Source organism: Campylobacter sp. US25a (genome assembly GCF_004379075.1).
GTDB classification, from domain to species: domain Bacteria; phylum Campylobacterota; class Campylobacteria; order Campylobacterales; family Campylobacteraceae; genus Campylobacter_D; species Campylobacter_D jejuni.
In genome coordinates this window covers 57,672-232,198 of record NZ_RYYM01000002.1, presented here as the reverse complement: position 1 = coordinate 232,198, position 174,527 = coordinate 57,672, and the positions used below count along the sequence as shown (strand labels likewise).

Below are 174,527 nucleotides of genomic sequence, written 5' to 3'. Positions count from 1 at the left end.
TATAAATTACCCTTTTCAGACATAGCAATGCTTTGAGATTTGCTTGAAGAAGCTAAAGCAAAAGTTTGCATAGAATTGCCCATAACATTATCTATAAAGGTAGATCTTCTTGAAGTAGTAGAGATTAAAGATCTAAAGGTTGCACCTGATATGGAAGCATTAAGATTAAAATCTGTAGTAAGCTTTCCTGTTATTGGATCAAAGCTTAAAGATATTTCTCCACCTCCATTGGTTCCTATATTACCAATATTGCCTTGATTAACACCTGAGATGATATTGTTTATATTACCTAATTCATCAAGATTAACATTGCTTTGATCTACAGTGATGTTTTCTACTTTTACATTATCTTTACCACTTCCACCTACAACTACAGTGTCTAATTTACCTGTTTCTTTATCTGTAGAAACAACCCAATCTTTGATTCCAACACTACCGCTACCATTGTTAGTTACTGTATTACCATTTTCATCTTTACCTACTGAGCCTTGGTTGGAAATAACTAAATCAGCATTGCCATTATTTGTAATACCTCCACCTATAGTAGCACCTTCTCCATTGGAAATTTCAAGTTTATTATCACTATTGTTAGTGATGGAACCACTTATACCTGTATCAGAATTAGAAGTGTTAGTGATGGAATCAAGTTTACCACCATTTTCTACTACTATATTTCCTGAGATAGAACCACTTCCTGTATTGGTAATACCACCTTCAACTGAACCCCCACTTTCTACTTTGATTTCGCCTGCTATAGAACCATTGCCTTGATTGACTATGCCAGAGCCTCCACTTGAAGAGCTAACACTACCTCCTGAGATGATAATGCCACCTTTTTTATCATCATCATCGCTACTACCACCTATGATACCTTCATTGACTATACCAGCAGCTCCACCACTTACTTCACCTGCTATGGTGATTTGGGTGTTTAATTCTTGTCCATCTCCTATATAAATTCCAGCTCCATTTTTTCCAATAACTGAAGCACCTTTTTTAACATCTATTCCTTGACCCTTTATGGTTGTTTGTTCATTAGAGGCATCTATTTGAGTAATATCTACATTAATACCATTATTTCCAGCGATAATTTTACTACCGTTTTCTAAAATTATATTTCCTAAATCTATCTCAGTAGCCGCATGTTGCATAAAATAAAAACTTATGCCATTTCCATTGGTAGCTTCTATAGCGCCTTTGTTAACAAGGGTTTCTATTTTATTACCTGTTTCTACTATGATACCATCATTCAAACCCTTGATAGTTCCTTTGTTTTCGAGTGTTTTAATTAAACTTACCCCTTGATAAAAGCTTTGAAGATCTATAGCTCCGTATTCACCTGTTGATTCTATAAGTCCATCATTTGTAAAATTGTCTATAGTTGAATTGGCTAAAATAATTCCACTAATTTCGCCTTTTATAGTTCCTGTATTGGAAAAATTTTTTATATAAGAACCAGAAGAATATCCGTAATTCATATAAATGCCATTACCTCCACCCTGTATAGTTCCTGTATTGGAAAAATTATCTATCCTAGTATCACCACTTATCCAAATTCCATTACTCCATTCTCCACTACCAGGAGAGTTAATAAAACCATTATTGGTAAAAGTATCTATTTTTGTGTTAATAAGCACACCTGCTTCTGTGCCTTGTATGGTTCCACCGCTAGCATTGGTAAAATTTGTCATACTGCCTTGACCTATATTAACTCCCTTGCCTGCACTAATAAAACCACTATTTGTAAAATAATTTATATTGGAATTGTTTGCAACATCAATGGCAATTGAATTGCTTGTGATAGTTCCGCTGTTATTAAAGCTTTGTATATTAGTATTTCCTTGGAAGAAAATTCCTTTATCATTATTAGAAGCTGTTATAGTTCCACTATTATCAAATTTATCTACATTGATAGTTCCTTTACCAGCCCAAATTCCCATATAAATTTGACCATTAATCTGACCTTTGTTTTCAAAGGTATTAACAGTGATAGTTCCTGTAAAACTACCATTGCTATTTTCTACAGCTACCTTACCGTTAATAGTTCCATTATTGGTAAGATTGGTAAGAGTAAGAGTATCGCTGTTGCTAGCATGGACATAAATAACTTTGTCATTACCAGTTAAAGTTCCGGTTTTTTCAATTGTTATGGTATGCAGACCTGAACTAGAAATGTTGATTTGATTGCTTATTGAGCCACTTACAGTTGTATTAACTCTAGCTTCAGGAGTATAAACACTTGCTGATCTAGCTTTAGTATTTTTATTTGCTTCATCATAAGTTTTTATTTCAGAATTTAATTTAGCACTAGCACAACTCGCTAAGAAAGAAATAGTAGCTAAAGATAAAACTATCTTTTTAGAATTTAAACAGGATTCTTTAATCCCCCCCCCGTAGACACCTTACTTGAAATAATATTTTTACTCAAATATTTTTCTCCTTCCTTATTTAAAATGGTTTATTTTGAAATTAATTTCATATTTTTTATTTTTTAATAATAATATAAAATATAAAAATAAAATAGCGGAATAATAAAATATTTAAACTTAAAGTATAATTAAATACTAATTATTATAAAACTATATAGTTTGAATTTAAATTTTATTTTATATAAAAAATTGATTTAATGAGAGTAAATTTGTATGAAATGTTGTAAATATTTTTGTGGTATTTTTAAATTTTATTTAAAATTATCATCTTTAGTTTTTATATTCTAGATAAAATTTAAAATTTTTGATTTTATATTTTTTAGATATTTTATCTATAAATTAGCTATACTTAACCAAGTATCACAATGTATTATTTCATCACAAGTCGCATAAGATGCAAGTCCTCACCTTGTGTGATTTTATATTCTATACTTTCACATTTAGGACACTTAAAAACATTTTCTTCTAAAATGCTTGTTTGATCGCATTTTAAGCATAAAATTTCAAGCGGGGCAAGTTCTATAAAAAGTTTAGCATTTTTACAAATATTTGAGTTTTCTTTAAAAGTTTCAAAACAACGCTTAAAAAGATCTACTTCTATACCGCTTAAACGCCCGATTTTTACATAAATTTCTTGCACATTGTAAGCCTTATTGTTTAAGGCATTTTCTTCGCAAAGTTCGATTAAAGATTCTACTATACTTAATTCGTGCATTAGCAAATTCTTGGTAAAAGTTCGCCTTTAGGGCTTTCTAAAAAGCGTTTTGCCCCATAAGCGTTTTGTAAAATCACGCGTGCTTTTTTCTCTTCTAAAACTTCTCCTATAATACTCGCATTTACATTGTATTTTTTTAGAATTTCTAAGGCTTTTAATTCATCTTCTTTTTCCACGCAAAGTATGAAAGTGCCTTCATTTGCAAGCTCATAAGCTTCATAACCAAAAAGCTCACAAAGTCCTAAAACCTCATCTTGAACGATGATTTTTTCTTCAAAGATTAAAAGATCATTTCCGCTTTGCTTTGCCCACTCATTTAAAACCGCACTAAGCCCCCCGCGAGTAGCATCTCTCATAGCTACAACCTTTATATCATTTTCTAAAAGCTCTAAAACCTCTTTATCTAAAGCCTTGCAATCGCTTTTAATATCGGCTTCTAGCTCATTTCTTTTGATTAAAACACTAGCTCCATGCCTTCCTATATCACCTGAAAGAAGTATGCTAAGCCCTGCTTTGATATTTTTACTTTCTTTTTTAGAAATAATTTCACCTAAGGCCGTAGTGTTGATATAAATTTCATCTGCTTTACCCTTAGGAACGACTTTAGTATCACCACAAACTAACATGACTCCACATTTTTCACATTCTTCTTTAATGCTTTTTAAAATGTGTTCTAGTTTTTCTAGCTCAAAACCTTCTTCTAAGATAAGTCCTAAGCTTAGATACTTTGGCTTAGCACCTACCATCAAAACATCGTTAATAGAACCACAAACACAAAGTTTGCCTATATTAACCTCTTCATCTAAAAAAATCGGACTTAAAACAAAAGAATCCGTGCTTAAAGCCAAATTTCCTAAAATCGCCGCATCATTATTTGCGTTTAAAATTTCATTATCAAAGATCTTAAAAAGCTTAGTTAAAAGCTCATTCATCTCTTCTCCACCACCTCCGTGAGCTAAGGAAATATTTTTCATACATTCACCTTTGAGTATTTATAATACGCCGCACAAGCACCCTCACCAGAAACCATGCAACTTCCTATAGGACTTCTTGGCGTGCAAGCCTTACCAAAAACTTTACAATCATAAGGCTTAGCCAAACCTCTTAAAATTTGTCCGCAAATACAGGCTTTGCTTTCATTTTTACTTTGCACCGCACAATCAAATTTTTTACTTGCATCATAGGCGCTAAATTCTTCTTTTAGCTCCAAACCTCCATCTTTAATAAGTCCTAAGCCACGAAATTCAAAATCACACACTCTAAAGTATTTTTTTACCAAATTTTGCGCTTTAATATTGCCTTCTTTGCTTACGGCTCTTTTGTATTGATTATACACTTTAAAAGTGCCTTCATTGCTTTGTTTTATGATATTTAATACACTTTCTAAAATATCAACTGGCTCAAAACCACTCACTGCTATAGGGGTTTTAAACTTTGCTGCTAAAGGCTCATAAATACCATAACCTGTAATCACACTCACATGAGAAGGACCTAAAAAAGCATTGATTTTTACATTTTCATCATTCATAATCGCTTCTATAGGTGCTGGAACTGTGATATGATTGATATGAAAAAAGACATTATTTATTTTCTCTTCTATAACCTTTTGAAGAAGTAAAGCACTCATAGGCGTAGTGGTTTCAAAGCCTATAGTAAAAAAGATGATATTTTTATTTAAATTTTGCTTAGCGATTTCTAAAACTTCAAGTGGAGAATAAAGTGCTCTAACATCAGCCCCTTTAGCTCTTAAATCCAGTAAAGAAATTTCACTTCCAGGCACTCTTAAAAGATCTCCTAAAGTACAAAAAATCGTATCTTTCATAGAGGCTAGTTTAATGGCTGTATCAATGCGAACTCTTGGCATAACACAAACGGGACATCCTGGCCCATGGATGAAGTTAATTTCCTTTGGCAAAATAGAAGGCAGGGCATATTTCATAATACTATGCGTATGCCCACCGCAAATCTCCATGATGTTAATAGGATTTTTAAGTTCTTGTTCTATGAGTTTTTTTAAAGCTAAAATACTTTCTTTATTTCTAAATTCATCGATGAAATTCATTTAAACCCAAATCTCCCTCATCGCTTTTTATCTCTCCGCTATTCATTTTTTCTACTATTTCTTGATAGGTTTTAATGCTTTCTAGTGCAGCTTCTTTGTCGATTTTTTCCATAGCAACGCCTACATGGATTAAGACATAATCGCCTTGTTTTAAAGGCTCATCAATCAAATCCAAATTAACTTTTCTTTTCACACCTAAAGTTTGCACTAAAGCATTGTTTAACTCATCGATTTCTAAAATTTCAGAAGGTATGGATAAACACATTAAAAAAGCTCCTTTTTAAGTTTAAGCACCTTATACCAAAGCTCCATATTGGTGCCATTTTTTGCATCAAGAGTGATAATATCTGCTCTAGGATTTAATTCTTTAATCAACCTAGTCGCCTCTTTAACATCAAAATCAAAATGATGAGCTAAATCTGCCTTTGTGATTAAAACTATATCAGCCTTTTTGAACATCACAGGATATTTTTGCGGTTTATCACTTCCTTCAGTTACCGAAAGCAAAACCACATTTAAATGCTCTCCTAAATCATAGCTTGCAGGACAAACTAAATTTCCAACATTTTCTATAAAAAGCAAATCCACATCATCAATTGCCAAATGATGCAAAGCCTCATGCACCATAAAAGCATCCAAATGGCAGCTTTGCCCTGTAGTGATTTGATATGCCAAAGCTCCGGCATTTTTTACTCTTAGAGCGTCATTATTGGTTTCTAAATCCCCTTCAATCACAGCGATTTTAAGCTCATTTTTCAAAGCCTTGATCGTACTTTCTAAAAGCGTGGTTTTTCCACTACCTGGAGAACTCATTAAATTGATACAAAGCGTGTTAGCTTCATTAAAATGCGCTCTATTGTGCTTAGCTTCTTCGTCGTTTTTGCTTAAAATTTTAGAAATCACTTCTATGGTTTTACTCTCTTTTAAGCTTGGATTTTCATGGTGGTGATCGTGACGATGATCGTGCGTATGGCTTGAATTTATAGAACAGCCGCAATCTTTACACATTTTCTTTCCTTTATAATTTTTGCTTCATTTTAACCTTAAAAGCATTAAAAAATTATGAGTTTTTAGAATATTTGCTTTATTTTTCTAAATTTAAAAAATACACCATTTGCCCTAAAGCTATGGAGCTATCATTGCAAGGGTATTTTAAAGGTACAAAAAAATCAAAATTTTTAGCTTTTAAAATTTCAAGCAAGGTTTTGTTTTGAAAAACTCCTCCACTTAAAAGCACTTTTAAATCATAATCTTTGCTAAAATCTATGATAAAATTTGCCAAGGCATTAAACATACCTGTAATTGCTTTAGTTTTTTCATCTTGCAAAGCCCCTAAAATTAAATTTTTAAAATTAACCTGCCCTTTTTCTACAAAAAGCTTATAAGAAAAATCAAGATTTTTATCATAAAAAGCTTCACACATCAAGCCAACTTGAGCCTCATAAGAGCTTTTTTCTAAGTTAAAAACAATACTTCCAAAAGCATCGATAATGCGTCCTAAGGAACTTGTTTGTAAGTTAGAATGTGAATAAATTTTTTTAAGATTTTCAAGTTTGATTTTTGGAATTTTTGCTAAAAAATCCTTAGCCTTATCTTCTAAATCATAATGAAAAATAAGACTTAGAGCCAAATTTTGTATATTTTTAATATCGCTATTTATAAGAGTGAAATTTTCAAAATGTGCAATTCTTTCATATTCTTTTAAATTTCCTATAAAAACTTCTCCGCCCCAAATTTTGCCATCTTCGCCATAACCTGTTCCATCACAAATAAAAGCTAAAGCCTTTTCATCTTTTGCAAAATTTTCTTCGTATTCAAAATAAACCGCACAAAAATGCGCATAATGATGAGAAATTTTAATCCTTTCTTCAAATTCTTTTGCATAGCTAAAATGCGGGTGTTTATCGCACAAAATCGCATCAAATTTCAAATCATAATTTTTTTTAAAAAATTCTAAAAGTTTAAAAAATCTCTCATGCACATCAAGACTTTTCAAATCCCCTATATAAGGAGAAATTAAAAGTTTATTTTCATAAAAAATCACAAATTCATTTTTAAGCTCCGCGCCCAAAGCTAAAAAAGTGCCTTTTTTATTAAAATTTCTTTCCAAATAAAAAGGATTTAAACCCCTTGAAGTACGCAAAAACATAGTTTTACCATTTACCACTTGAGCTATGCTATCATCACTTGCGTTGATAATTTCTCTATCATAATCCAAATAAAAATCAAAAACTTTATCAAGTTTTTGACACAAATTAAACTCATCTTTAATGATACTTTCTCCGCTTAAATTCGCACTTGTTGCCACAAGACTTCCTTTAAAATACTCAAAAAGCAAAAGATGTAAAGGCGTATAAGCTAGCATAATACCGATTTTATCAACATCAGGTGCGATTAAAGAAAAGGCTTTTTTTGCCTTTAAAATCACAATAGGAGCTAAAACCCCGCCAAGCAAAGCTTCTTCTTTTTCATCTATAAAGGCAAGTTCTTTAGCACTTTGTAAATCTTTACACATCAAAGCAAAGGGTTTTTTGGGGCGATTTTTTCTAAGTCTTAGAGTTTTTAAAGCTTCTTCATTAAAAGCATCACACATGAGATGAAAACCGCCCATGCCTTTAATGGCTAAAATTTTACCTTCCTTTAAAAACTTCGAACTTTGCATAAAAGCTTCTTGATCTTTGGCTAAAATTTCACCCTTTGGATTTTTAAGAAAAACATTGATTTTACACTTAGGACAACTAATAGGCTGGGCATGAAAACGCCTATTTTTAGGATCTTCGTATTCACTTTTACAAAACTCACACATCAATAATTCTTGCATAGAGGTATTAAATCTATCATAAGGAAGACTTTTTATAATACTAAAGCGTGGCCCACAATGCGTGCAAGTGATAAAAGGATATAAAAAGCGTGGATTTTTTTCATCAAAAAATTCTTTTTTACACTCCTTACAAAGCGCAAAATCACTTAACATAGGCGTGCTTTTTGTATTCTCTAAAGAAGGAGTAATGCTAAAATTCTCATAGTTTGAAATAGAAATTTGCGTCATTATAAGCTTATCTATTCTTGCTAAAGGTGGAAGATGATTTTTTAAATTTTCTATGAAATTTTCACATTCTTTTTGAGCACAAGCAAGGATGATTTCTACCCCAAAACCATCATTTCTTACCTCTCCAAAAAGCTTTGATTTCAAAGCTAGTTCATAAACTAAAGGGCGAAAACCCACCCCTTGCACCAAGCCTGAAATTTTGATCTTATACCCTAAGTGGCACATCGCTTAACTGACAATTTTTAAGATGTTTTAAAGTATTTTTAAGCAAAGATTTATGTTCAAACAAAGAGCCACTTATAAGCGCTAAGTCGCTTTGCTTTTTCTCTCTTAATTCATCACAAGTATCACGTAAGAAATAAGCCAAACTCTCAACCGCTCCATAAGCGATATTAGCACTATCCACACCTGCTAACATAAAACTCATAGTAGATCTTAAAGTTCTTGTATAATCAAAACTTTTATCTTCTTTCAAGCGATAATCAATCTTTACTCCACGAGGCATTTTTGATTCATCAGCAATTTTTAAAAGCTCACTAGCACTCTCTTGTAAATTTTTACCTAAATTTAGCACTCTGCCTACCAAGCCAAGCAAGGAATAAAAATTGTTTTGAAGCTCAAAATTTTCATCTAAAAGAGGAAATTCCTTGCTAAAATTTTCTAAAAGCCTTGCACCAATTTCATCTTTTTTAATCTCTTCATAAAGCTCTTTGCTGTGTTTTGGTAAAGAAAGTTTAAGCAAATTAAGCTCTTTGTTAATAAGCAAAATATCTTCATAATCTTTGCTAAGCTCTAAAATAAAAGCTTTTTCTTTATAACGGCTTACAAGATAAGAAATTCTTGCCATATTTTTATCTTCTTTAGAAAAAATAAGCTCTCTTGCCTTAGCATTGATAAATTCAAAGCCTTCCAAAACCACCACTTGCTCATCTAAAGCACTGATATAAAAATCTTTTTGGTATTCTTCTATTTTTTTTACGCTTAAAAATTTATATTCATTTTCAAAAAGTTTTAAACCTAAAGCAAAGCAAAACAAATCTCTAGCAAGTCTGATTTTAAAATCATTAAAATCAAGATTGTGATTTTTTCTAAACATGGCATTAAGTCTTAGCTTCATCAAAGGTTTTTCTAAACTTGCAAGAAGTTTTAAATTTTCATTTGAACAAACAAAAACTGAATTTATAGCCTTAATATCACAAGGAAGCAAAAAATCTCCTATAAATTCGTTCTTAAACAAAGAAAATTCATAAATGCCATTTTTATCTTTTAAAAAAATCTTTTTTTCTTGACTTAACAAATCAAAAGCAAGATTTAAAAAAGTATTGAAATTTTCTTCATTGATTTTTTCAAATTCTGATAAATTGCTTGAAAATTCACACTCACAAAACACGCCCCATTCGTTTTTTTTTAAAAGTTTTTTTTCTTGATAGGCATTAGAATTTAAATGAGTAATATAAGAAAATTTTGAAAATTCTTTATCTTCTGGCATACAAGGGCTAAAATCCTGCCCCACTTTTACATCAAATTTTTTCAAAAAAACACTATGACTCATAAAATTTAAAGAATCACAAAAAGTCTTTAAATTTTCTTCATCTGCATTAATAGAAAAATGATAAATATTTTCTTCTTTACTAAGGGTGTAGTTATAATTTTTCGCATAAAAACGCAATAAATATTCAAAAATATCATTATCCGCATTATAAATAAAATCAAAATCCAAAGTCATATTATGCCTTTTTTGAAAAATAAACTATAAATATAACATTTTTAACTTAAAAATTCTTTCTCTCTTTGTCTAAAATCGCTCATAAAATGCTCCATAAAAGCGTAAAATTCTTTGCTGTGATTAGGGAATTTTAAGTGGCTGATTTCATGCAAAATCACATATTCAATAGCCTTTAAACTCTTTTGAATGAGTTTTAAATTTAAATTAATATAAGCTTTATTATGATTACATGAACCCCAACGCGTTTTCATATTTTTAATGCTTAAATGCGTATAAAATAAACCTGTTTTTTGGCTCCATTTTTTAAGATAAAAAGCAAAAATCTTTTTGGCATTTTGTCTTAAAAATAAATCTAATTTTGCTTCATTTTGACAAAGAATTTTATCTTTATCAAAATAAGTTTTTTTGGCATTTTCATCAAATATAATTTTATATTTTTTAGCTAAAAAGATTAACTCATCATCTTTTAAAACTTTTTTTTCAAATCTTTTTTTTGCCTCATTTATCCAAGAACTTGATTTATCTAAAAACTCATAAACGCTTTTAAAGGTGCAAAAATAAGGAATGCTAAGAACAAATTCACCCCTTTCATTGAGCCTTAATCTTAAAGTTTTTATGCGTTTTTTAGAATAAAAATAGCACTCATCTTTATAAATAAATGATTTTAAACTAGAGCTTTGCCTTGCCATTTTTTGCTTTTCCATCTGTATGAATTTACCATTCCACGTAAAAATTCATCCGCACAAAATCCTATCCAAACCCCTAAAATTCCAAGATTAAAATGAAAACAAAACACATAACCCACAGGCAAAGATACTCCCATCATAAAAACAAGTCCGCTAAAAAATGGAAACTTAGCATCGCCACTTGCACGCAAGGAATTAACCATGACTATATTGAAAGTTCGCGAAATTTCAAGAAAGATTGAAAGGGCAAATAAAGGTATCATTAAATTTTTTAACTCTTCTTTAAGTCCTAAAATTTGCATTGTAAAATCTTGACAAAGATAATTCAAAAGTGCCACTAAAGCACTTGCCACCACACTAAAATATAAAGCACGCCAAGCATGTTTATAAGCGATATTTTCATATCTAGCACCGACTAATTTACCTACTATGATTTCATTAGCTATGCTTGTAGCTTGTCCTATAAGCATGATAAGCATTGAAATTTGAAAATAAATCGTTTGCACACTCAAACTTGCTTCGCCTAAGCTTGCTACAAAAGCAAAAGCTATAGTGTATTGGACTATCCACAAAAGATTTTCCCCTGCTGAAAATCCGCCTATATTTAAAACCTTTTTTAATACCTCTTTTTCAAGTTTTATCATTTCTTTGATTTTAAGATGAATTTTAAGTTTATAAAAAAGTATCACAAGCAAAGCCACTATAGCAACAATACGGGCAAAAATATTGCTAAGCCCTACTCCAAAAAGTTCTGATTTTGTATAATGCAAAACATAATAATTTCCACAAATCACCACTATATCCATCAAAAAGCCTATAAGCATAACCCAATAAGCCATATTATAAACCCTTACAATAGCCGCTAAAACAATACCTATGGCATCAAAAAACAAACAAATTGCAAGCATATGCAAGTAAATTTCGCTGTCTTTAAGCAATTCTTGTGGGATTTTTAAAAGATAAAGCAAATACTCCCCATGCCATAAAATAAGCGCACCACATACAAAGCCTAAAAGTGCATTTAAAAACAAACTTTGATGGATTACTTTTCTTGCTAAAACATGATCTTTTGCACCAATAGCCTGAGCTATCACCACACTACAACCCACACTTAAAAATGAAAAAATAGTGATAAAAAGATCTAAAATTTGATTTCCAGCCCCCATAGCACCGACAAGAAAATTAGAATAATGCGACACCATAGCGGTATTGATAATCACAGTTAAATACTTAGAAAGCAAGTCCCAAAATATAGGAAAACTAAGTCTTGTTAAAGAGAGTTGTTTTTTTGCCATAATTAATACCTTACAAAGATAAAAGGCAAATTTTAACAAATTTTTCTTAAAATAAAAACCGCTAAAAAGCGGCTTTATTATCCAAAAGTACCGCTTAGATAAGCCTTGGTTTTTTCTTGTTTTGGATTTTCAAAAAATTCTTTACTTTCACCAAATTCTATAAGCTCTCCAAGGTGAAAAAATGCTGTATAATCAGCCACGCGTTTGCCTTGTTGCATGTTGTGCGTTACCATAATCATAGAAAGATTATGACTTAATTCTTTTAAAAGCTCTTCTATAACACCTGAGCTAATAGGATCAAGTGCGGAAGTTGGCTCATCTAAAAGCAAGAGCTTAGGTTTTATTGCTAAAGCTCTTGCGATACAAAGGCGTTGTTGTTGTCCGCCTGAAAGAGCTAGGGCATTTTGCTTTAGTTTGTCTTTAACTTCTTCAAAAAGCCCTACTTTTTGCAAACAATCCACCACCAAAGCTTCTTCTTCATCTTTATTTTTAATCATACCGTGAAGTTTTGGTGCATAGGAGATGTTTTCATAAATGCTTTTTACAAAAACATTAGGTTGTTGAAAAACCATGCCTACATTTTTACGCAAGACTACTACATCTTGATTTTTAACATCCTTTCCTTCAATTTCTACTAAACCATCGATTTTTGCAATTTTATCATTCATTCTATTAAAACAACGCAAAAAAGTGGATTTACCGCATCCTGAAGCACCAATGAGTGCGGTAATTTTGTTTTGTTCTATTTGCATATTGATATCAAATAAAGCTTGTTTTTTTCCATAAAATAAATTTAAATTTGTTGTTTTTGCTATCACTTTAATTTTCCTTGAAAATATTTTCTTAATAATATCGCACTAAGATTTAACACGACCAAAAGTCCTAAAAGCACAATAATACCCGCTGCTGTTCTTTCTAAAAATGCACGCTCTGGCATAGCGGACCATGAGTAAATTTGAGCAGGCAAAACGCTAGTTGGATCAAAAATCGAACTAGCTACATCAGGGATAAATGCTATCATACCGATAATCATCAAAGGCGCAGTCTCGCCTATAGCCCCAGCTAAAGTCAAAATAGAACCTGTTAAAATCATAGGCATAGCCAAAGGCAACATAATACCTTTTACCATTTGAACCTTTGTCATGCCTAAGGCATAAGCGGCATTTTTCATGTTAATGTCCACACTTTTTAAAGCCGCTTTGGTTGAAACAATGATAATAGGTAAACTCATGATCGCCAAAGTAAGCCCACCCACTAAAGCACTTGATCGAGGCATTCCAAAAAGATTGATAAACACTCCAAGTCCTAAAAGTCCAAACAAGATGCTAGGAATACTTGCAAGGTTGTTAATACACACTTCTATAAAATGTGTAAATAAATTTTGCGGTGCAAATTCTTCTAAGTAAATTGCCGCTGCAACGCCTATAGGAACACTCACAACCATACAAACAAGCATAACAAGCAAAGTCCCTACAACTGAAGATAAAATTCCTGAATTTTCAGAAGATTTTGAGTCCCCATTTAAAAAGAAATTGCTATTAAATTTAAGCTCTATCTCGCCTTTTTGCACAAGATCATCGACTAAAGCTCTTTGCTTTTCACTAAGACGATTATATTTTTGTTTCATGTATTGATCTACTTCTGAATTTGCTAAAAGCCAAGATTTTTCAGTAATTTGCCCTGTTCTTATCTTTCTTTGCTCAGCACGAGATAAAAGATCATAAACAGGAGAATTTCTATTAGCCTCTACAAAAATATAAGTTTGTTTAAAAGCTCCAATTCCAAGATAACCCACACTTCCTAAAAAGATACAAAGAAAAATTAAATTAATATAAAGCCCCATTTTACAAAGTCTTTTAAAAGACTTTGAAGCTTTTTGTCTTTTTTTAAAAAGTTTTTTCATAAATTTTTCCTTTTGTGAAAGCGATTGATAAGATAAACACTAAACATATTGATGATTAAAGTGATGATAAAAAGCACTAAACCTAAAGAAAAAGCACTTAAAGCCAAAGAGCTATCAAAAGCTTGATCTCCACTTAAAGCTTCTACAATTTTTACCGTTACTGTTGTCATATCTTCTAAAAAATTCATCGTTAAATTTGGACGCAAAGAAGCTGCCATTACCACTATCATGGTTTCACCTAAGGCTCTTGAAAGTCCTAAAAGACAAGCTGCAACTATACCAGGAATAGCCTCAGGTAAAATCACAGCAAAAACCACTTCTTTTTTTGTCATGCCTAAAGCATAAGCACCATTAATCCTTTTCTCGCTTACTGCTTCAATGCAATCTTGAGATAAAGAAGCTACTATAGGCACTATCATGATCCCCATGATAAAACCTGCGCCTAAAGCACTTTGAAAACTTGCTTGTATGCCAAATAAAGAAAAAAACCACACTATAAAAGGCGCTACAACTATAGCCGCAAAAAATCCAAAAACAACAGTAGGAATCCCTGCAATGATTTCTAAAATAGGTTTTAAGTAATTTTTAGATTTTTTGCCAGCAAAAACACCTAAATATATAGCACACATAACCCCTAAAGGTAAAGCCGTTAGCATAGCAATCAATGAAATATAAAAAGTTCCCCAAAAAAGCGATAGTGCCCCAAAAACACCTTGTTTGCTCGTGCCATCTGCATTCATAAAAGCTGCATCAGCTGCCCACTGACTTGAGAATAAAAAGGTAACAACACTTTCTTTTTGAAAGAATTTTAAAGCTTCAATTAAAATTGTAAGCATGATAGCAAAGCTTACTATCACGCTTACAAAAGCACATAAAAAAAGTGCAAATTTGATTATTTTTTCTTTTAGCAAAGTTTTTCCTTAAAAAACTTTTCCAGCTTTTACAAGCTCATCATTTAAAATTTTTCTATCTTCTATATGTTTTTGAGAAGCTTTTAATTTATCATCGCTTAAAGGAACAAGTCCTATTTTTTCAAGTTCTCCGCCACTTTTTGCCAAATCATCACTCATGTAAATTTTTGCAAATTCAAAGGCTTCTTTTGGATTTTTCTTAGCATTGATATAAATAAACAAACTTCTTGCAAGTTCGTATTTTTCATCCGCAATATTTTCTTCACTTGGTGCAACACCATCAATAGTAGCGACATTGATTTTATCTGAGTTACTCACTAAAAAGCTATAACCAAAAATTCCAAAAGCATCTTTATCAATAGTAAGTTTTGAAACGATTAGATTATCATTTTCACCGCTTGGGATATAAGCACCATCTTGACGCAAAGTTTTATACTCGCCTTTATACTCAGGAATTTTTTTAGACACATCACTCATAACAAGCTCTTCTATAGTATCTCTTGTTCCCGAACTTGATGGTGGACCATAAACACTAATTTTACGATTTGGTAAATTTTTATTGATTTGATTCCAGTTTGTATAAGGATTTGGTATAAGTTTTCCATTTTGTGGAATTTCTTTTGCCAATGCTAAGAAAAGTTCTTTTTTTGTGATATTTAATGGAGCATTGGTTTTATTTTGAGCTAAAACTATACCATCATAACCTATCATAATCCCTACTATGTCAGTTACTCCTGCTTTTTTGCAAGTTTCAAATTCGCTTAATTTCATAGGTCTTGAAGCATTAGAAATATCAGTAGTTCCTTCACAAAATACCTTAAATCCACCCCCTGTTCCCAAGCTCTCTACTATAGGAGTTTTTGTATTTTTAATCGAAGCATATTCTTCAGCTACAAAAGAAGTAAAAGGATACACAGTCGATGAACCTGCGATTTTTAAATCTGCTGCATTTAAAGCACCACAAAGTACAAGACTTGCCACACTTAAAGATAGAATTTTTTTCATTTTTTCTCCTTAACTTTAAAAAAGTAATGGAAGTTTAAAAAAACTTGGAAACATTTTGGAAACATTTTTTATTTTATATTTTTCTCAAATATAATTTTTAACTATCAAAAATTTAGCTTGTTTTTAAAAAAATAATATATCATTATGAAACATTATTTAAATTTTAATAAGGAGATAGGAATGCTTTCTAAAGAAGTTGTAAAATTACTCAATGAACAAATAAACAAAGAAATGTATGCGGCAAACTTATATCTTAGCATGAGCTCTTGGTGCTATGAAAACAGTCTTGATGGAGCTGGAGCCTTCTTGTTTGCACATGCAAGCGAAGAAAGCGATCATGCTAAAAAGCTTATCACTTATCTTAATGAGACAGATTCTCATGTAGAACTTCAAGAAGTAAAACAGCCTGAACAAAATTTCAAATCCTTGCTTGATGTTTTTGAAAAAACCTATGAACATGAGCAATTTATCACAAAATCAATCAATACTTTAGTTGAACACATGCTAACACATAAAGACTATTCTACTTTTAATTTCTTACAATGGTATGTAAGCGAACAACACGAAGAAGAAGCACTTTTCCGTGGTATAGTTGACAAGATTAAATTAATCGGAGAACACGGAAATGGACTTTATTTAGCTGATCAATACATCAAAAATATTGCATTAAGCAGAAAAAAATAATCTTTGCCCTACTATGGGCAAATCTCGCTTTGGATTATAAGGTATGACTTATTTTTCTTTAGAATTTAGTATCTTAATGATAGCTTTTTTTGCTATTTATTGGACTTTTAAAAATGATTACAAAATACAAAATATTTTAATTTTAATTTTCTCTTATATTATTTATATTTTAATCAATCCTTATTTCGCCTTGGTTTTATTTATATACACCTTTTTTATACACTATTTTGCCTTGCTAATTTTTGTGCGTCGCAAGCGTTATGTTTTCGCTACTTGTATGGCTTTTATTATTTTAAATTTATGTTTTTTTAAATACTTTCCTAGCATCAAAGGAAGTATTGATGAGATATTAGATTTTTTCGGTTTAGAATTTTTAAATATTGATTTAGTATTTCCAATAGGAATTAGTTTTTATACCTTTACTTCTATCACTTATCTTGTAGAAGTTTACCAAAAACGCCGTTTAGAAAGCTTTTTAAATTTAGCAACCTTCTTATCATTTTTTCCAACACTACTTTCAGGGCCTATTATGCGAAGTTCTTTTTTCTTTGAACAAGCCTATCAAAAACGCGAATTTAAACATGCAAATTTAATCATCATCTTGCTTGTTTTTGGTATAGTTAAAAAAGTTTTAATAGCCAATTACCTTGGAATTTATGCTAAAAGTATTTTAGACTTTCCACAATCTTATAATTTCATACAACTTTTAAGCGCAATTTACGCCTATGCGATTCAAATATACTGCGATTTTAGCGGATATGTTGATTTAGTTTGTGCTTTTGCTTTAATGTTAGGTTTTACCCTTCCACCTAACTTTAACATGCCTTATCTTGCAAAAAATCTAAAAGATTTTTGGGCTAGATGGCATATCAGTCTTTCAACCTTTATAAGAGATTATATCTATATACCTTTAGGGGGCAATAGAAAAGGAATGCCACGCACTATAGTTAATATACTCATCGCTTTTATACTTTCAGGTATATGGCATGGCAATACACTTGCTTTTATTGTTTGGGGTTTATTGCATGGCATTGGCATAGTTTTTATACATTTGCTAGCTTTAAGCAAATTTAGTTTACAAAAAATTCCAGCTTTAGGAAGATTTTTAACCTTTCAATTTGTATGTTTTACTTGGATTTTCTTTTATTATAGCAAAAATCTAGAAGATGCAATAGAATATTTTAAAGCTTGTTATTATAATTTCTTCCAAATTCCATCCTATAATGATATTTACATGTTGGTTGCTTTTGGGGTTCTTTTTATGATCTATCCTTTATTTATTAATTTTAAAGAATATTGCATTAAGATTTTAAACCTTACTCCATTTTTACTAAAACCTTTTATCATAGCTTTTATTTTACTTTTGGTTTTTGCTTTTATGCCAGATGGAATTCCTGATTTTATTTATTCGAGTTTTTAGATGAGTGCAGTTAGATTTTTCTTCATTTTGATTATAGTGCTTGGCTTGGTTGTTGTAGTTATGAATCAGAGCATTAGCTCTTATATAGAACAAAAATATCATTTTGCATTCTATCCTCATAATGATCTTTTAAAAGAAGCCAATGGCTTCAAAATTAAATTAGAACAAATTCGTGCAATTTTAAGCAACGAACCCTTGCCTCAAACCAATGAAGAAGATACAAATCAAGAAAGTAAATCAACAGATGAAAACTTAAGTAAAATAGATAAAGTTTTAAACACTTTAGAAAATGATGAAAACACTTCTCATAAAGAAACAAATCTAACCTTAATCCAAGATGCAAATATTAGTTTTATCGATAATACTAAATTAGAGCTACAAAATGGAGATGAGTTTTTATTTATCGGAGATTCTTTAATGCAAGGTGTTGCAATAGCCTTGAATAGAGATTTAAGAAATTTAAATCTTAAGGTAACCGATCTTAGTAAACAAAATACAGGCCTTTCTTATAAATCCTATTTTAACTGGTCAAAAGCAACCAATGAAGCTTTTATTAAAAACTCAAATATTAAATATCTTGTTGTTCTTCTTGGTGCTAATGATCCTTGGGATATTAAAAAAGGAGGAAATTACCATCGTTTTGGCTCCCCTTCTTGGATAGATATTTATACAAATCGTGTAGATGAAATCATTAAAATCGCTAAAAAACATAAAGCCAAAGTTTTTTGGTTTGAAATCCCTCCTGTAAAAAAAGAAGATTTGAACAAAAAAATACAAGTGCTCAATAAAATTTACAGCAATGAAATTCTTAAAAATAAAGAAATTTTTATCAACACTAAACTATTTTTTAGTGTCAATGATGAATACTCAGCTTATATAAAAGATGAAAACAATAGAAGTATAAAAGTAAGAACAGATGATGGGATTCACTTTACCCCAAGTGGTGCAAGAGAAATGTCTAAACTTTTATTAGAACACATAAAACTTAAGGAAGAAAATGCTAGCAAATAAATTTAAAATTATCTTATTGTTTTTTATTATTTTTACTAGCTCTTATGCACAAAATTTAAATACAAATGACACAATAGATTCCATACTCAATCAAAACAAAAATCACCCTGCTTTAGCAAATTATGTATCAAAAAAAGATCTTAAAAATCTAGAAAAAAAATTAGAAAAAAATCAAAACATAGGAATTAGAATTTATGGAGATTCTCATATGGCGGCTGATTTCTTTCCGCGTGTCATAAGAGGATATTTAATCCGCTCTAACTCTATAGGTTTTGCCTATCCTTTACAGCCCAAATATCAACAAAATCTTAATCTTGTTTATTCTTATAAAAACTTTGAAATTTTAAACTCAAGAAATCCTACTAATGCTGGACATAATTTTCCACTAGGTGGGATAATAGCCAAAGCAAAAATCAAAGGTGCAAAAATCAACCTTGATACAACCTTAGATAAAAAAAAATTCAAGATAGGATTTTTATTTAAAACCAAGCAAAATACCAATGCTTTTAGCATCAAAGATGCAAAAAACCAAAACTATGAGTTAAAAACTACACAAATTAACAAATGGTCTTATAAAGAACTAGAACTTGATCTTCCTTTGCAAATTTCAGCCTTACAAAAGGATGCTGAGCTAGGAGGATATTTCATCACAAATAAAGATAATAATATTTTCTTAGATACCATTGCAATCAATGGTGCCAAAAGTGATTTATGGCTCTCTTGGAATCAAGCAGTTGTAAAAAAAGAACTAGAACTTTTACACAATGATTTAATTATTCTTGCTTATGGTTCTAATGATGCACTCTTTAAAGGGTTTGAAAAACAAAAATTCAAAAATAATTTAAAAAAATGGATTAGCATTTTAAAAACTTACAATAAAAACGCTGTTATCATGCTAATCTCTCCACCAACCGTAGTTCAAAAACAGGGTAAAAACTATAAGCTTGCTCCTGATTTTTTTACCATACGCAAAGCATTATATGAAGTTGCTAAAGAAGAAAAAACTCTTATCTTTGATATGCATCAGTTTATGCAAGATAGTGGGGGAAAAAACAAATGGATAGAACAAAAGCTTTCGCTCAATGATGTACATCTTACTATAAAAGGCTATGAGCTGATGGCTAAAAAGTTACTCGAGGATTTAAAAAATATCATCGATTATTAAATTTAATACTTAGGAAATTCTAAGTTTTCATCATTGAAACTTAAAGCTATGATTTGATAGTAAGAATTAATGGTTTTTAAAAGATTAAATCTAGCTCTTAAAAATTCTTGCTGGGTAGAATTTAAAGTATTATTTGCATCCAAATAATCTTTTAATTCACTTTTTCCTAAAATATATTTTTCATAATACGCCTTAGCGATAAGTTCTTGTTTAATGTTAATATTTTGCAAATTTTGCAAAAGCAAGGTGTCGCTTTGATAATCTTTATAATTCAATGCAAATTCGTTCATCGCACTTTGCAAAGCCTGTTCATAAGAAATTAAAAGTTGCTCATAAGTAAATTGTGAAATTTTGATATTTTGCTTTACTCTACCATAATCTAAGAAAGGTAAAGAAATCTTAACATTGCCACTTAAAATTTCAAATTTAAAACTATCATCGATTTTTTTATCACTTCCGCTTAATGCTCCACCTAAAGAAATGCTAGGCAAAATAGATTTTTGCATGGAAGAATAATCCTTAAAAGCTGATTTTAAGCTATTAAGTTTAGACCTCACATCTGCACGGTATGCTAAGGCTTTTAAAGGTATGTTAAAATCAGGACTTAAGGTTTTAAAATCATTTAAAGATAAAGTTTTAAAATACTCTATGTAAGCAAAACCTTCTTGCTTTGCTAATAAATCTTGTAAATTTTTTATGAGTAAATTACGATTTTGATCATTGCTTAATAAATTTTGTTTAGCTCTTAATAAGCTTTGTTCTATGTTTAAAAGATCTAATTCTTCTATTTTTCCAAGCTTGTATTTATAACTATAAAGCTCTTTCATTTGTTCTAAATTTGAAAGATAAGCTCGAAGCAATTTATCTACATCGTTAAAATAAGCCAGCTCAAAAACATCATTTAAAGCTGTATTAATCATGCTTATTTTTAAATTTTCAAGATCATAAGCACTTGCTTTTGCACTAAATTCACTCGCACTTGCACTATCTCTTAATTTTCCATAAATATCAAGCTCATAGCTTAAATTTAAAGAATTATTGAAATTTTTACTTTGTTTACCTGAATTTAAATCTTTATCCGCACCAAAACCCAAATTTCCACTTAAAGTCGGATATAAATCATAAGCAATCAAATCGGCTCTAGCCAAAGCTGAAAGCAAAGTTTTTCTAGCAATATTAATATCGCTATTATTCAATAAAACAAAATTTAGAAATTCATTTAATTTTGCATTATCATAGGATTTATACCAATCATAAGTGAGATTTAAATCTTTCATTTGTTCTTGAGTTAAATCAACTTCTTTAGGCAAGCTAAGTTTTGCACCACAAGCACTCAAGAAAAATGCTAAAAAAATGCTAAGTATTATTTTCATATCATTCCTTTGATAATGCACTAATAGGATTTAAATTTGCTGCATTTCTTGCAGGGAAAAAACCAAAAACCACACCGATAAACATAGAACTTAAAAGTCCTAAAAGCACAGAATAGGCATTTAAAATCATAGGAAAATCCGTACTTAAGGTATTAAAAGCAAAAATAATAAAAATCGATAAAATCACACCCAAAATCGCCCCTATAGTACAAATCATAACCGCTTCAATTAAAAACTGCATCATAATATCTTCTCTTCTAGCTCCTATAGCCATACGTATGCCTATTTCTCTTGTTCTTTCGCTTACAGAAACAAGCATGATATTCATCACTCCTATACCCCCAACAATCAAAGCAATCACAGCCACACAAGCGGTAAGTATGGTTGTAGTACGTTTATTTGCTGTAATAGCTTGTTTAAAAGTGTCAGAATTAAAAGTAAAAAAATCCTTTTGTCCGCGTTTAATTTCTAAAATTCTTATAATAGCATTTTCAGCCAAAGTTGAACTCACATCATCTTTAACCTTAACTATGATTTCACGCAAATTTCTATCTCCTGTAAGCTTATTCATCAGTGTTGTATAAGGTATATAAAGACGCACCACATTATCTTCTATAGGCTTGTCTGTATCTTTTTGTAAAACTCCTATTATCTTAAAAGGTTGAGAATTAAAAAGCACCACACGACCTAAAATATTTTCACTTTTTTCATTAGGAAAAAGATTTTTTTTAGCATTAAAATCCAACACAGCAACATTGGTACTATTTTTTACATCATCATTATTTAAAATTCTTCCCGCATCTATCCTTAAACCTTCTATAGCAAAATTATTTACCCCCACTCCTTCAGCTCTTGCACTTAAAGAAATATTAGTATAAGTTGCCACACCTGAAGTATTTGAATGAGCATCCACTGCTTCTAAGTATTCTAGGGATCTTAGCGTTTCTAAATCACTAAAATTAAGCCTTGTTTTACCCGAACGCAAATCCCCAAACCCCTTTCCAGGGCGAATTTCAATAGTATTTGTCCCAAGTCTTGCAATGGACTCAAGCACTTTAGCTTGAGAGCCTAATCCTAAAGCTACAACACAAACTACAGAAGCAATACCTATGATGATTCCAAGCATAGTTAAAACAGAACGAAGTTTGTGTGCAAGTATGGAAGAATAAGCTATCTTAAAACACTCAAAGGCTTGATTTTTAAGCAAAGTAAATGTTTTTTTCTCTTTAGGCATTGTTTTTAAAGTGAGCTTTTCTTGAGCTTTTTCCTTTTTAGTATCGCTTAAAATTTCCCCATCTTTAATCTCTATAACCCTTTTAGCTTGTGCTGCAATTTTTGGATCATGAGTTACTAAGACTATAGTATGACCTTGCTCGTTAAGTTTTTGTAAAATTTCAAGCACCATAATACCACTTTTACTATCCAAAGCTCCCGTTGGCTCATCAGCCAAAATAAGCTCTCCACCATTCATTAAAGCTCTTGCTATAGAAACGCGTTGTTGCTGCCCTCCGCTTAATTCATTCGGCTTAGAATCTAATTTATGGGCTAATTCTAAATCATTTAAAAGTTTTTTAGCGTTTTGACTTCTTTCTTGTAAATTTTTTCCCGCATAAACTGCAGGTAAAGAGACATTTTCTTTAGCACTCAGCAAGCTTAAAAGATTATATCTTTGAAATATAAAGCCTATTTTTTCACGCCTTAATCTTGCTTTTTCATCGTTATTAAGTTTAGTGACTTCATATTTATCAAAAATATAAGTTCCACTACTTGGCGTATCTAATGTTCCTATGATATTTAAAAGTGAAGTTTTACCACTTCCACTTTGTCCTATAATAGCAACAAATTCACCTTTTTCTATACTTAAACTTACATTTTTTAAAATGGCATTTTCGCCTATATTTTTGCAAATATTTTTAAGAAAAATCATTAAAATCTCAACTTCATTTTAGGGGCTAAGCCATCAGCACTTGAGCTTACTATCAATTCTTCATTTTCATTTACACCTTCTAAAATTTGAGTGTTGATAGAATCTTTAATACCAAGTTTGACATATTTTTTAACAGCTTTTTGATTTTCTAAAATTTCAACATAATAGCCTTTTGGATCACTTTTAATTGCATAAGTTGGCACTGCTAAAACAGCTTTTGCACTTGCTACAACAATTTCATTTTGTATACTCATACCAATACGCAAAAAATCATCTTTATTGGCTACATAAAATTTTGCGTAATAATAAATAGCATTTGATGAGCTTGAGCTTGAAGAACTCGAACTTGATGAGCTTGAGCTTGTACTAGAATCACTCACTTCAGTATCAGCTGGATCTATACTTGCAATCTTAGCATGATAAGTTTTTTGAGGATCATTAAGCAAAGAAAAATCAAGCTCTGTTCCTACTTTTATCTTACTCACATCAGCCTCTGCTATTTCCATTCTTACTTCCATTTCATCTAAATTAGCTATACGGACTATAGTAGGAGTGTTTTGATTAGCATTAACTGTTTGTCCTTCATCTACAGCTACATTAATCACAACACCATCCATAGGAGCAGTAATGGTTGTATAACCTAAATCTTTTTGTGCATTTTTAAGAGTGATTTCAAGCTGAACTACTTGAGCATTAAGCTCTGCAACATTAGCTTTTAAAGTATAATAATTATTTTTTTGAGTTTCTAAATTTTCAAGAGAACTTGCTTTAGCTGCATAAAGTTTTTGCTCTCTTTGATACTGCTTACTCGCAATCTCAAGAGCAACTTTTTTACTCTCTAAATTAGCCTTAGCGCTTTCAAGCTGAGCTTTTGTAATATCTAAATCGTTTTGTTGTTTATCTTTGTCAATTTGAGCGATCAAATCACCTTGCTTTACATGAGTTCCCACATCCACATAAAGTTTTATAATTTGTCCGCTAACTTGAGCACCTACATCGACTTGATCTTTGGCATATACCTTTCCTACTGCCTCTATGGTTTGAGATATATCTTTTTTTTGTATTTTTTGAGTTAAATAGCTGATTTTTTCATCATTATTAAAAAAAATAAAATAAGCCCCAACACTTCCAAGTATTGCAATTAAAATGATTAAAACAATCTTCTTTTTCATAATAACAAATCCTAAAGAAAAATCAAGATTAAATTTTACTCATTTTTTGTGAATTTTTTGTGAATTTTTAATTCTATTTTATAAATTTAAAAATTCTAAAGCCATCATCACATCACCTTGCATTAAGACTTTTAAATTTTCATCATCCCAACAAAAAGTAGAACTATGGTGCAAAGCTGGATGATTTAAATCCTTTGAAATTCCAACAAACACATAAGCCCCCATTCTTTCTCGTGTTAAAAAAGCAAAATCTTCAGCCCCCATGTCAGGTTTAGAAGAAACAATGATATTTTCTTCTCCTAAGACCTTTGCAAAAGCTTTTCTTGCTATTAAAGCAGCTTTTTCATCATTAATCAATGGAGGAAATTCTTTAGTATATTTAAGCTTATAATCTCCACCATTAGATTTTGCTGTAGCAGCAGCCACTTCTTCTAGAGAACTTTTTAAAATATCTTGTGTTTTATCATTTAAAAAACGCACGGTTCCTTTTAAATAAGCATTTGTAGGAATAACATTATAAGTAGTTCCTGCACAAATTTGACCTACGGTAATCACCCCTGCTTCATAAGGGGCTAAACGCCTAGAAACAACACTTTGTATATTATTTACAAATTGCGTTGCCATAATTATAGGATCTATACAAGTGTGCGGATGAGCTCCATGCCCTCCTCTGCCAATAAATTCCAAATCAAAAACATCCGTTCCAGCCATCATTTCGCCACTTACAATTTGAGCAGTATTTTCAAGCAAAGGCCCCCATAAATGACAACCAAAAACCGCATCAACATAAGGATTTTCCAATACACCTGATTCTATCATAGGTTTAGCTCCACCGCTTCCCTCTTCTGCGGGCTGAAACATAAACTTAATCGTGCCACAAAATTCATCTTTAAGTTCATTTAATATCAAAGCAGCTCCCAAAAGCCCTGCTGTATGTCCATCATGTCCACATGCGTGCATCTTACCATCAATTTTTGAAGCATAGCTTAGATTAGTTTTTTCTTGCACAGGCAAAGCATCCATATCCGCTCTTAAAAGAACACATTTTGGTTTTTTCTGCCTCTTCTTTTTTCCTTCTATAATAGCTAAAATTCCTGTTTTTGCAATATTTTTTTGATATTTAATGCCAAACTCATCTAAAATTTTACACACTAAATGAGCTGTATTTTCTTCTTCAAATTCAAGCTCAGGATGCATATGAATTTGATGTCTTAAATCAACTATTTTATCATAGTACTTTAGTGCTAAATTTTCAACCAGCTTATGCATTCTTTTCCTTAATCTAAATCTTTTATTTTCTCATCTGCTTTTTTACTGTCAAGTTTTTCCAAATTCGCCTCCATTTTTCGTATTTCTTCTTCTCCACTACGCACTAATTTTGCATCAATTTTGGAAAAATCTCCAGTTTTTTTATTTGGATATTCTACCTTAGAAAGTATAAAACGCAATAAATTTAATCTTGCTTTTTTCTTATCATCAGAAGAAATAATAGTCCAAGGACAAGTTGGAGTATTAGATGCTAAAAGCATAGAGTATTTAGCTAAAGTATATTTATCCCATAATTCTTGCGATTTTTGATCCACAGGAGATAATTTATATTGTTTAAGTGGATCACTTCGGCGTTTTTCAAAACGTTTTTTTTGCTCGTCTTTTGATACCGAAAAATAAAATTTAAAAAAAATAATATCACTATTTGAAATCATATTTTCAAACAAAGGCACTTCTCTTAAAAAATCTTTATGTTGTTGCGGTGTACAAAAACCCATAACCGGTTCTACTCCTGCGCGATTATACCAAGATCTGTCAAAAATCACAATCTCACCGGCTGAGGGCAAATGTGCTATATAACGCTGAAAATACCACTGTGTTTTTTCCACATCACTAGGTTTTTCAAGAGCCACAACGCGGCAACCACGCGGATTTAAATGCTCAATCAAACGTTTAATCGCTCCACCTTTTCCAGCCGCATCACGCCCTTCTATAAGTATAAGAACCTTTAAACCCTTGGCTTTAACATGATTTTGAAATTTCAAAAGCTCAATTTGCAAATTCTTTAAATCTTTTTCATATTCTATTGTACTTTTCTTTCTTTTAACAGAAACATAAATTTCATTCTTTTTAACAGCCCCTTGTGTTTTTGAAGAATTATTTTCTTGCATTTTCAAACCTTTATAAAGTATTTAAAGCAAATTTACCATAATAAATTATAATTGAAGCTAAAGATAAAGGAAAAATAAGTTTTTAGGAAATTTATGCGTATTTTTGGTATTATTTTATTAAGTTTTTGTTTATGTTTTGCTTCTATATTATCTTTAAATGAAGCTTTTAATGTAAAATCAAACTCTTATAATAATTCTATCTCAATTGATATTGAACTTGGAAAAGATATTTATCTTTATTCTAATAAACTTAAATTATATATAAACGAAAAAGATATAAGTTCTTTGATTAATCTACCTCAAAGTTCTACAAGAGGCAATGAAAATGTTTATTATCAAAAATTAAATTTAGCTTTGCCAAATTTATTACTAGAGCGCTTTGCAAAAAATACCACAAATTTAATCAAACTCGAATTTCAAGGTTGCTCTGAACAAGGCTTGTGTTATAATCCTCAAACTTGGTACTTTGATCTCATTTCTAAAAAAGATGCTTTTGAAATTTCAAAACCTTACAAAACTCAAAAAACAGATAAAAAAACTAAAATTGAATCTGAAGAAAGCTCTATAGCAAATTTTTTAGCAACAGATAACTTTTTTTGGATTTTGCTAAGTTTTTTTGGCTATGGACTTTTACTCTCCTTAACACCTTGTATTTTACCTATGATTCCGATTTTATCTTCTCTTATCGTAGCAAAAAGTAATGCTAAATTTTCAAAAAAACATAGTTTTTTTCTCTCTTTTATCTATGTTTTTTTCATGTCTTTAGCCTATGCTATTGCTGGAGTTATAGCAAGTTTTCTAGGAGCAAGTATTCAAGGAATTTTACAAAAACCTATTATTTTAATACTTTTTGCTCTAATTTTCATAGCTTTTGCTTTTGCTATGTTTGGAGCTTTTCGTTTTGAATTGCCATTGAGATTTCAAACCTTTATACATAAAAAAAGCGAAAAAGGAAAGGGAGTTGTAGGTATAGCTATTATGGGATTTTTATCTGCTTTAATAGTAGGTCCTTGCGTAGCAGCCCCTTTAGCAGGTGCTTTAATTTATATAGCCAATACAGGCAATGCTTTATTAGGTGGTAGTGCGCTTTTTATCATGAGTTTTGGCATGGGTATACCTTTGCTTTTCATAGGCTTAGGATTAGGTTTTATTAAACCTGGTTTTTGGATGGAAAAAGTAAAAATTTTCTTTGGTTTTGTTATGTTGACTATGGCTATTTGGATACTTTCTAGAATTATTGAAGAAAATTACATTTTAATTGCCTATGGAATTTTAGGTGTATTTTTTAGTGTTTTTATGGGAATTTTTGAAAAAAGTTTTACAATAATTTCTAAAATTAAAAAAAGTATTTTAATTCTTATTTTAGCTTATTCTCTAAGTATTTTCCTAGGGGGACTTTTTGGGGCTAAAAATTTCTTAAATCCTTTAAATTTCAATACTATATCTGCCTCAAAACCTGCTTTAAGCTATGATTATATCAACAATTTTGAACAATTAAAGCAAGAAATACAAACAAATACAAAGCCCATAATGCTTGATTTTACTGCATCTTGGTGTGAAAATTGCAAACTTTTAGATGAATTAACCTTTAGCGATGAAAGAATCATACAAAAAATGCAAAATTACAAACTTATCAAAGTTGATGTAAGTGAAAATAATAATGAACAAATTAAAACCATGAAAGAATTTAATGTTTTTGGCCCACCTGTTTTAATTTTCTTTGAAAATGGAAAAGAAAAATTAAAAATCACGGGTTTTATCAGTGCTGATGATTTATTAAAAAAACTAGAACCATGAAAATTCAAAGTCTGCAAATAGGGAAAATTAAAAACTATAAAAATTTCCAAAGCGCATTTATTAAAGATACTTACCTAGAAAAAACACAAATTGATTTTCTGGGTATTTTAGATGATCAAATAGCTAATAAAATTCATCATGGAGGCTACCATAAGGCTATTTTTGCCAACTCTTGTCAAAACTATCCTATATGGGAAAGATTTCTTAATAAAAAGCTAAATTTTGGCTCAATGGGTGAAAATTTGAGCATCGATGGGCTTTGTGAACAAAATGTTTGCATAGGTGATATACATCAAATTTCAAATGCAATACTGCAAGTAAGCGAACCTAGAAAACCTTGTGTAAAAATTTCTAAAATTCACAATAATCCAAATTTTACACATGAAATTTTTAAAACGGGCTTGAGTGGATGGTATTATAAAGTTTTACAAGTTGGACAAATACGAAAGCATGAAAATATTAAAATTTTAGAAAAAATTCTACTTCACTTAGTGTATTTGAACTCAATCAACTTTTTTACTCCCCGCATCAAATTCTTAAGCAAAATCTGAATTTATTAGATAAATTAGAAAAATTAAACTCTCTCATATCTCAAAATTGGCACGAAACGATACACAAACGCTTAAAAAATACTTACGATATAAGCTATATGGATAGCTTATAAGTTTTTAAAGTTATTTTTAGGTAAAATAATTCTTTTTCGAAAGGATAATCATGCAAAGACAAACATGGAGTAGCACACTAACTTATATTCTAACAGTTGCTGGAGCAACCATAGGATTTGGAGCAACTTGGCGTTTTCCCTATCTTGTAGGAGAAAATGGTGGCGGTGCTTATGTATTAGTTTTTTGTATAGCTATGATTATCATAGGCATTCCTGTTATTTTAGTTGAAAATGTCATAGGCAGAAAAGCGATGACAAATAGCGTAGATGCTTTCAAACAAAAATGGCAAAGTATTGGATATATGGGACTTTTAGGAAGCTTTGGCATAATGGCTTACTACATGGTACTTGGAGGATGGGTTTTAGTTTATATTTGGGAATTAACCCTAGGGAATTTTAGTCTTGCCAATGTAGTAAGCAAAGAATTTACTCATCAGTTTTTTAACGACAAAATAGCCTTCAATCCTTTAGGAGTTGGTATTTTTACCACTGTTTTTGTAATTATTAATTATATTATTTTAAAAAGAGGCATTATAGATGGTATAGAAAAATCCGTCAAATTTTTAATGCCCTTATTATTTATCTGTCTTATTGTTGTTGTGGGACGCAATTTAACCCTTGATGGAGCTATAGCTGGAGTTAAATTTTATCTTGAACCTGATTTTAGTAAAATTTTATCATCAAAACTTTTAATCGATGTTTTAGGGCAAGTCTTTTTTGCTTTATCCCTAGGTTTTGGGGTGATGATAACACTTTCATCTCATCTTAATAAAAATGAAAATATGGCAAAAACCGCTATTTATACAGGGGTTTTAAATACCATTATAGCTGTTTTGGCTGGTTTTATGATTTTTCCAGCACTTTTCTCAGCAGGACTTGCTCCAGATAGCGGGCCTTCTTTGGTTTTTGAAACTTTACCTATAGCATTTTCTCATATCCATTTTGGTACCATTGTGTGTATTTTATTTTTTGTCTTACTCTTGATTGCAGCTTTAACCACAAGCTTGCCAATTTATCAAGTTATTATTAGCGTATTAGAAGAAAAATTTAAATATTCTAAAAATCTTTCTATTAACCTAACTCTAGGGTTTATCTTCATACTTGGCAATCTTCCTTGTATTCTAACTTATGGGCCTTGGCGTGATATTGTTATCATCAAAGGAAAAAACATTTTTGATAGTTTTGATTTCATTAGTGGAAATATTTTGTTTGTTTTAACTGCATTTTTTTGCTGCATTTATGTAGGTTGGATTTTAGGCAAACAAGAAAGTCTAAAAGAACTTAGCAATAACAATACACTTAAAAGTTCATGGTTTGGAATTTGGTTTTATTATGTAAAATATATAGTACCTTTGATTATTTTAATCATTTTTATCTATGGAATTTTAAACTAATTTTTTAAATTTATATCTCTCTAACATAGTGGAATTTCCTAAAATTCCACCTTGATGTATATAAAGCAATGGTTTTTTCCACTCTTGTTTTAATGCTATACTTAATCCTAAAATATCATACAACAAGTCAAATTCTATATTGCACTTTAACTTTAAATCCATGTAAAGCTCATAAAATTCTTTATACGGTCTAGCAAAGTGATATTTTTTATCACTTGTTAAAAATTCTAAATTTGAAAAATCATAGCTTGGATCTAATGTTAAAATTTGTTTTTTAAGATATTTAATATCACCTACACAAGCGCAAGTAAATACTTTAAATTTAGAATACTTTGCCAAAAAAGCTGCCGAAGTGCCTGTACCCGAAGGTAAAAAAATATCAAAATCAAGCTTTAAACTTTGACTTTGCATTTGAATTTCTTGAGCAAGCTCCATATAGCCATATTGAGCTTCTAAATTAGCCATGCCTTGTTCTATAAAAATATCATCTTTTTTACACAAAGACAAGGCAAATTGCTTTAAGGATAAAGAATGGATATTTTCTACAAAATCAACACCATTTTCTAAAGCTAAAGCATAGTTTCCACAAGGATTATTCTTAAGAAAAGTAGAAATTTTTTCACAAGCAAAAACAAGCTTATATGATCTTTGTTTAGCAAAAATACTTAATGCCGCCAAAGCATTACTTTGGCTTCCTCCATAACTTATAAAAGATTGATTTTTAGGATATCTTTGATGGATATAAAAAGCAAGTTTCCTAGCTTTATTTCCATTAATTTCTCCTAATAAATCATCTCTTTTAATATAAAATTCAAATCCGTTAAAATTGATTTTTTGTATAGGACTAATTGTTTTAATGAAATTCAAAGAATTTTTCTACATCTTTTAAAGCATTATCATTTTTAATGCTAAATTTTATCTCTATGCGACGACTCTTATCCTTATCTTCAACTCCGTTGACAAACACAGGATCTGAAAAAGAACGTCCACTTGCCATTAAAAGCTTTTGAAGCTTATCACTCTTATAAAAAGTATAGATAAAATTCATCACCTCATAAGCTCTTTTTTGCGACAAATCTAAATTATAAATATAAGATCCATCACTATCAGTATGTCCTTCAATAATGATATTTTCAATGTTAGAAAAAATTTTTGGATCTTCAAGAATAGCATCAAAATATTCGCTTAAGATTTTTCTCAAACTTGCCTTTGCTTCATTTTTTAACACATAAGAATCTTTATCAAAAAGTACTTCAGCAGGCAAAGAAATAGATCCTGTCTTTTCATCTATAGTGATATTATTATCAAGTTTGCTTTGCAATTCCTTGCTTAAATTTTCACGAATCAAACCAAGATTTTGCACCTTTTCTTTAGCTTTTTGAAAATCTTCTTGTAAATTTTTAAGCTCTTCATCTTTTTTCTCTAGTTGACCTAGTAAAATCAAAATTTGCTTATCTTTATTATCTAAAGTTGAGTTCAAATCTTTACTTAACTGCTTGTAATTTGTAATATTAGCCTCTAATTCTGCTTTTTGAGAATTAGCAAGATTTAAAGCACTAGAAGCATTGTTTAAATCAGAACTTAGTTTAAACACTATAGCTTCTTTATTTCTAAGCTCTTCTTTGCTCTCCTCTAAGCGTGCCTCTTGTTTATTGAGATTGTCTTTAATTTCTTTTAAATCACTTTGAGTTAAAACATATTTTACAACAATAGCACCTATTAGCAAAATAAAAACAAACAGCAATCCTGCCATTAAATCAGCATAAGCTATCCAAAAATTGCTATCTTCTTTTGACTCATTTTTCATTTATTTTCTTTATCTTCATTTTTTAACTCATCATTGCTTTCTTGCTTAGATATTTCTGCTTGAATTTCATCTTGATTTTCTTCAGTCTTAGACTCTGAAAAATCTTCTATTTGTTTGGTTTCATTTTCTTTATTTTGATTTCCATCCCCAGAAAGCTTACTCATCATTTGACTTGTTTCTTCATCAAGTGCTTTCATTTCTTTTTTAAGCTCATCCATCATTTTGATTTTAGCATCGATACTTTTTTCTTCTTCATATACTTCCTTAAATTTATGCATACCTTCAAACAAGCTTGCTTTAAATCCCTCAAAAACCTTTTCTTGACTTTCCAACATTGCTTTTTCATAAAGTTCAAAATTTTTGCCAAAACGCTCTACTTTTTCATCGAATGCACTTAGCGTCTTATCAAGATGATGAATTTTATCACTACTGATATCGAGCAAGCGATTATATTGTTCTGACATTCTTGTATTGATTTCTTTCAAATTTTGATTGAGCAAACCTATGCCATTTAACATTTCACTATAAAGCTTTCCAAGATCGCGTTGATCTCTTTGTGCTTTACTAAGCTCACCCATGGTTTGTTTGATGTGTTCACTACTTAATCTAATAGCTTTTTCTTCTACATTTAGCATATCTTGAAAAATGCCAAATTTTCTATCAATAGCATGATCAAGCTCTGCAAAAAAATCATCATTGCTAACTTGTTTAAAAATTGCTCCAATTTTTTCAAAATGTTGCAAACTCTCAGTTAAATATCTTTGATCAAGCTCTTCTTTTGTCCAAAAAAATCCACTTGTAGCGTTTTTTTGACGATTTAGTAAACGATCTATTTTACTTTTACCATATTTTTCAAAAAACATCCACCATAATGCAAGAAAAATTCCATAAATTGAAACATAAAAAGCAGTTCCTACTCCACTTAACAAATCTGCAATTTCTTGTTCTAAAGCGGCTGTATCACTAGAACTAAAATTTGGCATTGAAAAAGCTATGCTGATAAAAGTTCCTAAAATTCCCATCATTGGAAAAATTGCCGAACCTATACTAGCAAAATTCTCATTTCTTGCACCTTTAATATATGTATAAGCAAAGTCATCAAAATTGGCATTTGATTTCGTGTCTTTCCCTATGGCAAGAAAATGCCTCATAATATGTCTTTTTAAAGCCTGTTTAAATTCATCTTTTTGTTGTTCAAAAATACTATACGCATACTCAGCACTATGTCTAGCAAAAATCAATGCTGTAAAAAAAATCACACCTGTCATAATAACCGTATGTAATTCAACCTTAAAGTCAATTACATTAAAATAACCTAATAAAATCAAAATATAAAGAAAAGCTGGAATAAAAATAATTTTAAAATAAACCAAAGAACCTCTTGCATCTTTGCCTTCAGGCAAAACAAGTTCTGAAATTTCATCTGATTTAATCTCCATGAAACCAATACCTCAATAAAAATTTTATTTTAAAGATTGCTACTTAATTTGATAAAAATTTTTAAAACAAAATAAAACTAAGCCTTTAAAATGCTTAGTTTTTGTTTATACAGTTTAAATCTTCAAAAGCGACTTCAAGACGCTTTATCATGCTTTCTTCACCACTCCTTAACCAAACACGCGGATCATAGTATTTTTTATTTGGCTTGTCATCACCTTCTGGATTTCCAATTTGTCCTTGCAAATAAGCCCTATTTTTAAGTTCATATTCACGTACCCCATCCCAAAAAGCCCACTGGGTATCTGTGTCAATATTCATCTTAATTACGCCATAACTTACTGCATTTTTAATATCTTTTAGCTCGCTACCGCTACCACCATGAAATACAAAATTTATAGGCTTATCATTTTTTAAAGCAAATTTATCTTTGACAAATTTTTGCGAATTTTTTAAAATTTCAGGTTGTAAGCTAACATTTCCTGGTTTGTAAACTCCATGTACATTTCCAAAGCTTGCTGCAATTGAAAATTTATCACTAATTTTTCCAAGTCTTTCATATGCAAGTGCTACATCTTCTGGTTGGGTATAAAGCTTAGAATTATCAATACCTGTATTATCCACTCCATCTTCTTCACCACCTGTACAACCTAGTTCTATTTCAAGTGCGACACCTAAAGCATCAAGTTTTTGAAGATAGACTTCACAAGTGTTAAGATTTTCTTCTAAACTTTCTTCGCTAAGATCAAGCATATGGGAACTAAATAAAGCTTGTCCATGGGTTTTTTTATATTGTGCATTTGCCTCAATAAGCCCATCAATCCAAGGTAAAAGTTTTCTTGCGGCATGATCAGTGTGTAAAATCACAGGTACACCATAAGCTTTAGCAAGTAAATGTACATGTTTAGCCCCACTAATTGCACCTAAAACTTCTCCATTAGGACAATTTTTCCCTGCATAAAATTTTGCCCCACCATTTGAAAACTGGATAATAACTGGAGAGTTAACTTTTTTTGCAGATTCTAAAACTGCATTAATAGAATCAGTTCCTACAACATTAACAGCAGGGATAGCAAAACCCTCTGCTTTAGCATAGTCATAAACTTTATTAAGCTCATCTCCGCTAATCACCCCTGCTTTTACAATGTCTAAAACACCCATTATTTATATTCCACTTTAGCACTATTTAAAAGATCTTGGCCTTTTTGATTGATAACTTTTTTAAATTCTTCAAATTTAAGTCCGTTTTCAATACCTTGTTTTACTTCATCAAATTTGATTTGACCTTTAGCCTGCGAATTTTCTTTTAAGATTACATGATAGCCAAAATTCGTTTTTATTGGAGTTGTAGTAATAGTACCATTTTTAAGTGCAAAAGCAGCATCTGTAAAAGGCTTTACCATAGTTGATTGATCAAACCAACCAAGCTCACCACCTTGGTTTTTTGAACCTGGATCAATTGATTTCTCTTTAGCAAGCTCACTAAATTTAGCATCTAGTTCTTTACCTTTTAAACCTTTAAGTTCGTTAATAATATCCTTAGCTTCTTTTTCTGTCGCTACTAAGATATGTTTTGCTTGCACTCTCGCAGGTTTTACGTATTTGTCTTTATTTTGATCATAAAAAGCTTTAACTTTAGCCGCATCAATTTTAATTGTATTTAAAATTTTCTCTTGATAAACATTAACAAGTATTGCATCTTTTGCACGATCAAGTTCTTTTGTGTATAAAGGATCTTTTTCTAAATTTTGTTTTTTAGCATCTTGCAAAATTAAGTCTTGCATAATATACTGCTGAATAAGAGCTTTTTTTTGATTATCTGGCAAAGTTTTAAAATCCTGTCCTCTAAGCATAGGGGCAAAAAATTCACTTACTTCTGTATCACTAATGCTCTTGCCATTAACAGTGGCTACTGTAGCTGCATTTACATTTAAAGCTACACCTGCAATCAAAGCTGCTGCAACTAAAGAAATTTTTTTCATTGGGTTTCCTTTTTAATAAAATGTATATAAAACCGATTATATCTAAACTTGGTTTAAAGCTAATTAACTAAAATTAAAAAATGAAAAGAAATTTAGAAATCAAAGAGCTTTTTTTAAAACATTTTGAAAAACCTGTAACAGAACTTAAATTTTCAAATTTATACGAACTATTAGTCTGCGTGATGCTTTCAGCCCAATGCACTGATAAAAGAGTTAATCTCATCACTCCTGATCTTTTTAAAGCCTATCCTGATATCAAATCCCTTGCAAATGCAAATTTATCAAGTCTTAAAACCTATATACAAACTTGTTCATTTTTTAATAATAAAGCACAAAATCTTATAAAAATGGCAAAAGCAGTTTGTGAAAATTTTGATGGAGAAATTCCTCTTGATGAACAAAATTTAAAATCCTTAGCAGGCGTAGGACAAAAAACTGCTCATGTAGTTTTAATAGAATGGTGCGGAGCAAATTTCATGGCTGTAGATACTCATGTTTTTAGAGTTTCTCACCGCTTAGGACTTAGTAAAGCAAAAACTCCAGAAGCCACAGAAGAAGATTTAACACGCATATTTAAAGATAATCTTAACTATCTCCATCAAGCCATGGTTCTTTTTGGACGCTACACCTGTAAAGCTAAAAAACCTTTATGTAAAGAATGTTTTTTAAATCATCTTTGCAAAAGTAAAGATAAGGAACTTAAATGAAAATTTTCATCTTTTTACTCGCTATATCTCTTAATATTTTTGCCTTAGAATCTTACAAGCCTAGTGCTGATTTTTCTTCTTATTTTAACAACACAAATTGCTCGCAAATCTTAGATAAGTTTTTTTATCTAAATTGCTATGATTATAAACTCAAAGGTACAAAAGCCGTTGCTTATAAAGTAGAAGCTTCAAATTTAAAAAATAAACAAATTAAAAAACGCCCTCGCTTTGAAGATGATACAAATATTCCTAAAAAATACCGCACTACTTGGAGTGATTATAAAAACAGCGGCTACACGCGAGGACACACTGCACCCAATGCTTCTTTTAGCTTTAGCAAGGCTGCTCAAAATTCAGTATTTTTAATGAGCAATATTACCCCACAAATTGCACAAATAAATAATAAAATTTGGAATGAAATCGAGCAAAGAGAAAGAAATTTGGCTTTCAAATTTCAAAGTATCGAGGTTTTAAATTTGGTACTTTACGATAAAGAATCACAATACATTAAAAACCGTATTGCTATACCAAGTTTTTATGTAAAAATTATTAAAACTCCGAAATTTAAAGAATGCTATCAAGTACCAAACCACGAAGTAAATGATGAAAATATTAAACAGTATCAAATAAATTGTGATAAATTTTAAGGTATAAATTATGGAGATAAATGCTCTTACGATAACTACTCTTTATATCATAGGTATTTCCGCAGAAGGAATGACAGGAGCTTTAGCTGCAGGACGCCATAAAATGGATCTTTTTGGAGTTATTTTTATTGCTCTCGTAACAGCAATTGGAGGCGGAAGCATACGAGATGTGCTTTTAGGACATTATCCTTTAACTTGGGTTAAACATCCTGAATATATTATTTTAATCTGTTTTTGCGCCCTTGTAGCTACAAAAATTCCACGCGTAGTAACCAAGCTTGAGGCTTTATTTCTAACTCTTGATGCTATAGGACTTGTTGTTTTTAGCATACTTGGAGCTCAAATAGCCATAGATCAAAATCATGGTTTTATCATCGCTGTTGCTGCTGCTGTAATCACTGGTGTCTTTGGTGGAATTTTAAGAGATATTTTATGTATGAGAATTCCCTTAGTGTTTCAAAAAGAAATTTATGCAGGAATTGCCATAATTGCAGGAGCAATCTACTATTCACTTATAGTTTGGTTCGAACTTAATGCCCTAGTTTGCACGCTTTTAACTCTTTTTGTAGGAGTTATTGCAAGGCTTTTGGCTATCAAATATCAATGGTCTTTGCCTATTTTTTCCTACAACGAGGAAAAATAATTTATCGTTGCTTTATACAAGTTTGCTAAGATATTAAAAATTTTAGGAGATTGATAAATGCAAAGACTAAGTATTTTACTTACAATTTTAATAGTTATTAATATAACAGCTTGCGATAGCAAAACAGAAAATTACTACAAAAATCATCCTAGTGAAGCAAAAGAAAAAGCAAAAGAATGCAAAGAAAGCGAAACTCTTAGCGAAGATTGTATTAATGCATTAAAAGTTGGTGTTAAACCAACAAATGAAGAGAGTAAATACAGTCCAAACACACCAAAAAAATCTGATAATCAGATATTAGAAGCTTTAAAACAAAATGATTTAACCACAAAAGATATTAACCAAAGTTCAGAAAATAATGAAAGTATTATAATACCACCTATAGCAGAAACACCTTCTGAAATTTATCCTTCTAAAACAAAGGATGACAATCAAAGTTCTATCTTTAGTGATGATATTAACATAACACAGGAAAAGTTACCATGAAAACAACTATTTTTTTAAGCCTTATTGGTATATTTTTTGCAGCATGCGAACAAACCAAAAGTGTAGAATATTATCAAAATCACCCTGAAGAAGCAAAAAAAAGAAGTTTAGAATGCAGACACAAAGCTATCATCAGTCAAGATTGTGTTAATGCATATAAGGTAGGTTTTCCAAAAGATGAATGGGAAGATGAAAATATCTCTAATCCTTAAAAGCTATGAAAGTTTCAAAATTTGCCCATTTAAAAATACTTTCTATTTTTTTAAAACCTGCCTTTTCTAGCATATTTAAATTTTCTTTTTGACTATAAGGAATTAAAACATTTTCTAAAGCCTCTCTTTTAGCTGCGATTTCAAATTTAGAATAACCTTGTTTTTCTTTATAGTCTGCATAAAGCTCTATGATATTTTTAGACAAAAAAGCATCTTCATAAAGGATTTTTTCACTCATAATCAAAATGCCTTTAGAGTTTAAATTTTTATAAATTTTATCAAGCAATTCTTGTCTTTTAGGAGGACGAATAAACTGCATAGTATAATTTGCCACAAAAACATCACAAACAAAAAAATCAAACTCACATAAATTAGCTTCAAAAAAACTTATATCAAGTCCATAAGCCTTAGCTTTTGACTTTGCAACTTCAAGCATGGAAACAGAATTATCCACACCAAAAAGTTTAAAATCCTTTCTTAAGTTTGCCAAAAAAATCAAAAAATTAGCACTTGAGCAGCCTAAATCACAAATATTTGCGTTTGTAGATAAAATTTTAGCCAATAAATTAGCACAAAGTTCTAAATTTTCTCTATAAAATGGCACAGAACGATTGATCATATCATCAAAAACACTAGCCACGCTTTTATCAAATTCAAATTGTTTTTTAGGGCTTTGTTTAAAAAGTTCATCTTTCATCATTTTTCCTTCAATATTTTTTTAGCTTGTTCTATGTCTTTAGCAATTTGATTTTTAAGCTTTTTTAGATCTTGAAATTTTTGATTCTCTCTTAGAAAAGATATAAACTCGAGTTCGAAAAACTCCCCTTGTGTGAAATTTTCACCCAATTCTTCTAAAATATGACTTTCTATGGCAAAATTTTCATCGCTTGACCTTATACCTAAAAAACTCACACTTTTATAAATTTTTCTTTGACTTTTTAACAAAGTAGCATAAACACCATTTTGAGGCAAAAAATAACCTTCACAATCTAAATTTATAGTCGCAAAAAGTTCTTTAGAGCCCAAACCTTGTCCTTTAATCATCTTCCCTTTGATACTATAATCTCTTCCTAAAAATTCTTTTGCTTTTTGCAAATTTGCTTTTGATAAAAAATCCTTAATTAAACTTGCATGAACACCTACTCCGCCTATGCTAAATTCATCAACTATTATAGTTTTTATCCCACTTAAAGACTCAATATCTTTAGCATTATAAGCCCTATTTTTCCCAAAAGAAAAATCATATCCCACCACTATAAATTTCAAATTGACAAATTCTTTTTTCAAAAAGCTTAAAAAATCTTTACCATCTAAAGATTTTATATTTTCAAAATCCACTTCTATAACTTTTTTTCCTGAAATTTCTTCTTTTTGACGATTTGAACAAAGAAATTGACCCTTAAATTTATTAATAACTAATAAAGCCCCATTCTCGTCTAAACATTTTACAAGTTTTAGATGCCCTAAATGCATACCATCAAAACAACCTATAGCTAAAGAAGTAATATTAATTTTTGATATAGTAGTAAAAATATTCAACATTACCTTCCTTTCCTTTAATGCTTGATTTTTGCGTATTTTTTAAAAGCCAACCTAACTTAGCACATGCTTTTTCAAAATCCATTCTTGCCTTTAAGATTGCCTTATTATCTTTTAAAACACCTTTTTTATCTCTTTTGATATTTTTTCCCACTTCAAACTGAGGTTTAAAAAGTAAAATAATTTCCTTTAAGGCTAAATTATCGACATAATAAAGTAAATTAATAAGAGAAATAAAACTCACATCACAAGTAACAAGTTCAAATTTTTCTTCACTTTTAAAGGCTCTAAGATCTGTATTTTCATGCAAGATAATTTTTTCATTTGCTCTTAAACTTGGATGGAGTTGATTACTACCCACATCAAGAGCAGTGATTTTTAAAGCCTGATTTTCAAGTAAAATTTGCACAAAACCACCCGTACTAGATCCTATATCAAGACAATTTTTATGTTTTATTTCAATATCATTTTCTTCTAAAAAATTTTTTAATTTCAAAGCTGCTCTTGAAACATAAATTTCACTTAAAAGATCCAATTTTAACTCATTGGCTAAAAGTATATCTTCAGGATTTAAATCTTGCGTTTTTTTTAAATTTTCTAAAAAATTTTTCACATCAAAAGAAGCTTTAAAACTTTTACCATTAAGCAAAACCTCTTCATTTTCTATAAGCTCTAAAGCTTTATTTCTACTGATATTTAAACGCTTTGAAACAAAAAAATCAAATCTCATTTTAAACTCTCATTTATTCTTTTTTCCAAGTCTTCTTTTTCTTTAGAAAACCACCAAATGCCTATTTCAAAAGCATTTTTTTTAAAAATTTCTCTAAGATCTTTAAGATCTTTTTCAAAAAGATCTTTTTCTTTTTGAATTAAACTTAAATTATAATCTTTTAAAAAATTAAAATTATTCATCCATAAAAGTATTTGTTCTTGTTCAGATTTTAAGGCATTATTTCTTTGCTCTTTTAAAAAATAACTTCCTAAAACCATGATAAAACATAAAAATAAAACAATTATTTTTATCTTTATTTTCAAAACAAAATTAAAAACAAAAGCCAAAAGAGAGCAAAACATAAAAAAATTAAAAAAATCAAAAATAAAATTTAAAGCTCTAAAGCTCAAATATCCAAAATGAGAAAAAATAAAAAGTTTTAAATTTGAAACAAAATACAAAAATTCAGATAAAAAATCAAAATAAACAAAAGAAGCACTCTTATAAGCAATGATTTTCCTAGAAAAAAGTTCTAAATTTAAAAGCTCATTGTAAGTAAAAAAAAGCCCATAAAATGCATAAAATAAAGCAGTAAAAAAACTAGCGATAACAACTATTCTAAAGTCATTATAAGCATTATCTACAAATTGCAAATGTAATTCTTTTTTTAAAAATATCATCAATAAAGGCAAAATTATAAATATAAAAACAAAATCAATTTTTTCAAGATTTAAAAAATTTAAAAATAAAGAAATAAGTCCAAAAATCGCCAAGAAAAAACTAAAAATATAAAGATAAAAATCCCCCATACTAACACGATAAAACAAACTTCCCTTAATCAAAGTAGCTTCTTTTATAATATTTTTTCTAAGCTTTAAAAATAAAAAGAATTCCCAAAAAAGTGTTAAAAAAATAGGAATTAAAAAAAATAAAGAAAAAGCACTCCTTTGCCAAGTTAGCAAAAAGCCAAAAAGGCTTAAAAGCGTTAAAATATAAGAACTATTCTTTAACAAGCTCATTAAAAGCACTTTCATCTATACATTTTACTTCAAGCTCTTTAGCCTTACTAAGCTTAGAACCTGCCTCTTCTCCAAAAAGCACATAGTCAGTCTTTTTAGAAACCGAGCCGCTTACCTTACCCCCAAGCTTTTCTATCAAAGCCTTAAACTCATCTCTTGGACGCGAAAGAGTACCTGTAATCACAAAAGTTTTACCAAAAATCACACCATCTCTTTTGATTTCAAGTTTTTCTATTTTCAAATTTAAAAGCTTGTAAAACTCATCAATTCTTGTACGATTAACGCGCGTAAATTCGCAAAGACTTAAAGCCATTTGCTCTCCAAAACCTTCTAAATTGGCATAAGCTTCAAAGCTTTGCTTGTGCCACTCTTTACCAAAACTTAAGCTTAATTTTTTAGCCGCAACCTCGCCAATATGCTCTATTCCTAAAGCTGTGATAAAACGAAAAAGCTCACATTCTCTTGCTTGTTCTATGGCGTTTAAAAGATTGTTGATTTTCTTTTCCTTAAAGCCTTCCAAACCTTCAAAATCACTAAATTTTAAATGAAAAATGCTCTCAAGTGTAGTGATTTTTTTGTACTTGTATAAAAGCTCTACTATATTTTCTCCAAGCCCGTCGATATTAAGACATTTTTTAGAAACAAAATGAATGATAGAATTGACAAGTCTATCTTCACAGTCTATATTTTGACATTTTATTAAAGTTCCTTCATCCAAAAGCTCACTTTGGCAAGTAGGACAAAGCTTAGGGCGTGAAATTTCCATCTCTAAACCTTCTCTACGCTCTTTAAAAACCTTAGTAATTTTAGGGATAACATCGCCACTTCTTATCACGCTTACAAAATCATTGATTTTAACACCAAGTCTTGCAATCTCATCAAAATTATGAAGTGTGGCTGATTTTACTACAACCCCATCTAAATTTACAGGTTCTAAAACCGCCACAGGAGTAATCACTCCACTTCTTCCTACTTGTAAATTTACCCCTATTAAACGCGTGGTTTTTTCAAGTGCAGGAAATTTAAAAGCTGCCATAAATTTTGGAAATTTTACCGTATAGCCTAATTCTTCACAAAGTGCAAGATCATCAACTCTTACCACCATTCCATCCATCATCATAGGCTTTTTCTCTCTTAAAGCTAAAAGCTCATCATAAGCTTTTAAAACTTCATCTAAATTAGCACAAAGTCTTACAAAATCATCCTTTAAAAAACCAAGCTCTCTGATAAATTGCATCACCTCACTGTGTTTGGTGAAATTTAAGGTATTTTCCCCTACTCCCCAAGGATAAAATTTCAAATTTCTTTCTTTAGTGATGCTTGTATCAAGCTGCCTCAAACTCCCGCTTGCAGCATTGCGTGGATTAGCAAATAAACTTTGATTTAAAAGAGCTCTTTTTTCGTTGATTTTCTCAAAATCATCTTTTAAAATCACCACTTCTCCACGAATTTCTATTCTTTCTTTATAGGCTATATTTTTAGGTATATTTTCTATCTCAAAAACATTAAGTGTTATATCCTCGCCCACTTCGCCATCACCCCTAGTGGCACCGCTTACTAATTTACCATTTTCATAAAGCAAATTTAAACTCGCTCCATCAAATTTAGGCTCTATAAAAAAGTTTTTTTCGCATTTTGCACGTTTTGCCCAAGCCCTAAGTTCACTCTCATCAAACACATCTTCCATCGACCACATACGCTTTAAGTGAGCTATTTTTTTAAACTCGCTTTGTATGATAGGAGCTATTTTTTGCGTTGGAGAGTCTTTTGAAATTTCATCTTTGTTTTGTTCTTCAAAAACTCTTAATTCTCTGATTAAAGCATCGTATTCTTCATCGCTAGCCAAGGGTTCATCTTTTTCATAATATGCCCTCATCCACAAATTTGCTAAAGCAACTTTTTCTAAATACTCTTCTTTTTTCATCTAAACTCCTATATTGTCCATTGCCTGCACTAAAGCAAAAAGTTGTTTGTGCTCGTATAAATCATGCACTCTTATAATACTAGCACCATTTTCAAAAGCCTTTAAATGCAAATACAAAGTTCCTGCTAAACGATCTTTAATCTCGCTTTTAAAATATGCATTAATCACACTTTTGCGACTCGCACCTATAAGTAAAGGTTTATTAAATTGCAAAAAATGCTCTAAGTGCTTGATTAAAATCATATTATGCTCCGCACTCTTTCCAAAACCAATACCTACATCTAAAATACTTTCTTTTACTCCAAAACTTTCTAAAAGTTCAAGTTTTTCTTTAAAAAACAAAGTCATCTCATCGAGCAAATCTTCATAAAAAGGATTATCTTGCATGTTATTCGGATTGTTTTGCATGTGCATTAAGCAATATTTTGCCTCATATTTACTTGCAAGTTTAGCCAGATTAAGATTTCTTAAACTTGTAATATCATTTATAAGTTTAAAACCCTTATTTAAAGCATATTCTAGACAATATTCATCAAAACTATCTAAACTAAAAATCGCTTTTTCATGATAATTTTTCTCATAAATTAAGTCAAGTACTTTTTTTAGTCTTTTAAATTCCTCTTCCTTGCCACAATACTCACTCCCAGGTCTTGAACTAACCGCACCTATATCGATATACTCAGGCCTTAAAGCAAGAAAGTCATTAAGCCTTTTTTCAAAGTCTTCTTCACTCACACGACTTTTTGCATTAAAACTGTCTTCATTAACATTAATCACTGCCATAAGCTCAGCTTTTTTTGGTTTTAAAAAATCTTTTTGCAAAAAAAGAGCCAAATTTTTAAGTCCAAAATCTTGAAGTTTTTCTTTAGCAATAAGTTTTTGAATTTGTTCTTTACTTGCCATTAAAAGTGCATTTGAATGAGTGATTTTTGCGGTAATTATTTCTTTATGGGTAATGAGCTCAGCTCCTACTCTTAAGGCATCTTGTTTTAAAATATTTGCTGCAGGAGTAGAAATATCTTTGATAAAAATAAAATGAATTTTTGTTTTTTTACTCATAATCTTTTGCCCCATTTTATGAGGGTTTATGAAAGAACAAAGTAAATTAAAATCGGTATTTGGATTGATTTTAAAAAATTTCATTTTATTTCTTTGTATAGTAATTTAGCAAAAGAGTAGCCAAAAGCACCCCACTTTTAGAATTTAATCTTGCAAGCTCATAGCTTTCATAAAAAAACTCTAATTCTTCAGCGTTAAAATCTTTATATTTCACACATTCTTTAGCAAGTAATGCAATTTGATCCATAAGTTCATTTTTATCCAAATTTTCATTTTTTTGCAAAAAATCAAAAAGCATTCTTAAATCCATTCTTTTAAGATCCAAATCAAGTTTTTTAACTTCCTTTTCAACTTTTCTTTTTTCACAAATAAGACGTGATTTTATAGTATGCAAAAGTAAATTTTTAGAAGGTACCACGATAAGAAATTTAATATTTTTTGGAGGTTCTTCAAGAAGTTTAAGTAAAAAATTTTGTGCTTCTATCCTATAAGAATCCGCCATTAAAACAATAATTTTTTCTTCGGTTTCTGCGATATAGCTTTCTTTTTCAACTGCTCTTGCATCATCAAGTAAAAATTCATTTTGTGGCATAAAAAATCTTAATTTTTTAATACCAAAATTATTAATCATTTCTTCTTTAATACCTAAAAAATCTTCACTGATAATAATCTTACTAATAAACAAAATATTTATCCTAATTGCACCTTGGAAAATAATATTGCATCCAAACTTACATCAAAAAGTTGATATAAACTAATAAGCTTGATATCCAAGTCTTTATCTTTAGAATTTAAATAAAAACTATCTTGTAACTGCTCATCAAAAAGCCACAATAAACTATCATCTCTTGATTTAGCGATTAAAGATTTATTATCAGAAGCACTTCCTATATAAAAATACACATAACCATTAGGAAAAGAAATGTCAAGCAAGTCATTAAGTAAAGCTATATCTTCTGAACTTTGTACTTTCTTCTTGCATAAAGAATTTAACGACACAAAAGGAAGCATAGGACGAGCGGCTTTTGAATTTATATTTTTTAAAAAATACTCTTCATACCAAGATCTTTGTTCATCGCACATTAAGACAAAAGTGCGTCCTTCTAAAAGATATTTAAGTCTTGCAGCCATCAAAGGAGCCCATTCTAAACGACGCGACTCCAACCATGCCATAAAAGCTCCGCCATTGCGGATATTTTCAAGAGTAAAACTTAAAAAATCACTCATTTATTTATCAAGTCCATAGCACTCATGTAGTGCTCTAACTGCAAGTTCTCCGTATTTTTCATGAACTATCATCGAAATTTTAATTTCGCTAGTAGAAATCATACCGATATTAATCCCCTCATCAGCTAAAGCTTTAAAAGCTTTACTTGCCACTCCTGAATGTGATTTCATGCCTACGCCGACTATAGAAACTTTTACTACAGCACTATCACTTTCTATAGTTGTTTTTGAGCTTAAAATTTTTTGCATAGCATTTTTGGCTAATTCAAGTTCATTTTGAGGAACCGTAAAACCCAAATTTGTAGCGCCATCAACTCCAACATTTTGTATAATCATATCTACATTAATATTTTCATTTGCTAAAACAGAAAAAATTTCAGCTGCGATTCCAGGCTTATCTTCTACATTTCTTAAAGTCACTCTTGCTTGATTTTTATCCAAAGCAATACCACTTACTAAAGCTTGTTCCATTCCATCTTCCTTTGTTATCATTGTTCCTTCGTTATTGTTAAAACTACTTCTAGTTACTAAGTTAACATTTAATTTTTTTGCAAGCTCTACAGAGCGATTTTGCAAAACTTTTGCACCCAAACTTGCAAGTTCAAGCATTTCTTCATAAGAAATTTTATCTAATTTCTTTGCCTTTGGTTCAATTCTTGGATCTGTTGTATAAACCCCATCAACATCGGTATAAATTTCACACAAATCCGCATTTAAGGCACCAGCTACTGCCACAGCACTTAAATCGCTTCCACCACGCCCTAAAGTAGTTACATTACCTTCATCATCTACACCTTGAAAACCTGCTATAACGACTATTTTACCATTTTGAAGTTCTGATTTTATCGCTTTTGTATCAATATGATGAATTCTTGCCTTTGTAAAAACACTATCTGTAATAATTCCCGCTTTTCTCCCAGAAAATGATATAGCAGGATAACCCTTTTCATTTAAAGCAATAGAAAGTAAAGCGCTTGTTACACGCTCTCCACTGCTTAAAAGCATATCCATATCTTTACCATTAGGGGTTTTACTAAAATATTCAGCTTGCTCGATAAGAGTATTTGTCACCCCACTCATTGCAGATACTACAACAACAAGTTGATTACCCTGTTGCGCACTTTGGATAACCCTATTGGCTACTGCTTCGATACGCTCAAGTGTTCCAACGCTTGTTCCACCATATTTTTGAACTATAAGCATTTTAGATATAACCTTTCTCTTCAAAATATTTGATCACTTTAACATAAATATTTTTTTTGAAATGATTAATCATTTCAAAAATTTGTTTAACACTCACAAATTGATAATCATCAAATTCAGGATGCTTGGTATTGATATTGATTGTAGCACCGTGTTTTAAACGCACTAAAAAATATTTTTGAATCTGCCCATCATAAGGATACATTTTTTTAACAATTTTACTCGGAAAATCATAACTCAACCATTCTGGATACTCAGCAATGATTTCAATCTCATCAGTACCTATCTCTTCTTTTAGTTCTCTAAATAAAGCGTTTTTGACACTTTCACCTTTATCAATACCTCCTTGTGGAAATTGCCAAATATTATCCATATCACTTCTTCTAGCTATAAAAATCTTACACTCAAAAGGATAAGAACTTGACAAAATAACAGCTGCAACATTTGGTCTATAATTTTTCTCGTTTTCCACAATATTTTTCCTTAATTTAAAGGAAATAATTTTAACCTAAATCAAATCAAATTTTTATTAAAATACATTAAAAAATTTAATATAATATTTTAGGGTTTTTATGCATTTTTATATCCATATTCCATTTTGTGAAAGCAAATGTAATTATTGCGCTTTTACAAGTTTGAAAAAAAATGATTATGAAAAAGCCTATTTTAAGGCTTTAAAAGAAGATATTGTTTTTCAATTAAAACAATTTAACATTCAATCAAATCAAATTAAAACCTTATTCATAGGCGGAGGAACACCAAGTTGTGTTGATGCGTATAATTATGAAGATATTTTTAAAATTTTATATCCCTTACTAGATAAAAATGTAGAAATTTCATGCGAAGCTAATCCCAACTCAGCAACATTAAATTGGCTTAAAAATATGAAAAATATAGGAGTTAATCGCATTTCTTTTGGAGCTCAAAGTTTTCATCCTAAAAAACTTCACTTTCTTGGAAGAATTCACAATCAAGAAATGATTATCAAAGCATTAGAAAACGCAAATAAAGTAGGTTTTAAAAATATCAATTTAGATCTTATTTATGATACAAAATTAGACAATAAAAAAATGCTTGAATTTGAACTCTTACACTTAAAACAAATCAAGGCTTTAATCACACACCTTAGTGCTTATAATTTAACCATAGAATCAAACACAGCCTTTGCCAAAAAAGAACATTTCAAAAAAAATGCTCCTAATTTAATGAAATTTTTCATCAAACAACTCCTAGAACTTGACTTTTTTCAATATGAAATCAGTAATTTTTCAAAAACCAAAGCCCAAATTTGCAAACATAATCTTGCTTATTGGCAAGGAAAAAACTACCTAGCTTGTGGATTAAGTGCGGTAGGATTTTATGAAAACAAGCGTTTTTATACAGCAAAAAATTTAAAAAATTACATAGAAAATCCCACTTTTAGATCTATAGAGCAGCTAAGTTCTAAAGACTTGAATTTAGAACACCTATTTTTAGGACTTAGAAGTATAGCAGGGATTGATGAAACAAAACTCAATCAATGGCAAAAAGACAAAATAAATATATTATTAAAAGAAAAAAAACTTTTTTACAAAAATAAAAGATATTTCAATCCTAATTTTCTCATTAGCGATGAACTTGCTTTATATCTCTCATCTTAAATTTAAGTTTTTTAAGTAAAATATTTATTTAAAATATCAAATCAAAGAGTAACGATTAATGAGTTTTGGTGAAATTATAGTTATTTTAGTTGTAGCGATTTTAGTCTTAGGGCCTGATAAACTTCCAGAAGCTATAGTACAAATAGCAAAAATTCTAAAGGCTGTAAAACGCAACATAGATGATGCAAAATCAAGTATAGAAAAAGAAATACGCATCAATGACTTAAAAGAAGAAGCTAAGAAATACAAAGATGAATTTTCAAGCACTAATGAAAACATACGCAAAAAACTCAGTTTTGAAGAATTTGATGACCTTAAAAGAGATATTTTAGATAAAACAAAGGTAGATTTAACCTTTGATAGCAGAGATGATAACACAAAAAATAACCTTAGCGGACAAAATTTAAATACAGAAGAAAAACCAAATCTTAGCAAATTAGAAACACAAGATAAAACGGAAAAATAAATGTTTGAAGAATTAAGACCTCATTTAATAGAACTTAGAAAACGCCTTTTTATAAGCGTTGCTTGCATTGTAGTTATGTTTATTGTATGTTTTGCTCTACGAAGCTATATCTTAGATATTCTAAAAGCTCCACTTATAGCTGTTTTGCCCGAAGTAGCCAAACATGTGAATGTAATTGAAGTACAAGAAGCCTTATTTACTGCAATGAAAGTTAGTTTTTTTGCAGCCTTTATCTTTTCTTTACCTGTAATTTTTTGGCAATTTTGGAAATTTGTAGCTCCAGGACTTTATGATAATGAAAAACGCCTTGTGGTGCCTTTTGTTAGCTTTGCAAGCATTATGTTCGCCTTAGGGGCTTGTTTTTGCTATTTTGTTGTAGTGCCTTTGGCTTTTAAATTTTTGATTAATTTTGGTTTAAATGAAGATTTTAATCCTGTGATTACCATAGGAACTTATGTAGATTTTTTTACAAAAGTTGTTGTGGCTTTTGGTTTAGCTTTTGAAATGCCTGTAATTGCCTTTTTCTTTGCTAAAATCGGGCTTATAGATGATAGTTTTTTAAAACGCCATTTTCGCATAGCTGTTTTAGTTATTTTTGTTTTTTCAGCCTTTATGACTCCACCTGATGTTTTATCTCAATTTTTAATGGCAGGACCACTTTGCGGACTTTATGGACTTTCTATTTTAATTGTTCAAAAGGTAAATCCTGCCCCAAAAGATAAAGAAAGTGATGAATAAAGACTTACTTCTTTCAAGCTATGATTACACTCTAGCTAATGAACTCATAGCTAACTATCCTGCAAATCCAAAAGAAAATGCTAGGCTTTTGGTTTTTGATCGCAAAAACAAAGAAATTTTTCACACTACTTTTAAAAATTTACAAGACTTTTTACCCAACTGCGCGATTTTTTTCAATGATACTAAAGTTATTAAAGCAAGAATTTATGGCAATAAAACAAGCGGAGGAAAAATAGAGCTTTTCTTGCATCAACCTTTTTTAAATTCTCACAATCCACTTTTTCTAGCTCAAATTAAAGGGCGTGTTAAAAAAGATGAAATCTTATATTTTAGGGAGGATTTAAAAGCACGCGTTGTAGAACTTTTAGATGATGGTCTTCGAAAAGTTCAATTTTTTCAAAATGATAAAACCTTAGACACCTCAAATCTTTACAACCTGCTTGACAAGATAGGACATATACCCTTGCCTCCTTATATTAAAAGGGAGGATGAAAAAAGTGATTTGAAAGATTATCAAAGTATCTTTGCAAAAAATTTAGGCGCGGTAGCTGCTCCAACTGCAAGTTTACATTTTAGTGAGACTATGCTTGAAAATTTAAGAAAAAAACACGAAATTTATCATTTAACCTTACATGTAGGAGCTGGAACCTTTAAAAGCGTGGAATGTGAAAATATACAAAAGCATAAAATGCATAGCGAATTTTTTAATATTCCGCAGCAAGCATGTGAAATTATAGATTCAAAACAAGCTATTTTAGGCGTAGGAACAACGGTAACAAGAACTATAGAATATTACGCAAGAACTAAAACAAAAAATGGTTTTTGTGATCTTTTTTTACACCCGCAAAATCCACCTATAAGACAAAATCATCTTTTGACCAATTTTCATTTACCAAAATCTACTCTTATCATGCTAGTTTCAGCTTTTATCGGTAGAGAACAGTGTTTAAAGCTTTATGAACTCGCCATAAAAGAAAAATATCGCTTTTACTCTTATGGCGATGCGATGCTAATCTTGTGATTTTTCTTTAAAATTTATTGCTATTTTAGCTTGAAGTTTTAGCCAATCTTTTTGAAGCATGATAGGAAAACCACCATAAACGCGCCCGCCTTCTAAATTTTTACTCACACCGCCTCTTGCAGCTATAGTACTAAAATCGCCTATTTTTAAATGTCCACTCGTTGCGCTTTGGCCACCCATAATAACATTGCGTCCTAACTCACTTGAACCTGAAATTCCAGTTTGTGCTACAATGATACAATTTTGACCTATATTGCAATTATGTCCGATTTGAACTAGATTGTCTACCTTAGTACCTGCTTTGATAATAGTACTATCAAAAACTGCTCTATCTATAGTTGTACAAGCCCCCACTTCTACAAAATCTTCTAAAATCACATTGCCATTATGATAAATTTTATAATGTTCGCCGTTTTTATTGTGCGCATAACCAAAACCATCGCTTCCTATTACACAATTGGCAAGCAAATGACATTTTTTACCTATTTTAGTGTCATTATAAATCACTACATTAGGATGGATAATACTCTCATCACCAATGCTGACATTATCGCCTATATAAGCTCCTGCCATAATGATTACATTATCACCTATATTTACATTATCACCTATATAGACATTAGGCATAATTCTTGCGCTTTTTGCGATATTTTGCACTTTTTCTTTAGCTGTGCTTATCAAAGGCTTAGCAAAAAGCTTGCTTAAAAAAGCAAAATTCAAATGTGGATTTTGAGTAATCAAAGCTTTAGTGTCCTTAGGTACTAAATTTTCATATTCTTTAGATACTAAAATAGCAGCAGCTCCTGTGTGAGGTATATCTTTAGTATTTTTCTCACCATCACAATAAGTAAGCTCTGTAAAATTTGCTTTCAATAAAGAATTTAAAGCACTGATTTCTATATCCTCACCTTTATACTCTAAGCTTAAAAATTCTGCTATTTCACTTAATTTCATTTAATCTCCATCAAAACAGATCCACTGCGAACTATATCACTAGGATTGTATTTTTTAATTGTTTTTAAAAAATTATCAATGCGATTTGCATCATCAGCAACCATTAAAAACAAAAAATTCTCATTACTATTTGCAATAGTACCATTATAAGCTTTCAAAACGGCATCAAGTCCACCTAAATTTTCATTTAAAGGAATTTTCACCAAAGCCATTTCTTTGTCAATAAATTCTTCACTTTCTATCACTTTATAAGTAGGAATAAGCTTATGAAGTTGTTTGACTATCTGCTCAAAAGTTCTTTCATTTCCTGAAGTGACTATATTAATACGCGAAAATTCTTTATTTTCTAAAGGTGCTACTGTAAGCGAGTCAATATTATAACCTCTTCCTGAAAAAAGTCCTACCATACGAGATAAAACCCCATGCTCATTTAAAACAATTACTGACAAAACCCTTCTCATTGTCTATCCTTTGCCTTTGGTAAAATCATATTATAAATCGCACCTCCTGCGGGCACCATAGGTAAAACATCTTCAAAGCGATCAATTTTTACATTTAAAAGAGAGGTTTTATCACTTTTTAAAGCTTGGCTAAAAGCTTGAATGAATTCTTCTTTGCTTGAAATTTCATAACCTTCGCAACCAAAGCCTTGAGCAATTTTGATAAAATCAGGCTGAGTGCTTAAATCTGTTTGTGAAAAATGCTCTTTATAAAACATACTTTGCCATTGTCTTACCATACCTAAAAAGGCATTATTTAAAATAATATTTATAGTTTTTATACCATACTCACGAGCAGTCATAAGCTCTTGGATATTCATTAAAACCGATCCATCACCTACGAAATTAATCACCACTTCTTCATCCACAGCAAGCTTTGCACCCAAAGCAGCAGGCAAAGAATATCCCATAGTTCCTTGCCCTCCACTTGTTGCAAGCTGTCTTGGATAATTAAAAGGATAAAACTGTGCTACCCACATTTGATGCTGACCCACATCGGTAATAATCCTTGCATCAGGAGCCATCTTCGCACATTCTTCAATCACCCATTGCGGTTTTAAAACTTCATTGCTATCTTCATAAGAAAGTGGATAAAGTTCATTATAACGCTTTAAAGTTTCGTGCCATTCTTTAAAAGTTGTGTTGAAATTTTCCTTTTTAAGCTCTTCTAAAAGCTCTTTAAGAACTTCTTTAATATCTCCTACTATAGGATAATGCGCATTGATAATCTTTGAAATAGAACTAGGATCAATATCAACATGAACTATAGTCGCATGTTTGGCAAATTCACTTGTTTTTCCTGTAATCCTATCATCAAATCTCGCTCCTACACTCACAAGCAAATCACACTCACTTAAAGCCATATTAGCAGCATAGCTTCCATGCATGCCTGCCATTTTGAGATTAAAAACATCATCACTTCTTAAAGTTCCAAGCGCCATCAAGGTTTCAACTGCTGGAATTTTTGTAAATTTTACAAGCTCTCTGATTTGCTCACTTGCATTAGAACTGATACAACCTCCACCCAAGTAAAATAAAGGTCTTTTTGCTTCTTTTAAAAGCTCTGCAAATTTTTTAATTTGCTTTGAGTTACCCTTATAAACAGGCTTATAAGTTTTCATAGAAATTTCTTTAGGATATTCCCAAAGTCCCAAAGTTGCACTTACATCTTTTGGCACATCTATATGCACAGGCCCAGGTCTACCACTTCTTGCTATATAAAAAGCCTCTTTTAAAATGCGTGGAAACTCTTCTATGCAAGTAACTAAATAATTATGCTTTACACAAGGTCTTGAAATACCTACTGCATCAATTTCTTGAAAAGCATCTGTACCAATAAGAGAATTTGCCACCTGCCCTGAAATCAATATTAAAGGGATAGAATCACTATAAGCCGTAGCTAGACCTGTAATAGTATTTGTAAAACCTGGTCCGCTTGTAACTATAGCCACGCCCACTTCTCCGCTCATTCTTGCGTAAGCATCAGCAGCATGCAAAGCCGCTTGTTCATGACGCACTAAAATATGTTTAAAATACTTTTGATTGTAAATTTCATCATAAATATTAAGCGCAGCGCCTCCAGGATAACCAAAAACAATTTTAACATTTTCTTCTTTTAAAGCCTCGCAAATCATTGCTGAACCGCTTAACTCTTTCATAATAACACTCCAAAAAATTATTGTAAAAGCTCTTTAAGTGCCAAATTAAGTCTTTTGCCATCAACACTCGCACCTAATTTTATTTTGGCTTCTTTCATTACCAAACCTTGTTCTTTTAGTGAACTTACGCCCAATTCTTCTATAAGTTGTTTTAAGGCTAAAGTTAACTCCTCATCACTTAGTTGTTTAGGCAAATAAATTTCAAAAAGACTTATTTCATTTTGTTCTTTTTGTGCTAAATCTTCACGATTTGCCTTAAGATAAAGTTCGATTGCGTCTTTGCGTTTTTTGATTTCACTTGCAATGATTTTATAAATTCTTTCATTATCCAATTCTATTCTTTCATCCACTTCTATTTGCTTAAAAGCTGCATTTAGAGTTCTTAAACTATCTCTTTTAAAATCATCTTTTTGTTTCATTGCCTCTTTGATATCGTTTAAAATTTGTTCTTTTAAAGTCATTTTTTTCCTTTTTAGTTAAAATTACAAGCTTTAAGATTTAAACCAAAACCTTCTAAGCCTATATAGTCTTTATCACAACTTTGAGATAAAAGTTTAATTTCTTCTATACCAAAATATCTTAAAATCTGCGCTCCTATACCATAGTTTTTGTATTGAGTGGTACTGGATTTTTCTCCTTGCATGAAAACTATAACGCCACCATTTTCACTAAGAAATTTGATTTGCTCTAAAAGTTTTGAAAATTTATCTGAAGTTAAAAGCTCAAAATCACTACCACTGATATGAAATTTAACATTTTCACATTTTTTGATATCTTTAAAGCAAAAAGCTATGTGTTGGGTTTGATTATGATCGCTAAAGATAAATTTTTCTGCTTTAAAGCCTGCTAAAACACTTTGACTTTTTTCTTCAAGCTTAATAAGGCTTTCATGTTTTAGGCGATATTCTATAAGATCACTTACGGCTATCATGTTTAAATCATGCTTTTGGCAAAAAAATTCTAGATCTTCTCTTCTTGCCATATCTCCATCATCTTTTACGATTTCACAAATCACACAAGCACCTTTTAATCCTGCTAATTTACAAAGATCAACCGTACCTTCTGTATGACCTGTGCGTTCTAAAACTCCGCCTTTTTTTGCGATTAAAGGATTGATATGTCCTGGTCTTACAAAATCACTCGCTTTAGCATTATCATCAGCAAAAATTTGTATAGTCATATTTCTTTCATAAGCACTAACTCCCGTTGTAGCATCTTTTGCATCTACGGTTATGGTAAAAGCGGTTTCGTGGTTTGAAGTATTTTTAGGCACCATTAAAGGAAGTTCAAATTTTTTTGCCAAAGTTTCATCTAAAGCTACACAAACCACACCACGAGCTTCTTTTATCATGAAATTTACTTTTTCTTGAGTGCTAAATTGCGCAGGAAAGATTAAATCGCCTTCATTTTCTCTATCTTCTGCATCTACCATTACAAGCATTTTCCCTGCTTGTAAATCCCTAATCGCTTGTTCTACGCTAACAAATTTCATTTTTATTTCCTTAAAATTTTTAAAATTATAACTTAAATTGCTTGACAAATAAATTAAAATTCACTATAATTATAATTTTAAAAAATATTTATTGGGGTATCGCCAAGCGGTAAGGCAACAGGTTTTGGTCCTGTCATTCAGGGGTTCGAATCCCTTTACCCCATCCACTTCTTAATTTTATATTTCAAATATCTTATATGCCGCGAAGTAGAGCAGTGGTTAGCTCGTCGGGCTCATAACCCGAAGGTCGGGAGTTCAAATCTCCCCTTCGCAACCAGTTATGGATTTAAAAATAAAATTTTATTTAGATAGATTGTTTAAATAACTTTTTAAAATATCTTCTAGTCTTGTTTTTAGCTCTATAGGGGCTAGAATTTTTATATAAGGAATCCACTGTTTAACCAAGTGTAAAATTTCATCTTCATAAGAAACTTGAGTGCTTAAAGTATAGTTTGTTTCATCTTCATCAATGATTTGATAATTGCTTAGTATTTCTTTTCTAAAAAAATATTCCTTAGCATTTTTATCAAGTTTTAAAATCACTTCTTTGCTTTCTCCAAGCCAGATATTAGGATCATTTTGGATTTGTTCCTCAAGTTTTTCATTGGGAATAAAATTTTCATTTTTAGTGCGAAGTTTTGAAATTTTATCTAAATTAAAATGTTTTAATTTATCGTTTTCATCCCCTAAAAGATACCAAATTCCCTTGTAATTTACGAGTTTGTAAGGTTTGATTTGGCGTTCTTTTTCCTTATAGAAAAAATTTAATACATTGTGTTTGAGTATAGCCACACCAAGATCTTTAAAAAGCTCATAATCCACCTTTTGAAAACCTTCGTTTTTTACCATCAAAACTTTATTTACCCTATGGCTTAAAAGATCAACTATAAAGCCTTGATCGAGTTTTGGATAAAGCTCAGCAATGCCACTTAAGGTGGCGAAATTTTGTATATCTTTAAAGCTTAATTTTCCCAAAGCAAAGCTTTCTAAAACATATCTTCCATTTTCTTTTTTAATAGGCATAAAAGTAAGTCTTTCGTTAAGATCCCTTTGTATGGTTCTTGTATCGACATTAAACTCTTGTGCAAGCTCTTGGGCGCTTAGACTTTCCCCATTGTTAAATTTTGATAAAATCTGCACCAAGCGTATGCTTAATTTGTCGTATTCTTTCATGAAATTTCCTTGTGGGTTAAAATGCTTTTTAACAAACTTACGCCTTCTATGCCTAAAATTTCATTTCTAAGTTTTTTGACTTCATTTAAACTTGGGGATTTTGCATGAACGGCTTCATTACGGATTTCTTGAATGAGAGTAAGACTTTTTGAAAAAGGATAATTGATAAATTGAGTTAAACTTTTTCCTAAATGACATTGGATATTTTCATGTCTGAGTAGAAATTTAATACTTCCAAGATTAGGCTTTTGGATAAAAAAATCTTTAAGTATAAAAGATTTGCCTTGGACATTATAAGTTAAATCATAAAGGCTAGGATCTTTCATACAAGCCTTTAAAAGAACTTTTTTGGCAAAAGCGTAAATTTCATATTCTAAGGTTTTGGAGTATTTGACTACAATGCTTGTAAAATCATTTAAAAGATCGTTTTCGCTTTGCAAAAGCTCTAATTCTGCATGAATGATATTGCTTATGCTATCAGGGTGCAAGAGATAAAAAATCCTTTTGCCAAAAACAAAGCGTATGAAATTTTCTTGCATGACTAGGTATTCTTTGCTTTTATACACACTTAGATAATGCTTTTCATCTCCTAAAAAATAAGAACACTCTTCTTTTAATCTCACGGGCAAAGGATAGGTGTAATTATTGCCATAAATAGCATAGGTGTGATCGTTTGATGTGATGAAATTGGCTAAAAATTTATCTCTTAAAAGACTAAAATCTTCCCTGACCAATTCTCTTAAATCACTGATGATAAAAAAGTCTTCCACTTCTAAATTTTTTTCTTTATAATAACTAGGAATCAAACTTTCATCAACATTTTTAGAAATTTTTATCACCTTAGCGACAAATAAATTAGCATAATCGCTTAAAAAAAGTTGCAAGAAATTTTCTTCATTTGTGCTTTGGTAAATTTCTTCTAAGGAATTTTGCTTTTCTTGATCGTTGAGTTTTGATTTGATTTTGCCAAAGGCAACTTGGGATTTTTCTTGCAAAATACTTAAATGTTGCTTGATGACATCTTCTTGATAATAGGGATTATAAAGGATTAAAAGGTGGTTCATGCTTTGCCTTATTTTAGGATTTCTTTGAGATTTTGCTTGATTTCATTAGGATTTTGCTCGTATTCTTGTATGAGATCTTTTAAAATTTCAAACAACTCGTTAAAATCTTGCGGGTGTTCTTTTTTAAAATTTACTATCAAATCCAAAGTTTTACAAATACTATTTGCTTGATCTTTGCTCTCATTAAAAGCATTTTTTATATCTAAAACCATACTGATAATACGAGTACTTTGCATAGGGCTTGAAATGCGTTTAAATAAAAAGCCTTTAAACGCATTTGCAAGGCTAAGAGATGAGAAAATCTTAGAAAACATTTGATTTCCTTGATTAGTGTTTTGGTTTAAAAATTTCAAACAAAGAACTTAAAAATCCACTTTTTTCGCCTTTGCAATCACTGCATATAAAATCTAAAGTATTTAAAGCATCACTTTTAGGTTTAGCTAAAAAACTTTTACCGCATTTTATACATTTTTGAAATTTTGGAATAGGCTTAATCATGATTTATTTCCATTTGTTTTTTAATTATTTTCTCCAAAATTCACACTCCAGCTAATATATTTATTTTCTGTATCTTGTTTGCTTTGATATTGGTTATGCTTTATATTTACATCGCCACCTACACTTCGAAATTTTATTTTTTCAGGTAATTGTAAAATTGATATATTGAGATTAGCTGCTTTATTTTTTTGTGTTTCAATGGATTTATAAATTTCTTCTTTTCTACTAAAGTCAATTTGACCGTTTATTACCCCATTTTCCATGTATGTTTCTATGAGAATTCTAAGTTCGCTAGGAAATGCTTTTATGTTTATATGTTCTTGTTCTATCCATTTGTTAAATTCATCTTTTAATTTTTTTCTGGTAATGCCATTTTTAGATGTATGATTTATATTGATTTTTTCTTTAAGATAAAATTTTTCCTGAGAATTATCAGAAAATTTTGCATCTAAATCGTATGAACCATATTCTGGAATATTTGCTTTTGTATTTATTTCAGTTTCCTTACTGGTTTTTTGTTCTTGTGTTTTTTCTTTTTCTATATTAACTTTACAGCTTTTTGCACCCATATAATATAAAATTCGAATAGCGATTTCTTTTAAATCTTCTTTGAAACATTTTTCAAAATATTCAGCAAGATAGTAGTGATTTTTATATATTGGCGAAAGTATCATAGGATAGTCTTTATTGGCGTTTAAATCACATAGTTTTATTAATTCTCCATCTATTTTTAGAAAATAATCTTTCAAACTATCGGGTAAATCTGCAAATAAAAATGTGCAATCTTTAAAATCTTTTAATGCCGCACCAGCTTTTGGATAATATTTTATATTTGCGTTCGTTTGATCTGTCAGTAGCATTAAACTATCGTATAGCATAATTAAATCCTTTATTTTATTAAAAATATCAATATAACAATTAAAACTAGAATTAAAATACTAGCATTGACTAACTTTTTTTTATTTTTATTTTTTTGAAATTCTTTAAATTTTTCAAAAAATGATTCATAGGATAATCCCATGCTTTCAAGTGTATGTTTAATTTCAGTATTGTTAGCATGTTCATCCCACCAAACCATTGCTAGGCGTTGTCTATTATAAATATCTTTTTTGGGGTGTATTAGGGTGCAAAAAAAATAATTTCCAACTTTAATAAAAATTTCCTCATTTGCGTTGATATTATGAGTGTTTAAAAAAATTAAAAGCTTATTAATTTTTTCTTGTTGATAATCATCTTTTATGATTTTTCCATTTTCAGCACTTTCGTGTTTTCCGTTGTTATCACAACCTTGTATAGTGACAAAAATCATTTTGCAACTCCTTAATTATCAGGTAAAATAAAATTTATAATTTCTTCACTTCTTTTTTCACAATCTTTTTCTTCTTTTATATCTTCTTTGAGTTCAAAAAATTCAAGAGAAACCCCGCCTGTTTCTTGATTGACTTGATTTCTAATTTTTGTTTTTTGCTCATTACTTAAACTTAGACTATGTGTGCCGATTATTTTAAGCTCTCTGTCTTTATCACTTTTACATGATTTAATTTGAGAAAATATCGTCTTTGAATTTTTATCAAATTTAGAAGAGTCAAAAAGATAAACAATCATATTGCATTGTTCTTGAATTTCTTCGTTTGCTTCATTTAAATGTTCAGACCCTGCAGTATCATAAAATTCGGCACATGGGAAGAATATGTATTGTGATTTAATAACAATAGGTTTTTTGGGGTGTTATTGGTTGCTATGCCACCCTCTTTTAATTTTTTAATATCTTTATTTAATACATAGGCTAATGTGGTTTTACCACTTCCTGGTATACCTCTTAAAATGATTTTTTTCTTATTTTTGTATTTATATACTCCAAACACTGCTGCTGAAATAGAAGCAATGACAGTGATTATTATTTTATTTTTATTCAATATTTTCTCCTTGTTTTTAATTTTTGTATTTTATCAAATCCCCCTCCCCACAGTCAAGGAGGAAGTGAAGTTTTTAAGTTTTACGCCATAGCACTAGTGCTAAAATTGTGATTAAATATATAGCACAAAATATTATATTGTAAGGATAAGGTTGCATAGAAAGAAAAATAAGTATCACTATGCCAACAAAAACCATAAACGCTATAAAATACAAACTACACATCAACACTATGGCAACAAAGCCAGCTATAAGGCTTAAAATTCCAAGTATTATTCCCATTGTTTATCCCACATAGGAGAACTCCACACAGAAGGAAAAATATACTGAGGAAAAGTTTGAAATTTTGTTTGCAGATAAAATCTCTGTGTTTTTCTCTCCATACTTTCACTTATCATTTTTACAACCGCTAAGTCATTTTTTTCGTTTTGTGTTTCCAAAAAAGCACTTAAGCATTCAAATTTTTTAGCATAGTCGATCACTTTTATCATTTGGTCTTTATAAGACGACAAAAGAAATTCTGTTTTATGATTATTTTTAGAGGTAAAATTTTGCTCAAATTCTAAAAATTCCTTAGAATTAAAATATTTTGAAAAGCCGCTATAACACTCCATACATTCGCAAAGAAATTCTTGAATTTGATTTTTCTTTTGTTCGATTTCAAGCTCTCTTTTGAGTTTGTATTCTTCGGTGTTGATTACATCCTTACAGCTTGGAACAATAGCATGTGTATCAAATTTTCTTTCTGGTTTGGATAATTTATCATACCATTTTTTGATCCCATATCCTATGGTTGTAAGAGCTATACCACCAAATGCGATTTGTTTTAACATTTTCTCTCCTTGTTTTAAAATAACAAAGAAAGTATAAAACACCCTTGCGACAGGTTGTGTCGCATAGGAATAGGTATAAATTTTTTGCTCACATTTATCATGCAGAAGGTAAATTTTGTCCAAGAGAAACAACTTGATCTTTTAAGGCAATTAAGGTGTTTTTATTTTGCTCTTGAAGTTCTTTTTCATGAGTTTTTTTCTCAATGATGGGATCATAAATAGCATTGACTTGTTCATTAATGATAGCATCAAAATTATTTTGAATTTTAATAATTGTATCATGTATGGCGTTGACAATTTGCATTTTTTTAGATTGTTCTCGTTGGTTTTTTTCTTCTGTATCATCATCGAAGAATAAACTACTAAGGATTTTACCCGCTTGGGAAATAGCACCTATTATGGCAGCAGCAGGTGGAAATTTTGTAGCAAGAGCTATTGCAAGAGTATCTAAGACAGAAAGCCATTTTTCAATATCTTGTTTTGAAATTCCACCTCCACTTAAAGATGTATTGGAAAGTTCAATTCTGTTTGTTTCTAACTTATCTAAAGTAACATCTAAATTTTTAATATGCTCTTCAAAATCTTTAATTCTTTCTTTTAATTTGGTTTCGATTTTACTTTTAAGTTCATTGACTGCATTTTCAAGGGTACTATTGATATACGATGAATCGCCAGATTGAGCTACTAGCTTGTTTTCAACAGCGCTTAATTCTGAATTAATAATGCCTTTTAGTTGAATAAATGTGGCATTTTTATTTTTTTGTGTATCGCTTATAAAATTTTCTACAATTTGTATGATTTTATCATCTATTTTTTGATCAATTAAGCTATTTATTTGATCGACAAATGACAAGATATTATTGTTACACAAATTAACAATATCAGCCTCTGAGCTATTTTTAAATAGTTCTTTGATTTTATTTTCAAGAGCTTCAAAACCGCTTTTTTCATACAAAAGTGTTTTGTTATTAAGCTTAGCATTAAAAGCACTTAGAGCATTTACAGAATAAACTGAAATTTTATTTTTCACATCTTCTTCTTTAAAGCCCATTTTAACAAGATTAAGATAAATTTTATTAATCAAAATGGCTTCTTCTTCCTCTGTGCAAATTTGCTTTTTGTTCAAAATCACAATTGAAGCTTTATTATCATCAAGCATTTTTTTAATCTTTGTATAAATGAAGTCGTTTTCAACATTTTCATTGCTCATTACAAATAAAACTAATTCACATTGCTTATAATGATCTTCTGTAATTTTTTCATCATCAGCGGGTGCATTGATACCTGGGGTATCAAAAATTTCATATTCTTTGTATTTATATACATTGATTTCCTTAGTTTCTGGAGTATCTCCTGTTTTTGCCAACTCTTTACCTACTAAAGCATTGATTACAGTGCTTTTTCCAGAATTATAAACCCCATATACCATCATTTTAGGTTTAAAATTATTAATCTTATCTTCTAAGATGTTTATAAGCTGTTTGGTTTTTTCTTCTGGACATATATGATTTTGAATAAGATTTGATTCTAAATTTTTTAAAAGTTCAAGCTTTTGTTTGTAAATTTCAATATTTGTCATTTTCTTTCCTTTCCTTAGTTAAGCGTTGTTTTGATCTTTTTAAGATTGTTTTCTAATTTATCTATACTTTCATATAAACAAATAACCATATTTTCACAAGGTTGTAAAATTTCTTCATTGATTTTATTGCTTGAATATTCTATGAGCTCATTGCAATATTCTTGCAACAAGGGGCGATTTTTTTCCACAATCTCAGCTCTATTGGTTCCTATTTTTATGCTTTCGGTATAGCTTTTTTCTTTACACCATGCACCAAAACTTACTTTATTCACCAATCTTTCAAACAAGCTTCTTTTAGCATACTGCTTAACTTGGGTATATACCGCTTCAACCTTTGTGTCTAAAGTAGGAGCTATGATATTAAAACGAGCGATAAAATCATCCATTAAAGCACATGCTTCTTCTTGAATTTTTTCTTCTATTTTATTTTTTATATTATCTTGAATGCGATCAAAAATTTGCTTTGCATTGTTTTCATTAAGATTTTTTTCTTCTTTTATAAGCTCTTCAGAAATAATAATAGAAGCTTCATTTTTTAAATTCTCCTTGATGGCTTTATTAAGTCTTTTCTTTTCTTCTACGAGATTTTTTAGCTCATTGTAATCATTTCTTATTTGTTCTAAATTTACACTATGCTGACTTTTTCCTAATATTTCTTCTAAAAACCCTTGTAATCTTTTAAAAGGAGATTCTTGTTTTAATCTTAAAGCTTTTTCTTTTAAGATTAAATTCATAGATTCATAAAATTTGATTATATTGCTGCCTTTAAACAATTCTTCATTGTTATCTTCTAAAGCTTTCTTTGCAGTCAATACAGAAATGGATAATATCTCTTCATCTAATTGTAAATTTGGTATGGCTTCTTTGATTCTATTGAAAATATCTTCTTCTTGTTTTTTTCTATTTTCTTTACTTTTATTTGAAGTGATGGTAATGATTTTGCCTTCTTCTTCATCTTCTGTAGTTTGATCTGATTTTGTAATCAATAGTCTAATGCAAGAATTTTTTCCAGAATTAACCAAATTTCTTATTTGCTCTATCTCATCATTTTGCAAAGGTGCATCTGAACTAGTTGGAAAGATGATGTAGTCTGCGGCTTCTATGTATTTTTTAGCCAAATCTCCATTTTCTTTTGTCATAGAAAGCAATCCAGGAGTATCCACCCAAGCAATCCCACATCCTTTATGCTTGTCTCCTAGGGTAAATAATTGTATAGAACTTGTGCATTCTGTAATATTGGTTTTAAACTCATTGAGTTGCTCTGCAGTATCTTCGTGTCCAGCCTTATCATACACAATAAAATGTGGTTTTTGATTTTCTAAACAATTACTCGCAACAAAATTCCCCAATGTGCTTTTTCCAGCCTTCACTTTACCATATATAATCACGATAAAACTATTTTTCAAACTATCTCTAAATTCTTCTTCTTTAGAAAGTTTTTGAAAATCTTTTTCCCATTTTGAAATTTTATTTTTGATGGAATCTAGGTGTTTATTGAAATTTTCTTGTATTTCTTGGCTTTTAAAACCCATTTGATTGATATTAATACCATCAACATTGTTTTTAAAGATTGAAACTTCTTTTTCTATTTCTTTTCTTTTATCGCCAACATCATTGCCTATGGTTCTTAAAGATTCTAATTCTTTGTAGAAGTCATTTAACGCTTGTTTCATTTTCTTCCTTAATTAAGCTTTTTGCATACATATTAATTTCCCATAATGCATCCATATCTTTTTTTAAATTTTTTATATCTTTTTGGATATCATCTAGTTTTTTGCTTTTTTTAAATTTAAGAGGTGGAAAAAGAGTACCTATTAGAGGTGGAAAAACTCCTGAGAATGTATCTTTAGGATTTGCAATACATTCTGCTTCATAACGATTTTTTAATTTTGTTTGATATTCTTTAACGATTTTTTCGTATTTTGCTTGTTTGTTTTCACGCTCTTTTTCTCTTTGTCTGTCTTGAGTAGAACTACTGCTTTCGTAATCATCATCATCGCTTAGTGTATCATAGATAAATTTTCCTGCTGCTGCAACTCCTATACCTATTAACCATGGTAACATTTTTTCTCCTTTGTTTAAAGTTCATATAAGGCTTTTATAGCCTCATTTGCTTTTTTGATTTCATTATCAATGGCTTGTCGCATTTCTTCTTTTTGTTTTTGCAATCTTTCAACTTCTGATTTTTTGCTTTGCAATAAAGCATGAATTTTTGTAAAAAACTCATGCTTTTTGATTTGCTTTAGTCTTAAATCTTTGATATGTTTTTTTAAAGCATTGTTTTTATCTCTTAGAATTTTCTTTAGATTTTCTATTTTGCTTGATTCTATGAGTAATTTTTTGTTTTCCTTATTTCCCTTGATATAGCTATTTGCTGAGATCTCAACAAAAGTGATGTGATTTATATCTTCATCAAAAAATGTTTCAAATTGCTTTTTGATAACATTTTTCACGCTTTTTAACTCTTTTTCATCAATTCCATCTATCCTAGAAAGCACAAAAATAAAATTTTTAGAAAAGCCAACTTTATTTTTTTCAATCATCTTTTTGATATAATCCACCTCTGTTTTGGTTAATTCACCTGTAGATACATTATGGACAAAAAGATAAATATCTGATTGAACCATTCCTAAAAATGCATTTTTATCATCTTTTAAATCCGCATTTAAACCTGGGGTATCTAAAAAAATCATATTTTCAAAGTTGACACTTTTGATTTCTTTTGTTTCTACAACATCAGCAACTGAAAAATTTGGCTCATTAAATGCATTGGTTAATGCATTAAGTAAAGAACTTTTACCACTGTTATACAAACCTATAGCGGAAACCGTTATATCTTTTTGCAGTTTTTCTACATGGTATAGAAAATCATTATATTCTTCAAAAAGATTGTATTTTTTTATTTCTTCGTTAAAGTCTATTTTGGAATTATCGGCTGTATCATTTTCTGATTTTTTAGCTGATAAAGAATCCTTTAATGATGTACAAAGCATTTTTTACCTTTCGTTTATTTTTAATTATATCAAAAAAAAAAAAAAACAAAATTCTTAAATATTTGATTAAAATTTTTAAATATTTAAAATAAATTGTGAAATTTTTGTTTTTGATAATATCATCACAAATCCTTCCAAAGATCATTGTCTATATAATTTTTGAGCTTCTCATCTGCAAAATCTGGATAAAAATGATTTGTTTTTATTGCTTCAAATAAAATCACCATAAGGGTATTTAGTTCATTAAAACGCACAAAAAGTCTTTTTTCTTCTTCATTCAATTCTTCAAAACTTTCTTTTTGAGAAACGATAGAGTTTAAATCTTCTTGATATTTCTCTAAAAATTCATTAAAATCTCTCATTCTTTGTTGAAAATTTTCATCATCAAATTCAAAATCCAAAGCTTTAAATTCATAGCTTAAAATTTCTTTTTCAAAGTGAGAAATTTTAAAAAGATTTTTTTGAATGGCGTTGAAATGTTCTGCATTTATTTGAGAATAAGTTTTTTCTAAGTTATCATTCTCGTTTAATGCATCTTCTTCAAAATATACATTTTTTGATTTTGTTTCATTACAGCAAACATCGTAAAGTTTTTTAATCCCATATCCCGTAGCGGCAAGAGCTATGCCGCCAAACATAATTTTTTTATACATTTATTGCCCCTTGGAAGCAAAAAATGCGTTAAATTTGTCAAAAATTTCTTCATTGTTTTGTTTTGCATTTTCGCTTGATTCTTCCAAAGTGTTTGAAGAAATAGTTCGAATTTTCAAATTTCTAAGATCAGCTTTTTCTATACCCAATACTTTATCAACTTGATCGAAAATTTTTTCAGCTTTTATTTCAAAAGAATCAATTTTATCAAAAGCGTGATTTGCTGTATCGCTTAACATTGTAGCAATGATATCTTTAGGATCATCAGTCCAGTAAGCATTCTCTTCTTTGCTTTCTTCATACCATTTTTTAAGTTTTAAACCCGCATAGCCTAAGGCACCCATTCCTATGATTAATGGTAACATTTTCTCTCCTTGTTTTAAAATAACAAAGAAAGTATAAAACACCCTTGCGACAGGTTGTGTCGTAAAAAATAACTTTAAAATATTAAAAACTTATTTTATTAAAGCTAGCCTGTAAATTCAGTAGCTTCATAGCCTATAGGTTTATCTACAAAACAAGATTTTTCTTTTAAAAATACAACCTCTATAGTTCCGACCGGTCCATTTCTATTTTTTCCAACAATAATTTCAGCATTTTCTTGCATAGGATTTGGTATAAAAAGCCTTTGATAAGCTTTGCCTTCAGCTTTAGCTTTATTCTCTCTTTCTTTTTCTTCTTGCTCCCTATAAACCTCATCGCGATATACAAATAAAATAGCATCCGCATCTTGCTCTATAGCTCCACTTTCTCGCAAATCACTCATCAAAGGACGCTTATTTGCTCTTTGCTCTAAACCACGATTAAGTTGTGAAAGTGCGATAATCGGCATATCAAGCTCCCTAGCCAAAAGCTTAAGTCCTCTTGAAATTTCACTCACTTGCAAATGCCTATCATTAAAATTTGAATTACTCATCATAAGCCCTATATAGTCAATCACACAAAGTCCTACACTTTCATCTTGAGATTTTAAACGCCTTAAAATAGCCCTTACATCAGCAATAGTTGCATAACCACTATCGTAAATATATAATTTCTTTTGACTATAATCATTACAAGCATCTCCTAAACGCTCCCATTCATCATCGTTTAAATCTGCGGTTAAAATTCTTTGTAAAGGGATAGAAGTTTTTGAAGAAAGCATTCTTTGCATGATTTGAGTTGCGGGCATTTCAAGAGAAAACAAAGCCACACCTTTATTTTGTCTTAAAACTTTATCAATGAAATTTAAACAAAGGGTTGTTTTTCCCATACCTGGGCGCGCAGCGATTATTATAAGCTCACCTCCTTTAAAACCTTTTGTCATTTTATTTAAACCCTCAAAACCTGTATCAAGGCCTATGATATTTTTATTTTCTAAAGTTTTTTGCTTTTTAAATTCTTCAAAAAGTTCTGATATTATTATATTAACATCTTTAATATCTCTAAAATTTACACGATTTGTAATGCTAAAAATTTCTTTACCAATTTCATCTGCGATTTCACTTACAGCACGATTTTCATTAATACGAGCTGGTAAAAGATGTGCAAAACTCAAAAGTTGTCTTTTGATGGACTTTTCGCGAAGTTCATTTACATAAGCAGGCAAATCTATCATAGAAGGAGTGGCAAGAATTTCTGCTAAAATCTCTTCATCTATTTTTTTATGTTTTTTTAAAAAACTTATAGAAATAGGCTCTTTGTTGTTGCTACAAGCTATAATTGCTTTAAAAATATCTTCATGAGCTTTAAGACTAAAATCTTTTGGACTGATATCGCCTGCTATACTAGCGTAAGCTTCTTCACTCATGATGCAACTGCTTAAAATAGCTCGCTCTAAATCCAAGTCATAATACTCTTGTTGCACTAAATTTCCTTATAAATATAAATAGTTTTAAAAATTTTATCTAAAAAAACTTAAAATTATAAACTTTAATTTTTTATAAATATTTAAAGTAATATTAGTTACAATTATAATCACAACATTTATTTTATTAGGAGAACACTTGAAAAAACATTTATTTTCATGTATTTTAGCTTCCATCTTAGCCCAGTCAGCTATGGCTGTAGATTTTCAAGAAGGTTTTAGTGGAAATTTAAGCATAGGTGTAGGTGCAAGAGATATTAAAAGCAATATTTCAACTTTAGCGGATAGTGATTACTTAGGTGGTTATGATGCTGATAATTCGGACTCTTCTTTTATTCCTTTTATCGGTGTAGAACTTTACTATGGCAACCTTATAGACAATGATAGAGTTTTTATCAAAAACTACAATGGAAGAGATATCAGCGGTATAGCTTTAGGTTATGAAAAAGCCTATTTAGAGCGTTTTAGTACTTCTTTTTCTGTAATTTCTTCTTTAAGAGAAAAAGCTTATGCAAATCCTTATCAAATAGGCAATAGAGAAGAAACTGATGTTGATAGATATGGTTTTAAAATCTCTCAACTTTACGAAAGTGATTTAGGAAAATTTACAGCTTCATATTTATTTAGCAAAAACAAATATGATAAAGACGCAGTTGAGTACAACTCTTTAAAAAGAGAGGGGTATTATCACGAGTTTGAATTAAATTACAATTATAGTTTGTTAAATTTAGGACTAAGCTATGATTATAATGATGCAGATGGAAAAGCTCAAAGTTACTCAAGATATGGTTTAAGCATGGGAGCAAATTTAGCTTTTGCTAATGACTATATCTTCACCCCAAATTTAAGTCTTAGCAAATATGAAGCAGTAGGAACAGATCCTATCTTCCACAAAAAACAAGACGGTAATATAGTTAAGCTTAATCTAAAAGTTGTTAAAAATCAATTTTTGGGCTATAACGGACTTTATGGTTTTGCAAATTATGGCATAGAAAAAAGAAATAGCGATATAGGATTTTATGATGAAACCTATCAAGTTGTTTTAACTGGAATAGGATATAAATTCTAAAAAATTATAAAAAAAGCTCCTTTGATAAAATTTAAAAAAGATCTATCCACTATAAAGATAGATCTTTAAAAATCCTTTTAAGAAAAATCCAAGCTAAAATCAAAACACAAAATTCAGCAAAAAATGGACTTAACCATACTCCATTTAAACCTATAAAATAAGATAAAAGCAAAAGAAAAAATAAAGGCATGAATAAATTTTGCATTAAGCTTAAAACCAAAGAAAAACTTGCTTTATTAAAAGCTGTCAAAAAAGAACCGCTTAGGACATTAAACCATGCAAAAATATAATTAAAAGCAAAAAGCATCAAAGCTGTATAAGCAAAAGTTTTAAATTCTTGATCATTTTCTTTTGCAAAAAGTGCTATTAAATTTTCTCCAAATATCAATATAAATACTATAGAAAATAAAGATAAAATTCCCCCTGCAAAAAATACCACTTTTATAATAGCTTTAATCCTTAAAAAATCTTTTTTAGCATAATTATAACTAAGTGCAGGTTGCATCGCATCCCCCATAGCAATAATGAGCATTATAATAAAACTATCAATATATAAAATAATAGAAAAAGCTGCCACGGCTTGAGTGGTAGAAATTTTTAACAAAACAAAATTTGCAAAAATACTATATAAAGAACCCGAAACATTGCCAAAAAACTCGCTACTTCCATTATAAAGAATATTTTTAAAAATTCTCAAATTTATATATAAACTTGAAAATTTAAGCTCTAAATTTTGAAATAAAAAAGGAATAATTCCAAAAATACCACTTAAAACAATTCCTAAACAAGTTGCAAGGGCTACCGAAAACAAGCCCCAACCAAATACAACTATAAAAAGATAATCAAATATAATATTACTTAAAGCTATGATTATGTTCATAATCATACTATAGGTTGTTTTTCCACAAATTCTTAAATAATTATCCAAGGCAAAAGAAAGCATGGTAAAAGGTGCAAATAAAGCAAAAACAAACATACATTCTTTAGCCATGGTTTTAATCTCATCGCTAACATTTAGACAATCAATCAAAACAGGTCCTAAAAAATACTCCAAAATTCCAATAAAACAAGAGATTAGAAAAATAATCAATATACTAGAACTAAATATCTTTCTAGCTAAATTCTTCTTGCCTAAACCCAAATGCATAGAAATTTGCACTGCTGAACCTATAGCTATCATATCAGCCAAAGCAAAAGACATCATAATAAAGGGAATAATCAAGGCTAGTGCTGCTAAAGCATCACTTCCTAGATATTTTCCAACAAAAATTCCATCAACTATATAATAAAAAGAAATAAAGGCCATGCTTATGACATTTGGCACGGCACATTTTATAAAAAGCCTAAAAGGGCTTAAAGTGCTAAAAATATTTGACATACAAATCCTTTAAAAATATTAAAATAAAATATTTTTAAAGACGCTAGTAGAGTGCTTGAAGTCCTAAAATATAGAAATTTAAACGATAAGTTCTTATTGTTGTTTTTGTATTAGTTTTATTTTGCATTTTCATAGATTTAAATTAAAATAATAAGAATTATAAAATTTACTTATTAATAAGTCAAATTTAGCCCGAAGGCTAAATTTTAAAGCACGGAAAGAATTTTTACAGCGTCATTTAACCCTGTAACTATACTTGCTCCATTTTTAGTAGCAATATCTCCTGCTACAAAAATACCTTTAACATTGCTTTGTTTATTTTCATCCATTAAAGGCACGCCTTTATCATCAACATTAATCCCGCATTTTTGTAAAAAATCAAGTGGAGTAGAACCACCAATAGCATAAATAATTCTATCATAAATATCGCTTGTACCATCGGTAAAATTTACCTTAGCCTTGCCACTATCATCTTCTACCTCATTAATGTCAATTCCTAGTTTTAACTCTACTTTACCCGAATTTCCAGCTTCGTGAATATCTTTAAGATTTATATCATTTAATCTTGTAAATTCTTTTTTACGATAACAAAGGCTAACTTGATTTGAATTAGCCAAATCCACAGCGTATTCTGCTGCTGAATTTCCACCACCTACAACAAGAATTTTTTCATTTCCCAAAACTGAATTGGCATTAAAATTAATGATTTTTGTTAAAGTCATAGGAAGTTTGTAATCAGGCTTATTAGGCTTACCCATTCTACCTATAGCAACGATGATGTTTTTACACTCATAAACGCCTTTAGCTGTGCTTACTAAAAAAACTCCATTTTCATTTTTAACGCTCTCAACTTCAGAGCCAAATTCAACTTCTATATTGTGTTCTTTTAATACGTTTTGAAAAGTTTCTATAGTACTTTCTTTGGTACCATCTTCAAAAGGAACATGTCCATGATTAGTTCCTTCGCATCCCTTATAAGCTTTATCTACTCTTTTGCCATCTTTATAAAATTGCATTAAAGTTTGGCAAATGTTATTTGATTTTTCCAGTATCAAAACTTCTTTGTTTTTAAGCTTAGCTTCAACCGCACAGCCTATGCCTGTTGGACCTGCACCTACTATAATTAAATCTATTTTTTTCATTTATATTTACCTTTCAATTCTGATTTTTTTTGTATAATTTATCAAGTTTTTTGTAAATAAAGGATTAAAAATGCGAAATTTGCTTGAAAATATTAAGAAAAATTCTCAAAAACTACTTAACTTAACACCTAAAGATAAAGAAAAAATTATTTTAAAATTAGCTCAAATTTTAAGAGAAAATTTCAAAATTATCCTAGAAGCAAATGAAAAAGATATAGCAAATTTCACAAAAAATGGAGCAATAAAAGATAGGCTTTTGTTAGATGAAAAACGCATTTTAGCTCTTTGTGAAGGTCTAGAAAAAATCGCTTATATCGAAGATCCTATAGGCAAAATTTCTAAAGCTTGGAAAAATTATGCGGGTTTGAGCATACAAAAAATAAGCATTCCTTTAGGACTTATTTGTGTTATTTACGAAGCAAGGCCTAGTCTTAGCGCTGAAATTGCAGCTTTAATGATAAAAAGTTCTAATGCTTATGTATTTAAAGGTGGAAGTGAAGCAAAATTTACAAACAAAGCTATATTTACTCTTGTTAGCAAAGTACTTAAGGAATTTGGTTTACAAGATTGTTTTGCTATGTTTACTCAAAGAGACGAGATCAAGCAAATTCTAACTTTTGATGATTTAATCGATGTGATCATACCTCGCGGTAGTTCAAATATGATACAAGAAATTGCAAACAATACTAAAATTCCTCTCATTAAGCAAGATAAGGGCTTGTGTCATGCTTTTGTAGATCAAAGTGCTAACTTAGATATGGCTTTAAAAATAATCCTTAATGCAAAGTGTCAAAGAGTAAGTGTTTGCAACGCTTTAGAAACGCTTTTAATCCATGAAAAAATTGCTAAAAATTTTATAAGTCTTTTAATCCCTAAATTTGAAAAATTTAAGGTAAAAATTCACGCCCATGAAAATGCATTGGCTTATTTTAACAACTCAAATTTAGAAGTTTTTAAAGCAAATGAAAATACCTTTAATACAGAATGGCTTGATTTTGCTTTAAGTGTAAAATTAGTAAAAGATTGCGATGAAGCTATAGAGCATATCAACAAACACAGCTCCTTGCATTCTGAAACCATTATCTCAAATGATGCTTCAAATATCGCTAAATTTCAACGCCTTATAAACTCATCTTGTATTTATGCTAATGCTTCAACGCGTTTTAGCGATGGAGGAGAATTTGGCTTTGGTGGGGAAGTTGGAATTTCAACTAGCAAATTGCATGCAAGAGGTCCTATGGGGGTTGAAGATATTTGCACTTATAAATATATAATTAATGGAGAAGGACAAATTCGAGAGTGAATAAAATAGAAATGCTAAAGCAACACTTTAAAGAAATTGCTAAACTAAATTCAAGTGAACAAGTTTGGCAAATGCCTTTTTTTGCGGCTTTAGGTGTGGGTATAGTTTTAGGGTTTAGTGTATTTTTTGGAAAATTAAACTATGGACTCATTGCCATGATAGGAGCTTTATCTTTTTTATATGTTCCAAACACTCCTTTATATCATAGAATGGCTGTTGTGATGTGCTGTTCTTTTGGCATAGTTTCTAGTTTTTTCTTAGGAATTTTAACCCATTTTTTACCTGCAATTTTTGCCTTCATCCCTATAGGACTTGTGGCCATGGGAAGTTCTATTTTAATTAGATATTATAACATTGGTGCACCTGGATATTTTTTCTTTGTATTTTCTTGTATTTTAGGAGCTTATTCTCCTTTTGAAGCTAAGGATTTTATCTTTTTAGTGGGTCTTGTTTTTCTTGGGGCAATGGTAGCTAATTTAATGGCTTTGTTATATTCTATCGTTGTGATTTATGGATTTAAAAATGCTTTACCTAGCGAAATTCCACCTAGAGAATACATAGGTTTTGATGCAGTTTTTGTGGATTCTTTGATCATGGGTTCTTTTGTGGCTTTTTCTATATTTATAGGAATTTTTTTAGAACTTGAAAGAAGTTATTGGATAGCCATTTCTTGCACAGCTATTATGCAAGGTGTAACTTTAAATTCTATATGGATTAAACAAATTCAACGCATCATAGGAACGGCCTTAGGAGTATGTTTTGCATGGTGGCTTTTATCTAAACAATTTCACAATATAGAGCTTGTTTTACTTATGATGTCTTTGTTTTTTATAGGACAATTTTTAGTCAATCGAAACTATGCTTTAGCTATGATTTTCTTTACTCCTTATGCCACTTATCTTTCGGAAGCAGCTAATTTTATGAGTGAAAATGCAAATACATTAATACTCGCTCGTTTAGTTGATGTCGTAATAGGAAGCATTTTAGGACTTTTGGGTGGTTTTGTAATTTATAAACCTTATCTAAGAGTACATTTTGAACGCATTGCAAAATACATCTTTAGGATAAAACGAAAAGCTTAAAAGTCAAATAAAACACAAGCATTATCCCCTAAAATTTGCTCTTGTTCTTTTTTAGATACGACAACTTCATTAAAAGCTGCTAGAGCCGATGAAAAATTAATATTTGCTTCAAAATTTGTATGCGGCCAATCACTTCCAAAAACAAAATTGCTAAGTGGAAAATGTTCTTTTAAAATTTCATATATTTTCTTTGCAAATTTTATAGCTTGTTCATTATTAGCATAGTCTATTTTTGCTCTATAAAAACCGCTAATTTTAAAAAATATTCTAGAATTTTTTAGGTAAATTAAATCCTCTAAATTTGTTAAGTTTGCATTAGCTCTTGCTAAATGATCAATAACAATATTACAACCATAAGGAATTAAATTTTTAACAATATCAATAAGATTATTATCCAAATCTCTTTGAATTTCTATTTGCATTTTAAGCTTACTTAAATTTTCAAAAAATTGAATCCAAACCGTACTTTTAAAATTTGGCAATTCTTTGCCAATTAAATTTAATCTAACTCCACAAGCTTTTCTTTCTTTTAGTTTTTGAAGCTCATCAAATTTAATACCTTCATCAACCACAACTATAGCTTTTATATTTTCATCTTTTTCGATACTCTGAAGCAAAAATTCATTATCAACACCTAAAAAACTTGGCTGAACTAAAACCCCTTTATCAAAACCATAATGATCTAAATTTGCTTTATAATCTTTAAAACTAGCGTCATAATCAGGCTTATATCTTGCATTTGCAACTGTATTTAACTTTTTCAAAAATATATGTGCATGAGTATCAATCTTCATTAAATTATCCTTATAAAATAAAACTCATTATAACAGTAGCTAAAATCGCCGCCATAAATCCTATTGGCACAGCTTTAATAAGTAAATCTTTAAATAATTTTTCCTTATATTTATCAGGACAAGATCCTAAAATTAAACTTCCTCCAGAAGAAAAAGGAGAAATAGCGGAAGCTTGAGCCCCTACAACAATACAAGAAAAAAGCAATGCCTCGCTTAATCCACTGCTTGCAGCAATGCTTGGAACTATAGGAAAAAGCGCTGGAGTAACCACACCCAAAGTACTTGAAAAAAGCGACATAAAAGCTGCAATAGCACACATTATTAACGGAATAAAAATCACATTGATCTCATTTTCTACAAGATCTGAAAATAATTTTATAGCCCCTGCTTCAACTGCTATGCTAATTAACATCCCTACTCCACAAATCATTATCAAGGTTCCCCAAGGAATTAAAGCAACAACTTGTTTCTCATCGGCTAATTTTAAAAATAAAGCAATGGCAACAAAAATCATGGCTATCATAGCTATATCTATTTTTTTATTAAAATAACTAATTGTCTCATTATGTGGAAAAATAATATTTAGCACAGGAAAGATTAAAACAACAATAATCATCATAAACATGAGAATTAAAGTAGTTTTTTGTTTATAATCAAATGGATCAGGTTTTGAAATAACACTGGTTTGCATCTTATTTTTAAAAGCATTAAACACAAAAAAAGATAATACCACAATAGGCAAAATTATAGTAAAAGCAAAAATAATACTAGAATTTATAAAAGCTTCATTTGCTTCAATACCTGAATTTTGCATCAATCCTCGAAAAATAATCCCACTTTGAGAAGTCATAAAATTTGCTCCTCCTAAAGCACCATAGTTTATAGCCATAGCTCCAGCAATTTTGCTTAAACCGATTTTATCGCAAAGTAAAAAAGTAAGGGGTGCCATAAAAGCTAAAACCGTATAAAAACCTGCTCCTAAAGCAGCTATAATAGCACTAACCACAAAAATAACAAAAGGAAGCAAATAAGGATGATTAGCAAAACGATACATCAAATGTCCAGCTAATTTTTCAAGAGTTCCATTTACGGTTGCAAAATTATAAAACAATGAAACAGCAAAAATAACAAAAAATATAGAAATAGGCCAAAAAGCTATGATTTTTTTAGGAGCTAAATCCATAAAAAAGGCTCCTATAATATAAGCAAAAATCATAGCAAAAATTCCAACATTATGTCTAGTAATATAGCCTAAAATGATGGCTACTATAATACTAGAGATGATTAAAAAAACCATTATCATCCTTTAAAATATTATAGGGCTTATGATATCAAAAAATATATTTTTCAAAGCATAAAAACAAAATCTAAAATTTAAAAAATACCTATTTAGTAACAAATTTACTCATCTTATGAAATTTTTTATAAAATATCCACATCCATAGCAAGCAAAGCAAAGCTTCCTAGCCAATGCGACCCAAGATAATCATCTTCTATATGAGCTATGGCTTTATCAAAATGCTCTGTAGCATTATTTCTTAAAAGAATTTTTAAATTTTCATCGCAAAAATTTGAAAGTATTTTAAAACACCAAGCACGACTTAAATTTAGCCCATCTAGATGTGCTATTTTACCATCGCTCCTATCACTCACACTCACAGGGGTAAATAAAGTTGCAGGCTCTTTTGCTTCTAAATTTGGCAAATATACTTTAAAAAATTTTACAAAATCATTTTTAGGTAAAACAGCACTTAAAAGCACCGCTTCCATCAAAACAGGAGATAAAAACTCATCTCCACAAGGCTCTAAAGCTTGCATATTTTTATCATTTAAAAACCACTTTTTAGCACTTTGGATGATGCAATACTCTAATTCTTGATCTTTTTTAAATCTTGCATACTCTAAAGCAAAATACAAAGCAAAAGAGCTATTAAAATGGGTTCCAACTCGTATAGGATAATCCATCTTAGGCAAAAACTCCTTAAATTCTTTAACAAAAAAATCAGCTATGCCTTCTAAATTTTTAGCCCAAATTTTAGCTTTGTCATTTTCTTTAGCAAGTAAATTTATCTCCAAAGCCAGTTTTAAAAACCATCCCCATCCATAAGGTCTTTCAAAACCTTTGTGCGCAGGGTTTTGAAGATACTTAAGCTCTCCTTCTGCTTTTTCTTTGCTAAATTGAGAATCTAAGGCTTTGATGATTTCATCCTTTGGGGCAAAATGAGAAAAATCTTTTAAAATTTTCACCAAAAGCCAGTGAGAATGCACGCTAGAATGCCAATCATAAGAACCATAAAATATAGGATACATAAGTTTTGGCGGTTTAATATCATTGATATCATTAAAAGAATGTGTGATTTTATTTGGCAATTCTCTAAAAATATTTTCTAGTGCAATAAAGCTAAATTGTTTTATAAATTTTTCCATTTTTTCTCCTTAAAATCTAAAAGCTAAAAAATACATTAAAAAGATATTAGCTATAAGCAAAACAAGTCCTGACATAAACTGGGCTTTAATTACGCCATTTTTATCATCTAAATTTAAAAGTGCCGCAGGAACTATATTAAAATTTGCAGCCATAGGCGTCATTAAAGTTCCACAAAATCCACTAAGCATTCCAATCGCTCCTATAATAGCAGGATTTGCATGCATTTGTATGATTAAAATCGGCAAAGCAATAGCAGCAGTAATCACAGGAAAAGCTGCAAAAGCATTGCCCATTACTATAGTAAAAAGTGCCATAGCAATACAATACACAGCTACTGCAATAAAAGCATTATCTAAACTAATATAACTAGATAAAAGTTTAGATACTTGATCACCCATTCCCGTAGAAACAAAAACTACTCCAAGTGTAGCCAAAATTTGCGGCAAAAGCGCCGCCCAACTAATGTGATCCATAGTATGTGCTGCATCCTTAACGGCTCTTTTAGGAGAAGCCTTAAACATAAAACAAGCAACCACTGAAGAAATAATTATACCTGTAATCAAAGCCATCAATGTAGCATTTTTATTTTCAAAAAAACTCAAATAGGGAAATAAAAAAGTCCCAATAAGTGTAATCAAAGGAACCATTAAAGCAGGAATAAAAAGTTTATTTTTATAAATATTTGCATGTTTTATCTCGTATTCTTTTTCTTCTTTGCTAACTTCAATCTTTGCTGGTTTTAATAAATTAAATCCTGCTATAAGTGCTAGTAAAATCACTATACAACCCATCACAAAATGAGGCAAAACTCCTGCTAGTAAAAAAGTAAAACTATAACTTATCCAGAATACCCCGCCGCTTATTCTTGATTTTATATCTTTAGCTTGATTAGAAAAACTTAAAATTCCAAAAACTAAAAATAAAATTCCTACAATATAATAAAGCAAATCAAGACTTATCATCACTCAACCCTTTATAAGTTTTTTCTAATCTTTTATCAAATAAATAAAGTCTAGAACAATGGATAATTAAAGCCAAAATTCCAGTTGGTATAGCCCAAACTGATAAATGCAATGGCTCAACAATAATACCATTGCTCTCATAAAAAGCTTTAATAAATAAAATAGAATGCACGGCTATAAAAATATCCTCTCCAAAAAATACAGCAACATTATCCGTTCCCGCAGAAAAGGCTTTGATTTTTTGACTATCTTTATGTGTTAAGTTTTTAAATTTAAGCTTAGCTGCAGCTTCTGCCATAGGGGCTATTAAAGGTCTTATCATCTGTGCATGTCCGCCTAAAGATAAAAGCCCTAAAGCTGCAGTAACTTGTCTAAAAACAAAATAACACATTAAAATTCGTCCTGTACTGGCAACTTTTATTTTGGATATTAAATTTTTAGCCTGCTCTCTTAAGCCTTTGCGTTCCAAAACAGCAAGTAAAGGTAAAATAAGCCAAATTATAGCAACATAGCGATTATCTACAAAAGATTTTCCTATATCACTAACAACCTTAACAAAATCAAAACCTGAAACAAGTCCAGCATAAATTCCAACTGAAGTTACCACTAAAAAGGGGTTAATCTTTAAAGCAAAACCTAAAACAATCAAAGGTATAGAAGCAAGAAGTAACCATTCCATCAATCATCTCCACAATATAAATTAGAAATATTATAGAAATTTTAAATTGAAGAAAAGTTTAAAAAAATATTTTTAAGAATGAAATGAGAAATTAAGTAACAAAATAAATTTTATATAAATTTAAAAAAGCCTTGGAATAGTCCAAAAGCTTTTTTTGTATTACTTGTTCGCTCTTTCTATATACTCACCACGCACAGTATCAACGCGTATAACTTCACCTTCTAGCACATGAAAAGGAATTTGCACTACTGCGCCTGTTTCTAAAGTAGCTGGTTTTTTATTTGATCCTTGAGTATCGCCTTTGAAATTTGGAGCCGTTTCGATGATTTTGAGTTCAACAACTTGTGGAACTTCTACGCCGATAGCCTTGCCATTATGAAAAAGTACATCTACCATCATACCATCAAGCATCCATTTTTTTGCCTCACCCACATCATCATCACTGATAGCTACTTGTTCATATGTTTGTGTATCCATAAATTGGCAATTTTCACCATCATCATAAAGATACTGCATAGTTTTATCTTCTAAATTTGGAGCTTCACATTTATCGCCTGCATGGAAAGTTTTTTCAAGTACTTTACCATCAATAAAAGATTTGATTTTAATACGCACAAAAGCAGGACCTTTACCTGGTTTTACATGCTGATACTCAACTATTTTAAAAGGAATTCCATCGATTTCTATTTTAAGTCCCTTTTTTAAATCACCCATTGAATAAGATGCCATAAATTTCCTTTGTTAAAAAATAAAAAATAATTCTATCAAATTTTGATTGATATCACAATAAAATTATTTTATTTGATAAAAAAATAAGTAAAATTACGCTAAAATTTAAATTTAAAGCATAGTAAATGCTCGCTTCTTTTTAGAAGAGGAAAGTCCGAGCTGCTAAAGACAAGCATTCCATCTAACAGATGGCTAGGGCAACCTAAGGGATAGTGCAACAGAAAGAAAACTACCACGCAAGTGGAAAAGGTGAAACGGCGGGGTAAAAGCCCACCAGCGATTTTGGTAACAATTTCGGCTATGTAAACCCAATGTGCAGCAAGAAGGGATGGTTAGCGTCTTTGTTTTAACCCTTCGCTTGATTTTGTTTGCAAAAACAAAACTAGATAAATGAGCATTCAAGACAGAACTCGGCTTATCGCTATGCTTTTTAAGATCTAACATAGGTCAAAGCTTTTTGAAATTTTTGAATTTCAACAGCCTTTGCTTTTTTCTTTTGTTCAATTAGTGCAACAGCTTCTTGCAAAAGAGCTTGAATTTGATAAAATATATCATTTATATTTTCTTTTATAAAGTCTTCTGAGGGCGATCTTTTAGCTAAATTTTTAATAAAAGCTTTCATATCAAGTTTATCAAGCAAATTTTCAAGCTTATTAATATCTTCTTGAATTAACGCGAGTTTAAAATCATTGATCCACTGTTTCATTACTATGCACTTCTCTCCAAGCTTCTAGTAAACCTTTGGTTACATTTATAACTTCATTAATTCTTTCTTCGTTATTTTCTAAATTTGCCAAAGATAAAAGTTGAATTTCTCTTGTATAAAGCCCACTTAAATAATGCGCCACATCTCCACCTTTTTCATAATCTAAAGTATTAATAAGCTCTATAAAAATAGCTGTTGTTCTTTTTACAAAGTATACTCTTTGCTCTATATCCTCGTTTCTTATCGCCACTTTAGCCCTTGCACAAAAACGCAAAATTCCCTCATAGAGCATTTCGATAAGTTTTTGCGGAGATTCTATCCCCGCTTGATTTTGAGAATAAGCATTATAAGCTAAACTATTTTGCATCTTTTTTATCCTTAATTATTAGAATTATTTGCTGCATTGATCATATTAGTCACAGTTGTTAATTGCTGATTAAGTTTATTTAAGATGCTCTCATATTGCAACCATTGATTTGCCATTGTATCATACCTTGTATCAATCAAAGTTTGAGTTGATTCTTTGGTTTGGGTTAAAGACTTAGTATCATTTGTTAAACTCTCATCGTATTTTGTTAAAGAGCCATCTTTGCCTGTTATACCTTGTAAAGTTGTTTTAAGTTGCGCAAAAACACCCACACCTTCAACTGCCTCAGCAGCAATGCTCGTTTGGCTTAAGCCAAATTGTTTAAGAAATTCGCTATCTCCTTTTATGGCAAAATCAGAACTTCCATCGGTTTTAAAATTAAGCTTATATCCTTTTTCTCCATCTTTATCATAAGTTTCAACTTTGACTGTTAAGCCTTCAATACCTTTACTATTGATATGATCAGCCAAATTTTGAAGCATTTCTTGTTCTGTTTTACCTGTTAATTTAAAATCAGTTCCATCGGCATTTTTAGATAAATCATAAGTTTCAAAATTTGTAACTATTTGAAATTTTCCCAAAGAAAAACTTATACCTTTATTTTCTTCATCTTTATTTCCTAAATAATCGTTAAGACTACCTTTTTTAATCAAATCACCAGTATAGTTTATATCCTTATATTGAGTAACACCCGAAAAAAAACTTTCGGTCAAATCAGGATTTTCTTTCATCTTGCTTTCAAAAGCAGAAGAGTCAAAATTTAAAGTTCCTGACTCAGTCATACTTAAACCATAATCTTGTAAAGAAAGCATTACTTTAGCACTTATTTTATTTCCATTAGCATCTTCAACTTTACCATCAACAGATTGAGATTCAAAAAGTTTTGAAATAATGCTTGAGCGTATAGAGTTTACTTCGGTTACGCCTTGTAAAGAACCTTTGGTTCCTGTTTCGCTGTTATAGTCTGTAGCAGCATTAAGATTTAACACTAAATCATTATAGGCATCAACCATATCTTGCATAGCTTTGGTAACGGACTCGCTGTCTTGCTGGATATCAAAATTGATTTCGCCTGTTTTATTTAAAGTCAAAGTAATACCTACACCAAGATCGGTTATAGTATTGCTCGATCTTGTCATCTTGATGCCATCCATGGTAAATTTAGCATCTTGAGCTTTTTGAATATGCAAAGGATTATCTTCGCTATCATCAATAATGCCAACACCTTTTTTACTTTTAGCAGGATCAAAATCTTCAGCTTTTAAAGCATCTTCATCGAGTTTCCAACCAAGACTTTCAAAAACACTTTTAGCATTTTTATCAACCTTGTATTTACCATCAGAATCTTTTGCACCCGGATAAAAGCTTATAGCACTATCTTCACCTGTTTCTTTGCTCGTTAAGGTTAAGCGATAAGGTGCGTCTTTTTCTCCTGTATTTACCATCTTAGCTACAATTTCTCCACCCGTAGCAGTATTAATCTTATCAACTAAATCACTATAGGTTGTATTTTTATCTATAGTAACGCTATATTCTTTTCCATTGGAAAAAAAAGTTAAATTAGTAGGATTTTGCAAATTTGCATTAATTATACCTGTATCATTTACCAAACCCTTGCTTTGATAAACATCTTTTTGGGCAAGTTGAGTTACATTGATATTCATGCTTTGCAAAGCAACACCTGAAGTTGCTGTAAGACTTGCTGGAGGATTATCAGTGATACTTGCTATAACCTTTCTTTTAGCAAAAGCTGTAGAATCTCCTAAAGACGATACAGCTGTTTGAAAAGCAGAAAGTTTGGTTTTAAGCTCGGTTAAATCTTTTTGTTTGGTTGTATTTTCTTCAATTTTTTTAGTATAAGGATCAATACGAGCCTTTTGTTCTGCTTCTTTTAACTTATCTAAGGTTTCTTGTGTTAATACTCCAGAACCAAATCCTAAACTAGATAAACTACCAAATGCCATTTTTAACTCTCCTTATCAAATATCATTCCTATCACATCTCTAAAATACTCAGCTAATCTCATAGCTTCTTCGCTAGGAATTTGACGAATTTCCCTTCCAGTACTTTTTTCAGTCACGCTAATATACATAGAATTAATTTTATCGCTATAACCAAAACGAACATTAGTATCTAAAGAATCCATTTGTTCATTTAACTTTTTTGTAATATCAGCTAACTTTTCACTCACACCTTGTTGTTGTCCATCATCGCCTCCTTGGCTTTGACTTCTATCGGTTTGAATGTTTAAACTAGCCTGTGTCTCACTTGTTCTTTGGCTAATGTTTGCCAAAGCTGTATCCATTTGCCCATTTGCCTTCGATATTTCCATTTTAAAATCCTTTTTAAAATTTCTTATTGCTAGTTACAAGCTTATATCGACAAATTTATAAAATTATGAACACCCTATAAAGAAAAATTTATTTTTCAATATAAAAAACAGTAAGCAAAAACTGTGCCAAAATTTTAAAAAAATCTCAACTATCTTAAAAAATTTCAAATTTATTAAAAAGATCTGGATTATTTTCTAAGATATTACGCAAGATTAAATCTTCTATCACGCTTTTAGTGCAATCTGTTTGCTTAGGCCAAGTTCTTAAATAGCCCTCAGCTTCACCCTTAGCACTTGCATCCACTCCAAGTCTTTCTTCTTTGATAAAAATATCTCTTTTAGCATCTATATTATTTACCACACGCCAAACAAGCATATAAGGGTTTTCAAGCTTATTTTCGGTATCCAAAAATACTAAAATCCTAAAATGTTTTTTAAATTCTAAAAGTTTATTAAAACTTTGTTCGATTTTTTCTTTTTTATCAAGCAAAATGCAAACTATAGGACTTTTGCTTTCTTTATAAAATTGCTTTAAATTTAAAAGCTCCACCTTAGTTTTAAAAAGTTCTAATAATTTTTTATCTTCTAAAATTTCAAGCTCTTCTACTTGTGTTTCCTTGCAAGCATCAAGTCCTGCTTTACCCCCAAAACAAGCATTAGGCGAAGCATGATCTAATTGATCGCAAATTCCTTCTGAAATTAAAATTTTCTTTGCATCAAAACGATTTAAAATATAAGGAATTAAAGCATCATAATCTTTCAAAGAAGGTGCATTTTTATCCACAAAAATTGCATGTTTAACAAAACTCATTTGCCCCACTCCCCAAAATGCATGCATGATTTGTTGTGCATGAGCGGGATATTTTGCATCGATTTTTGCTAAGATAAGATTATGAAAAACTCCATTTTCAGGCATATTATAATCAATTAAATCAGAAACTGAAGTTTGAAGCAAGGGTAAAAAAATTCTTTCGGTACCAAGCCCCATAATCTTATCTTCTAAAGGAGGCTTTCCTACAACCGTTGCTTGATAGATCGCATCTTTTTTAGTATAAATTTTTTCTACTTTCATCACAGGAAAAAGTTCAGCAGGAGTGTAAAAACCCGTATGATCTCCAAAAGGACCTTCAATTTTAAACTCTTCTAAATCCACATAACCTTCAATAACCACATCACTATCATAAGGTACAAAAATACCATTTTCACAAGGGGTAAGTTTTGCAGGAGTTTTTTTAATAAAACCATAAAGCAAAAGTTCAAAAATTCCTTTAGGTAAAGGTGCTTGAGAACACCAAATATAAAGCGGATCTCCGCCTATAGCTATACTTACAGGCATTTTTTTAAAACCAGCATTTTTGTATTCGTGATAAAAATTTGCCCCATCTTTATGAATTTGCCAATGCATTAAAAGTTCATTTTTATCGCTCATTTGCAAACGATACATTCCAAGATTATTTTGAGTTTTATCTAAATTTTGTGTATAAACTTGCCCCATAGTGATAAATTTACCCGCATCATATTCCCAAGTTTTTAGTATAGGAAGTTCTTCAAGTGAGTTTAAAATTTCATAATCATACAAGGCTTTATTTTTTTTCAGTCTTTTAGGAGGAACATTTTTAAAACTTAACAAATTCATAAAAAAATCCATTTTTGCTTTAAAACTCGTAGGAATATGAAGCTTGGTGAGTTTTGAAATTTCTTCAGCCACCTCTTCATAATCACGCCCAAAAGCTAAATTTAAAGCCTTTTCATTACAAAAAGTATTCATCAAAACAGGAAATTTATATTGTTTATTTAATTTTTTATCTATAGGATTTTTAAATAATAAAGCCTTACCTTTTTCTCCTTTTTTAGCTTCTATATAAGCTAAATGAGCGATTTCAAGATCTACATCTACAGGCTCTTCAATTACCCTTAAAAGATCATTTTCTTTTAAAATTTGAATAAATTCTTTCATAGCATGCTCTCAGCTTTTTTTAAAAGTTCTTTAGCACCTTTAGCAATAAACTCCTTAGCCAAACTCTCCCCAAAACCTTTAAAATCATTCTTTTTAATCATTCTTTTATCTTTTAAAATTTCACTTCCATCAGGAAGTCCAAGCACTGCACGCACACAAATTTCATCTCCTAAAAGCTCTGCGTTAATACCTATAGGAACTTGACAACCCCCTTCTAAAGTAGCGATAAATTCCCTTTCAATGCTTGTTTCAATCAAAGCATTTTCATCATTTAAACATTTTAAAAGTTTTAAAATTTTTTCATGATTTATACTTTCTATACCTAAAGCTCCTTGAGAGGCTGCAGGGATTAGTTCATCCTTGCTAAATTCATAAACAAAATTCACTTGCTTATCTAAGTTTAAGCGTTTAATTCCCGCCATTGCCAAAATAATCGCATCAAAATCATTATTTTTTAATTTCTCTATACGAGAATTAACATTACCGCGCAAAGAAATAATCTCTAAATCAGGTCTTAACAATAAAAGCTGCATTTTACGTCTAACACTAGTAGTGCCTATTTTTGCACCTTTTGGCAAAGAAAGAAAATCTTTATAATTTTGACTTAGCATAGCATCATTGCTTTGCTCTCTTTTACTTACCGCTGCCAAAACTAAACCTTGAGGAAAAAAACTAGGCACATCTTTTAAACTATGCACCGCCAAATGTGCTTCTTTTCTTAGCATACTTTCTTCAAGTTCTTTTGTAAAAAGTCCTTTGCCGCCAATTTTTGCCAAAGGAGAATCCAGCAAAACATCGCCTTTTGTTTTAAAACCTTCTAAAAGCACTTCAATTTGATGTGTATTTTTTAAAATTTGGGCTACATGTTCACTTTGCCAAAGAGCTAATTGACTTTTTCTTGTTGCGATAATAAGCTTCATTTTCTATCCTCTATAATTTCAACATCAATGATTTCTTCATTAGAATTTTGATACTCTTGCTTAGTGTATTGATATTTTGATTTAGTCATTATTTTCAAAGCAATACCAAAGAAAAATACAAAAATTCCAAAAACGCTTGTAATAATCCCTGGAAAAACAAGTAAAAACCCTGCGATAACAAAAGAAAATTGTGTTAACATATCCTTTAAGCCACCCATTTGAAATTCAAGCATATTTTTCCAAAAAATTCCCAATAAAACCGCACCAAAAATCATACTCAAAAGTATGAAAAATAAAAAATTACCAAAACCAAAAAACACTATAAAAAGTATACTTGCAATAATTTCAAGTACAAATAAAGGGCTTAAACTTAATTTATAATTCATAACACTTTCTTTTTAAGAATTTCCATAAGTTCATCAGTTTTTATAAGCTCTTTTATCAAACCTTCTCTTTGGATAAACTCTATTTCATTATTTTCTAATCCTTTACCAATAACTAACGCATAAGGAAAACCCATAAGTTCAAAATCATTCATTTTAACCCCAAAACGCTCATTTCTATCATCAAGCAATACCTCTAATCCAAGATTAGTTAAATCCTCATAAAGCTTATTAGCAAATTCTAAAGCCTTTTCATCTTTGAGATTTGAAACAATAATTTCAAGCACAAAAGGAGCTAAAGTTTTATTCCAAATACATCCTTTTTCATCATGACTTGCTTCAATAGCTACAGCCAACAAGCGTGAAACACCTATGCCGTAACATCCCATATAAAAAGGTTGACTTTTGCCATTTTCATCTAAAAAATTTGCATTCATCGCTTTAGAATATTTTTGTCCTAATTTAAAAATATGCCCTACTTCTATACCTTTGCTTTGTTTTAATTTTGCTCCACATTTAGCACAGCAATCCCCTTCTTTAACTTCAATCAAATCTTTAAAACGATCTTTGTTTAAATTTACAACATCAATGCCGATTAAATGATAATCTTTTTCATTCGCACCCATAATCATTTGCTTTTCGTTTTCAAGCTCAAAATCTATATAAAAATCTATATCTTTTAATCCCACAAAACCTATAAAACCAGCTACTAAACCAGCTTTTTCTAATTCTTCTTCGCTTGCATCGACTAGTTCAAGGGCATTGCAAGCATTTTGAGCCTTGATTTCTTGTAAATCATCACTTCCTCTTATAAAAAACACAACTAACTTGCTTTCATTTTCATAAATAGCTTTTTTTACCACTGCTTTAATCGTATAAAAAGCATTGATTTTAAAAAATTGTGCTAAAGAATCTATAGTTTTAATATTTGGAGTGTGAAATTTACTTGCATAATTTGCTTCGGGACGCTCATCTTGACAATTTTTTTTAGCTCTTTTTGCAGCTTCAACATTAGCCGCATAATCACAATTTTCGCAAATTAAAATATCATCTTCCCCATTTTTTGCCAAAACCATAAATTCCTTAGAACCGCTTCCACCAATAGCCCCACTATCAGCTTCAACTGCTCTAAAATCAAGTCCCATTCTTTGTAAAATTTGAGAATAAGTTTTATACATAAGCTCAAACTCACGCCCTAAATCTTCTTCATTAGCATGAAAACTATATCCATCTTTCATTAAAAATTCACGACATCTTAAAAGCCCAAATCTAGGCCTTGCTTCATCACGAAATTTAAGTCCGATTTGATATAAATGCAAAGGAAGTTGCTTATAGCTTGTGATTTTGTTTTTTACCAAAGAAAGCATAGCTTCTTCATGTGTTGGGCCTAAAACAAATTCATTTTCTTTTCTGTCTTTAAAACGCAGAAGTTCTTTTCCAAAAACATTATAACGCCCACTTTCTTGCCACAAACTTGCAGGAGTGATAAAACTAAGATTTACTTCTTGTGCTCCAGCCTTATCCATTTCTTCTTTAACTATATTTTTAATCTTATCTAAAACTCTTTTTCCTAAAGGCAAGAAATTATAAAGTCCACTGCCAATTTGTTCTACAAAACCCGCACGCGTTAAAAAAATATGACTAGGCAAACTCGCATCTTTTGGCGCTTCTTTTAAACTTGGTGCATAAAATTTAGTAAATCTCATCATTATTCTCCATATCAAATTCACATTTATATTGATTTAAACCTTCAAGATTATTTTGCAAATCAAAAACATAACGCATAGCATTAATCACTGTATCGCTTTGCATTTTACCTTGTAAATGTTTCAAATTCACAGTAGGTGTGTGTAAAAAAGCCTTAAAAACTTGATGAATCAACTTTCTAGCTTCTTCTTTATCAGATTTTTTCAAATATCCTTTTTTTAACGCAATTTCAAGTTGTTTATCTGCATATTCTTTAGCTTGCAAGCGTATGGCTTTGATAATAGGCATCAAAGCCAAATCGTTTAAATACCTAAAAAATTCACTTGTTTCACGACCTATTATCCCATAAGCCATACGAGCTTCTTGTTCTCTTAGTGCTAAATTTTTTTGAACCACAATCTCAAGATCATCTACAGCAAAAACAGATATATTTTCATTTTCATTAATATCGATATCCCTTGGAACTGCAATATCAAAAAAATACCTTTTGTAAGGAAGTTCTTCTATTAAAGAATTTGTAATAATAGCATTTGGTGCATTAGTAGCTGAGAAAAAAAACTCATATTGATTTAAATATTTTTTTAAATTTTCTAAACTATCATATTCGCTTAAAACACCAAGTCTCTCACACAAATCTTTAGCTTTTTGCAAGTCACGATTTAAAATAATCACTTTAGCACCCGCAGCAATTAAATGTTTTGCCGCAAGTTCTCCCATCTCTCCAGCTCCAATAACAACAGCTTTTTTTTGCGTTAAATCTGCAAGTTCTTTTGCTTTTGCTACAGCAACGCTAGCTACAGAAATAGGATTTTTAGAAATTTGAGTTTCATTGCGTACCTTAGCAGCACATTTAAAAGCACTATGTACCGCTCTTGAAAGGTGTACTCCGCAAAAATTATTTTTTACAGCAAAAGCAAAGGCATCTTTTAATTGTCCTGCTATCTGAGTTTCGCCGACCACCAAACTATCCAAAGAACTTGCTACAGAAAAAAGATGGTGGATTGCTCCACTATCTTCAAAAATATCAGCTTTTTCAAGCAAAATATCTTTATCCACATCACAAAGTAAAGCCAAAGATTTAACAATAAACTCCGCACAGGCCATTTTTATAAAAGCAACAATTTCAACACGATTGCAAGTACTTATAACCAAACATTCTTCAATATTTTCATGAGTGCTAATGATTTTTAAAAACTCACTTTTTTTAGCTTCATTGGAAAAGCTTAACTTTTCCCTTAAGGCAATATCTGTATTTTTATGAGTAAAAGATATACAATAATACATTAAAATTCCCTATCTATCATAGCTTTAATAATATCATTAAGCTTGTTATTATCATATTTTTCAATCGCTTTACTAGCCTTTTTTGTATAAGTTTTAGCTTCTAAAATAGCTTTTTCCAAAGCTTTTTGTTCTTCAAATTTAGTTTTTAGCCACTCTTTTTCATTTTCATTTAAATCTTTTTTAAATAAAGTCTGCAAATATATCCTATCTTGTTCTTGTAAATTTTCATAAAGATAAATATAAGGTAAGGTAGTCTTACCCTCTTTAAAATCATTCATAGCAGGTTTTCCAAGAATTTTTTCATCGCTCTTAATATCTAAAATATCATCAATCATCTGAAAAGCGAGTCCTAAATTTTTACCATATTCTGCAAAATCTTTTTCATATAATCCAGCCAAAATAGCTCCGCATCTCGCACTTGCTTCGATCAAAACAGCTGTTTTATTATAAATCATTTTCAAATAAGCTTCTTTATTGATATTAAATTTCTCTCCCAAATCAACATCCATAAGTTCGCCTATAGCAAGCTTTACAACAGCATCTGAAATAATACTTGCAAATCTAGCATCCATTTTGCTTAATTCATAAAAGGCTTTGGAATACAAAATATCGCCCAACATAAGAGCATTTTTTGTACCAAATTCAGCATTAACAGATCTTGCTCCACGTCTTAACTCACTCTCATCAATAATATCATCATGTAACAAACTAGCAAGATGTATCAATTCTATAGCTGCGCAAATTTTAAAAGCAATCTCACTCTCATCTGCGATAGCTAATAATAATTTAGAACGTAATTTTTTTCCTGATTTTACATTTGAAAGCATATTTAAAATAGGTTCATAGCCAAGCTCTTGTAAAAACTGTTTTATTAATTCATCTATTTTTTGCACTATCTTTTCCTTGTTAATTACTATTATTATTTTCTTTGCTTGTTAATGGTTTTACCTGAGATTCGTTAAAATTAATCATAGGAACAACCTGATTATTTTGCGGTGGATTTTGTAAAGCTTTTTTTCTTGGATCTAAAAATTCTACCATTAAGCGAGATTCCTTATCTTCTATATAAACCGTAAAAGTTGCCAAACCTTTATTATAAGCACTAAATTCTAAAATCAGTCTTGCTCTATCAATATGTGGATTAGTATAATCAGGTATTAAAGTTTGAGTTACCCAATCCAAATTTCTTCTTAAACTCATCACAAATTGACGCGGATATTTGCGAAATTTCGAATGTACGATGATATTAGTATTATCAAACAAAGTCCAATAAAAATCAAAATTTTGCACCTTATCTTCATAGCCTATTTCTTTAATCTGCACACTAGCTCTCTCATCTTTTTTAAGTATAAATTTATAAGTATAATCAAAAGTTGGTTCAGATGCTAAAACATTGCTAAAAATAAAAAAAATACAAATTAAACAAGGGCTTATTTTAAACAATTTTAGCCTTCGTGTCCTAAAATTTTTGCGCCTAATTCTATATAAATATCATTTTGCCTTTCTTCTATAAAATCACCATTTTCTAATATGAAATTTTTTACATCCATTTCTGTTAAACCTTGTTTTTCTAAAAGTTCTACCATGGCAATATGATCAGCAAAAAATTCCTCAAAAACTTTTTCTAAGGCTCCTAAATTTCCATTTTGTATAATTTCTATAAATTTTTCTTTTGGAGTTTTATTAAACATTTCATCAAAAAAATCCATTAATTTTCCTTGAAAATATAAGTTTTTGATTATAAAATTTTAATCGTTAAAAGTAGCTAAATTAAAATAATTAAAATTTAAATTTTATTTGCAATATGTAAAATTTTAGAAGTTAAATTCCGCATGGTGCGGAATTTATTATGAATGTGGTTTTGCTTGAGTAGCGTATTTTACACCCAGATCAAAAGCCTTAGCATTTGCATCACGAGTTTTTGCAGGAACCATATGAAGCATAGTTTCCTTTAAAACATCTAAATCTATACATTTGCTCATATAAGCAGCAATTGCAAGTGCTACAACTGATTGAGTAGCCACATTTCCTACCTCATCTTTAGCTATGGTAATAATAGGAATTTCAAAAATTTGCCATTTTTTATAATCTTCACTTTCAGGATGCACCAAATTTGGCTCTACAACTATGATGCCTCCTTCTTTTACACCCCCACGAAAACCTTTATAGCCCTTATCTGCAGTCGAAAGCATAAAGTCTATCTCCCCTTCTACAGCATAAGGAAATAAAATTTCTTTATCATCAATGATAATATCCACTTTAGTAGGACCGCCACGTACTTGTGAAGTATAAGTTGAAGCCTTAAAAGCTTGACGGCCTTCTTTAATGGCTGCTTCTGCTAAAATTTCTCCTGCAGTGATAACACCTTGTCCGCCTTCACCGCCAAATCTTAATTGATATTTCATTTTAAAGCTCCTAAATCCACCATTCTTTTTTCTTTGGCTGCACGACGTACTTCTTCATAAGCGCGGCAGTATTCTGGCTGAGAATTATCTTCATGTAAAATTCCTGTTGGAAATTTATCTTTTCTTTCTTCAAAATCCATGCTTTCAAATTTAGCTTTATCCACAACGCGATTTTTAATCCAATCAAGCATAGCTACAGCTTCGCCCATTTTGTTTTTTCTACCTAGATTGATATGACAATTTGAAAAAACATCTACAAAACTATAACCCTTATGCGCTAAAGCCTTATAAATTAAATTTTCAAGCTTATTAGCTTCGATCACATTACCCCTTGCCACAAAAGAAGCTCCTGCAGCTTTAGTTAATTCACACGCATCAAAATTTGGATCAATATTTCCAAATTGAGCTGTTACTGTATAAAAACCTTTTGGAGTAGTTGGACTTGTTTGAGAATTCGTAAGTCCATAGATAAAATTATTAATCACAATATGTGTTAAATCAATATTTCTACGACAACCATGTATAGTATGATTTCCACCAATTGCCAAAGTATCCCCATCTCCACTTACCACAATAACATGTTTACTAGGATTGGCTAATTTAATACCTGTTGCATAAGCTATAGCTCTACCATGAGTTGTATGAACTGTATTGCAATTTACATAAGAACTCATTCTACCACTACAACCTATACCCGAAACAAGACAAACATCATCCATATTCCAACCAAGTTTTTCTATTGCACGGATAATACATTTTAAAACAACACCATCGCCACATCCCCAGCACCACTGAGTAGGCATTTTATCTACTCTTAGATATTCATCATAATTAAAAGCCATTTATATATTCTCCTTTACCTTAGCAATAATTTCACTTGGAGTGATAGGACGACCATTTGCACGGTGCAAGCTAATAAAATCGCGACGCGAAGTTACTCTTTCAATCTCTTCAAGATATTGTCCCATATTAAGCTCGCTTACCATTACTTTTTTAAATTTGCTTACAACTTCAGCAATTTTTTTCTCAGCCACTGGATAAAGAGTAATTGGACGGAAAAGTCCCACTTTAATCCCTTGCTCTCTTAATCTTTGTATAGCTTCTTTTGCTGAACGACTTACGCTTCCATAAGCAATGATTAAAAATTCAGCATCATCAAGCATATATTCTTCATAAGTGCAAATATCTTCTTGATTGTTTTTAATTTTACCTATGAGTCTTTCCATATTTTTTTTCACTATGACTCCATCTTCAGTTGGAAAACCTATGTCTCCATGATGAAGTCCCGTAACATGATAACGATAACCTGTAAAGAAAGGATTTAAAGTTGCAGGCTCATTTTCTCCTGCTGCATAAGGCTTGTAATCCTTTTTATCTCCTTCAAATTTTTTGCGGTTATAAATTTTAATATCTTTTAAATCAGGTAAAACTGCTTTACCATTCATGTGCCCTACAGTTTCATCCATAAGTAAAAATACAGGAGTCATATATTTTTCAGCTAAATTAAATGCTCTAATGGTTTCTGTATAAGCTTCTTGAAGACTTGCAGGAGCAATAGCAATGCTTGCAAAATCCCCATGAGTTGGAGCTTTAGCCTGAAACAAATCTCCTTGTGCTACACGGGTTGGAAGACCTGTTGAAGGACCACCTCTCATAACATTTACAATCACAAGTGGAATTTCGGCAATAAATGCAAGTCCTATTTGCTCTGCTTTTAAAGAAATTCCAGGACCGCTACTTGCAGTCATGGATTTTACTCCACTCATTGCCGCACCAATAGCCACACTAATACCTGAAATTTCATCTTCCATTTGTATAAAAGTTCCATCATTTGCAGGAAGCATATGACTTAGCTCGTGAGCTATCTCACTACTAGGGGTAATAGGATAGCCTCCAAAAAATTTACATCCACAATCAATCGCAGCTTTGGCGATTAAAACATTACCTGTTGCTATAACTTCTCTCATTATTTTTCCTATGTTAATTTTTTGTATTTGTTATTTTTTACGGCTACAGCTCTATCTTTAGACTCAGCAGTAAGTTTAGCAAATTTAAATTCATCTCTTTTTGCCACCATAATAGCAAAATCAGGGCAATGTGTCTCACACTCGGTACAGCCTATACAGGATTCAGGGTGTACCACCTCTATCATTTGTCCTAAAACCGCATGCACATCATCGCGCATAGCTAAAACCCCAGCGGGGCAATAGCTAACACAAATATTGCATGCTTTGCATCTATGCTCATCTACCCAAACAGGGGTATCTTTTGGAGCTGTCATACTCATGTTTTTCCTTTATCAACCTAATATTTTTTGAATTTCTTCACCAATTAAAGCCGGAGAATCCACCACATGAATTCCGTAACTTTTCAAAGCTTCTTTTTTAGCCACAGCACTTTCATCAGCACTTCCTACTATGGCACCTGCATGCCCCATTCTTTTACCTTTTGGAGCAGTTGCACCTGCAATGAATGCTACCACAGGTTTGCTAATATTTTCTTTAATAAATTTAGCCGCTTCCACTTCCAAACTACCACCAATTTCACCTATCATTACAATAGCTTTAGTTTCATCATCTTTTTGGAATTCACTTAAAAGTTCTTTATAAGCAAGACCTATGATAGGATCACCGCCAATTCCTACTGCAGTAGAAATTCCATAACCACCTTCAACTACCTGATTAGCAGCTTCATAAGTTAAAGTTCCACTTTTTGAAATAAGCCCCACGCAACCTTTTTTAAAAATAAAACCTGGCATAATTCCTAATTTGCATTCTTCAGAAGTGATAATACCTGGACAATTTGGTCCAATGATTTTCATACCCTTTTTATTAGCATATTGCTTAGCAAACATCATATCCTTTACAGGTGTATGCTCTGTGATTACAACTGCAAGCTTAATACCCGCATCGGCTGCTTCAATCACGCTATCACCCACAGCAAAAGCAGGTACAAAGATCAAGCTCACGTCAGCCTTTGTTGCTTTAACCGCATCTGCAACGGTATCAAAAACTGGTTTACCTAAATGAGTTTGTCCGCCTTTATGAGGGGTGACACCTCCAACTATATTTGTACCATAAGCCATGCATTGCTCAGCGTGAAAAGTTGCTTCTTTACCCGTAAAACCTTGAACTATTACTTTTGTATTTTTATTAACCAATATACTCATTTTCTATCCTTATCCTACTAAACTTTTTACAAGCTCTGCACCGTTTTTAAGATTGGTTGCTGCTTTGATATTTTTAAGATTTGAATTATCTAAAATTGTCTTTGCTTCTGCTGCGTTAGTGCCATCAAGACGCACTACAATTGGAATATTTACCTCAACATTCTTAGTAGCTTCTAAAATTCCATTTGCTATCCTATCACAACGAACAATGCCACCAAAGATATTAATAAATATAACTTTTACATTTTTATCTCTTAAAATAATTTCAAAAGCCTTTGCAACAGTTTCAGGAGAAGCTCCCCCACCTACATCTAAGAAATTTGCAGGTTTTGCACCACTATAATTAATAATATCCATAGTTGCCATTGCTAGACCCGCGCCATTTACCATACAAGCTACATCTCCATCTAATTTCACATAGCTTAAGCCAAATTCAGCCGCTTCTCTTTCAGCAGGATTTTCTTCGGTAATATCTCTAAGTTCAGCAATTTCAGGATGACGATAAAGTGCACTATCATCAAAACTGCATTTTGCATCAAGAGCATAAAAATCTCCTTCTGCAGTTTTAATTAAAGGATTGATTTCAAGCATATTCATATCTTTATCCATGTAAAGCTTATAAAGTTTAGCTATCATAGAAATGAGTTTTTTGCCTTCATCTTTATCAAGTCCTAAAACTCTCGCTACTTCAAGTCCATGAAACATTTTAAATCCAATTTGTGGATCAATACCTACTTTTGCAATTTTTTCAGGGCTTTCTTTGGCTACTTTTTCTATATCCATCCCTCCTTCACTTGAAGCGATAATGGTAATTTGCTCTGCCATTCTATTAAATAAAATAGCCAAATAATACTCTTTTACTATATTAGCACCACTTTCTATATAAAGTTTTTGTACAAGCTTACCTTCAGGTCCTGTTTGATGAGTTACTAAATTCATTCCTAAAATTTTACTTGCGTAATCTTTTACCTCATCTAAATTCTTAGCGATTTTAACACCACCACCAAGACCACGGCCTCCTGCGTGAATTTGAGCTTTAACTGCCCAAACACTACCGCCTAATTCTTTAGCATTAGCCACAGCTTCATCTACGCTAAATGCAACTTTTCCCTTTAAGGTAGGGATGCCATTGTCTGCAAAAATTGCTTTTGCTTGATACTCATGTATGTTCATTTATTCTCCTTTATATTGATATTTGATTAAAGATTTTTCTAATTTGTCTTTTTCTTGCAAACTAAGATCTAATCTCATGATTTCAATCACACCTTCAAGTCCTAATCTTGCCATAACTCCCAAGGCTTTGTTTTGCACTCCAAATTCTCCATGTAAAATCACACTCATAGGTAAAAACTCGCCACTTCTTATGGACTCAAGCATTCTTATGCAAGCACTAGCAGGGGCTAAATAAGCTGAAGTTTTAAGATGTTTAATTACTTTAGCTCCACCTGTTTTAACTTCATTTTCCAAATCATCAAATTCTTCTTCATTTAAAAATTCGCTTATATTTTTATTTTTAACACTTGCGTAAGATTTTACCAAAACCATATCATCATTATGAAAACCAATAAGTCTTGTATCCACGCTTGACATCTTGACCTTAAGTTTTTTGGCAAGCTCGTACTTAAATCTTGCATTGTCTAAAACTCCTGCCATGGCTATAATTTTCTTTGATGAAAAAATTCCGCTTTCATAAAGAGTATTAAGTAGAAAATCCACAGGATTAGTTAAAATAATAAAAAGCGGATCTTCTGTAAAATCTTTAATTTTTTTAGCACAATCAAGCATAATGCTTGTATTTAACTGAAGCAATTCTTCTCTACTTTGCCCATCTTTTCTAGCAAAACCTGCGCTAAAAAGCACTATATCTGAATTTTTAGTATGAGTATAATCTTTAGTGCAAAGTAAATCTATATTTAAATTTAAAGCAGCTATGCTTTGAGTAAGCTCTAGTTCTTTTGCATAAAGTAAATCCTCATTGATATCTACTAAAACAATTTCATTTGCTATCTCTCTTAAAATCAAAGCATAAGCTACGCTTGAGCCTACATTACCAGCCCCTATAACAGTAATTTTCATCTTTGTCCTATTTTTTCTAAAATAGCGTTAAAAGTTGCACTTGGACGCATGATTTTATTTGCTTTTTCATCATCAAATTTATAATATCCACCCAAATCCACTTTCACACCTTGTGCATCATTAAATTCGGCTCTGATTTTTTCTTCATTAGAAGAAAGCTCTAGGGCAATATCTTTAAAAAAGCTTTGAAGCTCCATATCACTTGCTTGTCTTGCTAAATGATTTGCAAAATACATTGCTAAATAAAAATGACTTGTTCTATTATCATCTTCTTTAACTTTTCTTGATGGAGCTTTATTATTTTCAAGCCATTCGCCTATAGCCTCATCAAGACATTCTGCCAAAACCTTAGCTTTATGATTACTACACTTATTTGCATAAAATTCCAAACTTGCTTGCAAAGCCAAAAATTCACCCAAACTATCCCAACGCAGATGATTTTCTTCGACTAATTGTTCTACTTGTTTAGGCGCTGAACCCCCTGCTCCTGTTTCAAACATAGCTCCACCCTTTAACATAGGCACAACAGAAAGCATTTTTGCACTTGTTCCAAGCTCTAAAATAGGAAAAAGATCGGTTAAATAATCCCTTAAAACATTACCCGTGATAGAAATAACATCTTTACCTTCTCGGATTAACTCTAAACTTCTTAAACAAGCTTCTTTTGGAGCTAAAATGGCTATATTTCTACCCTTTTCTTTTAAACGATTTTGTACCAAAGTTATCATGATTTTATTACTAGCTCTTTTGCTATCTAACCAAAAAATAGCTTCGGCTCCACTAAGTTCTGATCTTTCTATACCTAAATCAATCCAATTTAGCACCGCATCAAATTTAGCCTGATTGACTCTATAAATATCACCTTTTCTAACCTTATGCTCTAATAAAACTTTACCGTTAGAAACTATTTTAAAAGTTCCTTCTTCTTTAGCCACAAAGGTTTTATCGTGCGAGCCATATTCTTGAGCCTTTTTAGCCATTAAACCTACATTAGATACACTGCCAAGTTTTGAAGGATTTAAAGTACCATTTTTATGCAAATCTTCAATAACCGCCTCATAAATAGTTGCGTAAGTTTGATCAGGAATTACGGCATTTGTGTCCTTTTCCTTACCTTCCTTATCCCACAATCTTGCGCCATTTTTAAGCATTGCAGGCATAGAAGCATCAACGATAACATCGCTTGGAACATGAAGATTTGTGATGCCTTTATCTGAATTTACCATAGAAATATCTGCAGATTTAGCTAAAATTTCATTGTATTTTTTTAAAATTTCATCTTTTTTGCTTGAATTTTCGATCTTACTTAAAAGCTCACTTAAACCATTATTTGGATTAATACCTAATTTTTCAAATTCATCTTGAAATTCGATAAATAATTCTTTAAAAAATACTTTTACCGCATAGCCAAAAAGTATAGGATCACTTACTTTCATCATTGTAGCTTTTAAATGCAAAGAAAAAAGCACATCATCATCTTTGCTTGCTTTAATTTCTTTTGCATAAAATTCCTGAAGTTTTTGCACATCCATAAAAGTAGCGTCTAAAATTTCATTTTTTTCAAGTTTTAAGCCCTCTTTTAAAATTTCATTTTTACCATCAACGCTTGTAAATTCTATATTAGCCACACAATCTTGATCGATTAAAACCGCTTTTTCATTAGAGAAAAAATCCCCTTCTTTCATGTAAGAAACACGAGTTTTTGAGTTTGGATTAAACTCAACCACACGATAAGGATTGTTTTTTGCATAGTCTTTTACCGCTTTTGTTGAACGACGATCTGAATTTCCTTGTCTTAATACAGGATTAACCGCTGAACCTAAAACTTTTTGATATTTTGTTTTAATTTGCAATTCTTCATCATTTTTTGGCTCATCTGGGTAATTTGGTAACATATAACCCTTATCTTGCAATTCTTTAATCGCCGCCTTAAGCTGAGGAATAGAAGCTGAAATATTTGGGGTTTTAATAAGATTTGCATCCGATCTTTTGACAAGCTCGCCTAAAAGCTCTAAAGCATCTTCACATCTTTGTTCCTCTTTTAAATACTCACTAAAAGTAGCTAAAATCCTTCCAGATAAAGAAATATCCGAGGTTTTTACTCCTATATACGCCCTACTTAAAAAAGCTTTCACTATAGGCAAAAACGAATAAGTCGCAAGAGCTGGGGACTCATCTGTTAAGGTATAAGTAATTTGCATTTTTAGTCCTTTAAAATACTTATTTTTATTTTCATTTTTAAGTATATTACAAATAAAAAAAAATGCAAGAGTAAGTTTAAAGTTTGTTTTAGTTTTCAAACAAACTTTAAATATTTTTAATTAAGTAAATTAGCAGGAAGTTGTATGATATTTTTAATAAGATTAAAAGGGGTTTTTAGAGTATCTGTTAAAATTTCGGTATGAAATTTAGGATCATCTATACTTCCATCTATTTTTAAGTTTGTGCTAATTTCTTGATTTTTACCTAAAATTACATAATTTAAAATTGGAACCTTGGATATAGCTTCTGAAGCTGATTTTAAAGTTTTAAGCTCTAAACTAAAATCCACTGTATTTAATCTTAAATTTGCTGATCCTAAACCATATATATCTACACTATCGCCATTTAAATTAATAGCTGAAACACTTAAAAGATCTTTTTTTCTATTAAAAATAATCTTTCCATCATGCAAGCTTAAACCTTTTTGATTAAAAGTTGGAGATTTAAACATCAATAAACTTGGTACAGTATCGATAAAGGAAATAAGCTGATTTACACCTTTTAAATCCTTCACATAAGTGTTTTTAAAATCGATCTGTCCATCAAAATACTCCAATCCACTTCCTTTTATACTTAAGTTAAACACTCCATCTTGAACAGCTTGTTTTTGTAAAAACTCATTTAAATAATTATCATCAATATTGCTAACGTTTAAATTTAAATCATTAGAAGAATAATAAAGATCAAATTTTGCATTTCCTCTAGAACCTTTAAGATCCAAAGCATCGCCTTTTAAATCAGCCTCTACCCTATCAAAAGCCAAAGTTTTATTAGAATCTGGCAAAATTAAAGCTACATTTGCTCCACCAAAACTAATATTTTGGGTATTAGTAGAAATATCAAATGTTGAATTTGAAGAGTTGGAACCTTTTCTATAAATATAACTTAAATTTTTCAAATGAATTTCTTTATTATCAGAACTTATTTTAGCACTTGCTGTATCACTTTGAGTATGAATTTCCATAATGCCCTTATTTTTTACAATATCAAAGCTATCATTTTCATAAGGAGTTTGACCGTTAATAAGTAAATTATTTTTAAAATAAGCATCATTAACGCTTGCATTAAAATCTTCAAAATTTAAAGTTTTATAATAAACATTTTTAGCATCGATAAACCCAAACTTTTTAAGCAATGGAGAAAATGAAAATAAAATCTTAGGATTACTAAGATTAGCCTCAAGTCCATCTTTAAAATTTAAAATCAAATTCCACTGAGGAATGCTAATGTTAACATTTTGCGAATAATCTAATTTTACTTCTACATTTTGATTTTTTAAATCTAAAAGCTCCCCATTGTCAAAATAAAGCCTTGAAATCTGAGTATTGAAATTTCCTTGCTGTTTTTGTAAGTCAAATTTAGCATTAAAATCAGCTTTTAAAAAGCCATTTTCAACACTAGCATTTTCTATATTTAAATTATTTTGATTTAATTTTACAAATGCTTTTGTAAAATTAAAATCAGCCAAAGAAATACTAGCATTCTCTAAAGCTAAAATACCACTATAAGAAATTTCACCCTTATCATGAAAATCAATTTTAAGCTCTAAATCACTTTTAATTTTTCCGCTTTTTTGATAAAAAGGTAATGAAAAATGATAATCTTCCAAAGCTTTAGCAAGTTTTTCATCAAATTTTAGATTATTAGACTTAATGCGCAAATAAATCCCAGCTTTTTTTTCATCAAATAAATCATATAGATAAACCTTACTAGAACTTAAATCAGCACCATTATAGAAAGCTTTATTAAAGACAAAATCAAGCTTTTGTTTGTTTAAATTTAAATCGAGTTTTGGAATTTCAATAGCATTCATTTTATCATCCAAGCGAACTTTGACATTATTAACATAACCTGATGCGCTAATATTGTCTAAATAATAATTATTTTTAGTAAAATCTATAAAGCCCTGCAAATAATCTAAATGATAAAATTCTCCCTTAGCCCTATATGCCATCCAAAGATTTAAACTCTGTGGAAGTTCTATTCTTTTATTAACTCTTTTAAAAATTTCCGTAATATTTCTAATATTTAAATCTTCTATTTTATAAGCTAAATTTTTATCTTTGTAAGAGATGCTTGCGTTAAAGTCAAGCAATTCTCCACTTGCTCTACCTTGAAAATAATAAAACTCGCTCTTAGTATTGATACTTAAATTTCCATCAATATTTAAATCATAATCTTTTAATAAAAGTTTTTTAATACCAGCTATAAGTTCTTTATTTTGACGCTGTAATGTTAATTTTAAAAACAATAAATCATTATCTATAAAAAATTCATTATCTTTAAATAAAATACGCACATGATTATCTTTTATATTTAAATTTTGTATATCAATCTCTTCAACAAAAGTATATAGATATTTTAAATTTTTTGTTATTTTTAAAATCTCTGTTGAAGCATTATCAGAAGAGTGAGTTTGTGATGAAATTTCGGAATTTTGAGTCTCATTTATAGTGATATTTTTTGCTCGTACAATTAATTTTTTATCTAATTTAATATATAATTGTTCTAATTTTAAAAAATCAAATTGGATACTAGAGATGACAATCCCATTTTTAAGCACTATAAACAAAGTTAATATAAGCACAACAAAAAATACAACAATATATAAAATTTTCTTTTTCATACGCAACTTCTTTTTGATATTTATTTTGGGGATTTTTTATTATCTAACTCAGCCTTTAAAAAGCAATTCTGTGGTATTTATTCCCCAAGGTTCAATTTCTCAAATTATAACATATTTAAAGCAAAATAAATATCAGATGAGTAGTATTGATAAATATATTTTATTTTTTTTAGGACACCCTCAATCAGGCTGGATCAACATAGGTACAAAAGATTTAAATAGGGCTGAATTTCTACATAAACTCACTATTGCTAAAGCAGCGCTTCAAACCATTACTCTTATCCCAGGAGAAACAAGCGTAATCTTTTTAGAACAAGCAGCCAAACAACTTGGACTTGATAAAGATATGCTTTTAAAAGAATTTCAAGCTCAAGCTCCTTATGATGAAGGAGTTTTTTTACCAGAAACTTATAAAATCCCAAAAGGCATTACAGAAAATCTACTCATTCAAATGCTTTTAAACCATGCTGAAATTTCCAATAAAAAAACTTCTGAGAAAATTTTTGGGGATTATAATCCAAAAAAATGGCACCAATATATCATCATCGCTTCTGTAATACAAAAAGAAGCTGCCAATGAAAATGAAATGCCTATAGTTGCAAGCGTAATTTATAATCGACTTAAAAAAGGTATGAAGCTTCAAATGGATGGAACTTTAAATTATGGAATTTACTCCCATGTAAAAGTTACCCCACAAAGAATAAGACAAGATAATAGCTCTTATAATACCTATAAATTTACAGGATTGCCTAAAGAAGCGGTTTGTAATGTTTCTTTAGCTGCTATTCGTGCAGCTATTTTTCCTTTAAAGACAGATTATTTATATTTTGTGCGTGATAAAAATACTGGAGTTCATATTTTTAACACAAATATAGATGATCACAATAAAGCCATAAATTTACAAAAAGGAAAATAATTTTGATATTTTTATGCAAAATAGTTAAATTGGAACAGTATTTGCTTGTTAATATTAAAAATTATAAAAAGGATAAAAAATGATTAACCCATTTAAGTCAAAAGAACTAGTCACTGGTGCTTTAGCGGGTAGAAATCTAAGAAATCAACTCATCAATGCCAATCTTGCAAATGTTGATACTCCTTTTTATAAAGCAAGAGATATTGAATTTGAAACAGCTTTGGTAAATCGTGCAAATGAAATTTTTAAAAAAAATGATAATAAAGAATTGCAATTAGCCATAACCGAAGAAGGACATCAAAAACCTTGGAAATTTCCAGATCCTAGTAAATCTACTATTTACTTAAGAGACGGACATTTAGCAAGAAATGATGCAAATACTGTTGATCTAGATGTAGAAACCACAGAAATGAGCAAAAATACAGTTATGATAACAGCTCTTGATGGAGTTTTAAGAAGACAAAGCAATATCTTTAGTTCTATACTTGACGCAAGCTCTAAATTAAGTTAAAGGTAAATTATGGCATACTTAAGTGATTTTGATATTAGTGGTTATGGTTTAAGTGCTCAACGTTTTAGAATGAATGTTATTAGCTCTAATATAGCTAATGCAAACACTACAAGAACAGCTGAGGGTGGGCCTTATAGAAGACGCGAAGTGATCTTTAAAGCAACAGATTTTGATAAGCTTTTAAATGAGCAAATTAACAAAGATAATAATTTTTTAAAATATGAAAATCCTTTAAATGATCCAAGTTCGCCAGAAGAAGCTAAACCTGCTATTCAAAGTGTTGTAGTGGATAAAGTGGTCAGAGATGACAAAGATTTTCGCATGAAGTATGATCCAAGCCATCCTGATGCAAATGCTGAAGGTTATGTAGCGTATCCAAATGTAAATCCTGTTATTGAAATGGCAGATTTGATTGAAGCTACAAGAGCTTATCAAGCGAATGTAAGTGCTTTTACAAGTGCAAAAACTATAGCTCAAAGTGCGATTGATTTATTAAGAGGATAATAAAAAATGAACAATATTAATGATTTAAGATTAAATAATAATATTTCAAATACCAACAAAAGTCAAAATTCCACAGGAATTGGTGATGAATTTGCCAAGATGCTTAAAAATGAAATCGATGATTTAAATAAAGCACAAGAAAGTGGAGAAGCTGCAATGACAGACATTGCCACAGGACAAGTAAAAGATCTGCATCAAGCAGCTATAGCTATCACTAAAGCTGAAAGCAGTATGAAATTTATGCTAGAAGTAAGAAATAAAGCGATCAGTGCTTATAAAGAAATCACAAGAACTCAAATTTAAACCCTAATGCAAGAATATAAAAAAAATAGGGTTTCAAAAGTTGCCTTTGCCTACTGCATGGCACTTTTGTTTATGATTATTTTTATCAGCTCTACTTTTTTTCTTACATCAAAACGTCATATACCTAACACTGAAAAAGATCAATACGCTCTTGCTCTAAGAGGATCGATTATAACTAAAGATAATTTTACTATCACAAGTTCTAAACAAATTTATCGTGCTGAAATTGATCTTAGAAGTATCAACAAAGATAAATTTGATCTATTTTTAAAGCTTTTTCAAATTTATAGTGGGATAAGTAACGATCAAATAGCAGATATTAAAAAAAGAATGCAAAATCAAAAAAAACGTTCTTATAATTTTATTCTTTTACAAAACTTAGATTCCAAGCAAGCAAGCTACCTTAAAGACCTTGCTAAAAAACTTTATATACAAGGCTTTTTCAAAGCTTTTACAAATAATTCTGGAAGAGTTGAAACAAGAGGATTAAATATCATCGAACATGAAGAAGATAGAATTTACATGTCAAAAGATTCTTTTACTCCTATTATCGGTTATACTAAAATGATATTAGATCCAGAAAGTGGAATTTTAAAAAATATAGGAGTTAAAGGTTTAGAAAAATACTACGATGAATGTCTAAGTCCTGTTCAAAATGAAAAAATTCAAGGACTTAAAGATATAGGTGGAAATATTATTTTAAATCTAAATTCACTACAACAAAAAAAGATCAATGGTTGTGATTTATATTTAAATCTTTCTTTGAAACTACAAAAAAGCATAGAAAAAGCCATAGATCAAAGAAATGAGGATTTAAAAGCCAATGAAATCATCGTTGGGGTAATGGAAAGCAAAACAGGAAGAATTTTAGCTTTAGCAAGCTCAAGGCGCTATGACCCGCAAAATCGTGGAAAAGATTTATCAGTTCTTAATGCAAGCGCTATAGAATACGGCTATGAAGCAGGTTCTGTTATCAAACCTTTTATCTTTACAACAGCCTTAAGACTTGGTAAAATAAAAATGGATGAAGTGATTAATACTTATGGCGGTTCTTATAAGCTAGGACGTTTCACCATCAAAGACGATCACAAAATGGACAAAATGACTATGGAGGAAGTTATAAGATATTCTTCAAATATAGGCATGATACAAATTGCTAAAAGACTTAACAATATAGAAATCGTATCAGGACTTAAAATATTTAAATTTGGCGAAAAAAGTGGTATTGACCTACCCTATGAACAAAAAGGAGAAATTCCAAATCCTAAGCGCTTAAGAGATATAGAAAAATCTGTTTTAAGTTATGGTTATGGACTTAAAACAACCTTTATACAACTCCTTGCAGCTTATAATGTTTTCAACAATGATGGGTTTTATATCACACCGCGTTTAGCTGAAAAATTCTATCAAAATGGACGCTTTACAAATCTTGATAATGATGTAAAAAAAGAAAAAATTCTTTCTAGCGAAGCCACTAAAACGATGCAAAATGTTCTTATAAATGTTATAGAAAAAGGAACAGGAAAAAAGGCAATTACACAAGGTATTATTGCAGGAGGTAAAACAGGAACGGCAAGAATAGCCGAAAGACAAGGTTACACCTCAAATCGCTACAATGCATCCTTTTTTGGTTTTGCAAATGATTTAAATCACGCCTATACCATAGGAGTTCTCGTAAGACATCCTACTAAACCTTATAGTTATTATGCTGCACAAAGTGCTTTGCCTATGTTTAAAGATGTTGTTGATATTTTAATCAATGAAGAATTTCTAACGCCTATACAAGACAATAACCAAACTAACACAAACAACTAGTTAGTTTGATATATCTTTAGAAAATATCACCTCAACAGCACCTATAAGTTCTTCAGCAATCTTAGCAGCAAAAGTTGTATCATTAAGTATTGAAATTCCTTCAGCTGTTGTGATTTTTCTTACTGAAATAAGATGTTCAACATTGCTCAAGGTTAAAGTATCGATTTCTTTTAAAATTTCTTTTCCTTTTTGAAGATTTTTAATAATCAAATAAAGCTTTTCACGATCTTCAACCACTCTAAGCTCTTCGATACTTCTTAAAAGCTCTCCTAAATTCGATCTAATTTTATTATACTCTAAAGCCAAAAATTCATTAGAAGAACTAGAATATTTCTTAATATTTGCTTGGATAATTTTTAAATTTTTAGTTGTTTCGACTAAATTTTTAGCTGCCATCTTAAAGGTAAAAATTTTATGATTCTTTGTTTCATCGTTAATATAAACTTGTGCTTTAGTTGAAAAATCAATAATAGCTTCAAAAAGAACCTTTATCCTAGTTTGATACAAATAGTCCAAATCCACATTTTTACTAAACCACCTTTTATTTTCTAAAATTTCTTTAAAACTTTTATCACTTTGTATATCTTTACGACTAAAACCTATAGCATGAGCAACAATTGCATAGGTATTGTTATAAAGATGCTCGCTTTCTTTCCTTAAAGCTTCGATGGCTGTGTCGCTAAACTTAACCAAACTACTATCAAGATATAAAGGTTTGTCTTTATTCTTATCTTTAGGAGCTTTTACTATCTTATTTAAAAAAAGAACAATTTGAGGAGTAAAGAATGAAAAAAGCACAACACCAATTAAATTAAACAAAGTGTGAAATAATGCTACTTTCAAAGCTATATCTTCTATGTTTAATATAATGGATAAAAAATTAAGAAAATGTATAAAATAAGGAAAAATAAGCACTATTAAAAAAGCTATACCAAAATTAAAAATACAATTTGCAAACGCTAATTTCTTTCCTTCAATATTGGTACTTAAAGAAGCTAAAACAGCCGTTACAACCCCTCCAACACTAGTACCTAAAGTTGCTGCTAAGGAATTTTCCAAACTGATTTGTCCAGCAAGTAAAGCAGCAACAATAATAGCCATTGTAGCTGTGCTTGATTGTATAACTCCTGTAAGCAAAGCACCTAATCCTAAAAAAACAAAAACTCCTTTAAAACCAGCAAAATCAAAGCGAGAAAGATCAATTATATGTTTAAAATTTTCAAAACCACTTTTAATATAATCCACACCCAAAAAGAAAAATCCTATACCAATAAAAATATTACCCAAACCCTTTAATACACTATCTTTTTGAAAGAAAAATAATACTCCAATAATCAAAAGTGGGATAGCTAACATTGAAATTTTAATATTTGTCAAACCAACAATCAGCCAAGAACTTGCCGTATTTCCTAAATTTGCTCCAAAAATAATCCCTATGCCCGCACCTAAAGAAATAAGCCCTGCACTCAAAAAAGAAATCGTAATAATAGAAACTAAAGTTGAAGATTGCATAATTAAAGTACTTAAAGTACCAAAAAGTATACTTTTTATCTTTGTATCAGTTGACTTTGCTAAAATTTTTTCAAGCAAACCACCACTAAAAGCTTTAAAACCTATACCTAAATTAGTCATTCCAATAAGAAGTATTGCCACTCCTGCTAAAAGATTGGCAAGCTCGTCATAACGAATTAAAATAAAAATCAGAACTAAAGCAAAAATGCTCCATGAAATAAATTTAAAATATTTTAAAGAATTTCTTTCCTCTTGCAATACCTAACCTTTTAATTTTTCAAATTCATTCATCAGAAATTCCCTCAAATTTTCAGCTTCTTCTTCCCCTTTTTCTAGATACTCAAGTAATAAATTTTCTAATTCTTTTAAAAAAGAAAAAAGTTCATTTTGCCAGATACTATCGCTTTTATTACTCAAATTCATGGTTTGTATGAAAGTCAGCTCCCTGCTTAAATCCCCAAGTTTTTCTAAAAATTCATCTTTTTGATCAGAAATTTTTAATGCTAAATTAGTATTTTGGATATTTTCTTTAAATTCTCTGATTTTTTCATCGATTAAATCACAAAATTTCGGATAAATATCCATTTTAATAGGCTCTAAAAGAGTTCGCTCATCTATATTTAAAGTAAGCTTTTTAACAGCAAAATAAAGAGCTAAAAAAGACAAAGCTGCTATGAGTAAATAAATTCCTAGCATTAATAACCCTTAAGGGCTAGCATGCCGCCATCTAAATTAATGCTTTCAAGTCCCAATTTTTCGGCTATAAATTCAGCTGCAACCATGCTTCTATGACCACTACGACAAATAAAAGCAAGTTTTTTATTTTCATCTCTTTTACTTTGAAATTCATCTAAAAATTTAGCATTTAAAAGCCCTTTATTATCATATAAAGCCACACATTGCGCATTAGGTAAAATACCTTCTTCCCATTCTAAAGGAGTGCGCACATCAAAAATTTGATATGCGTTTAAATCTTGCTTTGTCCAAAGACTTGCAGGGATATTCTCTATCATGAAAAAGCCTTGTTGATGATTTTTGTAAGGCTTGCATTAAATTCAGCAGGATTATCCACGCCCATACCTTCGCTTAGTTTTGCCATATTTAAAACTAGGGTTGCTATATCTGCGCTAAAGGTTTCGTTGTTTTTAAGACCTGTAAAAATAGCGTGTTTTGGATTGATTTCTAAAATAGGTTTGAAATTTTGCTCTTGACCCATTTGTTTTAAGAGTTGCTGCATAGCAAAATCAGGTTTATTTTTATCATAAACTATACAACTTGGGCTATCTTTTAAACGACTGGTTAGTCTTACATCTTCAACTTGATCTTTTAGAAGTTCTTTAAATTTAGCTACAAGTGGAGCAAAAGTATTTTTTTCCTCATCGCTTAGTTCATTTTTATCTTCTACTTGATTGATGGCTACAAATTTCAAACCTTCAAATTCTAGCATAGGAGTTACTAAAGAATCAATCTCATCGTCCATGAGTAAAACTTCTATATTTTTTTGTTTATACTCTTCAAGCAAAGGAGAGGTTCTTAATAAACTTTCATTATTTCCTGCTATATAAAAAATTTCCTTTTGTTCGCCTTGAAGGTCATTTTTATACTCCTCTAAAGAGCGTAAATTTTCACCTTTAGTGCTTTTATAAAGCATGAGTTTTAAAAGACTATCTTTTTCTCCGCCAAAACCATAAAGTCCTTCTTTTAATACTTTACCAAAGGTTTTAAAGAAAGATAAGTATTTTTCTTTATCATTGTTTTTTAGTTTTTCAAGTTCACCTAAAATCTTTTTAACGCTAGCTTCTTTAACACCTTTTAAAATTTGATTTTCTTGCAAAATTTCACGGCTTACATTAAGCGGCAAATCTTCTACATCGATAATCCCACGCACAAAACGCAAATAAGTTGGTAAAAGTTCTTTATCGTCATCGCTGATAAATACGCGTTTTACATAAAGTTTTAAGCCACTTTGATAATCCACACGGAATAAATCAAAAGGTGCATTTTGTGGTATAAAAAATAAAGAATTGTATTCTAATTTTCCTTCGCTTTTAGTGTGAAGATAAAGTAAAGGTTTGTTTGAATCATGAAAATTTTGCTCATAAAATCTTTCATAATCTTCTGCTTTAAGGCTTGATTTTTGCATTCTCCATAAAGCATTGGCTTTATTGATTTGAGAAATTTTAAGTTCAGTTTTCCCTTCTTCTTCGCCTTCTTTAGCAGGAGTAAATTCTTCTTTTTCCATGAAAATTGGAAATTGAATATGATTAGAATATTTTTCTATAATGCTTTCGATTTTATAAGTATTAGCAAACTCATCATCTTTTAAGTATAAAGTAATGCTTGTACCTTGTTCTTCTTTGCTTGCGTCATTAATCTCATAACCATTTGCATCAGAACTCCAAAGATAAGCTTTATCATCTAAAGCTTTTTTGCTTAAAACTTCGATTTTGCTAGCCACCATAAAAGCAGAATAAAAACCTACCCCAAATTGTCCTATGAGTTGAGAATCTTTTTTAGCATCACCGCTTAAATTTTCTAAAAAACTTTTAGTGCCGCTTTTTGCTATGGTTCCAAGGTTGTTGATAAGATCATCTTTATCCATACCTATGCCATTATCACTAATGCTTAAAGTTTTTCTATCTTTGTCAATTTTGATTTCAATTTTAGGTTCGAATTTTAAGCTTTTATATTTATCATCACTTACGCTTAAAAAATTAAGCTTATCTAAAGCGTCACTTGCGTTTGAAATAAGTTCTCTTAAAAAAATTTCTTTATTAGAATATAAAGAGTGTATCATAAGCTGTAAAAGCTGATTTACTTCGGTTTGAAATTGCATTTTAATCTCCTTTGTAATTTTTTAAAGTGGTATTTTAGCAAAAAATACAAATTCTAAAGTAAATTTAAAGATTTATTTGAAAATTATAAAACCAAGCCATGCGGCAAATAAACAAAGAAAGACATTTAAGAGAATATTTAACGCAAAATAAAGATAATTTCCACTTTGTAAAAGAAGTAAATTTTGATAAGAAAAAGTAGAAAAAGTTGTAAAAGCTCCTAAAAAACCTGTACTTATAAAGCTTTTAAGCAAAGGAGATAAACCTTTATTTTGCGCATAAGAAAACAAAAGTCCTATGATAAAAGAACCCAAAACATTAACAAAAAGAGTTCCAAGGCTGATAGAATAAGGAAAAAATTTATTCACTAAATTTATAGAAAGCATTCTTAAGATTGCCCCTATAAATCCCCCAAAACCAACAACTAAAAGGGTATTTAGCAAAGCTTAGCTCTTTCTTGATCGAGCAATTCTTGCATTTTTTTTCTGGTGTTTTCAAGCCATTTTTCATCATTTGTATCGACTAAATCCATACAAATGATTTTAAGCACTCCACTGCTTGCACTAAAACTTTTTGTATCTAAAATTTTTGCAGAATCCACAATTAAAATAGGCTGAACTTTAAGATTTAATTTTTCACTTAAAATTTTTGCTCCACTTTGAAATTTAAGCATTTTTTCATTTTTAGATCTAGTTCCTTCTGGAAAAATAGCCAAAATCCTATCTTCACTAATTCTTTCTTTTGCTTCTTTTAAAACTCGCACTAAATCACGCGGATTTTTTCTATCTATACAAAGAAGTTTTGGTTTTTTCATAGCAACTTTGAAAATAGGAATTTCTCCTAATTCTTTTTTGGCAATCCAGCATAAATTTTTAGGATATAATTCTTCTAAAGCGATAATATCTAAAGCACTTTGATGATTCATTAAAATCATCTGAGCTTGCGGATTAAAAGTGCCAATGATTTCTTGTTTATAAGAGATGGTGTATCTTTGAAATTTAGCCCAAATTTTGCGGATTTTCCAAAGTGTGTTTTGAGATTTTGTAAAGCAAAAACAAAAAATCACTAAAGCAACGCTTAAAACAAAAAAAATCCAAAAATAAAGAGCTTTAATTTTTTTGTAAATCATCTTTATTAATCCAACCTATTTTTCCATCAGAAAACAGTACTTTAATATAATTTTGTCTTTTGCCTAAAACTTCTACTTTTTCATCTGCATTTGCCGTATAAAAATAAGTTGAAGGCTCTGTAGGTAAAATTTTAGCCCTAGAACCAGCCTTGATAATCGCATTTTGAGTATTGGTATCTACAAGAAAACTAAGTGCAAAACAAACAACTGCCAAAGCCAAAATAATGTAATTTTTTCTCCATACAAATAAAGCTCCAAATAAAACCGCTAAAAACCATAAGGTATATTGTTTATAAATATTTAAGTCTTTATTTATAGGATTTAAATCACTCTGAGTACTGATCTCATCGTCACTAATTTTTAGTTTTAAATTTATATTTTCAAGCTTTTTACTGTCCTTATTGAAATACGAAAATTCAAAATTTGTTTTACTTAATGGCAAAATAGCATAATAAAAAGCATTAGAAGCATTAAAATCCCCTTTTAAATTTTCAATGCCTTGCTTTTGAATTCCTTCTATAAAAAAGCTTTTAAGATTTGTATTGGTTGCGTTTAGTTCTACCATCATAATGATATTAGCATCATCAAAATAACTCGCTTTAACTTTTTTAATTTCCAAAGAACTTGCCACAAGGTGTGAAAAATCTTTATTGGATAAAGTATTTTCAAATTTGATAGGATTAAGATTGATATCAGCCTCTTGAAAAGCTTCATTATTTCTAAGAAGTTTGATAGAAATTTTACTCAAACTAGCATTTGAATTTTTAGCTTCAAACCATAAAGTTGTTTTATATTCGTTATTGATAAATTCCCATTTTGCATCTGGATTTAAAAAAGATAAATTAGTTTTTTCTACGCTTATGTTAAAATCAAATTTTGTATTTTCCGTAGTGCGAGCATAGATCGTAATAGGAAAAACTTCTCCAACATATACCCTACTTGGATATTCATCATTTGTAAGAACCAAACTCCCTTTAGCTATAAAAGGATCATCTACATTGCTTTCAAAGTCATTATTTTCATCGCTTGGCGGAATATTTTGATAAATTTTTTGTTCTTCTTGGGGTAATTTTTGTAATTCTTTTTGCATATTTTCATCTTGGCCGCTAAATACAGAAATTTCACCTCTGCCAAACAATACAACAACACTAAAAATTAAAGTTAATAAAATTTTCAAAATAAAAAGCCTTTAAGCATTTTCAAACCTAGATCATTACCTAGAACTTTTTCACAAGCACGCTCAGGATGTGGCATGAGTCCAAAGATTTTTTTGTTTTCATCACAAATTCCTGCGATATCAAATACAGAACCATTTGGATTTGACTCGTATTTTAGAGTAATAAGATCTTTATCTTGCAATTCTTTTAAAGTAGCCTCATCAGCGTAATAATTTCCCTCTCCATGGGCAATTGGTAAATTAATAATTTCATCTTTTTTGAAATTTTTCAAAAAGGCATTATCATTAGAAACTACTCTTAAATTTTGGTTTTTTGAGATAAAACTAAGATTGTTGTTATGCTTCATTGCACCTTTTAAAAGACCACTTTCAAGTAAAATTTGAAAACCATTACAAATACCTAAGATATATCCTCCCTTTTTTGCATGATTAAAAACACCTTGCATAACAGGAGCAAGTTTTGCAATAGCTGCACATCTTAGATAATCTCCATAAGAAAATCCGCCTGGCAAAACAACTAAATCTGTATCAAATTCTTTTTCTTCATGCCAAACAATCTGCGTTTTTACTCCAAGTTTTTCAAAGGCATAAGCTGTATCAAATTCACAATTTGTCCCTGGAAATCTAATAATAGCAACTTTCATTTTACTCTTTCTCAATTATAAGCTCATAATCTTCAATGACGCTATTTACCAACAACTCTTCACACATTTTTTTGACTTGTTCTTTGGTTAATTTTTCATCTTTCTCATCAAGAGAAATTTTGATTTGTTTTGCTATTTTTACTTCTTTTACGCTATTAAAATTTAAAGAATGCAAAGCTTTTTCCACCGCTTTGCCCTGTGGATCTAAAACCCCATTTTTTAAAGAAATATTTACAATAACTTCCATATTTTTCCTTAATTTAATATTCTTTTTAAAACTTCTTCATAAGCCATTTTTACATTACCTAGATCTTGACGAAATCTATCTTTGTCTAATTTTTCATTATTAAATTTATCCCAAAATCTACAACTATCAGGACTTATTTCATCAGCTAAAACAAGTTCATTATCTTTAGTTAAACCCAGTTCGATTTTAAAGTCAATCAGCCTTAAATTCTTATTGTCAAAAAATGGAGTTAAAATAGAGTTAATCTTTCTAGCTATATTTTTAATTTCACTAATTTGAGCTTCATTTTGCACTAAATTTAAAATCAAACAATGCTCATCATTGATAAAAGGATCGCCTAAGGCATCATCTTTAAGACAAAATTCCACCAAAGCAAAAGGTAGTACAGTGCCATCTTTAATGCCCAGTCTTTTTGTAAGAGAACCTGTTGCAACATTGCGTACTATAACTTCAATAGGAACAATTTTACATTTTTTAACCACTTGTTCTGTATCGCTTATAGTTTCTACCAAATGGGTTTTAATCCCATTTTTTTCAAGCAAATGAAAAATTTCAGTACTGATTTTACAGTTTAATGCGCCTTTTCCACTTTCATTGCCTCTTTTTTCTGCATTAAAAGCAGTTAAATCATCTTTAAACTCACTAATTAGTAAATTTTCATCATCGGTTTTGAAAAGTTTTTTACCTTTTCCTTCGTAGAGCATTTCTTTTTTTGTCACTTTATTGTCCTTGTTTGATATTTAAAATTTTAATAGTATCAATAGCTGATTTTAACTGTGCGTCATCATTGATTTGTTTTTGACTGATTAGATTTTTATTGTCTTTATTTTCTTGTTTATCTTCTTTTTTATTTTTATCTATTTTTTCAAGCTCACTTTCTAAATGTTGTTTTAAGTCGCTTTCTTTTATAGAAAAACCATCTTCTTGAGTATTTACTTTACCTGGAAAAACTTCAATATCAGGTTTTACACCCACTGCTTGAATAGTACGCCCGCTTGGAAGATAATATCTTGCAATAGTAAGCCTTAAAGCTTCAGTTTTATTAATAGGTATGATTTGTTGAACACTACCTTTTCCAAAAGTATTTTCACCCACAATAACACCGCGTTTAAGATCTTGTAAAGCTCCGCTTACGATTTCACTTGCACTAGCACTTCCACCATTTACAAGCACAACCAAAGAAGCATTAGAAATTTTGTTTTTAGGATCGGCTTTATATTCTTGATTTTCACTTGCAATGCGTCCTTTTTGAGAAACAATAACACCTTTATCTACAAATAAATTTACAAGTCCTATAGCTTGATTTAAAAGTCCACCAGGATTATTTCTAAGATCTAAAATAACCCCTTTAACATTAGGATATTTTTTAAGTTCTTTACTTGCCACATCTACAACATTTTTATCAAAATTTGTAACTCTAAGATAAAGAATGTTTTCATTTTCTATCATTTTTGCATAAACACTTTCTATCTTAATAATTTCTCTTGTAAGTGTAACATCAAAAGGTTTTGTTGCACCTTTTCTAAAGATGGTTAAAGTGATTTGAGTTTTTGGCTTACCACGCATTTTATCCACAGCATCATTGAGATTAATTCCCAAAGTAGCCTCATCATTAATTTTTAAAATAATATCTCCTGATTTTATCCCTGCTTTATCTGCTGGTGTTCCTTCTATAGGAGAAACAACTGTTAAAGCACCATCTTTCATACCTACGGTTATACCAAGGCCACCAAATTCACCATTGGTTTGAATTTTCATATCATTAAAATCTTTTTCATTTAAAAAAGAAGAATGCGCATCAAGATTGCTTAAAAGCCCTGATAAAGATTTATCCACCAAATCGCTGATATTTTGATCATCCACATAATATTGCTCTACTATGGCAAGAGTTTTTGTAAGCTTATCTAAAGCTTCTAGGCGTTTTTGAACCTGCTCTTCTTTTTGATCAACTTTAGCTTGTAAATGACTTGTTAAAAATAGACATAAAATAAAAGTAGTGGCAAAGCCTGCAAGACCTGCAAAAAATCGTTTTGTTTTCAAAATAAGCTCCATTATTGAGTTTTAGTTTAAAGAGTAAATTTTAATAAAAATTACTTAAAACTTCGTAAATAAATTTAAATTCTTAAAAATATGTTAAAATAGACTAAAAATTCCAAAAAGAAAGTTAATACAATGTGCCAAGAAAAACATACTCATACACATTCTCAAAAACATCTTAAAGCAGTTTGCAATCGTCTAAGTAGAACCATAGGGCATTTAAGTGCTATTAAAAGAATGGTTGAAAATGACAAAGACTGTAGTGAAATTTTAATCCAGCTTGCTGCCGTAAAAGCCGAAGTTAACAATACCGCAAAAGTAGTTTTAAAAGAACATTTAGCTCATTGTATGGTACATGCTATAGAAGAAAATGATATTCAAAGCATAGAAGAATTAAACAAGGCTATAGATATGTTTATGAAATAATCTAAAATTAGTTATTTGTCCTATTATTTAAAAAATTTTACTCAATTAACTTGACATTATATGACTAAAGTTATATAATGTCAAGTATATAAACTAAATAAAGGATAAAACATGGCAAATATACAAGATTTTTTAACTGATAATATGCTTTCAAACCTTGAAAGTGCAGCATCTTTAGCTATACATTCTAAAAATACCGAAGTCGTATCTTTGCACCTTTTATGGGCTTTAAGCGTAGATAGTACAAGTATTTTAAATCAAATTTTAAATAAATTAAATATTTCTAAAGAAGCCTTAGAGCTTGAAATTAAAAGCAGAATTTCAAAACTTGCAACGAGTTCAAATGTAAGCCGTGAAAATATACGCTTTTCCAATGAACTTATAAATTCATTAGAAAATGCTAAAGGATTGATGAGTGCTAATGGAGATAGTTATTTAAGTGTGGATACTTGGCTTATAAGTGAAAGTCAAAAAAGTCCTATTAAAGAAATTTTGGCGCAATTTTTAGATTTAAGAGAATTTCAAAAAGAGCTTGAAAGTCTAAGAGCGGGACGCAAAATCGATAGCAAAACAAGCGATGAAACCTTAGATAGTTTAAATAAATTTGGTATAGATTTAACCTTAAAAGCAAGCGAGGGTAAACTTGATCCTGTTATAGGCAGAGAAGAAGAAATCGAACGTTTGATGCAAATTTTAATACGCAAAACCAAAAACAACCCTATACTTTTAGGTGAACCAGGCGTAGGAAAAACAGCTATAGTAGAAGCTTTAGCACAAAGAATTATCAAAAAAGATGTTCCAAAATCTTTACAAAATAAAAAAGTCATCGCTCTTGATATGAGTGCTTTAATTGCAGGTGCAAAATACAGAGGAGAATTTGAAGACAGATTAAAAGCTGTGGTTAATGAAGTGATAAAAAGTGAAAATATCATTCTTTTTATCGATGAAATTCACACTATAGTAGGGGCTGGAGCGAGTGAAGGTAGCATGGATGCGGCAAATATTTTAAAACCCGCTCTTGCAAGAGGTGAGCTTCATACCATAGGCGCAACCACTTTAAAAGAATATCGTAAATATTTTGAAAAAGATGCGGCCTTGCAGCGCCGTTTTCAACCTGTAAATGTGGGCGAACCAAGTGTTAATGAGGCTTTGGCCATGTTAAGGGGTATAAAAGAAAAGCTTGAAATTCATCATAATGTAACCATAAATGATAGTGCTTTAGTAGCCGCGGCTAAACTTTCAAAGCGTTATATAGCAGATCGTTTTTTACCTGATAAGGCTATTGATTTAATCGATGAAGCTGCAGCTGAACTGAAAATGCAAATTGAAAGTGAACCAAGTTCTTTAAGAAAAGTACGCAAAGATATAGAAACTTTAGAAGTTGAAAATGAAGCTTTAAAAATGGAAAATGATGAGAAAAATCAAAAAAGACTCGATGAAATCGCAAAAGAACTAGCTAATTTAAAAGAAAAACAAAATGCCCTAAATTCACAGTTTGAAAATGAAAAAAGTGTTTTTGATGATATAAGCACTAAGAAAAAAGAAATTGATCTACTTAAAAATGAAGCTTCTTTAGCTAAAGCTAGAGGTGAATTTCAAAAAGCAGCTGAGTTAGAGTATGGAAAAATTCCAAGTCTTGAAAAAGAAGTAGAAATTTTAGAAGATAAATGGAAAAAAATGAGCGAAAATGGAGTTTTACTTAAAAATCAAGTAGATGAGGATTTGGTTGCTGGAATTTTAAGCAAATGGACAGGTATTAGCGTGCAAAAAATGCTAACCTCTGAAAAACAAAAATTCTTAGAAGTGGAAAAACATTTAAAAGAAAGTGTCATAGGACAAGATAAGGCCTTAAGTGCTTTAGCTAGAGCCATTAAACGCAACAAAGCAGGACTTAATGCGGACAATAAACCTATAGGAAGCTTTTTGTTTTTAGGGCCAACAGGGGTAGGAAAAACACAATCAGCTAAAGCTTTGGCGAAATTTTTATTTGATGATGAAAAAGCAATGATTCGCTTTGATATGAGTGAATTTATGGAAAAACATAGTGTTTCAAGACTCTTAGGTGCGCCTCCAGGATACATAGGACATGAAGAAGGTGGAGAGCTTACTGAAGCTGTACGAAGAAAACCTTATAGCGTGCTTTTGTTTGATGAAGTTGAAAAAGCACATAAAGATGTATTTAATGTGCTTTTAGGGATTTTAGATGATGGTAGAGCAACCGATAGCAAAGGTGTAACAGTGGATTTTAAAAATACCATTATCATTTTAACTTCTAATATCGCCTCAAGTGCTATTATGAATTTAAGTGGAAAAGAACAAGAAGATGCGGTAAAAAATGAGTTAAAAATTTTCTTTAAACCTGAGTTTTTAAACCGCTTAGATGATATTATCACCTTTAATCCACTTGGAAAAGATGAAGCTTATGAAATAGTTAAGCTTTTATTTAAAGATTTACAAATGAGCTTAGAAAACAAGGGGATAAAAGCGAGTTTAAGCGAAAATGCAGCTCTTTTAATCGCTAAAGATGGTTTTGACCCTGATTTTGGTGCTAGACCTTTAAGAAGAGCTATTTATGATCTTATAGAGGATAAATTAAGCGATATGATACTTGCTGATAAACTTCATGAAAATGATAGCATTATCATTGATGCAAAAGATGATGAAATAATCATCAAAAAAGCTTAATCATTTTGAAAGTAGATCTTTCTACTTTCAAAATATAATCTCGCTTTCATTAAATTTCATATTTGCTTTTGGTAATGGTGATTTGGTGGTATAATAAGCACTTTCTCCTTTATAATTTCCACGATAAACCCCATTAGGAATGCTAAATTTTCTAGTTGTATCAGGGAATTTTTCTATATATTGAGTTAAAAATTCTCTAAACACAGGAGCAGCTGTTCTAGCCCCACCTTCTGTATAACGCATAGGCTTGTTATTATCATTTCCATACCAAATGATTGCTTCTATTTCAGGCGTAAGTCCACAAAACCAAGCATCAACATTTTTATTCGTTGTTCCTGTTTTTCCTGCTATTTCTATATCTTTTACTCTTGCATTACGTCCTGTGCCTTTTTCAACAACATTTCTCATCATATCTAAAACCAGAAAACTTTGCGCTTCATTGCTGACTTTACGCTCATTTGAGTTAAATTCCATGATGGTTTTACCGGTTTTATCCTGAACTTGTCTGATAATTTGAGGATCTTTAATTATACCATAGTTCCCAAACATGGTATAAAATTTCGAATACTCCAAAGGAGAAATACCAAAACTTCCCAATACGATTGATAAATTAGGCGGTATATCTTTAAATCCAAATTCCATTAGTTTAGAGTAAAGAACATCAAGCCCCATATCAAGTGCGAGATTAATGGTAGCTAAATTTCTTGATCTTGTTAAAGCTTCTTTTAAGGTAATTAAACCTAAAAATTTACCCCCTTCATTTTTAGGTTTCCAATCCTCATTATTACCCGCTCCACCTTCAAAAATTCTAGAAATATCAGCAATTTCACTCATAGGCGAATATCCTAAATTAATCGCCACTTGATACACAAAAGGTTTAAAAGAGCTTCCAGGTTGACGCATACTTTGAGTAGCACGGTTATAATTACTTTTTTCATAATCAACCCCACCTACCAAAGCTAAAACATCGCCACTTTGATGATTTACCACAACCATAGCTCCGTTTAAAGTGCTTAAATTTGCATCTTTATCGCGTTTTACTATCTCATCATAACCAAATTTCAAAGCATTTTGCGCCATATTTTGAACATCTAGGTCTATATTTAAAATGATTTTATATCCACCTGTTTTTAAGTCTTTAATGCTAGGACTTAATTGTTTAATCACTTCATCTACGACATAAGGAGCAGCATTTTGAGTAAGCGTATCATCATAAACTTGCGGAATTTCTTTGATGGCTGTATCATAATCTGTTTTTGAAATCCAGCCTAGATTATACATTCTTGAAATAACATTATTAGCTCTTGAGATGGAAAGATCTAAATGCTTTGTAGGATCATAACTGCTAGGTGCTTTTGGCATACCCACTAGCATAGCAATCTCTTTAAGGCTTAATTCATTTAAATTTTTATGAAAATACCCCAAAGCTGCGGTTTTTACTCCATAATACCCATGTCCAAAAAAGATAAAATTTAAATACCTTTCTAAAATTTGCTCTTTAGTTAAAATGGTTTCCATTTTATAAGCAAGCAAAGCTTCGCGAATTTTACGCGTAATAGTTCTTTCTGGGGTTAATTCTGTGTTTTTAATAAATTGCTGGGTAAGAGTGGAAGCTCCTTCCATGGTTTTTCCACCGCTTTTTATGATTTTTACAGCAGCTCTAAAAATGGCATCGATATTAACTCCATTATGTTCAAAAAAGCTTGTATCTTCTATAGCAACCAAAGCTTCTATAAGGCGTGGAGGAAGCTCTTCATAAGGAGCGTAAAAACGATGCTGTTCAAAAATATTAGCCACAAGCTTGCCATTTCTATCGTAAATTTGTGTTGTAAGAGGAGGTTTGTATTCTTTAAAAGTATAACCCTCAGTATCAGCACTTGTGAAAAGATAAGCCACATAAATAAATCCAGCTATAAACAAAAGAGTAAAAAATGAAAAAATATATTTTAATATTTTCATAAATAAGCCTTTAAAGTTTGGATATCAAGCCCTAAAGCAGTGCTTAGATTTCCTACTTGTTGGGTGATGAAATTTTGATGAAAACCCTCACACATAATACAACCCGCCTTGCCTTTATAAAGATCATTTTCTACATAATCTCTTAAAGCATTTTCATCAAAATTTTTAAAATAAAGCGTAGTTTTTGAAAGAGAAAAAACTCTTTTTTCAGGTTTTACAAGCAAAAAAGCCGATAAAATACTTGCATACTTTCCATTTTGCAAGGCAAGCATTTCATAAGCTTCTTTTTTATCCTTTGCTTTGGTAAGAATTTTTTCATCTATACAAACTATACTATCTGCAAAAAGCAAATTTTGGTTTTGAAAATCTTTGCCTAAAGTACTTAAAAATTGTCTTTCTTTTTCAAGAACTATTTTTTGAACATATAAAAAAGGTGAAATATTTTTATTTAAATTTTCATCATAATCAAAACTAACTTGCCTAAAATCAATCTTTGCGGTTTTAAGCAAGTTAGCTCTTGAAATGGAACTTGAAGCAAGAATTAACATTAAAGTGCTTTTTCTATTGTTTCTAAGCTTTGTTTTAAAGCTTCATTGATTTTGCTTAAATCTTTTCCACCTGCAGTAGCAAAATCATCTCTTCCGCCACCATTTCCACCTAAAATTTGCGCCGCTTCTTTAACCAAAGCTCCTGCTTTTAAAGGTGCATCTTTAACACCAGCTGCTAAAGTGATTTTTTCATCTTTTACTTGGATAAGTAAAATCACCGCTTTAGCAAATTTGTTTTTAAAATCATCAATCATAGCTTTAATATCGCCATTATCTACGCGTTTTACGCAAATTTCAACACCTTGGATATTTCTAGAATCAAGCTCTGTTTTACTTGAGTTTTTAAGCTCATTTTTTAAACTTAAAATTTCATTTTTAAGCTTTTTGAGCCCGCTTAAAATATCATTATTTTTAAGCTCATCTTTTGCTTTAGAAAGTTCTTCAAGTTGATTTTTTACAAATTCTAAAGCCGCTTTAGAAACCACAGCTTCAATGCGTCTAACTCCAGCACTCACACCACTTTCTTTAACTATGTAAAAACTTCCTATTTGAGCAGTATTTTTAACATGAGTTCCCCCGCAAAGCTCCTTGCTTTCACCTAGAGTTAAAACACGCACATTGCCTTGGTATTTTTCATTAAACAATGCTATAGCGCCGCTTTTTTTAGCTTCTTCTAAAGGCATATTTTCTAATATAGCTTCACTTGAGTTTATAATCATTTCATTCACTCTTTTTTCAATGCTTTCTAGCTCTTCTTTGCTTAAAGCTTTATGATGAGTAAAATCAAATCTTAGTTTATTGCTTTCAACTAAAGATCCTGCTTGGCTTACATGAGAACCTAAAATTTCTCTTAAAGCATGATGTAAAAGATGAGTAGCTGAGTGGTGGCGTGCGATTTGTTCTCTTTTTTCTGTATCGATTTTTGCATGAACTATATCGCCAACTTTTAGTTCTTCACCTGCTTTTATAAAGCTAAGATTGAGATTAAAAAACTTTTGCGTATCTAAAACTTCACGCTTAGCTATAAATCCACTATCAGCACTTTGCCCTCCACTTGTTGCATAAAAAGGTGTGTTTTCAAGCATCACCCAACCCGCATCTTTAAGAGTAGAAACTTCTTTAAATTCTTCATCTAAAAGGGCTAAAATTTTACTTTCGCATTCTGCTTTTTCATAACCTACGAAATGATTTTCTCCAAATTTTTCAAGCAAGTTTTTAAAATCTCCGCTTGCAGTTTTATCTCCACTTCCTTTCCAAGAAGCCTTAGCGCGTGCTTTTTGCTCATTCATTAAAAGTTCAAATTTTTCTTCATCAACTTTAAGGTTTTTTTCTCTTAGCATATCAGCTGTTAAATCAAGCGGAAAACCATAAGTATCATAAAGCTTAAAGGCTACTTCTCCGCTAAAAATTTCTTTAGTGTTTTTAAGCTCTTCATTAAAAATTTCAATCCCATTTTCTATAGTGCTTAAAAATCTTTCTTCTTCAAGGCGAATTTGTTCTTTTATAAAGTCTTTTTTCTCATTAAGATAGGTATAATGTCCGCCCATTAAATCGCATACAACATCAACTAGTTTATACATAAAAGCTTGTTTAAAACCTAGCAAATATCCATGTCTTAAAGCACGACGCAAAATACGACGCAAAACATAGCCTCTGCCTTCTTTATCAAAACTTACCCCTTGCGCAAGTAAAAATACACTTGATCTTATATGATCAGCTATTACTCTAAAACTTGCTCCACTTTCATAAACATAAGTTTTATTACAAAGTTTTGAAATTTCATTGATGATTGGCATAAAAAGCGAGCTATCAAAATTGCTAAATTTACCTTCTTTAATCGCTGTTACCCTTTCAAGCCCCATTCCTGTATCAATACTTGGCTTTGGCAGTGGGCTAAGCACTCCATCAGCGCTTCTTTCGTATTGCATAAAAACAAGATTCCAGATTTCTAAAAATCTATCTCCATCTCCGCCCATATAATCTTCGCTTGAGTTAAAATGCTCTTGTCCTTGATCATAAAAAATCTCGCTGCAAGGACCACAAGGACCAGTATCGCCCATTTGCCAGAAGTTATCTTTATTACCAAATTTGTAAATTCTTTCTTTTTGAATGTGTTTTTGCCATAGATTAAAAGCTTCATCATCGTTTTCATGCACAGTTACATAAAGTCTATCTTTAGGTAGTTTTAAAACTTCAGTTACAAATTCCCAAGCATAAGCTATGGCTTGTTCTTTAAAATAATCTCCAAAGCTAAAATTTCCAAGCATTTCAAAAAAAGTATGATGGCGTGCGGTATATCCTACATTATCTAAATCATTGTGCTTTCCACCCGCTCTTATACAAGTTTGACAGCTTGTTTTGCGTGGAGGGTTTGGGCGTGGAATTTCTCCTGTAAATATACTTTTAAAAGGCACCATGCCCGCATTGGTAAAAAGTAAAGTTGCATCATCAGGAACTAAAGGACTTGATGGGGTTATCTCATGTCCTTTTGATGCAAAAAAATCCAAATAAGCTTTTCTAATATCCATGAATTTTCCTAAAGAAATTTTTATAAAAACATATCATACCAAAATTACTTTAAATTAAGTAAAACTAAAATACAATAAACATTTTTATTTAATTTTATTTCTCTAAGGTTTTTTATGAATTTTATCAATCTTCAAGCCCAATATCTCACATACAAAGATGAAATCAATGCTGAAATTGAAAGTGTTTTATCGAGCTCTTCTTTCATAGGCGGTGCAAAACTTAACGAATTTGAGCAAAATTTAGCTCATTTTTTAGGTGTTAAACACGCTATAGGTTGTTCAAGCGGAACCAGCGCTTTATATCTTGCCTTAAGAGCCTTAGATATTGGCAAAGATGATGAAGTTATAGTACCTAGTTTTACTTTTATAGCAACAGCTGAAGTTGTGGTCTTAGTAGGCGCAAAACCTGTTTTTGTAGATATAAATTTATCAAATTACAATCTTGATTTTGAAGCAGTACAAAAAGCAATAACTCCAAAAACTAAAGCTGTTATAGCAGTAAGTATGTTTGGACAAATGAGTGATTTAAGGGCTTTGGAAGAAATTTTAAAAGATAAAAATATCACTTTGATCGAAGATGGTGCACAAAGTTTTGGCGCAAGTTTCAAAGGAGAAAAATCCTGCTCTATAGCTAAAATTTCATGTACGAGCTTTTTTCCTTCGAAACCTTTGGGAGCTTATGGCGATGGTGGGGCTATTTTTTGCCATGATGATGAAATTGCTAAAAAAATAAGAATTTTACTCAATCACGGACAAACTCAGCGTTATAAACATGAATTTATAGGTATAAATGGACGCCTTGACACCTTGCAAGCGGCGATTTTAAATGTTAAGTTAAAATACCTAGAAAAAGAATTAGACAAAAGACAAAAATTAGCACAAATTTACAATGCAAATTTAAAAAACTGTCAAATTCCACAAATTGATCCAAATGCTTTTAGCGCTTATGCACAATACAGCGTTTTAGTTGAAGATAGAGCTAGTGTATTGCAAAAATTTGAAAAAGCTAATATACCTTATGCTATACACTATCCAACCCCTTTGCATAAACAACCTTGCTTTAGTAAATTTTCAAATTTAGAGCTTAACAATTCAGAATATGCAAGCAAACACATCTTATCTTTGCCTTTTTCACCTTTTTTAAGTGAAGAAGAACAAGAGCAAGTTATTTGTATTTTTAAAGATTAATTCCATGAAAATAGGTATCATAGGCCTTGGAAAAATGGGGCAAAACCACTTAAATGAACTTAGCAAAAATTCTCATTTTAAGCTTAATGCACTTTTTGATCTTTGCAAAAATCCAAATCTAAATATTTTTGATGATATTTTTTATGATGATTTGAATAAATTTTTAAATCAAAATAATGATATTATCATCATAGCAACACCTACAAATTCACATTTAGCAATAGCAAAAAAAGTTTTTAAACAATGCAAATGCGTTTTAATCGAAAAGCCTTTAGCTCTAAATTTAAAAGAAATAGACGAAATTTCAAATTTAGCTAAAGAATACAGCATAAAAGTAGGCGTAGGTTTTTGTGAAAGATTTAATCCTGCGGTTTTAGCCCTAAAAAAAGAGCTTGAAAATGAAGAAATTATCAGCATTAACATACAAAGATTTTCACCCTACCCGCAAAGAATCAGCGATGTAGGGATTTTACAAGATTTGGCTGTACATGATCTTGATTTGCTTTGTTTTTTAAGTAAGCAAGAAATAACAAAAACCAATTTGCTTAAAAAATACACCCAAGATCAAACAAGAGAAAGTGAAAGTATTATCTTATGTGAGCTTGAAAAATGTATTGCTAGTATACATCAAAGCTGGAATAGCACACAAAAACTAAGAAAAATTCATCTTATTACTAAAAATCATTTTTATGAAGCCAATTTAAATGATTTTTCTTTATTAAAAGATGGAAATTTTATAGAACTTACTCAACAAAGTCCACTTTTTTCAGAACACGAAGCTTTGTTAAAACTTATCGATAATCAACCCAATCATTTAGCCAGCACAAGCGATGCTTACAAAGTTCAAGAAATTTTAGAAAGGTTTGCGTGAAATTAGTTTTATTTTTAAATATGGGCGGAGCTACGAATTTACAAGATTGTGAAGTTTTTTTAAAAAATATGTTTAATGATCCTTATATTTTAGGAATCAAAAATCGATTTTTAAGAAAATTTGTAGCATGGATTATAACAAAGGCTCGCGTTAAAGCTATGCAAGAAAACTATAAAAAAATGGGCGGAAAATCCCCTTTAAACGAACTTACTCAAAGCCTATGCAACAAGCTTAATTTAAAACAAGATGAATTTAAATTTGATTTTGTAAATCTTTATGTGCCTCCTTTTGCCACAAAAATTTTGCAAAAATACACTTTAAATGAAAATGATGAAATCATTCTTTTTCCACTTTATCCGCACCATTCTTGCACCACAGTAACTTCATCTTTAGAAGTTTTGCAAAATGAAATTTCAAAGCAAAAAATTCAAGCAAAAGTAAAAACTATAGATATTTTTTACAAAAATGAGCTTTATAATGAGATGATAGTTTCGCACATTTTGGCTAAAAAAAGTAAATTTGATGCCAAAATTTTGATTTTTTCAGCGCATTCTTTACCACAAAGCATTATTGACAAAGGTGATTTATATGAAAAGCATGTAAATGATCATGTAGAAATTTTAAAAGAAAAATTAAAAGATCATTTTGATGAATTTATTTTAGCTTATCAGTCTAAACTAGGCCCTGTAAAATGGCTTGAACCAAATACAAGCGATGTTTTGGCAAATTTAAACGATAAAGCTTTGATTTATCCTATTTCTTTTTGTATAGATTGTTCTGAAACGATTTTTGAACTAGGTATGGAGTATAAACATTTAGCAAAATACAATTATGATTTGATAAGTTGCCCTAATGATAGTGATGAATTTATGGAATTTATTTTAAAGTATTTATCTAATCTTAACCAAGAATGAATTTGAGACCCTTGTCTATCATTTTTTTTAAAGATTAACAAGGACTTTTTGGTAAAAATTTAGCTGACTAAGCCAAAGTATAAGCTTTTTCTCCGTGCAAACTCACATCTAAGCCTTTTTGTTCTACTTCTTCTTTCACTCTTAAGTCTGCAAAATAAGAAATGATCTTAAAAATAACAAAGCTTATGAGAGCTTAAAAAACATACAAATCATAATAGCAAGAATTTGCTCTTTTAAAAGCTCTAAACTTCCACTGATAAAAAATCTTGCCAAGTGCATTTTAGGCAATCACATTAGGATTTGCTTTAGCACTTGCAAAAAGCCCTGTAGCAATTCCTCTCAAACACCTCCGATTCCGTGCAAAGAAAAAGCATCTAAAGAATAAATAACAAGAGAAGCATAAATATCTACATAAACGCAAGCTGAAGTAATCCCTACAAGCCCACTAAGTCCACCTAAAATAGTCGGTTTTTTATGGATGAGCCACTCAAGCACTACTCAAGATAAAAAGCCACCCATCCTATAAAAAGCAAAATCGTACCTAAGAAAGCATAAGAATAGAATGCGCGTTTTTATCCTCATCATCGCTTTTTCCAGCACCCACCATCAAAGCTCCTACAAGTCCAGCAACCCCAGAGCCAATATGGACAACACCACCCCCAGTAAAATCAAGACTTCCTCTTTTAAGCAAAACCCCTCGCTACTCCAAATCATATGCGCTAACACATCATAAAATAAAGTACTCCAAAAAAGCAAAAATATCACCAAAACACCCAGTTTAATTCTTCCTACCAAAGAGCCTGTTATGATGGCAGATGCAATAAGTAAAACATCATTGAAAAAGCACAAAAAGAATATTTAGAACACCTGGAAGCATTGTATCCGCTAATACCCTCTAAGAGAAAATTCTCGAAATTTTCTACAAGCCAAAGTCCTTCATCTTTACCAAAAGAAAGGCTAAATCCAAGCACTACCCATTGTAAAGTAATGACACCAAAAACAATAAAGCAATTCATTATGGTATTGAGTGTATTTTTACTTCTTACCATACCCAAATAAAACATTGCCAAAGCTGGAGTCATAAGCAAAACTAGCAAAGTACACAATACAATAAAACTTGAATTTACCGCATTCGCTTACCTACCCTTTCTTACAAAATATAATTACAAGATAATTATATTTAAAATGATTTAAAAAATATAAATTTAAGAAATATTTTATATATTTTTTTTATAAAAGTTTATTTTTTTATTTTAAATTACTATAAATAGGGATTTAAAAAATATTTTACTTTTCTATAATTCAAATTTACTAGCATTAAAATAAAAATTTGAGCCAAGCTAAAAAACAACAAAGATAAAAAAGGATTATTACAAGATGATGAAGAAAAAATTTGATTATTTAATAAAATTATCTAATATTAAAAAAGTAATTGCGCTTTAAAATGATCTAAAAGCTCTTCTTTAGCTTTTAAAATATCATCGGTATTTAACTCAAAATCAATCTTGTCTGGTTTTTTATAAGTTTTATCATAATATTCCAAAAGTATAATAATAAGCTTTTGCCATTCTTTTCTCTCATAACTTTGAAGCAATTCTTGGCGTAAATTTAATCTGATATAAGGGCTGATTTTTTGCACACATTGTTGAAATTTTAAAGGAGTCATTTTTTCTTGATAAATTTTTTGTATTCTTTTAACGCGATTTTCCAAAGAACAAAAACAATAAATTTTAAAAGCCTTTTGCATTTTTTCATAAAATTTCAAAGGCAAGATGATATCCCCTATTTTGCGACTTTCACTTTCTATGAAAGCAAAATTTTCTAAATTTTGCATATTGTGAAAAAGTTCTGCTTCAAAAGCTTTTTGCGTAGGTTGTTTTCCTAAAATATCACCAAAAGATGAGCCTAAATGATTTGCCATTTTTTCTAAATTTATAGCTTGTGGGAGTTGTTCTAAAAGCTCTGTTTTTCCACAGCCTGTATTGCCGCAAAGAGCAAAAAAATCAAAATTTATTTCATTTTCAAAATAACGCGTTACAAAAGTTCTATAAGCTTTAAAGCCACCTTTTAAACGCACCACTCTAAAGCCAAGCTCGCTTAAAATCACTGCGATAGATTTTGAACGCAAACCCCCACGAGAACAATAAATCCCCACCTTTTCTCCTATGCGAAAATTTTGGGTGATTTCTAATATATGTTTAGCGGTATTTTGGCAAATATAACTCGCACCCCTAGCCTTGGCTAAAGCTTGATTCTTCTTATAAATTGTTCCTATTTCTTGATATTCTTCATCGTTAAGTGCATAAAAATTTAAAGCTCCTATTAAGTGAGAATGCAAAAATTCTCTAGGGCTTCTTGCATCAATTAAAAGAGAGAAATTTTCTTTTTGAAACTCTGCAAATTCAACTTCACTGAGCATTTTTAAAGGCCAAAACAAGTTTTTGATAAACTTGCTCGATATTAGTGCCACAAACCCTAGTTTCTCCTATGGTTGTGATAAAATTTGTATCTCCTGCCCAGCGTGGCACTAGATGATAATGACAATGAAAAGCTATGCCAGCTCCTGCATCTTTGCTTAAATTCATACCGATATTAACCCCATTTGCATGAATTTGCTCTTTTAAAATTTTCACTCCCAAACGCACAAAATGGCTCATTTCTTGCCAAATTTCATCGCTTAAATTTTCTATATGCTCTTCATGTACATAAGGAATCACCATAAAATGCCCCGCAGAATAAGGATAGCGGTTCATCACTCCAAAACAATGCTTTGCTCTAAAAATCACGCCTAAATCTTCATCGCTTTTGATCTTATTAGCACAATCACAAAATGGACAAACGCTTTTTTCTTTTTCAAAATACTCACTCCGCCATGGCGCATACAAATATTGCATTTTCCCTCCTTAAAGCAAAGCTTTTAAAGCCTTTCCTTCATCTTCCTCACACATAAAATATTCACCGATTAAAAAAGCATCAACGCCTAAATTTTGCAAATGCTCTAAAAATTTTTTATTTTCTAAACCACTTTCTGCGATGATGATTTTTGAATTTGGGATCTGTGGGATAAGTTTTTCGCACAAACTCATATCCATAGTAAAATCCTCTAAATTACGATGATTGATACCGATAATATCCGCTCCAGCAAAAATAGCCTTACTCAAATCCTCTTTATCGTGAATTTCAACCAAAGCCTCAAGACCTAAATGTCTTGCAAACTCAAGCAGTTTTTTAAGCTCTTTCATGCTTAGCATTTTAGCGATTAACAATACAAAATCCGCCCCATAAACCAAAGCTTCTAAAATTTGATACTCATCAAAGATAAAATCTTTTCTAAGTAAAGGAATTTGCGTATAACGGCGTATAAGACTTAAGTATTCTAAAGAACCTTTAAAAAAATGTGGCTCAGTCAAAACAGAAATCGCCGTAGCTTTGTTTTTCTCATAATTTAAAGCGATACTTAAAGGATCAAAGTCTTCTCTAATGACTCCCTTGCTGGGACTTGCTTTTTTTACTTCTGCTATGATTTTAACTTCTTTTTCTACTCTTTTTAAAGCCTTAATCACATCTTTTGGAAAGAAAGGATTTGAAGCTAAAGAACGCCCTAACATATCATAAGGAAGTTTTAGTTTGCGTTCTTTTAAATCTTCTTTTGTTTTTTCAAAAATTTTATCCAATATCATGGTTTTATGCATGCCTTTATCGCTTTTATATGAGCTTTGCTCTCATCAGAATTTGCAAATTCTTTATCTTTTAGTGTTTGCTTTAAAATTTCCCATGCTTGATTGCAATCACCTAGTTTATAATACCCCCAAGCCAAAGAATCTAAATAATACAAATTCTGTGGATCTTTTTCTAAGGCAAGTTTCACAAGCTCTATACCTTTTTTAATATCCAAATCATAATCTATAAGCAAATATCCATAATAGTTTAAATACAAAGCATTGCTATCTTTATCGATAGCCTGTTCGAATTTTTCTTTTACAGAATCAATTACTTTTGGAGTGATTTTTTTAGCTTCATTTGCAGCTTCAAATTCAAAAACTGCCGATCGTAGAAGATATTCTTTATTTTTTGTTTTATGATAAAGAGTTAAACTCATTTTTTTAGCATCATCAAAGCGTTTTAAATTCTGATACAAAGCGAGTTTAATATCATCATCTAAATCATACTGCAAAGAAATTTTTAAAGCCTCTTCTGTTTTGCCTTGAGAATTTAAAAGCTCTACTAAAGCCAATGCAAAACTTTTATTTTTGGTAAGCTGATAAAGCTCTTTATACACACTTTTTAAAGCTTCGATATTTTTTTCATCAAAATAAATTTTAGCAAGCAAGACGCAAGTTTTAAGAGTGCAACCATTGGTTTTTCTTGAAAATTCTAAAACATTTTTAATATTTAAAGTATCATTTAAAATCGCATAAATTCCTGTAAGTTTAAACAAAATTTCTTCATTTTGCACTTGATTATAAGCAGATCTATAGTACTTTGTAGCATTTTTTAAATCATTTTTTTTAACTAAAATATCCCCATAAAGCTCTAAATTTCTAGGATCACTATCCTTTTTTGCCAAAAGTTCTTTCATAAGTTTTTGAGCATTGTTGATATCATTTGAATTTAAAGCATAAAGAGCACTAAGTCGCTTAAGGTTATTATTTTCATTTAAATAAGGTTTTGCTAGATTATTTAACTCTGCTTGCCTGTCAAGACTGTTTGCTAAAGTAAGCAAAAATGCATTTTCTAAAAAATGAGTATTATTGTAATCTTGATAAAGACTTAAAAATTCATCTCTGGCTTTTTTGTATTGTTTATAATACTCATAATTATAAGCCTTCATAACCCTTAAATCAAAATCATTGCTTTTATATTTTGTATAATCAGGATAAACAACATTGATTTTTGAACTTCCACAAGCTGCCAAAAAAAAGGCTGCTAAGACAAATAACAAATACCTATACATTCTTTTTCTAATTCCTTTTGATGTGTTTTAAAATATTCCCAAAATGGAAAAGTTCTGCATTGTTTTGGACGAAAATCGTAGATACTGCAATTTCTTTTTTGAGTATCAAAAAAAATGCAAGCAAAGCCATCTTCAAATTCGACTTCCTTAAAACTCATTTTAAAGCCCACTTTTCTCAAGTATTTTTCAGCAAATTCTTTGCTTTCTAAATTTAAATGCTTTCTTAATGCTTCTAATTCTTCCTTGCTTGCAAAAATATTGCCACTTTCTCCAGTGCAACACTTTCCACCGCATTTCTCACAAGCATTTTCATCAAAAGCATAAGAAAAATTTTTATCAAATATCATAACTTTTTAACCTAAATCTTAAGTGAATTTCTTGCATTTGTTTGCTTAAAATTTCATTTTCATATACAAAAAAAGGAGGTAAAATCTCACAAGGCGATTTTGAACCTTTTTTTACCTGTATCAAAACAAGTCTTGCTTTTTTGTTTTGATGTGTATGTACAAAGCAAAGCTTTGTTATTTTTATTTTCATATCTTTTAAAATAAAACAAATTTCATCTAAAGCTAAAGCTTCATAGCAAAAATACAAAGTACCATTTGGCTTAAGCATAGAATTTGCTTTAGTTAAAAAGCTATGCAAGGGTAAAAATTCCTGAAATTTACTTATAGCTTTATGCTGATCTTCACTCTTGTAAGCTCCTTGTCTATAAAATGGAGGATTGCAAACTATGGAGTCAAATTTTTTTATGCTTTGAAATTGATTGAAATCATCATGAAAAATATCGCCTTGTATTTGGTTGGATTTTAAATTTTTTTCAATCAATTTTATATTTTCTTTTTGAATATCAATCAAAGATAAACTTAAATTTGCAATATTTTTTTTAAGTAAAATACCTATGATACCACAGCCCGCACCTACATCAAAAACAGCGCCTTTAATTCCTTGTTTTAAAATAAAATCAGCTAAAATTAAAGAATCACTATTATAACGATATCCTTGTGATAATTGCGCTAGCGTAATCATATTTTAATGAGTTGGAATTTTAATGCGTTTTGGAGGTTGTTCTTTAAATATATTTTGTTCTTTTGTTATATTATTATCTTCTTTAAAATTTACTGGGCTTTGTGCTACCAAAAAAGAAATTACAAAAGTTATAAAAAAAGCAATTTTTATCATAAATAACACCCCATAAAATGGTGTCCATGGCGAACACCTAACAATAACTATAAAATACCATAAAATATAAATTTTAAATATTTAAAATTTACTTTGGCTACAAAATGGCTACAAAAATTAAAATATAAAAATAGGTTTTTCTTTCTTTTCTATTTTTTCATTTAATATATCTGCAGTTTCAAAATTATACCATAAAGTTGGATTAATTGCATCTTTTGCTAATTCTTCAGCTTCACTTCCATTTCCACCTTCATTATCAGAATCATCGCTTTGCTCATTTATCATATCAGGAGTATCTGCTGTAATGCTTTGAACAACATCATAAATTTTACTCGCACCGCTTAGCAAATTTCCAACAACATTTAAAGTTGATCCAAAAGTTGTCATTTCTTGTGCTGCTTGTGCTGTATTTTTTGTAAAATCTGCAACTAAATTCCAATTATTAGCACCCCAAGCACCTAAAAAATTAACCAAACCCCAAACAGCATTAAGAATGGAGAATGTTTTATTTCCAGTAAGTGAACCCACGGCTAAACCTAAACTAATTCCTAGTGTAATACCCGCAGCTACACCTTCGCTAACCCCTATCAATGTTCCTAGCCATGCACCTTGCCCGCCAATCCACCAAGTAGCTACAGCCAAAACGATAGTGACAATAGGTACTAAAAAGCTTAAAATTCCTTTATTTGATTTTTCATATACATAAAGATAATAAAAACTATCCCATAATGCAAACCATCTATCTCTACGCCCATAAGGCAAATTTGAACTTTTTCTATATAGTGGATATACGCTTGGCGTAACACTTGTATCTTTTTTACCAAAGCTTTTATTATTTGGATATGAATAAGCTATATAAGGTTCTTCATAACAAACTAAATTAAAACTATTATAAAAACATAAAGGAGTTGCATATTTGCATTTATAATTTTCTTTTATTGAGTTAAATACTTCAAAAAAAGATATCTTTTTGCTTGTTAAAGTATGATATATTTTACTCGGATCACTTTCCCTAGTTTTTTGTGCTTTCTCATATACACTATAGGTTATTTCTACTTTTTCGATTCTAAATATATTTTTATTTAATTCTTTAAAATCATTATAAAATTTTTCAACATCAATGCATAATTTTTTATAAGGTTTTCCAAAAGTTGGTTTAAATTCAACATTTTCTACTTTAATTTCTGGTATTTTAATATCATCAATACTAGGATATATCCATTCATTATTTTTTTGGATGGTTTGAGAAAAAATAACCACTTCTATATCATTTATAAGCATGTCATAATTTATATTTTCCAATGCCTTATTTAATATATCTTTGAAATTTATTTTTTCATCAATATAAAAAAATCCTTTTCCATTATATTTCCAAACTTTTTCTTTTTCAAATAAAAGAGCTAAATTATTTGGAAAACCATAATAATACTGCATACTTCCTAAATTATAATTAGTTCTTATTTCGCAAATATCATGATATATTCCATTTTCACTACTAGGATCTCCTTGATAAGGTTTGTATGGATCTTGCCCTACGAAAAATTGGTTAAGTCCTAAATCATTATAGTTTTCCTTATTATAAGGTGCAGTGCTAGAACTTTTAATGTTATATTTTTTCACTATATACGAATTTTTAAATAGCGGATGGTTTATATTTTGAATTTGACTTCTACCTTTTCTTACAAGTTGTTTATGTGAAAGCTCAACATATTTATTTACACCTATCATAGCATAGATAAACCATTGTTTATATACTTCTTGCGTATCCAATTCTCCTATGTTTGATGGATAAGCAGGCTTAAGAGTATAATTTCTCATAAGCCTTTTTTCATCTATAAGCATTATGAAGACTTTTCTATATTTTCTATCTTTTCTTTAACAAGCTTCATAATTTCTTGTGGTATATCAAGACCACCGGTACAATATCCAAATTGAACACTCTGTGTAACTTTTGCAGCTTCTATTCTTAAATTATCATCTATCTGTGAAGTTTGTCTAGCTATTAATGCAGGTTTTGCTTTTTCTGTTTCTGTTTGAACTCTTAAAAGTAAAGCTTTTTCAGCGTTAAGCTCGTTTTCATCGCCTTGTAAAATCATGGATAAAGCTGTATTTTGACTTTGAGCTACTATGGTTTGTCCAACACTTACCAACGCTTGTGCTAAGCTTTGAAATTGCTGGTCATTTCTTATAACATTATCGTTTCCAAATTGTTCTAAAAGCTTTTTAAATTCTCCAAATGGAGATTTTTCTGCTAAACTCATTTCTAAAATTTGCGGATAAATTTCTTTAAATGCTTCAAGTCTTTTGTTGTAATCAACATTTGTATTACTCATTATTTAGCTCCTTTATTTTGCTTATCTGAATTTCACACTGTTTGTATTTGTAAAAAAGCATAGAATAAGCATTTAAAATATCAAGTTCATTTTTTGCTATTGGCTTTTCAAGGGGGCTTAATGTTAGTAGTTCTTGCGGAATTCTAACTTTTTGAATTTCTATTTTGGTTACTACTTGTTGAGTTTGCATCCCACAACCTATCAACGGCATCGTTAAAAAGCTTGGTAATATTATTTTCATTGCTTTTATAAATGTATTCTTTAACATATTGCACCCTTTCTTGTACTTGATTTTTTTGATTGTTTGCTTCATTTAAAGCCTTTAATTCTGTTTTATGAATTTGATTTAATTCTTTTAATTTTTCTTGATTATTTTCATTTATTTTTAAAGCCAAATCTAAATCACTTTGACTTTTTTCTAATTTTACCTTTGTGCTATCAAGTCTTAGATAAAAATATCCTGCTAAGATTGCCATTAAAGCTAAGGCGATATAAAGTTTTGCATTTCCAAATAAAAGATTTATCATATTTGTTTTAGAAGTTTAAGTAAGGTTTTTGTATAATACCCCTAAGGGTTAGCCGTAGGTCTGACCCCCTATGGCTAAATTCCACCCGCGAAAGGTGGTGATATAAATGTCATACCAGAAGTTTATAATTATAATTATACTACTTTGTGTAATTATAGTCAAGGCTTATTAGCCTTGCCCCGCAAAAGCGGGGTGTAAACTTTAACCTACTTAAACTTTTATCTCCTTTCTATGCTAACTCATTTGTTATTTCAAGTTTAATGTCTTCAAGATTTTTACCATACATCAAATCATAAAATTCTTTACAAGCTTGTCTGCTTTGACCGACACTTTCATTATTATTATCCTTGGTAAGTCCCAGTAAGATACAACCTTTTGTGTCTTTGTCAGTGTTTCCCCAGTGTATTAAAATTGCACGACTTGCTGGAACTTCATCATTATAAACATTTATCATTGTATCATCATCTTTTTTTGTAATACTTCTTAAAGTATTTTCAAATCGTGAAGGACTATGTCTTTTTAAATTATAATTTCCTTCAGGTATTCTTAAATCTTTACCACTCTCTAAACCTTCTTTGTCTTCCTCTAAAGAAAAGCATTCAAAAAGAATTTCTTCTTCATCACTTAAAACCTTAAATTTACCAATAACGCAAGTTTTGCTAGTATATCTTCTATTAATTGTTACTTTCATTATAATTCCTTTAATTTTTTATACAATTTATTTGGATTTGAGCTTCCTGCATTCATATCTCCTAGTTTAACCAAACCACCTATTTGCAAAGCCCTAACTATGATTTCAGAGCAAAACCATTTATCTTCACTATCCTTTGTAAATGTGAAAAATCCTAAAATTCCTAAAAAATCATATTTTTTACCTATTTGAGAGTAAAGAAATTCTTTTATTTTTACTTCATTTGTATTATTAGTTTCTATAAAATCCCATCTGCCAGTGTCTTTAAATTCTTTTATTCTTACGCCTTTATCTCTAGGGCTTGAGCTAATCATTAAATTATCTAAGATTATTTCACAATGAGAATAGGATTTTAAAAAATCTCCATTTAATCTTTCTTTCCAAGATGAAGTAAAAAAAGCTATTAATTTATCAAGAAAAGTAGCTTTATCATTTCCTTTGACTTTATAAAATGCAATTTTCATTCATTTTCCTTTCTTTTTATCAATGTTGCTAATTCTGTGTTTTCATATCTTTTGATTTCAAATTTCAATTCATCAATATTTTTATCAAGCTTATCTAGCTTATCTCCTAAAATTTTAGAGTGCAAATCAATGATTTTATTTGAGCTTTCTAATTGCGCTTTTGATGTGTCTAAGTGTGCTTCAGCTATTTTATTACTGATTTGAATTTCTTTTAATATATTGTTATTGTTTTCATTATTTTTTCTTTCAATATTTTTAATTTCTACTAAAATACCTTGTGTTTTATCTGTTTTTTGAAATAAAATATAGGCAAAATAAGAAACAGAGCAAAGGCAAAAGAATAAAAAAGCAACTATTCCACCATCTTTTAAAACATTGAATAACTCATTCATTTTTTACCCCTTAGCTCAAAATTTAAATCATCTAATCTATCTTTAATGTGCTCTAATTTTTCTAAAATTCTTTCTTTATCAGATCTACAATCTTCCATGCGACCTTTAAAAAGCTTATAATTTATAATTAAACTTAATAAAAAAATCACAAATAAAGCGCCAAAGGGTGTAAGTCCTTCTACATCTTTGGCAAAGCTTGTAATCATAGTTGTGTTAAAATCCATCACTCATCCCATTTAATACTTTGAATTTCTTCTAATGTTTGAGCTTGCTCGACTTTATCTTTAATAGTTCTAGCTTTAATTGTGTTTGTATTAACAGAATTTGCCATAATACCGCCAAGCTCGATTAATTCTTCTAAAGTAAAAGGTACCGCTTCATTATCTTTTGAAATCCAAACAAAGCCTTCAGGAAGTTGTTTTGTAATTGCAAAAAGACTAACAGTGCTTGTAAGCAAGTTTCTATCTTTTTCCGCACTTTGAAAGATTTTATCTTTATAAGATACTCCGCCTTCGATAGCGTTATTTTTAACTTTATCAATTTCATCTTTTTTAAATTCTTTAGCGTATTTAAGCTTTGCATCTTCGCTTGAAGCTTGACAAAACATTGAAAAGTATTCTTTTAAAAGTTCAGTTTCATTAGAATTTACAAGCACTTTCTTAACTGCTTCTAATCCTGCGTTAAGCTCTTCTTGAGTAATATCATCAATAAAAGTAAAATCATCATTAAATTTTATTTCTCTATCATCACTAACTACTGCTAAAAGTTGTTTAACGCTATAAATGTGGTCTCTTATAATTGATACTATTTTCATTTTTAATCCTTATTTAAAAATTATTCCATTTTGCGTTAGTGTATTAAAGGCAATGTTAGCTGTCAAATTTGAATTTGATGAAATATAACTTATTGAACCCGAGCTTGATGATATTCCATTATTACAATTAATTTGCTGTGTAGCATATATATTATTTAAAGAAGCAAATTGAAGTTTAAAAGCATTATTATAATTTTCACATTTTGTTGGTGTTGCATAAGTAAAATCTTCATATCTTCCGCCATTAATATTAAATAAGGTTGTTTTTTTAGAATTTCCATTTTCTTTAAAATAACAACCTTTGAAATAAATACTTCCTAAAATATTAAAAACGTTATCGATATCTTCGCTTGTTAAAATTGGAGCATTATAATCTTGTTGTGCAATAATAATATTTTTTTGAATATTTTCACCAATTGTAATAGTTCCATTTATTGAAAAATTTTGTAATAAATTTAAAGTTATAAATACACGATTTTTCGTTACATATTTACTAGCTTCATTAATAGCGGTTTGTAAATCCTCATAATCTCCACCACTTCCAACTTCCCAAGTAAGATTTTCGGTTAAAATCTTAACTTTTTTATTAAGATTAGCCGTTATGCTTTCTTTAGCTTGTTCTAAAGCTGTTATTTTTTCTCCTTGCTCTGCTTTAGCTTGTTCTATTTGAGATAATGCTTCTTCTTTAGTGCTATTAAATTCTGAAGTTGCTTGACTGAATTCTTCAAGTGCTTCTTCTTTTTTACTTGATATTTCAGATGTAGCCGTATTTTTAGCTTCATTAACAGCGTTTAACGATGTATCTTTTAATTGTGAAATTTGACTTGTAGCTGTATTGCTTGCTGTTTGCACTTCTTGCAAGGCATTAGATTTTGCACTCTCTAATGCAGCTGTTATTTCTGTGTTTTTATTATCTAATAAATCCAAAGCACCATCGTATTTTTCTCTTAACTCTTGTAAGCTTTGTGATGCTGAATTTAAATCACTTGCAACTTGTTCTAAGTCTGCCATTATTTACTCCTTATAACTTAATTTAATTATTTTTTTATCAAGTAAGACATTTTCTATTGAAAAAATGTGAGAATAAATTCCGCCCAAATTGTCTTTTATAATTTCATCAAATTTAGCTAGTTTTTCTTCGCTAGCAGTATTTAACTTACCTATATTTTCATCTGTTTTACTTTGTATGTTTGCTATACTTTCTTCGCTAAGAGAATTAATTGCTCTTAATTTTTCATTAGCATTAGAATTAAATTCATTAAGTTTATTTTGATAATTTGAATTAAACTCATTTATTAAAGTATCTAAAGCTGATTTTCCTTGTGCTATGATAAGTTCTATTTGATTTTTTTGAGCTAATATTCCACTTGTTTCATCTGTAATATCACTTGATACTTTCTTCATCTCATCGATAATACTTTGTTTAAGCTCTAATAAATAGCTTTCAATAGCTGTTTTATCGTTAGCAAGTTCAGTTCTTGCTACTTCTGTTAATCTCCCTAAATCTTCATTAGCTATTTTTGCTCTTTCTATAAAATTAGTTAAAGCTGTATCTGTTGTATTTTTAGTATTTTCATAAAGAGTTTGCATTTGCTCTTTTAAAAGATTTATATCGCTAAGTTTTGCTTGAATGCTAATATCTATTTCATTGGCTTTTAAATCAAGCTCACCTTTTAATCTATCATTATAACTTTGTAAATCAAGCTTTAAATTATCAATTTGAATTTTAAAATCTTTAATAATCTGTGTATAACTTTTTAAATCATTTGCAAATTCTTTAGAAGCTAAAATTGCATTATTTAAATCGTTTATCGTTTCATCAGCTTTATTAACAATTTCAATAGCTTCTAAGACATCTTCATATTTTCCTACTATTTCATCTTCTAATTTTTCACAACGCTTTAATAAATCAATCATATTTTGATTTAATCTTTGATTTTCAAAAAGAATAGTGTTTATTTTAAGCTTTATTGTTGCTTCAGCATCATTAACTATATCTTGTACTTCTGATTTTACATTTTTAAAATCATTGGTTATGGATATAATCTCATTCTTTGTTGCTATAATATTTGAAACAAGCTTATTTACAAGCTCTATATTAGAATGCAAATCATCTTTAATACTTTGTGCGTGTTCTAATTCTTGTAAAATTTGTTCTTTAAGCTCTATTGATAAATCTAAATAGGATTTAGTAAGATTTTTGTTTTCTTCTACTTTTTCAAGTCCTGCATTAAAATCAACAGCTATATCATAATATTCTTCGAGTTTTATTTTTATAATTTCAAAATTTTTATTAAACTCGTTAAGCTCAGGATATTTTTCTTTAACAATATTAACACCATTATTTATGTTTTTTTCTAACTCTATAATGTTATTATAGATATTCTCTATATTGTTTAAAGTATCGTTTATTTTATTGCTTATTTTTTCTATTTCATCTTTTTTGTTTTTAACAAAATCAGTATTGCTTTGTGTAAGTTCGCTATTTTCTATAACTAAATTTTTAAGCTCTAAAGTTTGAGTATAAAAGTTATTAACTTGTTCTTTTAAGCCTATAATTTCTTCTATTCTAGTATTATCCAAAGCAGTAGCAACATCTGAAATTCTTGCTAAAACTTGATTTATAATTTCAAGTTTTTCTCTACCTGTTTTTAACTCGTTTAAACTTGTTCCCATTTTTAACCTTCATAATAATCACTATCTTTAATTCTCTTTTCACAAAAGAAAAGCAGATCATCCATGGCTAAAAGCCATTTTTTATCATCTAAATAAGCTATAAAATCAGCACTATTTATACTTTGCACATAGTCTTTATAACTCAAAGCTCTATTAAATTTTTTTGTGAAATTACAATTACAACCATGTTCTTTCATCATCAAGCTCCTTGCCATCATTAGCTATATACTCATAAATTATCTTGTCACATAATGCAAGAAAGTCTTTTTCTTCGCATCTTGTAATCAAATAACAAACATAATTAATCACAGCAAAACTAAGTGTTTCATCTATCATTAAATGTTCTTTTTCATTGTCAAAATCAGGCTCATCAGGAATAATCAAAAAATGATTATTCCTAACTTGCCTAAAAACTTTTTCGCCTTGTTCTACATTTTTTAAAAGAACGCTAGGAACACATTTTGATAAAATATAATAAAATGCTTCCATAAAATAGGCTTTCAAAACTTCATCATCTTCTATCATTTTGTAAGAATTTTTAACTTTAGCGATAATGAGTTTTTTAGCCATAATACAAAGCATTATGCACCTTTTGCTGCTTTTAAAACCGCTTTAGCCTTTGTATTATTTGTACTAGTTAATCCCACTCCTATAGCAAAAGCATCAGCATTTCTTACCTCTAAAGTGCTTTGTGTGTAAAATCTTTTTGCTTTTGCAGTAATATCAGTTGGAACATCTTCAATCATAGTAGGAATATAAAGCCCATGTTTCATATACTCAAAATCCCCAGCAATTAAAACATTCCCCAAACCATATTTAGGGCTTAATAATCTATGCATATGAAAATTTACCGTTCCAAAATCTGTTTCAAGGCTTACTACTTGTCCTACTAGTTTTGTTTCATTGCCTAAAATTCTTGTAGCAAATTTGTTAATAGCTCCTTTTAAGTCAGCTCCTAAAAAGACATCTTTAGGTGTAACTCCACTATTCCAAATGTTTTGTAAGATTTGATTGAGTTTATCTTCTGTTAGTTCTGTTGCAGTTCCGCTCCAATCTCCTGTTTCATCAAAAGCTAATACATTTCCACGCTTTCCATCAGCAAAGCTATCTTTTCCTTTAGCGATATAATGAAAAAGTCCAGCCATTTCTCCACTTGTTGCTTCTTGTGCTTGAACATAATCTTTGAAAACTGATTTTTTTACATCACTATCTCTGCCTAGACCAAATAAAGCATACTCCATATCCATTTTATGTTCTTTGGTTTTTTTGCCTATTTGATACTCCATTTCATTACCACCATATTGATTTGCTTTTAATAAAGCTTTTGATACCATGGCTTCGGTAATGAATATTTGAGTAGCATTTGTAGTTTTTTGAGCTGTGTTTTTTGTTTCGCCTACAAATTTACTTAACTCTAAATTTGCATTCTTTTTTGGTTCTTCAAAAGTATCAGTAATCCAACTATGAGTTAAAGGATTTGTAACCTTTGAAGTGCCTATTTTATTTAGAATTGGTGTTTCAGTAGCTCCAATTTTAATAATCGTTTCATATATTGATTGTTTTAACTTAACATTTTCTGTTGCGGGTGCTGTATGCCCCATTGAAGGTAAAGCCATTTTTGAATTCTCCTTAGTTTAGTTTTAAGGATTTTTCCAAAAATGACTATTTCAAATATAGTGTGTTTTGAAATGAAATTAAATTTTTAAGTATTTTTTATGTATAATTTTATGGTTTTAAGGATATCTCTTTGAAGACTTTGTAAAAAGTTTGAAAGGAGGTTAAGATGAACGAAGTTATTATAATCTTAATGCTTTTAGTAGTCCTTATCGTAGCGATAAAGAGCTAGATAAGAACTAATCTTTTAATATAGTTAATGATATTTTAAAGAAACCCTGCTTAGTTTGTCCTTAAAACACTAAAAAGTCTTCAAAAAAAGCAGGGTGAAGACTTCAAATATTTATACTTTTATAAAATAAGTATAAATTAATTATAAAAAAAGTATAATCTAATTAAAATCAGTATATGCTTGAATTTATGCTATAATTAATAATCGCCATTGACACTACTCACGCTTAAAGTGTCAGTATTAAGCCTAGCTTTAGTGCGTATCGGCTAAGCTAGGGGCGATAATATTAATAAAAATTATATGCAGTTATAATCCACTTTTTATCTTTACCTTTATAATCAAGTGCTACCATAACTCTACTATTCTTAATATCAATAAAAGCTCTATTATTACCTTTTTTTACATTTCCATTATTTATAATATTTTCTATTTCTTTTATAAAATTTAAAGCTTTATTTTTTGCTTCTATTTTATTTAACCCTTGTTTAATGAAATCTTCTTCTCTTCGATTGACAATATGACTTAATCCAAAGTTTCCATCTCCCCAAACCAAATCAATATCTCCTAAATCTTTTCTATGAAAAGCACCTGCTACCTGTCCTTGTTTTTCAATGAGTAGTTTTTGTAAAGCACCTTTTCCATCGTGATAATATTCTGCATAATTTTCACCAAATTCTTTTAAAGGTTGTATGTTTAATTCTTGTTCGATTTTACCCCTTAAAGCACTTGGAATATCTTTTTTTACCCCTTTATTTGTGCTTTCTTTAGCATTGATTATCATCTGTCTAGTTAAGTTGTATTCAACAGTATTTAAATTCATCTTATCTAAAAAATCAAGTTTATTGTCTTTATTTTCTTTTAGAAAATTATCATATCTTTTTAGAATATCTTCGCTAGCCTTTTTATCATTTTGTATTTTTTCATCAAGTCTTTGTTTTACGCTTTTTTTTATTCTTTTTCTTTACTTCTTTATTCTTAATATTATCTTTTATATCATCCATTAAGTTTTTTTTAGGCTTAGCTTGGGTAGAATTTTTAGAAAATAAACTCGTGGTATTTCGCACATCTTTGCCACCTTGTGAGTTTATGTTTTCCACTTCTGCCTTATTTTCTTTAGGATGTGCGTTTGGCTTAGGAAGTGGGCTTAATTCTTCTAGCTCCAAAGAATAAATCCTGTGTCCGTGTTCATAACTTTCTTTTAATGTTATTTTTGCTTGAGAATTATTAAGATTAGCTACATATCTATGTATAGCTTTTACATCTTTACTTCCTTTTTTATCAGCTTCACTCATAATAAATTTTGCATTTTTAATAAACCTTCTATATTATTGACTGCCTTAAAATGTTCTTCTAGTGTAAATCCATTATTTATACTCTTTTGTATAGCTTTATCGCTAGTCATCTTATTTAATCCAGTTGTGCTAACCCTAGCTTTGATTTTTGTTTGAGAATTTTCTATATCTTTATTAAGTATAGATTTTAATTTATTTTTACTTTCTTCTCTTAAAATTGTTTTATTTGGTTGTTCAATTAAATCTTTAACTTTTGAGTTAAATTCTTTTCTAGCTTCTTGTGCTTCTTCTTTGAGTGTTTTATCTTTAATACTTTCTATAAATTCTTTAGCCGATCTATCAAAATCTTTTAAATTATTTATATTGCTAAACCCCCTTCGCATTTGTATTCTTGTTCCAGCTCTTTTGCCAACTTCCCATAATCTCATAAAATAAAAAGCTATATAATCAGTGAAATTATTAACAAGCATTGTTTTAGCTCTTTCTATGAAATTTGTACTTATTCCATGTCCTAGTTCTTTTGCTTTTGAATTTAAAATACCATCTATTACAGTTTCAAAGTTAGTACGTAAATCACCTATTGTTTTTAAAACTTCAATCTTCTCTTGTCCTGATTTGCTTTTTGGTTTAAAGTTTTCAAAATTATCCATGACCGCTTTACAATTTACTGCAAATTTGGGATTATTGGCATCTCCTATATTTACTTTATTTTTTTCTAAAGCTCTAGTTATTATTTGATTATCTAAAACTTTAATCTCATCATCATTAAGTCCTTTTGTTATAGCTTCATAATTCTTTTTTGGATTAGTTTCATTAAGTATTTTATCTATATCTTTTGATATCTCTTTTTCACTTCCTTCTAGTTTTTTTCCTAATTTACTTTTATCATATACTTTAAAATCTGCATAATCTTTTCTAATCTTGGTTAAAATCTCTTTTGCTTCTTGGGGATTATCAGCACTTTTTACTATATTTTCTAAAAATGCGTCTTTTAAGCTATTTAAAAAATCTTTATAGTTGTAACTTGAGCTTTCTTTTATTTTATTGCCTATAGCATCAATTCTATCGTAAATCTCTTTAACGCTTTTACCATCTAATGCACCGCTTTTTGCTTCATGAATAAAATTTTTTATCATAGCTGGTGTGCTTTCACTATAAACACTTGAGTTTAAAACTATATCATCTATGGTTTGCTTATCTACTTTTACACCATTTGGATTAAGTTCATCTAGTTTATCAAGTCCTTTTCCAAATTCATCATAAGCTCTTTTTGCTCTAGCATCTCTTAAAGCATAAAGCTCATCAGCCTTAGAAGCATTATTTAAATTTAACTCTTTTAATATAGCCTCATCTTGTAAGTGTGAAGAGTTTGCAACCTTATTTGCCATTTTAGGGTCATTTGCTAAAACACTTCTTGCCATATTAGCTAAATCATCATTCATAAAAGAAAGATTAATAAGATCTTGTTGATTCAGTGCTGCTTCTTTTGAGCCTATATTTTTACTAATATTATTTAGTGAATTAGTTACGCTGTCTGCTGTATTTTTCACAAAGCCATTTTTTGCAGTATTTGAGAAATCTTTTATTTTGCTTGCCACTCCATCAACTAATGCATTTCCTTGATTAACTTCTAAAGGCATAGCTCTTGATTTTTGCAATATATCATCATAATTTCTATTTCCGCTTTCTATTAGCTCTCTTGCATAAGCTTTTGAAGTTTCGCTACCTTGTGAAGCTAAATCATTTAAAATACTAGGGCTTATTTTTCTAAGCTTATCCCCTATATTTTCTTTTAAATTACCACCTTTTACTGCCATGCCATCTATCATATCTTTACCGGCTTGTGCTCCTGTTTTTGCCATATTATAGGTATTTTTTAAAGCTCTTGCTCCTTTGGCAACTCCTGCAAAAGCTGCATCTCCTATTAAAGAAAGTCCTGCATTTTCGCCCATAAGCATAAAAGCTTCTTTTAAATTCATATCTTGATTTGTATCTTTTGTATTTCCGTAGTAATCATATCCTGCCCCTAAAGATGCACCAAGTGCTCCCCCTGCAACCATACCAACCCCACCGCCTAGCATTGTACCGCCAATGGCACCTGCTGTTCCTAAAGCCATACTAGCACCATTATCTCTTAATCCACGATATAAATTACCCATAGTGCTACCTTGCACTTTTGAATAATTTCCGTTATTATCTTGCACCCAATAAGATCCATCATCATCTTGCAATAATCTTCCACGCCCTGATTTTTGCAACTCATCGCCTAAATCTCTCATAAACTGATTACTTTTTCTTACTACTTCATTATCATCAGCAAAAATAGGTTTAGAGGCATTAAATTTAGATTGCTTATCTAAAATATAATTACTTAAATCATCAGCATTCATGGATGGATTTTTATTATAATCATATAAATCCCTTTTATATTCACTAATATTTCCCATAGGATTTGTTAAATTTTGGTCTTTGAAATTATATTTTTCATATTCTTTAGCATATTTATCTTTATTTTTATAAAAATCATTTATTACTTCATTTTTTAAATTTGATAAATATTCACTTGTATTTTGATTTTCACTTTGACTTGCTCCATCTTGTAAAAATGAAATAATATTATTTTCTTGTGGTTTTTCTAATAAAAATTCTCTTATATTCATTGTATTAATCCTTGTTTTTTTAATTCTTCTACGCTAACTTGCATTTTTCTACCTGCTTGATTAACTAATATTACATTACCATTAGCATCAGGCTCTGATATTTGAGCATTAATTCCATTAAAACTAACGCTATGTAATTTTGGTGCATTTTGATTTTGCACTTCTAATATATTTTTGACTAAATCATTTTGTATATTTTGATTAGTTGTTGAATTATCTATAATTACCGCATTTTTACTAGGTTTTGAGTATTTTTCATCCCAATAAAAAGCTTTTACCTTTGGGGCATAGTTATTATAAAAATTCATATTCTTTTGATAGTCTTCTATAGCACTTTGTTTTTCTATATTTGTTTTGGCATTTCCTAGTCTTTCTACTAATTCCATTTTAAAAGAATTTGGAGCTTCTGCTAACCATTCTCCTGCTAATGCTTGAGCTACCCTTTGATTATTTGCTTCCATAGTATAACCATTAATAGGGAAATTGGCTTGTATATTCTCTAAATTCCATTTAGCATTTTTACCACCCCTTAATAAATCACTTTGCATTCTTTTTAAGAATAAATCACTTGCATCATTTAAATCCGTACTTTGACTTCCCCATCCACCAAAACCACGCTCTATAGCTCCATTCCAAAAACCATGGGTTGTATCATATGTTTTACCTTGATTATTTGCTAAATCTAAAAACTGAGCGTCTGCTTTATATCTTGTATTGTTTTGTAAATTTATATTGTTTTGACTATCAAAATCTTGACTATTACTAAAAACTCCATTTAATAAATCTTGCTCTTTTTGTTTTGCATTTATCTCATTTTGTAATTTTTGGAGTTCTAATAATCCTTTTTGATAATTTAAATCCTTGTAAGCCTTATTAGCATTTATTGCTTGCTGTCTTAAAGCATTTTGCATGGCATATTGTCTAGCTCTTTGATTATAATTCATTTGCCATTGCTGATCTGCTATATTTGCTCTTTCTTTTTGATAATCAAAGTTTCTCTCATTTTGCAAAAGCTGATTATTTTGCATAGCCTGATTAAATTCCATTTGTTGCTTTCTTAAATCTTGCTCTTGCTGAAACTCATTAGCTTTAACTTTATCATCAAAACTTTTGCTCATGATGTCATATAAGACACCACCGACTTTTCCTGCGTTTTGTATAACGCCTGTATCAGGATTAAATACTACTCTTTGTGGGTTATAAAATGCCATTTTGTTTCCTTTATTCTTTCTTTTAAAATAAAGGATTTAAGGAAGTTTGTGTATAATTTTAAAAGGGTGCAACGCCAAAGGGTCGCCACCCTTTAGCGTTAATTTACCGCCCAGTTGGGAGGTGATTAAATTGCTAACCAAAATTATAGTTATAATTATACTACTTTGTATAATTATAGTCAAGGCTTATTAATACTTGATTTCCCCTTTTTAAAGGGGAGCTATAATTTCCCTTTGGCTTCCTTAAATCCAAATCTATTTAATTGCTCCAAACATTTTGAAGTTTATTTTCCATATTCTTTCTTCTATTTAATTCTTCATTAGCTAGATATTTATTGAAGTTATAAGCATCTTTTTGTAGCTCATAATTCTTTTGCGCCATCTTTTGCTGATTATAAGCACCATATAAAGCACCAGCACCGCCTAAAACATTTCCTAATCTATCAAAATTAGTTACTTTATTTGCATCAGAACTTTTAAATAACCAATCTCCAAAATTACTAAAAGAATTTTTTAATCCATTTAAAAAACCACCACTGCTACTTGCTAAATTTGGAGTGAAATTGCTTGTTTTCATCAAAGTATCTGCAAAACTAGAGCCTAATCCTGTACCACCTTTTAAAGCTGTTATAAAATCCATAATTTCTCCTTTATACTAAACTTAATAATTCTTTGCCTAGATCTATCTCGCTAACTTCGCCTTTTTTTAACTTATCGTTAAAATCACTAGTTCTTACATTATTATTTGCACTTGATAAATCTTCAGCTTTTTTGGCATTATTTGATTTTCCGACCAAATTAAGTAAGGTTTTCCAGCTGTCAATATTCCCTTCGCCTAAACCATTTAATTTTGTTGCAAGTTCTGCCATAGCCTTTAAATCCGCATCAGGATAGGCTTTTCTTAACTCGCTTTCTACTTGTGCGTATTTAGCGATTAGTGCATCTTGCTCTTCTTTGTCTTTTTGCTTTTTATCAAGCTCTTCAAGCCTTTTTAATTTCTCATCAAGTCCATCAAGTCCTAATTCTTTTAAATACTGCTCTCTTTGTAATTCTTGTTCGCTTGGCTCTTTTTTTGGATTTTTTAAAGCTTCAAGCTCACTCATTAAAGCATTTAATTTGTTGTCATTTTCACTTTTATAAGCTTCAAACATCGCCTTATAATCAGGCTCGTTCTCATTAGCAACCTGCATAGGTTCATTATCTACCACTTGCGTAGGTTCATCGCCATTATTAGCAACATCTCCTTTATCATCATCTGTTATAACATTTATTAAATCTTTTAAAGCATCATTTTCCATCTTCTTCATCCTTTATTTTGTTAATTATTACATCTAAAAAAGCCATAGTATCTAAAGCTTTTAACCTTAACTCTTTCTCATCATTATTTTTTGCTATATAAAAACATTCACTATATTTTGCTTTGATAAAATCTATTAATTTCTTTCCTCCTTTAGTTTTAGATATATCACTTTTAATTTCAATATTAAGCATTAGTTTCTCCTTGCATTTGTGGATTAATATCTTCATTATTTTCAAAAGCAAATAAACTATTTACATTCTTTACACCTAAAATTGGTAATAATTCTTTAATAAGTTCTTTGCTAGCATTTATAATCCCATAAGCAGAATTTGCATCGCCTATGCTCATATACATTTGATATAATTGTGAAAAAACTTGCATACTAGCTTGAATTCCTGCGCGTCTAATTTCTTTATTCATGGCACCTGTGCCGGTTTGAATTTTAAATCTAAAACTAGGTATATCCTCTCTTTGAAAACCATTAAAAAAATTATCTTCTCCATACTTAAAAACAAGCATTGCAAATCTATCAAATAAAGGCTCTATAAAAGTTTCGTTATACTGTCTTATATAATCAGCACTTCTTCTCCCACCTTCTTGTGCTTTTATGCTAATTTCTGTTGCTGTTTCATTTTGTGCAGTTTGAGCTCCATTGTTTTGTGGACTAATTCCTGTTACTTCTGTTAGTTCGCTTTCTAAAAGTTGTAAATTTATTCCCGCACTATTTACATTTGGTGGTGGTAATATTTGCACACCCTTTGGATCGTCTGTATATATTGGTTTTCCTAAGGTTTCTATATCTTCTCTGCTTACTCCCATTGATTTTGGCATCATTATTTTAGGCATGATATGAGTTCTTGCTGCATCTATTAAAAGATTTCTAGTTATATTAATTTCATCTTGCAAAGGCATAGCAGAAGCCATTATAGGCTCGCCATAAGCACTTACATAGTTTTCGTTATCTATCTTTTTAAGTTGTGGTAGCATTGAACCCCATACAAAAGGCTGTCCATCTTGCAAAGTAACTTCATTTCTAAGTAAATTATTTTCAAATAAGGTAGAAACCACCCACTCATCATCGTTTTTTCTTTCATAAATATCATAAAGCTTTACTTTTTTATACTCATCATCTTCATCAAAAAGCTTTTCAATTTCTATTTTTTTATAAAACCCTAGCTTTTGTCTTTCATGGATTTGATTATAAGTTAGGTAAATTTCATTAACTATATAACCTACATCTTCACTATTTAATGCATTTGGATCAAAGAATATACTATCAATATCTACTCTTTCAATGCGTGGCATTCCCTTATGCCAAGTAACCTTAGCTATACTCGTTCCCACAAGTAAAACATCTAAGAAAAGCGGTTGAAAAATCTTAAACATATTGATTTTACCACTATAAAAATCTATGGCATTTTGCCAAAGCTCTATAATCGTATCATCGCTATTAATGTAAGTTTCAATATCTGCCATTCTCTCACTATTAAAATACACATCATTTAAGCTAGTGATTAAATACTTTACCTTAGCGTTTATTTTTGGTATGTAAATGCTTGATTTATTTCTTTTTCTCAATTTTTGCATTACCTTATTTTCAAGCAAATAAGCATCTTGCAACTCTTTAAAGTGTGGTTTGTAATTTTCATATCCACTTTTACTTTCGCTAATGAGTTGTGTTAAAAACGATACTCTCTCATCATTAGTTCTTTTTGTTTTCATTCATAATTCTCCATATTGTTGTTTTGCTTAAATTTGTTATTTTTAAAATATCTTTTTCATTCACTCCTTTTTCAAATAAAAACTCCGCAAATTCTCTTTTAAATTTCTTTTTAGAAATATTATTAAACCCTGATACAAGCTCTAAAAATTCATTTGCAAGACTTGACTTTATAGCCTCATCGCTTAAATTTGAAAGCTTTTTTATTTTGTTTACATCAATTGCATCATAGATCATTAAAAACTCACCAGCCATCATAACTCCAATCTTCATTAGTATTGTTTCTGCTGTATAGTTTTTCAAAAAAAGTTAATGCCACCGCATCGCTAACATCAGGACTTTTGCCATAATTCTTTTTTAATTGTTCTTTTGAAACTATCTTTAAAAGCCCTTTATCGCTATATTCATACTCAATCATTCTCATATCTTTTTTTAATTCTTCATCTTTAAAAAGCTCCATGTGTTTTAAGTTTTTAGCAAAGGTAAAATACATTTGTGCTCTTTTATTTAAGTATTCATTACTGGTTGCAGAATTTGCAGAATTTGCCTCAAATACAGGCAAACCATAATTTAACAAGACATCATATACGCCAACGCCAAGACCACAAGTATCTATAAAAATTCCCTTTGGTTTATCTTCGCTTTGATTGTATTCAGCTAGTATTTTATTAGCAAGTTCCATAGTTCCAAGTTGTGAGTATTTTTTAATCTCATCAACTACAAAACCTTTTCTTTTTGCAAGAACACTCTTATCATCTCCATATCTTGCTACATCAAGCCCCCAAATATTCTCGCCTTGCATTTTTTCAATGCTAAAAGAGTTCTTGCTCATCGCATTTTCAATTTCACTTAGAGAAAATAATTCAGCACTCGAGCTATCTATAAACTCGCCATAAATTTCTTGCTTGACAACTTCGCTATCTTCTCCACCCACTTCTTCAATTAGTTCTTTAATCTGATCTTCTTTTAAAAATGGATTATCATAGCTTGAGAATTGAAAATGTTTCCAATTTTTATCGCTGAGTTCTTTTCTGCAAAGTTCATAAAATAGATTTTTTCCTTTAGGAACTCCACCGATAATCGCTCTTGATTTAGGGTTATCAAGCAACATAGGGCGTATGGCGTTATACCAAAGATATTCTCCTTTGCTGCCTTTTAAAATAATTCCTGCTTCGTTTAAGATAACAAGGTCATATCCAAAACCTTCGATATTTTCACTTCTTTCGGCACTTCTCATATGAAGCACTGCTCCATTAATAATTAGTTTCTTGTCTTGCACACTCCATGAGTAAAAATCTTTTGGCAAGTTTTTTAACTCAGGTGTAAAATATAACTCGTAATAATTTTGTAAATTTGCTTGTATGGTATCCACCCATAAAACATTTTGTCCTAAAAGCAAGTTTTCGATAACAAATTTTGCACTTCCCCTTGTAAAACCAAGTCTTCTGCCCTTTGCTACAGTTATAAAGCGTGGATTTTTACCATCAAAAACTTTAAGTTGTGCTGGAGTGTAAGAAAAGTCAAGCTTTAATTTCATTTAATTTCACTTCTTATGATTTCAATTTTTTGAACATTATCGCTAACTACTTCTTGTTTATCCACATATCCGTGCTGATTTTTTAGTAAGAACATGCTAACACTTGGGGTATAAGTACCGATTAAAGAATGGTTTAAAATATCCATTTCACATTTTTGCTTAGCTTGAGATACAATTTCTCCAAAATCCTTATCCTTCTCCCACTCGCCTAAGGTTTGCATTGTAATTCCTAAATACACAGCTAATCCCACTTTTGTTTTAGGTGCAAAAATAATACTCTCCTTAGTTTCTTTTAAGACAACTCTTTCATTAAAATAACTCTCTATTTTTAAAACAAGCTCTTCTTTTGTCATACTTTTGCCATTTGTCATCATTCTAGCCATTAAGCCACCCCTTCTTTAAAATCAAATTCTTTGATTTCTAAGTTTAAAAAAGATTTTTTAAAACTAATAATCTCATAATCGCCTTTTAAAACATTCTTATCGTTTTCAAATAACGCATCTAACACGCATTTTACGATATTGTCCCCATCGCCATGCCTTTTGCTGTTAAATCCTATTTTTAAAGAAAACTCATATTTCTTTTGCTTATCAAAGGCTTGAAAACAGCTAATATTATTTTGTCTTCTAAACTCCATTTGCAAGAGTTTTTTAAAATCTAAATATTTAAGATAATCTTTACATGCAAATTTAGATCTTTGCGTGGTTCTTTTATAAGGAACTGGGTTGCTTTTTAAATCAATTTTTAAAATATACTTTTCCATTTCAGACTTTCTTAAATTTAGCTTATATTTTTAAAAGCCATTTTGACTTTTACTTTCTTTTGAAATTCTTCTTGATTCTCCTTAAAAAATTTTTTCTGTACCTTCTTAAAGTTATTATATTCTTCTTCATGGCTTAAAGATGTATATCCTTTTATCTTATAAGAAGTATTTATATATATCTTTTCCTATGCGCTCTTGATTTTTAAATATAAAATCTATTAAAGCGTGTTTAAATTCGTTATTTTTTAGCATTTCTCCATCTTCGTAGGTTAATTCTCCAAAATTATTTAGACAAACCAACATATTAATTGATTTTGCTAATCGTTTAAAAAGGTTGCCCTGTCCATCATAACAAACATATGAGTATTTAAAATCACTTTCAAGCAATCTAAAAAATGGACTATTTTTATATTTATTTTTTAACCATTCTAAAAAAATTTCTTTGTCTTCAAAACGCTTTTTAAACTCGATTTCAGCTCTTTTGCAAACTCTTCTTAATTTCTCATAGGTTGTCCCTACGATATTCTCTCTTTCTAAAGTTTCGAAATAAAAATCTAAGAAAGCATGAATATCCTTTGCATCTTGCAAATATCTACCTACTATATCAGTTGCTTGAGCCTTATTAATTTCCAATAAGTCCATTAAAATTTGTATTTTTTCTTGCATTTTTTACTCCTTAAAAGCATCCTAAGAGCTTGTTTTTGTTCTCATCTTTCATTCCGTAATACTCCATCAAGCTATCAACCACACTAGGATTGGCTTCTTTTTTTCTGTTAAAACGCTGATTTTTTCTTGCTTCATTTTCTTTAGCGTATTTAAGCCATGTATAAAGACTTCCTGCCACACTTGACATTCTTTTTCCATTTCTTTTCCATTCCCTAGCATCCCAATAGCCTATAAAATCATTAGCCAACTCTTCACCAAAGTTTGTGCCATTTTTCTCATTAAAAGCTATTATTTGTCTCATGAGTTCATTTGCATTTGGGACTTTAAACTCTTTTTTTGCCATTTTCTCTAACTCCTTTTTGTTAAAATCAATAAAGCTCGTCACAAAAGAGGCGTTTTGATTAGAAACGCATTCTTTCTTTTCTTGATTATTTTTTAAATTTTCTAAATTCTCTTTTTTTATAAATTTATTATTATTAATATTTATATTATTTATAAATTTATTATCGTGTGCGTGCGTGCGTGTTTCTATATAATGCAAATTCTCTTTTTTTTCGTTTTCAGTAGTTAATTTTCTGTCGATTGATAAAGTGTTATTTTTAAGAGTTTTGCTTAGCTTTTCATCACTGTTTTTAAGCAAAGATAAAGATTTGTTAAAATGCTTTTTAACTTGATAATTTTCATCTTTTAAAATCCATTCATAAAAATTTAAAGATCCATTTCTAACCTTTTTAATTTCTAAAAGCCTAAGCTCGATTAATTCTTTTTTGGCAATTCTTAATCTATTTAAACTCATTCTTTGATTATTTTTAACTTTTATAAACTCTCTTAGATAGATCTCACTTATAATCGTTTTTTCACTAAGTTTAGCTAGTTGTATATATAATGCCAGAGCATCAACACTAAGTCCTCCATAAGCTATAGTGTTTGATAATTTCAAATAGCCTTTTCTTTCTCTCAATCTTTTTCGCCCGATAGCCACATCAAAGCTTGCTATAAAACTTGGTATCATTTTTTAAATCCTTGTAATTCTTTGATTTGCTTATCAAGATTCAAATCTATAATTTCTATGATTTTTTCTAATCTATTATTTACAAATTCACTAGTAGCAACTTGATTTCCTATATAAGCACCAGCCATCAAATAAGCAGTTTGTTTGCTTGGAGTAAGAATTGCAATAGATCCTGTTATTATGCTAATAGGAATAAAGATTTTCATTCCTTTTATTCCTATATTTGCAAATTCTTCACTGTGTTCAAATTTGCTACCATAGTAGAGAATAATTGCAAAAATACCACAAGCAAGAGTCAAAATGCCTGCGGTAAAGAATACGCGATTGATATCATCAAGTATTGATGCTATGTAAATCAAAAAAACTAATTTCATAAAAAAAACCTTTTGAAAAATCCTATTTTTCTTTGCTCTTTGCAATATTCTTTTACAAGTAGTTCTATATTATTTTTTTCTTCGCTTTTCGCTAAAAAATTAAATAATTCACAATCTAAAAACATTGTTTCATTTTTAAAAATAGAACCCTTTCTTTTTGATAAAAGTCTTTTAACCTCAAGGCTGGTATTTACTGCGAGTTTTTGCATTAAGTTATCTATTTCATCTAATATCATAACTGTTTTTGAATTTTGTTTTACTCCAAAAGTATAATGATAATCCAACTCTTTGCTTTTAAATATTTCAAAATCCTGTATATAATTCACTCCATTAAAAATTTTAAGAACAATAAATTCTTGCTCAGCATAAACACTAAAACTTTTAATTGTATGTGGTCTGATAAAAGAAGAGTTGATTTTAATCACTTTCATTCTCTATCCTTTCGCTTTCTCCCACGCTTAGGTATGTTTATAATTTCATTCATTGTTTTACTCAAAATTTCAGAATCTCCCCATGCTTCTAATGGAATATTAAATTCATCTTTTAATTTTAATGCGGTTTTTATATCAACCTTCCTATTGCCGTTAAGTTTTGCATACCAAGAGCTATTGGCTCCTCCAAATTTCAAAGTTATTTTTTTAATTAAATCTATTCTTTTCATAAATATAATTCTACAAAATGGATAATTAAAATTTTCTTAAAATAATCCGATTTGTAGAATTATAAATTATACAATATGTATAATTATTTTGGAATATAAGGTTATAAAATATGAATGGAGAGAATTTAAAGAAACTCTTAAAAAAGCATAATTTAACACAAAATGAGCTAGCAGAGAAATTAACCGCATATGGGTATAGAAATGGACATGGAATTAAAACCGCTGCAATTTCAAAATATGCATTAGGACAAAGAAAAATGACTGCAGAATTTATCGAAGCGGTTTTGAAAGTTCTTGGAGAAACTGATGCAAATGTTTTAATATCAGATGAGCCAATTGAAGTACAAAGAATTAGAATTACTGGCTCTATAAGTTGCGGCTTGCCAATTAATGATGTTTATGAGTGTCAAGATGAATTTACTTATATACCATTATCACAAAATAAATCAAATTTAAAAGCAGCTAGAGCGAATGGCGATAGCATGTTTCCTATAATTGAAGATGGAGACATTATTATATATGATACAGACAGTTCAAAACCAAGACATGGAGATCTTGTTGTTTATACCTATAATAATGAAATTGCTTGCAAGATTTTTGTAGAAAAGAAAGATGTTGGAGTTATTGAATTTAAACCAGTTAACCAAAGTGATAGTTTTAAAACGACTACTTTTAGGATTGATATCGATGATATCGATGATTTGAAAATCTATAAAGTTGTAAAAATTCAAAAGACACCAAATAACGCAAAATCTAATTTAAAATTGGTAAATGAAAATTGAAACCTTTAAAAATTCTATAGAAGTGGTGGGATGATGAATATAAAAGAATTATTAAGTATCGAAAAACATCCAAAAATACAACAAACTTATATGTTGCCAAGTTCTGAAAATTCTAAATCTTTAAAAATAGAATTACAATGCGATGATGATAAATATCATAAAGATAGTTTTATACTTGATATTTCAAGATCTAGTGTGCAATTTCAAAGAAAAACAAACCAATACCGTTATAATGCAACTAATATAATAGCAAGAATTGATTTTTACGCTTCTCATACAAACCCAGAATTTAATCCAAATAAAATTCCAAGTGATAAAAGATTATCAGAGCTTATGGAAAAATATAGCGAATTTAGATTTAGAGACCAAAATCATATCCATATTTTTATCGAAAGCTATGCAGATAAATGGGCTTTCCCTTTAAACGAATTTAATATTAAAACAAATGATGATTTTTTAAATCAAAGCTATGATTTTTGCCAATTTTGTAATATAATAAATATAAAATTTGCAAAAGGTGATTTATTTTGTTAAACATAGAAAATCTTATGAATTCTTATTTTTCTTATATTAAAAGCAATTTTGATATATCCAAAATAGAAAATAATATGTATGAAATTACAACGCCATTTTTAGATAAAAGCAATGATAATATTTTATTTTATATAGAGAAAAAAGATGATTTGATAGAGTTGAGTGATGGCGGAGAAACTTTAAGAAATTTATCATTAAGCGGTTTTGATTTTAACTCAGAAAAAAGATTAAAAGAATTAGAAATAATTCTTAATGGTTTTAATATTCAAAAAAATAATGATATCTTGTTTACTCGTGCGAATGAAAATAACTTTGCAAAAAAACAACATAATCTTATACAAGCACTTATAAGCGTTAATGATATGTTTGTGTTAGCTCAAGGCAAAATACAAAGTTTCTTTTTTGATGATGTAAAAAATTTTTTTGAAGAAAATTTCATTAGATACACAGAAAACATTAGTTTGGATGGAAAAAGTCATTTAAATCATAAATTTGATTTTTTAATTACAAAATCTTCACAACAAAAAGAAAGGCTTATAAAAATAATCAACAATCCAAAGAATGACAATTTAAAGGCAACATTATTCTCTTTTATGGATTTACCTCAAGAAAGAAAAGCTAATGCTGATAATATTATTATTTTTAACAATAAGGAAGGTAAAAATATGGACGCTTTAGTCAATGCTTCAAATGAGCACAATGTAAAAGCATTTCTTTGGAGCAAAAAAGAAGAATATATAGATTATTTAGTAGCTTAAACTATAAAATAGGTAATTAATGAAAAAACTCATACTTTTGCCATTGTTATCCACTCTAGCTTTTGCTGATTACACACAATATAAACCGAGTGAAGATTTTGCAAAGTATTTTACTAAACAAAACTGCTCTCAAGTTTTAGATAAATTTTATTATATTAATTGCTATGATTATAACTACAAAGGTACTAAAGCTGTAGCTTATAAATTAGAAGCGGAAAATTTAAAAGGCGAACAAATTAAAAAACGCCCACGATTTGAAGATGATACAAATATCCCTAAAAAATATCGCACCACTTGGAGTGATTATAAAAACAGCGGTTACGACAGGGGACACACTCTTTCTAATGCTTCCATGAGAAAAACAACTCAAGCTCAAAGAAGCACATTCTTAATGAGTAATATTACTCCACCAAATCCACAAATCAATCAAAGGGTTTGGAATAAAATTGAAAAAAGAGAAAGACAAGTAGCTTCAAAGCTTGGAAGTTTAGAAGTTTTAAATTTGGTTAATTATGATAATAATCCACAAAGAATAAGAAATCAAATTGCCATTCCAAGCTCTTACACTAAGATTTTAAAAGGCGAGAATTTTAAAGAATGTTATCAAGTGCCAAACCATGAAGTGGATGACGAGGGTATAAAAAAATATAAGGTTAATTGTGATAAAAATTTATTTTAAAAATACTTTTCTTTATTTTTAATAAGATATAATTATAAATATTTTAATAAGGCAATACTTAATGCAAAAAATAATAATTAAAAATTTAGGACCAATACAAGAAGCAGAAATAATCTTAAAACCATTTACAGTAATTATAGGAAAAAGTGGGAGTGGAAAGAGTATTATCCTAAGAACCATTAGCTTATTAAAATGGTTATATAAACAAGAACAAATAAAATCTTTCCATGAGGCAAAGTTATTTAATAATATAAATCAAAAAGAATTTATGAATTATCTTAAAGAGTCAATGCTGGATATTTATGTTAATCATAGCACAGAGATTACACTTATAGATGATAAGCCTTTAATAGAAATAAAAGGTAAAAATATAACTTTATATCAAGAACGCATAAAAACAGAGCAGTTAATTGGAAAAATAGTATTTATAAATGATGTTAGAAATTTTTTACCTGAACTACTTGCAATTCCTAGGCAAAGAGAAATTAAAGCATCTTATCACACAAATGATATGATAGCAAATTTTATAGAAAGCATTAACGAAGTAAAGAATTTTCAACTAAAGACTATGGAAAATACGACATTAACGACTGAAAACGAAGCTGGGTTTATTAAGTTCTATTTAATTCACAATGATATAAAAATACCTTTTGAGCAATCAAGCTCTGGTGAAAAAAGCACTAGTGTAATGGAAACAATAAGTAGTTATTTTTCATATGTATATGACATTAAAAAGAAAAGTTTAGACAAAATCGCTATTGAAAATATAATATTTGATCTTAAAAAATCAATAAGCACTAAAGGCAAATTCACTGAAAACAATGTAATTAGAAGAATTAAATTTATTGAAACTCTATTATCTGAAAAAAATAAACCAACTTTAGATATTTTTATAGAAGAACCTGAAACAAATCTATTTCCAACTAATCAAAAAAATATAGCATATTATCTTTCAAGTCTTAGAAATGCTAAAAATAACCCAAATGTTATGTTTTCAACCCATAGTCCTTATATGCTGACAGCATTAAATAATATTCTTTATGCTTCAATAATTAAACCAAAATTACACGAAAATGAACAAAATAATATCTACAAAATAATCAAAAAAGACAACATTTTTAACCATAAAGACTTCATAGCTTATAAGCTAGAAAATGGAAAATCTTATTCAATTATAGATAAAGAGACAATGTTAATTGATGCTAAATATATAGATACCGCTTCAAGTGAAATCATGGATGATTTTTATAAAATAATAGAGTTAGATAAATGAAATTAAAACAGTTTATAGATGAAAACGAGTGCTATAATAAAACATTAGTATGTAAAGATAGTGTAAAATTAATACTTGAATGCAATGGAAGAAAATTTTATAAAATTTTAATTGATACAAAAGATACCAGTAAATTAGAAAATAAACAATCAAGATGTGATTATGTTGTTACTACAACTGATTTAAAAGATATAATTATATACACAGAATTAAAAGGTGGAAATTTAAAAACAGCTTATGAGCAAATACTAGCTATATATGAATTACTTAATGAAGATTTTGAAAAACGATATATAGCCATATCACATACTGGAAATCCACAAGCAAGTACTATAGCGCAAAATTATGGAAAAAAATTAAAAGATAGAAAATTTAAAACTACCTCCACTAACTTCAAGTAAAATTTTATCGCTTAAATATGATCCAAATACTCAAACAATTAACAAATAAAACCATAAATCAAATAAATCTTAACCTCTCAATACCCCATCAGTCTTTTATATCCATCACAACCAAGTTGATAACCGCCATCACAAGCTAAACCATAATATTTTTTTGCTTGTTTAAAATTTATCCTTACGCCTTTGCCATTCTCATAAAGTCCGCCAACAACTCCACAACTCACGCTATCTTTGTATTTATCACATAAAAGTTTTAAATTTAAAAAAGCTCGTTTTATAGTATCTGGTTTTATTAAAAGTGCAGTATTTTTTTTACAGGCACAAGGCATGTCTATTGCATCAGATTGTAATTTATCATTATAATACAAAGGACACGCATAAGCCCGATTAATTTCAAAATCACTCATCTTTTTTAGTAATTTTAGCCCCTCTATAGTTTTTGTATCATTTGTTTTGCTTAAAACATAATTTATTTCATCTAAGGCATTTTTATAACTATCCAAAGAGATCAAATAATCAATTTCTTTATATTTTTTATCCTTGTCTGATTGAATAATTATTCCTAGATGTGTTAATATTGTAATTAAATTAAATATATTTTTTTCAACCTTATAATTGCCATTTATAATAAAATTATTATAAATATACAAACAAACTTCTTTATCTTTTTTGACGCTACAATCATCAACAGCTTTATTGTATAATTTTTCTTCTGAATAACCTAAATTTTTATTTTCATACGCATTTGTATATTTATTTATATATAGACATTTCGATTTCTTTTTCTTTGCATACATCAATCCCAAAGGCGTAAATATATATAAATAAAGCTAGTATTATTCTCAAATTTTAATCCTTCCAATTTTCTAAAAATATTTTTAAAGATTTTTTTGATTTTTCATCTTCCTATTAAAAAATTATACCAAAAAATATTTTTTAAAAATTATCCAAATTGTATAAATTTTAAGTTTGTTTTAATTATCCATTTTGTAGAATTATTTCAACAAAACAAAAAGGAGAAAAAATGCTAGAGATTAAATTAGATTAAGACCTGATTTAAAAAAAATGCTAGAAATAGCCTTTGAAAGAAATTATTCAAAAAGTTACGCTTCTTTGGAAGAGTTTTTAGCTAATGTTCTTCATAATGCAGTTAAAAACTTAATCACCAAAGAAGCGTTTGAAAACAAAGGATTTATTATTTCTCTCAAAGATTAGGAGTTTCGTTTAAAAAAGGATAAAAAATGAGTTTTACAGATTTTTATTTTGACAGAGAAGAAAAAAGAATTTATAACCAAACGAAAGAATTAATTACAAATGAGTTTGAAAGCAAAGAGAATTTAGAAAATATATTTGCAAACTTGCAAGATTTTAAAAACTCTTTGGAAATAAGCTTAGAAGATGATGAAGAAATATCTATCTCTTTACAAGCTTATGGAGATGAATTTATAAGAAATGCTTATGAGCTTTTAGAGAGAGTTAGAAAATTCGAAAAACAATGCAAAAAGCTTTTTTAAAAGTTTAACAAGTCCTTTAAAAAGGGCTTTCTTAAGCTTTTGACCGCTTGAAAATTAAGCTTTACTATTGCGTTGATAGTTCTGTATAGCGGAAGGGTTAGCAAGTTATCCATAAACTTTGCTCGTTATTATTGTTTATAGTGCTATTTTTCAAAGGTTTTCTTGCACTTTAAAAACGACAGAAAATCAAGAGTTTAAGAAAAAGAAAGTATAATTATAAAGTTTAAGTTGCTAACTTGTCTCGGTGTTGAGAAAGGAGGCTCTAAAATGTGGGATAAAATTCTAACAATTTTAATCTTAATCTTAGAGCTAATTAGAGAGCTTATAAAACTCTAATATTTTTTAACACAGATAAATTTTAACCAAATCCGCTTAGCATAAACTTAAACAACTATACAACGCCGAGATTGCGGATTTGCTCGGCTTTATCAAAAATAAAAATAAATTTGATAAAATAACATTGTTTAAGTGGCTAATTTCTCTTGGTGGGGAAGGAGCTATTTTTTGATGATAGAGAAGTTTTTAAAAATTGCTTTTTTATTGTTAGAAATAGTAAAAAAGTTGATTGAAATAATCAATCAACTAAACTAAAAAACCACTAAAATTATAGAATAGCCTTGCTTAGCCTATACTTAAACAATACTCACGCCAAGAGAGCAAGGCTCTTGGCTTTTCTTAAGCTCCTTTAATGCTTAAATGGGGCAACTTTACTACTTGAGAATTTGCCTTTTTGTTTTATTTCCTATTCTAAAGAACTCAGTTGTCCCTTTTAAGCATTAATCTAAAAGGAGAAAAAATGAAAGCTTATCACACAAAAGAACAAGTCATCATAAAACTAAGTAAAGATGAATATAGAAAAGAAATGAAGCTAAACAAGTCTTTAAAAGATGAAAATAAATATTTAAAAACTGAAATTTCTAATCTTGAAAATGAAAAAATAGAACTTTTAAAAGAGTTAAAAGACCAAATAGAAGCAAATATGAAAAATATAAAAGAAATTAGCTCTTTGCAAAATAAAATTTATGAGCTTCTTTATATAAAAGAAAGGTCGAAACTATGTTCCTAAATAGTAAAAAAAATGAAAAAATAAGATATTTAGAAAAAGAAATTCAAAGGCTAAAAGGTGTAATAGCATTAAAAGATAGTGCTATAAATGAAATTTCATTGAAACTCGAAGAAGAAATTGAAATCAATGTAAAACTTAGTCATTTTCGTATAAAAATACTTGATGCTTTAGGGCTTATAGGCGTTTTTAAAAATGATGATAAAGCTATTAAAGAAGTAAAAAGATTAAAGGAGAAAGAATTATGAAAAAACAAACAAAACCGCTAAGTATAAGAATTCCATTAGAATTAAAAGAAGAGTTGCAAAAAATAGCAGATAAAGAATACCGCCCTTTAGCAACTCAAATAGTTAAAATTTTAAGCGATTATGTTAAGAATAAAAATAAAACTAATTAGGGTAATCACCTTTTTGCCATAATGAATTTTCGCTTTCATAGGCATTAATATAATCTTCAATGATTTTTCTTATTTGTAAAGCCATAGGGCGATACTCAAGTTCGCATATATAGGCGAGTTTGTTTTTTGTTACAGTATCAAGCCTTATCGATATTATTTCTGATTTATTGGTTTTTTGTTTCTCTTCCAATGTTTTCCTTTTTGTAATTTATTGTAATTTTACAAAAAAAACTTTTTTTTGTAAAGCATACATTGTATTACTTGACAATACAAAAATAATTTTATATAATTTTGTAATTCTTAAGAATACAAAAAATTACAAAAGGATACCAATGAGTCAAGAAGAAAAGTTTTTAGAATGTTTAGCAAAAGCGACTAAAGGAAAAAAGGATTTAAGCAATTTTGAAGTATTGGAATTTGCTTTCAGTATATTTTGTTGCCTTGATAATTATATTCAAAATAACAAGGCTAGAGATAAAAAAATTTTAAAATTATTAAAAGGAGATGAAAAATGAATTTAGAGCTGTTTAGAAAAGATGAAAACAAAGAAATAAGCTTAACTTCTTTAGAGATAGCAGAGCTTACAGGAAAAGAACACAGAAATGTTACAAGAGATATAGAAACTTACTTAGAAAAAGTGGTTGAAGGGGGTGTCTTCAAATTTGAGCATACCTACCAAAACCCACAAAATAAGCAGTTTTACAAGTATTATCGCTTACCAAAAAGAGAAGTGCTAATTTTAGTGAGTGGATATAGTGTAGAACTAAGAGCAAAGATAATTGATAGATTAGAATACTTAGAAAATGAGCTTAAAAAACAAAGTTATAAACCGCTTTCATTAAAAGAAAGTTTGCAAATGCAATTAGAACTTTTAGAGAGAAATGAAAAGCTTCAAATTGAAAATGTAAATTTAAAAAATGAAGCCAAAGAAAACGCACCACTTATTCACTTTGCAAATCGTATAAAAGATACTAATGATGCTATTTTAATAAGAGATTTCGCAAAAATACTTTATGAAAAAAATAAAATTGAAATCGGAGAAAAAAGACTTTTTGCTTTTTTAAGGGATAATGGCTTTTTAATGAGTGATAACAAACCTTATCAAAAATGCATAGAACAAGGGCTTTTTAAAGTAAGTGAAACAACTATTAGCACAATTAATGGAGATAGATTAGTAAGCACAACGAAAATCACAGGCAAAGGACAAATTAAAATCGCAAATTTATTATTAGAAAGGATTAATCATGCAGTATAAAATAATCGACTTAGAACAAGGTAGCCATGAATGGTTAGAATTTAGAAAAGGAAAAATAGGTGCATCGATGGTAGCATCTTGCGTAGGTATCAAAGGTGCTTTTAATTCCAAAGAAGAAGCAAGAGATATCATTTTAGGACTTAAAGAAGTCTATCAAAACGAAGCTATGAAAAAAGGCAATGATTATGAAGCTTTGATTAGAGCTAGAGTTGAGTTTTTACATTTTGTAAGTATCACTCCTATAGTTTTACAAAGTTTAGAAAATGAAATGTTTATAGCGAGTTTAGATGGTATTGATGAAAATGGGGTTATTTACGAGTTTAAATACTCACAAGATGAATACAATTTTGTCAAAAAAAATAAAAAGCCAAGTGATAAATACTACGCTCAAGTACAATTTCAACTCTATATCAGCGGTAAAGAAAAATGTATATTTGTAGCCATGAATAAAGAAGAAGAGATTGTAGAGTGCGAAGTTTCAAAAGATGAAGCTTATCAAAAATGGTTAGTTAAAAATATAAAGCAATTTATATTAGATTATATCATAGATCAAAAAAGTGAATATAAAGAGCTTGAAGATACTAAAGCAAAAAATCTAACGATTGAAATCATAAGGCTTGAAAACACGATTAAACCTATTAAAGAAAAGCTAGAAAGTCTTAAAAAAGAACTCATAGCCTTAGCAAATGGAGAAAAAGCAAGATGTTTGGATATTACAATTTATCCGCAAAGTAGAACTACAATTGATTATAAGGGCTTTTTAGAGCAAAAAAATATTACTGTGCCTAAAGAGTTTTATAAAGAAAGTATTTCAATGTGTTTAAAAATCAAAAAAGGAGCATAAAATGAGTAATGAAGTTGTATTAAAAGAAGAAAATAAATTAGAAATAAATTTTAATCCTTATGAGTTGGCTTTGGTAAAAGGTGATTTATCAAAACTTAGTGATGTAGAACGAGCGAGTTATGTTAAAAATCTTTGTGAAAGTTTAGGTTTAAACATGCTTACAAAGCCTTTTGAATACATAGTATTAAACGGAAAACTTACTTTATACGCAAACAAATCAGCAACAGATCAGCTAAGACAAATAAGAAAAGTAAGTATTACAAAAACAGAAGTGGCACAAGTTGGCGATATTTATATGGTTACAGCCTACGCAGCAACACCAGATGGAAGAACTGATTGCGATACAGGTGCTTTAAATATTAAAAATTTAGGTGGCGATAATTTAGCAAACGCAATAATGAAAGCTATCACAAAAGCAAAAAGGCGTGTAACCTTAAGCATTTGCGGACTTGGAATGCTTGATGAAAGTGAATTAGAAACAATAAAGGAAAAGCGATTTTTAAATCCAAATGAAGATTTAAAAGTTTGGGGTAGTGATGAAAAAATAGCTTTAGAAAATAAAGCAAAAGAGATAAAAGCTTTAGGTGCTGAACTTAGAAAATTTATGAGTGATAATGGTTTAAACACCCAAGAGCAAAACAATTTTATAAAAAACATTCTTTATTTACAAGTGAAAAAATACAAGAAGTTCTAAGTAATAAAGATGAATTTTTAACACAATTAAAAGGAGAATTATAATGTTACCAGCATTTAAGGCAAGTTTTGAAGTGGCAAATTATTCGCCAAGCGTAGAGTATTTAAGTGAAGGTGGGCTTTATAGCGGAGTTTTCCGCAAAGCCTTTTTATATGATAAATTGGCAAGCGATGGAAGCAATAATACTTTTATTTGTTTTGAATTTTTAACCAGAAAAGAGCAAAAACTAGCTATTTTTAATCTTTTTGTAGCTAAAAATAACGATTTTAGCTATATCAATAAAAATGGAGAAAAAGAAAATTATTTAGGATTTAGACAATTAAATGCTATTATGAAATTCTTTGGAATTGATGAACTTGATTTTAGCGAAAAGGGAAATGAGAATGTTTTTGGGGTGCAGACTGAAGTTATTTATCTAAATTCTTTAGTTAATAAACTTTTAGTTTTAGGTTTTGGAACAGAAGAATATTTAAGTAAAAATGGAGAACTTGCTAACAAAATCTTTCTTGATAGAATTTTTAATGAAAAAATGCAAAACATGGATGAGTTTCAAAATAATAAAGAGCCTTTATCTATAAAATCTTTTAAAGCAAGGCATAAATCTTTAAATAATGACAATAATAAATCATTTATTCCAAAAGAAAATCAAAGCTATAATCCTTATGGAAATGAAGTAAAAAACAATAACAATGAAAAATATATCGAAATAGGAGATGATGATGAAAGTTTGCCGTTCTAATTATCTTGAAATTGTAAAAATCATACCATTTAGTGAAAGAAGAACTTGTTTTTGCGATTTTGCAAAGCAGAATGAAATAAAAATCGAGAAAATAAATTATAAAAATCATATAAGTAAAAAAGAACTCAGAAAGGCTTACAAAATTTACAAAAGTAAGCCAAGTGGAAGAAATTTCTTTCATGAAAAAAAGCTTATTGTTAAAGCTTTTGAAGATGTTGAAAAATTTTTAAGGAGTGAAAAAATGATTAGGGGGATTTTTTATTGAAAGGGAGTAAAAATGTTTGATTTTTTAAAGATTAACACCTATTAGTTTGTTTCTTTTAAATGCATAGTTAATGATAAAACTATTAGTGGAAATAGAATTATTACAGATATAAGACCTTTTTGGAAAAAAGTAGATATTATTAGTATCCACAAATATGCTTCAAAAACTATAACAGAGCAGATGAATACAGATAATATATGCTTTACGCAATTTCATAAATTATAAATGAAATTATGTTTAAACATATAGAAAGAAGTCTATTTGCTTAAGTAAAATTTTGATAAAATAATAAAAGAATAATTATTAATAAAGAAAGAAATACATGTCAGAACAAACTTATGAGTTAAGATTTGAATATTTTAATGAAGAAAATGCTACATTATTTTTCCAAAAAATTACAGATTTTTTACTAAGTATTGATAAGTTGAATAATTCATTAGTATCTGTTTTTGGTATAGAAATTGATATAAATATTCAAATTAAATCTATAGAAAAAGGCTCTATAAGAATATGGATTGCTGAAAAACTTAACAAAATAAGCGATGATGATATAAAACATTATATTAGCAATCCGAGAGAATTACTTGCTGATTTGCTTATAAAATCTAAAAAAATGATTTTAGAGAAAATACAAGATAAAAAATGCCAAGATATTCCAAAAGAATATAAAAACATTATAGAAAAAAGCGACTTAAAAGATTTTGGATACAACAATAATGAAACCAATCTATTAACCTGTGTATCAGATCTAACACATAAAGCAAAGGAGTTTAAACATAAACCTATGATAATATTTGAAGAAAAAGTATATGGAATAAGTGAAACATTTGATTATAACCCAAAAACAGCTGATGGAGTTAAGGAGCAAATAAGTAAAATGCAAGGTGCGTTTATAATAAAAAAGCCAGATTTAACCGGAGAAAGTAAATGGGAAATTATTAACGACAAGGTTATAAAAGTTAAAATCAATGATGAAAATTTTAAAAACAAACTCAAAGACAGAAGTATAAAACTATCTTACGGGGATAAGATAAAAGGCGTTTTAATTTCTAAAACCTATATTAGCAAAGATTTGGAAGTTTTAGAAAATGAATATTTTTTAGAAGATATCAAAGGCATTATTGAGCCAAGTTATACACAAGAAAAAAGTTTATTTAAATAAAGGAGAATTAATGGAAAACTTAGAAAAATATAGAAAAGAAATATTTAAAGATGAAACTTCAGCAGGTGATGAAGGTGTTATAGCAGAAAGTATAGATATAGTAAATGATAAATTTGGACTTAATCAAGAACAAATGCTGCAAGCCCTTAACTTTTTATATAGTATAAAAGATAGTTTTTTGGGAAGAACAAAAAAAGAACCATCGGATAATATAGTAAATGAATTATCTTCTAAGATTATAAAGTATCTAAGACCAACATTGATTGTGTCAGAAAAAGAATTCAAAAAAGAAATTGACGAATTTTTATTGGACTATGGCTTAAAAATCCATATACAGGAAACAAACCCTTATGAAAAAATATATAGTATATATAAAGAATGGCAATTAGAAGATAATGATAATTTGTTTTTTAATCGAAAATCTGTAGGTATGTGGATAGAATGGTTTAAAGATAGCTATAAATATATATTTGATTTACATTTTTCTTCAGTAGAAAAAGAAAGCAGAGGTAGCAATCTTATACAATTAAAGGTTAGTGACAAATTAAAAAATGAATTGCAAAAAAAAGCAGATGAAGTAGGTGTTCCACTTACAACATATATTTATCATTTATTGATAGAAAGGATAGAGAAAATTTAAAATAGACTTTTTGATAAATTTATCAAAAAGTATTTTATTTTAATATTATAATACTTTATATAAATACTTTAAAATATTTAAGCAATTTATAAATATTAATTTATTATACTTTTGTAGATTAAAACAATACAGGAGTATATCAAATGCAAATACAGAAAATTCAAATCTACAATGATAAAACAATAGGTGCTGAAATAAATTCGGCTAATGCAAGAGAAATATTCCAATTTTTAAATTCAGAGCAAGAATATGCGAACTGGATTAAAAATCGTATAAGTCACTACGACTTCATTGAAAACCAAGACTATATAATAGAACTTGTTTATACAAAAGGTCGCCCTCGCAAAGAATACTATGTAACCTTAAATATGGCAAAAGAGCTTTGCATGGTTGAGAATAACGAAAAGGGAAGACAAGCGAGGCGTTATTTTATAGACTGCGAAAAACGCCTTAAAAACCTTGAAGCTGAACAGATGCAAAAACTAGCTTTTAGACAGAGCTTAGGTTATAAATCACAGCTTAAACAACAAAAGGAACATTATGAAAACAAAATTAAAGCCCTTAAATACGACTTAGAAAATAAAAAGGAGCTAAGCTTTAAAAGAAAACTTAGCAAGGAAGAATTACTAGAACTTAGAAAAATCTTAGCCAAGGATTATGATATGCTTTGCATAAAAGAGTGGGAATTTGAATTTTTAGCTGAAAAAATAGCATTAGAAAGTACAAAAATGACAACTTGGGATGCTGTTGTTAAGAAGCTAAAACAAAGTCTTGATTATTGGCAAAATTATGAAGAATACGAAGAAAAATGGAAAAAAATATTAAGGAAATGAGATGGGAATTTTAAAAAGACTTGATGAAACTATCATTATCGAAGATGATAGAAAAAGCGAAAAAGAATTAGTTGAGTATTGCATTTTAGAAGGGATTTCTTTAAATAATGCAAACTTGGAAAATATAAATTTAAGTGGATTAGATTTTAATAATGCATTTATAAACGGCACTAGCTTTAAAAATGCTAATTTAAATGATATTTCAAGTAAGAATGCATCTTTTATAGATTGCGATTTTAGTGGAGCAAGTTTCCATTTTTGTAATTTTCTAAGAACAGAATTTGAAAATTGTATATTTGAAAATGTAGATCTTAGGGACTGTATAGGAGATATGAAAAATATCTTTAGTGTTGTCGTTGATACCTATGTTATGACTTTTACAAAAACCATGATGAATTTAGGGTGTGACACTAAAACAATAAAAGAATGGCGTAATTTAAGCGTTGATGATTTAGAAGATGAAGAACAGAAATGGCTTTGGAATTATTACAAGGATACTATTTTTGAAATTATAGATAAAAGATTAGGAGTTGAAAATGGTTAAAAAATATTTTAGAGAAAAAGAATTGAGCGAATATTTAGGAGTTAGTATAACATCATTATTTAAGTTAAGACAAGATGGTAAAATACCTTACATTCGCATAGGAAAATCCATAAGATATGAAATAAAAGAAATAGAAAAATGGCTTAATACTAAAAGACATTAAAAGCAAAACTCACAAAGAGAGTTTAAGTAATTTCCATACCATTGCATAAGTTTTGCTCTTAAATCAATTGCCTTGGCTCTGTTGTAAGCCCTTTCTATTTCATTGCCGCTTATATGATGTAATATCATTTCTGCTATATCTTTACTAATACCTTGCTGAATTAACTCATTGCTTTTATTAGTATAAACACTTCTAAAAGTAGAACGATATCCATGTATAGTGTGCTCTAAATTATAAAATTTAAAAAATCTTACAGCAAAATTCTCGCTAATAGTTCCATTATTATTAGCGAAAATATACTTTTTATCTCCATTTAAAATTCTTTGTATATCTAGTATCTTTAAAGTATATTTATTTAAAGGGATAATATTATCACCATTAGTTCTTACTTTCATTTCATCTGCTTTTATAATCCAAAGATTGTTTTCAAAGTCAATATCACTCCATTTAGCAAATCGAATATTTTTACTTCTTTGTGCTGTTAAAAGCGTAAAATAAATTGCATTAATTATAGTTGTATTTGTCCGTGGATGATTTTTATATTCTTTCATACATTCTAACATATTTTTTATTTCTTGTTCTTCTACTATAGCTTTAAAATGTTTAACTTTATTGTGATTTGCTTCATTGTAAAATTTCTTTAAATCTTTCAATTGAAGTATTATATCTGTTTTTAAGTCACCTCTTTGTCTACTAATCTCAAATATCCTACATAGCAAAGATATATTTTTATTTATTGTTTCGTATATTCCTTTTTTCTGCATTAAATCATAAATAGGTAGAAAATCATCTTTTTTCAATTCATTTATATCTTTTTGTCCCAAAGTGGGAATAATATATTTTTTAAAAATTGACTGTTCTTTTTTGATTGTAGCTGAATTTAATTTTTTAGATTTTATATCAACATAAAGAAAATTTGCTTTTTCAAGTGTCATAACCTTATCATTTTTGCCGATAAATTTTCCATCATACATTGATTTTAAAAGATCTTTTGCTTTTTCTCTTGCATTTGTAACATTTAAAACACCTTTTTGGCATTCCCCTATTGTTATAAAATTTTTAAATTTTGAAGCTCTTAAATAAAAAACTATTTTACCTGTTGGATTAACTCGGACATATAATTCTTTTGGTTCTCCTACGCTAATCATATACCTTTTATCTTTTATTTCTAAATTGTCTATATCTTTTTGAGTTAGCATTAAAAAAACCTTTTTTTAGTATTTTTGTAGCCAGAATTAGCTTTTTTACTTTGGCTACATAAATGGCTACAGAATTATAAGAAAAAATAGAAAAAATTTCAATCATAATGAAAAATTTTAATGTAGAAAAGTTGTTAAAATAGTGTATTTTGTATCTTAATATTACTTAATGAATTACTACTTGGTGTCCACGGCGAGATTCGAACTCACGGCCTCAAAATTAGGAATTTTGCGCTCTATCCTGCTGAGCTACGAGGACAGAAAGCGGGAAAAATCCCGCTAAAAATTTAACCGTTTCTTTTTTTGATGATTTCATCCGCAACATTTTTAGGAACTTCATCATAGTGATCAAATTCCATAGAATAAGTCGCACGACCTTGAGTTTGACTTCTAAGATCAGTAGAATAACCAAACATTTCAGCCAAAGGACAAAATGCTGTGATGATTTTATTTCCACCACGCTCATCCATGCTATTTACTTGACCACGGCGTTTGTTAAGATCTCCAATAACATCACCCATGTAATCTTCAGGAGTTTCTACTTCAACTTTCATCATAGGCTCTAAGATTACAGCACCTGCTTTTCTAGCACCTTCTTTAAAGCCCATAGAAGCAGCAAGTTTAAATGCCATTTCAGATGAATCCACTTCGTGATAACTTCCATCATAAACAGTTACTTTAACATCTTCTACAGGATAACCTGCTAAAACACCATTTTGTAATGCTTCTTGAACACCTTTATCAACCGCAGGAATGTATTCTTTTGGAATTACCCCACCTTTGATATCATTAACAAATTCATATCCACTACCTGGCTCAAGCGGTTCAAGGCGTAAGAATACATGTCCATACTGACCACGACCACCTGATTGTTTAGCATATTTGTATTCTTGTTCAACGGTTTTTCTAATAGTTTCGCGATAAGCAACTTGTGGTTGACCTACTTCAGCTTCAACTTTAAATTCACGTAGCATTCTATCAACGATAATTTCAAGGTGTAACTCACCCATACCCGAAATGATAGTTTGGCCACTTTCTTCATCTGTAGAAACTCTAAAACTTGGATCTTCTTGTGCTAATTTATTTAAAGCAATAGACATTTTCTCTTGATCAGCTTTAGTTTTTGGCTCAACTGCAACAGAAATAACTGGATCTGGAAAATCCATTCTTTCAAGGATTACCTTATCTTTTTCACTTGCAAGAGTATCCCCTGTTAAAGTATCTTTAAGTCCTACAACAGCACCAATTTCGCCTGCGTAAAGCACTTTAATCTCTTCTCTTTTGTTAGAGTGCATTTTTAACAAACGACCAATTCTTTCTTTTTTATCTTTAGTTGAGTTATAAGCATAAGAACCGCTTTCTAAACAACCGCGATAAACACGCACGAAAGTAAGTTGTCCTACAAATGGATCTGTCATGATTTTAAATGCAAGCCCTGCAAACTCGCCATCATCGGTTGATTTTACAGAAACTTCTGTGCCATCTTCATATTCACCCTTGATATTTGCCACTTCATCAGGAGCTGGTAAATAAGCCACAACAGCATCAAGTAAAGGTTGAACCCCTTTATTTTTAAACGCTGTACCGCAAAGCATAGGAACGATAGAAAGACTTAAACATCCTGCTTTAATCCCTGTTTTAATCTCTTCAAGGCTTAATTCTTCTCCGCCTAAATATTTTTCCATCAACTCATCTGAAGTTTCAGAAACTGCTTCTATCATTTTTGTACGATATTCTTCTGCCTTTTCTTTAAGTTCAGCTGGAATTTCTTTTTCTACATAATCAGTTGGCTTAGTATCATCTTCCCAAACTAAAGCTTTCATAGTTACAAGATCGATTACGCCTTTAAAATTATCTTCAGCACCAATTGGAATTTGAAGTGGAACTGGATTAGCTTTTAAACGGTTGCGAATTTGATCTTCTACATTGTAAAAATTTGCACCGATTCTATCCATTTTGTTTACAAATACTATTCTTGGAACACCGTATTTATTTGCTTGTCTCCAAACTGTTTCACTTTGAGGTTGCACCCCACCCACTGAACAAAATACCGCAACAGCACCATCAAGAACACGCATAGATCTTTCAACTTCAATTGTAAAATCAACGTGGCCTGGAGTGTCAATAAGGTTGATTTGATGGTCTTTCCAAAAACAAGTTGTAGCCGCAGAAGTGATAGTAATCCCACGCTCTTTCTCTTGTTCCATCCAGTCCATAGTTGCAGCACCATCATGAACTTCACCGATTTTATGACTCATACCTGTAAAGAAAAGAATTCTTTCAGATGTAGTCGTTTTACCCGCATCGATGTGAGCAGCAATACCGATATTTCTAACTTTCTTTAAGGGAGTACTTCTTGACATACACACTCCTTCTTACCAACGATAGTGAGCAAATGCTTTATTTGCTTCAGCCATTTTATAAGTATCTTCTTTCTTCTTAAATGAAGCACCTTTGCTATTAGCAGCATCTAAAAGCTCGGCTGCAAGTTTATCAATCATAGTTCTTTCACTTCTTTTTCTTGCAAAAGAAATAATCCAACGAATCGCCAAAGCTTGTTGTCTAGCAGGGCGAACTTCTACTGGAACTTGATAGGTTGCACCACCTACACGACGAGATTTCACTTCTAATAAAGGCTTGATATTTTCAATCGCATCATTAAAAATATCAATACCTTTTTTCTCACCACCTTTTTTATCAATAGCTTCCAAAGCACCATACATAATTGTTGTAGCTGTGCTTTTTTTACCATCATACATTAAAGAATTAATAAATTTTGTGATTACTTTATTACCATAAATCGGATCAGGCAAGACTTCTCTTACCGGAGCTTTTCTTCTTCTCATTATTTTTCCTTCAAATTTTAAATTTTACTCAAACAAAATCAAATCTAACGGATTTGTCTGTATGAATGATTATTTTGCAGCGCCTGCTTTAGGGCGTTTAGCACCATATTTAGAACGAGAAACTGTTCTTTTTGCAACACCTGCTGTATCAAGAGCACCACGAACGATGTGATATTTAACCCCTGGTA

187 protein-coding genes, 3 tRNA genes, 1 other RNA gene and 7 pseudogenes (1 of these 198 only partly in view) are annotated in these 174,527 nt (G+C 29.9%); 54 read left to right on the top strand and 144 right to left on the bottom strand.

Going from position 1 to position 174,527, the window contains the following annotated elements; genetic code table 11:
• The 14 genes and pseudogenes from ELQ12_RS03420 to ELQ12_RS03350 form a co-directional block, all read right to left on the bottom strand.
• Positions 1-1,940: pseudogene (locus ELQ12_RS03420) on the bottom strand (hypothetical protein); the annotation flags it as partial.
• Positions 1,941-2,799: 859 nt separating this feature from the next.
• On the bottom strand, positions 2,800-3,144 hold the full coding sequence (gene hypA / locus ELQ12_RS03410) for a hydrogenase maturation nickel metallochaperone HypA (protein WP_070210798.1): 345 nt from the start codon (positions 3,142-3,144) through the stop codon (positions 2,800-2,802).
• Positions 3,144-4,118, bottom strand: a complete 975-nt coding sequence (gene hypE / locus ELQ12_RS03405; protein WP_126253299.1) for a hydrogenase expression/formation protein HypE — start codon at positions 4,116-4,118, stop codon at positions 3,144-3,146. Before hypE ends, hypA begins: the two co-directional genes overlap by 1 nt.
• Complete coding sequence (gene hypD / locus ELQ12_RS03400; protein ID WP_134264569.1) at positions 4,115-5,206, bottom strand: hydrogenase formation protein HypD; 1,092 nt, start codon at positions 5,204-5,206, stop codon at positions 4,115-4,117. Before hypD ends, hypE begins: the two co-directional genes overlap by 4 nt.
• Positions 5,190-5,471, bottom strand: a complete 282-nt coding sequence (locus ELQ12_RS03395; protein WP_002776342.1) for a HypC/HybG/HupF family hydrogenase formation chaperone — start codon at positions 5,469-5,471, stop codon at positions 5,190-5,192. The genes hypD and ELQ12_RS03395 overlap by 17 nt, the downstream gene beginning before the upstream one ends.
• Positions 5,471-6,214, bottom strand: a complete 744-nt coding sequence (gene hypB / locus ELQ12_RS03390) for a hydrogenase nickel incorporation protein HypB (protein ID WP_134264568.1) — start codon at positions 6,212-6,214, stop codon at positions 5,471-5,473. Before hypB ends, ELQ12_RS03395 begins: the two co-directional genes overlap by 1 nt.
• 76 nt (positions 6,215-6,290) lie before the next feature.
• Positions 6,291-8,480, bottom strand: coding sequence for a carbamoyltransferase HypF (gene hypF / locus ELQ12_RS03385; protein ID WP_134264567.1), 2,190 nt, complete (start codon positions 8,478-8,480; stop codon positions 6,291-6,293).
• A complete protein-coding gene (locus tag ELQ12_RS03380; protein ID WP_070210802.1) occupies positions 8,461-9,981 on the bottom strand; it encodes a hypothetical protein in 1,521 nt (506 codons plus the stop codon). The genes hypF and ELQ12_RS03380 overlap by 20 nt, the downstream gene beginning before the upstream one ends.
• 41 nt (positions 9,982-10,022) lie before the next feature.
• Positions 10,023-10,670 carry a M48 family metallopeptidase gene (locus ELQ12_RS03375; protein WP_070210813.1) on the bottom strand — a complete coding sequence of 216 codons (648 nt, stop codon included), beginning with the start codon at positions 10,668-10,670 and terminating at the stop codon, positions 10,023-10,025.
• Entirely contained in the window at positions 10,646-11,962 is a 1,317-nt protein-coding gene (locus ELQ12_RS03370; protein ID WP_070210803.1) for an MATE family efflux transporter, read from the bottom strand. The genes ELQ12_RS03375 and ELQ12_RS03370 overlap by 25 nt, the downstream gene beginning before the upstream one ends.
• 77 nt (positions 11,963-12,039) lie before the next feature.
• Entirely contained in the window at positions 12,040-12,780 is a 741-nt protein-coding gene (pstB, locus tag ELQ12_RS03365; RefSeq protein ID WP_044779313.1) for a phosphate ABC transporter ATP-binding protein PstB, read from the bottom strand.
• Complete coding sequence (gene pstA, locus ELQ12_RS03360) at positions 12,777-13,865, bottom strand: phosphate ABC transporter permease PstA (RefSeq protein ID WP_126236163.1); 1,089 nt, start codon at positions 13,863-13,865, stop codon at positions 12,777-12,779. Before pstA ends, pstB begins: the two co-directional genes overlap by 4 nt.
• Positions 13,862-14,776: a phosphate ABC transporter permease subunit PstC gene (gene pstC / locus ELQ12_RS03355; protein WP_002784291.1), complete on the bottom strand. Its 915-nt coding sequence runs from the start codon at positions 14,774-14,776 to the stop codon at positions 13,862-13,864. The genes pstA and pstC overlap by 4 nt, the downstream gene beginning before the upstream one ends.
• Positions 14,777-14,785: 9 nt before the next feature.
• Positions 14,786-15,781: a substrate-binding domain-containing protein gene (locus tag ELQ12_RS03350; protein ID WP_070239701.1), complete on the bottom strand. Its 996-nt coding sequence runs from the start codon at positions 15,779-15,781 to the stop codon at positions 14,786-14,788.
• Positions 15,782-15,961: 180 nt separating this feature from the next.
• Between ELQ12_RS03350 and ctf the strand changes: the two genes are divergently transcribed.
• Genes ctf through ELQ12_RS03330 form a run of 4 tightly spaced genes read left to right on the top strand, consistent with a single transcriptional unit; the run spans position 15,962 to position 20,061 of the window.
• On the top strand, positions 15,962-16,465 hold the full coding sequence (gene ctf / locus ELQ12_RS03345; RefSeq protein WP_002852256.1) for a non-heme ferritin: 504 nt from the start codon (positions 15,962-15,964) through the stop codon (positions 16,463-16,465).
• A 43-nt stretch (positions 16,466-16,508) separates the two neighbouring features.
• A complete protein-coding gene (locus tag ELQ12_RS03340; protein WP_070261656.1) occupies positions 16,509-17,885 on the top strand; it encodes an MBOAT family protein in 1,377 nt (458 codons plus the stop codon).
• Positions 17,886-18,896 (top strand): DUF459 domain-containing protein, encoded by a 1,011-nt coding sequence (locus ELQ12_RS03335; RefSeq protein WP_070261655.1) that lies wholly within the window; start codon positions 17,886-17,888, stop codon positions 18,894-18,896.
• The gene (locus ELQ12_RS03330; RefSeq protein ID WP_070261654.1) at positions 18,883-20,061 is read left to right on the top strand and encodes an SGNH/GDSL hydrolase family protein; all 1,179 of its coding nucleotides are present in this window, start codon (positions 18,883-18,885) and stop codon (positions 20,059-20,061) included. The genes ELQ12_RS03335 and ELQ12_RS03330 overlap by 14 nt, the downstream gene beginning before the upstream one ends.
• A 2-nt stretch (positions 20,062-20,063) precedes the next feature.
• Here ELQ12_RS03330 and ELQ12_RS03325 read toward each other — a convergent pair whose 3' ends face one another.
• The 5 genes from ELQ12_RS03325 to ppk2 all read right to left on the bottom strand — a co-directional run bounded on the left by ELQ12_RS03325 (position 20,064) and on the right by ppk2 (position 26,692).
• Positions 20,064-21,434, bottom strand: a complete 1,371-nt coding sequence (locus ELQ12_RS03325) for a TolC family protein (protein WP_134264566.1) — start codon at positions 21,432-21,434, stop codon at positions 20,064-20,066.
• 1 nt (position 21,435) lies between these two features.
• The gene (locus tag ELQ12_RS03320) at positions 21,436-23,361 is read right to left on the bottom strand and encodes an ABC transporter permease (RefSeq protein ID WP_070261652.1); all 1,926 of its coding nucleotides are present in this window, start codon (positions 23,359-23,361) and stop codon (positions 21,436-21,438) included.
• Positions 23,361-24,533 (bottom strand): efflux RND transporter periplasmic adaptor subunit, encoded by a 1,173-nt coding sequence (locus ELQ12_RS03315; protein WP_002871376.1) that lies wholly within the window; start codon positions 24,531-24,533, stop codon positions 23,361-23,363. The genes ELQ12_RS03320 and ELQ12_RS03315 overlap by 1 nt, the downstream gene beginning before the upstream one ends.
• 78 nt (positions 24,534-24,611) lie before the next feature.
• Entirely contained in the window at positions 24,612-25,802 is a 1,191-nt protein-coding gene (locus ELQ12_RS03310; RefSeq protein ID WP_070261651.1) for a M20 family metallopeptidase, read from the bottom strand.
• Positions 25,803-25,810: 8 nt separating this feature from the next.
• Entirely contained in the window at positions 25,811-26,692 is an 882-nt protein-coding gene (gene ppk2 / locus ELQ12_RS03305; protein WP_052949609.1) for a polyphosphate kinase 2, read from the bottom strand.
• Between the two features lie 93 nt (positions 26,693-26,785).
• On the opposite strand from ppk2, the gene ELQ12_RS03300 reads away from it, so the two are divergent.
• From ELQ12_RS03300 to ELQ12_RS03290, 3 genes and pseudogenes are all read left to right on the top strand, one after another.
• A complete protein-coding gene (locus ELQ12_RS03300) occupies positions 26,786-28,489 on the top strand; it encodes a protein-disulfide reductase DsbD (RefSeq protein WP_070261650.1) in 1,704 nt (567 codons plus the stop codon).
• Positions 28,486-29,153: pseudogene (locus ELQ12_RS03295) on the top strand (MOSC domain-containing protein). Before ELQ12_RS03300 ends, ELQ12_RS03295 begins: the two are co-directional and overlap by 4 nt.
• Positions 29,154-29,203: 50 nt before the next feature.
• Positions 29,204-30,547 (top strand): sodium-dependent transporter, encoded by a 1,344-nt coding sequence (locus ELQ12_RS03290; protein WP_070209852.1) that lies wholly within the window; start codon positions 29,204-29,206, stop codon positions 30,545-30,547.
• Here ELQ12_RS03290 and ELQ12_RS03285 read toward each other — a convergent pair.
• The 5 genes from ELQ12_RS03285 to peb4 all read right to left on the bottom strand — a co-directional run bounded on the left by ELQ12_RS03285 (position 30,539) and on the right by peb4 (position 35,773).
• Complete coding sequence (locus tag ELQ12_RS03285; protein WP_053872869.1) at positions 30,539-31,414, bottom strand: 1-aminocyclopropane-1-carboxylate deaminase/D-cysteine desulfhydrase; 876 nt, start codon at positions 31,412-31,414, stop codon at positions 30,539-30,541. The genes ELQ12_RS03290 and ELQ12_RS03285 overlap by 9 nt on opposite strands.
• Positions 31,401-32,354, bottom strand: coding sequence for an OmpA family protein (locus ELQ12_RS03280; RefSeq protein ID WP_002852313.1), 954 nt, complete (start codon positions 32,352-32,354; stop codon positions 31,401-31,403). Before ELQ12_RS03280 ends, ELQ12_RS03285 begins: the two co-directional genes overlap by 14 nt.
• Complete coding sequence (locus ELQ12_RS03275; protein ID WP_070209851.1) at positions 32,351-33,793, bottom strand: MotA/TolQ/ExbB proton channel family protein; 1,443 nt, start codon at positions 33,791-33,793, stop codon at positions 32,351-32,353. Before ELQ12_RS03275 ends, ELQ12_RS03280 begins: the two co-directional genes overlap by 4 nt.
• A gap of 94 nt (positions 33,794-33,887) precedes the next feature.
• Positions 33,888-34,952, bottom strand: a complete 1,065-nt coding sequence (gene fbaA / locus ELQ12_RS03270) for a class II fructose-bisphosphate aldolase (protein ID WP_002931943.1) — start codon at positions 34,950-34,952, stop codon at positions 33,888-33,890.
• On the bottom strand, positions 34,952-35,773 hold the full coding sequence (gene peb4, locus ELQ12_RS03265) for a peptidylprolyl isomerase PEB4 (RefSeq protein WP_002931939.1): 822 nt from the start codon (positions 35,771-35,773) through the stop codon (positions 34,952-34,954). The genes fbaA and peb4 overlap by 1 nt, the downstream gene beginning before the upstream one ends.
• 80 nt (positions 35,774-35,853) lie before the next feature.
• Here peb4 and nth point away from each other — a divergent pair, with 80 nt between their 5' ends.
• The 5 genes from nth to ELQ12_RS03240 are packed head-to-tail and all read left to right on the top strand — an operon-like array spanning position 35,854 to position 38,468.
• Positions 35,854-36,480, top strand: a complete 627-nt coding sequence (nth, locus tag ELQ12_RS03260; protein WP_002861300.1) for an endonuclease III — start codon at positions 35,854-35,856, stop codon at positions 36,478-36,480.
• Positions 36,477-37,127, top strand: a complete 651-nt coding sequence (locus ELQ12_RS03255; protein ID WP_070261649.1) for a DNA/RNA non-specific endonuclease — start codon at positions 36,477-36,479, stop codon at positions 37,125-37,127. Before nth ends, ELQ12_RS03255 begins: the two co-directional genes overlap by 4 nt.
• Positions 37,128-37,137: 10 nt before the next feature.
• Positions 37,138-37,770 (top strand): trimeric intracellular cation channel family protein, encoded by a 633-nt coding sequence (locus ELQ12_RS03250; RefSeq protein WP_002871388.1) that lies wholly within the window; start codon positions 37,138-37,140, stop codon positions 37,768-37,770.
• Positions 37,771-37,827: 57 nt separating this feature from the next.
• Positions 37,828-38,256, top strand: coding sequence for an EexN family lipoprotein (locus tag ELQ12_RS03245; RefSeq protein WP_002871389.1), 429 nt, complete (start codon positions 37,828-37,830; stop codon positions 38,254-38,256).
• Entirely contained in the window at positions 38,253-38,468 is a 216-nt protein-coding gene (locus ELQ12_RS03240) for an EexN family lipoprotein (RefSeq protein ID WP_002871390.1), read from the top strand. The genes ELQ12_RS03245 and ELQ12_RS03240 overlap by 4 nt, the downstream gene beginning before the upstream one ends.
• Here the strand turns inward: ELQ12_RS03240 and cmoA are convergent.
• The 10 genes and pseudogenes from cmoA to ELQ12_RS03190 all read right to left on the bottom strand — a co-directional run bounded on the left by cmoA (position 38,458) and on the right by ELQ12_RS03190 (position 47,623).
• Positions 38,458-39,168, bottom strand: a complete 711-nt coding sequence (cmoA, locus tag ELQ12_RS03235) for a carboxy-S-adenosyl-L-methionine synthase CmoA (RefSeq protein WP_072223616.1) — start codon at positions 39,166-39,168, stop codon at positions 38,458-38,460. The two genes, ELQ12_RS03240 and cmoA, sit on opposite strands and share 11 nt — an antisense overlap.
• Positions 39,155-40,010, bottom strand: a pseudogene (locus tag ELQ12_RS03230) (bifunctional riboflavin kinase/FAD synthetase). Before ELQ12_RS03230 ends, cmoA begins: the two are co-directional and overlap by 14 nt.
• On the bottom strand, positions 39,976-40,737 hold the full coding sequence (locus ELQ12_RS03225; protein WP_070261647.1) for a TlyA family RNA methyltransferase: 762 nt from the start codon (positions 40,735-40,737) through the stop codon (positions 39,976-39,978). The pseudogene ELQ12_RS03230 and the gene ELQ12_RS03225 overlap by 35 nt, the downstream one beginning before the upstream one ends.
• Positions 40,734-41,738: a hypothetical protein gene (locus ELQ12_RS03220; RefSeq protein WP_079861356.1), complete on the bottom strand. Its 1,005-nt coding sequence runs from the start codon at positions 41,736-41,738 to the stop codon at positions 40,734-40,736. The genes ELQ12_RS03225 and ELQ12_RS03220 overlap by 4 nt, the downstream gene beginning before the upstream one ends.
• A complete protein-coding gene (gene ligA, locus ELQ12_RS03215) occupies positions 41,719-43,662 on the bottom strand; it encodes an NAD-dependent DNA ligase LigA (RefSeq protein ID WP_134264565.1) in 1,944 nt (647 codons plus the stop codon). The genes ELQ12_RS03220 and ligA overlap by 20 nt, the downstream gene beginning before the upstream one ends.
• Positions 43,663-44,805 carry a dihydropteroate synthase gene (folP, locus tag ELQ12_RS03210; protein WP_134264564.1) on the bottom strand — a complete coding sequence of 381 codons (1,143 nt, stop codon included), beginning with the start codon at positions 44,803-44,805 and terminating at the stop codon, positions 43,663-43,665.
• 1 nt (position 44,806) lies between these two features.
• On the bottom strand, positions 44,807-45,406 hold the full coding sequence (locus tag ELQ12_RS03205; RefSeq protein ID WP_134264563.1) for a DNA polymerase III subunit delta': 600 nt from the start codon (positions 45,404-45,406) through the stop codon (positions 44,807-44,809).
• A gap of 5 nt (positions 45,407-45,411) precedes the next feature.
• A complete protein-coding gene (locus ELQ12_RS03200) occupies positions 45,412-45,948 on the bottom strand; it encodes a HobA family DNA replication regulator (protein WP_002861289.1) in 537 nt (178 codons plus the stop codon).
• A complete protein-coding gene (locus tag ELQ12_RS03195; RefSeq protein ID WP_070252505.1) occupies positions 45,949-47,151 on the bottom strand; it encodes an aspartate kinase in 1,203 nt (400 codons plus the stop codon).
• A 1-nt stretch (position 47,152) separates the two neighbouring features.
• Positions 47,153-47,623 carry an RNA pyrophosphohydrolase gene (locus ELQ12_RS03190; protein WP_070243470.1) on the bottom strand — a complete coding sequence of 157 codons (471 nt, stop codon included), beginning with the start codon at positions 47,621-47,623 and terminating at the stop codon, positions 47,153-47,155.
• A 100-nt stretch (positions 47,624-47,723) separates the two neighbouring features.
• Between ELQ12_RS03190 and hemW the strand changes: the two genes are divergently transcribed.
• The 4 genes from hemW to queA are packed head-to-tail and all read left to right on the top strand — an operon-like array spanning position 47,724 to position 51,016.
• Positions 47,724-48,791, top strand: a complete 1,068-nt coding sequence (gene hemW, locus ELQ12_RS03185) for a radical SAM family heme chaperone HemW (RefSeq protein WP_070261645.1) — start codon at positions 47,724-47,726, stop codon at positions 48,789-48,791.
• Between the two features lie 58 nt (positions 48,792-48,849).
• Positions 48,850-49,257, top strand: a complete 408-nt coding sequence (gene tatB / locus ELQ12_RS03180; RefSeq protein WP_002855100.1) for a Sec-independent protein translocase protein TatB — start codon at positions 48,850-48,852, stop codon at positions 49,255-49,257.
• Positions 49,258-49,995, top strand: a complete 738-nt coding sequence (gene tatC, locus ELQ12_RS03175; RefSeq protein ID WP_002856930.1) for a twin-arginine translocase subunit TatC — start codon at positions 49,258-49,260, stop codon at positions 49,993-49,995.
• Positions 49,988-51,016 (top strand): tRNA preQ1(34) S-adenosylmethionine ribosyltransferase-isomerase QueA, encoded by a 1,029-nt coding sequence (gene queA, locus ELQ12_RS03170; RefSeq protein ID WP_070261644.1) that lies wholly within the window; start codon positions 49,988-49,990, stop codon positions 51,014-51,016. The genes tatC and queA overlap by 8 nt, the downstream gene beginning before the upstream one ends.
• Here queA and lpxD read toward each other — a convergent pair.
• Genes lpxD through ELQ12_RS03145 form a run of 5 tightly spaced genes read right to left on the bottom strand, consistent with a single transcriptional unit; the run spans position 51,005 to position 55,620 of the window.
• Positions 51,005-51,970 (bottom strand): UDP-3-O-(3-hydroxymyristoyl)glucosamine N-acyltransferase, encoded by a 966-nt coding sequence (gene lpxD, locus ELQ12_RS03165; protein ID WP_002861284.1) that lies wholly within the window; start codon positions 51,968-51,970, stop codon positions 51,005-51,007. The genes queA and lpxD overlap by 12 nt on opposite strands.
• Complete coding sequence (gene ilvN / locus ELQ12_RS03160) at positions 51,967-52,431, bottom strand: acetolactate synthase small subunit (RefSeq protein ID WP_070261643.1); 465 nt, start codon at positions 52,429-52,431, stop codon at positions 51,967-51,969. The genes lpxD and ilvN overlap by 4 nt, the downstream gene beginning before the upstream one ends.
• Entirely contained in the window at positions 52,428-54,128 is a 1,701-nt protein-coding gene (locus ELQ12_RS03155) for an acetolactate synthase large subunit (RefSeq protein WP_070261642.1), read from the bottom strand. Before ELQ12_RS03155 ends, ilvN begins: the two co-directional genes overlap by 4 nt.
• Before the next feature lie 17 nt (positions 54,129-54,145).
• Positions 54,146-54,589: a GatB/YqeY domain-containing protein gene (locus tag ELQ12_RS03150; RefSeq protein WP_002852081.1), complete on the bottom strand. Its 444-nt coding sequence runs from the start codon at positions 54,587-54,589 to the stop codon at positions 54,146-54,148.
• Between the two features lie 11 nt (positions 54,590-54,600).
• Positions 54,601-55,620: a bifunctional 3,4-dihydroxy-2-butanone 4-phosphate synthase/GTP cyclohydrolase II gene (locus ELQ12_RS03145; RefSeq protein ID WP_070261641.1), complete on the bottom strand. Its 1,020-nt coding sequence runs from the start codon at positions 55,618-55,620 to the stop codon at positions 54,601-54,603.
• A gap of 92 nt (positions 55,621-55,712) precedes the next feature.
• Between ELQ12_RS03145 and ELQ12_RS03140 the strand changes: the two genes are divergently transcribed.
• Positions 55,713-55,787, top strand: a tRNA-Gln gene (locus ELQ12_RS03140).
• Positions 55,788-55,821: 34 nt separating this feature from the next.
• Positions 55,822-55,897: transfer RNA gene (locus ELQ12_RS03135), tRNA-Met, on the top strand.
• Positions 55,898-55,920: 23 nt separating this feature from the next.
• Here the strand turns inward: ELQ12_RS03135 and ELQ12_RS03130 are convergent.
• The 17 genes from ELQ12_RS03130 to ELQ12_RS03055 all read right to left on the bottom strand — a co-directional run bounded on the left by ELQ12_RS03130 (position 55,921) and on the right by ELQ12_RS03055 (position 68,171).
• Positions 55,921-56,793: a YafY family protein gene (locus ELQ12_RS03130; protein ID WP_070261640.1), complete on the bottom strand. Its 873-nt coding sequence runs from the start codon at positions 56,791-56,793 to the stop codon at positions 55,921-55,923.
• Positions 56,790-57,857 (bottom strand): HP0729 family protein, encoded by a 1,068-nt coding sequence (locus ELQ12_RS03125; protein ID WP_070261639.1) that lies wholly within the window; start codon positions 57,855-57,857, stop codon positions 56,790-56,792. The genes ELQ12_RS03130 and ELQ12_RS03125 overlap by 4 nt, the downstream gene beginning before the upstream one ends.
• Positions 57,858-57,865: 8 nt before the next feature.
• Positions 57,866-58,171, bottom strand: a complete 306-nt coding sequence (locus tag ELQ12_RS03120) for a hypothetical protein (RefSeq protein WP_070261638.1) — start codon at positions 58,169-58,171, stop codon at positions 57,866-57,868.
• Positions 58,172-58,184: 13 nt separating this feature from the next.
• Positions 58,185-58,355: a hypothetical protein gene (locus ELQ12_RS10205; RefSeq protein ID WP_002859946.1), complete on the bottom strand. Its 171-nt coding sequence runs from the start codon at positions 58,353-58,355 to the stop codon at positions 58,185-58,187.
• A gap of 20 nt (positions 58,356-58,375) precedes the next feature.
• Positions 58,376-59,233, bottom strand: a complete 858-nt coding sequence (locus ELQ12_RS03115; protein WP_070261637.1) for a hypothetical protein — start codon at positions 59,231-59,233, stop codon at positions 58,376-58,378.
• An 11-nt stretch (positions 59,234-59,244) separates the two neighbouring features.
• The gene (locus ELQ12_RS03110) at positions 59,245-59,664 is read right to left on the bottom strand and encodes a hypothetical protein (protein WP_070261636.1); all 420 of its coding nucleotides are present in this window, start codon (positions 59,662-59,664) and stop codon (positions 59,245-59,247) included.
• Between the two features lie 11 nt (positions 59,665-59,675).
• Entirely contained in the window at positions 59,676-59,960 is a 285-nt protein-coding gene (locus ELQ12_RS03105; protein WP_070261635.1) for a hypothetical protein, read from the bottom strand.
• A gap of 35 nt (positions 59,961-59,995) precedes the next feature.
• Entirely contained in the window at positions 59,996-60,271 is a 276-nt protein-coding gene (locus ELQ12_RS03100) for a hypothetical protein (protein ID WP_070261634.1), read from the bottom strand.
• 73 nt (positions 60,272-60,344) lie between these two features.
• Positions 60,345-60,551: a hypothetical protein gene (locus tag ELQ12_RS03095; RefSeq protein ID WP_070261633.1), complete on the bottom strand. Its 207-nt coding sequence runs from the start codon at positions 60,549-60,551 to the stop codon at positions 60,345-60,347.
• A complete protein-coding gene (locus tag ELQ12_RS03090) occupies positions 60,542-61,144 on the bottom strand; it encodes a hypothetical protein (RefSeq protein ID WP_126252600.1) in 603 nt (200 codons plus the stop codon). The genes ELQ12_RS03095 and ELQ12_RS03090 overlap by 10 nt, the downstream gene beginning before the upstream one ends.
• A gap of 55 nt (positions 61,145-61,199) precedes the next feature.
• A complete protein-coding gene (locus ELQ12_RS03085) occupies positions 61,200-62,681 on the bottom strand; it encodes a GTPase (protein WP_070261631.1) in 1,482 nt (493 codons plus the stop codon).
• 14 nt (positions 62,682-62,695) lie between these two features.
• Complete coding sequence (locus ELQ12_RS03080) at positions 62,696-64,354, bottom strand: dynamin family protein (protein WP_070261630.1); 1,659 nt, start codon at positions 64,352-64,354, stop codon at positions 62,696-62,698.
• Positions 64,335-64,745 carry a hypothetical protein gene (locus tag ELQ12_RS03075; RefSeq protein ID WP_070261629.1) on the bottom strand — a complete coding sequence of 137 codons (411 nt, stop codon included), beginning with the start codon at positions 64,743-64,745 and terminating at the stop codon, positions 64,335-64,337. Before ELQ12_RS03075 ends, ELQ12_RS03080 begins: the two co-directional genes overlap by 20 nt.
• A gap of 14 nt (positions 64,746-64,759) precedes the next feature.
• Positions 64,760-65,674, bottom strand: coding sequence for a GTPase (locus ELQ12_RS03070; RefSeq protein ID WP_070261628.1), 915 nt, complete (start codon positions 65,672-65,674; stop codon positions 64,760-64,762).
• Between the two features lie 122 nt (positions 65,675-65,796).
• Positions 65,797-66,327 (bottom strand): hypothetical protein, encoded by a 531-nt coding sequence (locus tag ELQ12_RS03065; protein WP_070261627.1) that lies wholly within the window; start codon positions 66,325-66,327, stop codon positions 65,797-65,799.
• On the bottom strand, positions 66,328-66,690 hold the full coding sequence (locus ELQ12_RS03060; protein WP_070261626.1) for a hypothetical protein: 363 nt from the start codon (positions 66,688-66,690) through the stop codon (positions 66,328-66,330). It lies immediately after the preceding gene.
• A gap of 104 nt (positions 66,691-66,794) precedes the next feature.
• A complete protein-coding gene (locus tag ELQ12_RS03055) occupies positions 66,795-68,171 on the bottom strand; it encodes a replicative DNA helicase (protein WP_070261625.1) in 1,377 nt (458 codons plus the stop codon).
• 139 nt (positions 68,172-68,310) lie between these two features.
• Between ELQ12_RS03055 and ELQ12_RS03050 the strand changes: the two genes are divergently transcribed.
• On the top strand, positions 68,311-69,240 hold the full coding sequence (locus ELQ12_RS03050) for a DUF2860 family protein (RefSeq protein WP_002881020.1): 930 nt from the start codon (positions 68,311-68,313) through the stop codon (positions 69,238-69,240).
• A gap of 49 nt (positions 69,241-69,289) precedes the next feature.
• Here ELQ12_RS03050 and ELQ12_RS03045 read toward each other — a convergent pair whose 3' ends face one another.
• Together ELQ12_RS03045 and ELQ12_RS03040 are read right to left on the bottom strand one after the other, a co-directional pair.
• A complete protein-coding gene (locus ELQ12_RS03045) occupies positions 69,290-70,618 on the bottom strand; it encodes an MATE family efflux transporter (protein ID WP_053872524.1) in 1,329 nt (442 codons plus the stop codon).
• A 206-nt stretch (positions 70,619-70,824) separates the two neighbouring features.
• Positions 70,825-71,760, bottom strand: coding sequence for an NAD(P)-binding domain-containing protein (locus tag ELQ12_RS03040; protein WP_002861277.1), 936 nt, complete (start codon positions 71,758-71,760; stop codon positions 70,825-70,827).
• A gap of 70 nt (positions 71,761-71,830) precedes the next feature.
• Between ELQ12_RS03040 and ELQ12_RS03035 the strand changes: the two genes are divergently transcribed.
• Complete coding sequence (locus ELQ12_RS03035; protein ID WP_126264934.1) at positions 71,831-73,063, top strand: glutamate-5-semialdehyde dehydrogenase; 1,233 nt, start codon at positions 71,831-71,833, stop codon at positions 73,061-73,063.
• Positions 73,060-74,145 (top strand): FUSC family protein, encoded by a 1,086-nt coding sequence (locus ELQ12_RS03030; RefSeq protein WP_002861275.1) that lies wholly within the window; start codon positions 73,060-73,062, stop codon positions 74,143-74,145. The genes ELQ12_RS03035 and ELQ12_RS03030 overlap by 4 nt, the downstream gene beginning before the upstream one ends.
• Here the strand turns inward: ELQ12_RS03030 and ELQ12_RS03025 are convergent.
• The 6 genes from ELQ12_RS03025 to efp form a co-directional block, all read right to left on the bottom strand.
• Positions 74,142-74,939 carry an amidohydrolase gene (locus ELQ12_RS03025; RefSeq protein WP_070261622.1) on the bottom strand — a complete coding sequence of 266 codons (798 nt, stop codon included), beginning with the start codon at positions 74,937-74,939 and terminating at the stop codon, positions 74,142-74,144. The two genes, ELQ12_RS03030 and ELQ12_RS03025, sit on opposite strands and share 4 nt — an antisense overlap.
• 10 nt (positions 74,940-74,949) lie before the next feature.
• A complete protein-coding gene (locus ELQ12_RS03020; RefSeq protein ID WP_072223798.1) occupies positions 74,950-76,242 on the bottom strand; it encodes an SLC13 family permease in 1,293 nt (430 codons plus the stop codon).
• 119 nt (positions 76,243-76,361) lie between these two features.
• Entirely contained in the window at positions 76,362-77,366 is a 1,005-nt protein-coding gene (locus ELQ12_RS03015) for a DUF2891 domain-containing protein (protein ID WP_052949781.1), read from the bottom strand.
• 9 nt (positions 77,367-77,375) lie between these two features.
• A complete protein-coding gene (locus ELQ12_RS03010) occupies positions 77,376-78,329 on the bottom strand; it encodes a DUF979 domain-containing protein (RefSeq protein WP_070261621.1) in 954 nt (317 codons plus the stop codon).
• Positions 78,316-79,008, bottom strand: a complete 693-nt coding sequence (locus ELQ12_RS03005) for a DUF969 domain-containing protein (protein WP_002856730.1) — start codon at positions 79,006-79,008, stop codon at positions 78,316-78,318. The genes ELQ12_RS03010 and ELQ12_RS03005 overlap by 14 nt, the downstream gene beginning before the upstream one ends.
• 159 nt (positions 79,009-79,167) lie before the next feature.
• Positions 79,168-79,737 (bottom strand): elongation factor P, encoded by a 570-nt coding sequence (gene efp, locus ELQ12_RS03000; RefSeq protein ID WP_002855210.1) that lies wholly within the window; start codon positions 79,735-79,737, stop codon positions 79,168-79,170.
• Positions 79,738-79,850: 113 nt separating this feature from the next.
• Here efp and rnpB point away from each other — a divergent pair.
• Positions 79,851-80,171: RNase P RNA component class A (gene rnpB, locus ELQ12_RS02995), an RNA gene on the top strand.
• On the opposite strand, the gene ELQ12_RS02990 is transcribed toward rnpB, so the two are convergent.
• The 21 genes from ELQ12_RS02990 to ELQ12_RS02890 form a co-directional block, all read right to left on the bottom strand.
• Positions 80,168-80,443: a hypothetical protein gene (locus ELQ12_RS02990; RefSeq protein WP_002861272.1), complete on the bottom strand. Its 276-nt coding sequence runs from the start codon at positions 80,441-80,443 to the stop codon at positions 80,168-80,170. The genes rnpB and ELQ12_RS02990 overlap by 4 nt on opposite strands.
• Complete coding sequence (gene fliS / locus ELQ12_RS02985; protein WP_002861271.1) at positions 80,424-80,810, bottom strand: flagellar export chaperone FliS; 387 nt, start codon at positions 80,808-80,810, stop codon at positions 80,424-80,426. The genes ELQ12_RS02990 and fliS overlap by 20 nt, the downstream gene beginning before the upstream one ends.
• Before the next feature lie 11 nt (positions 80,811-80,821).
• Entirely contained in the window at positions 80,822-82,774 is a 1,953-nt protein-coding gene (gene fliD, locus ELQ12_RS02980) for a flagellar filament capping protein FliD (protein WP_134264562.1), read from the bottom strand.
• A 2-nt stretch (positions 82,775-82,776) separates the two neighbouring features.
• Positions 82,777-83,142: a FlaG family protein gene (locus tag ELQ12_RS02975; RefSeq protein WP_002870942.1), complete on the bottom strand. Its 366-nt coding sequence runs from the start codon at positions 83,140-83,142 to the stop codon at positions 82,777-82,779.
• A 154-nt stretch (positions 83,143-83,296) separates the two neighbouring features.
• Entirely contained in the window at positions 83,297-85,099 is a 1,803-nt protein-coding gene (locus ELQ12_RS02970) for a menaquinone biosynthesis decarboxylase (RefSeq protein ID WP_070261619.1), read from the bottom strand.
• A complete protein-coding gene (hemC, locus tag ELQ12_RS02965) occupies positions 85,096-86,019 on the bottom strand; it encodes a hydroxymethylbilane synthase (protein ID WP_070261618.1) in 924 nt (307 codons plus the stop codon). The genes ELQ12_RS02970 and hemC overlap by 4 nt, the downstream gene beginning before the upstream one ends.
• Positions 86,016-86,405 carry an FxsA family membrane protein gene (gene fxsA / locus ELQ12_RS02960; protein WP_070233421.1) on the bottom strand — a complete coding sequence of 130 codons (390 nt, stop codon included), beginning with the start codon at positions 86,403-86,405 and terminating at the stop codon, positions 86,016-86,018. The genes hemC and fxsA overlap by 4 nt, the downstream gene beginning before the upstream one ends.
• Positions 86,402-88,111 carry a proline--tRNA ligase gene (locus ELQ12_RS02955; protein ID WP_134264561.1) on the bottom strand — a complete coding sequence of 570 codons (1,710 nt, stop codon included), beginning with the start codon at positions 88,109-88,111 and terminating at the stop codon, positions 86,402-86,404. Before ELQ12_RS02955 ends, fxsA begins: the two co-directional genes overlap by 4 nt.
• Positions 88,095-89,393 carry a glutamyl-tRNA reductase gene (hemA, locus tag ELQ12_RS02950; protein WP_052949771.1) on the bottom strand — a complete coding sequence of 433 codons (1,299 nt, stop codon included), beginning with the start codon at positions 89,391-89,393 and terminating at the stop codon, positions 88,095-88,097. Before hemA ends, ELQ12_RS02955 begins: the two co-directional genes overlap by 17 nt.
• Complete coding sequence (locus ELQ12_RS02945) at positions 89,393-90,286, bottom strand: hexaprenyl-diphosphate synthase (protein WP_070240560.1); 894 nt, start codon at positions 90,284-90,286, stop codon at positions 89,393-89,395. Before ELQ12_RS02945 ends, hemA begins: the two co-directional genes overlap by 1 nt.
• 13 nt (positions 90,287-90,299) lie before the next feature.
• Entirely contained in the window at positions 90,300-90,836 is a 537-nt protein-coding gene (locus tag ELQ12_RS02940) for an exporting protein (RefSeq protein WP_134264560.1), read from the bottom strand.
• A gap of 2 nt (positions 90,837-90,838) precedes the next feature.
• Positions 90,839-91,102, bottom strand: coding sequence for a DUF2018 family protein (locus tag ELQ12_RS02935; protein ID WP_002854834.1), 264 nt, complete (start codon positions 91,100-91,102; stop codon positions 90,839-90,841).
• Positions 91,103-91,240: 138 nt separating this feature from the next.
• The gene (locus ELQ12_RS02930) at positions 91,241-91,798 is read right to left on the bottom strand and encodes a 2-oxoacid:acceptor oxidoreductase family protein (RefSeq protein ID WP_002870949.1); all 558 of its coding nucleotides are present in this window, start codon (positions 91,796-91,798) and stop codon (positions 91,241-91,243) included.
• Positions 91,795-92,640: a 2-oxoglutarate ferredoxin oxidoreductase subunit beta gene (locus ELQ12_RS02925; RefSeq protein WP_070240561.1), complete on the bottom strand. Its 846-nt coding sequence runs from the start codon at positions 92,638-92,640 to the stop codon at positions 91,795-91,797. The genes ELQ12_RS02930 and ELQ12_RS02925 overlap by 4 nt, the downstream gene beginning before the upstream one ends.
• The gene (locus ELQ12_RS02920; RefSeq protein WP_070261617.1) at positions 92,641-93,765 is read right to left on the bottom strand and encodes a 2-oxoglutarate synthase subunit alpha; all 1,125 of its coding nucleotides are present in this window, start codon (positions 93,763-93,765) and stop codon (positions 92,641-92,643) included.
• A gap of 8 nt (positions 93,766-93,773) precedes the next feature.
• Complete coding sequence (locus tag ELQ12_RS02915; RefSeq protein ID WP_070240562.1) at positions 93,774-94,085, bottom strand: 4Fe-4S binding protein; 312 nt, start codon at positions 94,083-94,085, stop codon at positions 93,774-93,776.
• Positions 94,086-94,097: 12 nt separating this feature from the next.
• Positions 94,098-94,967 carry a succinate--CoA ligase subunit alpha gene (gene sucD, locus ELQ12_RS02910; RefSeq protein WP_070261616.1) on the bottom strand — a complete coding sequence of 290 codons (870 nt, stop codon included), beginning with the start codon at positions 94,965-94,967 and terminating at the stop codon, positions 94,098-94,100.
• Between the two features lie 9 nt (positions 94,968-94,976).
• On the bottom strand, positions 94,977-96,140 hold the full coding sequence (sucC, locus tag ELQ12_RS02905; RefSeq protein WP_002855069.1) for an ADP-forming succinate--CoA ligase subunit beta: 1,164 nt from the start codon (positions 96,138-96,140) through the stop codon (positions 94,977-94,979).
• Complete coding sequence (locus ELQ12_RS02900) at positions 96,141-97,043, bottom strand: malate dehydrogenase (RefSeq protein ID WP_002861258.1); 903 nt, start codon at positions 97,041-97,043, stop codon at positions 96,141-96,143. It abuts the gene before it with no gap.
• Complete coding sequence (locus ELQ12_RS02895; RefSeq protein WP_053872537.1) at positions 97,040-99,244, bottom strand: NADP-dependent isocitrate dehydrogenase; 2,205 nt, start codon at positions 99,242-99,244, stop codon at positions 97,040-97,042. Before ELQ12_RS02895 ends, ELQ12_RS02900 begins: the two co-directional genes overlap by 4 nt.
• 116 nt (positions 99,245-99,360) lie before the next feature.
• Complete coding sequence (locus ELQ12_RS02890) at positions 99,361-101,931, bottom strand: DUF3971 domain-containing protein (RefSeq protein WP_070261614.1); 2,571 nt, start codon at positions 101,929-101,931, stop codon at positions 99,361-99,363.
• On the opposite strand from ELQ12_RS02890, the gene mltG reads away from it, so the two are divergent.
• The 5 genes from mltG (at position 101,846) to ELQ12_RS02865 (ending at position 105,980) form a co-directional block, all read left to right on the top strand.
• Positions 101,846-102,847 carry an endolytic transglycosylase MltG gene (gene mltG, locus ELQ12_RS02885; RefSeq protein WP_070243456.1) on the top strand — a complete coding sequence of 334 codons (1,002 nt, stop codon included), beginning with the start codon at positions 101,846-101,848 and terminating at the stop codon, positions 102,845-102,847. The genes ELQ12_RS02890 and mltG overlap by 86 nt on opposite strands.
• A gap of 79 nt (positions 102,848-102,926) precedes the next feature.
• On the top strand, positions 102,927-103,358 hold the full coding sequence (gene flgB / locus ELQ12_RS02880; RefSeq protein WP_002861254.1) for a flagellar basal body rod protein FlgB: 432 nt from the start codon (positions 102,927-102,929) through the stop codon (positions 103,356-103,358).
• 9 nt (positions 103,359-103,367) lie between these two features.
• Positions 103,368-103,862 carry a flagellar basal body rod protein FlgC gene (gene flgC / locus ELQ12_RS02875; protein WP_002855235.1) on the top strand — a complete coding sequence of 165 codons (495 nt, stop codon included), beginning with the start codon at positions 103,368-103,370 and terminating at the stop codon, positions 103,860-103,862.
• 6 nt (positions 103,863-103,868) lie between these two features.
• On the top strand, positions 103,869-104,165 hold the full coding sequence (gene fliE / locus ELQ12_RS02870) for a flagellar hook-basal body complex protein FliE (RefSeq protein WP_002856884.1): 297 nt from the start codon (positions 103,869-103,871) through the stop codon (positions 104,163-104,165).
• Positions 104,166-104,171: 6 nt separating this feature from the next.
• The gene (locus ELQ12_RS02865) at positions 104,172-105,980 is read left to right on the top strand and encodes a penicillin-binding protein 2 (RefSeq protein ID WP_070243455.1); all 1,809 of its coding nucleotides are present in this window, start codon (positions 104,172-104,174) and stop codon (positions 105,978-105,980) included.
• Here the strand turns inward: ELQ12_RS02865 and ELQ12_RS02860 are convergent, their stop codons facing one another.
• The 11 genes and pseudogenes from ELQ12_RS02860 to ELQ12_RS02810 form a co-directional block, all read right to left on the bottom strand.
• The gene (locus ELQ12_RS02860) at positions 105,981-107,750 is read right to left on the bottom strand and encodes a Na/Pi cotransporter family protein (RefSeq protein ID WP_070243454.1); all 1,770 of its coding nucleotides are present in this window, start codon (positions 107,748-107,750) and stop codon (positions 105,981-105,983) included.
• A gap of 3 nt (positions 107,751-107,753) precedes the next feature.
• On the bottom strand, positions 107,754-108,188 hold the full coding sequence (locus ELQ12_RS02855; protein WP_070243453.1) for a hypothetical protein: 435 nt from the start codon (positions 108,186-108,188) through the stop codon (positions 107,754-107,756).
• The gene (locus ELQ12_RS02850; protein WP_002861250.1) at positions 108,188-108,505 is read right to left on the bottom strand and encodes a rhodanese-like domain-containing protein; all 318 of its coding nucleotides are present in this window, start codon (positions 108,503-108,505) and stop codon (positions 108,188-108,190) included. The genes ELQ12_RS02855 and ELQ12_RS02850 overlap by 1 nt, the downstream gene beginning before the upstream one ends.
• A complete protein-coding gene (gene htpG / locus ELQ12_RS02845) occupies positions 108,502-110,328 on the bottom strand; it encodes a molecular chaperone HtpG (protein WP_002861249.1) in 1,827 nt (608 codons plus the stop codon). Before htpG ends, ELQ12_RS02850 begins: the two co-directional genes overlap by 4 nt.
• A 72-nt stretch (positions 110,329-110,400) precedes the next feature.
• On the bottom strand, positions 110,401-110,769 hold the full coding sequence (gene crcB / locus ELQ12_RS02840) for a fluoride efflux transporter CrcB (RefSeq protein WP_002861248.1): 369 nt from the start codon (positions 110,767-110,769) through the stop codon (positions 110,401-110,403).
• Entirely contained in the window at positions 110,763-111,455 is a 693-nt protein-coding gene (locus ELQ12_RS02835) for a lysophospholipid acyltransferase family protein (protein ID WP_070243452.1), read from the bottom strand. Before ELQ12_RS02835 ends, crcB begins: the two co-directional genes overlap by 7 nt.
• Positions 111,436-112,632 (bottom strand): SH3 domain-containing protein, encoded by a 1,197-nt coding sequence (locus tag ELQ12_RS02830; protein ID WP_002861246.1) that lies wholly within the window; start codon positions 112,630-112,632, stop codon positions 111,436-111,438. The genes ELQ12_RS02835 and ELQ12_RS02830 overlap by 20 nt, the downstream gene beginning before the upstream one ends.
• A pseudogene (gene purQ / locus ELQ12_RS02825) lies at positions 112,604-113,276 on the bottom strand (phosphoribosylformylglycinamidine synthase I). Before purQ ends, ELQ12_RS02830 begins: the two are co-directional and overlap by 29 nt.
• 1 nt (position 113,277) lies before the next feature.
• Positions 113,278-113,523, bottom strand: a complete 246-nt coding sequence (gene purS, locus ELQ12_RS02820; protein WP_070243450.1) for a phosphoribosylformylglycinamidine synthase subunit PurS — start codon at positions 113,521-113,523, stop codon at positions 113,278-113,280.
• 8 nt (positions 113,524-113,531) lie between these two features.
• Complete coding sequence (purC, locus tag ELQ12_RS02815; RefSeq protein WP_002861244.1) at positions 113,532-114,242, bottom strand: phosphoribosylaminoimidazolesuccinocarboxamide synthase; 711 nt, start codon at positions 114,240-114,242, stop codon at positions 113,532-113,534.
• Position 114,243: 1 nt separating this feature from the next.
• The gene (locus ELQ12_RS02810; protein ID WP_002856815.1) at positions 114,244-115,578 is read right to left on the bottom strand and encodes a S41 family peptidase; all 1,335 of its coding nucleotides are present in this window, start codon (positions 115,576-115,578) and stop codon (positions 114,244-114,246) included.
• A 117-nt stretch (positions 115,579-115,695) separates the two neighbouring features.
• Between ELQ12_RS02810 and ELQ12_RS02805 the strand changes: the two genes are divergently transcribed.
• Positions 115,696-115,986 carry a metal-sensing transcriptional repressor gene (locus tag ELQ12_RS02805; RefSeq protein ID WP_002859054.1) on the top strand — a complete coding sequence of 97 codons (291 nt, stop codon included), beginning with the start codon at positions 115,696-115,698 and terminating at the stop codon, positions 115,984-115,986.
• Positions 115,987-116,097: 111 nt separating this feature from the next.
• Entirely contained in the window at positions 116,098-118,671 is a 2,574-nt protein-coding gene (locus ELQ12_RS02800; protein ID WP_002861242.1) for an AAA family ATPase, read from the top strand.
• Between the two features lie 27 nt (positions 118,672-118,698).
• On the opposite strand, the gene ELQ12_RS02795 is transcribed toward ELQ12_RS02800, so the two are convergent.
• The 3 genes from ELQ12_RS02795 to alaS are packed head-to-tail and all read right to left on the bottom strand — an operon-like array spanning position 118,699 to position 123,706.
• A complete protein-coding gene (locus ELQ12_RS02795; RefSeq protein ID WP_134264559.1) occupies positions 118,699-120,630 on the bottom strand; it encodes a penicillin-binding protein 1A in 1,932 nt (643 codons plus the stop codon).
• Complete coding sequence (gene maf, locus ELQ12_RS02790) at positions 120,627-121,178, bottom strand: septum formation inhibitor Maf (RefSeq protein WP_002855005.1); 552 nt, start codon at positions 121,176-121,178, stop codon at positions 120,627-120,629. Before maf ends, ELQ12_RS02795 begins: the two co-directional genes overlap by 4 nt.
• Entirely contained in the window at positions 121,178-123,706 is a 2,529-nt protein-coding gene (gene alaS, locus ELQ12_RS02785) for an alanine--tRNA ligase (protein ID WP_070261612.1), read from the bottom strand. Before alaS ends, maf begins: the two co-directional genes overlap by 1 nt.
• 114 nt (positions 123,707-123,820) lie before the next feature.
• Here alaS and ELQ12_RS02780 point away from each other — a divergent pair, with 114 nt between their 5' ends.
• Genes ELQ12_RS02780 through hemH form a run of 3 tightly spaced genes read left to right on the top strand, consistent with a single transcriptional unit; the run spans position 123,821 to position 126,679 of the window.
• Positions 123,821-124,894, top strand: coding sequence for a DegT/DnrJ/EryC1/StrS aminotransferase family protein (locus tag ELQ12_RS02780; protein WP_070261611.1), 1,074 nt, complete (start codon positions 123,821-123,823; stop codon positions 124,892-124,894).
• A gap of 4 nt (positions 124,895-124,898) precedes the next feature.
• Positions 124,899-125,765, top strand: coding sequence for a Gfo/Idh/MocA family oxidoreductase (locus ELQ12_RS02775; RefSeq protein ID WP_070261610.1), 867 nt, complete (start codon positions 124,899-124,901; stop codon positions 125,763-125,765).
• Positions 125,762-126,679 carry a ferrochelatase gene (gene hemH, locus ELQ12_RS02770; RefSeq protein ID WP_070243446.1) on the top strand — a complete coding sequence of 306 codons (918 nt, stop codon included), beginning with the start codon at positions 125,762-125,764 and terminating at the stop codon, positions 126,677-126,679. Before ELQ12_RS02775 ends, hemH begins: the two co-directional genes overlap by 4 nt.
• A gap of 67 nt (positions 126,680-126,746) precedes the next feature.
• Here the strand turns inward: hemH and ELQ12_RS02765 are convergent.
• The 38 genes and pseudogenes from ELQ12_RS02765 to ELQ12_RS02580 form a co-directional block, all read right to left on the bottom strand.
• Positions 126,747-127,761, bottom strand: a pseudogene (locus tag ELQ12_RS02765) (ammonium transporter).
• 338 nt (positions 127,762-128,099) lie between these two features.
• Positions 128,100-129,098: a tRNA 2-selenouridine(34) synthase MnmH gene (mnmH, locus tag ELQ12_RS02760; protein ID WP_070243445.1), complete on the bottom strand. Its 999-nt coding sequence runs from the start codon at positions 129,096-129,098 to the stop codon at positions 128,100-128,102.
• The gene (locus tag ELQ12_RS02755) at positions 129,088-129,573 is read right to left on the bottom strand and encodes an HIT domain-containing protein (protein WP_002857290.1); all 486 of its coding nucleotides are present in this window, start codon (positions 129,571-129,573) and stop codon (positions 129,088-129,090) included. Before ELQ12_RS02755 ends, mnmH begins: the two co-directional genes overlap by 11 nt.
• 9 nt (positions 129,574-129,582) lie before the next feature.
• A complete protein-coding gene (gene trpC, locus ELQ12_RS02750) occupies positions 129,583-130,359 on the bottom strand; it encodes an indole-3-glycerol phosphate synthase TrpC (RefSeq protein WP_070243443.1) in 777 nt (258 codons plus the stop codon).
• Positions 130,356-131,633, bottom strand: coding sequence for an ATP-dependent nuclease subunit B (locus ELQ12_RS02745; RefSeq protein ID WP_070261609.1), 1,278 nt, complete (start codon positions 131,631-131,633; stop codon positions 130,356-130,358). The genes trpC and ELQ12_RS02745 overlap by 4 nt, the downstream gene beginning before the upstream one ends.
• A complete protein-coding gene (locus tag ELQ12_RS02740; protein WP_002933038.1) occupies positions 131,606-131,980 on the bottom strand; it encodes a YkgJ family cysteine cluster protein in 375 nt (124 codons plus the stop codon). The genes ELQ12_RS02745 and ELQ12_RS02740 overlap by 28 nt, the downstream gene beginning before the upstream one ends.
• The gene (locus tag ELQ12_RS02735; protein ID WP_070261608.1) at positions 131,970-132,662 is read right to left on the bottom strand and encodes a tRNA1(Val) (adenine(37)-N6)-methyltransferase; all 693 of its coding nucleotides are present in this window, start codon (positions 132,660-132,662) and stop codon (positions 131,970-131,972) included. The genes ELQ12_RS02740 and ELQ12_RS02735 overlap by 11 nt, the downstream gene beginning before the upstream one ends.
• Positions 132,663-132,665: 3 nt before the next feature.
• The gene (locus ELQ12_RS02730; protein ID WP_004306029.1) at positions 132,666-132,815 is read right to left on the bottom strand and encodes a hypothetical protein; all 150 of its coding nucleotides are present in this window, start codon (positions 132,813-132,815) and stop codon (positions 132,666-132,668) included.
• Between the two features lie 117 nt (positions 132,816-132,932).
• Positions 132,933-134,657, bottom strand: a complete 1,725-nt coding sequence (locus ELQ12_RS02725; RefSeq protein WP_134264558.1) for a hypothetical protein — start codon at positions 134,655-134,657, stop codon at positions 132,933-132,935.
• On the bottom strand, positions 134,657-135,148 hold the full coding sequence (locus ELQ12_RS02720) for a hypothetical protein (RefSeq protein WP_134264557.1): 492 nt from the start codon (positions 135,146-135,148) through the stop codon (positions 134,657-134,659). The genes ELQ12_RS02725 and ELQ12_RS02720 overlap by 1 nt, the downstream gene beginning before the upstream one ends.
• Complete coding sequence (locus ELQ12_RS02715; protein ID WP_002781772.1) at positions 135,141-135,338, bottom strand: hypothetical protein; 198 nt, start codon at positions 135,336-135,338, stop codon at positions 135,141-135,143. The genes ELQ12_RS02720 and ELQ12_RS02715 overlap by 8 nt, the downstream gene beginning before the upstream one ends.
• Positions 135,292-135,675: a hypothetical protein gene (locus tag ELQ12_RS02710; RefSeq protein WP_070261606.1), complete on the bottom strand. Its 384-nt coding sequence runs from the start codon at positions 135,673-135,675 to the stop codon at positions 135,292-135,294. Before ELQ12_RS02710 ends, ELQ12_RS02715 begins: the two co-directional genes overlap by 47 nt.
• A 229-nt stretch (positions 135,676-135,904) precedes the next feature.
• A complete protein-coding gene (locus ELQ12_RS02705; protein WP_070261605.1) occupies positions 135,905-136,366 on the bottom strand; it encodes a DUF5675 family protein in 462 nt (153 codons plus the stop codon).
• The gene (locus ELQ12_RS02700; RefSeq protein ID WP_070261604.1) at positions 136,366-136,830 is read right to left on the bottom strand and encodes a hypothetical protein; all 465 of its coding nucleotides are present in this window, start codon (positions 136,828-136,830) and stop codon (positions 136,366-136,368) included. Before ELQ12_RS02700 ends, ELQ12_RS02705 begins: the two co-directional genes overlap by 1 nt.
• Entirely contained in the window at positions 136,827-137,222 is a 396-nt protein-coding gene (locus ELQ12_RS02695) for a hypothetical protein (RefSeq protein ID WP_002861681.1), read from the bottom strand. The genes ELQ12_RS02700 and ELQ12_RS02695 overlap by 4 nt, the downstream gene beginning before the upstream one ends.
• Complete coding sequence (locus tag ELQ12_RS02690; RefSeq protein ID WP_070261603.1) at positions 137,219-137,446, bottom strand: hypothetical protein; 228 nt, start codon at positions 137,444-137,446, stop codon at positions 137,219-137,221. The genes ELQ12_RS02695 and ELQ12_RS02690 overlap by 4 nt, the downstream gene beginning before the upstream one ends.
• Entirely contained in the window at positions 137,446-138,036 is a 591-nt protein-coding gene (locus ELQ12_RS02685) for a DUF4376 domain-containing protein (RefSeq protein ID WP_208379388.1), read from the bottom strand. Before ELQ12_RS02685 ends, ELQ12_RS02690 begins: the two co-directional genes overlap by 1 nt.
• A gap of 9 nt (positions 138,037-138,045) precedes the next feature.
• Positions 138,046-139,047, bottom strand: coding sequence for a hypothetical protein (locus tag ELQ12_RS10600; protein WP_243834121.1), 1,002 nt, complete (start codon positions 139,045-139,047; stop codon positions 138,046-138,048).
• 3 nt (positions 139,048-139,050) lie between these two features.
• Positions 139,051-140,712, bottom strand: a complete 1,662-nt coding sequence (locus ELQ12_RS02675) for a hypothetical protein (protein ID WP_070261602.1) — start codon at positions 140,710-140,712, stop codon at positions 139,051-139,053.
• A gap of 2 nt (positions 140,713-140,714) precedes the next feature.
• Entirely contained in the window at positions 140,715-140,909 is a 195-nt protein-coding gene (locus ELQ12_RS02670) for a hypothetical protein (protein WP_002799287.1), read from the bottom strand.
• Positions 140,890-141,294 (bottom strand): hypothetical protein, encoded by a 405-nt coding sequence (locus ELQ12_RS02665; RefSeq protein ID WP_038816909.1) that lies wholly within the window; start codon positions 141,292-141,294, stop codon positions 140,890-140,892. Before ELQ12_RS02665 ends, ELQ12_RS02670 begins: the two co-directional genes overlap by 20 nt.
• Positions 141,294-142,328: a DUF5309 family protein gene (locus tag ELQ12_RS02660; RefSeq protein WP_134264556.1), complete on the bottom strand. Its 1,035-nt coding sequence runs from the start codon at positions 142,326-142,328 to the stop codon at positions 141,294-141,296. The genes ELQ12_RS02665 and ELQ12_RS02660 overlap by 1 nt, the downstream gene beginning before the upstream one ends.
• A 516-nt stretch (positions 142,329-142,844) precedes the next feature.
• The gene (locus ELQ12_RS10595; protein ID WP_070261600.1) at positions 142,845-143,378 is read right to left on the bottom strand and encodes a hypothetical protein; all 534 of its coding nucleotides are present in this window, start codon (positions 143,376-143,378) and stop codon (positions 142,845-142,847) included.
• Positions 143,379-143,481: 103 nt separating this feature from the next.
• Positions 143,482-144,233 (bottom strand): annotated as a pseudogene (locus ELQ12_RS10860) (hypothetical protein).
• Between the two features lie 2,273 nt (positions 144,234-146,506).
• Entirely contained in the window at positions 146,507-147,721 is a 1,215-nt protein-coding gene (locus tag ELQ12_RS02645) for a hypothetical protein (RefSeq protein ID WP_070261598.1), read from the bottom strand.
• 259 nt (positions 147,722-147,980) lie between these two features.
• Positions 147,981-148,361 carry a hypothetical protein gene (locus tag ELQ12_RS02640; protein WP_002791792.1) on the bottom strand — a complete coding sequence of 127 codons (381 nt, stop codon included), beginning with the start codon at positions 148,359-148,361 and terminating at the stop codon, positions 147,981-147,983.
• A gap of 10 nt (positions 148,362-148,371) precedes the next feature.
• Entirely contained in the window at positions 148,372-149,019 is a 648-nt protein-coding gene (locus ELQ12_RS02635; RefSeq protein WP_070261597.1) for a hypothetical protein, read from the bottom strand.
• The gene (locus ELQ12_RS02630) at positions 149,009-149,212 is read right to left on the bottom strand and encodes a hypothetical protein (RefSeq protein ID WP_052858026.1); all 204 of its coding nucleotides are present in this window, start codon (positions 149,210-149,212) and stop codon (positions 149,009-149,011) included. Before ELQ12_RS02630 ends, ELQ12_RS02635 begins: the two co-directional genes overlap by 11 nt.
• On the bottom strand, positions 149,205-150,743 hold the full coding sequence (locus ELQ12_RS02625) for a hypothetical protein (RefSeq protein WP_134264555.1): 1,539 nt from the start codon (positions 150,741-150,743) through the stop codon (positions 149,205-149,207). Before ELQ12_RS02625 ends, ELQ12_RS02630 begins: the two co-directional genes overlap by 8 nt.
• Positions 150,724-150,996 carry a hypothetical protein gene (locus ELQ12_RS02620; RefSeq protein ID WP_002781524.1) on the bottom strand — a complete coding sequence of 91 codons (273 nt, stop codon included), beginning with the start codon at positions 150,994-150,996 and terminating at the stop codon, positions 150,724-150,726. Before ELQ12_RS02620 ends, ELQ12_RS02625 begins: the two co-directional genes overlap by 20 nt.
• Entirely contained in the window at positions 150,986-152,278 is a 1,293-nt protein-coding gene (locus ELQ12_RS02615) for a terminase family protein (RefSeq protein WP_134264554.1), read from the bottom strand. The genes ELQ12_RS02620 and ELQ12_RS02615 overlap by 11 nt, the downstream gene beginning before the upstream one ends.
• Positions 152,275-152,661 (bottom strand): terminase small subunit, encoded by a 387-nt coding sequence (locus ELQ12_RS02610; RefSeq protein ID WP_059119422.1) that lies wholly within the window; start codon positions 152,659-152,661, stop codon positions 152,275-152,277. The genes ELQ12_RS02615 and ELQ12_RS02610 overlap by 4 nt, the downstream gene beginning before the upstream one ends.
• Positions 152,661-153,041, bottom strand: coding sequence for a hypothetical protein (locus ELQ12_RS02605; RefSeq protein WP_002861660.1), 381 nt, complete (start codon positions 153,039-153,041; stop codon positions 152,661-152,663). The genes ELQ12_RS02610 and ELQ12_RS02605 overlap by 1 nt, the downstream gene beginning before the upstream one ends.
• Before the next feature lie 156 nt (positions 153,042-153,197).
• A complete protein-coding gene (locus tag ELQ12_RS02600; protein ID WP_237925276.1) occupies positions 153,198-153,707 on the bottom strand; it encodes a hypothetical protein in 510 nt (169 codons plus the stop codon).
• Between the two features lie 10 nt (positions 153,708-153,717).
• Positions 153,718-154,719, bottom strand: a complete 1,002-nt coding sequence (locus tag ELQ12_RS02595; RefSeq protein ID WP_070261595.1) for a hypothetical protein — start codon at positions 154,717-154,719, stop codon at positions 153,718-153,720.
• Positions 154,716-155,093 carry a hypothetical protein gene (locus ELQ12_RS02590; protein WP_052847754.1) on the bottom strand — a complete coding sequence of 126 codons (378 nt, stop codon included), beginning with the start codon at positions 155,091-155,093 and terminating at the stop codon, positions 154,716-154,718. The genes ELQ12_RS02595 and ELQ12_RS02590 overlap by 4 nt, the downstream gene beginning before the upstream one ends.
• Positions 155,090-155,524, bottom strand: coding sequence for a hypothetical protein (locus ELQ12_RS02585; protein ID WP_126215148.1), 435 nt, complete (start codon positions 155,522-155,524; stop codon positions 155,090-155,092). Before ELQ12_RS02585 ends, ELQ12_RS02590 begins: the two co-directional genes overlap by 4 nt.
• Entirely contained in the window at positions 155,521-155,754 is a 234-nt protein-coding gene (locus ELQ12_RS02580; protein WP_032599974.1) for a hypothetical protein, read from the bottom strand. Before ELQ12_RS02580 ends, ELQ12_RS02585 begins: the two co-directional genes overlap by 4 nt.
• A 110-nt stretch (positions 155,755-155,864) precedes the next feature.
• Between ELQ12_RS02580 and ELQ12_RS02575 the strand changes: the two genes are divergently transcribed.
• The 6 genes from ELQ12_RS02575 to ELQ12_RS02550 all read left to right on the top strand — a co-directional run bounded on the left by ELQ12_RS02575 (position 155,865) and on the right by ELQ12_RS02550 (position 160,181).
• Complete coding sequence (locus tag ELQ12_RS02575) at positions 155,865-156,536, top strand: LexA family transcriptional regulator (RefSeq protein ID WP_070261593.1); 672 nt, start codon at positions 155,865-155,867, stop codon at positions 156,534-156,536.
• A 33-nt stretch (positions 156,537-156,569) separates the two neighbouring features.
• The gene (locus tag ELQ12_RS02570) at positions 156,570-157,070 is read left to right on the top strand and encodes a hypothetical protein (RefSeq protein ID WP_186820845.1); all 501 of its coding nucleotides are present in this window, start codon (positions 156,570-156,572) and stop codon (positions 157,068-157,070) included.
• On the top strand, positions 157,064-157,828 hold the full coding sequence (locus ELQ12_RS02565) for a DUF1828 domain-containing protein (protein ID WP_002810124.1): 765 nt from the start codon (positions 157,064-157,066) through the stop codon (positions 157,826-157,828). The genes ELQ12_RS02570 and ELQ12_RS02565 overlap by 7 nt, the downstream gene beginning before the upstream one ends.
• A 19-nt stretch (positions 157,829-157,847) precedes the next feature.
• Positions 157,848-158,507 (top strand): DNA/RNA non-specific endonuclease, encoded by a 660-nt coding sequence (locus ELQ12_RS02560; RefSeq protein WP_070261591.1) that lies wholly within the window; start codon positions 157,848-157,850, stop codon positions 158,505-158,507.
• 61 nt (positions 158,508-158,568) lie between these two features.
• The gene (locus ELQ12_RS02555) at positions 158,569-159,780 is read left to right on the top strand and encodes an AAA family ATPase (protein WP_070261590.1); all 1,212 of its coding nucleotides are present in this window, start codon (positions 158,569-158,571) and stop codon (positions 159,778-159,780) included.
• Positions 159,777-160,181, top strand: a complete 405-nt coding sequence (locus tag ELQ12_RS02550; RefSeq protein ID WP_134264553.1) for a hypothetical protein — start codon at positions 159,777-159,779, stop codon at positions 160,179-160,181. The genes ELQ12_RS02555 and ELQ12_RS02550 overlap by 4 nt, the downstream gene beginning before the upstream one ends.
• A 77-nt stretch (positions 160,182-160,258) precedes the next feature.
• On the opposite strand, the gene ELQ12_RS02545 is transcribed toward ELQ12_RS02550, so the two are convergent.
• A complete protein-coding gene (locus tag ELQ12_RS02545; protein ID WP_243834119.1) occupies positions 160,259-160,978 on the bottom strand; it encodes a sel1 repeat family protein in 720 nt (239 codons plus the stop codon).
• A 268-nt stretch (positions 160,979-161,246) separates the two neighbouring features.
• On the opposite strand from ELQ12_RS02545, the gene ELQ12_RS02540 reads away from it, so the two are divergent.
• The 5 genes from ELQ12_RS02540 to ELQ12_RS10200 all read left to right on the top strand — a co-directional run bounded on the left by ELQ12_RS02540 (position 161,247) and on the right by ELQ12_RS10200 (position 163,155).
• A complete protein-coding gene (locus ELQ12_RS02540) occupies positions 161,247-161,396 on the top strand; it encodes a hypothetical protein (RefSeq protein ID WP_208379387.1) in 150 nt (49 codons plus the stop codon).
• 26 nt (positions 161,397-161,422) lie between these two features.
• Complete coding sequence (locus ELQ12_RS02535) at positions 161,423-161,695, top strand: hypothetical protein (protein WP_070261587.1); 273 nt, start codon at positions 161,423-161,425, stop codon at positions 161,693-161,695.
• 796 nt (positions 161,696-162,491) lie between these two features.
• Positions 162,492-162,761, top strand: a complete 270-nt coding sequence (locus tag ELQ12_RS02530) for a hypothetical protein (RefSeq protein ID WP_070261586.1) — start codon at positions 162,492-162,494, stop codon at positions 162,759-162,761.
• Complete coding sequence (locus ELQ12_RS02525) at positions 162,752-163,006, top strand: hypothetical protein (RefSeq protein ID WP_070261585.1); 255 nt, start codon at positions 162,752-162,754, stop codon at positions 163,004-163,006. The genes ELQ12_RS02530 and ELQ12_RS02525 overlap by 10 nt, the downstream gene beginning before the upstream one ends.
• Positions 163,003-163,155, top strand: coding sequence for a hypothetical protein (locus ELQ12_RS10200; protein ID WP_002871210.1), 153 nt, complete (start codon positions 163,003-163,005; stop codon positions 163,153-163,155). Before ELQ12_RS02525 ends, ELQ12_RS10200 begins: the two co-directional genes overlap by 4 nt.
• On the opposite strand, the gene ELQ12_RS02520 is transcribed toward ELQ12_RS10200, so the two are convergent.
• Positions 163,148-163,345 (bottom strand): hypothetical protein, encoded by a 198-nt coding sequence (locus tag ELQ12_RS02520; RefSeq protein ID WP_002810107.1) that lies wholly within the window; start codon positions 163,343-163,345, stop codon positions 163,148-163,150. The two genes, ELQ12_RS10200 and ELQ12_RS02520, sit on opposite strands and share 8 nt — an antisense overlap.
• Positions 163,346-163,487: 142 nt before the next feature.
• Here ELQ12_RS02520 and ELQ12_RS02515 point away from each other — a divergent pair, with 142 nt between their 5' ends.
• The 11 genes and pseudogenes from ELQ12_RS02515 to ELQ12_RS02465 all read left to right on the top strand — a co-directional run bounded on the left by ELQ12_RS02515 (position 163,488) and on the right by ELQ12_RS02465 (position 170,294).
• Positions 163,488-163,670 (top strand): hypothetical protein, encoded by a 183-nt coding sequence (locus tag ELQ12_RS02515; RefSeq protein ID WP_002795990.1) that lies wholly within the window; start codon positions 163,488-163,490, stop codon positions 163,668-163,670.
• On the top strand, positions 163,667-164,410 hold the full coding sequence (locus tag ELQ12_RS02510) for a phage regulatory protein/antirepressor Ant (protein ID WP_070261385.1): 744 nt from the start codon (positions 163,667-163,669) through the stop codon (positions 164,408-164,410). Before ELQ12_RS02515 ends, ELQ12_RS02510 begins: the two co-directional genes overlap by 4 nt.
• Positions 164,400-165,254, top strand: a complete 855-nt coding sequence (locus tag ELQ12_RS02505; RefSeq protein WP_070261386.1) for a lambda-exonuclease family protein — start codon at positions 164,400-164,402, stop codon at positions 165,252-165,254. Before ELQ12_RS02510 ends, ELQ12_RS02505 begins: the two co-directional genes overlap by 11 nt.
• Before the next feature lies 1 nt (position 165,255).
• Positions 165,256-165,992: pseudogene (locus ELQ12_RS02500) on the top strand (hypothetical protein).
• Positions 165,992-166,687, top strand: a complete 696-nt coding sequence (locus ELQ12_RS02495) for a hypothetical protein (protein WP_011049696.1) — start codon at positions 165,992-165,994, stop codon at positions 166,685-166,687. The pseudogene ELQ12_RS02500 and the gene ELQ12_RS02495 overlap by 1 nt, the downstream one beginning before the upstream one ends.
• Positions 166,668-166,952 carry a hypothetical protein gene (locus tag ELQ12_RS02490; protein WP_052795881.1) on the top strand — a complete coding sequence of 95 codons (285 nt, stop codon included), beginning with the start codon at positions 166,668-166,670 and terminating at the stop codon, positions 166,950-166,952. The genes ELQ12_RS02495 and ELQ12_RS02490 overlap by 20 nt, the downstream gene beginning before the upstream one ends.
• Positions 166,953-167,274: 322 nt before the next feature.
• Entirely contained in the window at positions 167,275-168,114 is an 840-nt protein-coding gene (locus ELQ12_RS02485) for a hypothetical protein (RefSeq protein ID WP_002861640.1), read from the top strand.
• A 10-nt stretch (positions 168,115-168,124) separates the two neighbouring features.
• Complete coding sequence (locus ELQ12_RS10585; protein ID WP_083261790.1) at positions 168,125-168,754, top strand: hypothetical protein; 630 nt, start codon at positions 168,125-168,127, stop codon at positions 168,752-168,754.
• A gap of 143 nt (positions 168,755-168,897) precedes the next feature.
• Positions 168,898-169,587, top strand: a complete 690-nt coding sequence (locus ELQ12_RS02475) for an antA/AntB antirepressor family protein (RefSeq protein ID WP_134264552.1) — start codon at positions 168,898-168,900, stop codon at positions 169,585-169,587.
• A 1-nt stretch (position 169,588) separates the two neighbouring features.
• Positions 169,589-170,131 (top strand): pentapeptide repeat-containing protein, encoded by a 543-nt coding sequence (locus ELQ12_RS02470; protein WP_134264551.1) that lies wholly within the window; start codon positions 169,589-169,591, stop codon positions 170,129-170,131.
• Positions 170,124-170,294, top strand: a complete 171-nt coding sequence (locus ELQ12_RS02465; RefSeq protein WP_044778814.1) for a helix-turn-helix domain-containing protein — start codon at positions 170,124-170,126, stop codon at positions 170,292-170,294. The genes ELQ12_RS02470 and ELQ12_RS02465 overlap by 8 nt, the downstream gene beginning before the upstream one ends.
• On the opposite strand, the gene ELQ12_RS02460 is transcribed toward ELQ12_RS02465, so the two are convergent.
• The 5 genes from ELQ12_RS02460 to rpsL form a co-directional block, all read right to left on the bottom strand.
• Positions 170,291-171,493, bottom strand: coding sequence for a site-specific integrase (locus tag ELQ12_RS02460; protein ID WP_134264550.1), 1,203 nt, complete (start codon positions 171,491-171,493; stop codon positions 170,291-170,293). The two genes, ELQ12_RS02465 and ELQ12_RS02460, sit on opposite strands and share 4 nt — an antisense overlap.
• Before the next feature lie 182 nt (positions 171,494-171,675).
• A tRNA-Arg gene (locus ELQ12_RS02455) sits at positions 171,676-171,752 on the bottom strand.
• 28 nt (positions 171,753-171,780) lie between these two features.
• The gene (gene fusA, locus ELQ12_RS02450) at positions 171,781-173,856 is read right to left on the bottom strand and encodes an elongation factor G (protein WP_002779472.1); all 2,076 of its coding nucleotides are present in this window, start codon (positions 173,854-173,856) and stop codon (positions 171,781-171,783) included.
• 12 nt (positions 173,857-173,868) lie between these two features.
• Complete coding sequence (gene rpsG, locus ELQ12_RS02445) at positions 173,869-174,339, bottom strand: 30S ribosomal protein S7 (protein WP_002779471.1); 471 nt, start codon at positions 174,337-174,339, stop codon at positions 173,869-173,871.
• Between the two features lie 69 nt (positions 174,340-174,408).
• Positions 174,409-174,527: the final stretch of a 30S ribosomal protein S12 gene (gene rpsL, locus ELQ12_RS02440; RefSeq protein WP_002782934.1), read on the bottom strand. 268 nt of this gene lie beyond the right edge of the window; the window shows 119 of its 387 coding nt (coding positions 269-387); its start codon lies off the right edge, out of view; its stop codon occupies positions 174,409-174,411.

Bases quoted from the DNA above. Each gene is read 5' to 3' on its own strand.
- hypA (WP_070210798.1), bottom strand. From the start codon at position 3,144: ATGCACGAATTAAGTATAGTAGAATCTTTAATCGAACTTTGCGAAGAA.
- hypE (WP_126253299.1), bottom strand. From the start codon at position 4,118: ATGAAAAATATTTCCTTAGCTCACGGAGGTGGTGGAGAAGAGATGAAT.
- hypD (WP_134264569.1), bottom strand. From the start codon at position 5,206: ATGAATTTCATCGATGAATTTAGAAATAAAGAAAGTATTTTAGCTTTA.
- ELQ12_RS03395 (WP_002776342.1), bottom strand. From the start codon at position 5,471: ATGTGTTTATCCATACCTTCTGAAATTTTAGAAATCGATGAGTTAAAC.
- hypB (WP_134264568.1), bottom strand. From the start codon at position 6,214: ATGTGTAAAGATTGCGGCTGTTCTATAAATTCAAGCCATACGCACGAT.
- hypF (WP_134264567.1), bottom strand. From the start codon at position 8,480: ATGTGCCACTTAGGGTATAAGATCAAAATTTCAGGCTTGGTGCAAGGG.
- ELQ12_RS03380 (WP_070210802.1), bottom strand. From the start codon at position 9,981: ATGACTTTGGATTTTGATTTTATTTATAATGCGGATAATGATATTTTT.
- ELQ12_RS03375 (WP_070210813.1), bottom strand. From the start codon at position 10,670: ATGGCAAGGCAAAGCTCTAGTTTAAAATCATTTATTTATAAAGATGAG.
- ELQ12_RS03370 (WP_070210803.1), bottom strand. From the start codon at position 11,962: ATGGCAAAAAAACAACTCTCTTTAACAAGACTTAGTTTTCCTATATTT.
- pstA (WP_126236163.1), bottom strand. From the start codon at position 13,865: ATGAAAAAACTTTTTAAAAAAAGACAAAAAGCTTCAAAGTCTTTTAAA.
- ELQ12_RS03350 (WP_070239701.1), bottom strand. From the start codon at position 15,781: ATGAAAAAAATTCTATCTTTAAGTGTGGCAAGTCTTGTACTTTGTGGT.
- ctf (WP_002852256.1), top strand. From the start codon at position 15,962: ATGCTTTCTAAAGAAGTTGTAAAATTACTCAATGAACAAATAAACAAA.
- ELQ12_RS03340 (WP_070261656.1), top strand. From the start codon at position 16,509: ATGACTTATTTTTCTTTAGAATTTAGTATCTTAATGATAGCTTTTTTT.
- ELQ12_RS03335 (WP_070261655.1), top strand. From the start codon at position 17,886: ATGAGTGCAGTTAGATTTTTCTTCATTTTGATTATAGTGCTTGGCTTG.
- ELQ12_RS03330 (WP_070261654.1), top strand. From the start codon at position 18,883: ATGCTAGCAAATAAATTTAAAATTATCTTATTGTTTTTTATTATTTTT.
- ELQ12_RS03325 (WP_134264566.1), bottom strand. From the start codon at position 21,434: ATGAAAATAATACTTAGCATTTTTTTAGCATTTTTCTTGAGTGCTTGT.
- ELQ12_RS03320 (WP_070261652.1), bottom strand. From the start codon at position 23,361: ATGATTTTTCTTAAAAATATTTGCAAAAATATAGGCGAAAATGCCATT.
- ELQ12_RS03315 (WP_002871376.1), bottom strand. From the start codon at position 24,533: ATGAAAAAGAAGATTGTTTTAATCATTTTAATTGCAATACTTGGAAGT.
- ELQ12_RS03310 (WP_070261651.1), bottom strand. From the start codon at position 25,802: ATGCATAAGCTGGTTGAAAATTTAGCACTAAAGTACTATGATAAAATA.
- ppk2 (WP_052949609.1), bottom strand. From the start codon at position 26,692: ATGCAAGAAAATAATTCTTCAAAAACACAAGGGGCTGTTAAAAAGAAT.
- ELQ12_RS03300 (WP_070261650.1), top strand. From the start codon at position 26,786: ATGCGTATTTTTGGTATTATTTTATTAAGTTTTTGTTTATGTTTTGCT.
- ELQ12_RS03290 (WP_070209852.1), top strand. From the start codon at position 29,204: ATGCAAAGACAAACATGGAGTAGCACACTAACTTATATTCTAACAGTT.
- ELQ12_RS03280 (WP_002852313.1), bottom strand. From the start codon at position 32,354: ATGAAAAATGAGTCAAAAGAAGATAGCAATTTTTGGATAGCTTATGCT.
- ELQ12_RS03275 (WP_070209851.1), bottom strand. From the start codon at position 33,793: ATGGAGATTAAATCAGATGAAATTTCAGAACTTGTTTTGCCTGAAGGC.
- fbaA (WP_002931943.1), bottom strand. From the start codon at position 34,952: ATGGGTGTTTTAGACATTGTAAAAGCAGGGGTGATTAGCGGAGATGAG.
- peb4 (WP_002931939.1), bottom strand. From the start codon at position 35,773: ATGAAAAAAATTTCTTTAGTTGCAGCAGCTTTGATTGCAGGTGTAGCT.
- nth (WP_002861300.1), top strand. From the start codon at position 35,854: ATGAAAAGAAATTTAGAAATCAAAGAGCTTTTTTTAAAACATTTTGAA.
- ELQ12_RS03255 (WP_070261649.1), top strand. From the start codon at position 36,477: ATGAAAATTTTCATCTTTTTACTCGCTATATCTCTTAATATTTTTGCC.
- ELQ12_RS03250 (WP_002871388.1), top strand. From the start codon at position 37,138: ATGGAGATAAATGCTCTTACGATAACTACTCTTTATATCATAGGTATT.
- ELQ12_RS03245 (WP_002871389.1), top strand. From the start codon at position 37,828: ATGCAAAGACTAAGTATTTTACTTACAATTTTAATAGTTATTAATATA.
- ELQ12_RS03240 (WP_002871390.1), top strand. From the start codon at position 38,253: ATGAAAACAACTATTTTTTTAAGCCTTATTGGTATATTTTTTGCAGCA.
- cmoA (WP_072223616.1), bottom strand. From the start codon at position 39,168: ATGATGAAAGATGAACTTTTTAAACAAAGCCCTAAAAAACAATTTGAA.
- ELQ12_RS03225 (WP_070261647.1), bottom strand. From the start codon at position 40,737: ATGAGATTTGATTTTTTTGTTTCAAAGCGTTTAAATATCAGTAGAAAT.
- ELQ12_RS03220 (WP_079861356.1), bottom strand. From the start codon at position 41,738: ATGAGCTTGTTAAAGAATAGTTCTTATATTTTAACGCTTTTAAGCCTT.
- ligA (WP_134264565.1), bottom strand. From the start codon at position 43,662: ATGAAAAAAGAAGAGTATTTAGAAAAAGTTGCTTTAGCAAATTTGTGG.
- folP (WP_134264564.1), bottom strand. From the start codon at position 44,805: ATGAAATTTTTTAAAATCAATCCAAATACCGATTTTAATTTACTTTGT.
- ELQ12_RS03200 (WP_002861289.1), bottom strand. From the start codon at position 45,948: ATGAGTGATTTTTTAAGTTTTACTCTTGAAAATATCCGCAATGGCGGA.
- ELQ12_RS03195 (WP_070252505.1), bottom strand. From the start codon at position 47,151: ATGCTTATAGTTCAAAAATATGGTGGAACAAGCGTTGGAACACTTGAG.
- hemW (WP_070261645.1), top strand. From the start codon at position 47,724: ATGCATTTTTATATCCATATTCCATTTTGTGAAAGCAAATGTAATTAT.
- tatB (WP_002855100.1), top strand. From the start codon at position 48,850: ATGAGTTTTGGTGAAATTATAGTTATTTTAGTTGTAGCGATTTTAGTC.
- tatC (WP_002856930.1), top strand. From the start codon at position 49,258: ATGTTTGAAGAATTAAGACCTCATTTAATAGAACTTAGAAAACGCCTT.
- queA (WP_070261644.1), top strand. From the start codon at position 49,988: ATGAATAAAGACTTACTTCTTTCAAGCTATGATTACACTCTAGCTAAT.
- lpxD (WP_002861284.1), bottom strand. From the start codon at position 51,970: ATGAAATTAAGTGAAATAGCAGAATTTTTAAGCTTAGAGTATAAAGGT.
- ilvN (WP_070261643.1), bottom strand. From the start codon at position 52,431: ATGAGAAGGGTTTTGTCAGTAATTGTTTTAAATGAGCATGGGGTTTTA.
- ELQ12_RS03155 (WP_070261642.1), bottom strand. From the start codon at position 54,128: ATGAAAGAGTTAAGCGGTTCAGCAATGATTTGCGAGGCTTTAAAAGAA.
- ELQ12_RS03150 (WP_002852081.1), bottom strand. From the start codon at position 54,589: ATGACTTTAAAAGAACAAATTTTAAACGATATCAAAGAGGCAATGAAA.
- ELQ12_RS03145 (WP_070261641.1), bottom strand. From the start codon at position 55,620: ATGAAATTTGTTAGCGTAGAACAAGCGATTAGGGATTTACAAGCAGGG.
- ELQ12_RS03130 (WP_070261640.1), bottom strand. From the start codon at position 56,793: ATGAAAGAATACGACAAATTAAGCATACGCTTGGTGCAGATTTTATCA.
- ELQ12_RS03125 (WP_070261639.1), bottom strand. From the start codon at position 57,857: ATGAACCACCTTTTAATCCTTTATAATCCCTATTATCAAGAAGATGTC.
- ELQ12_RS03120 (WP_070261638.1), bottom strand. From the start codon at position 58,171: ATGTTTTCTAAGATTTTCTCATCTCTTAGCCTTGCAAATGCGTTTAAA.
- ELQ12_RS10205 (WP_002859946.1), bottom strand. From the start codon at position 58,355: ATGATTAAGCCTATTCCAAAATTTCAAAAATGTATAAAATGCGGTAAA.
- ELQ12_RS03115 (WP_070261637.1), bottom strand. From the start codon at position 59,233: ATGCTATACGATAGTTTAATGCTACTGACAGATCAAACGAACGCAAAT.
- ELQ12_RS03110 (WP_070261636.1), bottom strand. From the start codon at position 59,664: ATGATTTTTGTCACTATACAAGGTTGTGATAACAACGGAAAACACGAA.
- ELQ12_RS03105 (WP_070261635.1), bottom strand. From the start codon at position 59,960: ATGATTGTTTATCTTTTTGACTCTTCTAAATTTGATAAAAATTCAAAG.
- ELQ12_RS03095 (WP_070261633.1), bottom strand. From the start codon at position 60,551: ATGGGAATAATACTTGGAATTTTAAGCCTTATAGCTGGCTTTGTTGCC.
- ELQ12_RS03085 (WP_070261631.1), bottom strand. From the start codon at position 62,681: ATGACAAATATTGAAATTTACAAACAAAAGCTTGAACTTTTAAAAAAT.
- ELQ12_RS03080 (WP_070261630.1), bottom strand. From the start codon at position 64,354: ATGAAACAAGCGTTAAATGACTTCTACAAAGAATTAGAATCTTTAAGA.
- ELQ12_RS03075 (WP_070261629.1), bottom strand. From the start codon at position 64,745: ATGTTACCATGGTTAATAGGTATAGGAGTTGCAGCAGCAGGAAAATTT.
- ELQ12_RS03070 (WP_070261628.1), bottom strand. From the start codon at position 65,674: ATGCTTTGTACATCATTAAAGGATTCTTTATCAGCTAAAAAATCAGAA.
- ELQ12_RS03065 (WP_070261627.1), bottom strand. From the start codon at position 66,327: ATGTATAAAAAAATTATGTTTGGCGGCATAGCTCTTGCCGCTACGGGA.
- ELQ12_RS03060 (WP_070261626.1), bottom strand. From the start codon at position 66,690: ATGTTACCATTAATCATAGGAATGGGTGCCTTAGGCTATGCGGGTTTA.
- ELQ12_RS03045 (WP_053872524.1), bottom strand. From the start codon at position 70,618: ATGTCAAATATTTTTAGCACTTTAAGCCCTTTTAGGCTTTTTATAAAA.
- ELQ12_RS03040 (WP_002861277.1), bottom strand. From the start codon at position 71,760: ATGAAAAAAATAGATTTAATTATAGTAGGTGCAGGTCCAACAGGCATA.
- ELQ12_RS03035 (WP_126264934.1), top strand. From the start codon at position 71,831: ATGCGAAATTTGCTTGAAAATATTAAGAAAAATTCTCAAAAACTACTT.
- ELQ12_RS03025 (WP_070261622.1), bottom strand. From the start codon at position 74,939: ATGAAGATTGATACTCATGCACATATATTTTTGAAAAAGTTAAATACA.
- ELQ12_RS03020 (WP_072223798.1), bottom strand. From the start codon at position 76,242: ATGATAATGGTTTTTTTAATCATCTCTAGTATTATAGTAGCCATCATT.
- ELQ12_RS03015 (WP_052949781.1), bottom strand. From the start codon at position 77,366: ATGGAAAAATTTATAAAACAATTTAGCTTTATTGCACTAGAAAATATT.
- ELQ12_RS03010 (WP_070261621.1), bottom strand. From the start codon at position 78,329: ATGATAAGTCTTGATTTGCTTTATTATATTGTAGGAATTTTATTTTTA.
- ELQ12_RS03005 (WP_002856730.1), bottom strand. From the start codon at position 79,008: ATGGAATGGTTACTTCTTGCTTCTATACCTTTGATTGTTTTAGGTTTT.
- efp (WP_002855210.1), bottom strand. From the start codon at position 79,737: ATGGCATCTTATTCAATGGGTGATTTAAAAAAGGGACTTAAAATAGAA.
- ELQ12_RS02990 (WP_002861272.1), bottom strand. From the start codon at position 80,443: ATGAAACAGTGGATCAATGATTTTAAACTCGCGTTAATTCAAGAAGAT.
- fliS (WP_002861271.1), bottom strand. From the start codon at position 80,810: ATGCAAAATAGTTTAGCTTATAATGCTTATTCTCAAAATCAAGCGGGG.
- fliD (WP_134264562.1), bottom strand. From the start codon at position 82,774: ATGGCATTTGGTAGTTTATCTAGTTTAGGATTTGGTTCTGGAGTATTA.
- ELQ12_RS02975 (WP_002870942.1), bottom strand. From the start codon at position 83,142: ATGGAAATATCGAAGGCAAATGGGCAAATGGATACAGCTTTGGCAAAC.
- ELQ12_RS02970 (WP_070261619.1), bottom strand. From the start codon at position 85,099: ATGAAAGAATTTATTCAAATTTTAAAAGAAAATGATCTTTTAAGGGTA.
- hemC (WP_070261618.1), bottom strand. From the start codon at position 86,019: ATGAAGCTTATTATCGCAACAAGAAAAAGTCAATTAGCTCTTTGGCAA.
- fxsA (WP_070233421.1), bottom strand. From the start codon at position 86,405: ATGAATTATAAATTAAGTTTAAGCCCTTTATTTGTACTTGAAATTATT.
- ELQ12_RS02955 (WP_134264561.1), bottom strand. From the start codon at position 88,111: ATGATGAGATTTACTAAATTTTATGCACCAAGTTTAAAAGAAGCGCCA.
- hemA (WP_052949771.1), bottom strand. From the start codon at position 89,393: ATGTATTATTGTATATCTTTTACTCATAAAAATACAGATATTGCCTTA.
- ELQ12_RS02935 (WP_002854834.1), bottom strand. From the start codon at position 91,102: ATGGATTTTTTTGATGAAATGTTTAATAAAACTCCAAAAGAAAAATTT.
- ELQ12_RS02930 (WP_002870949.1), bottom strand. From the start codon at position 91,798: ATGAAATATCAATTAAGATTTGGCGGTGAAGGCGGACAAGGTGTTATC.
- ELQ12_RS02925 (WP_070240561.1), bottom strand. From the start codon at position 92,640: ATGGCTTTTAATTATGATGAATATCTAAGAGTAGATAAAATGCCTACT.
- ELQ12_RS02920 (WP_070261617.1), bottom strand. From the start codon at position 93,765: ATGAGAGAAGTTATAGCAACAGGTAATGTTTTAATCGCCAAAGCTGCG.
- ELQ12_RS02915 (WP_070240562.1), bottom strand. From the start codon at position 94,085: ATGAGTATGACAGCTCCAAAAGATACCCCTGTTTGGGTAGATGAGCAT.
- sucD (WP_070261616.1), bottom strand. From the start codon at position 94,967: ATGAGTATATTGGTTAATAAAAATACAAAAGTAATAGTTCAAGGTTTT.
- sucC (WP_002855069.1), bottom strand. From the start codon at position 96,140: ATGAACATACATGAGTATCAAGCAAAAGCAATTTTTGCAGACAATGGC.
- ELQ12_RS02900 (WP_002861258.1), bottom strand. From the start codon at position 97,043: ATGAAAATTACTGTTATAGGGGCTGGTAATGTAGGCTCAAGCGTAGCT.
- ELQ12_RS02895 (WP_053872537.1), bottom strand. From the start codon at position 99,244: ATGCAAATTACTTATACCTTAACAGATGAGTCCCCAGCTCTTGCGACT.
- mltG (WP_070243456.1), top strand. From the start codon at position 101,846: ATGACAATCCCATTTTTAAGCACTATAAACAAAGTTAATATAAGCACA.
- ELQ12_RS02890 (WP_070261614.1), bottom strand. From the start codon at position 101,931: ATGAAAAAGAAAATTTTATATATTGTTGTATTTTTTGTTGTGCTTATA.
- flgB (WP_002861254.1), top strand. From the start codon at position 102,927: ATGATTAACCCATTTAAGTCAAAAGAACTAGTCACTGGTGCTTTAGCG.
- flgC (WP_002855235.1), top strand. From the start codon at position 103,368: ATGGCATACTTAAGTGATTTTGATATTAGTGGTTATGGTTTAAGTGCT.
- fliE (WP_002856884.1), top strand. From the start codon at position 103,869: ATGAACAATATTAATGATTTAAGATTAAATAATAATATTTCAAATACC.
- ELQ12_RS02865 (WP_070243455.1), top strand. From the start codon at position 104,172: ATGCAAGAATATAAAAAAAATAGGGTTTCAAAAGTTGCCTTTGCCTAC.
- ELQ12_RS02855 (WP_070243453.1), bottom strand. From the start codon at position 108,188: ATGCTAGGAATTTATTTACTCATAGCAGCTTTGTCTTTTTTAGCTCTT.
- ELQ12_RS02850 (WP_002861250.1), bottom strand. From the start codon at position 108,505: ATGATAGAGAATATCCCTGCAAGTCTTTGGACAAAGCAAGATTTAAAC.
- htpG (WP_002861249.1), bottom strand. From the start codon at position 110,328: ATGCAATTTCAAACCGAAGTAAATCAGCTTTTACAGCTTATGATACAC.
- ELQ12_RS02835 (WP_070243452.1), bottom strand. From the start codon at position 111,455: ATGATTTACAAAAAAATTAAAGCTCTTTATTTTTGGATTTTTTTTGTT.
- purS (WP_070243450.1), bottom strand. From the start codon at position 113,523: ATGGAAGTTATTGTAAATATTTCTTTAAAAAATGGGGTTTTAGATCCA.
- ELQ12_RS02805 (WP_002859054.1), top strand. From the start codon at position 115,696: ATGTGCCAAGAAAAACATACTCATACACATTCTCAAAAACATCTTAAA.
- ELQ12_RS02800 (WP_002861242.1), top strand. From the start codon at position 116,098: ATGGCAAATATACAAGATTTTTTAACTGATAATATGCTTTCAAACCTT.
- ELQ12_RS02795 (WP_134264559.1), bottom strand. From the start codon at position 120,630: ATGAAAATATTAAAATATATTTTTTCATTTTTTACTCTTTTGTTTATA.
- maf (WP_002855005.1), bottom strand. From the start codon at position 121,178: ATGTTAATTCTTGCTTCAAGTTCCATTTCAAGAGCTAACTTGCTTAAA.
- alaS (WP_070261612.1), bottom strand. From the start codon at position 123,706: ATGGATATTAGAAAAGCTTATTTGGATTTTTTTGCATCAAAAGGACAT.
- ELQ12_RS02780 (WP_070261611.1), top strand. From the start codon at position 123,821: ATGAATTTTATCAATCTTCAAGCCCAATATCTCACATACAAAGATGAA.
- ELQ12_RS02775 (WP_070261610.1), top strand. From the start codon at position 124,899: ATGAAAATAGGTATCATAGGCCTTGGAAAAATGGGGCAAAACCACTTA.
- mnmH (WP_070243445.1), bottom strand. From the start codon at position 129,098: ATGCTCAGTGAAGTTGAATTTGCAGAGTTTCAAAAAGAAAATTTCTCT.
- ELQ12_RS02755 (WP_002857290.1), bottom strand. From the start codon at position 129,573: ATGCAATATTTGTATGCGCCATGGCGGAGTGAGTATTTTGAAAAAGAA.
- trpC (WP_070243443.1), bottom strand. From the start codon at position 130,359: ATGATATTGGATAAAATTTTTGAAAAAACAAAAGAAGATTTAAAAGAA.
- ELQ12_RS02745 (WP_070261609.1), bottom strand. From the start codon at position 131,633: ATGTATAGGTATTTGTTATTTGTCTTAGCAGCCTTTTTTTTGGCAGCT.
- ELQ12_RS02740 (WP_002933038.1), bottom strand. From the start codon at position 131,980: ATGATATTTGATAAAAATTTTTCTTATGCTTTTGATGAAAATGCTTGT.
- ELQ12_RS02735 (WP_070261608.1), bottom strand. From the start codon at position 132,662: ATGATTACGCTAGCGCAATTATCACAAGGATATCGTTATAATAGTGAT.
- ELQ12_RS02730 (WP_004306029.1), bottom strand. From the start codon at position 132,815: ATGATAAAAATTGCTTTTTTTATAACTTTTGTAATTTCTTTTTTGGTA.
- ELQ12_RS02725 (WP_134264558.1), bottom strand. From the start codon at position 134,657: ATGCTTATAGATGAAAAAAGGCTTATGAGAAATTATACTCTTAAGCCT.
- ELQ12_RS02720 (WP_134264557.1), bottom strand. From the start codon at position 135,148: ATGAGTAATACAAATGTTGATTACAACAAAAGACTTGAAGCATTTAAA.
- ELQ12_RS02715 (WP_002781772.1), bottom strand. From the start codon at position 135,338: ATGCAAACTCAACAAGTAGTAACCAAAATAGAAATTCAAAAAGTTAGA.
- ELQ12_RS02710 (WP_070261606.1), bottom strand. From the start codon at position 135,675: ATGATAAATCTTTTATTTGGAAATGCAAAACTTTATATCGCCTTAGCT.
- ELQ12_RS02705 (WP_070261605.1), bottom strand. From the start codon at position 136,366: ATGAAAGTAACAATTAATAGAAGATATACTAGCAAAACTTGCGTTATT.
- ELQ12_RS02700 (WP_070261604.1), bottom strand. From the start codon at position 136,830: ATGAAAATTGCATTTTATAAAGTCAAAGGAAATGATAAAGCTACTTTT.
- ELQ12_RS02695 (WP_002861681.1), bottom strand. From the start codon at position 137,222: ATGAATGAGTTATTCAATGTTTTAAAAGATGGTGGAATAGTTGCTTTT.
- ELQ12_RS02690 (WP_070261603.1), bottom strand. From the start codon at position 137,446: ATGGATTTTAACACAACTATGATTACAAGCTTTGCCAAAGATGTAGAA.
- ELQ12_RS02685 (WP_208379388.1), bottom strand. From the start codon at position 138,036: ATGAAAATAGTATCAATTATAAGAGACCACATTTATAGCGTTAAACAA.
- ELQ12_RS10600 (WP_243834121.1), bottom strand. From the start codon at position 139,047: ATGGCAGACTTAGAACAAGTTGCAAGTGATTTAAATTCAGCATCACAA.
- ELQ12_RS02675 (WP_070261602.1), bottom strand. From the start codon at position 140,712: ATGGGAACAAGTTTAAACGAGTTAAAAACAGGTAGAGAAAAACTTGAA.
- ELQ12_RS02670 (WP_002799287.1), bottom strand. From the start codon at position 140,909: ATGAAAGAACATGGTTGTAATTGTAATTTCACAAAAAAATTTAATAGA.
- ELQ12_RS02665 (WP_038816909.1), bottom strand. From the start codon at position 141,294: ATGCTTTGTATTATGGCTAAAAAACTCATTATCGCTAAAGTTAAAAAT.
- ELQ12_RS02660 (WP_134264556.1), bottom strand. From the start codon at position 142,328: ATGGCTTTACCTTCAATGGGGCATACAGCACCCGCAACAGAAAATGTT.
- ELQ12_RS10595 (WP_070261600.1), bottom strand. From the start codon at position 143,378: ATGAATTTAAATACTGTTGAATACAACTTAACTAGACAGATGATAATC.
- ELQ12_RS02645 (WP_070261598.1), bottom strand. From the start codon at position 147,721: ATGGCATTTTATAACCCACAAAGAGTAGTATTTAATCCTGATACAGGC.
- ELQ12_RS02640 (WP_002791792.1), bottom strand. From the start codon at position 148,361: ATGGATTTTATAACAGCTTTAAAAGGTGGTACAGGATTAGGCTCTAGT.
- ELQ12_RS02635 (WP_070261597.1), bottom strand. From the start codon at position 149,019: ATGGAAAATGATGCTTTAAAAGATTTAATAAATGTTATAACAGATGAT.
- ELQ12_RS02630 (WP_052858026.1), bottom strand. From the start codon at position 149,212: ATGCTTAATATTGAAATTAAAAGTGATATATCTAAAACTAAAGGAGGA.
- ELQ12_RS02625 (WP_134264555.1), bottom strand. From the start codon at position 150,743: ATGAAAACAAAAAGAACTAATGATGAGAGAGTATCGTTTTTAACACAA.
- ELQ12_RS02620 (WP_002781524.1), bottom strand. From the start codon at position 150,996: ATGGCTGGTGAGTTTTTAATGATCTATGATGCAATTGATGTAAACAAA.
- ELQ12_RS02615 (WP_134264554.1), bottom strand. From the start codon at position 152,278: ATGAAATTAAAGCTTGACTTTTCTTACACTCCAGCACAACTTAAAGTT.
- ELQ12_RS02610 (WP_059119422.1), bottom strand. From the start codon at position 152,661: ATGGCTAGAATGATGACAAATGGCAAAAGTATGACAAAAGAAGAGCTT.
- ELQ12_RS02605 (WP_002861660.1), bottom strand. From the start codon at position 153,041: ATGGAAAAGTATATTTTAAAAATTGATTTAAAAAGCAACCCAGTTCCT.
- ELQ12_RS02600 (WP_237925276.1), bottom strand. From the start codon at position 153,707: ATGCAAGAAAAAATACAAATTTTAATGGACTTATTGGAAATTAATAAG.
- ELQ12_RS02595 (WP_070261595.1), bottom strand. From the start codon at position 154,719: ATGATACCAAGTTTTATAGCAAGCTTTGATGTGGCTATCGGGCGAAAA.
- ELQ12_RS02590 (WP_052847754.1), bottom strand. From the start codon at position 155,093: ATGAAATTAGTTTTTTTGATTTACATAGCATCAATACTTGATGATATC.
- ELQ12_RS02585 (WP_126215148.1), bottom strand. From the start codon at position 155,524: ATGAAAGTGATTAAAATCAACTCTTCTTTTATCAGACCACATACAATT.
- ELQ12_RS02580 (WP_032599974.1), bottom strand. From the start codon at position 155,754: ATGAAAAGAATAGATTTAATTAAAAAAATAACTTTGAAATTTGGAGGA.
- ELQ12_RS02575 (WP_070261593.1), top strand. From the start codon at position 155,865: ATGAATGGAGAGAATTTAAAGAAACTCTTAAAAAAGCATAATTTAACA.
- ELQ12_RS02570 (WP_186820845.1), top strand. From the start codon at position 156,570: ATGAATATAAAAGAATTATTAAGTATCGAAAAACATCCAAAAATACAA.
- ELQ12_RS02560 (WP_070261591.1), top strand. From the start codon at position 157,848: ATGAAAAAACTCATACTTTTGCCATTGTTATCCACTCTAGCTTTTGCT.
- ELQ12_RS02555 (WP_070261590.1), top strand. From the start codon at position 158,569: ATGCAAAAAATAATAATTAAAAATTTAGGACCAATACAAGAAGCAGAA.
- ELQ12_RS02550 (WP_134264553.1), top strand. From the start codon at position 159,777: ATGAAATTAAAACAGTTTATAGATGAAAACGAGTGCTATAATAAAACA.
- ELQ12_RS02545 (WP_243834119.1), bottom strand. From the start codon at position 160,978: ATGTATGCAAAGAAAAAGAAATCGAAATGTCTATATATAAATAAATAT.
- ELQ12_RS02540 (WP_208379387.1), top strand. From the start codon at position 161,247: ATGCTAGAAATAGCCTTTGAAAGAAATTATTCAAAAAGTTACGCTTCT.
- ELQ12_RS02535 (WP_070261587.1), top strand. From the start codon at position 161,423: ATGAGTTTTACAGATTTTTATTTTGACAGAGAAGAAAAAAGAATTTAT.
- ELQ12_RS02530 (WP_070261586.1), top strand. From the start codon at position 162,492: ATGAAAGCTTATCACACAAAAGAACAAGTCATCATAAAACTAAGTAAA.
- ELQ12_RS02525 (WP_070261585.1), top strand. From the start codon at position 162,752: ATGTTCCTAAATAGTAAAAAAAATGAAAAAATAAGATATTTAGAAAAA.
- ELQ12_RS10200 (WP_002871210.1), top strand. From the start codon at position 163,003: ATGAAAAAACAAACAAAACCGCTAAGTATAAGAATTCCATTAGAATTA.
- ELQ12_RS02515 (WP_002795990.1), top strand. From the start codon at position 163,488: ATGAGTCAAGAAGAAAAGTTTTTAGAATGTTTAGCAAAAGCGACTAAA.
- ELQ12_RS02510 (WP_070261385.1), top strand. From the start codon at position 163,667: ATGAATTTAGAGCTGTTTAGAAAAGATGAAAACAAAGAAATAAGCTTA.
- ELQ12_RS02505 (WP_070261386.1), top strand. From the start codon at position 164,400: ATGCAGTATAAAATAATCGACTTAGAACAAGGTAGCCATGAATGGTTA.
- ELQ12_RS02495 (WP_011049696.1), top strand. From the start codon at position 165,992: ATGTTACCAGCATTTAAGGCAAGTTTTGAAGTGGCAAATTATTCGCCA.
- ELQ12_RS02490 (WP_052795881.1), top strand. From the start codon at position 166,668: ATGAAAGTTTGCCGTTCTAATTATCTTGAAATTGTAAAAATCATACCA.
- ELQ12_RS02485 (WP_002861640.1), top strand. From the start codon at position 167,275: ATGTCAGAACAAACTTATGAGTTAAGATTTGAATATTTTAATGAAGAA.
- ELQ12_RS10585 (WP_083261790.1), top strand. From the start codon at position 168,125: ATGGAAAACTTAGAAAAATATAGAAAAGAAATATTTAAAGATGAAACT.
- ELQ12_RS02475 (WP_134264552.1), top strand. From the start codon at position 168,898: ATGCAAATACAGAAAATTCAAATCTACAATGATAAAACAATAGGTGCT.
- ELQ12_RS02470 (WP_134264551.1), top strand. From the start codon at position 169,589: ATGGGAATTTTAAAAAGACTTGATGAAACTATCATTATCGAAGATGAT.
- ELQ12_RS02465 (WP_044778814.1), top strand. From the start codon at position 170,124: ATGGTTAAAAAATATTTTAGAGAAAAAGAATTGAGCGAATATTTAGGA.
- ELQ12_RS02460 (WP_134264550.1), bottom strand. From the start codon at position 171,493: ATGCTAACTCAAAAAGATATAGACAATTTAGAAATAAAAGATAAAAGG.
- fusA (WP_002779472.1), bottom strand. From the start codon at position 173,856: ATGTCAAGAAGTACTCCCTTAAAGAAAGTTAGAAATATCGGTATTGCT.
- rpsG (WP_002779471.1), bottom strand. From the start codon at position 174,339: ATGAGAAGAAGAAAAGCTCCGGTAAGAGAAGTCTTGCCTGATCCGATT.